At 72.2% G+C, this 221,741-nt stretch carries 223 protein-coding genes, 1 tRNA gene and 1 pseudogene (1 of these 225 running past the window's edge); 139 read left to right on the top strand and 86 right to left on the bottom strand.

What is annotated here, in order from left to right:
• On the top strand, positions 1 to 509 hold the 3' end of the coding sequence (locus tag ACZ4QV_RS17155; RefSeq protein ID WP_467763106.1) for a prephenate dehydrogenase. It extends 610 nt beyond the left edge of the window; the window shows 509 of its 1,119 coding nt (coding positions 611-1,119); its start codon lies beyond the left edge, outside the window; it ends in the stop codon at positions 507 to 509.
• Between the two features lie 42 nt (positions 510 to 551).
• Here the strand turns inward: ACZ4QV_RS17155 and ACZ4QV_RS17150 are convergent, their stop codons facing one another.
• The 5 genes from ACZ4QV_RS17150 to ACZ4QV_RS17130 form a co-directional block, all read right to left on the bottom strand.
• Positions 552 to 1,331, bottom strand: a complete 780-nt coding sequence (locus ACZ4QV_RS17150) for a GNAT family N-acetyltransferase (RefSeq protein WP_361581560.1) — start codon at positions 1,329 to 1,331, stop codon at positions 552 to 554.
• Positions 1,332 to 1,387: 56 nt separating this feature from the next.
• A complete protein-coding gene (locus ACZ4QV_RS17145) occupies positions 1,388 to 2,233 on the bottom strand; it encodes a sigma-70 family RNA polymerase sigma factor (RefSeq protein ID WP_361581557.1) in 846 nt (281 codons plus the stop codon).
• A 161-nt stretch (positions 2,234 to 2,394) separates the two neighbouring features.
• On the bottom strand, positions 2,395 to 3,354 hold the full coding sequence (locus tag ACZ4QV_RS17140; RefSeq protein WP_361581554.1) for a GNAT family N-acetyltransferase: 960 nt from the start codon (positions 3,352 to 3,354) through the stop codon (positions 2,395 to 2,397).
• A 66-nt stretch (positions 3,355 to 3,420) separates the two neighbouring features.
• The gene (locus tag ACZ4QV_RS17135) at positions 3,421 to 4,872 is read right to left on the bottom strand and encodes an amino acid permease (RefSeq protein ID WP_361148808.1); all 1,452 of its coding nucleotides are present in this window, start codon (positions 4,870 to 4,872) and stop codon (positions 3,421 to 3,423) included.
• Between the two features lie 335 nt (positions 4,873 to 5,207).
• The gene (locus ACZ4QV_RS17130; RefSeq protein ID WP_361148392.1) at positions 5,208 to 6,164 is read right to left on the bottom strand and encodes a hypothetical protein; all 957 of its coding nucleotides are present in this window, start codon (positions 6,162 to 6,164) and stop codon (positions 5,208 to 5,210) included.
• Positions 6,165 to 6,669: 505 nt separating this feature from the next.
• Between ACZ4QV_RS17130 and ACZ4QV_RS17125 the strand changes: the two genes are divergently transcribed.
• The 3 genes from ACZ4QV_RS17125 to ACZ4QV_RS17115 all read left to right on the top strand — a co-directional run bounded on the left by ACZ4QV_RS17125 (position 6,670) and on the right by ACZ4QV_RS17115 (position 10,840).
• A complete protein-coding gene (locus ACZ4QV_RS17125) occupies positions 6,670 to 8,742 on the top strand; it encodes a phosphocholine-specific phospholipase C (protein ID WP_467763071.1) in 2,073 nt (690 codons plus the stop codon).
• 123 nt (positions 8,743 to 8,865) lie between these two features.
• Positions 8,866 to 9,978 carry an isoaspartyl peptidase/L-asparaginase family protein gene (locus ACZ4QV_RS17120; protein ID WP_361148388.1) on the top strand — a complete coding sequence of 371 codons (1,113 nt, stop codon included), beginning with the start codon at positions 8,866 to 8,868 and terminating at the stop codon, positions 9,976 to 9,978.
• Between the two features lie 154 nt (positions 9,979 to 10,132).
• Positions 10,133 to 10,840, top strand: a complete 708-nt coding sequence (locus tag ACZ4QV_RS17115; protein WP_361148386.1) for a lysophospholipid acyltransferase family protein — start codon at positions 10,133 to 10,135, stop codon at positions 10,838 to 10,840.
• A 71-nt stretch (positions 10,841 to 10,911) separates the two neighbouring features.
• On the opposite strand, the gene ACZ4QV_RS17110 is transcribed toward ACZ4QV_RS17115, so the two are convergent.
• Positions 10,912 to 12,879, bottom strand: coding sequence for a M6 family metalloprotease domain-containing protein (locus tag ACZ4QV_RS17110; RefSeq protein WP_361636109.1), 1,968 nt, complete (start codon positions 12,877 to 12,879; stop codon positions 10,912 to 10,914).
• 222 nt (positions 12,880 to 13,101) lie between these two features.
• Here ACZ4QV_RS17110 and ACZ4QV_RS17105 point away from each other — a divergent pair, with 222 nt between their 5' ends.
• On the top strand, positions 13,102 to 14,493 hold the full coding sequence (locus tag ACZ4QV_RS17105) for a tetratricopeptide repeat protein (protein ID WP_467763070.1): 1,392 nt from the start codon (positions 13,102 to 13,104) through the stop codon (positions 14,491 to 14,493).
• Positions 14,494 to 14,656: 163 nt separating this feature from the next.
• Positions 14,657 to 15,403, top strand: coding sequence for a thioesterase II family protein (locus ACZ4QV_RS17100; protein ID WP_361148380.1), 747 nt, complete (start codon positions 14,657 to 14,659; stop codon positions 15,401 to 15,403).
• Between the two features lie 63 nt (positions 15,404 to 15,466).
• Here the strand turns inward: ACZ4QV_RS17100 and ACZ4QV_RS17095 are convergent, their stop codons facing one another.
• The 11 genes from ACZ4QV_RS17095 to ACZ4QV_RS17045 all read right to left on the bottom strand — a co-directional run bounded on the left by ACZ4QV_RS17095 (position 15,467) and on the right by ACZ4QV_RS17045 (position 27,616).
• Positions 15,467 to 16,672 carry a cytochrome P450 family protein gene (locus tag ACZ4QV_RS17095; protein ID WP_467763069.1) on the bottom strand — a complete coding sequence of 402 codons (1,206 nt, stop codon included), beginning with the start codon at positions 16,670 to 16,672 and terminating at the stop codon, positions 15,467 to 15,469.
• 8 nt (positions 16,673 to 16,680) lie between these two features.
• Positions 16,681 to 17,925 carry an MAB_1171c family putative transporter gene (locus ACZ4QV_RS17090; RefSeq protein WP_361148376.1) on the bottom strand — a complete coding sequence of 415 codons (1,245 nt, stop codon included), beginning with the start codon at positions 17,923 to 17,925 and terminating at the stop codon, positions 16,681 to 16,683.
• An 8-nt stretch (positions 17,926 to 17,933) separates the two neighbouring features.
• Complete coding sequence (locus ACZ4QV_RS17085; protein ID WP_361148374.1) at positions 17,934 to 18,458, bottom strand: hypothetical protein; 525 nt, start codon at positions 18,456 to 18,458, stop codon at positions 17,934 to 17,936.
• 194 nt (positions 18,459 to 18,652) lie between these two features.
• Complete coding sequence (locus ACZ4QV_RS17080; protein WP_361581536.1) at positions 18,653 to 19,168, bottom strand: helix-turn-helix domain-containing protein; 516 nt, start codon at positions 19,166 to 19,168, stop codon at positions 18,653 to 18,655.
• Positions 19,169 to 19,456: 288 nt separating this feature from the next.
• The gene (locus ACZ4QV_RS17075) at positions 19,457 to 20,632 is read right to left on the bottom strand and encodes a L,D-transpeptidase family protein (protein WP_361148370.1); all 1,176 of its coding nucleotides are present in this window, start codon (positions 20,630 to 20,632) and stop codon (positions 19,457 to 19,459) included.
• A 293-nt stretch (positions 20,633 to 20,925) separates the two neighbouring features.
• Positions 20,926 to 21,075 (bottom strand): hypothetical protein, encoded by a 150-nt coding sequence (locus ACZ4QV_RS17070; protein ID WP_361148368.1) that lies wholly within the window; start codon positions 21,073 to 21,075, stop codon positions 20,926 to 20,928.
• A gap of 116 nt (positions 21,076 to 21,191) precedes the next feature.
• Positions 21,192 to 22,892 carry an APC family permease gene (locus ACZ4QV_RS17065; protein WP_467763068.1) on the bottom strand — a complete coding sequence of 567 codons (1,701 nt, stop codon included), beginning with the start codon at positions 22,890 to 22,892 and terminating at the stop codon, positions 21,192 to 21,194.
• The gene (locus tag ACZ4QV_RS17060; protein ID WP_361581530.1) at positions 22,889 to 24,358 is read right to left on the bottom strand and encodes an aldehyde dehydrogenase family protein; all 1,470 of its coding nucleotides are present in this window, start codon (positions 24,356 to 24,358) and stop codon (positions 22,889 to 22,891) included. Before ACZ4QV_RS17060 ends, ACZ4QV_RS17065 begins: the two co-directional genes overlap by 4 nt.
• Positions 24,359 to 24,599: 241 nt before the next feature.
• Positions 24,600 to 26,171, bottom strand: coding sequence for an AMP-binding protein (locus tag ACZ4QV_RS17055; RefSeq protein ID WP_361148362.1), 1,572 nt, complete (start codon positions 26,169 to 26,171; stop codon positions 24,600 to 24,602).
• 441 nt (positions 26,172 to 26,612) lie between these two features.
• A complete protein-coding gene (locus ACZ4QV_RS17050; RefSeq protein ID WP_361148360.1) occupies positions 26,613 to 26,918 on the bottom strand; it encodes a putative quinol monooxygenase in 306 nt (101 codons plus the stop codon).
• A gap of 122 nt (positions 26,919 to 27,040) precedes the next feature.
• Positions 27,041 to 27,616, bottom strand: a complete 576-nt coding sequence (locus ACZ4QV_RS17045) for a 3-hydroxyanthranilate 3,4-dioxygenase (protein WP_361148358.1) — start codon at positions 27,614 to 27,616, stop codon at positions 27,041 to 27,043.
• Positions 27,617 to 27,760: 144 nt separating this feature from the next.
• Between ACZ4QV_RS17045 and ACZ4QV_RS17040 the strand changes: the two genes are divergently transcribed.
• From ACZ4QV_RS17040 to ACZ4QV_RS17025, 4 genes are all read left to right on the top strand, one after another.
• Complete coding sequence (locus ACZ4QV_RS17040; RefSeq protein ID WP_361581525.1) at positions 27,761 to 28,849, top strand: NAD(P)-dependent alcohol dehydrogenase; 1,089 nt, start codon at positions 27,761 to 27,763, stop codon at positions 28,847 to 28,849.
• Positions 28,850 to 28,939: 90 nt separating this feature from the next.
• A complete protein-coding gene (locus ACZ4QV_RS17035; protein ID WP_361148806.1) occupies positions 28,940 to 29,707 on the top strand; it encodes a serine/threonine protein kinase in 768 nt (255 codons plus the stop codon).
• A gap of 17 nt (positions 29,708 to 29,724) precedes the next feature.
• Positions 29,725 to 31,257: a protein kinase domain-containing protein gene (locus tag ACZ4QV_RS17030; protein WP_361581522.1), complete on the top strand. Its 1,533-nt coding sequence runs from the start codon at positions 29,725 to 29,727 to the stop codon at positions 31,255 to 31,257.
• Positions 31,258 to 31,416: 159 nt separating this feature from the next.
• The gene (locus tag ACZ4QV_RS17025) at positions 31,417 to 31,758 is read left to right on the top strand and encodes an SH3 domain-containing protein (protein WP_361581519.1); all 342 of its coding nucleotides are present in this window, start codon (positions 31,417 to 31,419) and stop codon (positions 31,756 to 31,758) included.
• 133 nt (positions 31,759 to 31,891) lie between these two features.
• On the opposite strand, the gene ACZ4QV_RS17020 is transcribed toward ACZ4QV_RS17025, so the two are convergent.
• Positions 31,892 to 32,395, bottom strand: coding sequence for a hypothetical protein (locus ACZ4QV_RS17020; protein WP_361148350.1), 504 nt, complete (start codon positions 32,393 to 32,395; stop codon positions 31,892 to 31,894).
• Positions 32,396 to 32,717: 322 nt separating this feature from the next.
• On the opposite strand from ACZ4QV_RS17020, the gene ACZ4QV_RS17015 reads away from it, so the two are divergent.
• Positions 32,718 to 33,179 carry an SCP2 sterol-binding domain-containing protein gene (locus ACZ4QV_RS17015; protein WP_361148348.1) on the top strand — a complete coding sequence of 154 codons (462 nt, stop codon included), beginning with the start codon at positions 32,718 to 32,720 and terminating at the stop codon, positions 33,177 to 33,179.
• A gap of 361 nt (positions 33,180 to 33,540) precedes the next feature.
• On the top strand, positions 33,541 to 34,056 hold the full coding sequence (locus ACZ4QV_RS17010; RefSeq protein WP_361148346.1) for a lytic polysaccharide monooxygenase auxiliary activity family 9 protein: 516 nt from the start codon (positions 33,541 to 33,543) through the stop codon (positions 34,054 to 34,056).
• A gap of 58 nt (positions 34,057 to 34,114) precedes the next feature.
• Here ACZ4QV_RS17010 and ACZ4QV_RS17005 read toward each other — a convergent pair whose 3' ends face one another.
• Together ACZ4QV_RS17005 and ACZ4QV_RS17000 are read right to left on the bottom strand one after the other, a co-directional pair.
• Positions 34,115 to 36,034, bottom strand: a complete 1,920-nt coding sequence (locus ACZ4QV_RS17005) for an OmpL47-type beta-barrel domain-containing protein (RefSeq protein WP_361581514.1) — start codon at positions 36,032 to 36,034, stop codon at positions 34,115 to 34,117.
• Positions 36,031 to 38,517, bottom strand: a complete 2,487-nt coding sequence (locus ACZ4QV_RS17000) for a ThuA domain-containing protein (RefSeq protein WP_361581511.1) — start codon at positions 38,515 to 38,517, stop codon at positions 36,031 to 36,033. Before ACZ4QV_RS17000 ends, ACZ4QV_RS17005 begins: the two co-directional genes overlap by 4 nt.
• Positions 38,518 to 38,760: 243 nt before the next feature.
• On the opposite strand from ACZ4QV_RS17000, the gene ACZ4QV_RS16995 reads away from it, so the two are divergent.
• Genes ACZ4QV_RS16995 through ACZ4QV_RS16980 form a run of 4 tightly spaced genes read left to right on the top strand, consistent with a single transcriptional unit; the run spans position 38,761 to position 41,942 of the window.
• A complete protein-coding gene (locus ACZ4QV_RS16995; protein ID WP_361581509.1) occupies positions 38,761 to 39,798 on the top strand; it encodes a multicopper oxidase domain-containing protein in 1,038 nt (345 codons plus the stop codon).
• 5 nt (positions 39,799 to 39,803) lie between these two features.
• Positions 39,804 to 40,607, top strand: coding sequence for an SDR family NAD(P)-dependent oxidoreductase (locus ACZ4QV_RS16990; RefSeq protein WP_361581506.1), 804 nt, complete (start codon positions 39,804 to 39,806; stop codon positions 40,605 to 40,607).
• 12 nt (positions 40,608 to 40,619) lie between these two features.
• Positions 40,620 to 41,513 carry a LysR family transcriptional regulator gene (locus ACZ4QV_RS16985; protein ID WP_361581503.1) on the top strand — a complete coding sequence of 298 codons (894 nt, stop codon included), beginning with the start codon at positions 40,620 to 40,622 and terminating at the stop codon, positions 41,511 to 41,513.
• Positions 41,514 to 41,567: 54 nt separating this feature from the next.
• Positions 41,568 to 41,942: a VOC family protein gene (locus ACZ4QV_RS16980; RefSeq protein ID WP_361581500.1), complete on the top strand. Its 375-nt coding sequence runs from the start codon at positions 41,568 to 41,570 to the stop codon at positions 41,940 to 41,942.
• A 16-nt stretch (positions 41,943 to 41,958) separates the two neighbouring features.
• Here the strand turns inward: ACZ4QV_RS16980 and meaB are convergent, their stop codons facing one another.
• From meaB to ACZ4QV_RS16965, 3 genes are read right to left on the bottom strand one after another with little or no spacing between them, the layout of a single operon-like run.
• Positions 41,959 to 42,993, bottom strand: a complete 1,035-nt coding sequence (gene meaB, locus ACZ4QV_RS16975) for a methylmalonyl Co-A mutase-associated GTPase MeaB (RefSeq protein ID WP_361148333.1) — start codon at positions 42,991 to 42,993, stop codon at positions 41,959 to 41,961.
• A gap of 9 nt (positions 42,994 to 43,002) precedes the next feature.
• Positions 43,003 to 45,225 (bottom strand): methylmalonyl-CoA mutase, encoded by a 2,223-nt coding sequence (gene scpA, locus ACZ4QV_RS16970; protein ID WP_361581494.1) that lies wholly within the window; start codon positions 45,223 to 45,225, stop codon positions 43,003 to 43,005.
• Entirely contained in the window at positions 45,225 to 47,114 is a 1,890-nt protein-coding gene (locus ACZ4QV_RS16965) for a methylmalonyl-CoA mutase family protein (RefSeq protein ID WP_361581491.1), read from the bottom strand. Before ACZ4QV_RS16965 ends, scpA begins: the two co-directional genes overlap by 1 nt.
• Positions 47,115 to 47,366: 252 nt before the next feature.
• Between ACZ4QV_RS16965 and ACZ4QV_RS16960 the strand changes: the two genes are divergently transcribed.
• Positions 47,367 to 48,629 carry a DUF4185 domain-containing protein gene (locus tag ACZ4QV_RS16960; RefSeq protein WP_361148804.1) on the top strand — a complete coding sequence of 421 codons (1,263 nt, stop codon included), beginning with the start codon at positions 47,367 to 47,369 and terminating at the stop codon, positions 48,627 to 48,629.
• 27 nt (positions 48,630 to 48,656) lie between these two features.
• On the opposite strand, the gene ACZ4QV_RS16955 is transcribed toward ACZ4QV_RS16960, so the two are convergent.
• The 6 genes from ACZ4QV_RS16955 to ACZ4QV_RS16930 form a co-directional block, all read right to left on the bottom strand.
• Positions 48,657 to 49,055, bottom strand: a complete 399-nt coding sequence (locus ACZ4QV_RS16955; protein WP_361148327.1) for a VOC family protein — start codon at positions 49,053 to 49,055, stop codon at positions 48,657 to 48,659.
• A gap of 92 nt (positions 49,056 to 49,147) precedes the next feature.
• Complete coding sequence (locus ACZ4QV_RS16950) at positions 49,148 to 50,848, bottom strand: CocE/NonD family hydrolase (RefSeq protein ID WP_361581487.1); 1,701 nt, start codon at positions 50,846 to 50,848, stop codon at positions 49,148 to 49,150.
• A 143-nt stretch (positions 50,849 to 50,991) separates the two neighbouring features.
• The gene (locus ACZ4QV_RS16945) at positions 50,992 to 52,599 is read right to left on the bottom strand and encodes a GMC family oxidoreductase (protein WP_361148323.1); all 1,608 of its coding nucleotides are present in this window, start codon (positions 52,597 to 52,599) and stop codon (positions 50,992 to 50,994) included.
• A gap of 112 nt (positions 52,600 to 52,711) precedes the next feature.
• A complete protein-coding gene (locus tag ACZ4QV_RS16940; protein ID WP_361148321.1) occupies positions 52,712 to 53,308 on the bottom strand; it encodes a hypothetical protein in 597 nt (198 codons plus the stop codon).
• Complete coding sequence (locus ACZ4QV_RS16935) at positions 53,305 to 54,960, bottom strand: HAMP domain-containing sensor histidine kinase (protein ID WP_361148319.1); 1,656 nt, start codon at positions 54,958 to 54,960, stop codon at positions 53,305 to 53,307. Before ACZ4QV_RS16935 ends, ACZ4QV_RS16940 begins: the two co-directional genes overlap by 4 nt.
• Positions 54,957 to 55,667 (bottom strand): response regulator transcription factor, encoded by a 711-nt coding sequence (locus ACZ4QV_RS16930; RefSeq protein ID WP_361148317.1) that lies wholly within the window; start codon positions 55,665 to 55,667, stop codon positions 54,957 to 54,959. Before ACZ4QV_RS16930 ends, ACZ4QV_RS16935 begins: the two co-directional genes overlap by 4 nt.
• 190 nt (positions 55,668 to 55,857) lie before the next feature.
• Here ACZ4QV_RS16930 and ACZ4QV_RS16925 point away from each other — a divergent pair, with 190 nt between their 5' ends.
• Positions 55,858 to 56,610, top strand: coding sequence for a polysaccharide deacetylase family protein (locus ACZ4QV_RS16925; protein WP_361581482.1), 753 nt, complete (start codon positions 55,858 to 55,860; stop codon positions 56,608 to 56,610).
• A gap of 94 nt (positions 56,611 to 56,704) precedes the next feature.
• On the opposite strand, the gene ssgD (ACZ4QV_RS16920) is transcribed toward ACZ4QV_RS16925, so the two are convergent.
• From ssgD (ACZ4QV_RS16920) to ACZ4QV_RS16910, 3 genes are all read right to left on the bottom strand, one after another.
• Positions 56,705 to 57,112: a spore wall synthesis regulator SsgD gene (ssgD, locus tag ACZ4QV_RS16920; protein WP_030021750.1), complete on the bottom strand. Its 408-nt coding sequence runs from the start codon at positions 57,110 to 57,112 to the stop codon at positions 56,705 to 56,707.
• Positions 57,113 to 57,226: 114 nt separating this feature from the next.
• Positions 57,227 to 58,807 carry a PH domain-containing protein gene (locus ACZ4QV_RS16915; protein ID WP_361581479.1) on the bottom strand — a complete coding sequence of 527 codons (1,581 nt, stop codon included), beginning with the start codon at positions 58,805 to 58,807 and terminating at the stop codon, positions 57,227 to 57,229.
• Complete coding sequence (locus ACZ4QV_RS16910) at positions 58,804 to 59,322, bottom strand: PH domain-containing protein (RefSeq protein ID WP_361148312.1); 519 nt, start codon at positions 59,320 to 59,322, stop codon at positions 58,804 to 58,806. Before ACZ4QV_RS16910 ends, ACZ4QV_RS16915 begins: the two co-directional genes overlap by 4 nt.
• A 96-nt stretch (positions 59,323 to 59,418) precedes the next feature.
• Between ACZ4QV_RS16910 and ACZ4QV_RS16905 the strand changes: the two genes are divergently transcribed.
• A complete protein-coding gene (locus tag ACZ4QV_RS16905; RefSeq protein ID WP_361581476.1) occupies positions 59,419 to 60,072 on the top strand; it encodes a TetR/AcrR family transcriptional regulator in 654 nt (217 codons plus the stop codon).
• Between the two features lie 7 nt (positions 60,073 to 60,079).
• On the opposite strand, the gene ACZ4QV_RS16900 is transcribed toward ACZ4QV_RS16905, so the two are convergent.
• The 3 genes from ACZ4QV_RS16900 to ssgD (ACZ4QV_RS16890) form a co-directional block, all read right to left on the bottom strand.
• The gene (locus ACZ4QV_RS16900) at positions 60,080 to 61,237 is read right to left on the bottom strand and encodes an acyltransferase family protein (RefSeq protein ID WP_361581473.1); all 1,158 of its coding nucleotides are present in this window, start codon (positions 61,235 to 61,237) and stop codon (positions 60,080 to 60,082) included.
• Between the two features lie 126 nt (positions 61,238 to 61,363).
• Entirely contained in the window at positions 61,364 to 62,332 is a 969-nt protein-coding gene (locus ACZ4QV_RS16895) for an aldo/keto reductase (protein WP_361148307.1), read from the bottom strand.
• A 194-nt stretch (positions 62,333 to 62,526) separates the two neighbouring features.
• Positions 62,527 to 62,940 (bottom strand): spore wall synthesis regulator SsgD, encoded by a 414-nt coding sequence (gene ssgD, locus ACZ4QV_RS16890; protein WP_361581469.1) that lies wholly within the window; start codon positions 62,938 to 62,940, stop codon positions 62,527 to 62,529.
• A 277-nt stretch (positions 62,941 to 63,217) separates the two neighbouring features.
• Here ssgD (ACZ4QV_RS16890) and ACZ4QV_RS16885 point away from each other — a divergent pair, with 277 nt between their 5' ends.
• Positions 63,218 to 64,819: a sigma factor gene (locus tag ACZ4QV_RS16885; protein WP_361581466.1), complete on the top strand. Its 1,602-nt coding sequence runs from the start codon at positions 63,218 to 63,220 to the stop codon at positions 64,817 to 64,819.
• A 13-nt stretch (positions 64,820 to 64,832) separates the two neighbouring features.
• On the opposite strand, the gene ACZ4QV_RS16880 is transcribed toward ACZ4QV_RS16885, so the two are convergent.
• Positions 64,833 to 65,147: a GNAT family N-acetyltransferase gene (locus ACZ4QV_RS16880; RefSeq protein ID WP_361148301.1), complete on the bottom strand. Its 315-nt coding sequence runs from the start codon at positions 65,145 to 65,147 to the stop codon at positions 64,833 to 64,835.
• A gap of 248 nt (positions 65,148 to 65,395) precedes the next feature.
• Here ACZ4QV_RS16880 and ACZ4QV_RS16875 point away from each other — a divergent pair, with 248 nt between their 5' ends.
• The gene (locus tag ACZ4QV_RS16875) at positions 65,396 to 66,475 is read left to right on the top strand and encodes a WD40/YVTN/BNR-like repeat-containing protein (protein ID WP_361581463.1); all 1,080 of its coding nucleotides are present in this window, start codon (positions 65,396 to 65,398) and stop codon (positions 66,473 to 66,475) included.
• A gap of 88 nt (positions 66,476 to 66,563) precedes the next feature.
• Here ACZ4QV_RS16875 and ACZ4QV_RS16870 read toward each other — a convergent pair whose 3' ends face one another.
• The 5 genes from ACZ4QV_RS16870 to ACZ4QV_RS16850 form a co-directional block, all read right to left on the bottom strand.
• Complete coding sequence (locus ACZ4QV_RS16870; RefSeq protein WP_361148299.1) at positions 66,564 to 67,298, bottom strand: class I SAM-dependent methyltransferase; 735 nt, start codon at positions 67,296 to 67,298, stop codon at positions 66,564 to 66,566.
• Positions 67,299 to 67,769: 471 nt separating this feature from the next.
• On the bottom strand, positions 67,770 to 68,276 hold the full coding sequence (locus tag ACZ4QV_RS16865; RefSeq protein WP_031002500.1) for a MarR family winged helix-turn-helix transcriptional regulator: 507 nt from the start codon (positions 68,274 to 68,276) through the stop codon (positions 67,770 to 67,772).
• Between the two features lie 210 nt (positions 68,277 to 68,486).
• Positions 68,487 to 70,322: an FUSC family protein gene (locus ACZ4QV_RS16860; RefSeq protein ID WP_361148297.1), complete on the bottom strand. Its 1,836-nt coding sequence runs from the start codon at positions 70,320 to 70,322 to the stop codon at positions 68,487 to 68,489.
• Positions 70,323 to 70,381: 59 nt separating this feature from the next.
• A complete protein-coding gene (locus tag ACZ4QV_RS16855; RefSeq protein WP_361581458.1) occupies positions 70,382 to 71,416 on the bottom strand; it encodes an acyl-CoA dehydrogenase family protein in 1,035 nt (344 codons plus the stop codon).
• Positions 71,417 to 71,442: 26 nt separating this feature from the next.
• Positions 71,443 to 72,654 carry an acyl-CoA dehydrogenase family protein gene (locus ACZ4QV_RS16850; RefSeq protein ID WP_361581455.1) on the bottom strand — a complete coding sequence of 404 codons (1,212 nt, stop codon included), beginning with the start codon at positions 72,652 to 72,654 and terminating at the stop codon, positions 71,443 to 71,445.
• 79 nt (positions 72,655 to 72,733) lie between these two features.
• On the opposite strand from ACZ4QV_RS16850, the gene ACZ4QV_RS16845 reads away from it, so the two are divergent.
• The 3 genes from ACZ4QV_RS16845 to ACZ4QV_RS16835 all read left to right on the top strand — a co-directional run bounded on the left by ACZ4QV_RS16845 (position 72,734) and on the right by ACZ4QV_RS16835 (position 75,475).
• On the top strand, positions 72,734 to 73,543 hold the full coding sequence (locus ACZ4QV_RS16845; RefSeq protein WP_361148291.1) for an SDR family oxidoreductase: 810 nt from the start codon (positions 72,734 to 72,736) through the stop codon (positions 73,541 to 73,543).
• A gap of 105 nt (positions 73,544 to 73,648) precedes the next feature.
• The gene (locus ACZ4QV_RS16840; RefSeq protein WP_361148800.1) at positions 73,649 to 74,239 is read left to right on the top strand and encodes a TetR/AcrR family transcriptional regulator; all 591 of its coding nucleotides are present in this window, start codon (positions 73,649 to 73,651) and stop codon (positions 74,237 to 74,239) included.
• Positions 74,240 to 74,317: 78 nt separating this feature from the next.
• A complete protein-coding gene (locus ACZ4QV_RS16835) occupies positions 74,318 to 75,475 on the top strand; it encodes an acetyl-CoA C-acetyltransferase (RefSeq protein ID WP_361148289.1) in 1,158 nt (385 codons plus the stop codon).
• Between the two features lie 51 nt (positions 75,476 to 75,526).
• Here ACZ4QV_RS16835 and ACZ4QV_RS16830 read toward each other — a convergent pair whose 3' ends face one another.
• The 5 genes from ACZ4QV_RS16830 to ACZ4QV_RS16810 form a co-directional block, all read right to left on the bottom strand.
• Positions 75,527 to 75,838: a hypothetical protein gene (locus ACZ4QV_RS16830; RefSeq protein ID WP_361148287.1), complete on the bottom strand. Its 312-nt coding sequence runs from the start codon at positions 75,836 to 75,838 to the stop codon at positions 75,527 to 75,529.
• 269 nt (positions 75,839 to 76,107) lie between these two features.
• Positions 76,108 to 77,163 (bottom strand): NAD(P)H-dependent flavin oxidoreductase, encoded by a 1,056-nt coding sequence (locus tag ACZ4QV_RS16825; protein WP_361581998.1) that lies wholly within the window; start codon positions 77,161 to 77,163, stop codon positions 76,108 to 76,110.
• The gene (locus tag ACZ4QV_RS16820; protein WP_361636156.1) at positions 77,160 to 78,032 is read right to left on the bottom strand and encodes a CoA-transferase subunit beta; all 873 of its coding nucleotides are present in this window, start codon (positions 78,030 to 78,032) and stop codon (positions 77,160 to 77,162) included. The genes ACZ4QV_RS16825 and ACZ4QV_RS16820 overlap by 4 nt, the downstream gene beginning before the upstream one ends.
• Entirely contained in the window at positions 78,029 to 78,940 is a 912-nt protein-coding gene (locus ACZ4QV_RS16815) for a CoA transferase subunit A (RefSeq protein ID WP_467763067.1), read from the bottom strand. Before ACZ4QV_RS16815 ends, ACZ4QV_RS16820 begins: the two co-directional genes overlap by 4 nt.
• Complete coding sequence (locus tag ACZ4QV_RS16810) at positions 78,937 to 79,752, bottom strand: enoyl-CoA hydratase family protein (protein WP_361581447.1); 816 nt, start codon at positions 79,750 to 79,752, stop codon at positions 78,937 to 78,939. The genes ACZ4QV_RS16815 and ACZ4QV_RS16810 overlap by 4 nt, the downstream gene beginning before the upstream one ends.
• 98 nt (positions 79,753 to 79,850) lie before the next feature.
• Between ACZ4QV_RS16810 and ACZ4QV_RS16805 the strand changes: the two genes are divergently transcribed.
• Both ACZ4QV_RS16805 and ACZ4QV_RS16800 read left to right on the top strand, forming a co-directional pair.
• Entirely contained in the window at positions 79,851 to 80,768 is a 918-nt protein-coding gene (locus ACZ4QV_RS16805) for an SDR family oxidoreductase (RefSeq protein WP_361148279.1), read from the top strand.
• Positions 80,758 to 81,708, top strand: coding sequence for an SDR family oxidoreductase (locus ACZ4QV_RS16800; protein ID WP_467763066.1), 951 nt, complete (start codon positions 80,758 to 80,760; stop codon positions 81,706 to 81,708). The genes ACZ4QV_RS16805 and ACZ4QV_RS16800 overlap by 11 nt, the downstream gene beginning before the upstream one ends.
• Positions 81,709 to 82,285: 577 nt before the next feature.
• Here the strand turns inward: ACZ4QV_RS16800 and ACZ4QV_RS16795 are convergent.
• Positions 82,286 to 82,918: a TetR/AcrR family transcriptional regulator gene (locus tag ACZ4QV_RS16795; protein WP_361148275.1), complete on the bottom strand. Its 633-nt coding sequence runs from the start codon at positions 82,916 to 82,918 to the stop codon at positions 82,286 to 82,288.
• Positions 82,919 to 83,065: 147 nt separating this feature from the next.
• Between ACZ4QV_RS16795 and ACZ4QV_RS16790 the strand changes: the two genes are divergently transcribed.
• Complete coding sequence (locus tag ACZ4QV_RS16790) at positions 83,066 to 83,800, top strand: SDR family NAD(P)-dependent oxidoreductase (protein ID WP_467763065.1); 735 nt, start codon at positions 83,066 to 83,068, stop codon at positions 83,798 to 83,800.
• Positions 83,801 to 84,126: 326 nt separating this feature from the next.
• Here ACZ4QV_RS16790 and ACZ4QV_RS16785 read toward each other — a convergent pair whose 3' ends face one another.
• The 4 genes from ACZ4QV_RS16785 to ACZ4QV_RS16770 form a co-directional block, all read right to left on the bottom strand.
• On the bottom strand, positions 84,127 to 84,831 hold the full coding sequence (locus ACZ4QV_RS16785; protein ID WP_467763105.1) for an N-acyl homoserine lactonase family protein: 705 nt from the start codon (positions 84,829 to 84,831) through the stop codon (positions 84,127 to 84,129).
• Positions 84,832 to 85,340: 509 nt separating this feature from the next.
• A complete protein-coding gene (locus tag ACZ4QV_RS16780) occupies positions 85,341 to 86,144 on the bottom strand; it encodes a DeoR/GlpR family DNA-binding transcription regulator (protein ID WP_467763064.1) in 804 nt (267 codons plus the stop codon).
• Between the two features lie 317 nt (positions 86,145 to 86,461).
• The gene (locus tag ACZ4QV_RS16775; protein ID WP_361636173.1) at positions 86,462 to 87,346 is read right to left on the bottom strand and encodes a class II fructose-bisphosphate aldolase; all 885 of its coding nucleotides are present in this window, start codon (positions 87,344 to 87,346) and stop codon (positions 86,462 to 86,464) included.
• A gap of 167 nt (positions 87,347 to 87,513) precedes the next feature.
• The gene (locus ACZ4QV_RS16770) at positions 87,514 to 88,425 is read right to left on the bottom strand and encodes an SIS domain-containing protein (RefSeq protein ID WP_361148265.1); all 912 of its coding nucleotides are present in this window, start codon (positions 88,423 to 88,425) and stop codon (positions 87,514 to 87,516) included.
• Positions 88,426 to 88,804: 379 nt separating this feature from the next.
• Between ACZ4QV_RS16770 and ACZ4QV_RS16765 the strand changes: the two genes are divergently transcribed.
• The gene (locus tag ACZ4QV_RS16765) at positions 88,805 to 90,223 is read left to right on the top strand and encodes a sugar porter family MFS transporter (protein ID WP_361581428.1); all 1,419 of its coding nucleotides are present in this window, start codon (positions 88,805 to 88,807) and stop codon (positions 90,221 to 90,223) included.
• A gap of 155 nt (positions 90,224 to 90,378) precedes the next feature.
• Here ACZ4QV_RS16765 and ACZ4QV_RS16760 read toward each other — a convergent pair whose 3' ends face one another.
• Both ACZ4QV_RS16760 and ACZ4QV_RS16755 read right to left on the bottom strand, forming a co-directional pair.
• Positions 90,379 to 91,644, bottom strand: coding sequence for a tyrosine-type recombinase/integrase (locus tag ACZ4QV_RS16760; protein ID WP_467763063.1), 1,266 nt, complete (start codon positions 91,642 to 91,644; stop codon positions 90,379 to 90,381).
• A 380-nt stretch (positions 91,645 to 92,024) separates the two neighbouring features.
• The gene (locus tag ACZ4QV_RS16755) at positions 92,025 to 92,510 is read right to left on the bottom strand and encodes a hypothetical protein (protein ID WP_467763062.1); all 486 of its coding nucleotides are present in this window, start codon (positions 92,508 to 92,510) and stop codon (positions 92,025 to 92,027) included.
• Positions 92,511 to 93,019: 509 nt separating this feature from the next.
• On the opposite strand from ACZ4QV_RS16755, the gene ACZ4QV_RS16750 reads away from it, so the two are divergent.
• The 31 genes from ACZ4QV_RS16750 to ACZ4QV_RS16600 all read left to right on the top strand — a co-directional run bounded on the left by ACZ4QV_RS16750 (position 93,020) and on the right by ACZ4QV_RS16600 (position 108,009).
• Positions 93,020 to 93,280: a helix-turn-helix transcriptional regulator gene (locus ACZ4QV_RS16750; protein ID WP_467763061.1), complete on the top strand. Its 261-nt coding sequence runs from the start codon at positions 93,020 to 93,022 to the stop codon at positions 93,278 to 93,280.
• 90 nt (positions 93,281 to 93,370) lie between these two features.
• Positions 93,371 to 93,604 (top strand): hypothetical protein, encoded by a 234-nt coding sequence (locus ACZ4QV_RS16745; RefSeq protein ID WP_467763060.1) that lies wholly within the window; start codon positions 93,371 to 93,373, stop codon positions 93,602 to 93,604.
• Positions 93,601 to 93,837: a hypothetical protein gene (locus ACZ4QV_RS16740; RefSeq protein WP_467763059.1), complete on the top strand. Its 237-nt coding sequence runs from the start codon at positions 93,601 to 93,603 to the stop codon at positions 93,835 to 93,837. Before ACZ4QV_RS16745 ends, ACZ4QV_RS16740 begins: the two co-directional genes overlap by 4 nt.
• Complete coding sequence (locus ACZ4QV_RS16735) at positions 93,830 to 94,039, top strand: hypothetical protein (protein ID WP_467763058.1); 210 nt, start codon at positions 93,830 to 93,832, stop codon at positions 94,037 to 94,039. Before ACZ4QV_RS16740 ends, ACZ4QV_RS16735 begins: the two co-directional genes overlap by 8 nt.
• The gene (locus ACZ4QV_RS16730) at positions 94,039 to 94,488 is read left to right on the top strand and encodes a hypothetical protein (protein ID WP_467763057.1); all 450 of its coding nucleotides are present in this window, start codon (positions 94,039 to 94,041) and stop codon (positions 94,486 to 94,488) included. Before ACZ4QV_RS16735 ends, ACZ4QV_RS16730 begins: the two co-directional genes overlap by 1 nt.
• Positions 94,488 to 94,775 (top strand): hypothetical protein, encoded by a 288-nt coding sequence (locus ACZ4QV_RS16725; protein WP_467763056.1) that lies wholly within the window; start codon positions 94,488 to 94,490, stop codon positions 94,773 to 94,775. The genes ACZ4QV_RS16730 and ACZ4QV_RS16725 overlap by 1 nt, the downstream gene beginning before the upstream one ends.
• On the top strand, positions 94,772 to 95,095 hold the full coding sequence (locus ACZ4QV_RS16720) for a hypothetical protein (RefSeq protein ID WP_467763055.1): 324 nt from the start codon (positions 94,772 to 94,774) through the stop codon (positions 95,093 to 95,095). Before ACZ4QV_RS16725 ends, ACZ4QV_RS16720 begins: the two co-directional genes overlap by 4 nt.
• Positions 95,092 to 95,439, top strand: coding sequence for a MazG-like family protein (locus ACZ4QV_RS16715; protein WP_467763054.1), 348 nt, complete (start codon positions 95,092 to 95,094; stop codon positions 95,437 to 95,439). The genes ACZ4QV_RS16720 and ACZ4QV_RS16715 overlap by 4 nt, the downstream gene beginning before the upstream one ends.
• Positions 95,432 to 95,998: a hypothetical protein gene (locus tag ACZ4QV_RS16710; RefSeq protein WP_467763053.1), complete on the top strand. Its 567-nt coding sequence runs from the start codon at positions 95,432 to 95,434 to the stop codon at positions 95,996 to 95,998. The genes ACZ4QV_RS16715 and ACZ4QV_RS16710 overlap by 8 nt, the downstream gene beginning before the upstream one ends.
• The gene (locus tag ACZ4QV_RS16705) at positions 95,991 to 96,188 is read left to right on the top strand and encodes a hypothetical protein (RefSeq protein WP_467763052.1); all 198 of its coding nucleotides are present in this window, start codon (positions 95,991 to 95,993) and stop codon (positions 96,186 to 96,188) included. Before ACZ4QV_RS16710 ends, ACZ4QV_RS16705 begins: the two co-directional genes overlap by 8 nt.
• Before the next feature lie 68 nt (positions 96,189 to 96,256).
• The gene (locus ACZ4QV_RS16700; RefSeq protein WP_467763051.1) at positions 96,257 to 96,406 is read left to right on the top strand and encodes a hypothetical protein; all 150 of its coding nucleotides are present in this window, start codon (positions 96,257 to 96,259) and stop codon (positions 96,404 to 96,406) included.
• Complete coding sequence (locus ACZ4QV_RS16695) at positions 96,406 to 97,527, top strand: DNA polymerase III subunit beta (protein WP_467763050.1); 1,122 nt, start codon at positions 96,406 to 96,408, stop codon at positions 97,525 to 97,527. The genes ACZ4QV_RS16700 and ACZ4QV_RS16695 overlap by 1 nt, the downstream gene beginning before the upstream one ends.
• A 77-nt stretch (positions 97,528 to 97,604) precedes the next feature.
• The gene (locus ACZ4QV_RS16690) at positions 97,605 to 97,832 is read left to right on the top strand and encodes a hypothetical protein (RefSeq protein ID WP_467763049.1); all 228 of its coding nucleotides are present in this window, start codon (positions 97,605 to 97,607) and stop codon (positions 97,830 to 97,832) included.
• On the top strand, positions 97,832 to 98,665 hold the full coding sequence (locus tag ACZ4QV_RS16685) for a hypothetical protein (protein ID WP_467763048.1): 834 nt from the start codon (positions 97,832 to 97,834) through the stop codon (positions 98,663 to 98,665). Before ACZ4QV_RS16690 ends, ACZ4QV_RS16685 begins: the two co-directional genes overlap by 1 nt.
• A 1-nt stretch (position 98,666) precedes the next feature.
• Positions 98,667 to 99,602 (top strand): recombination directionality factor, encoded by a 936-nt coding sequence (locus ACZ4QV_RS16680; RefSeq protein WP_467763047.1) that lies wholly within the window; start codon positions 98,667 to 98,669, stop codon positions 99,600 to 99,602.
• Between the two features lie 65 nt (positions 99,603 to 99,667).
• Complete coding sequence (locus ACZ4QV_RS16675) at positions 99,668 to 99,901, top strand: hypothetical protein (protein ID WP_467763046.1); 234 nt, start codon at positions 99,668 to 99,670, stop codon at positions 99,899 to 99,901.
• A complete protein-coding gene (locus ACZ4QV_RS16670) occupies positions 99,898 to 100,275 on the top strand; it encodes a hypothetical protein (protein ID WP_467763045.1) in 378 nt (125 codons plus the stop codon). Before ACZ4QV_RS16675 ends, ACZ4QV_RS16670 begins: the two co-directional genes overlap by 4 nt.
• Complete coding sequence (locus ACZ4QV_RS16665) at positions 100,272 to 100,556, top strand: hypothetical protein (RefSeq protein WP_467763044.1); 285 nt, start codon at positions 100,272 to 100,274, stop codon at positions 100,554 to 100,556. Before ACZ4QV_RS16670 ends, ACZ4QV_RS16665 begins: the two co-directional genes overlap by 4 nt.
• Positions 100,553 to 100,936 (top strand): hypothetical protein, encoded by a 384-nt coding sequence (locus ACZ4QV_RS16660; RefSeq protein ID WP_467763043.1) that lies wholly within the window; start codon positions 100,553 to 100,555, stop codon positions 100,934 to 100,936. The genes ACZ4QV_RS16665 and ACZ4QV_RS16660 overlap by 4 nt, the downstream gene beginning before the upstream one ends.
• Positions 100,933 to 101,184 (top strand): WhiB family transcriptional regulator, encoded by a 252-nt coding sequence (locus tag ACZ4QV_RS16655; RefSeq protein WP_467763042.1) that lies wholly within the window; start codon positions 100,933 to 100,935, stop codon positions 101,182 to 101,184. The genes ACZ4QV_RS16660 and ACZ4QV_RS16655 overlap by 4 nt, the downstream gene beginning before the upstream one ends.
• Positions 101,185 to 101,350: 166 nt before the next feature.
• Positions 101,351 to 102,472, top strand: coding sequence for a hypothetical protein (locus tag ACZ4QV_RS16650; protein ID WP_467763041.1), 1,122 nt, complete (start codon positions 101,351 to 101,353; stop codon positions 102,470 to 102,472).
• A 57-nt stretch (positions 102,473 to 102,529) separates the two neighbouring features.
• Positions 102,530 to 103,609, top strand: a complete 1,080-nt coding sequence (locus ACZ4QV_RS16645) for a hypothetical protein (RefSeq protein WP_467763040.1) — start codon at positions 102,530 to 102,532, stop codon at positions 103,607 to 103,609.
• Positions 103,606 to 104,277, top strand: a complete 672-nt coding sequence (locus tag ACZ4QV_RS16640) for a zinc finger domain-containing protein (RefSeq protein ID WP_467763039.1) — start codon at positions 103,606 to 103,608, stop codon at positions 104,275 to 104,277. Before ACZ4QV_RS16645 ends, ACZ4QV_RS16640 begins: the two co-directional genes overlap by 4 nt.
• The gene (locus ACZ4QV_RS16635) at positions 104,274 to 104,612 is read left to right on the top strand and encodes a hypothetical protein (protein WP_467763038.1); all 339 of its coding nucleotides are present in this window, start codon (positions 104,274 to 104,276) and stop codon (positions 104,610 to 104,612) included. The genes ACZ4QV_RS16640 and ACZ4QV_RS16635 overlap by 4 nt, the downstream gene beginning before the upstream one ends.
• Entirely contained in the window at positions 104,609 to 104,923 is a 315-nt protein-coding gene (locus tag ACZ4QV_RS16630; protein WP_467763037.1) for a zinc finger domain-containing protein, read from the top strand. Before ACZ4QV_RS16635 ends, ACZ4QV_RS16630 begins: the two co-directional genes overlap by 4 nt.
• On the top strand, positions 104,920 to 105,165 hold the full coding sequence (locus tag ACZ4QV_RS16625; protein ID WP_467763036.1) for a hypothetical protein: 246 nt from the start codon (positions 104,920 to 104,922) through the stop codon (positions 105,163 to 105,165). Before ACZ4QV_RS16630 ends, ACZ4QV_RS16625 begins: the two co-directional genes overlap by 4 nt.
• Positions 105,162 to 105,377 (top strand): hypothetical protein, encoded by a 216-nt coding sequence (locus tag ACZ4QV_RS16620; RefSeq protein WP_467763035.1) that lies wholly within the window; start codon positions 105,162 to 105,164, stop codon positions 105,375 to 105,377. Before ACZ4QV_RS16625 ends, ACZ4QV_RS16620 begins: the two co-directional genes overlap by 4 nt.
• Positions 105,377 to 105,766 carry a DUF6197 family protein gene (locus ACZ4QV_RS16615; RefSeq protein WP_467763034.1) on the top strand — a complete coding sequence of 130 codons (390 nt, stop codon included), beginning with the start codon at positions 105,377 to 105,379 and terminating at the stop codon, positions 105,764 to 105,766. Before ACZ4QV_RS16620 ends, ACZ4QV_RS16615 begins: the two co-directional genes overlap by 1 nt.
• A gap of 141 nt (positions 105,767 to 105,907) precedes the next feature.
• On the top strand, positions 105,908 to 106,291 hold the full coding sequence (locus ACZ4QV_RS16610; RefSeq protein ID WP_467763033.1) for a DUF2493 domain-containing protein: 384 nt from the start codon (positions 105,908 to 105,910) through the stop codon (positions 106,289 to 106,291).
• Entirely contained in the window at positions 106,288 to 106,911 is a 624-nt protein-coding gene (locus tag ACZ4QV_RS16605) for a hypothetical protein (RefSeq protein WP_467763032.1), read from the top strand. Before ACZ4QV_RS16610 ends, ACZ4QV_RS16605 begins: the two co-directional genes overlap by 4 nt.
• Positions 106,912 to 107,028: 117 nt before the next feature.
• Complete coding sequence (locus tag ACZ4QV_RS16600) at positions 107,029 to 108,009, top strand: SRA domain-containing endonuclease (protein WP_467763031.1); 981 nt, start codon at positions 107,029 to 107,031, stop codon at positions 108,007 to 108,009.
• On the opposite strand, the gene ACZ4QV_RS16595 is transcribed toward ACZ4QV_RS16600, so the two are convergent.
• Positions 107,984 to 108,217 (bottom strand): hypothetical protein, encoded by a 234-nt coding sequence (locus ACZ4QV_RS16595; protein WP_467763030.1) that lies wholly within the window; start codon positions 108,215 to 108,217, stop codon positions 107,984 to 107,986. The genes ACZ4QV_RS16600 and ACZ4QV_RS16595 overlap by 26 nt on opposite strands.
• Positions 108,218 to 108,330: 113 nt before the next feature.
• Here ACZ4QV_RS16595 and ACZ4QV_RS16590 point away from each other — a divergent pair, with 113 nt between their 5' ends.
• The 3 genes from ACZ4QV_RS16590 to ACZ4QV_RS16580 all read left to right on the top strand — a co-directional run bounded on the left by ACZ4QV_RS16590 (position 108,331) and on the right by ACZ4QV_RS16580 (position 109,696).
• Positions 108,331 to 108,633: a DUF6247 family protein gene (locus ACZ4QV_RS16590; protein ID WP_361877767.1), complete on the top strand. Its 303-nt coding sequence runs from the start codon at positions 108,331 to 108,333 to the stop codon at positions 108,631 to 108,633.
• Entirely contained in the window at positions 108,630 to 108,899 is a 270-nt protein-coding gene (locus tag ACZ4QV_RS16585; RefSeq protein WP_361877770.1) for a hypothetical protein, read from the top strand. The genes ACZ4QV_RS16590 and ACZ4QV_RS16585 overlap by 4 nt, the downstream gene beginning before the upstream one ends.
• Positions 108,900 to 109,141: 242 nt before the next feature.
• On the top strand, positions 109,142 to 109,696 hold the full coding sequence (locus tag ACZ4QV_RS16580; protein ID WP_467763029.1) for a DUF6083 domain-containing protein: 555 nt from the start codon (positions 109,142 to 109,144) through the stop codon (positions 109,694 to 109,696).
• Positions 109,697 to 109,991: 295 nt separating this feature from the next.
• Here ACZ4QV_RS16580 and ACZ4QV_RS16575 read toward each other — a convergent pair whose 3' ends face one another.
• The 4 genes from ACZ4QV_RS16575 to ACZ4QV_RS16560 form a co-directional block, all read right to left on the bottom strand.
• A complete protein-coding gene (locus tag ACZ4QV_RS16575; RefSeq protein WP_467763028.1) occupies positions 109,992 to 110,438 on the bottom strand; it encodes a DUF6907 domain-containing protein in 447 nt (148 codons plus the stop codon).
• Between the two features lie 601 nt (positions 110,439 to 111,039).
• Positions 111,040 to 111,363, bottom strand: coding sequence for a GIY-YIG nuclease family protein (locus ACZ4QV_RS16570; RefSeq protein ID WP_467763027.1), 324 nt, complete (start codon positions 111,361 to 111,363; stop codon positions 111,040 to 111,042).
• 172 nt (positions 111,364 to 111,535) lie between these two features.
• Complete coding sequence (locus ACZ4QV_RS16565; RefSeq protein ID WP_467763026.1) at positions 111,536 to 112,297, bottom strand: GntR family transcriptional regulator; 762 nt, start codon at positions 112,295 to 112,297, stop codon at positions 111,536 to 111,538.
• A 1-nt stretch (position 112,298) separates the two neighbouring features.
• On the bottom strand, positions 112,299 to 112,829 hold the full coding sequence (locus ACZ4QV_RS16560; protein WP_467763025.1) for a UTRA domain-containing protein: 531 nt from the start codon (positions 112,827 to 112,829) through the stop codon (positions 112,299 to 112,301).
• Positions 112,830 to 113,019: 190 nt separating this feature from the next.
• Between ACZ4QV_RS16560 and ACZ4QV_RS16555 the strand changes: the two genes are divergently transcribed.
• The 22 genes from ACZ4QV_RS16555 to ACZ4QV_RS16450 all read left to right on the top strand — a co-directional run bounded on the left by ACZ4QV_RS16555 (position 113,020) and on the right by ACZ4QV_RS16450 (position 123,111).
• Positions 113,020 to 113,220, top strand: coding sequence for a helix-turn-helix domain-containing protein (locus ACZ4QV_RS16555; RefSeq protein WP_467763024.1), 201 nt, complete (start codon positions 113,020 to 113,022; stop codon positions 113,218 to 113,220).
• On the top strand, positions 113,217 to 113,393 hold the full coding sequence (locus tag ACZ4QV_RS16550) for a hypothetical protein (RefSeq protein WP_467763023.1): 177 nt from the start codon (positions 113,217 to 113,219) through the stop codon (positions 113,391 to 113,393). Before ACZ4QV_RS16555 ends, ACZ4QV_RS16550 begins: the two co-directional genes overlap by 4 nt.
• Positions 113,390 to 113,839: a hypothetical protein gene (locus ACZ4QV_RS16545; RefSeq protein ID WP_467763022.1), complete on the top strand. Its 450-nt coding sequence runs from the start codon at positions 113,390 to 113,392 to the stop codon at positions 113,837 to 113,839. Before ACZ4QV_RS16550 ends, ACZ4QV_RS16545 begins: the two co-directional genes overlap by 4 nt.
• Positions 113,836 to 114,141: a hypothetical protein gene (locus ACZ4QV_RS16540; protein WP_467763021.1), complete on the top strand. Its 306-nt coding sequence runs from the start codon at positions 113,836 to 113,838 to the stop codon at positions 114,139 to 114,141. The genes ACZ4QV_RS16545 and ACZ4QV_RS16540 overlap by 4 nt, the downstream gene beginning before the upstream one ends.
• A 9-nt stretch (positions 114,142 to 114,150) precedes the next feature.
• The gene (locus tag ACZ4QV_RS16535; protein WP_467763020.1) at positions 114,151 to 114,507 is read left to right on the top strand and encodes an HIT family protein; all 357 of its coding nucleotides are present in this window, start codon (positions 114,151 to 114,153) and stop codon (positions 114,505 to 114,507) included.
• A gap of 82 nt (positions 114,508 to 114,589) precedes the next feature.
• Positions 114,590 to 114,766: a hypothetical protein gene (locus ACZ4QV_RS16530; protein ID WP_467763019.1), complete on the top strand. Its 177-nt coding sequence runs from the start codon at positions 114,590 to 114,592 to the stop codon at positions 114,764 to 114,766.
• An 85-nt stretch (positions 114,767 to 114,851) separates the two neighbouring features.
• Positions 114,852 to 115,034 (top strand): hypothetical protein, encoded by a 183-nt coding sequence (locus ACZ4QV_RS16525; RefSeq protein ID WP_467763018.1) that lies wholly within the window; start codon positions 114,852 to 114,854, stop codon positions 115,032 to 115,034.
• Complete coding sequence (locus ACZ4QV_RS16520) at positions 115,034 to 115,411, top strand: hypothetical protein (protein WP_467763017.1); 378 nt, start codon at positions 115,034 to 115,036, stop codon at positions 115,409 to 115,411. Before ACZ4QV_RS16525 ends, ACZ4QV_RS16520 begins: the two co-directional genes overlap by 1 nt.
• Complete coding sequence (locus ACZ4QV_RS16515) at positions 115,411 to 115,611, top strand: hypothetical protein (RefSeq protein WP_467763016.1); 201 nt, start codon at positions 115,411 to 115,413, stop codon at positions 115,609 to 115,611. Before ACZ4QV_RS16520 ends, ACZ4QV_RS16515 begins: the two co-directional genes overlap by 1 nt.
• The gene (locus tag ACZ4QV_RS16510) at positions 115,608 to 115,925 is read left to right on the top strand and encodes a nucleoside triphosphate pyrophosphohydrolase family protein (RefSeq protein WP_467763015.1); all 318 of its coding nucleotides are present in this window, start codon (positions 115,608 to 115,610) and stop codon (positions 115,923 to 115,925) included. The genes ACZ4QV_RS16515 and ACZ4QV_RS16510 overlap by 4 nt, the downstream gene beginning before the upstream one ends.
• Positions 115,922 to 116,392, top strand: a complete 471-nt coding sequence (locus tag ACZ4QV_RS16505) for a Pycsar system effector family protein (RefSeq protein WP_467763014.1) — start codon at positions 115,922 to 115,924, stop codon at positions 116,390 to 116,392. The genes ACZ4QV_RS16510 and ACZ4QV_RS16505 overlap by 4 nt, the downstream gene beginning before the upstream one ends.
• A gap of 108 nt (positions 116,393 to 116,500) precedes the next feature.
• The gene (locus ACZ4QV_RS16500; protein ID WP_467763013.1) at positions 116,501 to 116,743 is read left to right on the top strand and encodes a hypothetical protein; all 243 of its coding nucleotides are present in this window, start codon (positions 116,501 to 116,503) and stop codon (positions 116,741 to 116,743) included.
• A gap of 40 nt (positions 116,744 to 116,783) precedes the next feature.
• Entirely contained in the window at positions 116,784 to 118,109 is a 1,326-nt protein-coding gene (locus tag ACZ4QV_RS16495) for a hypothetical protein (protein ID WP_467763012.1), read from the top strand.
• On the top strand, positions 118,106 to 120,208 hold the full coding sequence (locus ACZ4QV_RS16490) for an FtsK/SpoIIIE domain-containing protein (protein ID WP_467763011.1): 2,103 nt from the start codon (positions 118,106 to 118,108) through the stop codon (positions 120,206 to 120,208). Before ACZ4QV_RS16495 ends, ACZ4QV_RS16490 begins: the two co-directional genes overlap by 4 nt.
• Positions 120,209 to 120,391: 183 nt before the next feature.
• Entirely contained in the window at positions 120,392 to 121,009 is a 618-nt protein-coding gene (locus ACZ4QV_RS16485; protein ID WP_467763010.1) for a hypothetical protein, read from the top strand.
• Positions 121,010 to 121,024: 15 nt separating this feature from the next.
• Complete coding sequence (locus tag ACZ4QV_RS16480) at positions 121,025 to 121,201, top strand: pRL2-8 (RefSeq protein WP_467763009.1); 177 nt, start codon at positions 121,025 to 121,027, stop codon at positions 121,199 to 121,201.
• An 83-nt stretch (positions 121,202 to 121,284) separates the two neighbouring features.
• On the top strand, positions 121,285 to 121,479 hold the full coding sequence (locus ACZ4QV_RS16475) for a hypothetical protein (protein WP_467763008.1): 195 nt from the start codon (positions 121,285 to 121,287) through the stop codon (positions 121,477 to 121,479).
• A gap of 86 nt (positions 121,480 to 121,565) precedes the next feature.
• Positions 121,566 to 121,742 carry a hypothetical protein gene (locus ACZ4QV_RS16470; RefSeq protein WP_467763007.1) on the top strand — a complete coding sequence of 59 codons (177 nt, stop codon included), beginning with the start codon at positions 121,566 to 121,568 and terminating at the stop codon, positions 121,740 to 121,742.
• A gap of 129 nt (positions 121,743 to 121,871) precedes the next feature.
• Entirely contained in the window at positions 121,872 to 122,135 is a 264-nt protein-coding gene (locus ACZ4QV_RS16465; RefSeq protein ID WP_467763006.1) for a hypothetical protein, read from the top strand.
• Positions 122,136 to 122,145: 10 nt separating this feature from the next.
• Entirely contained in the window at positions 122,146 to 122,556 is a 411-nt protein-coding gene (locus tag ACZ4QV_RS16460) for a hypothetical protein (RefSeq protein ID WP_467763005.1), read from the top strand.
• Between the two features lie 2 nt (positions 122,557 to 122,558).
• Positions 122,559 to 122,816, top strand: coding sequence for a hypothetical protein (locus ACZ4QV_RS16455; protein ID WP_467763004.1), 258 nt, complete (start codon positions 122,559 to 122,561; stop codon positions 122,814 to 122,816).
• A 16-nt stretch (positions 122,817 to 122,832) separates the two neighbouring features.
• Entirely contained in the window at positions 122,833 to 123,111 is a 279-nt protein-coding gene (locus ACZ4QV_RS16450; RefSeq protein WP_467763003.1) for a hypothetical protein, read from the top strand.
• A gap of 46 nt (positions 123,112 to 123,157) precedes the next feature.
• Here ACZ4QV_RS16450 and ACZ4QV_RS16445 read toward each other — a convergent pair whose 3' ends face one another.
• Positions 123,158 to 123,529: a hypothetical protein gene (locus ACZ4QV_RS16445; protein ID WP_467763002.1), complete on the bottom strand. Its 372-nt coding sequence runs from the start codon at positions 123,527 to 123,529 to the stop codon at positions 123,158 to 123,160.
• Positions 123,530 to 124,370: 841 nt separating this feature from the next.
• Between ACZ4QV_RS16445 and ACZ4QV_RS16440 the strand changes: the two genes are divergently transcribed.
• On the top strand, positions 124,371 to 124,919 hold the full coding sequence (locus tag ACZ4QV_RS16440) for a hypothetical protein (protein ID WP_467763001.1): 549 nt from the start codon (positions 124,371 to 124,373) through the stop codon (positions 124,917 to 124,919).
• Positions 124,920 to 125,245: 326 nt separating this feature from the next.
• Here ACZ4QV_RS16440 and ACZ4QV_RS16435 read toward each other — a convergent pair whose 3' ends face one another.
• On the bottom strand, positions 125,246 to 125,830 hold the full coding sequence (locus ACZ4QV_RS16435) for a hypothetical protein (RefSeq protein ID WP_467763000.1): 585 nt from the start codon (positions 125,828 to 125,830) through the stop codon (positions 125,246 to 125,248).
• 621 nt (positions 125,831 to 126,451) lie between these two features.
• Between ACZ4QV_RS16435 and ACZ4QV_RS16430 the strand changes: the two genes are divergently transcribed.
• Entirely contained in the window at positions 126,452 to 127,303 is an 852-nt protein-coding gene (locus ACZ4QV_RS16430) for a nucleotidyltransferase domain-containing protein (protein WP_361148261.1), read from the top strand.
• Here ACZ4QV_RS16430 and ACZ4QV_RS16425 read toward each other — a convergent pair.
• From ACZ4QV_RS16425 to ACZ4QV_RS16410, 4 genes are all read right to left on the bottom strand, one after another.
• Positions 127,276 to 127,578: a YciI family protein gene (locus tag ACZ4QV_RS16425; protein ID WP_361148259.1), complete on the bottom strand. Its 303-nt coding sequence runs from the start codon at positions 127,576 to 127,578 to the stop codon at positions 127,276 to 127,278. The genes ACZ4QV_RS16430 and ACZ4QV_RS16425 overlap by 28 nt on opposite strands.
• Positions 127,579 to 127,775: 197 nt before the next feature.
• Positions 127,776 to 128,297, bottom strand: coding sequence for a hypothetical protein (locus ACZ4QV_RS16420; protein ID WP_361148257.1), 522 nt, complete (start codon positions 128,295 to 128,297; stop codon positions 127,776 to 127,778).
• Between the two features lie 324 nt (positions 128,298 to 128,621).
• Positions 128,622 to 128,837, bottom strand: a complete 216-nt coding sequence (locus tag ACZ4QV_RS16415) for a ferredoxin (protein WP_361148255.1) — start codon at positions 128,835 to 128,837, stop codon at positions 128,622 to 128,624.
• Between the two features lie 5 nt (positions 128,838 to 128,842).
• Entirely contained in the window at positions 128,843 to 130,033 is a 1,191-nt protein-coding gene (locus tag ACZ4QV_RS16410; RefSeq protein ID WP_467762999.1) for a cytochrome P450, read from the bottom strand.
• A 137-nt stretch (positions 130,034 to 130,170) separates the two neighbouring features.
• Here ACZ4QV_RS16410 and ACZ4QV_RS16405 point away from each other — a divergent pair, with 137 nt between their 5' ends.
• Together ACZ4QV_RS16405 and ACZ4QV_RS16400 are read left to right on the top strand one after the other, a co-directional pair.
• Positions 130,171 to 130,878, top strand: a complete 708-nt coding sequence (locus ACZ4QV_RS16405) for a TetR/AcrR family transcriptional regulator (protein ID WP_467762998.1) — start codon at positions 130,171 to 130,173, stop codon at positions 130,876 to 130,878.
• Positions 130,879 to 130,956: 78 nt separating this feature from the next.
• Positions 130,957 to 131,685 (top strand): endonuclease V, encoded by a 729-nt coding sequence (locus ACZ4QV_RS16400; protein ID WP_361148249.1) that lies wholly within the window; start codon positions 130,957 to 130,959, stop codon positions 131,683 to 131,685.
• Positions 131,686 to 131,812: 127 nt separating this feature from the next.
• On the opposite strand, the gene ACZ4QV_RS16395 is transcribed toward ACZ4QV_RS16400, so the two are convergent.
• Complete coding sequence (locus ACZ4QV_RS16395) at positions 131,813 to 133,030, bottom strand: saccharopine dehydrogenase family protein (RefSeq protein ID WP_361148247.1); 1,218 nt, start codon at positions 133,028 to 133,030, stop codon at positions 131,813 to 131,815.
• Positions 133,031 to 133,293: 263 nt separating this feature from the next.
• Here ACZ4QV_RS16395 and ACZ4QV_RS16390 point away from each other — a divergent pair, with 263 nt between their 5' ends.
• Together ACZ4QV_RS16390 and ACZ4QV_RS16385 are read left to right on the top strand one after the other, a co-directional pair.
• Positions 133,294 to 134,271: a dihydrodipicolinate synthase family protein gene (locus ACZ4QV_RS16390; RefSeq protein ID WP_467762997.1), complete on the top strand. Its 978-nt coding sequence runs from the start codon at positions 133,294 to 133,296 to the stop codon at positions 134,269 to 134,271.
• On the top strand, positions 134,268 to 135,788 hold the full coding sequence (locus tag ACZ4QV_RS16385; RefSeq protein WP_361636186.1) for a sialate:H+ symport family MFS transporter: 1,521 nt from the start codon (positions 134,268 to 134,270) through the stop codon (positions 135,786 to 135,788). Before ACZ4QV_RS16390 ends, ACZ4QV_RS16385 begins: the two co-directional genes overlap by 4 nt.
• Here ACZ4QV_RS16385 and ACZ4QV_RS16380 read toward each other — a convergent pair.
• Both ACZ4QV_RS16380 and ACZ4QV_RS16375 read right to left on the bottom strand, forming a co-directional pair.
• Entirely contained in the window at positions 135,764 to 136,195 is a 432-nt protein-coding gene (locus tag ACZ4QV_RS16380; protein WP_361148796.1) for a phosphatase domain-containing protein, read from the bottom strand. The genes ACZ4QV_RS16385 and ACZ4QV_RS16380 overlap by 25 nt on opposite strands.
• Positions 136,196 to 136,235: 40 nt before the next feature.
• The gene (locus ACZ4QV_RS16375; RefSeq protein WP_467762996.1) at positions 136,236 to 136,973 is read right to left on the bottom strand and encodes an MgtC/SapB family protein; all 738 of its coding nucleotides are present in this window, start codon (positions 136,971 to 136,973) and stop codon (positions 136,236 to 136,238) included.
• Between the two features lie 368 nt (positions 136,974 to 137,341).
• On the opposite strand from ACZ4QV_RS16375, the gene ACZ4QV_RS16370 reads away from it, so the two are divergent.
• The 4 genes from ACZ4QV_RS16370 (at position 137,342) to ACZ4QV_RS16355 (ending at position 143,380) form a co-directional block, all read left to right on the top strand.
• Positions 137,342 to 138,559: a CaiB/BaiF CoA transferase family protein gene (locus ACZ4QV_RS16370; RefSeq protein WP_467762995.1), complete on the top strand. Its 1,218-nt coding sequence runs from the start codon at positions 137,342 to 137,344 to the stop codon at positions 138,557 to 138,559.
• Positions 138,560 to 138,674: 115 nt separating this feature from the next.
• Complete coding sequence (locus tag ACZ4QV_RS16365) at positions 138,675 to 139,817, top strand: acyl-CoA dehydrogenase family protein (RefSeq protein WP_361581994.1); 1,143 nt, start codon at positions 138,675 to 138,677, stop codon at positions 139,815 to 139,817.
• A 139-nt stretch (positions 139,818 to 139,956) separates the two neighbouring features.
• Positions 139,957 to 141,171, top strand: a complete 1,215-nt coding sequence (locus tag ACZ4QV_RS16360) for an acetyl-CoA C-acetyltransferase (RefSeq protein WP_361148238.1) — start codon at positions 139,957 to 139,959, stop codon at positions 141,169 to 141,171.
• Positions 141,172 to 141,205: 34 nt separating this feature from the next.
• Positions 141,206 to 143,380, top strand: coding sequence for a 3-hydroxyacyl-CoA dehydrogenase NAD-binding domain-containing protein (locus tag ACZ4QV_RS16355; protein ID WP_361581408.1), 2,175 nt, complete (start codon positions 141,206 to 141,208; stop codon positions 143,378 to 143,380).
• A gap of 90 nt (positions 143,381 to 143,470) precedes the next feature.
• Here the strand turns inward: ACZ4QV_RS16355 and ACZ4QV_RS16350 are convergent, their stop codons facing one another.
• A complete protein-coding gene (locus tag ACZ4QV_RS16350; RefSeq protein ID WP_361148234.1) occupies positions 143,471 to 144,865 on the bottom strand; it encodes an ATP-binding protein in 1,395 nt (464 codons plus the stop codon).
• A 90-nt stretch (positions 144,866 to 144,955) separates the two neighbouring features.
• Positions 144,956 to 145,687, bottom strand: coding sequence for a MerR family transcriptional regulator (locus tag ACZ4QV_RS16345; RefSeq protein ID WP_361581405.1), 732 nt, complete (start codon positions 145,685 to 145,687; stop codon positions 144,956 to 144,958).
• 229 nt (positions 145,688 to 145,916) lie between these two features.
• On the opposite strand from ACZ4QV_RS16345, the gene ACZ4QV_RS16340 reads away from it, so the two are divergent.
• Together ACZ4QV_RS16340 and ACZ4QV_RS16335 are read left to right on the top strand one after the other, a co-directional pair.
• The gene (locus ACZ4QV_RS16340) at positions 145,917 to 146,294 is read left to right on the top strand and encodes a hypothetical protein (protein WP_361581402.1); all 378 of its coding nucleotides are present in this window, start codon (positions 145,917 to 145,919) and stop codon (positions 146,292 to 146,294) included.
• A 404-nt stretch (positions 146,295 to 146,698) separates the two neighbouring features.
• Positions 146,699 to 148,135, top strand: a complete 1,437-nt coding sequence (locus tag ACZ4QV_RS16335; protein ID WP_361148792.1) for an amino acid permease — start codon at positions 146,699 to 146,701, stop codon at positions 148,133 to 148,135.
• 80 nt (positions 148,136 to 148,215) lie between these two features.
• Here the strand turns inward: ACZ4QV_RS16335 and ACZ4QV_RS16330 are convergent, their stop codons facing one another.
• The 3 genes from ACZ4QV_RS16330 to ACZ4QV_RS16320 form a co-directional block, all read right to left on the bottom strand.
• Positions 148,216 to 149,724: an MFS transporter gene (locus ACZ4QV_RS16330; RefSeq protein WP_361581399.1), complete on the bottom strand. Its 1,509-nt coding sequence runs from the start codon at positions 149,722 to 149,724 to the stop codon at positions 148,216 to 148,218.
• A 117-nt stretch (positions 149,725 to 149,841) separates the two neighbouring features.
• Positions 149,842 to 150,867, bottom strand: a complete 1,026-nt coding sequence (gene sph, locus ACZ4QV_RS16325; protein WP_361148226.1) for a sphingomyelin phosphodiesterase — start codon at positions 150,865 to 150,867, stop codon at positions 149,842 to 149,844.
• 147 nt (positions 150,868 to 151,014) lie between these two features.
• Positions 151,015 to 152,532: a M1 family metallopeptidase gene (locus ACZ4QV_RS16320; protein ID WP_361581395.1), complete on the bottom strand. Its 1,518-nt coding sequence runs from the start codon at positions 152,530 to 152,532 to the stop codon at positions 151,015 to 151,017.
• Positions 152,533 to 152,777: 245 nt separating this feature from the next.
• Here ACZ4QV_RS16320 and ACZ4QV_RS16315 point away from each other — a divergent pair, with 245 nt between their 5' ends.
• The 3 genes from ACZ4QV_RS16315 to ACZ4QV_RS16305 all read left to right on the top strand — a co-directional run bounded on the left by ACZ4QV_RS16315 (position 152,778) and on the right by ACZ4QV_RS16305 (position 157,986).
• Positions 152,778 to 154,742 carry a Xaa-Pro dipeptidyl-peptidase gene (locus tag ACZ4QV_RS16315; protein WP_361581392.1) on the top strand — a complete coding sequence of 655 codons (1,965 nt, stop codon included), beginning with the start codon at positions 152,778 to 152,780 and terminating at the stop codon, positions 154,740 to 154,742.
• 110 nt (positions 154,743 to 154,852) lie between these two features.
• Positions 154,853 to 156,166: a M14 family metallopeptidase gene (locus ACZ4QV_RS16310; RefSeq protein WP_467762994.1), complete on the top strand. Its 1,314-nt coding sequence runs from the start codon at positions 154,853 to 154,855 to the stop codon at positions 156,164 to 156,166.
• A gap of 110 nt (positions 156,167 to 156,276) precedes the next feature.
• Positions 156,277 to 157,986: a BCCT family transporter gene (locus ACZ4QV_RS16305; RefSeq protein ID WP_361148788.1), complete on the top strand. Its 1,710-nt coding sequence runs from the start codon at positions 156,277 to 156,279 to the stop codon at positions 157,984 to 157,986.
• 56 nt (positions 157,987 to 158,042) lie between these two features.
• Here ACZ4QV_RS16305 and ACZ4QV_RS16300 read toward each other — a convergent pair whose 3' ends face one another.
• On the bottom strand, positions 158,043 to 159,008 hold the full coding sequence (locus tag ACZ4QV_RS16300) for an FAD-dependent oxidoreductase (RefSeq protein WP_361148220.1): 966 nt from the start codon (positions 159,006 to 159,008) through the stop codon (positions 158,043 to 158,045).
• A 186-nt stretch (positions 159,009 to 159,194) separates the two neighbouring features.
• Between ACZ4QV_RS16300 and ACZ4QV_RS16295 the strand changes: the two genes are divergently transcribed.
• The 3 genes from ACZ4QV_RS16295 to ACZ4QV_RS16285 all read left to right on the top strand — a co-directional run bounded on the left by ACZ4QV_RS16295 (position 159,195) and on the right by ACZ4QV_RS16285 (position 163,108).
• Positions 159,195 to 160,232, top strand: a complete 1,038-nt coding sequence (locus tag ACZ4QV_RS16295; RefSeq protein WP_361148218.1) for an oxidoreductase — start codon at positions 159,195 to 159,197, stop codon at positions 160,230 to 160,232.
• A gap of 263 nt (positions 160,233 to 160,495) precedes the next feature.
• Positions 160,496 to 162,607: an FUSC family protein gene (locus tag ACZ4QV_RS16290; RefSeq protein ID WP_361148216.1), complete on the top strand. Its 2,112-nt coding sequence runs from the start codon at positions 160,496 to 160,498 to the stop codon at positions 162,605 to 162,607.
• Positions 162,608 to 162,889: 282 nt separating this feature from the next.
• Complete coding sequence (locus tag ACZ4QV_RS16285; protein ID WP_361148214.1) at positions 162,890 to 163,108, top strand: hypothetical protein; 219 nt, start codon at positions 162,890 to 162,892, stop codon at positions 163,106 to 163,108.
• A gap of 63 nt (positions 163,109 to 163,171) precedes the next feature.
• On the opposite strand, the gene ACZ4QV_RS16280 is transcribed toward ACZ4QV_RS16285, so the two are convergent.
• From ACZ4QV_RS16280 to ACZ4QV_RS16270, 3 genes are all read right to left on the bottom strand, one after another.
• Positions 163,172 to 165,622, bottom strand: a complete 2,451-nt coding sequence (locus ACZ4QV_RS16280) for a Tex family protein (protein WP_361581387.1) — start codon at positions 165,620 to 165,622, stop codon at positions 163,172 to 163,174.
• Positions 165,623 to 165,868: 246 nt separating this feature from the next.
• Complete coding sequence (locus ACZ4QV_RS16275; protein ID WP_361581384.1) at positions 165,869 to 166,606, bottom strand: SAM-dependent methyltransferase; 738 nt, start codon at positions 166,604 to 166,606, stop codon at positions 165,869 to 165,871.
• 122 nt (positions 166,607 to 166,728) lie between these two features.
• Entirely contained in the window at positions 166,729 to 167,601 is an 873-nt protein-coding gene (locus ACZ4QV_RS16270) for an SCO6745 family protein (RefSeq protein WP_361148208.1), read from the bottom strand.
• 171 nt (positions 167,602 to 167,772) lie between these two features.
• On the opposite strand from ACZ4QV_RS16270, the gene ACZ4QV_RS16265 reads away from it, so the two are divergent.
• Together ACZ4QV_RS16265 and ACZ4QV_RS16260 are read left to right on the top strand one after the other, a co-directional pair.
• Positions 167,773 to 168,741, top strand: a complete 969-nt coding sequence (locus ACZ4QV_RS16265; protein ID WP_361581381.1) for a GlxA family transcriptional regulator — start codon at positions 167,773 to 167,775, stop codon at positions 168,739 to 168,741.
• A gap of 129 nt (positions 168,742 to 168,870) precedes the next feature.
• Positions 168,871 to 169,509, top strand: a complete 639-nt coding sequence (locus tag ACZ4QV_RS16260) for a DJ-1/PfpI family protein (protein WP_361581378.1) — start codon at positions 168,871 to 168,873, stop codon at positions 169,507 to 169,509.
• 138 nt (positions 169,510 to 169,647) lie between these two features.
• Here ACZ4QV_RS16260 and ACZ4QV_RS16255 read toward each other — a convergent pair whose 3' ends face one another.
• Entirely contained in the window at positions 169,648 to 171,729 is a 2,082-nt protein-coding gene (locus tag ACZ4QV_RS16255; protein WP_361581375.1) for an ATP-binding protein, read from the bottom strand.
• 140 nt (positions 171,730 to 171,869) lie between these two features.
• Here ACZ4QV_RS16255 and ACZ4QV_RS16250 point away from each other — a divergent pair, with 140 nt between their 5' ends.
• Complete coding sequence (locus ACZ4QV_RS16250; protein WP_361148201.1) at positions 171,870 to 172,157, top strand: hypothetical protein; 288 nt, start codon at positions 171,870 to 171,872, stop codon at positions 172,155 to 172,157.
• A 21-nt stretch (positions 172,158 to 172,178) separates the two neighbouring features.
• Here the strand turns inward: ACZ4QV_RS16250 and ACZ4QV_RS16245 are convergent, their stop codons facing one another.
• Positions 172,179 to 172,937, bottom strand: coding sequence for an enoyl-CoA hydratase/isomerase family protein (locus ACZ4QV_RS16245; protein ID WP_361148199.1), 759 nt, complete (start codon positions 172,935 to 172,937; stop codon positions 172,179 to 172,181).
• Between the two features lie 55 nt (positions 172,938 to 172,992).
• On the opposite strand from ACZ4QV_RS16245, the gene ACZ4QV_RS16240 reads away from it, so the two are divergent.
• The 4 genes from ACZ4QV_RS16240 to ACZ4QV_RS16225 all read left to right on the top strand — a co-directional run bounded on the left by ACZ4QV_RS16240 (position 172,993) and on the right by ACZ4QV_RS16225 (position 176,224).
• On the top strand, positions 172,993 to 174,645 hold the full coding sequence (locus ACZ4QV_RS16240) for an ABC-F family ATP-binding cassette domain-containing protein (protein WP_361581371.1): 1,653 nt from the start codon (positions 172,993 to 172,995) through the stop codon (positions 174,643 to 174,645).
• Between the two features lie 83 nt (positions 174,646 to 174,728).
• A tRNA-Met gene (locus ACZ4QV_RS16235) sits at positions 174,729 to 174,802 on the top strand.
• Positions 174,803 to 174,917: 115 nt separating this feature from the next.
• Positions 174,918 to 175,586, top strand: a complete 669-nt coding sequence (locus ACZ4QV_RS16230) for an HdeD family acid-resistance protein (RefSeq protein WP_361148195.1) — start codon at positions 174,918 to 174,920, stop codon at positions 175,584 to 175,586.
• Between the two features lie 131 nt (positions 175,587 to 175,717).
• Positions 175,718 to 176,224, top strand: coding sequence for an ATP-binding protein (locus ACZ4QV_RS16225; protein ID WP_361148193.1), 507 nt, complete (start codon positions 175,718 to 175,720; stop codon positions 176,222 to 176,224).
• Here ACZ4QV_RS16225 and idi read toward each other — a convergent pair.
• Together idi and ACZ4QV_RS16215 are read right to left on the bottom strand one after the other, a co-directional pair.
• Positions 176,199 to 176,810, bottom strand: coding sequence for an isopentenyl-diphosphate Delta-isomerase (gene idi, locus ACZ4QV_RS16220; RefSeq protein ID WP_361581367.1), 612 nt, complete (start codon positions 176,808 to 176,810; stop codon positions 176,199 to 176,201). The genes ACZ4QV_RS16225 and idi overlap by 26 nt on opposite strands.
• Before the next feature lie 56 nt (positions 176,811 to 176,866).
• Positions 176,867 to 177,814: a cation diffusion facilitator family transporter gene (locus ACZ4QV_RS16215; protein WP_361616582.1), complete on the bottom strand. Its 948-nt coding sequence runs from the start codon at positions 177,812 to 177,814 to the stop codon at positions 176,867 to 176,869.
• Between the two features lie 1,186 nt (positions 177,815 to 179,000).
• Between ACZ4QV_RS16215 and ACZ4QV_RS16210 the strand changes: the two genes are divergently transcribed.
• The 17 genes from ACZ4QV_RS16210 to ACZ4QV_RS16130 all read left to right on the top strand — a co-directional run bounded on the left by ACZ4QV_RS16210 (position 179,001) and on the right by ACZ4QV_RS16130 (position 199,462).
• Positions 179,001 to 180,794, top strand: coding sequence for a DUF5941 domain-containing protein (locus ACZ4QV_RS16210; RefSeq protein ID WP_467763104.1), 1,794 nt, complete (start codon positions 179,001 to 179,003; stop codon positions 180,792 to 180,794).
• The gene (locus tag ACZ4QV_RS16205; protein WP_361148187.1) at positions 180,791 to 181,528 is read left to right on the top strand and encodes a phosphocholine cytidylyltransferase family protein; all 738 of its coding nucleotides are present in this window, start codon (positions 180,791 to 180,793) and stop codon (positions 181,526 to 181,528) included. Before ACZ4QV_RS16210 ends, ACZ4QV_RS16205 begins: the two co-directional genes overlap by 4 nt.
• A complete protein-coding gene (locus ACZ4QV_RS16200; RefSeq protein ID WP_361148185.1) occupies positions 181,516 to 182,577 on the top strand; it encodes an iron-containing alcohol dehydrogenase family protein in 1,062 nt (353 codons plus the stop codon). Before ACZ4QV_RS16205 ends, ACZ4QV_RS16200 begins: the two co-directional genes overlap by 13 nt.
• Positions 182,555 to 183,334, top strand: coding sequence for a CDP-alcohol phosphatidyltransferase family protein (locus ACZ4QV_RS16195; protein WP_361148183.1), 780 nt, complete (start codon positions 182,555 to 182,557; stop codon positions 183,332 to 183,334). Before ACZ4QV_RS16200 ends, ACZ4QV_RS16195 begins: the two co-directional genes overlap by 23 nt.
• A gap of 14 nt (positions 183,335 to 183,348) precedes the next feature.
• Positions 183,349 to 184,221 carry a glycosyltransferase family 2 protein gene (locus ACZ4QV_RS16190; RefSeq protein ID WP_361148181.1) on the top strand — a complete coding sequence of 291 codons (873 nt, stop codon included), beginning with the start codon at positions 183,349 to 183,351 and terminating at the stop codon, positions 184,219 to 184,221.
• A 79-nt stretch (positions 184,222 to 184,300) separates the two neighbouring features.
• On the top strand, positions 184,301 to 185,230 hold the full coding sequence (locus ACZ4QV_RS16185) for an ABC transporter permease (protein WP_361148179.1): 930 nt from the start codon (positions 184,301 to 184,303) through the stop codon (positions 185,228 to 185,230).
• On the top strand, positions 185,223 to 186,020 hold the full coding sequence (locus ACZ4QV_RS16180; protein ID WP_030023851.1) for an ABC transporter ATP-binding protein: 798 nt from the start codon (positions 185,223 to 185,225) through the stop codon (positions 186,018 to 186,020). The genes ACZ4QV_RS16185 and ACZ4QV_RS16180 overlap by 8 nt, the downstream gene beginning before the upstream one ends.
• A 424-nt stretch (positions 186,021 to 186,444) precedes the next feature.
• Entirely contained in the window at positions 186,445 to 187,389 is a 945-nt protein-coding gene (gene hpnC, locus ACZ4QV_RS16175; RefSeq protein ID WP_361148177.1) for a squalene synthase HpnC, read from the top strand.
• Positions 187,386 to 188,363: a presqualene diphosphate synthase HpnD gene (gene hpnD, locus ACZ4QV_RS16170; protein WP_467762993.1), complete on the top strand. Its 978-nt coding sequence runs from the start codon at positions 187,386 to 187,388 to the stop codon at positions 188,361 to 188,363. Before hpnC ends, hpnD begins: the two co-directional genes overlap by 4 nt.
• 133 nt (positions 188,364 to 188,496) lie before the next feature.
• Entirely contained in the window at positions 188,497 to 189,978 is a 1,482-nt protein-coding gene (gene hpnE / locus ACZ4QV_RS16165) for a hydroxysqualene dehydroxylase HpnE (protein ID WP_361581985.1), read from the top strand.
• On the top strand, positions 189,975 to 191,096 hold the full coding sequence (locus ACZ4QV_RS16160) for a polyprenyl synthetase family protein (RefSeq protein WP_467762992.1): 1,122 nt from the start codon (positions 189,975 to 189,977) through the stop codon (positions 191,094 to 191,096). The genes hpnE and ACZ4QV_RS16160 overlap by 4 nt, the downstream gene beginning before the upstream one ends.
• Before the next feature lie 126 nt (positions 191,097 to 191,222).
• Positions 191,223 to 193,238: a squalene--hopene cyclase gene (gene shc, locus ACZ4QV_RS16155; protein ID WP_361616577.1), complete on the top strand. Its 2,016-nt coding sequence runs from the start codon at positions 191,223 to 191,225 to the stop codon at positions 193,236 to 193,238.
• Entirely contained in the window at positions 193,238 to 193,924 is a 687-nt protein-coding gene (locus ACZ4QV_RS16150; protein ID WP_361581350.1) for a phosphorylase family protein, read from the top strand. Before shc ends, ACZ4QV_RS16150 begins: the two co-directional genes overlap by 1 nt.
• A 5-nt stretch (positions 193,925 to 193,929) precedes the next feature.
• Positions 193,930 to 194,952 (top strand): adenosyl-hopene transferase HpnH, encoded by a 1,023-nt coding sequence (hpnH, locus tag ACZ4QV_RS16145; RefSeq protein WP_030023864.1) that lies wholly within the window; start codon positions 193,930 to 193,932, stop codon positions 194,950 to 194,952.
• A gap of 4 nt (positions 194,953 to 194,956) precedes the next feature.
• Positions 194,957 to 196,150 carry a flavodoxin-dependent (E)-4-hydroxy-3-methylbut-2-enyl-diphosphate synthase gene (gene ispG / locus ACZ4QV_RS16140; protein ID WP_361581347.1) on the top strand — a complete coding sequence of 398 codons (1,194 nt, stop codon included), beginning with the start codon at positions 194,957 to 194,959 and terminating at the stop codon, positions 196,148 to 196,150.
• Between the two features lie 35 nt (positions 196,151 to 196,185).
• Positions 196,186 to 198,066, top strand: coding sequence for a 1-deoxy-D-xylulose-5-phosphate synthase (gene dxs, locus ACZ4QV_RS16135; RefSeq protein WP_361581344.1), 1,881 nt, complete (start codon positions 196,186 to 196,188; stop codon positions 198,064 to 198,066).
• Between the two features lie 13 nt (positions 198,067 to 198,079).
• Positions 198,080 to 199,462: an aspartate aminotransferase family protein gene (locus ACZ4QV_RS16130; RefSeq protein WP_361148163.1), complete on the top strand. Its 1,383-nt coding sequence runs from the start codon at positions 198,080 to 198,082 to the stop codon at positions 199,460 to 199,462.
• Here ACZ4QV_RS16130 and ACZ4QV_RS16125 read toward each other — a convergent pair.
• On the bottom strand, positions 199,459 to 200,136 hold the full coding sequence (locus ACZ4QV_RS16125; RefSeq protein WP_361619520.1) for a winged helix-turn-helix domain-containing protein: 678 nt from the start codon (positions 200,134 to 200,136) through the stop codon (positions 199,459 to 199,461). The genes ACZ4QV_RS16130 and ACZ4QV_RS16125 overlap by 4 nt on opposite strands.
• 107 nt (positions 200,137 to 200,243) lie before the next feature.
• On the opposite strand from ACZ4QV_RS16125, the gene def reads away from it, so the two are divergent.
• Complete coding sequence (def, locus tag ACZ4QV_RS16120; RefSeq protein WP_361148159.1) at positions 200,244 to 200,903, top strand: peptide deformylase; 660 nt, start codon at positions 200,244 to 200,246, stop codon at positions 200,901 to 200,903.
• 18 nt (positions 200,904 to 200,921) lie between these two features.
• Here the strand turns inward: def and ACZ4QV_RS16115 are convergent, their stop codons facing one another.
• Positions 200,922 to 201,731: a tyrosine-protein phosphatase gene (locus ACZ4QV_RS16115; RefSeq protein WP_361148157.1), complete on the bottom strand. Its 810-nt coding sequence runs from the start codon at positions 201,729 to 201,731 to the stop codon at positions 200,922 to 200,924.
• Positions 201,732 to 202,078: 347 nt separating this feature from the next.
• On the opposite strand from ACZ4QV_RS16115, the gene ACZ4QV_RS16110 reads away from it, so the two are divergent.
• Positions 202,079 to 202,879, top strand: a complete 801-nt coding sequence (locus ACZ4QV_RS16110) for an SGNH/GDSL hydrolase family protein (RefSeq protein WP_361148155.1) — start codon at positions 202,079 to 202,081, stop codon at positions 202,877 to 202,879.
• A 73-nt stretch (positions 202,880 to 202,952) separates the two neighbouring features.
• Here ACZ4QV_RS16110 and ACZ4QV_RS16105 read toward each other — a convergent pair whose 3' ends face one another.
• Positions 202,953 to 203,414, bottom strand: a complete 462-nt coding sequence (locus ACZ4QV_RS16105; protein WP_361148153.1) for an ATP-binding protein — start codon at positions 203,412 to 203,414, stop codon at positions 202,953 to 202,955.
• A 136-nt stretch (positions 203,415 to 203,550) separates the two neighbouring features.
• On the opposite strand from ACZ4QV_RS16105, the gene ACZ4QV_RS16100 reads away from it, so the two are divergent.
• The 4 genes from ACZ4QV_RS16100 to ACZ4QV_RS16085 all read left to right on the top strand — a co-directional run bounded on the left by ACZ4QV_RS16100 (position 203,551) and on the right by ACZ4QV_RS16085 (position 207,205).
• Positions 203,551 to 204,417: a helix-turn-helix domain-containing protein gene (locus tag ACZ4QV_RS16100; RefSeq protein ID WP_361148151.1), complete on the top strand. Its 867-nt coding sequence runs from the start codon at positions 203,551 to 203,553 to the stop codon at positions 204,415 to 204,417.
• 3 nt (positions 204,418 to 204,420) lie between these two features.
• On the top strand, positions 204,421 to 204,708 hold the full coding sequence (locus tag ACZ4QV_RS16095) for a DUF397 domain-containing protein (protein ID WP_361148149.1): 288 nt from the start codon (positions 204,421 to 204,423) through the stop codon (positions 204,706 to 204,708).
• A 23-nt stretch (positions 204,709 to 204,731) separates the two neighbouring features.
• Complete coding sequence (locus tag ACZ4QV_RS16090) at positions 204,732 to 205,601, top strand: SAM-dependent methyltransferase (protein ID WP_467763103.1); 870 nt, start codon at positions 204,732 to 204,734, stop codon at positions 205,599 to 205,601.
• 167 nt (positions 205,602 to 205,768) lie between these two features.
• Positions 205,769 to 207,205, top strand: a complete 1,437-nt coding sequence (locus ACZ4QV_RS16085; RefSeq protein ID WP_467762991.1) for an FAD-dependent monooxygenase — start codon at positions 205,769 to 205,771, stop codon at positions 207,203 to 207,205.
• A gap of 30 nt (positions 207,206 to 207,235) precedes the next feature.
• Here ACZ4QV_RS16085 and ACZ4QV_RS16080 read toward each other — a convergent pair whose 3' ends face one another.
• Positions 207,236 to 208,465: a hypothetical protein gene (locus ACZ4QV_RS16080; protein ID WP_467762990.1), complete on the bottom strand. Its 1,230-nt coding sequence runs from the start codon at positions 208,463 to 208,465 to the stop codon at positions 207,236 to 207,238.
• A 216-nt stretch (positions 208,466 to 208,681) separates the two neighbouring features.
• Between ACZ4QV_RS16080 and ACZ4QV_RS16075 the strand changes: the two genes are divergently transcribed.
• Entirely contained in the window at positions 208,682 to 209,881 is a 1,200-nt protein-coding gene (locus tag ACZ4QV_RS16075; protein ID WP_467762989.1) for an MBL fold metallo-hydrolase, read from the top strand.
• A gap of 41 nt (positions 209,882 to 209,922) precedes the next feature.
• Positions 209,923 to 211,071, top strand: coding sequence for a barstar family protein (locus ACZ4QV_RS16070; protein WP_467762988.1), 1,149 nt, complete (start codon positions 209,923 to 209,925; stop codon positions 211,069 to 211,071).
• 237 nt (positions 211,072 to 211,308) lie between these two features.
• Here ACZ4QV_RS16070 and ACZ4QV_RS16065 read toward each other — a convergent pair whose 3' ends face one another.
• Positions 211,309 to 211,749 (bottom strand): hypothetical protein, encoded by a 441-nt coding sequence (locus ACZ4QV_RS16065; protein ID WP_361640066.1) that lies wholly within the window; start codon positions 211,747 to 211,749, stop codon positions 211,309 to 211,311.
• Positions 211,750 to 211,767: 18 nt separating this feature from the next.
• Entirely contained in the window at positions 211,768 to 215,775 is a 4,008-nt protein-coding gene (locus tag ACZ4QV_RS16060) for a polymorphic toxin-type HINT domain-containing protein (protein ID WP_361619700.1), read from the bottom strand.
• A gap of 306 nt (positions 215,776 to 216,081) precedes the next feature.
• Here ACZ4QV_RS16060 and ACZ4QV_RS16055 point away from each other — a divergent pair, with 306 nt between their 5' ends.
• The 5 genes and pseudogenes from ACZ4QV_RS16055 to ACZ4QV_RS16035 all read left to right on the top strand — a co-directional run.
• Positions 216,082 to 216,609, top strand: coding sequence for a hypothetical protein (locus ACZ4QV_RS16055; RefSeq protein ID WP_361883421.1), 528 nt, complete (start codon positions 216,082 to 216,084; stop codon positions 216,607 to 216,609).
• Between the two features lie 71 nt (positions 216,610 to 216,680).
• Positions 216,681 to 218,279, top strand: a complete 1,599-nt coding sequence (locus ACZ4QV_RS16050; RefSeq protein WP_361619696.1) for a S1 family peptidase — start codon at positions 216,681 to 216,683, stop codon at positions 218,277 to 218,279.
• Positions 218,280 to 219,036: 757 nt separating this feature from the next.
• Positions 219,037 to 219,135 (top strand): annotated as a pseudogene (locus ACZ4QV_RS16045) (hypothetical protein); the annotation flags it as partial.
• 301 nt (positions 219,136 to 219,436) lie between these two features.
• On the top strand, positions 219,437 to 220,336 hold the full coding sequence (locus ACZ4QV_RS16040; protein WP_467762987.1) for an Ig-like domain-containing protein: 900 nt from the start codon (positions 219,437 to 219,439) through the stop codon (positions 220,334 to 220,336).
• A gap of 78 nt (positions 220,337 to 220,414) precedes the next feature.
• The coding region (locus tag ACZ4QV_RS16035; RefSeq protein WP_361592904.1) for a trypsin-like peptidase domain-containing protein at positions 220,415 to 221,741 on the top strand (1,327 nt) is incomplete at its 3' end.

Here is a 221,741-nt window from a genome sequence, read left to right as displayed (position 1 = left end):
AGGGGCTCCGGGACGTGACCCGGATCGCCGGCGGCGACTCCCGGCTCTGGAGCGACATCCTCCAGGCCAACGCCGGTGCAGTCGCCGGTGTCCTCACCGACCTCCAGGCCGACCTCGCCGAACTCCTCACCGCGCTGCGCGACCTGGCCGGACCGGCCGACCGGCGCAGCGCGCACAGCCTGGCGGCGGTCGTCGACCTCCTCGACCGGGGCATCACCGGGCTCGGCGAACTCTCCACGGGACTCCCGGGGCGTCCGGCGCATCTCACGTCCGTACGCGTCCGGATCGCCGACCGCCCCGGCGAACTCTCCCGGCTGCTGGCGGCCACCACCGAACTGGGCGTCGGTCCCGAGGACGCGCAGATACGCCCCGCCGACGGGGTACGCGGGGACCTGACGGTCCGGCTCGCCGTACCCGCCGCCGTTTCCGGCCCCCTGCTGGCCCGCGTCACCGCCGAGGGCTGGGATGCCGACACCGAGGCCGACGGGCGCCCGGCGCGCGTCGCGTGAGCCGGCTCGGCCCGTGGGAGAACGCCGGCGGCCCGCCGTCGCCTAACCGACCCGTGCCGCGGGCTCGTACAGGAAGGGCCGGGTCGTCGTCACCTCGGTGAACCCGCGTCCGACCAGCGTCGGTTCGGACGTGGGGAGCGCGTCCACGCACGCGTGGGTACGGCCGCGGGCACCCGCCTCCCGCAGGCGGGCGGCCACCAGCGCGGTGAACAGTCCCCGCTTCCGGTAGGAAGGGCGCGTCCGCCCGCCGGCCAGTTCGGCGAAGGCACCGCCCGGCCGGTAGTACACTCGCCCGCAGGCCGCCGGTACACCGTCCACGTACGCCACGTGGACGCTCATCTCCTCGGGCGTGTCCCGCAGGCTCAGCTCCAGTTGCCGACGCTCCTCGGCGACGTTGCGGCGCCCCGAGTCCCGGGAGATCTCGGCCACGTCGTCCAGGCCCTGCGCGTCCCGGACGCGGCGGATCTCGTACGCCGGTGCCTGGAATGCCGCTGCCGTCGCCTCGCTGACCGGCAGCATCAGGACCTTCTCCACGTCGTCCGGCTCGAATCCGGCCGCCCGCAGGCGGTCTCCCATACCGGCCGGGACGTCGTGGCCGTACAGCTTCCACTCCAGCGTGCAGCCGAGCGCGTCGGCACGCGCCGTCTCCGCGCGGATCACCAGGTCGGCGTCCTCCTCCGTACACCGCGCGTACACGATCCGGCACTCCGAGCCGTCCGGAGCGGTCTCCCGCACGGTCGTCCCGTCCGGGGCGGACGTACCGGAACTCCGGCGCTCCTCGTCCAGAAGCGCCAGCAGACCGGCGATCTCACTTCTCTGCATGGGTGATGTCCTTACAGGGGTCACAGGGGTCACAGGGGTCACAGGAGGCATAGGGGTCACAGGGCAACGGGCAGGCCCAGGACGGCGAACAGGCCGGGGCCGAAAACAGTGATCTCCACGATCCGTCCGTCCTCGACGCGCAGCACTTCGAGGGCGTGGGCACGGTGGGCGGGCTCGCCCGGGCCCCGGGCGTAGAGCGCGACAGCGGGCTGCCGGTTCATCCAGGTGGCAATGGTGCGGAGGTCCGGGGGCAAGGCGAGCCGGACAGAGCCTGCCCCCTCTGCCAGTACGGCGGCAAGCGCATTGTTGTCCTGGCTCTCCAGCGCCGTTGCGTAGTGCTGGAGCACAGCGCCTTCGTCGGAGCCCGCCGATCTCGCAGGTGCCCGGTCCCGGACCCGCGGACGAGCGCGTTGCAGCGCGCTGTTCACCGCCGCCACACTGACTTCCAGCGTCGCGGCGGTCTCCCGTGCGGACCAGCCCAGCACGTCCCGCAGGATGAGCACGGCCCGTTGCCGCGGCGGCAGCGACTGGAGCGCCGTCACGAAGGCCAGCCCGATCGTGTGCCCGGCCACCACCTCACCCGACGCCGGCTCCTGGGCCGGCACCTGCTCCAGCAGCGTGTCGGGACACGGCTGCACGGTCGCAGGGGTGCGCGGGCCGGCGGCCAGGTGGTCCAGGCAGGCGCGGGTGGCGACGCGGTACAGCCAGGTACGGAACGTCGCGGGCCCGGCGAAGGTCTCCCGCTCGCGCCAGGCCCGCAGCAGCGTTTCGGTCACCAGCTCGCCGGACGCCTCGAACGATCCGAGCATCCGGTAGCAGTGCACCTGTAACTCCGCCCGGTACCTCGCCCCCAGCCGGGAGAACGCCGCCGCGTCCTCGCCCCCCGCCTCCCCGTCGCCCATCGAAGCCTCCTGTGCCCCATGCGCACCGCGCAACATCATCTTTCTCAGGTGAGGGTACTGACGTCGCGTGAACGCGGGTCCTGCGCACGGGGGTTCGAGGCGTGTGCGCGCGGGATTCGCGTGCGTTTCGGCGGCGGCGGGGCGAGGCTCCGGCGCTCCGCTCAGCCCAGTTCCAAGCTCGTCACCGCGTAGGCCCGCTCCGCCTGCACCGGTGCCACCGGACCCGTGTACATGCGCATCGTGTGGGAGTCCGGGGCCAGGCCCCGGGAGAGGGCCAGGGAACGTGCGCTGTGGTGCGGGTCGGGGATGTCGGCGTGGACCACGTCGTCCGGGGCCAGGTGCGCGGTGAGCGCGTCGAACAGGGCCTCGGCGCCGCGGGACGTGTCGGCGAAGAGGGGGCCCAGGCGGTATCCGTCGCGGGCCGGCCGGATCGCGCCGTAACCCGCGATCCTTCCGTCCCGCAGTTGCGCGTACGCGTGGTGGCCGTCGGCGGTGAGCCAGCGGGAGAGGAACGCCCGCCGGTCGGCCGGGAAGCACTGCCGGTCGTACGCGGCGATCTCGTCGAGGTGGCCGGGCGCGACGGGGACCACCGTCGCCGCGGGTGTGCCGGGGCGTACAGGGCGTCCGCGGTAGCGCGTGGTGCGGTAGGCGGTGGTGAAGCCGGAGCGCCGGTACGTGGCTTCCTGCGCCGGGACCGCGTCCAGGCCGATGGTCCGGTCCCCGGCGTGCGGCACCGCGGCGTGCCAGGTGGCCATGCCCAGCCCGCGGCCGCGGTGGTCCGGGTGCACCAGGTAGTAGCCGAGGAACGCGTACTGCGAGGAGTAGTTGACGACCGACACCGACGAGACGAGCTGTCCGTCGAGGGTGCCTATGAAGAAGCCGTCGGGGTCGGTGGCGTGGAAGCAGTCGGTGTCGTGGTGGCCCGGGTTCCAGCCTTCGTCGGCGGCCCACTGTGCCACCTCGCGCCATTCCTCAAGGGTGGCGGGGCGGACGGTGAACTCACCGGCCGGGGCGCCCGGGGCCGTGGCCGGCGTCGTGGTCGCGGTCGCGGTGCCGGCCGTGTCGGCTGCCGGGGTGCCGGTGGTGGCGTTCTGGTGCGGGGTCTCGCCGGGGGAGGTCATACCTGGTGGGTGTCCTTGGCTGTCGGGCCCCGCTGCCGTGCGGAGCAGCGGGGCGGTGGCGGCGGGTCAGATGAGGTCCATGGCGGCGACTTCGTCGGGCCGACCGTAGCTGACCGGACCCTGGAAGCGCCGTCGGGCGGTGGCGAACCACCACACCGTGGCGATGACGAGGACCACGCCCAGCGCGATCGGCGCGTAGTTGAACGATTCAGCAGTGATCGGCGAGGCCTGCGGCAGCATGAACAGCACACTGCTGATCACGATCCAGGTCACCGCGACGGCCGCGACCAGCTTGCCGTACCGCCCCAGGTTCCACGGGCCGGGCTGGAAGGTGTCCAGCCGCAGCCGCAGGAAGATCGGTACCGCGTAGGCGAGGAAGAGCCCGACGACGTTGATGCTGACGACGGCGGTGAACGCGGTGTGCGACCACCAGCCGGGGATGACGAGGACCAGGGAGCAGGCCGCGGCCAGCCAGACCGCCTTGACGGGGGTACGGGTGCGGGAGGAGACCGAGTGCCACCAGCGGGACCCGGGCATCGCGCCGTCCCGCGAGAAGGCGAAGATCTGCCGGGTGTTGCTGGTCATGTTGGCCAGGCCGCAGAAGAGCATCGCGCCGATCACGATCAGCAGCAGGAACTTGGCGGTGCCGGTGCCGAGCGCGTCGATGAGGATCTGCACCGGCGGTGCCTCGGCGCTCGCCGCGCCCGCGTAGTCGCGGATCGCGAAGACCAGGGCGAGCATGAGGACCAGGCCGGCGACCGCGGAGTAGCCGATGGCCCGCATGATGCCCTTGGGCGCGTTGACGGTGGCCCGGACCGTCTCCTCGGACATGTGGAAGCTGCCGTCGAACCCGGTGAACGTCCAGCTCGTGACGAGCAGGCCGAGCATCGCGCCGTACAGGCCGTTGGTGAACCCGGTGTTGTTCACGAAGTGCGTCACGAACGACGGGGACTGGTGGTGCGAGGGCAGCACGACCAGCGCGGTGACGATGACGACCAGGCCGATCAGCAGCCACCACACCGAGATCCGGTTCAGCACCGCGACCAGCTGCACCGTAAAGGTGTTGGCGAGCGCCTGGACGAAGAGGATCGCCGCGGTGATCAGGACCGCCCGCTGCGGGCTGGCCTCGTAGGACGGCCACTGCATGGCGATGAACGCCTGGATGAAGGTGGCCGCCGCGTAGCCGGTGGCGGCCGTGCCGCCGACCTGGCCGACGAAGTTCAGCCAGCCCGTGTACCAGGACCAGGCGCCCCGGTGCCGCTTGGCCAGCTTCCCGGCCGAGAAGTACAGCGCGCCGCTGGTCGGGTAGGCGGAGGCGATCTCCGCCATCGAGGCGCCGACGAACAGCACCATGGCGGCGACGGCTATCCAGCCGAAGACCAGGATCACCGGCCCGCCGGCGTTCATACCGAACCCGAAGGAGGAGAAGATCCCGGAAAGGATGTTGATGATGGTGAAAGAGATGGCGAAATTGTCGAACGCGCGGAACCGCCGGGTCAGTTTCCGCGGATAGCCCATGGCGTGCAGCGTCGCGTCGTCGTCGAGCGTGACGGGATCCGCGGCGCGGTGGCTTCTGGTGCGGGCGGGGGACACGGAATCGGACACAACCGCAACCTTTCTGGTGGGGGACAGGAAGACATCGGCGCGGAGCGCCGATACGCGGTGTCGGCACCTGTCTTCGGGGCGTGCCGGGGCACGGGAGGCCGGGGCCGGCAGGCCGGGGGGATGGGTGAACGGGACATCAGGGGGCCGGGGGCGGGGTGCGGTGGGTGGAGCGCCCCGGGCGGGGGACATGGCTCGGCGGTCCCGGGGGCGGGCGCGCGGCGCCGCCCCCGGAACCGCCGTCCGGGACGTCAGGAAGCATCGGGCACCGGGAGACCGCACGCGCGTCTCGCCTTGTTCAACTGCTCCTCGGGGTCGCCGAAGGCGCTCCACGGCATACGGGAGGCGTACGGGCCCATGGCCGTGAACACCGCCCGCGCCTCGAAGGCGCACTGCGCCATGTGCAGCGCGTGCGCCAGGTAGGCCAGGTCCAGCACGGGAGTGAAGCGGTAACCGGCGACGTGCGGCAGCCAGTTGCGGTAGACGCTGAGGGCCGTGGCCTTCCACTGCGGCTGTTCCCAGGTGCGTTCCGCGAGGAGCGAATCGGCGTTGTAGCCGTCCACCAGGGCCACCAGCGGCAGCAGCCGCAGCGGGGAGGAGGCCGGGGCCCGCTGGCTGAGGAACGCGGCGACGTCCCAGGCCGCGTTCGCCTCGCCCCCGTGGCGCGGGAAGAAGAACGACAGGAAGCGGTGGTGGCCCTCGCGGTTCCAGGGGTCGAGCCGCAGGATGTGGGAGAAGAGCGTCCAGGGGCCGGGCGGCGCCGTGAGCAGCCCTTGCGGGGCGGGATCGCGGGGCTGCTGCAGGCGGGCCAGGGTCAGTTTGGCCGACCACGGTGTGGGGTCGTCGGGAGCCGCCTCGGCGGCGCGGTCGCAGGCGGCCACCGCGATCCGGCCGAGGGCCTCGGCCCGGCTGTCGCCGCCGTCGGCCGCGCGGACCGCCCGCAGTACCGCGACGCGCGCCCACAGCAGGGCCGCTTCCCGGCCGGGTTCCTCGGCCAGCCAGCGCTCCGCCAGGTCCGAATCGGCCGCTTCGGAGGCCAGTACCAAGGAGCGGTGCGCGCGTACGCCGTGGTCCCCGCGCGCCTCCCGCAGGATCTCGCGCGCCCCGAAGTAGCGGCCTGCCCGGATGTCCACGCAGGCCCGCGCGAGCCGGAGGTCATCGGCTGCCGGATGCCACACGTACTGCCCCTCGAATAACCCAGCGGTCATGTCCCTTGCCGCTCCTGCCGTTCTGCCGGTGAGGTCGGGCACCAGCGCATTTTCAGCCATGCCGAAATCAACCGGTACGCACTGTTCCCCCAGCTCCACCGGCAGTGCCACACCCTACTCAGCAGCAACTCGGTTCGAAACTGGTGATCGGAATTACCTGATTCCGCAACGACGGCGTGCGCGACATTGGCGGCGAAATCGGTCGATCACGCGGCGGCGGAAAATGCGCGGTATGCAATTGGCATATGCCAGGCCGACCGAAGCGTACCGTCGGCGAGGGTTCGCCCGACCTGTCGTCCACGGTCCGCCTCGGGCCGGGCGGGCCGGTATGGGCGGCGGGGCACCGTATGCCCCGTGCGGAGGCGACGGAGGGTGGTCCGTCGCCTGTTCACGTCACCTCCGGCGCATCTTCACCGGGGTGACACGGCGTCTTCCCACGGCCTGGTTCCTCTTGGAACACTCCAGTCGCGCCCGTACCCTCCCAGCCCAAGGGGGCATTTCAGCCATGCCAGAACTCGACCGGCGGCGGTTCCTGCAACTCACCGGCGGGGCCGCCGCGTTCTCCGCGCTGTCGCAGAGCATCGCCCGCGCCGCCGCGATCCCCGCCGACCGCCGCACCGGCTCCATCGAGGACGTCGAGCACATCGTCGTGCTGATGCAGGAAAATCGTTCTTTCGACCATTACTTCGGAACGCTGCGCGGCGTACGGGGCTTCGGCGACCCCCGGCCGGTGACGCTGCCCAGCGGCAAGCCGGTGTGGCACCAGTCCGACGGCAAGGGCAAGGAGGTGCTGCCGTTCCGGCCCCAGGTCAAGGACGACAACCTCGGGCTGACCTTCATCGAGGACCTCAACCACGACTGGAAGGGCAGCCACCGGGCGTTCAACGACGGCCGCTACGACCAGTGGGTCCCGGCCAAGACGTCCACCACGATGGCGCACCTCGCGCGCAAGGACATCCCGTTCCACTTCGCGCTGGCCGACACGTTCACCGTCTGCGACGCCTACCACTGCTCGTTCATCGGCTCCACCGACCCGAACCGCTATTACCTGTGGACCGGCTACACGGGCAACGACGGCAAGGGGCCCGGTGACCCCAGCGGCCCGGTCCTGGACAACGCCGAGAAGGGCTACAGCTGGACGACGTACCCCGAGCGGCTGGAGGCGAAGGGCGTCTCCTGGAAGATCTACCAGGACATCGGCGACGGTCTGGACGCGGCGGGGAGCTGGGGCTGGATCAAGGACCCGTACCGGGGCAACTACGGGGACAACTCCCTGCTGTACTTCAACAGCTTCCGCAACGCGAAGCCCGGCGACCCGCTCTACGAGAAGGCCCGGCGCGGCTCGAATGTGAAGGGCGGCGGAAAGCTCCTCGACGACCTGCGGGCGGACGTCAGGAACGGCCGGCTGCCGAAGGTCTCCTGGATCGCCTGTCCCGAGGCGTACACCGAGCACCCGAGCTGGCCCGCCAACTACGGGGCCTGGTACATCTCCCAGGTCCTGGACGTGCTGACCTCCGACCCGAAGGTCTGGGCCAGGACGGCCCTGTTCCTCACGTACGACGAGAACGACGGCTTCTTCGACCACGTCGTCCCGCCGTACCCGCCGGCCGACGCCGCCCAGGGCCGGTCCACCGTCTCCACCGAAATGGAGCTCTACCCCGGCGGCGCGGGCTTCCCGGCCGGCCCGTACGGCCTCGGCCAGCGCGTGCCGATGCTCGTCGTCTCCCCCTGGAGCACCGGCGGATACGTCTGCTCCGAGACCTTCGACCACACCTCGATCATCCGCTTCATGGAGCGCCGCTTCGGGGTCGCCGAGCCGCACATCTCGAAGTGGCGGCGCGCCGTCTGCGGCGATCTGACCTCGGCCTTCGACTTCAGCCGTACGGGCAGTCCGGGCGCGCTGCCGGACACCGGCGGCTACACGCCGATCCATCCGAAGCCCGCCGACTTCCACCCAGCGCCGCCGGCCGCCGGCCGCCTGCCCCGGCAGGAGCGCGGCACCCGTCCCACCCGGCCGCTGCCCTATGCCCCGTACGTCGACGGTGCCGCCGACACCGCTGCCGGGAAGTACCGCCTGACCTTCAGCGGCGGTGACGCCGCCGGGGCGCACTTCTACGTGACGGCGCCGAACCGCGGTGACGGCCCGTGGACGTACACCACCGAGCGCGGCAAGGCCGACTCCGACAGTTGGAACACGGCCTACTCCAACGGCACGTACGACCTCTCGGTGTTCGGCCCGAACGGCTTCCTGCGGACGTTCCGGGGGCCGGGCAGTACGGCGGGGCCCGAGGTGACCGCGCGGCACAACAGGGCCACCGGCAACCTCGACCTGGTCCTGACCAACGCGGGCGACGGCGCCCGCACCCTGAAGGTCACCGACGCGTACGGCAGCACGTCCCGCACGTTCACCGTGCGCCCGGGGCAGCGGGTGACCCACACCCTGGACCTGCGGGCGGGCAAGCGCTGGTACGACGTGAGCGTGGTCTGCGACGCGGACCGCACATATCTGCGCCGGTTCGCGGGACATGTGGAGAACGGCACGGCCGGGGTGAGCGACCCCGGAATCCACACGGTCTGAGCCGTACGGCCGCCCCTGCCTGCCGGGGGCGGCCCGCCGCGTCGGCCGGATCATGGCGGCTGCCGCTTGGCATGTGCGCGATATCGTGCCGACGCCTGATCACCCGTTCGAGGGAGAGAGTCCATGGCCAGGAAGTCGGCAGTCCGCATGACGTGCGTGTGCGCGGGAGCGCTGTCCGTGGCCGCGCTGCTGGCGGTGGTGCCCGGCAGCAACGCGGTCTCCGCCGCTCAGCCGGAAGCGGCCGGGCCCGTCGCGGCGCGCGCGGCGCAGACCGCCAAGGGCAAGCCGCGGCCGGACGCCCGGCACGTCGTCATCGCGGTGCACGGCGGGGCGGGCACCGCCCTGAAGCGCGAGGACACCACCCCCGCCCAGGAGAAGGCGTACCGCGACGGTCTGACCGGGGCGTTGCGCGCCGGGCACAAGGTGCTGCGCGAGGGCGGCAGCAGTGTGGCGGCGGTCGAGGCCGCGGTACGCAGGCTGGAGGACAACCCCTTGTTCAACGCGGGCAAGGGCGCGGTGTTCAACGAGGACGCGGGCCACGAACTGGACGCGTCGGTCATGCGCGGCTCCGACCTCGCGGCGGGGGCCGTGGCCGGCGTCCGCAACGTACGCAATCCCGTCTCCGCGGCGCGGCTGGTGATGGAGAAGACCAAGCACGTGCTGCTGGCGGGCGAGGGCGCCGATGACTTCGCGGCCCGCAACGGCCTGCCGACCGTCACCCAGGACTACTACTGGACCGAGAAGCGCTGGCAGGAGCTGATGAAGGCCAAGGGACGGCTGAAGGGCTCCGGCGAGACCCTGACCCAGGGCACCGTCGGCGCGGTGGCCGTGGACGGGAAGCGGGACCTGGCGGCGGCGACCTCCACCGGCGGGCTGACGAACAAGATGGCCGGCCGGGTCGGGGACTCGCCCGTCGTCGGCGCGGGCACGTACGCCAAGAACGACACGGTCGCGGCCAGCGCCACGGGCGCGGGCGAGGTGTTCCTCCGGGGCGCCGCCACCGTGACGATCTCGAACCTGATCGAGTTCGGCGGACGGGACCTGGCCGGCGCCGCGTACGAGGTGCTGGTGAAGCGGCTGCCCCACCTGGGCGGCACGGGCGGTGTGATCGCGCTGAACGCCCGGGGCGTCTTCGACGCCCCGCACAGCAGCGAGGGGATGCTGCACGGCTACCTGACCGAGGACGGTCACATCGTCACCAAGGTCTTCGCCGACGAGACACCGGCGAACGAGTGAGCACGCCCGCACCGGCCCGACGGTGCACGGTGGCGTGATCCGCTCGCTTCGCCCGCCGTCCTGACGATGGCTCAATAGGCCCTCTCCCTCCGGAAGCGGAGCGGCACTACCGTCCCCCGACGCGGGGGATCACTCTGGGGAGGGGATCAGTTACATGTTCTATCACTTGTTCAAATCCATCGTCATGGTGCCGCTGCTGCGGTGCCTGTTCCGCCCCCGCGTCGAGGGACTGGAGAACCTGCCCGCCTCGGGCGCCGCCATCATCGCCGGGAACCATCTCTCCTTCTGCGACAGCTTCCTGATGCCGGCGACGGTCAAGCGCCGGATCACCTTCCTGTGCAAGCAGGAGTACTTCACCGGACGCGGCGTCAAAGGGCGGCTGACGGCGGCCTTCTTCCGCGCCTGCGGGCAGATCCCGGTGGACCGCTCCGGCCGCAGCGCGGGCCAGGCCGCCGTGGAGGAAGGCGTACGGGTGCTGAGCGGCGGCGAGCTGCTCGGGATCTACCCGGAGGGCACGCGCTCGCACGACGGCCGGATGTACAAGGGGAAGACCGGCGTCGCGGAGATGGCGCTGCGTACGGGCGCGCCGGTGATCCCGTGCGCGATGATCGGGACGTTCGAGGCCCAGCCGGCCGGGCGCCGGCTGCCGCGGGTCGTCCCGATCACCATCCGCTTCGGGGAGCCGCTGGACTTCTCCCGGTACGCCGGGATGGCCGATCAGCGGCTGGTGCTGCGGGCCGTCACGGACGAGATCATGTACGCCCTGCTGAAGCTGTCCGAGCAGGAGTACGTCGACACGTACGCGGCGGAGGCCAAGGCACGGGCACCGCGGCACGCCGTACCGGCCGGCCGCGCCGGTTGACGCTCCGCGGCCCGCACCGGCCGGCCTCCGTGCCGCTCACCCGGGGCGAGCGGCACGGCCCGTACGCCGGGTCAGCGGGCCGGCGTGCAGATGGCCTGGACCGACTTGCGGGGGTCGCTCTCGGAGCGGGCCTTCAGCACGACCCGGCCGTGCCGGGCGGCGCCCGGCTTCGCGGTGACGGCGACCGGGACGCTCACCGTGCTGCCGGCTTTCGCGGTGGCGATCCGGTGCGGCAGCCAGGCGGACCAGCCGCGTCCGGTGGCGGCGGCCGAGAGCCGGTACACGTCGGAGTCCAGGTGCGCGCCCCCGCTGCCCGGCCGGCCGGTGTTGGTCAGCGGGAAGGTGCACACCGCCCGGCCCTTGGCGGGGTTGCCGTGCGTCGTGCCGTGGCGCAGTTTCGCACCGCGGCGCTGCGGGCCCGCGCCGTCCAGGGACCGGACGGCGACGGTGTAGCTCAGCACACCCTTCTTGTCCCGCCGGATGTCCAGTACGTAGAAGTGCAGCCGGTTGGCCCGGTCGACGTACTCGTAGGCGCTGCCGGAGTCCGCGCCCGCGTGGAACAGCGCGTCGCTGAGCTGCCGGTAGTCACCCATGGTGATCATCTGCGGGGTGCCGTCGGGGCGCCGGAAGTCGACCATGCCGATGTCCTCCGGGTGGGCGTCGATCACCCACGCGAACGGGGCCCGGTCCTCGTTCTTGGTCTTGGACAGCAGCACCCCGTTGTCCGGGGTGAAGGAGTCCATGCCCATCCGGTCGACGACCTCGACGGTGTAGTTGTCGTAGCCGCCGCCGTCGCACAACGGGTCGGCCGTGGTGGAGCAGGCCGGCTCCAGGTCCCGGCCCAGCGTGATGTTGACGCCGGACAGGCCCTTGGCGCCGGGCGGCGCGGAGCGCGCGGTGACCTGGGCGACCGCGACGCCGGACGTCTTGAGCGCGTCCCGGTCCAGGCGCAGGACGTTCTTCTCGTCGACGATGCCGAGTTTGAGCTTGTCACGCAGGACGTGCTGCGAGCCCATCGAGGCGCCGTTGGCGGCCGGTATCTGCCAGCGGGTGTGCGGGCCGCCGGGACCGTTGAAGGAGCCGCGCGAGAGCATGCTCCAGATGCCGGTGTAGGCCCGGCGCAGCGGCGTGCCGTACGGATTGTTGTAGTTGTCCGCGATGCCCAGGATGTGGCTGAACTCGTGGGCGTACACGGCCATGCCGGAGCTCTCGGCCTGGGTGGAGGAGCCCGTCTCGGCGTTGGGCCAGATGCGGGCGGCGGCCTTCCAGGAGGTCCACGGCACGTAGCGGGTGCGGGCGGCGTTGCCGCCGCCCTGAATGGGGGAGGGCGGGCCCCAGGCGGCCGGGACGTCCTCGGGCGTGGCGAACTTCATCTGCCCGAACTCCTGCCAGGCGGCCGACTCGTCCTGGCCCGCGGTCAGGTAGAAGATGAAGTCGTACTTCTTGGTCTCCGCGTCGCCCACGTCGGCGACCCAGGCGGCCTTGCCGTCGGTGCGGATGTTCTTGCCGCAGCTGTCGCCGACGGGGCAGGCGCCGGGGTTCATGCCGGGCTCGATGCCGTACTGGTAGGACTTGAACGGCATCCGGTAGACGCCGAACGACGTCAGCTCGACGCCGAGCCGGCCGCCGGAGTCCTCCATCCAGTACTCGTTGATGGTGTGGCCGCGGTTGAGTTTGCCCGGCTTGTTCAGGAAGTCCCGGTAGAACGCGGGCACCTTCGCGCGGGGGATGTCGTGGGCGCCGGGCTGCGGGTTGCCGAAGACGGACGAGCCGGCGGGCCTGCTGACGCTGAACTCCTCGTCCGGGTAGTCCAGCAGCACGAGTGCGCCCTTGAACATGCGCCGGGTGGGCTTCAGGGCGGGGTCGGCCCAGTTCGTGCCGGGGACCGCGCGGTATTCGGCCCACGTCATGGCGTCGGGATTGCGCCAGTTCTGAGGGTCGACGGGCTGGACGAGCGGGGGCCGGGCCGCGGGCGCGGCCTCGGGGGCCGCCCGTGCGGGTCCGGTGGCGACGGCGGCTGTCAGGACTCCGAGGAGCACGGCCAGAACGACCGGTCCACGGGCCCCGCCGCGGTATGGGCGGGCCGGTCTGTGGGGAAGGAACAAGGCGCACCTCTTGTCTGTGATCTCAAGACCGGGACATGACAGGTGATCGAACAGAATTCCTACCCCCGACAAGGTAAGGCGGGGGCCCCAGTGACGCCAGAGTGCCGTGAGGAGCCGATGATGCCGCGAACGGTCCGTGACCGGCACGGTCACGTGATGTCGGAGACCAGCGCGGAAGCCCTGTCTTCTTACGAGGACGCGCTGCGCGACCTGCTCTTCTTCCGCGGTGCGGTCGCCACCGCGTCCCAGGCGGTCCTCCAGGCCGCCCCGAAGTCCGTCATGGGCAACGTCCTCGCGGCCTACCTCGGCCTGCTGGGCACGGAGGAGAAGGACGCCACCGCCGCCAAGGCGGCGTTCACCCGCTTCACGGACTGTGTACGCGCCGGGCGGCCGACGGACCGCGAACGGATGCACCTCGCCGCCGCCGCGTCCTGGCTCGACGGAGACATCCACCGCGCCGGGCACGTGCTCGGCGAGCTGACCGTCGCCTTCCCGCGCGACGAACTGGCGCTCGCCGTCGGCCACCAGATCGACTTCCTCACCGGTGACGCCGCCCGCCTGCGCGACCGCGTCGGCGGCGCGCTCACCGCCTGGCCCGAGGACGACCCGCACTACGGCCACCTCCTCGGCATGTACGCCTTCGGGCTGGAGGAATCGGGCCACTACACCCGCTCGGAGGAGACCGGCCTGGCAGCCGTCCAGCGCAACCCCCGTGACGTGTGGGGCATCCACGCGGTCGTGCACACCTACGAGATGCAGGGCCGGTTCGCGGAGGGCATCCGCTTCCTGGACGCCCGCATGGAGGACTGGGCCTCCGGCAACTACCTGAACGTGCACAACTGGTGGCACTACTGCCTCTACGCCCTCGAATCCGGTGACACGGACCGGGCGCTGGAGATCTACGACGCCGTGCTGCACCACGAGGAGTCGCCGGGCCTGGCGATGGAACTCCTGGACGCCTCGGCCCTCCTGTGGCGGCTCCTGCTGGCCGACCGCGGCGCCGGCCCCCGCTGGGAACGCCTCGCCGACGCCTGGGCGGCCCGCCAGGACCCGCCGTACTACGCCTTCAACGACGTGCACGCCGTCATGGCGTACGTCGGCGCCGACCGTGTCGCCGACGCCGAACGCCTCGTCGAGGAGCGGGCGGCCTGGCTCGTCCGCGCCCGGCCCGGACTGTCCAACGTCGCCATGACCGCCGGGGTCGGCCTGCCCGTCTGCCGCGCTCTGATCGCCTACGGACAGGGCAGGTACGGGCAGGCCGTCGACCTCCTGGCCTCCGTCCGTTACCACCTGAACACCTTCGGCGGCAGCCACGCCCAGCGGGACGCCGTACAGAAGACGCTGCTGGAGGCCGCGCTCCGGGCCGGACGCGACGACACCGCCCGCACCCTGCTCAGCGAGCGCATCAGCCTGCGCCCGGTCTGCCCGTACAACTGGCTGGCCCAGGCGCGCCTCGCCGACCAGCTCGGCGAAACGGCCAAGGCGGCCACGGCCCGGGCACGGGCCGCCGAACAAGCGGCGACGGGGGCCGCGGCGCTGGCGCGCTGAGGGGCGGAAGCCGGCCTCCGACGTTCTTGATCGATTTCCTGCTGGCCCGATGCACCCCCGACCGGTCATCCTTGACCCGTACGGGTGCGGTCCGGCCGAACCGGCCGCACCGCACCCGTACGAGCAGCCCGACCATCGGCCCACCAGCACAGGAGCACGACACATGACGGGGAAGAACGCCTGGATACGGGACGTACGCCGGGGGCCGCGGCCCGCCGCCCACCTCATCTTCTTCCCGCACGCCGGGGGATCGGCCTCGTACTACCGCCCGTTCGCCGCCCACCTCGGCGAACAGTTCGACGTGTCGGCGATCCAGTACCCGGGGCGCCAGGACCGGTGGAACGACCCGTTCGTCACCTCCGTGGAGGGGCTCGCCGACGAGATCGTCGGCTGCCTGAGCCCTCAGGACACCACCCCGCTGGTGCTGTTCGGACACAGCATGGGCGCGTCCGTCGCCTTCGAGACCGCCCGGCGGCTCGCGGACCTCGGACGGCCCGCGCCGCGCCGGCTCGTCGTCTCCGGCCGCCGCGCGCCCTCGATGTTCCGGGAGGAGAAGAACTTCCACCAGGGAACCGACGCGGAACTCCTCGCCGAGGTGGGCCGCCTGGACGGCACCCACAGCCAACTCCTCGACGACCCGGAGATCGTGCGGCTGATCCTCCCGGCGATCCGCAACGACTACCGCGTCATCGAGACGTACCGGCCCGCCGCCGACGCCGTGCTCGACATTCCGCTGCTGTGCCTCACCGGCGCCGCCGACCCCCGGGTGTCCCGCGAGGAAGCGGCTGCCTGGAAGGCGCACACCGTCGCCGAGTACCGGGAGGAGACGTTCGCCGGCGGCCACTTCTACCTGGCCGACCACGCGGCCGCCGTCTGCCGCGCGGTGGAGGCCTTCGCGTCGGGGGAGTGACACCGGAACCGGCGCTTCCGGCGCTCCCGGCGCGCCTGCGGCGTACGGCGGACGGCCGGCGGGTCAGGCCGCGAACGTGACCGGCAGATGCGCCAGACCGCGCATCAGACGGGTGTGACGCCACGGGAGTTCGGCCGGGGGCACGGCCAGGCGCAGGTCCGGGAAGCGGGTGAGGAGGGCGTGGAAGGCGATCCGGCCCTCCAGACGGGCCAGCGGGGCGCCGAGGCAGTGGTGGGGGCCGTGACCGAAGGACAGATGGCCCGAGGCGCGGCCGGGGACGAGGGCGTCGGGGTCGGTGAAGCGGGCGGGGTCGCGGTTGGCGGCGCCCGGTGAGACCAGTACCACGTCGCCCGCGGCGATCTCGGCGCCGCCGAGGGTGAGCGGCTCGGCCGCGTACCGGAACGTGGCCGTGGTGATCGGGGAGTCGTGGCGCAGCAGCTCCTCCACGGCGTCCGGGACGAGCGCGGGGTCCTCGCGCAGGCGGGTGCGGAGCGCGTCGTCCTGGAGCAGCGCGAGCGCGCCGTTGCCGATCAGGTTGGTGGTCGTCTCGTGACCGGCGACGACCAGGAGGACGGCCAGCGAGACCAGCTCGAACTCGCTGAGCCGCTCGCCCTCGTCGCGCGCGGCGATCAGGTCGGTCAGCAGGTCACGGCCCGGGCCGCCGGCGCCGTCCGCCGCCCCGGCGGCCCGCTTCTGCGCGATCAGCCGCGTCATGTAGTCGCTGATCGCGTGCGAGGCGGTGTCGATGGTGTCCGGGGCGCCGGCCGCGAAGAGGTCGTTGGACCAGCCGCGCAGCGCGGCCCGGTCCTCGCGGGGCACACCGAGCAGGTCGCCGATGACCTCGATGGGCAGCGGTACGGCGAAGTCCTCGACGAGATCGGCCGTACCGCCCTGGGCGGCCATCCGGTCCAGCAGTCCGTCCGCGATCTCGGCCACCCGCGGCTCCAGACGGGCCACCGCGGCCGGCGTGAACGCCTTGACGGCCAACCTGCGCAGCCGGGTGTGGTCCGGCGGGTCGGTGGCGAGCATGGTGGCGCTGACGGCCGGGGCCAGGTCGCGCTTGGACGGCTTGTCCGCGAAGTAGCGGGTGGTGTCCTTGGACAGCCGGGGCTCCGCCAGGGCGGTACGGGCCTCGGCCCACCCGGTGACCAGCCAGGTCGCGCCGTGCGGCCCGGACCGTACCTGCTGGACGGGGCCGCGTTCGCGCAGCGCGGCGAGCAGCGGGTACGGGTCGCGGAAGAACTCCGGTGACTCCATGGGGTGGCTCACGTGTGACCTCAGATTCCTGCGGCGGGCCGGGACGGTTCGGACGGTGCGGGGCCGGTGCCGGACGCCATGAAGGCGTGCGAGACCCTGCACAGCCAGCGGGCCTCGTCGAACAGGTCGTTCAGTTCGGGGCGGGTCAGGGTGGCGTCCTCGGCGCTGACCGCGTGCGCGGGAGCGCCGCCGTCGCGCCGCGACTCCAGGGCCGCGGCCAGCACCGCCGCCTCGACCCCGGCGTCCAGTTCCCGAGCGTCGGCCCCGCCGGACCGCAGGCGTTCCTCGGCGGCCCGGCGCACCGCGTCGCTGCGGTGCGGGCGCAGCGCCAGCATCCCGTCCCGAATCTCGATCACCCGGCGGTAGAGACGGAACTCGGGGTCGGGCGCCGCGTACCGGTTCTCGGTGGCGGTGAGCTGGATCTCCGGGACCGCCGCCGACAGCGCGGCCCACAGCGGGTGCAGCCCGCGGTGCAGGTGCCACAGCCGGATCCGCCGCCAGGGCCAGGCCAGGGCCGGACCGACGGCGGGCAGCAGGACGCCGATGACCAGGAGCAGGCTGCAAATGGCGGGCAGGCCGACGCTGAAGGTGCAGGTCGCGGGCGTCACCAGGGAGCTGCACAGTTGCTCGGGCGGCAGCCACCCGGCGTCGGTCCACAGGCCGACGACATGGACGATCTTGTAGCCGATGTAGACCATGCCGAGCGCGCAGCCGGCGGCGATGACGCGCAGTCCACAGCGCAGGCTGGTGCGCGGCGCGTGCCGGGAGTAGCGCAGCGCCTGGCGCAACAGGTCGACGATGGCGGCGCCGAGGTGCGCGGTGAACACCAGGACGTAGATGTTGAGCAGCGGCTCGGTGCGCGGCAGCTCGCCGAAGGTGGGGGCGCCGGGGGAGTCGTCCACCGGCGAGGCGAAGAACAGGACGGCCATCGCGGCCAGGACGACGCCCAGCGAGACGAGCCGGTGGCGCGCCTTGCGGTCGGCGTCCGTCGGCTCCTCGTTGAAGCGCAGCAGCAGGATCGAGATGCAGGTGGCGGCGGCCAGCGTGCTGCAGTTGCCGAGCAGCCGGCCCAGCTTGGGCGTGACGACGCTCAGTGCGTCACCGACGGCCGGCGTCAGGAACACCAGCGAGGCGCCCAGCCCGGTCAGGAACCCGCACAGGGCACCCAGGCCCTGCGGCCGCGGCCGGCGCAGCAGCGGCCGCGCCTTGTACGCGGCGGCCAGCAGCAGGACGGCGGCTATGGAAAGGAAGAGGACGTTGACCATCTGGGTGTCTACCGTCGCTTCGGGGAGCCGAAGACGTCGTCCATCCGGCTGAGGACCTCGGCCTGCTGGGACGTCGCCGGGCGGCGGGCGGGGGTACGGTCGGCGCGCCGCAGGATCAGTGAGGCGATCATCTCGGCCTCCTGCTCGTCCTGGTCGCTGTAGTGGCTGCGGCCCAGGACGGATTCCACCGACGCGGGGTCGAGGTCGGGTACGAGGGCCTGCGCGACCTCGCCGGAGAGCAGGTTGGAGTGGCCGCTGAGCATGTGGCCGACCTCGTGCAGCACGATGTGGTCGCGGTGCAGCGCGGTGGTGGCCGCGTCGTAGAAGACGTAGTCGGCCCGCCGTGTGGCGATCCACAGGCCGCACGGCCCGGCGGGCGGCGTGACCTGCGGCTCCAGGTGGATCGGGCGGCCGCGCTGTTCGGCGAGCCGGTCCAGGAAGGCACCCAGCTCGAAGGGGCGGGGGATGTGCAGCCCCCGCAGCCGGTCCGAACAGTCGGCAAGCACACGGTCCGGTCGCCGTGTGAACTTCATGGCGTGCTCTCCTTCGGCCTCAGCCATGAAAGGTACACGTGCCAGTCTCATGCAGCGCCGGATGGCCCCTCCCGAACGGGATCGTGTGCGGGCCCGCGGGCTGCCGCGGCGCCGGCCGCCCGGCCGTCCGGCCGGAAGCGGGGCGGGGCGGCGTCCGGGGACAGTGCGGGAAGTACGTCGGTCAGGGGCATGGTTCAGCGGGCGGTACGCCAGGTTTCTCCCGTGTTGCCCATCGGATGTCCCGCTCCGTTGCCCGTGGTGCTGCCGACGTCCGGCAGCCCTTCCAGCTTCCGTACGCGGTCGATCATCTCCAGCACGGCCGTACGGGACTCGGCGGACATGTCCATGAAGCGCGCGGCCATGGCGATGACCCCCGCGTCCTGCATGGCTTCCAGCAGCTCCGGGGGCTGGTCGGCCCGGTCGGCCGCCGCGCCGCCGGAGCCCGCGTCCTGCTGGTCGTGGAAGTGCGCGGCGGGCACGCCGAAGTACTCCGCGAGCGCTTCGATGTGGCGCTTGGTCGGGTTGTCCCGCTTGCCCTTGCGCAGTTGCCAGATGTAGTTGCCGGAGATCACCTGCTCGCCGGCCCTGATGTTGATATCGGTGGCGACGTCGTTCGCGGACAGCGATTTGCCCCGCTCGCGACTTCGTTCCTGGAACAGCCGGTCCAGCTTTTCGGCCAGGCTGACCGGCCCGCGGTCCTCGTCCCCCATCGCGCCGCGCTCCCTTCAAGGCCAAACGTGAGACTTCCACTGTAGTGGTCCGGTCGCCGGGACGGATGGGCGCTCCCTCCCGTGTGGGCTGGCACGCTCAGCCCGGACCCTCTATTCTTCACACCTGAGTCAAAGACTCTGGTGTGAAGCGGGGCGGACAGTTCGGACCGGCACGGGGGTGTGGTCCGAACCCGTCCGCAACCGCGGGCGGGGCCCGCCCCGTCTCCGGGGGAGCCCCACACGTACGCTCGCACACTCAGGCGCCGTAGCGCCCCGGCCGTGCCGCGGTCACTTCACCGCGCTGCGCTGCTTCCACTGGTCCCAGCTCTCCTGCCAGACCTCCAGACCGTTGCCCACATCGGTCTTCTTGGTGCTGGTGGTGTTCTTCACCTCGACCGTGGAGCCGATCGTCAGGAAGTCGTAGGCCCGCTTGGCGTCCGAGGTGGTCATGCCGAAGCAGCCGTGGCTGTTGTTGACCACGCCGACCGACTTGTTCCAGGGCGCGGAGTGCAGGAAGGTGCCCGACGCGGTGAGATGCGTCACCCACTTCGAGTCCAGCATCCACTCGTTGCCGTGGCCGATGGTGGAGGAGTCCATCGTCTCGGCCGCGTTCTTGCTGCGTACGGTGTGCACGCCGCCGCGCGTCGGGTCCTGCGGCGAGCCCGCGGAGCCGCGGATCGTGTCGACGGCCTTGCCGTTCTCGTACAGGGTCATGCTGTGCGCCGTGACGTCGATGACGGCCTTGTGGTCCGCGCCGATGGTGAACCCGAAGTCGTAGTCGCGCGCGAACCAGCCGCCCTTCTCGCCGGAGTTGATGCCGCCCAGGCTGCCCTTCACGGACACCTTGGTGCCGGCCGGCCAGTAGGTCTTGGGCCGCCAGTCGATCCGGTCCTTGCCCGACCAGTCCTTGACCCAGCCCCAGGCGCCCTCCACCTGCGGCTGGGTGGTGACCTTGAGGGCCTTCTGGATCTCGGCGCGCCGGTCCTTGGCGACCTGGTGGTCGAAGAGGATGGATATCGGCATGCCGGTGCCGACGGTCATCCCGTTCGACGGGGTGTTGGTGAGCTTGTTGACCTTGTCGGCCTGCGCGGTGGTGAAGGACGAGTCCGCGGCCGACTCCTTGCCGTCGCCCGACTTCGTCTTGGTGTGCACGGTGTACGTGGTCCCGGGCTTGACCTTGCCGTCGGACGTCCACGACGAGCCGTCACCGGACAGCTTGCCGCTGACCTTGCCGCCCTTGTCGTCCTTGGCCTCGACGGCGGTGAGGCTGCCGCCGTCCACCTTCACGGATATCGGCGAGCCCAGCGCGGCGGACTTGCTGCCCGCGGCCGGGGTCACGGTCACCTTCGCCGCCGGCTTGTCCGACGTCGCTGAGCCGCCGTCCGCTCCGCACGCGGTCAGCAGCGCGGCTCCCGCCAGGGTGGCGGACAGCAGGACGGTGCGACGGGCTGATCTGACGTGCACGAGCGGTTCCCTCCGAAGCAACACAACAGGCGGTGGCGGGCACCGCCCGGCCTCCGGGACGGTCATGCCGACCGCCGGAGCCGGTTGCGGGCAACCGCCGTACATGCAGACGGGTGACACCGCATGATCGGTTGCCTGGAGAAACGGATATTTGTGTCACAGATCGGTACAGGTGTACGCCGAGCCGTCGGCCCCCGACGGCCGGGGCGCCGCCGGACCGGACGGAGGACGCTAACAGCCCCGCCAGGCGTGGCCTGGCGGGGCTTCGGCGGCGGAACTCCGGAGACGGTCCCTCAGCGCTCCGTGAGTTCGGGCCACGCGCTGCTGAAGTGCACGACCCGCATGGCGTCGGGCAGCGAGGAGCCGGTGAGCTTCATGACCGCACGGATGCAGTCCATCGGCGAAAAGTCCTTGTTGCGGAGCCGGCCCAGCACGGAATCCATGCCTGTCCCACTCGCCGGCGCCTCAGCCGCCTCGGCTTCCGCGGGGACGCGCCCAGGCCCGCTGATCATGCCGGCTCCCCATTCCTCGGAGATCCCGTCCGGCAACGGCGCCTCCGTCAGGACGGTGACGTGCCGGCCGGGCCCCCGGGCTCGTCCGCATGGTCCTCCGAGGCGTGCCGACCCTCCCCGTCCTCCGGGGTCTCGGCGGCATGGCCGGCCAGGACGCAGGTGCGTTTCCGCTGGACGAACCAATAGTAGGTGAAGCCGCCGACGGCGACGATCCCGACGAAGAGGATCGCGCCCCAGCGCAGGTACCAGTGCTGCGGGCCGGTCGCGTTGTAGACCTCGGGGCGCGGCCAGGCGAGGTTGGTGGCCATCGCGGTGCCCCACAGGACGGCGAGAATGTTGACCGGCAGCCCGAACTTGCCCAGCGAGAACTTGCCCTGGGCCGGTTCCCACTGGCCGCGCAGCCGCCGTACCAGCAGCGGCACGGTCACCATCAGGTAGGCGACGTAGATCATGATGATCGCGATGCTGGTGATCACCGAGAAGATCTGCGGCTGGTTCACGTTGATCAGCAGGATGCAGACCGCGATGCACCCGATGATCACCGCGGGCGCCACCGGCGTCTGGAAGCGCGGGCTGACCCGGGCGAGCAGCGAGGCGGCCGGCAGGTTGGTGTCCCGGGCCATGGCGAACGCCAGCCGGATGCCGGCGGTGTGCACGGCCAGCGCGCACACCGTGATCGCGATCACCACGCACCACAGCATGATCTGGCCCATGGTCGAGCCGAGGGTGCTGAGCACGACGTACTGGAGCCCGTCCACGGACAGCTCCTTGGCGTGCAGGTCGGGGGTGGCCAGCAGGGCGAACAGCAGGATCAGCCCGCCGATGAGGAACGAGGCGGACAGGGCCCGCAGGATCGCGCGCGGCGCGTTGCGGCCGGGGTCCTTGGACTCCTCGCCGAGGGACGACGCCGTGTCGAAGCCGTACATGACGTAGGCGGAGGCGAGGCACGCGGTGAGGAACGCGCCGAGGTAGCCCAGCGACTGGCCCTCCGCCAGCCCGTAGGTCTCGGTCAGCGCGCTCGGGGGGCGGGTGATGTGCGCGGCCAGCAGCACGATCAGGGCCAGCGCGGCGATCAGCTCGATGGCCACGCCGGCGGAGTTGATCTGGGCCATCAGCTTGACGCCGAAAGCGTTGACGAGCGTCGTGAAGAGGACGAGGACGGCGCCGAGGAGCACCGCGTTGGCGGCGTGGTCGGTCCGGCCGCTGCCGTCGCCGATGAACTGGAAGAACGAGGAGATCTGCGGCAGCGTCACCTGGTAGGCGAGCGCCACGGCGGCCAGCGACACCATGGTCGCGGTCATCATCATCCAGCCGCCGAGCCAGCCCACGTGCGGTCCGCCCAACTGCTTGGACCAGTTGTAGACCGATCCGGCCACCGGGTAGCGGGCGGCCAGCTCGCAGAAGCACAGGGCCACCATCAACTGGCCGCAGAAGACCATCGGCCAGGACCACCAGTAGGCGGGCCCGCCGTGGCTGACACCGAAGTAGAAAAGCTGGAAGGTGCCGGTGAGGATGGAGATGTAGCTGATGCCGGCGGCGAAGGTGTGGAAGTTGCCGAGGGTGCGTTTGAGTTCGGGCTTGTAGCCGAGTTCCGCGAGCGACTCGTCGTCGGGGCTGTCGGTGGCGGCGTCGGAGTCGTCTGCCGGTGCGGTGCCGTTGCCGTTCGCCTCCTCGTCGGCCGGTTTCCCGGGGTGCGCCGTGCCGCCGTCCGGTGCGGGGCCGCCCGCCGTCGGCCCGGTGCCGCTCACTCGAACCACCGCTGCGGCCGGGGCGCGGTGTTGCGCCAGACGTGCTTGGCCTCCTGGTACTCCCCGAGCCCGGCCGGGCCCAGCTCCCGCCCGACGCCGGACTGCTTCATGCCGCCCCATTCGGCCTGCGGTACGTACGGGTGGAAGTCGTTGATCCACACGGTGCCGGCGCGCAGCCGGGAGGAGACCCGGTGCGAGCGCTCCACGCTCTGCGTCCACACACCCGCGGCCAGCCCGTAGACGGTGTCGTTGGCCAGCGCGACGGCCTCGTCCTCGGTACGGAACCGCTCCACGGTCAGCACCGGGCCGAACGATTCGTCGCGGATCACCGACATGCCGGGCGAGCACTCGTCCAGCACCGTCGGCAGGTAGTAGAAGCCGTCCCGCAGGGCGGCGTCGTCGGGGCGCGCGCCACCGCAGCGCAGTACCGCGCCCTCGGCCAGGCCCGCCGCCACGTACTTCTCCACCTTGTCCCGGTGCTGCGCGGAGATCAGCGGCCCGCTGCGGGCGTCCTCGTCGAACGGCCCGCCCAGCCGGATCGCGCGGGCCCGGCGCACCAGCTCGTCCACGAAGTCGTCGTGCAGCCCGTCCTCGACCAGCAGCCGCGCGCCGGCCGAGCAGACCTGCCCGGAGTGCAGGAACACCGCCATCAGCGCGTAGTCGACGGCGGTGTCGAAGTCGGTGTCGGCGAAGACGATGTTGGGGTTCTTGCCGCCCAGCTCCAGCGCGATCTTCTTCACGGTGGGCGCGACGGCGGCCATGATGCTCCGCCCGGTCACCAGTCCGCCGGTGAAGGACACCAGGTCCACCCGCTCGTCGGTGGTCAGCGGTGTGCCGACGGCGGCGCCGGCGCCCAGCACCAGGTTGGCCACCCCGTCCGGCAGCCCGGCCTCGACCAGCGTCCGCATCAGCAGGATCGCGGTGTGCGGGGTCAGCTCGCTGGGCTTGAGGACGAAGGTGTCGCCCGCGCCGACGGCCGGGGCCACCTTCCAGGCGGTCTGCAGCAGCGGGTAGTTCCACGGCGTGATCAGGGAGCAGACGCCGACCGGCTCGTACACCACCCGGCTGTCGACCTCCGGCTGCCCGGTGTCCACCACCCGGCCGTCGTTGCCGGAGGCGACCAGGTTGCCGAAGTAGCGGAAGCAGTTCGCGATGTCGTCCATGTCGTACTGGCTCTCCACGAACCGCTTGCCGGTGTCCAGCGACTCGGCACGCGCGTACGCGTCCTTGTCGCGCTCCAGCAGACCGGCCACGCGCAGCAGCAGCGCCCCGCGCTCCGCGGCCGGGGTGTGCGGCCACGGCCCGTCGTCGAACGCCGCGCGGGCCGCGGTGACGGCGGCGGCCGCGTCCGCCGCGCCCGCCTCGTCGACGGTGGCGACCAGCGTGCCGTCCGCCGGGCAGCGGATCTCGCGCACCTCCCCGTCGGCCGCGGCGGTCCACTGACCCCCGATGAACAGCTCCGGCATGGGTGAGCCTCCGTGCCTGTGCTCGCGGTCGGACGGCCCGGCCGGACAGCCCGTGGTGACGATCTGTGCGATCTGTGTACCGAGCGTAGGCGGGGGGTGGTGCGCCCGCACGGTGCGCTGCTCCGGGTGGCTGCCCCGGGAGGGCGCGGCGCGTCACGGACGCGGAGCCGCTGCCGCGGGCGGCGACGAGGACCGGCCCCCGCCTCCGGAGAGACGGGGGCCGGTCCCGGCCGTGCGAGGGTCAGGCGGCGGTCGTGGCCAGCTCGCGCAGCTTCTTCTTGTCCGGCTTTCCGGCGTCGGTCAGCGGCAGCGCGTCGACGAACTCGATCCGGGCCGGCTCGTACATCGCGCCGCGCGCCTCGCGCACCATCGTGCGCAGGCCGTCCTCGTCGACGCTCTCCCCGGCGGCGGGCACCACGGCCGCGTACACCTGTTCCATCCGGTCCTCGTCGCGCACACCGAAGACGGCGCTCTGCGCGACCTGCGGGTGGGTGTTGAGGAGGTCCTCCAGCTCGGTGGTGTACACATGACCGCCCACCACGACGATCATGTCCTTGATCCGGTCGACGATGGTCAGGTAGTTCTCGTCGTCCAGGAAACCGATGTCACCGGTGTGCAGCCAGCCGTCGCGGAGCACCTCGGCGGTCAGCTCCGGCTGCTTCCAGTAGCCCTGCATGATGCTGGACGAACGGATGCAGATCTCGCCGTGCTCGCCGCGCGGCAGGTCGCGGCCGTTCTCGTCGCGGACCGCCACCTCGACGTTGGGCAGGATGCGGCCGGCCGACCGCAGCCGCTCCAGGTTGCCCGGGTCGTGCTCCTCGGCGGGCAGCACGCTGATCCCGCCGGCCTCGTTCTGTCCGTAGAACTGGACCAGCACCGGGCCGAAGCGCCGGATCGCGTCGGCGATGCGGGCGGGCGAGGACTGGCAGCCGCCGTAGGTCAGGCAGCGCAGGCTGGAGGTGTCGGTGGTGGCCGCGTCCGGGTGGTCGGTGAGCTGGTAGAGCAGCGGCGGCAGCAGGAACATGTGGGTGATGCGCTCCCGCTCGACGGCGGCGAGCACCTCGCCGGGCTCGAAGTCCTCGTGGAGCACCACCAGGCCGCCCTCGCGCAGGGTGACGTCGGCCATCATGCCGCCCGCGTGCGCCAGGGTGGTGCACACCAGGAGGCGGGCCGCCTCGTCGTCCGAGGGGCGCTCCCAGATCACCTTGGCGTCGCCGGCGTCCTCGTCGTTGTCGGCGACGAAGGAGCGGACCTGCCCGTAGGTGGTGCAGATGCCCTTGGGGTGGCCGGTGGTGCCGCCGGTGTGGCGGATGGTGCAGATGTCGTCGGGCTGCGCGAGGCTCGGGAACGGCTCGTCGCTCTCGGCGGCGGCCAGTTCCAGCAGGTCGGTGCCCAACTTCGCGGGGCCCAGGGTCAGTACGGTGGCCACCGGCGCCAGCGCGGTCAGCTCGGCGGCGCGGTCGTCGAAGCGCGGGTCGACGATCAGGGCGCTGGTCTCCACGTCCTTGACGATGGTGGCCTGCACGTCGGCGGAGAGCTTGTTGTAGAGGTGGTTGACCCGGCAGCCGATGAGGTTGGCGGCGTAACGGGCGGCGATGGTCTCGGGCAGGTTGCCGCTGAGCAGCGTGACGGTCTGGCCGCGGTCGATGCCCTGGTTCCGCATCGCGCGGGCCGTGCGGTGGACGAGGGCGCGGAACTCACCCGCGGTGACGCGTCGCCCTTGGTGCACCAGCGCCACGCGCCCGGGGTCGGTCCCCAGGGCGTCGAGGTTCTCCTCCACGTAGGTGCGGAAGTCGTGCGCGGTGTCGGGCATAGGTGATTCCTCCTTGATTCCGGGGCACGACGGATAGTTAGTTGCCCCGGACAACCATTTCCATGCTAACGGTCGTCGATCAAGGGTTCCAAGTTGGCACGAACGCCCGTTGGCGGGCCTTTTACCGAGGCGCGGACATTTGGCCAACCGGTCGGACCGCGCAGGGGCGCCCGTGGGGGCGGCGCCTCGTCCCCGGTGTTATTCCAGGGGTGCGAAGCGGCAGGTCAGGCCGGTGTCGCGGGAAGTCGGAGAGGATCGCGAGAATGGCCGGTCAACGAAGCGCGGGGTCGCTCGGGTGGTATACGGGCGTGAGCGGCCGCGCGCGCGGAGGCGGCGGCCGCTCACGTAAAAACAGAACGTCCGAAATGACGGACTCTGTGCCGGCGACCAATTGACGGAGTATTTGCCTTCCTTTTACGGGTGGCGCTCCGCGTGATGTGCCTAAAGCGTGGATTTGCCCGGGTCGCCCATCGGGACGGCGTCCAGGACGGCGACATCCATCGGCGCGGCGAGCAGGCCGCTCACCCCGGCGGCGATCCCGGCGAGCGCGGCACCCCGTGAGTGGGCGTCCAGCGCGGCGCCGTCCGCCCAGTTCTCCACGACCACCACCCGGTCCTCGCCCGCGTGGACCGCGTACAGCAGACAGCCGTCCTCCTCGTGGACGGCGGACGCGTGCGAGCGGAAGACGTCCAGCGCCGTCTCCAGCTCGCCGGGCTTCGTCCTGACCGTGGCGACAACGACGGGCATACCTGCGACCTCCAGGGCGAACGGAATGTCGAACGAACCTATCCCACCGGGGGGCCGGGACCGTAACACCAGGTCAGAAACCGGAACGTGTCGCGTCCGCCCGGCCCGCCGGACCGCGGGAGTCAGGTGGCGGCGCGCGTGCGGGGTCGCATCCCGGCCGGCCACTCCCGGCCGGGGTGCACGGCGCCGCAGTGCGGGCAGCGGCGGTCACCGCCGTAGAACCTCTCGAACACCGGCGGCAGATCACGGACGATGGACCCCAGTTGGAGTTCGAAGCGGCGGACCAGACGGTGGCAGTCGGTGCAGTACCACTCGAAGCCGTCGAGCTGCCCGGCCGGCCGGGCGTACTCGACGACCATGCCGACACTGCCCGGCTCGGGCCGCTGCGGGGAGTGCCGTACATGCGGCGGCAGCAGGAAGACGTCCCCCTCGTCGATCCGGACGTCCCGCGGCGGGCGGCCCTCCTCCTCCATGATCCGCAGCACCATGCTGCCGCGTATCTGGTGGAAGAACTCCTCGATCGGATCGTCGTGGAAGTCGGTGCGCTGGTTGGGCCCGCCGACGACGGTGACCATCAGCCCGGACTCCTCCCACAACTGAGCGTTTCCCACCGGCGGTTCCAGCAGGTCACGGTGGTCCTCCAGCCACCGCTGGAAGTTGAAGGGACGGCCGTACGTCAGTTCCGGCAGCTTCGCCATGATGTTCAGTCCTCTTCCTGTGGTTCCTGCCTGTGGTTCCTGTCGTCGTCACGGACCGGCCGGGTACGCGATCGCCCGTGGAAGCCAGGGGCGCCGGACGGATCAGTGTTGAGCATGGCGGCCCGGAACCGCTAGGAAGGCCCCATGCGCATACGAGCAGCTCTGGTCGAAACGCCCGGCGGTCCCTTCACCGTCCACGAGGCCGAGCTGGAGGAACCGAGGGCGGACGAGATCCTGGTACGGCTGACCGCCGCCGGCATCTGCCACACCGACCTCGGCATGCGGCAGGTCTGGCCTGCCGAACGGCTGCCCATGGTCTTCGGGCACGAGGGCACCGGAGTCGTCGAGGCGGTGGGCGAGGCGGTGACCACCCTCGCCCCCGGGGACACCGTGTGCCTGACGTACCGGAGCTGCCGCGCCTGCGAACAGTGCTCGGCGGGCGAGCCCGCCTACTGCGAGCACTCCGCGCTCCTCAACGCCGCCGGAACCCGTCCGGACGGCAGCTCCCCGCTCTCCCGTACGGACGGCTCCCCGGTCCACGGCGGCTTCTTCGGCCAGTCCGCCTTCGCCTCCCACTGCCTCACCACGGAGAGCAACACCGTCAAGGTTCCCGGGGACCTTCCCGCGGCCGTCGTCGCTCCGCTGGGATGCAGCGTCCAGACCGGCGTCGGCACGGTCCGTACCGTGCTGCGCCCGGCGGCGGGCACCACCCTGGCCGTCTTCGGCGCCGGCAGCGTCGGCCTGAGCGCGGTCATGGCGGCCGTCGCGGCGGACGTCCCCGTCGTCGCCGTCGAACCCCTCGCCGCGCGCCGCGCCCTGGCCAGGGAACTCGGTGCCACGGCGGTCGTCGACCCCGCCGGGGACGAGGTGGTGGCGGCGCTCCGGGATCTGACCGGAGGCGGGCCGCACTGCGCCATCGACACGACCGGGCGCCCGGCCGTGGTGTCCCGAGCGGTCCAGGCCCTGCGTCGGCGCGGCACGCTCGCCCTGGTCGGTATCGGCACGGCGGAGTTCGACACCTTGCCGGTGCTGACCAAGGGCATCACGATCCGGGGGGTGACCGAAGGCGACGCGGTACCGGCTGTGGCCATACCGGAACTGATCGGCCTCTACCGGCAGGGCAGGCTTCCGCTGGAAAAACTCGTCACCGAGTTCCCCTTCGCCGACATCGAGGCCGCCGCCGACGCCGCGTCGACGGGGCGGGTCGTCAAGCCGGTCCTGCGGACGGAGTGAGGTCGGCCGAAACCACCGCCCTGACATGACGGGGCGCCGCGGCGGCGCGTGGTACCGGTGGAAGTGCCGATGCGCGAACGGGGGAACGGCATGGACACCGTGATCGTACAACTGCCGGAACAGGCGGGGGACGGGTCGCACGAGCGCCCCGACAGGCCGCGGTTGCTGCGGCTCGGGCCCGGGGACACCGCGGACTTCGGGCGCGGCGCACCGGGCGCCCCGGTGGCCGTGCCGCTGTCCGACCCCGGTGTCTCGCGGCTGGCCGGGCAGCTCACCGCCGCCGAGGACTACTGGCGGCTGTCCAATTTCAGCCGGGTGGTCACCTACGTCGTCGAGAACCTGGAAGGCGCGGGGGAGCACGTCAAGGTCGCGCCGGGACGGCTCGGCGCGCCGGTGCCGTTCGAGTTCTCCCGGGTGCTGCTGCCGGCCGCCGAGGGGGAGGCGTCCTTCAAGGTGTTCGCGCCCGAACACGCTTACCTGGACGGCGAACCGTACGACGGGGTGGGTGAGCCCACGACGATCCCGTTCGCGCTCGACCCGACCTCGAAGTACTTCCTGGTGCTGCTGGCCCTGTGCGAGCCGCGCCTGCGCCACGCCTCCAGCGGCGCCGTACCGGGCGTCGGCGACGTGCTGGAGAGACTGCGGCCGCTGGAGACCTGCCGGCGGCTGACCCGCTCGGCCGTCAACTACCACATCGACTACCTGGCCTCGGTGAAGCTGCGCCTGCGGGCCGACGGCCCGGCGGACACGGAGGGCCTGGGCGGCGGCAAGCGCGACGAACTCGTCGCCTTCGCGCTGCGCTTCGACCTGGTCCGCGAGGAGCACCTCGCCCTGCTGACCCCGCGGGACGGACGGTGAGCTGAGGGCGGACCGCGATGGACGGATCGGGAACCACCCCGCCGCCCGGCGTCCGGCCCGGCGACCGGGTCGGTGACTGGCGGCTGGCCGGGCCGATCGGCGAGGGGAGCTGGGGCAGCGTGTACGCCGCCGAGCACGTCGGCGACGGCCGCCCGGCCGCCGTCAAGATCCTCCGCACCGACCTGCTGGCACCGGGCCAGCGGGCCTGGATGGACGAACTGGTACGCCGCGAGGTGCGCTTCAGCCTGGAGGCGGACCACCCGCACGTCGTACGGACGCATGCCGCGCTCACCGTCGCCGTTCCGGACCACCCGGAGCTGGACGGGCTCACCGCCCTGGTCATGGACCGGGCCGAACGCAGCCTGCGGGACGTGCTCGCCGACGCCGCCGGCCCGCTGCCGGACGCGCCCCGGATCCTTCGGGAAGCCGCCGACGGGCTGGCCCACCTGCACGGGCGTGGCTGGGTGCACGGGGACCTGAAACCGGCCAACATCCTGCTGGCCCCGGACGGCACGGTCTGGCTCGCCGACTTCGGTCTCACCGCCGAACTGGAGGGCACCCACGCCTACGTACCGCCGCTCGGCTCGCTCGACCACGTACCGCCCGAATGGTGGTCCCAGCGCACCGGACAGCGCGGCACGACGGCCCGGCCCACGGCCGACATCTGGGCGTACGGCGTGCTCGCCCACCAAGTGCTCACCGGTGGCCGGCATCCCTTCCCCGGCCGTACCGCACGGGCCCGCGCGCTGGCTGCCCAGACGTACGCGCACGGCGGCACGCCCTTGCGGTTGGACAGCCAACTGCCGCCGGAGTGGCGAAAGCTGATCGCCGACTGCCTGCTGCCCGACCACGCGTCGCGGGCCCGGCACACCGCGGCCGAGCTGTCCCGGCGGGTACGGCAACTGTGCGACGCGCCCCGTGCCCGTCACCGCGCCCGCCGTGGCGCCGCACGCCGGCCGGTGCTGCTGACGGCCGGTGCCGCGTTGCTCGCCGCGGCAGCGGGCGCCGGTGTGCTGCTCACCTCCGACGACGGGCGGGGGAAGGCCGCCGCCGGGACGTCGGCGTCCGCCGCGCCGTCGGCCCCGGCGTCCGTGACCGGGACGCTGCCGGAGGACTCCGACGTACCGAGGGCGCTGCGGCCGTACATCACGACGGCCGCGCAGCGCTGTGCGGAGGAGGAGGTGACGCCGGCCCTGATCGCCGCCATGCTCAAGGCGGAGAGCGGCTTCGATCCGCGGGCGCGCCGCACGGACGAGTTCGGCATCGCGATGTGGACGCCCGCGGTGTTCCGCGCCTGGGCCGTGGACGGTGACCACGACGGCCGCAAGGACTACTGGTCGCCGCCCGACGCCATCGCGACCATGGGCTCCTATCTGTGCTGGCTCGACCAGCGTTTCAAGGCGAACGGGCTGCGCCGCGACCTGCCGGGGCTGATCGCCGCCGGATACCGCACCAGCAGCCGGGTCGTCATCGAGACCCGCGGCGTACCCGCCCGTACCCGCGCCTACGTGGACCAGGTGGCCCGCCACCTCGCCCGGTACACCCGCTGACACCGCCCTGACCTGCGCTCTTGCTGCGGCCCTGACAGACGTCAGGTACCGCTGCGGTCCGTACCGCCGCAGGGTGGAGCACGTAAGGCAGGGCGCTGCACGGCAACGGCAGCGGCCACCGCACGCAACGGGGAAGCAGAAACGGGAAGGAACAGCACCATGCGCAGGACCGCAGTCACCAGGACGATCACCAAGCTGGCCGTCGCGACCGCCGCCGCCGGCGCGCTCGTCGCCACCACCGGCGCCGCCCACGCCACCGCCCGCACGCCGGACACCGCCACCGCGTCGCACGCCGCGCGGCAGGCCGCCGCGGCGGTGTGCACCGTCAACGACAACGGGGTCAACTTCCGCGGCGGGCCCGGCGAGAACTTCCCGGTCCTGGGGAAGGTCAACGCCGGCCAGAAGCTGAACCTTCGGGGGCAGCAGGGCAACTGGGTCATGGGCGACCTGTGGGGCGGCCGCACCGGCGTGTGGATCCACGTGGCCTACCTGAACTGCTGACCGCACCACTGAGGACCGGCTCTCGGGGGACGCCGTGCCGGGTCCGCGCTGCACAGCGCGGCCCGGCACGGCGGCTGTGTGTACGGGCATCCGGCGGCCGCGCGCCGGGCGGCCCCTGCTCGGCGCCGGGCGGCTACTGCTCCGTGTCCGGCTCGATGTCGGTGATGCGCAGGGTGTTCAGGTCGGAGGTGACCAGCAGATGGGTGTAGCGCGGCTGCTCCGGGCTGCCCCAGGTGAGGCGGACCCGGGTCCAGGCACGGCCCATGGCGCTGTCGTTGTAGGTGACGCGCCAGGCCGTCGGGGTGTCCTGGCCGCGCAGCACGCCGTCCGCGTGCTCCCGCTGCTCCCAGTTCGCCAGCCGGGCCCGCAGCTCGGGGGTGAGGTAATGGCCGCGCAGCGCCTGGGCCAGCGCGCCGCGCCCGTCGTCGCTCACGGCGTCGAGGTAGCTGCCGTAGAAATGGGCGACCCGGTCGACGGCCGAGTCGGTGCGGCCGCTGCGGACGGGTGTCTCGGACCGGTCGCCGGCCGGCGCCGGGGCGGGCGCGGCGGTGGCGCTCGGTCCGGCGGGCGCGGTGACGGCGAGGGCCGACAGGGCGGCGGCCAGGGCGGCGCGGCGGACGGTCCGGTTTCCGGGCATGGTGACGCTCCTCCTCAGGGGTGTCTCCCCTCCCGCCGGCGCGCTGTGCGGGGCGGGGCGGCCGCCGGCCGGGTTGCGCTGCGCGGGAGGAGAGGCGGGTACGTCGCAACGGCCGCCTCCGCGCGGTACCCGGGTATCCGGCAGGCGGGCCGCCAACCCCTCGACGGCCGGGTGTCCCGGCGAACGGCGCGAACCGTGGCCCCGGCGGCCGGATGTGGCCGGTGCGGGAGCCGGGACGTGCCGGGTACGGGACCCGGCGGGCGCCGCGTGGTGCGGCGGGGGCACCATGCAGGGGAGACAATCATGCGACGAGGAGAGTGCCGTGGCCCAAGACGTCAGGTCGCTGCTGGCCGAGCTCGACTTCGCGAGCGTCACGCCGGAGGAGTTCGCGCGGATCGTGAAGGGGCTGTCCACCAAGGAGATCACCGCGCTGGCGCGGGGCGAGCTGCGGGACCGGGTGCTCGGTGAGGTCTTCGGCAGGATGGGGCGGCAGTTCCGTCCCGACGCCGCGGCCGGGGTGCGGGCGGTGATCCGCTGGCGGATCACCGGCGAGCGGGAGGCCGTCTGGGAGACCGTCCTCGCGGACGGGGAGTGCACGGTGCGCCGGGGTGCCGGTACGGACGCGCCGCGGCTGACCATGGTCATGGGCGACGCGGAGTTCCTGCGGCTGGTGTCGGGCAACGGCAATCCGGTGACGATGGTCCTCACCCGCAAGATCAAGGTCTCCGGTGACCTGGGGCTGGCCGCGCACATGAACCGGTACTTCGACATTCCCAAGGTGTGAAGGACGGCCGGCCACGGTATGCGGGAGGACCCGTACACGCCCAACGGCCTGCTCCCGCCCACGAGGTGAGGCGACATCCGCTTGTGGGGCGTGGGTGACGCCTGGGGCGGTACAAGGTGATGTCCGCCCCCTTGACCGGGGCCTGCCAATCGGTAAAGTCTAGACCAATTGGCGAGCGGGATTCCGGCCTTCCCCAGGTGGTCGGCACTGTACTCCGGGACGGCCGTGGTCCTCGCGCGTCGGCACCACACCTTCGCGTCACCCCACCCCCACCAGCGGGGCCCGCACGGACCGGACGCACCGCGCGACAGCGCCGGTACGTGTCCGTCCCGCGCCGGGCCCCCACCGTGAAGGAGTCGACATGCACCAGAAGAGAAAGATCGCCACGGCCGTCGGCGCCGCGCTGGCTCCGCTCCTCGTAGTGACCCTGCCCGCGAGTTCGGCGAGCGCCCACGGCTATGTGAACGCCCCGGCCAGTCGGCAGGCGCAGTGTGCGGCGGGCACCGTCTCCTGCGGAGACATCAAGTGGGAGCCGCAGAGCGTCGAGGGCCCCAAGGGTCTGAAGAGCTGCAGCGGCGGCAACGCCCGGTTCCGGGAGCTCGACGACGACAGCAAGGGCTGGAAGGCGACCTCGGTCGGCAGCTCCCAGGCCTTCACCTGGCGGCTGACGGCCCAGCACCGCACCAGCACCTGGCAGTACTTCATCGGCGGACGCAAGATCGCGGAGGTCGACGACCACGGGGCCAAGCCGCCGGCCACCGTCACGCACAACGTGAACTTCCAGGGCATCAAGGGCAAGCAGAAGGTCCTCGCCGTCTGGAACGTCGCGGACACCTCCAACGCCTTCTACGCCTGCATCGACGTCAACATACGCTGACACCAGGGCGGGGCGGCGGGCCCGCGCCCACCGCCCCGCCCCGTGGCCGCCCCGCGCCCTACAGCTCCTTGATCCGGATGTCGCGGTACGAGATGACGTCGGACGTCCCGTGCACCTGGAGGCCGATGTGGCCCGCGGCGTACCGGCGCCCGTCGGTCCCGGGATCGTCCGCCCGCGGCGGGAAGAACTGCTGCCCGCCGGTGTTGTCGAACTCGTTGATCAGCACACCGTTGCGGAAGACCGCGTAGTGCTGGCCCACCACCCGGATCTCGTAGTCGTTCCAGGTGCCCTTCGGCGTGACGCCCGCCCCGCCGAGCCCGACGCGGTCGAACCCGTACACCGATCCCGTCTTGTACAGGTCACCGTCCGGCCGGTCCAGGATCTGGATCTCGTGCCCGTACTTGATCGCCACCCACTCCGGCCGGGGCTCCTCGGGATGGTCGTACACGGACGGGAAGCGGACGAAGACCCCGCCGTTGGCGTTGCCGGTGCCCGGCGCGTCGTCGCGGAACCGCAGCCGCAGCGAGAAGTCGTCGTACGTCCGCCGCGGGAACCACAGCATCCCCATGCCCGGCACCGTGGAACTGCTGGTCATCGCGCCGTCGGCGGTCAGCCCGAAGGCACCGCCGCCGACCTGCCGCCAGCGGTCGAAGGACGCCTTGGTCCCGTCGAACAGGTCGCGGTAGCCGGTGTGGTGGCCGGGCGTGCCGATCCCGGACGCGTCGGCGGCCGCGGTGACGGCCCGGCTCTCGCGCTCGTCGAGCACACCGTCCGTGAGCAGCTTGGCGGTGACCGTCCTGACGTGCTTGAGGAACAGGGCGCGGGAGGACCAGTCCTTCTCGTCCTCGATCAGTTCGTTGACGGTGCAGCGGTTGCGGGTGACACGGTTGGGCACGCCCGTGTCGACCGTGCCGACGACGACGGTGCGCCGCTCGTCCCACTCGGGGCAGTTCGGCGCGGGCACCCCGCCGCCCGGGGCGACGGTGAAGGACACCCGTACCGCCTCGGACGTGTTGCCCGCCCGGTCGGTGGCGCGGTGCGCGACGGTGTGCCGGCCGGTGCGGTCCACCACGACGGGCGCCGTGTACGCGAGGAACGGGCCGCCGTCGAGCGAGTACTCGGTCGACGCGACACCGGACCCGTCGTCGGTGGCGGTGACCGTCACGGTGGCCCGCCCGAGGTACTCGCCGTCGGAGTTGCGCTGCCCCTCGGTCGTCGCCGAGGTGCGCGGTGGTGTCGTGTCACCGGGCGGCGCCACGACCGTGAAGCCCGCCGACTTCTCGGCGGCGGTGTTGCCGGCCTTGTCGGTGGCGCGGTAGCGGACCTGGTACGTGCCGGGTTCGCGGACCAGCACCGGCGCGGTGTACGGCTGGAACGCCCCGCCGCCCACCGCGTACTCGACGGTGGCGACCCCGGACCCGGTGTCGGAGGCGGCGACCGTGACGGTCGCCCCGCCGACGTACGCGCCGGCGTCGTTCCGTACGCCGTCCACCGTCGCGGAGGTCTCCGGCGGTGTGGTGTCCGCGCCGCCGCCGTCCGTGACGACCAGGACGCCCTGCATCTGCTCGTGGCCCGGGATGGTGCAGTGGTAGCGGTACGTGCCCGGGGTCAGGGTGACCTCGGTGGTGTACTTGCCGCCCTGCGCGTCACCCGGGTTGGCCATGATGTTGAGCCGCACGTCGTTGTTGTACCGCGGGTCGGAGATGTCGAAGGTCAGGGTGTGCGGCATGCCCGTGGTGTTGCCGGTGGCCGTGCTGTTCTCGAAGACGATGGTGGTCCGCCCGGCCACGGCGGTGGCGGGGGCGGTGGTGTACTTGGTGATGTCGTCGCCCGCGGTCCAGGTCAGGGTCTGCCGCGCCGCCGGGGGCCCGGGCGCCGTCGGCCGCGCGGGCGGGCGGCCGTGTGCTGCCGTGGCGGTCAGGCCGACGAGCATCAGCAGCGCGGTCAGCAGGACCGCCCATGCGCGCCGTGGGTTCATCGTCCGGCCTCCCGTCCCTCGCGGGCCAGTTCCGCGGGGGGCGGGGTGGGCTCGCCGCCCGTATAGGTCACCCGCCACAGTGCTGACTTGGCGTCCGAGGTGAAGAAGCCGCGCCCGTAGTCGAGGACGTACAGCGCGCCGTCGGGGCCGAACGTCCAGCCCATGAGATTGCGGATGCCGTTCACGCCGACCGGCACGATCTCGTCCAGGCTCTCCGCGTGCGCGGGCAGGCCGCCGGAGCCCGCTGTCCGCGGGTCCATCACCAGTGCGTGCCGAGGCTGGTCGCCGTCGTAGAAGTCGCCGACGAACCACTTGCCGTCCCAGTAGGCGGGCCAGGCGCCCTGGCGGGTGGCGGCCGCGTCGTGGCGGTGGACCGGGCCGTCCATCGCGGCCTGGCCGCCGCCCTTGAGCCAGGGGAGCAGCAGTTTCTGCTCGGACAGCCGGTAGCTGGGCACGCCCTGGGCGTCGCGCGGGAAGTCGGGGCCGCCGCCCTGCGGCGCGTACCAGACGTTGTTCGGCTCGGCGGGCGGGAGGAGGACCAGGCCGTCGTTGTGCGGCGACTCGTTCTTGGGGTGCTCGCAGTCGTACCAGCCCAGCGGCTTCGACGGGTCGGGCAGGTTCCGGTCGCGGTACGGCTGGTTGTTGCCCATGCAGTACGGCCAGCCGCGGTTGCCCGCGTGGGTGATCGCGGCGAACGTGTCGTACTTGGCCGGGCCCCAGGTGGGGCTGGGTTCGGTCGCGTCCGGACCGACCCAGCCCGCGTACAGCGTGTCGGTCTTCTTGTCGACGGAGATCCGTGACGGGTTGCGTACGCCCATCACGTAGATCTCGCCGCGGGTCTTGCCACCGCCCTCGTCCGGCTCCTTGCCGGTGAAGAGATTGCCTTCCGGCAGGGTGTACGTGCCGTCCGGCTCGGGGTGGATGCGCAGGATCTTGCCGTTGAGGTTGTTGGTGTTGCCCGCGGTGCGCCGCGCGTCGGCGAAGGCGACGCCCTTGTATGTGGGCTGCGGGTTGTTGCCCGAGTAACCGTCGCTGAACCGCGAGGAGTTGTTGTCCCCCGTGGCGATGTACAGGTTGTCCTTGGAGTCCCAGGCCATGCCGCCGCCCGCGTGACAGCAACTGTGCACCTGCACCGGCCACGTCAGCAGGACCTTCTCCGAGGCCGGGTCCAGCCTGTTCGTCCGGGCGTCCAGCGTGAAGCGGGAGACGCGTCGCTCGGCCATGCGCGTGGTCCGGTCGACGCCGGAGTGCGGCGTGTAGTGCAGGTAGACCCAGCCGTTGGTGAGGAAGGCCGGGTCCAGCTCGATGCCCAGCAGCCCTTCCTCGTTCTTGACGAGTTCGTCGCCGCCGCCCTTGTTGCCGAAGACGGTCACCGTGCCGACGAGGGTGGCCTTGCCGGTCTTCGGATCCCAGACGTGGACGGTGCCCTCGCCCTTGCCGACGGCCGGGTCGTTCCAGTCGGTGACGACCGGGGCGCTCGCGTCACCACCGCCGCGGCCGATGTAGAAGACCCGGCCGTCCTTGGCCGTCACCAGGCCGTGCGGTTCGCCGATCTGGTCCGACGTGCCCGGCTGGTTGGGGGCGGTCAGGCGCTCGGCCTTGTAGTGCGAGGCGATGGTGGCCTGGCAGTCGGCGCGGGTCAGCCGGGTGGTCCACAGCAGCGCGCCGCGCAGATGCGTACGGAAGTCGGCCTCACGGAAGCTGTCGGGCGTGCCGCCCATACCGGTGTAGAACGACCGGCCGCCGTCGTAGTCGCGGCACCAGGAGACCGGGTGGTCCCAGCCGTTGGCGCCGGGTCCCGGCCGGTAGGTGTTCTCCCGTACCCGGGCCACGGTGTGCACCGAACCGCTCGGATTGGTGGCCCAGTTGAGCCATGTGTCCGGGCGCTTCCACTCGACGGGGAGGTCGCGGGTGGCCGGATGGCGGCGGTCGCCGACCTCCACGACGGCCCGCTGCGCCGCGGTCGGCACGGTGGCCGTGGGCCGGGCGCCGATCAGGCCGGTGAACCAGTCCGAGTACGGCTCGGCGCGGGCCGCGTCATGGATGCCGACGAACCCGCCCCCGGCCTCCAGGTAGCTCTCCAGACCCGCCTCCTGCTCGGGGTCGAGCAGGTCGCCGCCGCCGGTCAGGAAGACCACCGCGTTGTACGTCCCGAGGCGCGGGTCGGTGAAGACCGACGCGTCGTCGGTCGCGTCGACCGCGAAGTGCTCGGCGGGCGGGCCCTGGCGGCCGATCCGCTCGACGGCCTCGATCCCCGCGTCGACGGTGGGCGGCTCCGCGCCCGCCGAGGCGTGGAAGACCAGGACGCGGACGTTCTCACCGCCCGGCGGGGTGGGCAGCCGCAGTCCGGCGCCCGGCCCGGAGGCGTGCGCCGGCGCGCCGCCGAGCAGGGCGGCCGTCACGGCCAGCACCAGCGCGGGGAGGCCGGCGGCCCGCCCGGGGCGCGGCCGTTTCGGCGGTCGGTGGCGGCCGGTGCGCGGCATCGCGCGAAGCGGCCGTGGTAAGTGGTGCCGGAATCGTCGCACGGGTGCACCCGCCCCTCTGTGGCCACGGACAGCGGCAGCCGATGAAACTAGACCCCTTTCGGTGACTCGCCAAGAGCTATGGCCGCAACCCGTCCAACTTTGTCCTGAGTGTGGATAAACAAGGCCCGTGCGGCTACCGTCCCTGCCATCCCTCCGCCCCGATCCGCTGCCCCGCCCCGTCCCTCCTGCCGTGGGAGCACGATGACCGAGGAACCCGACGTCCCCAGGCGCCGCTTCAACCGCCGTCTCCTCGCCGGAGGCGCCGCCGTCGCCGCGCTCGGCACGGTGGCGGCCCCGCCCGTGGCCCCGGCCGCGGCCGCCGGGCGTCCGGTGAGGACGGGCCGCACCGCGGTCGCCGCGGGCGCGGTCAAGCACCTCAAGCTCTACATCGAGGAACTGCCGGGCGGGCAGCTCGGATACGGTCTGGAAAAGGGGAAGGCGACCATACCGGGTCCGCCGATCGAGCTGGTCGAGGGGGACACGCTGCACATCGAGTGCGAGAACACCCTGAAGACCGCGGCCAGTCTGCACGTGCACGGCCTCGACTACGACGTGGCCGGCGACGGCACCCGGTTGAACCGCAGCCACCTGGAACCGGGCGCCACCCGTACGTACACCTGGCGCACCCACGCCCCCGGCCGGCGCGCGGACGGCACCTGGCGGCCGGGCAGCGCGGGCTACTGGCACTATCACGACCATGTCGTGGGCACCGAGCACGGCACCGGCGGCATCCGCCGGGGCCTGTACGGGCCGGTGGTCGTACGGCGGGCCGGCGACCCGCTGCCCGACCGGCAGTTCACCATCGTCTTCAACGACATGACGATCAACAACATGCCCAAAGGGCCGGACTTCAGGGCCACGGTGGGGGAGCGCGTCGAGATCATCTCCATCACCCACGGTGAGTACTACCACACCTTCCACGTGCACGGTCACCGCTGGGCGGACAACCGCACCGGCATCCTGGAAGGCCCGGACGACCCCAGCCGGGTCATCGACAACAAGATCACCGGACCGGCCGACTCCTTCGGCTTCCAGTTCCTGGCGGGCGAGGGCGTGGGCGCCGGCGCGTGGATGTACCACTGCCACGTCCAGAGCCACTCCGACATGGGCATGGCCGGACTCCTCCTGATTGCCAAGCCGGACGGCACGATCCCCGGCCATGACGGGCACGGCGACAACGCTGGTCACTCAGGCCGCTCAGGTCCCTCGGAAGCGCCGCTGCGGCCTCCTGCACAATGATCGACATGACGGAGACGACGGACACGGGTGCGGGGCGCGGCGCGGCCGCCGGCGGACTGCTGGACGGCAAGGTCCTGCTGATCACCGGCGCGGGGCGCGGCATCGGCGCCGCCGCGGCACGGCTGTTCGCGCGGGAGGGAGCCGCGGTCGTGCTGACCGCGCGGACCGGGCCGGAGCTGGCCGCGGTGACCGAGGCGGTACGGGCCGCAGGCGGCACCGCCGACCACGTCGTCGCGGACCTGGCGGACCCGGCCGCCGTACAGCGGGCGGTGGACACGGCGGTGGAGCGCCACGGCCGCCTGGACGGCGCGTTCAACAACGCGGGCATGGGCATCGGGCACGCCCCGCTCGCCGAGATCCCCGTCGAGGAGTTCGACCGGATCACCGCCGTCAACCACCGGGGGGTCTGGCTGGCGATGGCCGCCGAGATACGGGCGATCACCGCCACCGCGGGCACCGGCGCCATCGTGAACAACAGCAGCGTCGGCAGCCTGAAACCGTCCGCCGGGATGAGCCTGTACGGAGCCTCCAAGCGGGCCGTCAACAGCCTCACCCAGACCGCCGCCGTCGAGTACGGCCCGCAGGGCATCCGTGTCAACGCCGTCGCCCCCGGCACGACCATGACCGCCATGATCGAGGACTGGGCCGCCCGCGAACCGGACGTCGTCGACCGGCTCACGGCCCGTACACCGCTGCGCCGGGCGGCCGCTCCCGACGAGGTGGCGCAGGCCGCCGCGTGGCTGCTCAGCGACCGGGCGTCGTACGTGACGGGCGCGATCCTGCCCGTCGACGGCGGCCTGACCGTCTGAGCGGGGGCCGGAGTGGATCTGCCGTCCCTGCGGACGTTCCAGGTGGTGGCCCGGCACGAGCACATCAGCCGGGCCGCCGCCGAACTGCGGGTCGCGCAGCCCGCGGTGAGCCGGACGATCGCCCGGCTGGAGGCCGGCCTCGGGGTGCTGCTCTTCGACCGGCAGGGCCGCTCGATCCGCCTCAACCGGTACGGCGCGGCCTTTCTGCGCCGCGTCGAGCGGGCGCTCGGCGAACTGGACGACGCGCGGCGCGAGGTGGCCGACGCCGCGGGCCTGGACCAGGGGCGCGTCGCGGTCGCCGCCGAGACACTGCTGACGCTCTCCTCGCTGCTCTCGGCCTTCCGCGCCGCGCACCCCGGGGTCGACATACGTCTGTACCAGTCGACCGCTGCCGTGATGCGGCGCCAGCTTGCGGCGCGCGAGGTCGACTTCTGCGTCGCCTCCCAGCCGTTGCGCGGGGCCGGGCTGCGTTCGGTGGTGCTGATGGAGGAGGACGTGCTGCTGGCCGTCCCGCGCGGGCATCCGCTGGCCGGGCGGGGGCGGGTCCGTCTGGAGGACGTCGTGGACGAGCCGTTCGTCACCCCGCGCGCCGGGCACTGGCAACGCGAGCTGCTGGACCGGCTGTTCGCCGCGGCGGGCCGAACCCCCGTCATCACCTGCGAGGGCGACGAGCCGGCCGCGACGCAGTTCCTGATCGGCGCCGGTCTCGGCATCGGGCTCATCCCGGCGCTCGCCCGCAACGAGGCGCCCGAAGCGCCGGTCCACTGGCTGCGCCTGGACGTGCCGGGCTGCCGGCGCACGCTCAGTCTGGTGCGGCGTGCGGACACCTATGTCTCCACGGCGGAACGGCACTTCGAGGAGGCGGCCGTCGCGCACTTCGGGCGGCGGGGACCGATGGACCATTGACGGAGTGAGTACTCACTCCGTACGGTGGCCGTCTCGTCGACCCGGGGAGCGCCCGTGCCCGTCAGCCTCAACCACACCATCGTGCCCGCCGCCGACCACCGCGCGGCGGCCCGGTTCTTCGCCTCGGTCATGGGTCTGGAGGAAATCCCGCCGGCCGGTCGGCACGGGCACTTCGCCCCCGTACGCGTCAACGACCGGCTGACCCTCGACTTCATGGCGGTGCCGGAGCCCGAGGGCCACCACCTCGCCTTCGACGTGGACCCGGCCACCTTCGACGCGATCCTCGCGCGCATCCGATCAGCCGGGGTGCCCTACGGCAGCGAACCCGCGCATCCGGACAACGGCCGCATCGACCACCCGCTGTGCCCGCGCGGCCTGTTCTTCCAGGACGACGCCGGGAACCTGTACGAGGTGATGTCCCCGGCGTGAGCCCCGGACGCGGACGCTACAGTCCGCCGTCCGGCATCCCGAACGCCTTGAGGATCCGTTCCGCCGCGAGCGTCGCCGTCAGCGTGCCGGACCGTACCTCCCGCTCCACCTCCGGTGCCACGTCCCGGACGCCCGGGTGGTCCCGGAGCCGGTTGAGCAACTGCTCGCGGACCATCGACCAGGTCCAGTCGACCTGCTGGTCGCGCCGCTTGCCCGCCAGCGCCCCGGTGGACTCCAGCAGCTTGCGGTGCTGCTCGACGCGGTCCCACACGGTGTCCAGGCCGGTGCCCTCGCGGGCGCTGCACGTCAGGACCGGGGGGGTCCAGGCGGCGTCCGGGGGCTGGAGCAGGCGCAACGCGCCGGACAGCTCCCGGGCCGCCGACTTCGCGTCGCGCTCGTGCGGCCCGTCCGCCTTGTTGACCGACACCAGGTCGGCCAGTTCCAGCACGCCCTTCTTGATGCCCTGGAGCTGGTCGCCGGTGCGGGCGAGGGTGAGCAGCAGGAACGTGTCGACCATGTTGGCGACGGCGGTCTCGGACTGGCCGACACCCACCGTCTCGACGAGCACCACGTCGTAGCCCGCGGCCTCCATGACGACGATGGACTCCCGCGTCGCCCGCGCCACCCCGCCGAGCGTGCCCGAGGTGGGGGACGGCCGCACGAACGCCGCCGGGTCGGCGGCCAGTCGCTCCATCCGTGTCTTGTCGCCCAGGATCGAGCCGCCGGTCCGGCTGGACGACGGATCGACGGCCAGCACGGCGACCCGGTGCCCGGCCCCCGTGAGCTGGGTGCCCAGCGCGTCGATGAAGGTCGACTTGCCGACTCCGGGCACCCCGCTGATGCCGACCCGCCGGGCCGTGCCGGAGTACGGCAGCAGCTCGACCAGCAGGCGCTGGGCCATCGCCCGGTGGTCGGCCCGGGTGGACTCCACCAGCGTGATGGCGCGCGCGATCCAGGCCCGGGAGCCCTCGCGCACGCCCGCCGCGTACTGGTCGATGTCGATCGTCGGTCGCTTGCGGGCCGGGCGGGGCCGGGGCTTCTCAGGCGTCAACGTAGCGGCTCACAGGTCGTGGCCGAGGGCCTCGGCGAGGTCCTTGACCAGGTCGTACGCGGCATCCGGGATCACCGTACCGGGCGGGAAGACGGCCGTGGCGCCCGCCTCGTGCAGCGCCGGGATGTCGCCGGGCGGGATCACCCCGCCGACCACGATCATGATGTCCTCCCGGTCCTGCGCCGCCAGTTCCTCGCGCAGCGCGGGCACCAGCGTCAGATGACCGGCGGCCAGCGAGGAGACGCCCACGACGTGCACGTCCGCCTCCACCGCCTGCCGGGCGACCTCGGCGGGCGTCTGGAACAGCGGACCGACGTCCACGTCGAAGCCCAGGTCGGCGAAGGCCGTGGCGATCACCTTCTGGCCGCGGTCGTGGCCGTCCTGGCCCATCTTGGCGACCAGGATGCGCGGCCGGCGCCCCTCGGCCCGCTCGAACTCCGCCACCAGGTCCCGGGTCCGGTCCACGCCGGAGGACGGCCCCGCTTCGTCTCGGTACACACCGGAGATCGTACGGATCTGCCCGGAGTGGCGCCCGTAGACCTTCTCCAGTGCGTCGGAGATCTCACCCACGGTCGCCATCGCACGGGCCGCGTTCACGGCCAGCGCCAGTAGGTTGCCCTCCAGGCCCGGCCCCGGCCCGGCCTCGGCGGCGGCGGTCAGCGCCCGCAGCGCGTCCTGGCAGGCCGCCTCGTCGCGCTCCTCGCGCAGCCGCCGCAGCTTGTCGATCTGCTGTGCGCGCACCGCGGAGTTGTCGACCTTCAGCACGTCGATCTGCTCGTCGGTGTCCACCCGGTACTTGTTGACGCCGATCAGCGCCTGCCGCCCCGAGTCGATCCGCGCCTGCGTACGGGCCGCGGCCTCCTCCACCCGGAGCTTCGGGATACCCGCGTCGATGGCCTTGGCCATGCCGCCGGCCGCCTCGACCTCCTCGATGTGCTGCCAGGCCCGGCGCGCCAGGTCGTGGGTGAGCTTCTCGACGTACGCGCTGCCGCCCCACGGGTCGATGACCCGGCAGGTGCCCGACTCCTGCTGGAGGAAGAGCTGGGTGTTGCGCGCGATGCGGGCGGAGAAGTCGGTGGGCAGGGCCAAGGCCTCGTCCAGCGCGTTGGTGTGCAGGGACTGGGTGTGGCCCTGCGTCGCGGCCATCGCCTCCACGCACGTCCGCGTGACGTTGTTGAACACGTCCTGCGCGGTCAGTGACCAGCCGGAGGTCTGCGAGTGGGTGCGCAGCGACAGCGACTTGGGGTTCTTCGGGTCGAACCGCTGGACCAGCTTCGCCCACAGCAGCCGGGCCGCCCGCAGCTTGGCGATCTCCATGAAGAAGTTCATGCCGATCGCCCAGAAGAAGGACAGCCGCGGCGCGAAGGCGTCCACGTCCATCCCCGCGTCGATGCCCGCCTTCAGGTACTCGACGCCGTCCGCGAGGGTGTACGCCAGCTCCAGGTCGGCCGTCGCGCCGGCTTCCTGGATGTGGTAGCCGGAGATGGAGATGGAGTTGTAACGCGGCATCTTCTGCGAGGTGTACGCGAAGATGTCGGAGATGATCCGCATCGAGGGGCGCGGCGGATAGATGTAGGTGTTGCGGACCATGAACTCCTTGAGGATGTCGTTCTGGATGGTCCCGGCCAGCTTCTCGGGCGGTACGCCCTGCTCCTCGGCGGCCACGATGTACAGCGCCAGGACGGGCAGCACCGCGCCGTTCATCGTCATCGACACCGTCATCCGGTCCAGCGGGATGCCGGAGAAGAGCTGCCGCATGTCGTAGATCGAGTCGATCGCCACGCCCGCCATGCCGACGTCACCGGTCACCCGCGGGTGGTCGCTGTCGTAGCCGCGGTGGGTCGGCAGGTCGAAGGCGACCGACAGGCCCTTCTGACCGGCCGCCAGGTTGCGCCGGTAGAACGCGTTGGACTCCTCGGCGGTGGAGAAGCCCGCGTACTGCCGGATCGTCCAGGGCTGGTTGACGTACATGGTCGGGTACGGGCCGCGCAGGTACGGCGTGATGCCCGGGTACGTACGCAGGAAGTCCAGCCCGGCCAGGTCCTCGCCGGTGTACAGCGGCTTGACCTCGATCCCTTCGGGCGTCTCCCACACGAGGTCGTCGACGCCCTTGCCGGTGGCCTCCTGGACGGCCGCCGACCACTGGGCCGCGTCGCCTTCGGGCGCCTGCTCACCCAGTTCGACCGTGCTGAAGTCCGGGATGGCGCCCGCCTGCCCTGCCGTGCGCTCCATCACGCCACCTCCATGACATCCAGGGCCGAGGACAGCACCCCGACCGCGTCGCAGCCCGCGAAGACGAAGGCGTCCACTCCGGCTCGTTCATATGCTTCCCGCCGCTCGCCCGGTTTCCCGGCCAGCAGCACCTGCCGCGCGCCCGCCGCCTTGAGCGCCGCGGCGATCCCGGCGGCCTGCTCGGCGTACAGCGCGTCACTCGAACACAGACAGGCGATACCCGCGCCGCTCGCCGTGAACGCCTCGGCCGCCGACTCCGCGTCCACCGAGACCGGGTCGTGCACCGGCTCGATGCCGCCCGCCTGGAGGAGGTTGGAGGCGAAGGTGGCGCGCGCGGTGTGCACCGCGGCCGGTCCGAGCGCCGCGAGGAACGCCTTGGGGCGGCTGCCGGTGGCCGCCAGGCGCGCGTCCGAGCGGGCGCGCAGCGCCTCGTACGCCTCGTCCCGGCGCACCCGCGGCAGCCCGCCGCCGGCCGGTACGGGCGCGGGCTCGCGCTCCACCGCCGGCTCCGCGAGGAACGGGAACTCGCTGACGCCGGTCACCGGTTCGCGGCGGTGCGCCAGCGCCTCGGACCGCTTGCGCCAGGTCGACGCCAGCCGCTCGCCGACCATCCCGGAGTCCAGCGCCGCGGCCTGCCCGCCCGCGGCCTCGATCTCCTGGAACCAGCCCCAGGCGGCGCGGGCCAGCTCGTCGGTCAGCCGCTCCACGTACCAGGACCCGCCCGCCGGGTCGATCACCTTCGACAGGTGCGACTCCTCCAGCAGGATCGACTGGGTGTTGCGCGCGATCCGGCGGGCGAACGCGTCCGGCAGGCCGAGCGCCGCGTCGAACGGCAGGACGGTGACGGCGTCCGCGCCGCCCACTCCGGCGGAGAGGCCCGCCACGGTGGTGCGCAGCATGTTCACCCACGGGTCCCGACGGGTCGTCATGACGGTCGAGGTGACCGCGTGCTGGCGCTGCGCCCGCGCGGCGGGGGAGGCCCCGCACACCTCGGCGACCCGCGACCACAGCCGCCGGGCGGCCCGCAGCTTGGCGATCGTCAGGAACTGGTCGGCGGTGGCCGCGTACCGGAACTCCAACTGCGCGCAGGCGGCGTCCACCCCGAGGCCCGCCGCGGTCAGCTCCCGCAGGTAGGCCACACCGGTGGCCAGCGAACAGCCCAGCTCCTCGGCGGTCGAGCCGCCCGCCTCGTGGTACGGCAGCGCGTCCACGGCCAGCGCGCGCGTCCGCGGCGCCTCGTCGGCGCACCGGCGGGCCAGCCCGGCCGCCGCCTCCAGGCGACCGGCCAGGCCGTCCGCGCGGCCGGTCCTGGCCACCACGCCCAGCGGGTCGGCGCCCAGGGTGCCCGCCGTCTCGGACGGCGCCACGCCCCTCTCGGCGCAGAGCCGGAACCAGGCGTCGGCCGCCGCGGCGAAGTCCGCGCCCGCGTCCAGGGCGACGGCGGCGAGGTCCAGGTAGACCCCGTCCAGCGCGGTGGCCAGCTCGCCCACCGGCACGCCGCCGTCCCCGACGGCCAGCCACAGCGAGGTGACGCCGTTCTCCAGGTCGGCGAGGACGGCCTCGTTGGCGCGCCGCGGATCGGTGTCCGTGTGGCGCTGCCGGACGTCCCAGCCCGCGACGGTGCTGCCGGTGGCGCGGCCGGCCCGTACGAACGGCGGGAACCCGGGGCGGCCGGCGGTATCGGCGGCGGGCGCGTCCTCGGCGGTGTAGAGCGGGCGGACCCGGATGCCGTCTTCGAGCGCGGTGGTGAGCGCGTCTTCGGCGGCGGCGCCGGTCACCTCCGCGGCGCCCGACTTGCGCAGCACGCCTTCGACCAGGCGCTGCCACTGCTCACGGTCCGCGTCGGGGAACGCGGCGGCCAGAGGGAGTTCGGGGGGCTGGGCGGTCATGGCAGCAGGCTAGGCGAACGGTCGTTAGCCGCAGCAGGGCATCGGGCTGTGACCTTGCACTCGTTGACCTGGGATTGCTCCATTGGGAAGCTCTACGATCGCCCTTCCGGGCGGGTGTGTACCCGCGGGTAGCGACTTGGCGGCGGGCGGATCGCTGCATTTTCGGCAGGTCGGGGTGGTGCGCGACCGGTTCTGTACGGTGGGCGGCCCGTCACCGTGACGAGGAGGGACATGCGTGTGCCGGTGAGGGACATGCGCGTGCCGGTGAGGCGAGGCGTCGCCGTGGCGGCGGTGCTCGCCCTGATCGCCGGTCTGGTCCTGCTGCTCGCCCTCCCCGGCGAGGAGGGCCCGGCGTGCACCGGACGGAAGATCGGCTCATGGGCCGCCGAGTCCCGCTTCACCGGCGAGTTCACCCGGTACGGCAACGACAACCTCCGCGTGGACGACTGGACCGGCGGCGACGGCACCCACTCCGTACGGCTGCCCGACGGCCGGACTCTGTGGATCTTCTCCGACACCTTCCTCGACCGGGTGCAGCCCCCGCCGAACCCGCACGGGCAGCCGTACCCCTGGCGCTCCTCCGACTCCGGCCGTGAACCCGCCCTGACGCACAACTCCCTCGTCGTCATGGACCGCGCGGGCCGCCTGGAGCGGACCCTCACCGGCAGCACCGGCACCGGCCCCGGACCGTTCTTCCCCGACACCCCGGACGGCTGGCGCTGGCCGGTGCAGGCGCACGTGGAGCCGCGCACGCCCGGATCACCCGAACAGGTCGTCCGGGTTTTGCTGTGGAACCGCGCGCCGGGCCAGGGCCCCTGGGTCTTCGGCGTGCCCCGAGCGACCGAGATCGCCACGCTCTCCCTGCCGGACCTGCGGCTGGAGGGCATCGCCCCGGCCGTCGACCAGACCTCGGTACGGAACCCGGGCGACCGGGTGCTGTACGGCACCGCGTCCGTGCGGGACGGCGCGTACACGTACGTCTACGGCGGCGACGACGGGCCCCACCGGGCCGGCTCGAACGCCTACCTCGCCCGGGTGCCGACCGGGCAACTCGGGGAGGCCCGGGCCTGGCAGTTCTGGGACGGCCAGGGCTGGCAACCGCACGCCGGCCGGGCGGCCCCCGTGATCCGCGAGGGCCGGGGGCGCGGGGTGGGCAGCGCCTTCACCGTCGTACGGGACGGCGGGACCTGGGTGCTGCTGACGATGGACGACCCCGGGCCGCCGGGTGACGGGCTGTCGGCCGTCACCGCGTACTGGGCGTGCTCGGCCCAGGGACCGTGGCACGGGCCGGCCGGGCGGGTCGCCCCGCCCCGGCCGGCCGACCCCACCGGACAGCAGCGTGTCGGCGTGTACAACCCGCAGGCCCACCCGGAGTTCACGGCCGACGGCGCGCTGCTGGTCAGCTACGACGTCAACTGGCTGGGCCCGCCGGGCGCCCCCTCGGTGGCCCAGGTCAACCGCGATGTCGAGCTGTACCGGCCGCGCTTCCTGAGGCTGCGCCTGCACCGCGGATGACACTCCGGCGGACGGTGGGCCCGCCGGTCAGTCGGTCTTCGGCCCCGACTGGAGCGAGCAGCGCAGCGAGAACGGGTGCCCCGCCGGATCGGAGTAGATCCGCACCTCGCGGGGACCGGTGTCGTCCTTGGTGTCCAGCGGACGCGCGCCCAGGCCGACCGCCTTGCGCTCGGCCTCGTCCATGTCCCCTTCGTCGACCAGCAGGTCCAGGTGGGCCTGGAGCGAGCTGTCCGGACGCGGCCAGGTCGGCGGCGTCATGTTCAGGTCGCGGCGGAAGGAGATCATGGTGCCGTTGGCGACGACCTCCACCCGGTCCGGCAGGTGTTCCTTGCGGACCTCGCCCTCCAGGAAGCCGGCGTAGAAGTCCGCCAGCTTCTCCGGGTCGGCGCAGTCGAGCACGATCACGGCGGCTTTGACCAGTCCCATGGCATCTCCTCGGCCCCGTGGGCCCTCCTCGGCAGGGCACCGTCCGCGGTGCCGGCCGCGCGGCGCGCGGGCCGGGACGACGAGTACCGCGGTCAGGCCGGTTCACTCCCGCCGCGCGTGGCCGGTGCGGTCATCAGCGGCAGCACCACGGCGGACGGACGGCCCGGCTCGTGGAAGACCTCGAACCGGATCGGCCGGCAGGCGACGGCCGACGCGGCCGGCGCGCCGGTCCCGTGATGGCGCGCGAACCGCGGGAACGCGCCGCCCGCCACCTGCACCCGCAGGCTGTGCCCGCGCAGGAACCGGTAGCCGGTCGGGTGCATCTCCACCCGGGCCGCCACCACCCCGTCGGCGTCCGCCGCCGGTGAGCCCGGGCGCAGCCGCAGGATGCCGTCGGTGACGTTGCGCGAGACGCCCGCCCGGTCCACGTCGCACAGCCGTACGAAGACATCGCCGTAGCCGGAGTCCGTACGGACGTGCACCACGGCCGACACCGGGCCGATCAGGTCGAGGTCGCGGGGCAGCGGACGGCCGGTGAAGACCAGCACGTCGGGCCGCCGCTCGACGGCCGTGTTGTCCTGCTGCCGTATCTCGCCGGGCAGCAGCAGCGGGCCGCCGGTCGACGGGGTCGGGTCGGCGCCGTGGTAGGTGAACCGGTCCGGGGTGCTGCCGGGCGGCTCCGGCCAGTCGAGGCCGCCGGACGGCTGGAGGCGCAGCGGCGTCGGTACGGACTGCGGCGGCGGCCACCGGTCGAAGTCCAGCCAGCGGCCCGCCCGCTGGAGGTAGAGCCGGACCGGCGACTGGTGCAGTTGCGTGGTGTCACCGGCCAACTGGGCACTCAGCCACGACACATGGTCGGTGAGCGTCGCCTTCAGCGCGCCGCGGTCGTGGGCCCACGGCCCGATCGTGATCCGCGAGTGGTGCCCGGCGGCGGTCAGCTCCGTGAAGTCGCGTAGCTGGTACGGCAGGAACAGATCCCACCAGCCGGTCACCATGCTGGTCGGCGTGGTCATCCGCAGCGCCGCCGCACTGTGGTCGATCGGCGCCCAGAAACCGTCCCCCGGCTCCGCGTGCGCACTGACCTCGCGCAGGAAACGCTCCGGCCGCCCGATGGCCGCGAGGTCGGACTCGCCGACCGGCAGCGTCCGCATCGCGCGCTGCACCCTGCGGGTCTGGAGCGGATTGGGCAGCAGCCCGCCGAGCGGCGCCTCCTCCTGCGTGCCCGTCGCGGAGGACCACACCAGCATGTTGTGCAGCGCCAGCACCCCGCCCGGATAGAAGGCGGCGGGGAAGTCGGACGTGGTGATGCCCAGGCACATCGCCTCCAGCGGCGGGTCGAGGTACGGGCCGACCGCCCACTCCGCGTGCCCGAGGTAGCTGGCACCGGCGGTGGCCAGCCGGCCGTCGCACCAGGCCCGCGCGCGCAGCCACGCCGCGGTCGCCAGCCCGTCGTCCTTCTCGTGCACGAAGGCCCGGAACTCGCCACCCGAGCCGAAGACACCGCGTACGTTCTGCGCCACCACCTGGAAACCCCGCCGTACCAGCACGCCCGCGAACAGCTTGATGTCGGGCTTGTGCTTCCCGTACGGCGTACGCAGCAGCACCACCGGCAGCGGACCGGCGCCGCGCGGCCGGTAGCGGTCGGCGAGCAGCACGGTGCCGTCCCGCACGGGGATACGCAGGTCACGTACGCACTCGATGTCGGGTGTGACCGGCTCGGGCATGTCCAGGTACCGGTCCACCAGGCGGCCGAACGCCCGCCCGGTCCGGTCCCGCAGCATGGATTCCGCCATCGGACCCTCCCATCGTCCGTCCTGGCCCGCGCCCCGGTGCGGCGCGCTGCGCAGCGTCCGCCGGGGTTGCTCTCCGTGCGGTTCCGGAGATCACCCCGGGTGATCCAGTGTCCGGCTTTCCACCGGATCGCGCATGTACGCGCTCAGGACCCGGGCTCCGCCACCGGCTGGGCGGCGCGCAGCAGGTCCGCGGCCCGTTCGGCGATCATCACCGTGGGCGCGTGGGTGTGGCCGCGGGTGACGGCCGGCATCACCGAGGCGTCCGCGACGCGCAGTCCCGTCACCCCGCGCACCCGCAGCCGGGGGTCGGTCACGGTGTCGTCGCCGGTGCCCATCCGGCAGGTGCCCACCGGGTGGTAGAGCGTTTCCGCGAGGGCGCGCACCGTCTCCGCGGCGGCCTCGTCGTCCTGTTCTCCGGGCCACGGTTCCAGCGGCCCGGTGACGTGCGGGGCCAGCGCCCGCGTCCCGTACAGCCGCTCGGCGAAGCGCACCCCGGCCAGCAGCCGCCGCAGATCCGCCTCGGACGTCAGATAACCGGGGTCGATGACCGGCGGGGCGTCCGGGCCCGGCCCGCCCAGCGTGATCCGGCCGCGGCTCTCCGGTTGCAGCAGGACGATCCCGATGGTGACGCCGTGCTCGGCCGGCGCCTCCAGGCCGTGCCGGACGAACGGGACCGGCGCGAAGATCAGCTCCAGGTCCGGCGCGGTGAGCCCGCCGGTGCTGCGCAGGAACGCGACGGCCTCGCCGATGTTGGAGGTCAGCGGGCCGCGCCGGGACAGCAGGTAGCGCGCGATGTTGGCCGGGGTGTCGGCGCCGGTGAGCGTGCGGGGCAGCGCGGTGCGCATCAGGACCGGTACGGACAGGTGGTCCTGGAGGTGGCGGCCCACGGCGGGCAGCTCGGCCACCGGCTCGATCCCGGCGTCCGCCAGGTGGCCGGTGTCGCCGATGCCGGAGCGCAGCAGCAGTTGCGGTGAGCCGACGGCGCCGGCGCTCAGGACGACCTCGCGCCGGGCCCGCAGGACGCCACCGGGCAACTCGACCCCGTACGCCCGGCCGTCCTCGAACAGCACCCGGCGGGCCTGCTGCCCGGTGACGACCCGCAGGTTGGCGCGGCGCAGCGCCGGGCGCAGATAGCCGTCGGCGGCGCTCCACCGGCGCCCGCGCCGCTGGTTGAGCGGAGTGGGCGCGCAGCCGCTGTGGCCCGGGCCGTCGGGTCCGGCGCGCCGCGGCAGGCCCGCCTCCTCGCAGGCGTCGAGGAAGGCGCCGGTCAGAGGGTGGAAGCTGCGTGCGGGGGAGATCCACAGCGGGCCCGCGGTACCGTACGCCGTCCCGCCGGGCGGCCCGGCCCAGCGTTCGGCGCGCCGGAAGTAGCGGGCCACCTCGTCCCAGGACCACTCCTCGCCCGCCGACTCGGCCCAGCCGTCGTAGTCGGCGCGGTGCCCGCGCACCCACATCATCGCGTTGAGCGACGAGGAGCCGCCCAGGGTCCGGCCGCGTGGCCAGTACAGCTCGCGACCGTGCAGGCCCGTCTGGGGTGCCGTGGTGAAGTTCCAGTCGTACGGCGTGCGGAAGAGCTGGGGGAACGCCGCCGGGACGCGGACCTCCTGTCTGCGGTCCGGCCCGCCGGCCTCCACCAGCGCCACCCGTACCGTCGGGTCCTCGGACAGCCGGGCCGCGAGCACACAGCCCGCTGACCCGGCGCCGACGACGACGTAGTCGTACAGTCGGCCGTACACTCCTGCGCCGGTCATCCGAGCCCGCCCTCTCGATGCTCAACGTCCCGCCCCGTGCCCCTACTTGTGGGTAGTGATCGTAGGGCAAGCGGGGGGCGGGCGTCAGCGCGGCGGGCGGGCCGGGCGGGCGTCAGTCCGGCTGGGCGCTGGAAGGGCTGGGCTGGATGAACGGGAAGGCGTTGGTGCCGCCGCACACCATCGGACCGACCTGCACGCTGCCGCCCACCAGGGTCACCAGGACGTCCGACGGGCCGCGGCTGCCGGGAACGGAGGCGTTGGCGGCGGTGCACACCAACTGGCTCACGGACGGGGTGTCGAGCCGCTTGGCGTTCATGGGTACATGGACGGTGACCCGGCCGTCCTCCGTCTCGGCGGTGACCGGCCCCGGGAGCACGGGCAGCACGTTGGTGAGGCCGCGCTGCCGTTCGGCGTCGTTGGGGCCCTTCAGCAGCAGGTTGATCGCCTCCTCGGGGCCGACCGGCGCGGTCGCCGGGCGGCTCGCGGGACGCAGACCGGTCGGACCGAGGAAGTACAGCTGGACGTCGGGCGCGGGCTTGCCCGGCGCCTTGAGACCGTGGGCGGGCTCGCCCGCGTCGATCACCCCGGTCGGCGCGATGCCGCAGCCGGCGAGGGCGCCTGCCGACAGGGCGCCCAGCACACCCGCCAGCAGTCCGCCCAGCGTGATCCGCCGGGTCAGCCGGGTCCGCGCGGAGTTCGGCACGCTCACGTCTGGTCCGCCTTCCCGGCCGGCGCGGCCGCCGGGCTCTTCGCCGGGTCGTCACTGCCGCCCGCCGTGTCCTGACCGCCGTCCGTTCCGGCGGGGCCGTTCTCCGTACGGTCCGCGGGCGCCCGGCCGGGTTCTCCGGCCGCCTCCCGGGCTTCGGCGGCGGAGCCTGTCTCCTGCTCGGGCAGCGGCAGTTCCACGGTGAACACCGCGCCGCCGTCGGGATGGTTGGCGGCCTGCATGGTCCCGCCGTGCAGTCGTACGTTCTCCATCGCGATCGCCAGACCCAGCCCGCTGCCCTCGGAACGGGCGCGTGCCGAGTCCGCCTTGTAGAAGCGGTCGAAGACGTGCGGGAGCACCTCGGGGTCGATGCCGGGCCCGCTGTCCGTGATGCGGATCACCAGTCGGCCGTCGCCCGGGTCCGGCGCCCGCAGCAGCACCCGTACCGGCTCCCCGCCGTGGTGCAGCGCGTTGCCGACCAGGTTGGCCACCACGACGTCCAGCCGCCGCGGGTCCAGGCGCGCCCGTACGCCGTCCGGCAGTTCGGTGCCCACCCGGCCCTGCCAGGCCCTGGCCTGGAGCGTCTTGCGGATCGTCTCGGCGACGTCCACCTCGTCCAGGTGCAGCGCGGCGGCCCCGGCGTCGAAGCGCGAGACCTCCATGAGGTCCTCCACCATCCGGGCCAGCTTGCCGGTCTCCTGGCTGATCAGCCGGACGGCGGAGGCGGTGTCGGGGTCGAGGGCGTCGGCGTCCTCGTCGAGCACGTCGGTGACGGCGGTCATCGCGGCGAGCGGGGTGCGCAGCTCGTGCGAGACGTCGGCCGCGAACCGCCGCGCGTTGGCCTCCATCCGGCGCAGGTCGGCGACGCTCTCCTCCAGCTTGGCGGCCATGTCGTTGAACGTCCGGGACAGGTCGGCCAGCTCGTCGGCGCCCTTGACCTCCAGCCGGGTCTCCAGCTTGCCCTCGGCGATCCGCCCGGCGGCCTGCCGCAGACCGCGCACCGGCCGCAGCACACCGCGGGCCGCGAGCAGCGCCGGGACCACGGCCAGCCCGAGCACCGGCAGGGCGCCCCGCTGCGCGGCACTCACCAGCGCCTCGACGTTGGCCTCTTCCGCGCGCAGCGGGAGCTGGGCGTAGACGGACAGCGGGGACGCCGTACGGGTCTCGGTCTGCGACTGCATCACCGGCATGCCGATCAGCAGCCAGGGATCGCCGTCCCGGTCCACCCGCTGGAACGCCGTCACATGCCGGGTCTCGACGGACTCCCGCAGCTCGTCGGGGACGATGACGGGGTGGCGGAGCTGGTCCCGGTCGTTCTCCGCCACGCCCTTGTACTGGACGTAGACGTCCCAGTCCCGGGCCTTGCCGGAGCGGTCGAGCTGCCGGGTGAACTCGTCGACATCCGCACGGGTCGGCGGTACGGCGAGGTCGGGCGCCAGCGAGTTGACCTGCCCCCGCAGGTCCTTGATCGCGGTGTCCTGCGAGCGCTGGAGGATGGCGTTGCGGGCCTCGCGGTAGGTCAGCGCGGCGGTGGTGAGCGCGCTGACCGCGGCGACCAGCAGGAACGCGACGACGAGCCGGGCCCGCAGCCCGCGCGGCAGGGAGCGGGTCAGCGTGGTGCGGCGCGGGCGGCCGGCGGGCCGGGGACGCTTCACAGGGGGCCGAAACGGTAGCCGAAGCCGCGTACGGTCTGGACGTACCGAGGGGTGCGCGGGGTGTCCTCGATCTTCGTGCGCAGCCGCATCACGCACGCGTCCACCAGGCGCGCGTCCCCGTGGTAGCTGTGCTCCCAGACGTGCTCCAGGAGCTGCTGGCGGCTGAAGACCTGGCCGGGGGTCGCGGACAGGAACAGCAGCAGTTTCATCTCGGAAGGGGCCAGCGGGAGGTCGGTGCCGCCCTTGGAGACGACGAGCCCGGCCCGGTCGACGGCCAGTTCGCCGTAGGTCTCCACGGGGGCCGGGCCCGGCTCGGCGGGTCCGGCGGCGTCCCCGTCGGCGGGCAGTGCGGTACGCCGCAGCACCGCGCGGATGCGGGCCTCCAGTACTTCGCCGCGCGCGGGCTTGACGATGTAGTCGTCGGCGCCCGCCTCCAGGCCGAGGACCACGTCGAGGTCGTCGCCCCGGGCGGTGAGCATGATGATCGGGAGCTGGCGGTCGGCGCGGATGCGTCTGCAGACCTCGAAGCCGTCCTTGCCCGGGAGCATCAGGTCCAGCAGCACGATGTCGGGGCGGAAGGCGGGGAGGAGGTCCAGGCCGTCCTCGCCGCTGGCCGCGGCCGCCACCTCGTGGCCGCGCCGGCGCAGCGCGAGGGTGACTCCGTCGCGCACGGCGGCGTCGTCCTCGATCAGAAGTACTCGGGGCATGGCACCAGTATCAATAAGTTTCATGATGGATCGGTAACAGGCGGATCCTGACCGCAATTCTTCGCATCTGTCGTGATGCAAGGCAGTGATCGCGCGAGCGCACCGCAGGGGGAAGCGTACGGCGCCGACGGAGGCGTCCGTACCCGGGTCCGCGGTGGTCCGCGCACGGCAGTGAGGGACGGGATTCGCAATGGCACGGCACGGCAGGCGGAGCGGCATCATCGGGGGAGCCGCGGTGGCGGTGGCGTCGCTCGGGGTGGCCGGCTATCTGACGTTCGGGCAGTCGAGCGCCACCTCGGAGGCGCACGCGGGCACCACCGAGCAGGCCAGGCCCGCCCCGGTCGACCCGAGCATCGTGCACGCCTCCGACCGGCCCGGCAAGAGCCTCAACATCACCATCGACGACGGCCCGGACCCGGTCTGGACCCCCAAGGTGCTGGCCACGCTCAAGAAGTACGACGTCAAGGCCACCTTCTGCATGATCGGTCCGCAGGCGGCGGCCCACCCGGACCTGGTCAAGCAGGTGGCGGCGGCCGGCCACAAGCTCTGCGACCACACCATCAGCCACAACACCGGCATGGACCACCGGCCCGAGACGTACCAGTCGCAGCAGATAGTCGACGCCCAGCAGATGATCGAGAAGGCGGCCGGCGGCCCGCGGGTCGACTACTACCGGGCGCCGGGCGGCGCGTTCACCCCGTACAGCAGGAAGCTGGCCGCGGAGCACGGGATGCGCCCGCTCGGCTGGAACGTGGACAGCAAGGACTTCGAGCGGCCGGGCACCGACGCGATCGTGCGCACGGTGCGCCGGGAACTGCGCAACGGGCCGACCGTCCTCTTCCACGACGGCGGCGGCGACCGCAGCCAGACGGTCGCGGCGCTGGACCGGCTGCTGCCGTGGATGAAGCAGCAGGGGTACGGGTTCGGGTTCCCGAAGCGCTGACGCGTGGCGGGAAGCGGCGTCGGGGCCCCGGGCGGGCCGGGGCCCGGGTGCCGCTCCTCACCCGTCGGGCGGGCCGGGGCCCCGACGCCGTCCCTCACACGTCGCCGAGCAGCTCCGCGAGGCCGCGGTCCACGTCGAGGAGTTCCCGGCCCGCCGGCACGGCCTGGTACGTACGGTCCAGGAAGCGGCTCAGCTCGGCGGTGTCGACCTGCACCATCGCGACACCGTCCTCGACGTGGAACTCCAGCACCGTGCGGCCCCGGCCCACCGGGCGCACCCGGACGTCGCCGCTGCCCGCCGGGGACCGCAGGCCCTCGGCGAGGAGTTCCCGGGCGAAGGCCCAGTCGACCGCGGCGCCGTCCAGCGAGATCTCCGGCGGGAAGGTGATCCGCACCGCGAGCGGGTCGGCCGGGTGGTAGTGCAGCACCGCGGGCACGGTCCGGGAGCCGGGCGCGGTCGCGATGAGACGTACCTGGACGGCTTGGTCGATGACACTCTGCACCGCGGCTGCTCCCTTACGGCTGTCGGGTCGGGACATGGCTTTCACCGTGTAGGACGGTGTGCCCGCCCGAGCCGTGCACGTGACAGGGGTGTGATTTATGTCATGTCCAGGTCGTCATGGTTGGTGGGTTACGCGTGGGTTGACAAGGGTTTGTGATCGGCTCCGGCGCCGGTCCGCGCGGGACTTCGCGGGACCGTGCGCCAGGAACTCCTCCAGGATTCCGGGCGCCGCGGCCGCCGCCAGGGCCGGAGCGTCGTCCGCCGGGATGTCGCGTAGGTGATAACCGTCCTCGCCCGCGGCGACCGCGGCCGTGAGGGTCACCAGACCGGCCCGCCGGCTGAACGGCGTACTGGAGAACGTCCAGGCCGCGACCGCGTCACGCCGGAGCACCACGGTGTCCCGGCTGAACGTGCCGGAGCGCGCGACCAGATGCCGCCCGTCGAGCCCGTGCCCCAGGTTGCGGTACGCGTCCCGGGCCAGCCACAGCACCACCGGCACCGACACCAGCGCGAACACCCAGGCGCAGTGCAGCAGTACGGGCGTCAGGAGGACGCCCAAGGTTGTGAGGGCGAGGGCGCCCGGGACCGTTACGAAGAGCAGCCCGCGCATCCGGCGGCGGTGCAGGGCCGCTCGCGGATGCCCGCGGAGGTCCGCGTCGGACAATCCGGCCCGAAGCGTCCCCGAGGCGGTGCGCATCGCCTCGGCACGCGGCGCGGGCGGCAGGATCACACTGCGCTTGCGGTTCTCCTCCTTGTTGCCCAGGCCGCCCGCGACCGCTCGGACGGTGGCCCCGCCCCCCGCCCGCAGCAGCAGCGGCTCCCGCAGGACGACACCGCGCAGCCGGGCCCGCTCGATGGTCACCGACCGGGTGGTGAGCAGGCCGCGGTGCACCCGCAGCGTGCGCGCGTCGGTCCATTCGAGGCGGAACTTCCACCACCCTTCGACGTAGAGGGCGAGCGCGCCGACCGTACCGAGGGCGATGACGGCCAGCAGCGCGAGCGGGATGGTCACCCAGAGCGCGCGGGCGCCGAACTCGTCGAACGCGCCGCGCACGACGCTCAGCCTCCACGGCTCGATACCGGCGCCGTCCAGGACGCGGTAGGCGCCGCCGGCCGCCGCGAAGACCCCGCCGATCACCCAGAAGGTGAGCGGCGCGTAGCGCAGCCAACGCCAGTTGATACGGGCGACGAGCGGATCCTCGTCCGTCGCCCGGACGTCGGCGCGGGTGAGCAGTACGGTCCGCAGCCGCTCCGCGTCGGCCGCCGTCAGCGCCTCCAGCGAGAGGTCGCCGCTGCCGTCCGCCGAGCCCGCGGTACCGGCCCGCAGGACGGTGACGCCGAGCAGCCGGTGCAGCGGTGAGGCCGTCAGGTCGACCGTGCGGATGCGGTGCAGCGGCACGGACCGCAGCCGCCGGGTCAGCACGCCGCTGCGCACCTCGAAGGAGTCGTGGGTGACGCGGTAGTCCGTACGGGCCCAGCGGACCGACCCGATCAGGGTGAGGACCGCGAAGCCGGCCGCGATGGAGGCCAGCGTGATCCAGGCGCCGGTCCCGATCCGGCCGCCGGTGGCCAGCGCGGTCAGCGCGAGCGAGCCGAGCGGTGCGGCCAGCCAGCCGCTGTGCACCAGGAGGGTGCGCGGGTCCAGCCGGTGCCATCGGGGCTGCGCGTCGGTGACGGGAGAGGTGGCGGCGGTCATGCGGCATCACCCGGCACGGCCTGCGCGGCCTCGCCGATGCGCCGCGACAGCTCCTCGGCGTCCGCGTCGGACAGCCCGGCTATCTTCACGTCGCCTGCGGTGGAGGCGGTGGTGACGGTGACCGTCGCGAGGCCGAACCGCTGCTGTACCGGGCCGCGCACGGTGTCCACGGTCTGCACCCGCGACAGTGGCGCGATCCGCCGCTTCTGCCAGAACCAGCCGCTCGCCGCGTACACCGCGCGGCCGCCCAGCTCCCAGGCGTGCACGGAGTACCGCCATCGCGGCATGACCAGCAGATAGCCGAGCGCCGGCAGGACCAGTACGACCAGCAGGAGCGGAGCGAGCCAGGGCAGGGCCCGGGGGAAGAACAGCACCGAGCACACCGCCAGGGCGAGCGCGGTGAGCAGCACCGGACCGCTGACCGTCAGCAGCGCCTGGACGGTCCACCAGCGGCGGGCGCGGGGATCGACCCGGTTGCGGGGCGGCCGCAGCAGGGGAGTGGCGGATGCGGACATGAGGGTTCCCCGTTCTTTGGCAAGTCGATCGTATTGAGTAGCGGTACGTTATAACGGTACGAGCGACTTGTAAAAAGAAGGCGAGGCCACGGTCACGTGCCGAAGAAGGTGGACCACGAAGCGCGGCGCCGGGAGATCTCCCAGGCGCTGTGGCGGATCGCGAGCACCCGGGGCCTGGAGGGCGCGAGCCTGCGGGACGTCGCCGCCGAGGCGGGCATCTCCCTCGGGCGGCTCCAGCACTACTTCCGCACCAAGGACGAACTGCTCGTCTTCGCGCTCCGCCACATCGAGACCCTCGCCCAGCAGCGCATCCGCGCACGCATCGAGGCGCTGGACGGCGAGCCCGCCCCGCGCGACATCCTGCGCGCCTGCCTGACGGGGATGCTGCCCCTGGACGAGCAGAGCCGCATCGGCTTCCTGGTGGGCGTGGCCCACTTCCACCGGGCCGTCCACGACCCGGCCCTGCGCACCGATGTCCGGGACGGCATCCCCAAACTGCGAGGCTTCTTCGCCGACCAACTGCGGCAGGCGATGGAACGCGGCGAGGTGCGGCCCGACCGGGACGCCGACGACGAGGCGATGGTGCTGATCAGCCTGGTCGACGGACTCTCGACGTACATCCTGCTGGACGTCCACACCCCCGAGAAGGCCGTCCAGCTCCTGGACCGGCAACTGGACCAGCTCTTCGACGGGCCGGGACAGAGCGTCGCCCGTACCTCCGGGCAGAGGCGCGATACGGCGCCGACGTGAGCCCCCGTCAGGCGGAAGGCACCCCGGCCGGTTCTGCGGGGGACGAGGGCGCCGGGCTCCGGCGGCGGGAAAAACGCCGGGCCAGCGGCCGTTCGACGAACCGGTGCGCCAGCAGGGCCGTGCCCTGCGCCAGGAGGGCGCAGGCCGCGACGAGAACCAGCCCGACGGGAGTCGTGAAGGTGCGGTCCTCGCCCAGCAGGTGCCGGACGGTCAGCAGCAGGGGCCAGTGGAGGATGTACAGGGCGTACGAGGCTTCGCCCAGGGTGGTCAGGGCCGGGCGGGCCAGCAGGCCGGGCCGGCCCCCGGCGTCGGCACGCGCCCAGTGGGCGATCGCCAGGGTCAGGGGCACGGCTCCGAGGGCCCCGAAGCGGAACGGCGCCGGAAGGAACGGCGTCAGTGCGGCGGCCGTGGCGCAGACCGGCAGGAGCACGGTGCGCTGCACCCGCGGCCACCGGCCGGCGCGGACCAGGCGCGCCGTGACGATGCCGAGCGCGAACTCCGCCAGCCGCGCCGGAGGGAAGAAGTAGCACAGCCAGACGCTCTCGGCCGACAAGGGGATGTCCCTGCCGAGGGCGGGGCCGCCGACCGCCAGGGCGGGCAGGGGCAGGGACAGGACGGCGACCGCCAGGACCGTCCAGGCCGCTCCGAGACGCCTGGCCGGGAGACGGCGCGCCGCGGAGATCAGCAAGGGGAACAGCGCGTAGAAGAACACCTCGCAGGAGATGGACCACGAGGGCGAGTTGAAGCACGCGTTCAGCGCCAGGTGCGGGGCCCAGCCCTGGAGGAGAAGGAGGCTGACCGCGCCGAACCCCGGGTCGCAGCGCAGCGGCAGGCCGTTCGGGAGCGCGGAGTCCGCGGCCAGGACGGCGAACGCCACCGCCCCCAGCCAGCCCAGCACATGCGCGGGGCCGATGCGCCACAGGCGGCGGCGCCAGAACGCACCGGCCGGTTCACCCGGCCGGTGCGTCCAGGTCAGCACGAACCCGGACAGGACGAAGAAGCCGCTGACCGCACAGGCCGCGACGGTGGCCAGTGGAAGGAGCGCCGTACGCAGCCGGGCGTCGGCGAAGAACGTCGCGTCGGTGCAGAGGTGGGTCGCCAGCACCGAGGCGGCCAGGAAGAACCGCAGGCCCGTCAACGACGGCAGCCGCCCCGTCTCCACCATGCCCCTCCCCGGCCCCTCCACCACCGCCCCCCGCCGGGAACATGCCCACGTCGGTGCCGTCCGGGCACCGACGGAGCCGCAGTGTGACCCGAACGAGCGAACGCGCGGTGGTGCCGGAGGCCGGCCTCAGAGACGCGTGCCCTCGGCCGCCGGCAGCGCGTCGAGTTCGGCCAGCGCGGCGGGCGGCAGGGTGACGTCCGCCGCACCGGCGTTGTCCACCAGGTACTTCGGGGTCTTGGTGCCGGGGATCGGGACGACGTACCGCCCCTGGGCGAGCACCCACGCGAGGGCGACCTGCGCGGGGGAGGCGCCGTGCTGTCCGGCGATGGCGCGGACCTTGCCCACCAGCTCCAGGTTGGCCTTGAGCGCGTCCTGCTGGAAGCGCGGCAGCCGGCGGCGGAAGTCGTCCAGCGGCAGCTCGTCGAAGGAGGTGATGCTGCCGGTCAGGAAGCCGCGGCCGAGCGGCGAGAACGGCAGGAAGGCGATGCCCTGCGCTTCGCAGTAGGGCACGACCTCGTCCAGCGCCTCACGGGTCCACAGCGACAGTTCGGACTGTACGGAGGCGACCGGGTGCACGGCCTGCGCGCGCCGGATCTCCTCGACGGTCGGCTCCGACAGGCCGATGTGCCGGGCCTTGCCCGCCTGGACGGCCTCGGCCAGCGCGCCCCAGCTCTCCTCGACCGGCACCTCGGGGTCCACCCGGTGCAGCTGGTACAGGTCCACGTGGTCGGTGCGGAGGCGGCGCAGGCTCTCGTCGATGGAGCGGCGGATGTGCTCGGGGCGGCCGTTGCGCACCAGCGCGGTGTGATCACCCGGCCTGCCCGGGGAGGACTCCAGTCCGACCTTCGTGGCCAGCACCACCCGCTCCCGGTAGCCGCCCGCCAGTGCCCGGCCCACCAGCTCCTCGTTGGTGTACGGACCGTAGACATCGGCGGTGTCGACGAGCGTCACACCGAGGTCGACCGCCTGCCGGAGGACGCCGACGGACGTCGCCTCGTCGCGGCCGGCAGGGTCGTAGGCATGCGTCATGCCCATGCATCCGAGGCCGATGACGCCGATCTCGGGTCCGGTGCTGCCGAGCGTGGTGGTGCGCATGACGGGGCTCCTCGGGACGAGTGCTGAATCGTTTCGCTGATCACTCTTCCTGTTGAAGTGCACTTGAAGTCAAGCGGTCGCCGGGACGGAGACTCCCGGTACGCGGAATCCCCCGCCCGGCGAACCGCTCTCGGCACGATGAACTGGACACCCTGCTCGGGCGCGACTGAGGCAGACCGGCCGCACCCGGCGGCCTACGCCTCGCGCAGCAGGGCCGCGAGGTCGCCCTCGACGTCGAGGTGGCGGGCCTCGCTGCCCAGGGGCACCACGCCGTACGACCGCATCAGGAAGCGGCGCAGGTCACGGGCCGGGAACTGCACCATGGCCAGACCGTCGGCGGTGTGGAACTCCAGCATCGTGTGGTCCGGGCCGCACGGCCAGATGTGCACGTCCCCCTGGCCGGACGGCTCCCGCAGGCCGTCCGCCAGCAGGTCGCGCGCGAAGGTCCACCCGACCTCCGCCCCGTCCAGCGACGCCACCGGCGGGAAGACGACGTGCACCGCCAGCGGGTCCTCGCTGTCGTAGCGCAGCCGGGCGGGGACCTTCCGCGACCGGGGCACGGACGCGATCAGTCGGGCGTGGACGGCTTGGTCGATGACGTGGGGCATCGCCGGCTCCCTGGATGCTCGTGCGGACGGGTCTCTGCCTCTACGACCCGTAAGACGCGCCGCGTATTACGCCAGTGCACCGAATGGCCGCGTGAGGTGCGTCACGAACTTTTGATTGCGGCGATATGTGCTCCTTAGGCTTGCGAAATCCAAGCAAGGCCGTCAGAACCGGAACGAGTCTGCCCGCGACGGAGAGCCTGTGACCGGACCAGGGCGCCGGACCGGGGCCGTGGCGCAACTCCGGCGCTGGGGGTGACACGTCAGGGGTTGGCCGTTCATGTCCGAAGCATCCGCAGGGTCCCCGGCGTCGGCGGCGGACGACTACACCCGGCTCTACGAGCGCGAACACCCGCGCCTGGTCGCCTACGCACGGTCGCTGACGACCAGCGCCTGGCTCGCGGAGGACCTCGTCGCCGAGGCGCACTTTCGGGTCTGGCGCCGCATCCGGTCCGGCCACCGCATCGACAACGTCCCGGCCTACCTCCGCACCACCATCCGCCACCTCGCCTCGGCCGTCGGCGCGGCCGCCGCCCGGGAGATACCGCAGGATCCCGAGGACGGCCAGGCATGGGCCGGCACCGGACCGGCGGCCGAGCACGCCGACCCGGCGCAGCGCGTCGCCTACGTCGACCTGCTCGCCCGCGTCATGGGACGGCTCCCGCAGCGCTGGGTGACGGCGCTGTGGCTGGCGGAGGCCGAGGACCAGCCGCTGGAGGCGGTCGGCAAGGCGATCGGGGCGGGTAAGGGCGCGACGGCCGTGCTGCTGCACCGGGCCAGGGAGGGCATGCGGCAGGCGTTCCTGGGCTCGGTGCCCGGCACCCCGGACGACCCGGCGTGCGAGGTGCACTGGCAGCGGATGCCCGCGTACGTACGGGGCGAGGCCACCGCGAAACAGGCCGACGGGGTCACCGGCCACCTCGCGGACTGCCCCGACTGCCGGGCCCGGATGGCACTGCTCACCCGGGCCAACGACCGGCTGCCCGCGCTCACCGGCCCCGCGCTGCTGGTGCTCCTGGCGGGCGGTTCGGCGAAGTTCCTGCTGCCGCTCGCGGGGGCCGGGGCCGCCGCGGCCGGAGGCGCTCACGCGGCCGGGAGCGGCGCGGCCACGTCCGTACAGAAAGCGCTCACCGCCGTACAGAAGTCCGTGCGGCATCTGCTGCGCGGCCAGATCGGGCAGGCCGGGCCGGTGGCCGCCACCGCCGCGGGCGTCGGCGTCGCGGTGGTCGCGGGCGTGGCGGTCGCCGCGGGCATCGCCCTGACCGGCGGCGACGCGGCGCCGACGGCCGGGCGGACGGCAGCGGTGCCGGACGGGGCCGGGGGCGGCACGCAACCGGGCGACGGCGCGGACCGGGCGGTGCCCGATGCCACCGCGGAGCGGTCGGCGACCTCCGTACCCACCGGCGCTCCGGCCGTTCCGTCGGCGCCGGCGGCGCGGGGTACGGCGAGTACGCCGCCGGTGCCCCGGGCGGGCGGGCCGACCGCCTCGCCGGCTCCCGGGCCTTCGGGGCCGCAGGCGCCCGCGCCGTCCGCGACCGGCAGGCCCGGCTCCACCCCGGCCCCCACGGGACCGGCGGCAAGCCCCACTCCGGACCCGACGGCGTCCGGACCGACCGGCGGGCCCACCCCCACGCCCGAACCGACCGGCGGCCCCACGGCACGGCCCACACCCACACCCACCCGCACACCGGTTCCGAGGGTCTCGCCCACTCCGAGGGTCTCGCCCACTCCGAGGGTCTCGCCCACTCCGAGGGTCTCGCCCACTCCGAGGGTCTCGCCCACTCCGAGGGTCTCGCCCCCACCCACCACCGGCCCGACCCCGCCCGAGCACTGCCGCTGGAGCCGGCACTGGGGCCCGGTGCGGATCTGCCGTATCGGCTGACGCCGCCCCGGCCTCAGTCCGTGACCGTGCTGCGGTTCTCGTAGGCGAGGTCGCCGTACTCGGGGTGCCGCTCCATCCAGCCCGCGACGAACGGGCACACGGCCAGCACCCGCAGCCCGTCCGCGCGCGCCGTGTCCAGCGCGTGCCGGGTCAGCGCCGAACCGATGCCGTTGCCCTCGTACACCGGGTCGACCTCGGTGTGCACGAGGGCGATGAGCCCTTCGGCGCGCAGATAGGCCGCCACCCCCGCCACTTCACCGCCGAGCCTGGCCTCGTAGCGGTTCGCGGCACGGTCGTCGGTCACCGTCACCGGGGCCGGCGCGGTCATGAGCGGATCTCCTGCCGGTCCATCGCCGTCTCCTCCCGCTTCGCCCCCCGGCTGCTTCCGCACCCCCTGTTCAGCACAGTAGGAGCGGCACCGGGCCGGCGCGAGGCGAGGCGCGTACGGAGGCGCGTACGGGAATGTCTGGACGGGGCGTCCCGGCTGGGCTAGCTTCCAGCGTCATGAGGGTCATGGGGAAGCCGGGACAGCCAGGACAGCCGGGGTGCGGGAGACGCGGGCGCGGGGTGTGGGCGGTGGCCTGCGCCGCGGTGCTCAGCGTCGCGGGCGCGGCTCCCGTATCGGCACAGCCGTCCGCCGCCGCACGGCCCGCCGCGGGGCCGCTGACGGTGTCCGGGGTGCTGGGCGGCGGCTGGGACGAGAAGGACAGCGACAGCGACGCGCGCTTCCGCGGCCTGGCCGCCGTCAGCCGCAGTACCGCCTGGGTCGCGGGCACCGGCGGGACCGTGCTGCGCACCCGCGACGGCGGCGACCACTGGCGGGACGTCTCGCCGCCGGGCGCCGGGAAGCTGGAATTCCGCGACATCGAGGCGTTCGACGCGCGGCACGCCGTGGTGCTGTCGGCCGGCGAGGGCGCGGCGTCCCGGGTCTTCCGTACGGACGACGGCGGCGCCACCTGGACCGAGAGTTTCCGCAACACCGACCCGCGCGCCTTCTACGACTGCATGACGTTCTTCGACAGCAGCCACGGCATCGCGCTCGCCGACCCCGTCGACGGGACGTACCGCATCCTGTCCACCGTCGACGGCGGCCGGAACTGGCGGGTGCTGCCCACCCGCGGCATGCCGCCCGCCCAGCCCGGCGAGGCGTCCTTCGCGGCCGGCGGCCAGTGCCTGGTCAGCTCCGGCGCGTACGACGCGTGGTTCGCCACCGGCGGCGCGGCGAAGAGCCGCGTCCTGCACTCCCCGGACCGCGGCCGAAGCTGGACCGTCTCCGAGACGCCGGTTCCGGCGGGCGACCCGGCGCGCGGCGTGTTCGGCCTGGCCTTCCGCGACCGTACGCACGGGCTCGCGGTCGGCGGTGACCACCGGACCGGCAGGCCCTCGCCCAGGGCCGCCGCGGTGAGCGCGGACGGCGGCGCGTCCTGGCAGGCGTCCGCCCGGCCGCCGAAGCGCTACCGGTCCGGGGTGGCCTGGTTCCCCCGCACCACGCGCGTCGCCCTGGCCGTCGGGCCGACGGGCAGTGACGTCACGCTCGACGGCGGCCGGTCCTGGTACACCTTCGACGACGGCTCGTACGACACCGTCGACTGCTCCGCCGACTTCGGCTGCTGGGCGGCGGGGGAGGACGGGCGCGTCGCCCGCCTGGAGCCGTGACGTACCGGCCCCTCGGACCGGTCCCGGGGCCGGCCCGAGGGGCGCTCGCGCACCCGGCGGGCGGGTGCGGAGGCCCGCGCGCCCGGTCTCAGGCCACCCGTGCCGACACCACCACGACGTGCGGCGCCGCCAGGTAGCGCGCGAACAGTGACGCGCTGCCCTCGGCGGCGGTGCGCGGGAGCTGCCAGGCGATGCCGGTGAACCCCGCCTCCGTCAGGGCCCGTTCGAGCGCCTCGCGGGACCAGTGGTAAGCGGTCACCTGGAACGTCTCCTCCTCGGCCCGGCCGTGCAGCCCTACGGGGTCGCCGTCCCGCAGGTGGGCGTCGGCCACCGTGAGGTCGAAGCCGTAGGGCCGGTAGTAGTGGGGGACCGTCGCGAAGTCCGGGTTGAGTGTGACCGCCACGAAGCGGCCGCCCGGGGCGAGCGTGTCGCGGGCGGCGGCGCACAGCCGGGCGAGCGCCGCCGGGGTGGCGGCGTAGGACAGCGCGTAGACGGCCACGGTCACGTCGAAGGCCCCGTCCAGGGCGTCGGTGGTCGCCGCGTCGAGGACGCGGTACGACACGCCGAGGGGCTCCACCTCCTCCCGGTGCCGGGCGTGCGCGATCATCCCGGGCGACCGGTCGACACCGAGCACCAGGCCGGCCCCGTTACGGGCGAAGAAGCGGGCGTAGTGCCCCGAGCCGCAGCCGAGGTCCAGGACCCGCCGCCCCTCGACGCCGCCCGCCGCGGCGAGGACGGAGGGCATTTCGATGTGCCGTCTGAAGGGCAGCTCGTCGATGCTGCGCTCGTGCAGCGCGGCCATACCGTCGAAGGGGGAAGTCATGACGCTGCCTCAGGAATGCGGGTCGCCGGGCGACGGGGCGGGCGGTGGACGGGCGGGCGGGGCGGACGGGCCCCGGGAGGCCCGCGGCCGCCCGCGGCGCGGGGCCGTTCCCGGCGGCCGCCCGCGGGGCAGGGCGTGCGATCAGGCAAACCGGCGCTCCTCCCTCCGCCCGCGCGGCACCGGCACCGCCGCGGTGTCCGCCGGCCGGGCACCTGGGAGCCGTCTCCGCCCACGTCTACGGAACGCATCATTCCGCAGCCCTCGGGCGTTCCCGGGGAGGCACCGGGCGAACGGCCGGTGCGCCACCCGCCCTGCCCAGACGGCGTACGGACGCCGGGCGTACGAAAGGCGTACGGGTGACGTCCGTCCGGCCGTACGGAGGGCGTACGGCCGGCACGCGGCCGGTGTGCCGCTCGGTGTCCTGCTCGCCCCTCCGGTCCCTCCGCCCCGCCGCCTCCCCGCCCGGGGCCGTCAGTCCAGCAGGCTCCCGAGCCGCCCCTCCAGCAGGACCAGCAACTCGGCCAGCCCCTCGGACAGTTCGGTCCGCCGCTTGCCGTCGATGCCCTCCAGCAGACCGGCCTCGTAGCGCAGTTGCTCGGGCAGCAGCCGGTCGATGACCGCCCGGCCCTCGTCGGTGAGCGAGAGGTGTGAGACCCGCCGGTCCCGCTCGTCGGGCCGCCGCGCGACCAGCCCGCGGGTCTCCAACTGCCGTACCCGTTTGGTGACCGCGGCTCCGGAGGCGAACGTCTCGCGCGCGATACGGCCCGGCGTCAGCTCGCGGTCCATCCGCCGCAGCGTTCCGAGGATGTCGAACTCCGGGCGGGTCAGGCCCTCCCGCCGCAGCGGCGCGTCGGCGGCCTGCTGGAGCAGCGCGGAGCAGCGGTTGAGCCGTCCGATCACCGCCATCGGGCCGGTGTCCAGCCCCGGATGGACCTGCTGCCACTGCCGCAGCACCCCCGCGACGATGTCCTCGGTCACGCGCACCTCTACTTCCCGGGCTCTCCCGGCCCCCGTCGGCGTCCTGATTCGCGTACGGCGTGCCGCGGGCCGCCGTACGGGCCCCGCGCCGCGCCGCGCCCGGCCAATTCTGCCTGGTGCCGCTCCCGGCGGCAGGGCGGGGCGGTACGGGTACGGGCCGGGCGGAGGCGGGGGAGCGGCACGCGGCTGGGTGAGTACGTGGGTACGCGGCTACGCGGCCAGTGCCGGAGCGGACAGCCGGCGGACGAGCCGGGCCAGCGTGCGGTGCCCCTGCCGCTCGGCCAGGGCGACGCGCTCCTCGGGGACGGCGCGCTGCCACCACTCGCCGGCCGACACCTCCACCGCTTCCCGCAGCTCGACCAGGCCGGCGGCCAGGCGGTCGCGCGCCCAGCCCGTCTCGCGCGCGTCGTCCTCCCGTACCGCCGGGTCCTGGCCCGCTCCCGCGGCCTCCGGGCCGTCGCCGTCCAGCAGCCGGAGCGCGGCGGCCTCGGCGGCCGCCACCCGGTCCAGTGCCGCTTCGATGCGGTCGGCGGCGCGGCGGTTGGTGACCAGGACGCAGCAGGCCAGGCCCACGGCCGCCCCCACGACGGTGTCGGTCCAGCGGTCGGTGACCAGCGTCCGGGCCGGCAGGTGACTGCCGAACTCGGTCAGCAGCAAGGCCATCGGGGTGACCCAGACCGAGCCGAGCCAGTAGTTGCGGGTGATGCTCGCCTCCGCGCAGAACTGGAAGGTGAGCGCCAGCAGGATCATCGCGAGGTGGCCGGTGTGGATGACCGGCAGCAGCGCGGTGAAGAGCAGCAGCCCGAGGAGGTTGCCGATGGTGCGTTGGAGGGCCCGCTGCCACGAGAGGGTGGTGTTGGCCTGGTAGATGGAGGCCGCGGTGACCACGGCCCAGTACGGGTGGCCGACACCGACCGCCATCGAGCCCCAGCCCGCCAGCGCGCAGCCGACGGCCACCCGCGCGCCGATGGGCAGCAGCGGTGAGCCGGGCGCCAGCCGGTGGAGCACGGCGCGGACACCGTGCGGGTGGCCGGGCGCGGGACGGCGCGGCTCCCGGTCCGTGGCCCGTCCGTGGCCGGCGCCCCGTTCGCGGTCCGCGTGCTCCGCGGCGACCCCGGCCAGCTCACCGGCCTGTGCGCCGGTGAGCGCGACCTCCGGCAGGGCCCGGCCCCGGCGCAGGCCGCGCGCCCACGCCGTGCAGCGCTCGGCCTCCTCCTCGTCGGCCGCCTTCGCGGCGAGGGCCGACTCGGCCCGTACGAGCAGCCGCTCCAGCCCCGAGCGGTCGGCGGCCGCGGCGGGGGTGCGGCCCGGGACCTGGAAGAGCGTGTGCCAGGCGGCGTTCACGGCGGCGGCGGTGGCGTGCCGGGCGCGGTCCGGTGCGGCGGGGGAGCCGCCGGACTCCGGGCCGGTGCGCAGCAACGCCGCGGCGGCCTCCAGCGCGCGGGCCGTGGCGATCCGCTCCGGCCCGCGCGGCCGGACCAGCGCGGGGGCCATGCACACCAGCCAGGCGAGCGCGCCGGCGCCCAGGGCCAGTGACAGATGGAAGGGCACCTGGCCGATCCGCTGAGGCACGAAGAAGGCGGACGCCGAGATGAAGGTGAAGATCAGGTTTCCCGGCGGCCCGACGCGCGTCGCGTCGCAGACCGTCTTGTGCACGGCGGCGACCAACGAGGCGAGCAGGACGAGCAGCGGGACCGAAGCGGTGAGCGAGGCGGCGGTCAGGGCGGCACCGAGGCTGGCGACCATGCCGAGCACCACCCATGCCAGCGTGCGCGCGCGGGCCGCGTACGGCAGGCCGTGCGCATACAGGGCGCACATCGCGCCGGCCGAGGTGTACAGGACCAGGTCCAGGCGGCCCAGCGCGAACAGGACGAATTCCGGAAGGCCCAGGGCGACGACCGCACTCAGTGCGGGCTTGTGCCAGATGTCCACGGGGCGGCGCAGCAGGACCGTGCTCCTGAGGGGCAGCGGGCGCGCGCGGACCGCTCCGGCGCTTCCGGAGAGGGCCGCTGCCTGCTGTCCCGTCGGTCTGGCATGTTTCCCCATATCAAAAGCTTAACAGGTGTTTTACTCGTGAAAGATTTGCCTTCGCGTGCGTGCGCCGCTCACCGGCCCGGCGCGGGGGAGGCGAGCACCCGGGCCCGGCACTCCGCGGGGGTGCCCCAGGCGCCACGCAGCGCTCGCGCCTTGCGCATCCACAAGGAGAGGTCCAGTTCGTCGGTGTAGCCCAGGGCGCCGTGCAACTGGAGCGCGGCCCGTGCCGCGGCGTAGGCGGCCTCGCCCGCGGCGACCTTTGCCATCGCGATGCCGGTCCCCGCGCCGGCCGGGTCCGCGTTGCCGTCCGCCGTCCCGCCCGCGAGTTCCACCGCGGCCCCGAGGATCAGCGGCTCGGCGAACTCCAGCGCCACCAGCACATCCGCCAGCCGGTGCTTCACCGCCTGGAACGAGCCGATGGCGACACCGAACTGGGTGCGCTGCTTGACGTACGCCACGGTGTCGTCCAGCAGCCGCCGGCCGACGCCGAGCGCCTGCGCCGCGGTGAGCAGCCGCGCGGTGTCCGCGGCGTACGAGGCGGCGGCCCGCACGGCCGGCCCGCTCGCCAGGACCTCCCCGCCGTCCGCCGCGCACCGGGACAGCCGCCGGGCCGGATCGACCGACGGCTGGTCCGGACCCGGCCCGCTCCCGCCGGGCCGCCGCAGCGTGTCGCCGTGGGTGAGGAAGACGGCGTCGGCGGCCGTCGCGTCGAGGGCGTACGGCCCGCGCGCCAGGTCCGCGTACGAGACCATCGCGTCCCCTGCCGCGACGGCGGGCAGCCAGTGCCCGGCCGGGGCCGCGTCGCCGAGCCGGCCGAGCAGCGCGGCCGCCGCGGCCGTCTCCACCAGCGGGCCCGGGACGGCGTGCCGCCCCGCCTCGACGTACGCCACGACCAGTTCGACCGGCAGGAATCCCGAGCCCCCGTACCGCTCCGGTACGGCCAGCCCGAACACCCCGGCCTCCCCGAGCCGCCGCCACACCGCGCGCCCGGGGCCGCGGTCCCCGGTGGCCCAGGCCCGTACGGCGGTCGGGGTGTCCGCCGCCGCCAGCATCCGGCCGAGCGCCCGTCCGAAGTCCCGCTGTTCGTCGTCCAGGAGGAACCGCATTGCTCAACTCCCCTTGCCGGTCCGGCTCAGCGCCGTCCCTTCGGCAGGCCCAGCAGCCGTTCGGCGATGATGTCGCGCTGGATCTCGTTCGTTCCGGCGTACACGGGGCCGGCCAGCGCGAAGATCCAGCCCTCGGCCCAGCTCCCGTGGTCCGGCGCCTCGGGGGCGTCGCCGGCCAGCTCGCCGTGCGGGCCGAGGAGGTCGAGCGCGGTCTCGTGCAGGGCGATGTCCAGCTCGGACCAGAAGACCTTGGTGAGACTGGCCCCGGCACCCGGGGTACCGCCCGCCGCTCCAGGCGCGCTGTCCGCCACGCCTGGGGCGTCGCCCGCCGCGATCCGCGTGGCCTGGGCGCAGGCGGCCAGGTGGTAGGCGCGGGCACCGATGACCGCGTCGGCGACCCGGTCGCGCAGCGCGGTGTCGGCCGGGTCGGCGGTGTCCCGCCACAGGGCGGCGAGGCGGGCGGCGGCGGCCGTGAAACGCCCCGGGCTGCGCAGCGTCGGCCCCCGCTCGTCGCCCGCCGTGCTCATCGCGACCCGCCAGCCCCGGCCCGGTTCGCCGATCACGTCGGCGTCCGGCACGAACACGTCGTCCAGGAACAGCTCGGCGAAGGCCGGTTTCCCGTCGAGACGGCCGATCGGCCGCACCGTCACGCCCGGCGCGGCCAGGTCGAACATCAGATACGTGAGCCCGTGGTGCGGCCGGTCCGCGCCGGGGTGGCTGCGGAACAGCCCGAAGGCCCGGTCCGCGAACGCCGCCCGGGAGGACCACGTCTTGTGCCCGCGCAGCAGCCAGCCGCCCTCGGTCCGCACGGCGGCCGACCGCAGCGCGGCGAGATCGGACCCGGCGCCGGGCTCGGACCACGCCTGCGCCCAGACGGTCGCGCCGTTGGCCATCGCGGGCAGCACGCGCGCCAACTGCTCGTCCGTACCGTGCTCGAAGAGGGTGGGGGCGAGCAGGCTGATGCCGTTCTGGGAGACCCGGCCGGGTGCCCGCGCCGCGTGGTACTCCTCCTCGAAGAGCAGCCGGCGGACCGGTGAGGCGCCGCGCCCGCCGTACTCCTCGGGCCAGGACACCACCGACCAGCGCCCCGAGTGCAGTTCGCGCTCCCACGCGCGGTGGGCGGCGAAACCTTCCGCCGTCTCCAGGGACGGCAGGGGTGCGGCGGGCACGTGAGCGGTCAGCCAGGCCCGTGCCGCGCGCCGGAACTCCTCGTCGTCCGGGCTGAGTTCGAGATCCATCGACCAGCGGCCTCCCCGGTGGCGGCGGGCTCCTGCGGGACCGTTCCCTAACAAGTGTTTGGTAGGTTAGCGTACCGGCATGACGCCCGAGAAGCCTCCGACGGCGCACCCGGCACCCCCGTACGTCCCCGGACACGGCCTGCTCACCGGCCGCACGGCCGTCGTCACCGCCGCGGCGGGCACCGGCATCGGCGGCGCCACCGCGCGCAAACTCCTGGAGGAAGGCGCGGACGTACTCCTCTCCGACGCGCACACCCGGCGCCTGAAGGAGTCCGAGGCCGTGCTCGCCGCCGAGTTCGGCGCCGGGCGGGTCGCCGCACAGCCCTGTGACGTCACCGACGAGGCGCAGGTCACCGCCCTCTTCGAGCACGCCGAGCGGCTGCACGGGCGCCTGGACGTCGTCGTCAACAACGCCGGACTCGGCGGCAGTGCCGACCTGGTGGCCATGACCGACGACCAGTGGACCGCCGTCCTCGACGTCACCCTGAACGGCACCTTCCGCTGCACCCGCGCCGCACTGCGCCGGATGCGCGCGGCCGGCCGGGGCGGAGTCGTCGTCAACAACGCCTCGGTGGTGGGCTGGCGCGCCCAGCGCGGCCAGGCGCATTACGCCGCCGCCAAGGCCGGGGTGATGGCCCTGACCCGCTGCGCCGCGGTGGAGGCCGCCGCGTACGGGGTCCGGGTCAACGCCGTCTCGCCCAGCCTGGCCGTCCACCCGCACCTGGCCAAGGTCACCGGCGGGGAGCTGCTGGCCGAGCTGACCGGCCGGGAGGCGTTCGGGCGCTCCGCCGAACCGTGGGAGGTCGCCAACGTCATCGTCTTCCTGGCCAGCGACTACGCCTCGTACATGACCGGCGAGACGGTCCCGGTCAGCAGCCAGCGCGCGTGACCGGGGAGATCGGGGAGGGACAATGGCCCGGTGCCCACCGACAGCAGCCCCCAGAAGAAACCGGCCGCCCGGAAGGCCGCCGGGAAGTCCGCCAGGAAGTCCGCCGTGACCCCGCCGTCGCCCGCCCGCCGCCGCGAACTGCTCGCCACCGCGGCCGAGGTGTTCGCCGACCACGGCTACGACGCGACGACCGTACGCCGGATCGCGGACGAGGCCGGTCTGCTCGCGGGCAGCCTCTACTACCACTTCGACTCCAAGGAGTCGATGCTGGACGAGATCCTCAGCACCTTCCTGGGCGAGCTGTGGGCCGGGTACGACGCGGTGCTCGCCGCCGGGCTCGGCCCCCGGGAGACCATCGAGGCCCTGGTCACCGAGTCCTTCCGGGAGATCGACCGGCACCGTCCCGCCGTGGCCATCTACCAGAAGGAGTCCAAGCAGCTCGCCGGACGGCCCCGCTTCGGCTATCTCGCCGACTCGCAGCAGAAGTTCGAGAAGGCGTGGCTCGGCACGCTGGAACGCGGCGTCGCCGACGGCGTCTTCCGCCCCGACCTCGACGTCCGGCTCACCTACCGGTTCGTCCGCGACACCGTCTGGGTCGCCGCGAGCTGGTACCGGCCGGGCGGCCACCACGGCCCGGAGGAGATCGCCCGCCAGTACCTGTCGATGGTGCTGGACGGCATCGCGGTACGGGACTGACGCGCCACCTCGCGCTGCGCAGGAAGAGCCGCACCGCACCCCGCACGCTCCGCCCGTCCCGACGACCGAGGAGCCGGCATGGCAGAGGCCTACATCATCGACGCGCTGCGCACTCCGGTCGGCAGGCGCGGCGGCGGGCTCGCCGCCGCGCACCCGGCCGACCTCGGCGCGCACGTCCTGAAAGCACTGATGGCGCGTACGGGCGTGGACCCGGCCGCCGTGGACGACGTGGTCTTCGGCTGCCTGGACGCCGTCGGCCCGCAGGCCGGGGACATCGCCCGCACCAGTTGGCTGGCGGCCGGGCTCCCCGAGGAGGTGCCGGGCGTCACCGTCGACCGGCAGTGCGGCTCCTCCCAGCAGGCCGTCCACTTCGCCGCGCAGGCCGTGCTCTCCGGCACCCAGGACCTGGTGGTCGCGGGCGGCACGCAGAACATGTCGATGATCCCCATCGCCTTCGCGAGCCGCCGGGCCGCCGAACCGCTCGGGATGACCGAGGGGCCGTTCGCGGGCAGCACCGGCTGGCGCGCCCGGTACGGCGACCAGCCGGTGGACCAGTTCCACGGCGCCGAACTCATCGCGGACAAGTGGGGCATCTCCCGTACGGCCATGGAGGAGTACGCGCTGCGCTCGCACCGGCGGGCCGTCCGCGCCGCCGACGAGGGGCGCTTCGCGCGCGAACTGGTCCCGTACGGGGACGTGACGGCCGACGAGGGCCCGCGGCGTGACACCTCGGCGGCGAAGATGGCCGCCCTCGCGCCGGTGGTGCCGGGCGGCCGGCTCACGGCCGCCGTCTCCTCCCAGGTGTCCGACGGCGCCGCGGCCCTGCTGCTGGCGAGCGAGCAGGCCGTACGGGACCACGGGCTGACCCCGCGCGCCCGTGTCCACCACCTCTCCGTACGCGGCGAGGACCCGGTCCGGATGCTGTCCGCGCCGATCCCGGCCACCGCGCACGCGCTGCGGAAGACCGGGCTGGGCATCGACGCCGTCGACCTCGTCGAGATCAACGAAGCGTTCGCGCCGGTGGTCCTGGCCTGGCTGGAGGAGACCGGCGCCGATCCCGCCCGGGTCAACGTCAACGGCGGCGCCATCGCCCTCGGCCACCCGCTCGGCGCGACCGGCTGCAAACTCATGACCACGCTGCTGCACGAGCTGGAGCGCACCGGCGGACGCTACGGGCTCCAGACGATGTGCGAGGGTGGCGGCCAGGCCAATGTGACCGTGATCGAACGGCTGTGAGACGGGCCGGGAACCGGGCCTCCGGGCCCGGCCCCCCGGTGCGCCGCGGTGTCAGCAGGCCCGGTTCTTCACGTACAGGGCGCGCGGGCCCCGGTCCGTGCCGTACCGGACGTCCTTGGTCGCGGCCTTGGTGAGCCGGCCGTTCACGGCGGGCCGGGCCGGTACGACGATCGTGTAGCAGGCCGTGCGCTGCGCGCAGAGGTTCTTCAGGCGGACGAACCGCTTGTGGTCCTTGGTGAAGTACTTCATCACCTTGGCGCACTGCGGCGCCCGCGGGGCTGCCGCGGCCTGCGAGGCCGTGGCCAGACCCAGCGTCGTGCTGAGCGCCGTCGCCGCGACGGCCGTGGCGAGGAACTTGCGCATGCGATCTCCCCCGACGGAAATCTCCGCCCGCGGCGGGAGCCGGGGCGGCCTACAGTGGTCGGTCCCACCGTAGTGGACGACATCCGGACCGGTGTTCGGGTCCCGGCCCGCCCCGGCCGCGCCTGCCGGGCTCGGAGAGCCCACGCCTGCCCGGCCCGGACTGCTCGTGCCTGCCTGGCCCGGACCGGCCGTGCCTGCCCGGCCCGCAGCGGCCGTGCCTGCCTGGCCCGGACTGCTCGTGCCCGCCCGGCCCGGACCGGCCGCCCCGCTCACCCCGTGCCGCCCCGCTCCAGCCGGTCCAGCGCCGCCGTCGCCTCCGCCATGATCCGGCCGACCAGTTCCGCGCACGACGGCAGGTCCTCGATGACCCCGGCCACCTGCCCGGACGCCATCACCCCGGCGTCCGTACGGCCCTCCACCAGCGCGGCCCGCAGCATCATCGGCGTGTTCGCGGCCAGCAGCACCTGGCTCCAGGTCAGCCCGGCCCCCCGCTTCATGGCCAGCCCGTCCCGTACCGTACGGGCCCAGCCCGTACCCGCCTGCTTCCGGAACGCCGCCGCGTGCCGCGCGGCCCGCAGCAGCGCCGCCGGGCGCCCGGACCGTTCGAGGGCGGCGACCAGGTCCGTCCGCAGCATCCGGTGCGGCAGCCCGTCCACCGCGCGCGTCACGGTGACGTCCCCGACCGAGGCCGCGAGATAGCGCGCCTTGACCGCCTCCGGGACGGTGCTGTCGGACGTGAGCAGGAAGCGCGTCCCCATGGCCACGCCGGCCGCCCCGAAGGCCAGGGCGGCCACCAGCCCGCGCCCGTCGTGGAAGCCGCCGGCCGCCACGACCGGGATGTCCACCGCGTCCACGACCTGCGGCAGCAGTACGGTGGTCGCCACCTCACCGGTGTGCCCGCCGCCCTCGGCGCCCTGGACGATCACCGCGTCCGCACCCCACGCGGCGACCTTCTCCGCGTGCCGCCGCGCCCCCACGGTCGGGATGACGACGACCCCCGCGTCCTTGAGGCGGGCGATCAGCTCCCGCGAGGGCGCCAGGGCGAACGAGGCGACCCGTACGCCCTCCTCGACGATGATGCGCACCCGCTCGGCCGCGTCCCCGGCGTCCGCCCGCAGATTGACGCCGAAGGGCCGGTCCGTACGGGAGGCGACCTCGCGGACCGCGGCCCGAAGCTGCCCGGTCGACATGGTGGCGGACGCCAGGATGCCGAGCGCCCCCGCCTCCGCGGTGGCGGAGACCAGGCGCGGCCCGGCGACCCACCCCATGCCGGTCTGCACGACGGGGTGGCGGACGCCCGTCAGCGCGGTGAGCGCGGTGGTCAGGGGCCGCACGGCGGCACCTCGCGGTCGCGCAGCCCCCGCGGGTCGACGACCTCGCGGAGCAGCCGCAGCTCTTGGAAGGTCGGTTCACGGGTGGACGGAACACCACCGTCCGGTACGCCGCCATCCGGTCCGTCCCCGCCGGTCCCGCAGCCGTCGGCCCCGCCGCCGTCCGGCAGGCGGAGCGTGAACCCCGTCGCCGCACGGACGTCTGCGAGCCGTACGCCGGGATGCAGTGACCGGATCCGCATGGTGCGGCCGGGCGTCTCGAAGTCGAACACACCGAGATCGCTGACGACCTCCGGGACGCGGTGGTAGCGGGTGGCGGACGGCCCGGCCGACGCGGCCCGGTCGTACCCGACGCCGCAGACCATGTCGACCCGCTCGACGAAGGTACGGAGCGAGTGCTTCGGCACCCAGTAGCTGGTCGGGTTGTTGAGGGTGTTGACCGGGGCGCCCCGTACCCCGAGCAACTGACGGGACGGGCGCGCCCAGTCCCCGATGCAGGAGATGTTCTGGTTGCCGTACCGGTCGATCTGGCTCGCGCCCATCATGACGTGCCGGCGGCCGGTGGCGACCAGCGTCAGGTGCCGGCGGTACGGCAGCCAGCCCTCGGTCACCGCCGACGGCGCGCCCGTCGCTCCTGCCGCCGGTCCGCCGTCGACGAGCAGCGCCTCGCCGTCGGTCAGCAGGAGGTCGGGGGAGAAGGTCAGCTTCGCCAGCCGCGCACCGAGGGCGGGGACCGTGCCCATGGGGGAGGCGAGCACCTCACCCGCGCCGCGCCACACCTCGGCACAGGCGATCACGCAGTACTCGGCGCGGGTGACGGCGGTGGAACCGGCGCCGGCTGCCGTCGGCGTGCGGGCGGTCATCGGCGCTCCTCGGCGGTGGACGCTGCGGACTCGTTGCTCTCTTCGCTTCCGGCCTCTTCGGTGAAGGCCGCCACCGCCGCCCGGTAGTCGTCCTCGTCGCCCGACAGGAAGCGTTTGACGAACGCCGCCCAGGTGTCCTGGTCCGCCGCCGCCCGGACGTACGCCCGCTGGAACGCCTCGTCCCGCCCGTAGTCCGGCACACAGGACGTGAAGTGCGCACCGTGCGGCGCTTCCACGACACCGCTGACGAACATCCGGCTGACCAGCAGCGTCTGCGGGCAGCCCGCCCGCGCCAGCTCTTCGCCGTCCACGATCCGTTCGCACGAGACGTACGCCGCGTCCGCCGCCTCGCAGAAGAGGTCGTCGAAGTACGGATCGGGCCCCAGGTACCGGGCGTTGCCCCGCGCGTCCGCCCGGTCGAGGTGCACCAGCGCCGCGTCCAGCCGCAGCGCCGGGGCGGCGGCCAGCACCTCGCCGTCCTCGTACGGCGAAGTGACCGTACGCAGGTGGGGATTGACCCGCAGTACGTCGGAGCCGAGCCCGGCCCGTACCGGCATGAACGGCAGCCGCTGGCCCGCCGCGGTCAGCCCCCACAGGAACATCGCCTCGTCCAGCTCGGTCAGTTCCAGGGCGCCGCGCTCGCGGGCGGCGCGGAAGTGCGGCTCCAGGGGGACCGAGTCCAGCGTGACGAAGGGCGTGACCAGCCGGCGGATCTTTCCGGCGGCCGCCAGCAGGCCCACGTCGGGACCGCCGCAGGAGACGACGGTGAGATCCGTCAGACCGGACCGCAGCAGGGCGCGGACGAGCGCCATCGGCTTGCGGCGCGATCCCCAGCCGCCGATGCCGAGCGTCATTCCGCTCTCCAGCCGCGCCACCACGTCGTCGGCGGTCATCCTCTTGTCGCTCAACCCGGCTCCCCTCCGGAGATGTCGGCACTGCGTCCGCGCTCCGGTCCGTCCGTCGGCGTTCCCCTCCGCGCGAAGGCGTCCCGGTGCCGGTCGGCGACGCCGCTCAGGTTGGCCTCGAACGTGAAGCCCTGCTCGAAGCGGTAGCTGCGGTGCACGTCGACCGGGTCGATGCCGTTGATGGCGGCCTTGGCCAGCCGCAGCAGGTACCCGTCCTTCGCGGCGATCTCCCCGGCCAGCGCCAGCGCCGCCGGCCGCACCTCGTCGCGCGGGACCACGGCCCAGACGGAGCCGTGCCGGTGGAGTTCGGCGGCGGTCACGGTGCGCGAGGTGTAGTAGAGGGTGCGCATCAGGTGCGGCGGGACGAGCCGGGCGAGGTGGGTGGCCGCGCCGAGCGCGCCGCGGTCCAGTTCGGGCAGGCCGAACGTCGCGTCGTCACTCGCCACGATCGCGTCCGCGTTGCCCACCAGCCCGATGCCGCCGCCCAGGCAGTGGCCCTGTACGGCGGCGACGACCGGCACCTCGCAGTCGTAGACGGCCGCGAACGCCTCGTAACAGCCCCGGTTGGCGCCGAGCAGCGCGGCGTGCCCCGGCGTCCGCCGCATCTCCTTGATGTCCACGCCCGCGTTGAAGCCGCGGCCCGCCGCGGCGAGCACCACACAGCGGACGCCGGGGTCGCGGCCGGCCGCGCGTACCGCGTCGGCCAGGTCGAACCAGCTCTGTACGGGCAGGGCGTTGACCGGCGGCCGGTCGACGGTGACGAGGGCGGTGCCGTCCTCGGGGCGGGACACGGTGACGGTGGTGGAGACACCCATGGGCGGATCAGCTACCTTTCCACCAAACGTTTGTTAGGTGCAGGCTGCTTGAGAAGGTAGCAGCGCGGTGCCCGCAACGGGAGGGCGGAGGTGGCCTTTTGGCGCTCGACATCGACCTGGCGGGGCGCGTCGCGGTCGTCACGGGCGGCACCCGGGGCGTCGGCGCCGGTATCGTCCGGGCCCTGCTGGCGGCCGGGGCCGAAGTCGTCGCCTGCGCACGCCGCCCGCCGGAACGGCCGGTCACGGCGGCGGACGGGCGCACCGCCGCCTTCACGCCCATGGACGTGCGCGACCCCGACGCGGTCGCCGCCTGCTTCGACCGGGTACGGGCCCGCCACGGACGCCTCGACATCCTCGTCAACAACGCGGGCGGCACCCCGTACCGGCTCCTCGACGACTCCTCCCCGCAGCAGGCCGCCCGGGTCGTCGAGCTGAACCTCGTCGCGCCGCTGACCGTCTCCCTCGCCGCGCGGGCCGTCATGGCGCGGCAGCCGTCCGGCGGCTCGATCATCATGATCGGCAGCGTCAGCGGCACCCGCCCGTCCCCCGGCTCCGCCGCCTACGGGGCAGCGAAGGCGGGACTGGAGAACCTCGCCCGCACCATGGCCGTCGAGTGGGCACCGCACATCCGCGTCAACACCCTGGTCGTCGGCATGGTCCGTACCGAACTCTCCCGCCTGCACTACGGCGACGAAACGGGCATCGCCGCCGTCGGCCGTACCGTCCCGCTCGGCAGGCTAGCGACCCCCGACGAGATCGGTGACCTCTGTGCCTTCCTCGCCGGCGACCGGTGCGCCTACGTGAGCGGAGCGAGCCTGGCCGTCCACGGCGGGGGCGAACGGCCGGCCTTCCTGGAGGCGGCCGGACCAGCGGCTTTTCCGGAGGCGGCCGGACGGCCTCCCGGAACACCGGACCCGCACCCGCACCCGTGCCCACCGGCGCCCCCGTTCTCGTCCCCAGCCCCGGCGGCCGGTACGGCCGTCACCGTCGACCCGGAGGGCAGCGATGACCGATGACCACCCGACCGGAAGCGCCGCCGCCGGTCTCTGCGCCGGCCGCGTGGTCGCCGTCACCGGCGCGGGCCGCGGCCTCGGCCGTGCCCACGCCCTGGCGTTCGCCGCCGAAGGAGCCCGGGTCGTCGTCAACGACCTGGGGGTACGGCCGGACGGCACCCCGGCCGAGGACGGCGGAGGTCCCGCCGACGCGGTGGCCGCGGAGATCCGCGCGGCGGGCGGCGAGGCGGTCGCCCACGGCGGTGACGTCGCCACGCCCGCCGGAGCCGCCTCGCTCGTGGCCACCGCGCTGGACACGTACGGACGGCTGGACACCCTGGTCAACAACGCGGGCTTCGTACGCGACCGGATGCTGGTGAACCTGACGGAGGACGAGTGGGACACCGTCCTGCGCGTCCACCTCAAAGGTCACTTCCTGCCGCTCCGGCACGCGGCGGCGCACTGGCGCGCGCAGGCCAAGGCGGGCGCTCCGCCACGGGCTCGCGTCGTCAACACCAGTTCGGGGGCGGGGCTGCTGGGCAGCGTCGGCCAGGCCAACTACTCCGCCGCCAAGGCAGGTGTCCTCGGCCTCACCCTCGTGGCCGCCGCCGAACTGGGCCGGTACGGCGTACAGGTCAACGCCGTCGCCCCGGCCGCCCGCACCCGGATGACCGAACGGACCTTCGCCGAGACCATGGCGGCACCGGCGGACGGCACCTTCGACGCGATGGCCCCCGAGAACGTCTCTCCGCTCGTCGTCTGGCTCGGCTCCACCGCCTCCGAAGGCGTCACCGGCCGGGTCTTCGCGGCCGAGGGCGGGCGCATCATGGTCATGGAGGGCTGGCGCCCGGGCCCCACCGCCGACCGGCGGGCCCGCTTCACCCCGGCCGAGGCGGGCGACACGGCACGCAGCCTGCTCGCCGAGGCGACGGCACCGGAACCGGTGTACGGGGCACCGAGGTAGGCCGGCGACCGTGGCAGCCACTGCTCGCCGGGCCCGGACGAGCGGCTGTCGGCGCTGACCACCGTCCGGTCCGATCGTGCCGGTGGCGTCGCTGACTGATGAGCAGGCCGACGCGAACGGGATATTCACCCAGGCGCCCGCGCGCCCGTAGCCGGAACGGTTCTGCTTCCACGGTGGCGACGGCCGTGACCTGATCGCGCTGCGGTGTACCGGCGCGCACCGGCCGGGCGCCGCGGTGCGGATCTGCACCGTCCGCCCCATCGGCCGGTTCCTGGACCGTGCCTCGGAGCGTGATCGCCTGGCGATGCTGCCGTGACGGGAGAAGACCGCGCGCATCCTGGCAAAGGCGTCGAAGATCCTGACCGGGGAGGGCCGGGCCTGATCGCCGAGCATGGCGTGGCCTGGACGTCGCCGCGCTGTGGGCGGCCGCCGAGGAGGTCGCGCCGCGTACGGCGGTGGCCGGGGCCGTCGCGACCGTCGAAGCCCTGGCGCCCGAGGAGGTCCCTGGAACAGCCGTTTGCGGGGACGGCGCCCTGTGGGGCGCGGGCAGCGCTTTCGTTCCCTGAGGCGTCCGCTGCTACGGCGTGCCGGCGAGCTTGCCCATCACGTCGTACACCTGATGCTGGGTCAGCGGGGCGACGGACAGTGGCTCAGACACTTTTTCCGTGCTCAGCCCCTCGAGCAGGAAGGTGACTTGGCGGCGCCAGGCGTCGGGTGCGGTGTCCGCGGCCGCGCGAGCGAGCAGCGCGTTGGTGCCGAAGAAGAGCAGGAGGTCCTCGCTGGTGAAGTCCGGCCGGATGGCGCCGGCCAGCCGGGCTCGCTCGATGATCCGCGTGGCGGCGTCTTTCGCCTGGGAGCAGAGCGTCATGAGGCACTCGGCGGCCGGGTAACGACCACTGATGACATCGGCGACCGCGGGATCGGTGGCCTGCAGTTCACAGACCTTCTCGATGTAGTACGCGAACCCCTCCCAGGCCTCCTCGAAGGACAGGGCGCGCTCGGCGGCTTCGCCGAGACGGTCCGCGGCCAGGCCGGTCACCACTTCGTCGATGAGCGCCTCGCGACTGCCGAAGAGGTTGTAGAGAGTGCCGTGGCTGACCCCGGCCCGGCGGGCGATCTCTTTCAGGGAGACCTTGAGGCCGCGCTCCTGGAAGAGCTCGGCGGCGGCTGCTCGCAGTTTCTGCGCGTTCCGTTGGGCGTCGGCCCGCATCCGGTGGTTCCTCCTGGTCCTGGCATTGCGGCCTCCATGGTCGCACGCTTCGGCAGATTAACTTGACCTGTGGGTCATGTTGAGTGCTACGGTCGGCGGTAAGTTGACCGGTGGGTCAAGAAAGCCGCTCAGGCAAGGAGCAGTCCCATGTCCAAAGTGATCGCCGTCTTCGGTGCCGGTACCGGTCTGGGTGTGTCCGTGGCCCGCCGCTTCGGGCGTGAAGGTTTCCGGGTCGCACTGGTGGCCCGTCGCAAGGATCGGCTGGACGCCCTCGTCGAGGTGCTCGCCGACGAAGGCATCGAGGCGGTCGCGTTCTCCGCCGACCTTTCCGAGCCTGCCGAGGTACCCGCTCTGGTCGGGGCGATCCGTGAGCGCTTCGGCCGGATCGACGTGGTCGAGTACGGGCCGATCAGCGGCGACCAGGGCTTCACCCCGGCCGCCGAGCTGGACGCGGCCACTTTGCAGGGGCTGGTTCCGCTCCTGCTGCTCACCCCGGTCGAGGTGGTCCGGGCGGTGCTGCCGGAATGGACCGAGCGCGGCGAGGGCACCTTCCTGCTGGCCCAGGGCTACTCGGCAGCGCAGCCGATGCCCCACCTCAGCGGTCTGGGCCCGGTGATGTCCGCCACCCGCAACTACCTGTACTCCCTCAATGCCGAGCTGGTCGGCACCGGTATCCACGTCGGCGCCCTGACCATCGCGTCCCTGATCGCCCGCAGTGAGGTGGCCGCCGCGGCCCAGGCCGCCTTCGAGTCGGCCGACGGTCCGCGGTTCCCGGTCGTCGACCCGGATGACCTCGCCGAGCACTACTGGAACATGTACACCAAGCGCGACCGCGTCGAGCAGTTTCACCCCGAGGCGCAGACTCCGCAGGCCACGGCGTAGCGCCTGCCGCTGAGCAGGAGGCCCAGGGGCAGGCGTCCCTTACGCCTTGCGAGGCGATCGGTTCTCAGAACCCGGCAGGATCCGCGCTCAGTCATTAGGGGATCTCATTCACAGGAGGGCTCGCTCGTAGGAGGGCTCGCTCATAGGGGGAGCTCGCTCAGAAGGGATCTCACTGAGAAGTGGAGCGGAGCCCCTTCCGAGCACCGTCTTCCTCGAAGGCGGCGCCGACGCCGTACCGCGCGGCGACCGCACCTGGTGACACCGCGTCAGCCCGCGGCCGCGTCAGCCCGCCGCCGGAGCGGCCGGGCGCCGTCGGACCGGGTCCGCTACGGTTCGGGGGACTCGGCGGGCTCCCACACCGAACCGTCGTGGGCGAACATCACCCGCCGCGGCTCGAACGCGCTGAGCCGCTCCAGCCACGGCGGATGACCGGGCAGCGGGGCGGCGACCCCTTCGAGGGCGGCGTGCCGGGCCAACTGGTCCGACGCGAAATCCGAGGCGAAGTCACGGGCCTGGCCCGCGAGGACCACCGTGCCCTCCTGCTGCTCCACCACCAGGGACTGATGTCCCGCGGTGTGCCCCGGCGTGGGGACGATGTGCACGCCGGGCCACACCTCGGCCTCGCCACGCAGTTCCTCGTACACGGCACCCGGGAAGTCGACCAGGGCGTCCACGGTGTACCCGCCCGCGCGGGCCTCGGCCAGCTCCGTCTCCTGCACCAGGACGGGCCGCCCGGCGAGCAGCGGATTGCCGCCGCAGTGGTCGAAGTGCAGATGACAGTTGACCACCACGGACACGTCGTCGAGCCGGTGTCCCGCGGCGGCCAGCGCGGCCTCCAAGGACCGGCGCCGGGGGCGGTAGTGGGCCTCGGTCTCCGGATCGGCGGCACCGATTCCCGTGTCGAACAGCAGTAACCCGGCATCGTGCCGCACCAGATACGCGAGCACCGGCTCCACCCGCGGCTCCGGCCCGCCGGTCTCCGACGTGGGACGGACGAAGTAGCCGAGATTGATCCTGCGCACGCTCCGCACGGGAGAGTGGTGCGCCGTACGCCTGTTTACCGTCACCTTCTGATCCAGAGAATCCATCGGGCCATCGTGGCAGTGGCCGCCGGACGCCGCCAGATGCCGATCACGCCGGGGCGTGCGACGGCGTACGACGGCGTGCCGGCCGAGGCGGCAGCGCGGCATGCGAGGCGCGGTGCGCGGGGTGGCCCGCGCGGGGGCGGCCTGCGGGGGCGGCCTGCGGGGACGGACTGCGAGGACCGCCTGCGGGGCAGAGACGTGAGGCGCGGGGCGGGAGGCACGTCGAGGCTAGGCAGGGTGAGACGCGAGGTGGGAGGCGTGAGGCGGGCTGCGGGGGTGGGAGGCGTGAGGCGGTCTGCTGGGCGGGAGGCGCGGGCGGCGGGCGTGAGGCGGTCTGCGGGGTGGGAAGCACGGGCGGGAGGCGTGAGGCGGGCTGCGGGGCGCGGGGTGGAGGCGCGAGTTTGTGGCCTGTTATGGCTTCGGACGGGGCCGGTGGATCTTCGCGCGGCTGCGGGTCAGTCCTCGGCGGCGGTCCGGGCGGCCACCACGCGCAGGCCCCGCTCGCCGAACTCCCGCCGGACGGACTCCCGCGCGCCGCTGTCCGTGATGAGGGTGTCGAAGACGTCCGCGCCGCCGACCCGGGCGAAGCAGCGGGCGCCGATCTTCGAGGAGTCCGCGACGACCACGGCGCGCCGCGCCCGTTCGGCCATCAGCCGGTTGATCCGGGCCTCCGCCTCGTCGTGCACGGTCGCGCCCATCACCGGTTCTATGCCGTTGGCGCCGATGAAGGCGATGTCCACGGAGATCTGCTGGAGGACCAGCTCGCTGAACGGGCCGACCAGTTCGAACGACCTGGAGTGCGCCACGCCGCCGGTCAGCACGATCTTGATCTGTGGCCGTACGGCGAGTTCGTTGGCGATGTTCAGCGAGTTGGTGACGATGGTCAGATGCGGCTGCGGTCCCGCCTCGGCGAACTCCGGTCGGGTGGCCAGCACCCGGGCGATCTCCGTGGTCGTGGTGCCGCCGCTGAGGCCGACCACGTCACCGCGCTCGACCAGCTTCGCCGCGGCCTGCGCCACCGCTTCCTTCTCCGCGGCGCGGTGCGCCCGCTTGTAACGGATGGGCAGGTCGTACGCCACCGAGCTGAGCACCGCGCCGCCCCGGGTGCGGGTCAGCAGCTGCTGGTCGGCCAGGGCGTCCATGTCGCGCCGCATCGTCGCGGCCGACACCTCCAGCTGCGACGCGGCCTCCTCTACCTCCACCCGGCCGCGTTCGCCGAGCAGCTCAAGGAGGGCGTTCATCCGTTCATGGCGGTTCATGGCGCGAGCCTAAGTCCTCTCCGGCGGCCTGCGTGATATCGGGAAGCCCTGCGGTCGGCCGGGGGCGAGGGGTGGGCAGGCACCACGTACACCCCGTGGTGGGAGGGTACGCAAGCGTTTTCGCGTCATCCGCCGAGGGGTGCCCGCCGGGCGTCACCCGCCGAGGGTGCGTGCCCCGTCCGGCAGCATCCGCCGAGGGGTGCCCCGCCCGGCGCCATGTGCCGAGGGGCGCCCGCCCGGCGTTACCCGCCGAGGGTCCCGGGCCGGCCCCTGGTGTCGTCCGACCACCGGAGCGCACGCGCCCCGGCGGACGCGTCTCACTTCTGCACGGGCGCCTCCGCGGCTGGCGACTGGCCCGGTACCGCGGCCGGGGCGCCGAGCAGGGCCAGGAGCCGGGCGGCCTCCTGGGCCACGGCCTCGCGCGCCGGTTTCACGTACTTGCGCGAGTCGACGAGGGTCAGGTCCGCGTCCAGGGTGTCCCGGATGCTGCGGGTGAAGACGGAGACCAGATGGGTGGAGATGTTGATCTTCGTCATGCCGGCGGCGACGGCCCGGCGCAGCTCGTCGTCGGGCACACCGGAGGAGCCGTGCAGCACTAGCGGCACCGGCAGCTTCCCGGCCAGCGCCCCGATCAGCTCCTTGTCCAGGACGGCGGTGCGTTCGTGCATCGCGTGGGAGGAGCCGACGGCGACGGCCAGCGCGTCCACCCCGGTGGAGCGGACGAACGCCAGCGCCTCGTCGGGGTCCGTACGGGCACCGGGGGTGTGCACACCGTCCTTGCCGCCGACCTCGCCCAGCTCGGCCTCGACATAGGCGCCGCGCTGGTGGCACCAGGCGGTCAGCTCCGCCGTGGCGGCGACGTTCTCCTCGTACGGAAGGGCCGAGGCGTCCACCATCACCGACCGCACCCCGGCCTCGACCCCCGCACGCACCAGATCCGGCTCGGTGATGTGGTCCAGGTGCACGGCGACCCGGGCGGGGGACGCCTCGGCGAGCGCGAGGGTGGCGCGGACGATGGGCAGCAGGCTGCCGTGGTAGCGGATGCAGTTCTCGCTGATGCCGAGGATGACCGGGAAGCCGCTGCGCTCGGCGGCCGTGACGAGTGCTTCGGCGGTCTCCAGGTGGATGACGTTGAACGCCGCGGCGCCGGCCCGCGCCTCACGGGCGGCGGTGACGATCGACGAGGTGGGAACGAGGGGCATGGGGTCCTGACTCCCTTGCGGAACACGGCCGTCTCCGGCAGTTCGTGGACGGTGCGGACGTGGACGGTGCGGGCGGCGGGGGCGTGGGCGGCGGGCGGCGTGGGCGGTGAAGGTGGACGGCGGTACGAAGGGGCAGGGCGGGGGAGTGGGCCGGCCTGCCCGCCCCGCTACCCGGCCGCCGGTTCCGGTGCCGTGAGCATCACCGACCGGGTCAGGCTGCGCGGGTTATCGGGGTCCAGGCCGCGGGCGCGGGCCCGCTCCAGGGCGATCCGCTGCACCAGCACAAGCTCGGCCAGCGGGTCGCGCCCGTGCCGCACGAACCCGGCGCCGGTCCGGGCGACCTCCGCCTCCAAGCCTTCCGGCACCGGTCCGAACACCCAGGTGATGCGGCCCGGTGCCGCTATGGAGACGGGGCCGTGGCGGTACTCCATCGCGGGGTAGGACTCCGTCCAGCTCTGCGACGCCTCCCGCATCTTCAGCGCCGCCTCGTTGGCCAGCCCGTACGTCCAGCCCGTGCCGAGGAAGGAGAACTGCTCGGCGTCCAGCCACTCCTTCTCCACGGGCGCGGTCAGCGCCTCCTCCGCGTCGCGCACCGCGCCGGACAGGTCCTCGCCGAGGTGGGCCCGCAGCAGCGCGAGCGCGGTCGTCGCGAACCTGGTCTGCACCACGGACTTCTCGTCGGCGAACGGCAGGGTGACCGTCGCGTCCGACAGCGCGGTCGCCGGGGTGTCGGGGTCACCGAGCACGGTCACCGTCGGGATGCGCCCCTTCACCTGCTCCAGCAGGCGCAGCACCTCGGTCGTGGTCCCGGAGCGGGTGATCGCCACGACGGCGTCGTAGCCCCGGTCGGCGCCGAGGGACGCCTCCGAGGCCGCGAAGGCGTCCGTCACCCCGAGCCCGGCACCTTCGCGCAGGGCGGCGTACGCCTGTGCCATGAACCACGAGGTGCCGCAGCCCACCACCGCGACCCGCCGGCCGGCGCCGGGCAGCGGGGTGCCGGCGGCGCCGATCCGCGCCGCCTCCCGCCACGTGTCCGGCTGGCTGCGCAGCTCCTGCTCCATGTACGAGGTCCCGCTCACGACGCCCTCCAGTTGTCTGCGTGAACTAGCAACAACATGCTCGATTGCAAGCAACTCTACGCACGCCCTGCGGCGTAATCCATCCCTCGGAAGGGTGGGAGTGCCCGTAGTGCGGGAAGGGATGTGCCGTGAACTGGCGCTCCGTACAGGAGGTATGCGGCGGACCTGGCCGCCCCGGATGACTGTTGACACATGAATGAAAGGAGTCGAATACTCGCAGGATCACTCACGCAGCCGCAGTGGAGCGGCGGCCGTCGGACGGTGCTGCCAGCGCCGGCGCCGGGCGGTACGTCCGGTCACCGGCCGTCCACCGGCGGCTGCCGCGGTGATCGTCACGCAGCAAGGCCGTTCCGCCGACAGTCGTCACAAAGGACTCCCCATGTCCGTTGCAACGCGCTCCACGCAGTCACCGTCCTCGCCGCCGGGCCCCGAGGGCCCGCCGCCCCGGCGCACCGGCCGGCTCTTCGCCCTCACCGGAGCCGTCGTCGGCGTCATCTACGGCTACGACACCGGCAGCATCTCCGGCGCCCTGGTGTTCCTGAGCAAGGACTTCCACCTCAGCGACACCGAGAAGGGCCTGGTCAACAGCATCCTGGTGCTGGGGTCGATCCTGGGCGCGCTGATCGGCGGCAAGCTGGCCGACGCGCTGGGCCGCAAGGCCGCCATGCTGATCGTCGCGGGCTCCTACACGGTCTTCGTGGCGCTCTCCGCGCTCGCCCCGAACGTCGTCGTCCTGGACGCGGTGCGGTTCCTGCTCGGTGTCGCCATCGGCATCTCGATCGTGGCCGCGCCGCTGTACATCGCAGAGTCGTCACCGGCGCGCACCCGCGGCGCCTCGGTGGCCGCGTACCAGGTCGCCACGGTCGCCGGCATCGCCCTCACGTACTTCGTGAACTGGGGGCTGTCCGACGGCGGCCACTGGCGGCTGATGCTGGGCCTGTCCGCGGTCCCCGCCGCCCTCGTGCTGATCCCGCTGTTCCGGCTTCCCGACACACCCCGCTGGTACGTCCTCAAGGGCCGGACCGACAAGGCCGTCGAGGTCATGACACTGACCGACCCCGACGTCGACCCGCGCGCGGAGACCGAGGCGGTCCGGGCCGCCCTGGCCGAGGAGAGCGGCGGGTCGCTGCGCTCGCTGCTGCGCAAGCCGTACGCGCGCGCCGCGCTCTTCGTCCTCGGGCTCGGCTTCTTCTGCCAGATCACCGGCATCAACGCGGTGACGTACTACAGCCCGCAAATCTTTGAGGAGATGGGCTTCACCGGCGACGGCCAGAACTTCCTGCTGCCGTCCTTCGTGCAGCTGGCCTCCTTGGCCGCGACGGTCCTCGCCATCCTCATCATCGACCGGCTCGGCCGCCGCGTCGTCCTGCTCTCCGGCATCGCCACGATGACGGCCATGCTCGGCGTCCTGACCGCCGTGTTCGGCTTCGGGGACCTGACGGGCTCCGGCACCTGGATCGGCTTCGGCGCCATCCTGCTCTTCACCGCCGCCTTCAACTTCGGTTTCGGCTCGCTGATCTGGGTGTACGCCAGTGAGGCGTTCCCCGCCCAGCTGCGCTCCACCGGCGCGTCGGCGATGCTGACCGCCGACCTCGTCGCGAACCTCCTCATCGCGCAGTTCTTCCCGTCCCTGATGTCCTGGGCGGGGGCCGCGACGACCTTCGCGGGCCTCGGCGTCCTCGCGCTCGGCGCGCTGGTCTTCGCCGCGTGCACCGCCCCCGAGACCAAGGGCCGGCAGCTGGAGGAGATCCAGGGCTTCTGGCTCAACGGAGGGCGCTGGCCCACCCCGGCCCCGTAGTACCGCGTGCCGGGAGGAGGGGGTCGATAGGAATCGCCCCAGCTCAGCAAGGGTGTCAGCTGGGGCGATTCGTCAGAGACCGCGTAGGGGGCCGCAGGTGCGGGGCCCGAACGGAGTGGCCGGCGACTGACCCAGGGAGAAACCAGGGAGATCTTTTAGGAATCCGCCTCGAACCACCGCTGCATCGCGTGGCGTCCGCGGCCGTCGGCCTCGGGCATCATGTGCGCGTACACGCGCAACGTAATCGACGGGTCGGCGTGCCCCAGCCACTTCGATACTGCCACGATCGTCTCCCTCGCGTGTAGCTGCACCGAGGCGAAGGTATGCCGCAAGGCGTGGAAGCCGTCCTCGCGCGCCTCTGCATAGCGAGGGACGACGCGCCCCAGAGCGCCCTGGCGCACCATCTCGGGCTCGGGAATGATTCCGGCCGCGGCAAGGGCCGGCTTCCAGCTCCACTGGTTCCAAGAGTCGCGGCGGATCGCGCACCCCCTGGCGCTCGTGAAGACAAGAGGGAAGGTCTGCGGGGCCCGCTCCTTCTCCTCCTTCTCCGAGGTAGGGGCGTCCGGGTCCCCCCAAGGCAAGGTGATCTTTTTCGGAGGGAATGCCTCCATGTGCGCCTTTAGCTGCGCCAGCAGGTAGGGCGGGGCGGGGACGGCGCGAATCTTGCCTCTCTTCGGCAGGGCGAAGACCAGTTTGGAGCCGACCTTCTTCAGCTGCCGGCGCACATGGATGACGCCGCCCTCCATGTCTATGTCGCCTTCGGCCAAGCCGAGGACTTCCCCCTGCCGAAGACCAACTCCGACGCCCACATCCACCATCGTTCGGAAGCGCTCAGGCAGAGCCGAGCGCACGGCACGGACCTGCTCGCGAGTCCATGGCTGAACTTCGCGTTCAGGTAGCGTCGGAAGCGTGATCGACCTGGTCTTGCACGGGTTCTTGCGGATCCGTTCGTCATCTACGGCAGTCTGCAAGATGGCTGACAGGTAGCCCCACACGCCAAGCGTCGTGTTGGGGCCTATGCGGGACTGCAGCTCCTTGAGGAACAATCGCAGCTGCTGGGCCTTGATCGCGCCGATTTCGGTAGCGCCGAGATGCGCCTCGATGTGCTTCAGTCGGCCGAGGATCGTCCTGCGGGTTGCCGGGTCGTCATGGCGGGCCGGCAACCAGTGGTCCTCGATGTACTCCGTCAGCGTGATGCGGCCGAGGCGGGGGTCCAAGAACTCGCCCTGGCTCGTCTCATGTTCCGCCTTGGCCTTCCATCGCTTGGCGTCGGCGATGGCATCGAAAGAGCGAGCCCGCACGCCCGGGATGCCGGTGACCTTGTACCTCTTGCCCTTGCCGTAGAGGGCGGTCTTGCGCTTCTTACCCGTTTCGGGGTCGGGGCGTTTGGTCCACCAGCGGTCCTCGATGTAGCCGGCCATGCTTGAACCCCCTCAGCTCCGGCGAGTGTATGGAGACGACCTCACCCCTCCACAGCTGGAACCATTGTCCGCCGGCGATGACTTGGGCGGTGGTCGCGTTGAGTGCCGCTACCCCTTCTGGCAGGAAGAGGCCGCGGTACAGCTCGAACTTGATCGTTCCTCGGGTTTCCTTGACGGCTACGGGCTCGTCGAGGGTCCGGTCTTCGGAGTAGACGTACTGGACATCGAGCATCCTGCACCCCCATGCGCGCACACAGGGGTGTGGGGGAGCCCCTGGGACGGATGTGTTCAGTCCCGAAAAGCTACCGCCAAGAACATGAGCGGACAACAGTCCGTAGACGATCTGTATCGGTACAGAGCCGGACCGTGACCTGCGAGCCCTAAGAGAGGTCGCGGTCGGCCCGGTCCGCCGCTTCCATCATGGCGCGCCACTTCCTCTTCTCCGCCGGAGGCATCCCTGCCAGATGGGCCACGATGACGCGCACGTCGTCGTCGTACCCGGACAGCTCGGTCGCCTGGTAGTCGAGGAACTGGCGCGCCGCGGCGCGCTGGATCACCGACGCTGGCCGGCCGAGCGCTGCAGCGATGGCCTTCAGACGGGCGGCGCCGGGCGCCGAGGTGACTGCATTCGTGGCCAGCTTCTGCAGGTACGGCTTGGACACCTGCTCGCCGGTTTCGGGGTCCACAGCCTTGGACGCCATCTGCTGGTAGCTCATGCCGGCGTCGTTGGCCTCGCGGATCAGGCGGCTGAGCTCGTCCCGGTCCATGTCGTGCGTCAGGGAGTCAGGTAGGGGAGCGGGGCTGCTGTCGCGCTCGCGGTCGGGGGCCGGAGCCTCCATGTCGTGTTCCTTTCGCATCACATCCACGTCGGCTGTCTCTGGAGAGATCCAGGGCGACTCTATAAATCGCAGGTCAGCCCGTACAACCATCTCGACGCAAAGCCATTCCGTCTACAGGACGATGCTAGCCCCGCTGCCGTTACGCGGAAACTTCAGATCCGGCCGTTCCAAACCGTAGACGAACCGTCTCCCAGGTGCTTCACTGGTCTTAATCGAAGACGCTTCGTCCTAATGGAGAGGCGTTGAGAGTGCGATACGCGCTTCGCGACCGGGCCTGGCTCCAGTACGTCATGAAGCACCCCGGACGCGGCACCCCGTACACCGTGCGATCCCTTGCCGCGGCCGCAGGGCTGAGCCATCACTCCTTGGTCGGACACCTGCTCAGTGGTGAGCGAACGGACTGCAGTCCCGAGGTGGCGCACGGCATCGCGGAGGCCGTCGGTGTGGCGGTCCTGACTCTTTTCGCGCCCCCATCGTCTCCAGATCGCGACGAAGCGGCTTGACCGAAGAACGCTGTCGTCGAGGAAGGAATCGCCGTGCCGAACACGCCGAGGAATGCTCCTCCCGGGTGCCTGTGGCTCCCGGACGCCGCTGACTACCTCGGATACGAGATCAGCACGCTCAGGAAATGGCGGATCAAGAAGAAGGGGCCGGCGAGCTTCCGGGCGGGCGGCCGAGTCTTCTACCGCGTCACGGTGCTCGACGCCTGGTTGGCCGCCCAGGAGGCCGCCGACCCGCACTCCAACCCGACCCTCGACCCGGCCACCGCACCGGTCGAAGCCAAGGCCGCCGCCTAGCGCGGTATGCGGCCCCAACCGCCGGGGGCCTAAGCCCGGCAGCCGGGGCCTGGATCCACCTCTCACCATCTCCTAGAGACGAGGCAGATCGTGTCTCCATCATCTCCCACCCCTTCTGTTCCTACTCCCAGGTCTCCACTGGTCGAGCGGCTCGACGCGGACACGTGCCGGATCGAGGTCATCCCGGTGTTCGGTGCGCAGCTGCAGATCGTCCTGCACAGCACGCACGGAATGCCGGTGGCGCTGGAGGGCGCCGTGTTCGCGGTGACTGTGTACGGCGACGGCCGTGTCGAGTACCACCCCGCCGAGGACGGTGCGGCATGAGCGCCCGCGACGACCTGCTGGACCTGTTCCTGAACGGCGGGCCCGGCACGCAGCCGGAGTTCGAGGCGGCACTCGACCGCCGCGACGCCGAGGTGCTGCACGAGGCCGCCGATGTGGTCGCGCCCGACGCCTTCGGCTACGGCGGCCCGGACCACGACGACGCCTGGACCGCGGCGGAGGAGAAGCTGCGCCGCATGGCCGACGCCGTCGAGGCGGGTGAGTCCCGTGCCTGAGCTGTCCCCTTCCCGCCGCGCGGAGATCGACGACCTGCTGTGGGACGAGACCGCCTCCGCCGCCGGACTGCGTGCGGCCGGGCGTGAGCTGGCCGCCGAGGTGGACCGGCTGCGCATGCTGGCCGCCCGGCAGAGCGTGCTGCTGGAGCGGGCGTTCGACGAGGCCCGTACCGCCCTCGCCCGCACCGGGGGTGAGCGGTGATGGCGACTTCCCTCTGCCGGTGCGGCCAGGAGGAGCACCTCCACCCGTGCCTGACGGGCAACGGTTTCAGCGTCTCGTGCCTCGCCTACGACCCGATGGACTTCGGCCGCTTCGAGGGTGAGCTCACGGGCGATGGCGACCCCAACTGCTGCTGCTGCGACCTGTGCAACGCCGTCGCGCACGCCGTGAGCCTTCCGTTGGGTGACCGCGCGACGCCTGCCGTCGCTCTGTGGGACGCCCTGGTCGCGGGCACGCACACCTTCCTCAGCTGGAACGAATGGGCGGAGAAGATCCGCGCCAACAGGCCAAGCGGACCGAAATACCAGAGTTCCGGCAGCTTGATGGGCGGCATCGGAGTCGGTGTCACGCCCGGCGGCGTGACGGGTGGCGAGTACCGGCGGCGTCGCAATCTCGGCGACGGGCAGCGGCGGAAGGGCGGTGAGTCGTGATGTCGACGACAACTCCGCGCCCCGCGATCGAGGCCCTGGACGTGCCCGTCGAGCAGGTCCGCCTGGATGCCGCGAGCCGCGTCACCCCGGCGAAGGTGCTGGGCGCCCTGCAGGACGCGCAGGCCCGGCAGGCCGACGCCGTCAGCACCGAGGATGACGCTCTCCTGCGCGCCATGGGCGACAAGGAGCGGGCCGCTACCGCCGGTGCGATCTACCTGCTGGAGCACCCCGAGTGCTGCAGCACCGCCGCCGACTACCCCGACTGGACCTGCGGAGGTGCGTCGTGACGTACACCGTTGCCCTGCTGAACGCGGTGATCCGGGACTTGACCGGGGACCGGCTGCCCCGTCTTCCGGCAACGCGGGACTGGGAGGTGCCGGGTGTCACCCAGTCCGGGCTGCCGGTGGTGCGCTGCCGTCTCCTGACCTTCGGTAGGGCCTATGAGCAGGCTGTCCTGCGCGAGCAGGGCGGGATCGCGGGCCGGCGTCTGGTGACCGAAGCCGAGCGCGACGCCATCGAGTTCGTGTGGCCGGAGGCGCCCGGCGCGATGCCGCAGGCCGTGGTGCAGCTGTGGCTGACGCCCGCGACCGAGGCGGTGGCCGCATGAGCTACCCGCAACTGCTGACCAGCGGCATGTGGCCGACGATCCGCGACTTCGTCGCCTGGCTGGACGGCGCGAACGGCCGCAGCCCGCAGGAGCTGGCCCTCCGCATCCTGAAGATCAGCGAAGAAGTGGGGGAGGCCGCCCAGGCGTACATCGGCATGACCGGCCAGAACCCGCGCAAGGGCATCACCCACAGCGTCGAGGACGTCGCCGACGAGCTGTGCGACGTGGCGATCACCGCACTCACGGCGCTCGCCTCCCTCGTCGATGAACCCGAGGCCGTGTTCGCGGCGCACCTGGGCCGAGTCCAGCAGCGGGTGAGCGAGCTGGAGGAGCGCCGTGGCTGACTACCGGCTGGAGCTGGCCCGGCGCAGGCGGCTCACGCAGTACCACGACGCGCTCCTCGACGCGTACCGGGCGTACCAGGAGCAGCAGCCCATCGGCCCCGACCTCGGAACCGTGCTGGCCGACGCCGCAGTGGCCGTCGCGGACAAGGAGCAGCAGGAGCTGGCCGGCCAGCTGGAGCAGGCCCGGCGCATCGCCGTCGGGCTGGAGAACGAGAACGCGCGGCTGGCGGCCGAGCTGGAGGCCGACTTCGACGCCGCGGCCATCGACTACTCCGGCGCCCTCGAAGACCCGCAGGGCGTGATCGGACGAAAGGAGAACGAGGTCGGCTACGAGCTCGCCGCCCTGTCTGCTCAGGCATCCCCGGGCGGCTGGAAACCGAGCCCTGTCGACCCGGGGGTCGTGCTCGATGCACAGGGGGAACCGATCGCGGTCTTCGGGGGCGGCGCACAGGACTACCGAAACGCCGCTTTCACCGTCATGGCGCGTAACGCGATCACTCCACTGCTCGCTCGACTCGCCGCCCTTGAGCTGCGCGCCCTCGGAGGGCGTGATGGCTGAAGCTCGTGAGTACTTCGCCATCGGTGACCCGATCTGTGACGCGCGAGACGGGCGACCGAATTGGGCAATCGTCACCTACCTCAAGGGCCGCTTCGTCTACTTCCGCTGCGGGTGCATGTGGTGCCGGGAAGGGCTTCAACACCGGACGCATGTCGGACAGTCCGGCATCTACCGCAAGCCGACGCCGTAGCCGCCTGAACGGCCGGGCGGGCCGTGACCAGACCGGCCCGCCCGGCGACCAATTCCTTGGAGGCCATCATGCAGTACACCCAGCTCGAACTGTTTCCCCCCTTCGCCGTGACCGGCACCGGCCGCCTGTACGCCTGGCCGGCCGCCGACCAGCCCGAGGGACCGGAGTCCGTCCCGCAGGCCGAGACGCTGCCGTTCGACGACGAGGACGCGGCCTGATGCGCGCCGTCATCCCCCAGCCCGAACTCGCCGCGGCCACCAAGTGGGCCGTCCGGCACGTGCCCGTCAAATCCCTGCAGCCCGCCCTGATGGGCATGCTCCTCCAGGTCACCGGTGGTGAGCTGTCCGCCAGCGGCTTCGACCTGGAGACCGCCGGGCAGGCCACCGTCGGCATCGGTGAGGGTGTGGGCGCCGACGGGGCGGCGGTCGTGCCGGGCCGGCTGTTCGCCAGCATCGCCGCCGCCCTGCCCGACAAGCCCGTCACCCTGGAGACCGGCGCCCACGAACTGACCGTCACCGCAGGCAGCGACCGGTTCCGGCTGCCGCTGCTGGCCGCCTGCGATTACCCGGCCCTGCCGCAAACACCCGAGGCGACGGGCACGGTCGACGCTACGGCCTTCACCCAGGCCATCAGCGATGTGGCCGTCGCCGCCCTGGCGCCGGGCGACGCGGTCGGAAAGATGGAGGCCCTCGGCGGCATCCGCATCACGGTCGACGGCATCCGCCTGGAGACGGCCGCCACCGACAGCTACCGCATCGCCGTGCGCTCCCTGGACTGGCAGCCCGACGGGCTGCCCGACGGCAGCGTCCTCATTCCGGCACACGTGCTCGGCCCCGCCGCCAAGGCCATGGCCGGGCCGGGCGACCTGGGGCTGGCGTTCGGGGGGCAGGGCGCCACCGCCGGTATCCGCTCCGCGTCCCGCGCGCTCACCACCCGCACCCTGGCCGCCCCATTCCCGCCCATCGAGCAGTACTCCCCAAGCGAGGACGCGGCCGTCGGCACTGTCGAAGTGGACTCGGCCGAACTCGCCTCCGCCATCGGGCGCGCGTCTCTCGTCACCGAGAAGACCGCCCGTGTCGACCTGACCATGCGCGGCGACCACATCGACATTGAGGCCCGCGGCGACGGCCCCGCCTCCAAGACCAGCGTCGACGCCGGCATTGACGGCCTCGATGACGGCTGGACGATCCGCTTCGCCCCGCGGCTCCTCACCTCCGTACTGCCACCCATCAACGGCCCTGCCCGCCTGTGGTTGTACACGCCGAACAAGCCGGTACTGATCCGGCCGGTCGACAAGGACGTGCGCTACCACGCCGTCGTCATGCCAGCCCGCATCTGACATCACCCACCCCGCCGGCCGCCCGCACCCTTCCCGCCGCGGGCGGCCAGGCACCCCACACCCTTCCGGAGGTCCCCATGGGCCGCACTATCCGCATCGGCCGCTGGGAAATCGACTGGCACCAGCGCGCCCTTCACCTCTTCCGAGGCCCCGACCCGCACTGCACCCGCTGTAACGGCACCGGCGGCGGCTGGGTCCCCACCGGCCACGGCCCCGACTGGGACGGCTGCGCCTGCCTCGTCGACATCCGCACCTGGCGACTGCCCCTGTGGCGCCGCCGCGTCTACGAAACGGAACCCTTCTGATGACCAGCCCCCGCCACGCTCGCGATACCGACAACGGCCGCTACTACACCGATCCGGCCGGCGGACCGGACCTGGTCTCGGTCACCAACGTCATCGACACCGCCGTCAACAAGAGCCGCGCGCTGGTGCCGTGGGGCGTAAAGGTCACCGTCGAGCACGTCCTCGACAACGCCATCGACATCGCCCGCCGGGTCCTCGCCGAACGCCCCGCCCTGACGCAGGAGATCAAGGCCCTGCACCGTGACGCCAAGGAGGTCGCCGCCGACCTCGGCGACCGCATCCACAGGGCCGCCGAAGCCCGCGTCCTCGGCGCCCCGCTCGCGGACGACGCCGAAGTCGCTCCGTACATCGCGCAGCTCGACCTGTGGCTGACTGCCTGGGGCGTCGACCCGGCCGAGCACGTCGAGGCCACCGAGATCACGGTGCTGCACCGGCGGCTCGGCTACGCGGGCACCGCCGACCTGATGGTGCGGCTGCCCACCGGCCCGCGCAGGCGGCGCGAGCTGTGGCTGATCGACTACAAGACCTCGGCGACCCGCCCGGCCAAGTCGGTGTACCCGGAGAACACACTCCAGCTCGCCGCGCTGCGCTACGCCGAGACCGTCCTGCTGCCCGACGACACGGACGCGCCGATGCCCCGCATCGAACGCACCGGCGTCCTCAACCTCCGCGCCCGCTCGCACGCGCTGGTGCCCATGCCCGCCGGACGGGCCGCACACAAGGCGTTCCGCGGCGCCCTCGCCACGACGAAGTGGCTGCACGCCGCCGCCTCATCGCATCCCGCGCTGCTCCCGCCACCGCCAGTTGAGCGCCCGACCCGAAAGGCAGCCTGACATGGGCTCCCGACTCCTCAACATCCAGCGCCGCGCCGCCGAACACGGACGGCTGCGCACCGGCTACACCCAGGGCGGCAAACCGGTCCGCTCCGCCACCTGGGTCGTCACCTCCCACTCCGAGGAACATGTCCGCACCGCCGCCGGGCTGTGGGGCGGCGAGGCCGAGCAGTGGACCCCGCTCAACTCCTCGATCCCCCAGTGGCGCGTCATCACCGAGGCCGCCTCCGTCGAAGCACTGATCACCCCGGGCGATCCGCTCAACCAGTACAACGAGCTGTGGTCCAAGAGCGGCTGCCAGCGCCGCTGCGACGGCGAGACCGAACTGCTCTCCCGCCGGCCGTGCCTGTGCGCCGCGCGGTTCGGCGAGGACTGGCACCAGCAGAAGAAGGGCGTCGTCTGCTCCGCCACCTCCCGCCTGAACGTGATGCTGCCCGACCTGTCCGGCATGGGCATGTGGCGGGCCGAGACGCACAGCTTCTACGCCGCGTCCGAGTGGGGCGCCATGGTCGACATCGTCCTCGCCGGAACCGACGGCCAAGGCTTCGTGCCGGTCACGCTGCGCATCGAGCCCCGGCAGGTCGTCCGCGACGGCCAGACCAAGAAGTTCCCGGTCGTCGTGGTGGAACTGCGCGGGGTCACACCCCGGCAGGCGCTCGCCGGGCCGATGACGGCCGCGGTCGCCCTCGACCCCTCCGGGGCCGGGCAGGTGGTCGCCGCGATCGAAGCCCCTCGGCCTGACTACCTCGCCGAGGCCGAGGCCGCGCTCACCCCGGACGACGTGGGCGACGTGTACCGCAGGGCGCACGCCGCCGGCCACCTCGACGACGAACTGGTCAAGCGCCTCAAGGTCATCGCCGACCGCCTCAAGACCGAGGCCGCCGGACCGGACGAAGACGGCGCCTACGAAGCCGAAGTTGTCGACGCCACCCCGTAACCCGCGGCCGTCCCCGCCTGCGGCCATCAGGCGGGGCGCCGCTACCCCAAGGAGTAGCACACGCCATGACACACCCGCTTCCCCGCAGCACGCGGGTTCGCCACGCCGGACAGCAGTGGGCCCGAGCCGCCACCGCCACGGTCCTCGCCTCCAAGGGCCCCTACCCGGACGGCAGCTACGAGTACGTGGTCCGCGCCGGCGCCGACTTCTCGCGCCGCCTCGGCCCCGACAACCCGGAGAACCGACTCACCTGGTGGTCATCCCTGGTCACCATCCCCGCAGAGGAGCCCCGGCGATGACTAAGAACCTCACCACGGCTGAGCGTCTGGCCGCCACGGACCGGGACGCCCGCCTCACCGACATCGTCGCCCGCGCCTCGTCGTGGGACCACTTCCTCGTGCAGCAGGCCGTGTTCGCCTACGGCCTGTCCCGCGACACCTTCTCCGCGAACGACCTGCGCGAGGTGCTGCCCGAGCTGTCGCACGGCTTCCTCGGCGCGGCCATCAACGGCCTGCGGCAAGGGGGCGTGATCGAGCACACCCGCCAGTACGTGCCGTCCACCTCCCCGGCCACCCACGGGCATCCGATTGCGGTGTGGCGGCTGTCGGCCAAGGGCCTGGTCATCGCAGAGACGCGCGCCGCCCGCGCCAAGCAGGCGAGGGCGGCCGCATGAGCGCCACGAACGTCGTCCTGCTGCTGGCCGCCGCCGGGTTCACGCTCCTCGCCTACGCCGTACACAGCTGGACCGGCATCCGCCGCCAAGAGGCCCTGCTGCGGCGCATGGAAGCCGCCGCGGCCCGCGTCGCCCGCCGCCAGGCCGGGCCCGAGACGCCGTTCCTCGTCGGCCACGAACCCCTCGACGACCCCGCCGACGACGACACCCGGCCCGGCAGCGACGAGCACGCGCTTTCCGTCTGCGAACAGATCTGGGCCACCGAACAGGGGGAGAAATGAGCACGCGCACGCTGACCGCCAGCCGCCACTTCGACCAGACGCCGACCACCTGGACACCGCCGGCCAAGACCAGCACACCGACCGTCGACTGGATCGCCGTCGAACTCGTCGCACGCGGCCAAGCCCCCGCCATCGACCTCACCGCAGACGAACTGCGCGAGGCCGCCCTCGTCATGACGCGCCTCGGCCTCAGCGAGAAGGCCATCGCCGCCAAGCTCGGCACCTACACGCGTCGCATCACCCGCTGGAAGCACGACGCCCGTCTCACCCACCTCAAGACCTGCACCCGACGCGACTGCACCAACGTCGCTAAGTCCCGCGGCCTCTGCAACCGCCACTACAAGCAGCAGCGCGTCACCGAACGGCAGGCTGCGGCATGAGGGCCGACACCTGGCGCGACGAAGCGCTCTGTGCGCAGACCGACCCCGAGACCTTCTCGCCCGAGAAATACACCGACGCCGACGTCCACCAGGCCAAGCGGGTCTGCGCCACCTGCCCCGTGCGTCAGCCGTGCCTCGACGCCGCCATGACCGAGGAGCGCGGACAGCACTTCCGGGAGCGCGCCGGTGTCCGCGGCGGCACCACACCCCGCCAGCGGTGGCGCATGCAGCAGCGGGAGGCGGCGTGAGCGAGCTGTTTGTCGGGCCGGGCGACCTGTCCCTGGCAGCCCGCCGCTTGGACATTAAGGACACGGGCGTCGAGTGCGACAGCAACGCCGTCACGACTCGTCGCGCTCGAACCTGACCATGCCGCACGAGCCGCCGAAGACGGTCCAACTACGAGGAGTCGCGGACATGCTGAACAACCAGATCATCGTCACGGACGAATCCTTGCGCTCCTATGCCTACCGCAACGCCAAGGGGATCGTCGATGCCGCTACTCTTCCCGACCGCGAGTGGGAGGAGCTGCGCAGCCGCAACGCCAACTCGACCAAAACCCGGCTCGTGCAGTGCGCCAAATGCTGGGAGCTGTATCGCGAGGTGCAGTGGCTAAAGACCTACAACACATCCCGCGGCACTCGAGTCAACAGCCACCAACCGGGAGAGACGCGGCCTGATCACGACTATGAACCTGTCGAGACGGCAGAACACCGCGCCTACAACAACCGGGCGTTCGCGATCGGTGACGCTGAGGGCTACAACCCGCGCAGGGAAGCCGTGGCGCCCAATCGGCAGACGCGGGCCGACGTGCTGCTCACGGGCACCCTGACCATCGCCTACGAGCACCAGCACTCGCCGTTTAGCGCCACTGGCCGATACAGCGCTCCCGAGCGGTCCCGTCGAGCCGAGGCGGCCGGACGCACCGTGATGTGGCACGCCAACAGCGACAAGGTCCGGGGGCTTGTGCCAATCTTGCGCACTGATGGCGGCTTGCCTCCCAAGGTGATCGAGAACCTCAACTACCGGCACGAATTCCGAGGCGGAATTTACCGCATCGAGATATACATCTGCACCGCCCGCGATGGGCACGAGTGTCCGGACCGAAAGTTCAGCGGATGCGGGAAACCGCATGCGCGCGGTCAGGTCACAGCCGGCCAACTCGACGACGTCCTGCGAGGCGCCCCGATCGGCGCGTACATGCCTGTGACCAACGCCAATGTGATCCGAGCCCCCAAGTTCTTCTGGACGGACCGCCAGTCGCATGCCCAGTACCTCGACTACTTGAGCGCAGCAGGCCTGGCCCTGCCGTCACGTGGCACGCCTGACAGCGGCAAGACCAAGCCCGGGCGCAGCAGCGGCCATTCCCGTCAGCGAGAAGCCGAATTGGCCGCCGCTCAGATGGCTGAAATCGCTGTCGACGCCATGGGGCGGCCCATTCCTCCGTGCAGGTTCTGTGGTCGGCCGGCCAGTCTTCCCGGGCCCGAAGGCGAACCCGAGCACTTGGAATGTCGCAAACGGCGCGGCCTCCCCCTTTAAGGACCCGCTTCTCCCCATCTCAAGGCCCCTGAAGCACTCTCCGAAAGAAGACCATCCATGGCACGTGGCCACGGCAGGATCCTCACCAGCATCTGGGAGGACGCCGACTTCCTGAAGCTCGACGAGCGCGAGCAGCGGCTGTACCTCTTCCTGATCTCGCAGCCGAACCTGAACCATGCCGGGCTGCTCGATCTGACGCTGCGCCGCTGGTCACGCAAGGCCCGCGGGCTGACGTCCGCCGAGGTCGAGAAGCTGCTGCAGGCGCTGGAGGAGGCCCGCTTCATCGTCGTCGACGACGACACCGAGGAGCTGCTGATCCGCTCCTTCGTCCGCAACGACGGGGTGTGGAAGCAGCCGAAGGTGATGGGGGCGATGGTCGCCGGCGCCCTGGAGATCTCCTCTCCGAGGCTTCAGGCTGCTCTGCTCGCCGAGATGGACCGCATCCCGCTCGAAGATCTCAGCGACGAGCCGACCAGGATGCGCGGCGGCGAGGGCCCCTCGATCCGCCGACAGATCGCCGATCACATCGACACTCTCAGGGAGGCGTTCGGCACCCCCTCCCCGGACCCGTCCCGAGGGGGTTGCGGAACCCCCTCCGAACCCCCCTCGGGCCCCCTTCCCGAACCCCCTGCGGAAGCCCCTGCCGAGGGGGGTCCGAAAGGCTCTACGCGCGGGCGCGCGGGCGCATCACGCGCGCATTCCCCTGCCCCTGCCCCTACCCCTACCCCTGTCCCCAGCCCCGTAGAAGAGGGGGGTGGTTGCGGTAGTACCCACAACCTCGCGCACGCGCCTGCGATCACCACGCCGCCTGACGGCGACGCCCCCATCGACATCGACGGCTTCACCGTCACCGACGGAATGCGGCGCTGGGCCCACCGCGACGGCTACGCCCCCCTCGTCGACCTCGACTACGAGACCGCCCAGTTCGTCAGCCACTTCCGCGCCAACGGCCAGCGGCGCACCAACTGGGCCGACGAGTGGCAGAAGTGGATCCGCCGCTCCCACCGGTACGCCACCGAACGCCAGCAGCGCACCGCCTCCAATGTCATCCAGCTGCCTTCGGGCCAAGCCCTCACCGGCACCGACGCACGCGTCGCCGGGTGGCTGGCCCTCGCCTCCGGAGAGGAGAACCAGTGACTCCCGACGAAGCCGCACGCCTGCTCGGCGCCTGCGCTGCCTTCGACAACCGCCAGCCGTCCGAGATCGCCAAACGGGCCTGGGCCACAGCCCTGCGCGATCTCCCCCTCGATCAGGACTGCTTCGACGCCGTCGCCCGCTTCTACGGCACCCCGCCCAGGGACGCCGGACAGCGGCTGTGGATCCAGCCCCACGACGTCCGCACCCACCGGCAGGTCATCCGCAGCGAGCGCCTGGAGAACTTCACCTACGACGGTGACCCGGACGAAACCCCGGCGCAGTACCTGGCCCGCCGCCGCGCCATGCTCGATGCCGTCGCCTCCGGACGCATAGCCGCCCCCGGCACCGCCCCGGCGCTCACCGGCGGCCCGCACCGGTCCGTCCGGCGGGAGCTGGACGGCATCGGCCGTGAGGTGCCCGAGGCCGACGAGGCGGTGCGCGAGGTACGCCGGGCCGGGCCGCTCGGCGTCGAGTGCCCGCAGTGCAAGGCCCCGGTCGGCCGGCCCTGCAAGACCGCGCTGCGCGGCAAGGCGTCCAAGACCATCCACCCGGCGCGCCGCCGCGTCGCCAATGGGGATCCCGCCAGCAGCGAGACGCCCGAGGAGATCGAGCAGCGCCGCCTGGCCGCGGTCCGCCTCGCCCGGCAGGCGGACGGGGAGGCGTCGTGACGGACTTCGACGAGGCCGACATCCGCGCCATGCGCCGCCAGGGCGATCTGCGGGCGTTCCTGCGCCAGCAGGCCGCCGAGGGCCGGGCCCGCCGCGACGCGACACCGCGCCCCGCGGAGCCGCAGCCGCCCGGACACCGGCCCGGCGCCTGGCCCGCCGGCACCCGCCCGCCCGCGCCACCGCCGCGTCCGCCCGGGCCGGCCGAGTGCGCCGCCGCCCTCGACGACTACCGCCGCTGGCGCAACGCCGGACGCCACCCGCACGCCGTCGGCCCGTCCTGCACCTGCCCCGCCTGCCGCCGCACCGCCCACACCCGCACCGAGGAGGACCAGTGACCAACCGCCCGCCCGCCGCGCCGATGCCCGAGTCCATCCGGCACCTGCTCCGCGCCCGCCAGCACCCGGCCCGCGCCGTCGCCTGCCCGCACTGCGGCGCGCACGCGCACCGGCCGTGCACCACCCCGTCGAAGCGCCGCCTGCTGCCCGAGCCGCACCCGCAGCGCGTCACCGCCTGGATCCGCGCAACCGCCTGCTGCCCCGCCTGCCAGGTCACCCCCGGCGTGCCCTGCCACCTCGACGGCCGGCCGCTGCGCGACGGCGACGTCCACCCCCAGCGGGCAGCCGAAGCGAAGGAGACCGCAGCGTGAGCAGCTACCCGCCCGCCGACGACCGGCTGCGACACCTCATTGCCCAGGAGATCAACTGCTACGTCGACACCTGGAGCATTGCGTTCTTCATCGCAGGCGCCATCACCGACAGTCCCGAGATCCGCGCCGAGCTGGAGCGCATCGCACAGGCCCACGCGGAAAACCTGCCCTGCGGCGACCGCAACTGCCGGGGCTGCTTCGAAGCCCGACTCGCCACCTCCAGCGAAGGCGCCGAGACGTGACCCCGCTGGAGCGCCTACTCGCCGAGGAGTTGCCGACCGGCACCTTCGGCGACACCCCCGCCCCGCAGCGCCGCAAGACCGCGGCAGCCCCGGCTGGCCGCGGCCCCGACCCCCGCGCAGCCGAACACCGCCGCGCCCTCGAAGAAGCCATCAACCCCCGGCCCCGCAGGTGCCTGCGGGCCGTACCCGACCCCGACAGGAGCGCCGCCTGATGACCACCCACACCGCCCGGACCCTCCAGCGGGCCGAGGAGCACCTCGCCGCACACGGCTGGTGCCAAGGGCAGATGACCACCCCGGACGGCGCGGTGTGCGCGGCAGGAGCCATCCGCGCCGTCGCACCGCCAACCGCCCGGCAGACCTCACCCGAGGAGCGCGCCGCCATCGCGGCACTGGCCGTGCACCTCGGCGGCCAGGCCGTCGCCGACCCGGACAACCCGATCGGCACGCACCCGATGGAGACCGTGACGGCCTGGAACGACCGGGCCGCCGGCGTCGACGAGGTGCTGGCCGGATTCCGTGGCGCCATCGCCGGGCTGGACGGCTCCGGAGCGCATCGGGAGCCTCCCGTCGGCCCCCAGGAGGCCCGAGAAGGCCTCTAGGCGGCTCTCTCGCGCCCGAACTCGCTCCGCGCGTCCCGGAATCGCTTCACCCCCTCGCGCGGCAGCCAGGCGGCCAGCCAGCCGGTCGCGCCACGACTAGATCACCAATTGCCCCGCCCGCACGACCGCAAGGAGACCGCCATGCACGATGCCGCTCGCCCGTACCGCATCCTCATCACCGGCTCCCGGCACTGGAGCGACCACGACCTGGTGCGCGACAACCTCGCAACCGCCGTCTTCCAGAACGTGCCCGCCGTCATCGTGCACGGCGCCTGCCCCGGCGGCGCCGACGCGATCGCGGCCTGGTGGGTCCGCCAGCACCGCCTCATCGGCCTCACCGAGGAGCGTCACCCCGCGGACTGGAAGACCCACGGCCGTTCGGCCGGGCCGATCCGCAACCGGCACATGGTCAGCCTCGGAGCCGACCTGTGCCTCGCCTTCATCCGCGACCACAGCCGCGGCGCCACCGGCTGCGCCGACCTCGCCGAAGCCGCTGGCATCCCGACCCGGAGGTTCACCGCATGAACGACGCTGTCAACCCCGTGTGCGCGATCTGCATGTACGGCTTGCGGGACGGCGAGTGGGACCGTCTCGCGTGCCGCATCTGCCAGGACCGCGGCACCGCCATGCTCCGCGAGCTGCCGCGCCTCTACGACCAGCTCGGCGATCTGCTGGAGCCGGGCTCCGGGCGGGGCGACGGGCGGGTAAGTGGAACGCGCGGCGCGCCCCTGCCGTGCTCGCTGCACGTGCTGGATCTGCGGGCCCGGGGCGGGCTGGTGACGGTGCTCGCCGACTGGGAAGCGGCCGTTCGTGACGAACTCGGCTGGCCCGCAGCGACGTTCCGGGGTGACCTGCGGCAGACCCTCGACGGGGTGGTCGGATTCCTCGTCACCAACGCCCCGTGGATCTACGCCAGCTTCAGCGGTGCCGCGGACCTGCACCGCGAGATCCGCGCCCTCCACGCGCACACCCAGCGGCTCGTCACCGGAGAACAAACGGAACGACGGGTCACCGTGCAGTGCGCGTGCGGGCAGCCGCTGCGTGTCACCCTCACCACCCCCGGCCGGCGCTGCGGAACCTGCGGGACTCAGTACGGGCACAGCGAAGTGCTGCAGCTGCCGCTCGCCGACCGGGCCGCGGCGTGACCGGTACGACCCAGGCGGACTGACCCGCTCACTCCGCCGACAGCCTCCGGCGCCCGCGGCTTCATTCGGAATGAGGCAGCGGGAGGCATTGTCAGTGCCTACCGCTACCTTACGATCATGGCCGATTCGCAGATCAAGCCCGGGCAGATCACCACCCGCGCCGAAATGAAGAGTGTCTTCGGTGGCGGACCGCAGGGCGGCATCATCCCCTCCACGACCACCCCCAACATCCTCATCTACTCCGACCACACAACCGGGCACCGCTACGGCTACTACGACGGGTGGCTCGCCGAACCCGACGACCGCGGCCCAATCTTCGAATACACCGGCGCGGGCACCGTAGGAGACCAAACCTTCACCGGGCGCAAGGGGGCTGGCAACAAGGCCATTCTGCGCCACGTGGATGACGGTCGCGCTCTGCGCGTCTTCATGGCTGCCGGCAAGGTCCCTGGCTCCGACACCAAGTACCAGCGTTACGTTGGCGAGTTCGAGCTGGACGCCGACCAGCCCTATGTGATCCGCCAGGCCCCTGATGACGACGGCAACCTCCGCAAGGTCATCGTCTTTCGCCTGCGCCCGGCCGGCGACGTCGATCACGACAGGCAGGACGATGTACCGGCCGCCGAGAAGACCAAGGCCACCTTGGTACCGGCCGACGTCACCACCAGCACCATGGTCGAACCGGAGAACAACAAGAAGACCAAGAGCATGCGATCCGCGCAGCCCAAGACCGAAGCCGAACGCCGCGAAGCCCGCCTTCTCGACGACTTCAAGGCCTACCTGAAGGCGCACGGGCATGCCCTCAAGCGCCACCAGATCAAGGTCAGGGGCAAGACGTACACACTGCAGACCGACCTCTACGACGTCACCGACCACGTCCTGTACGAAGCCAAGGGCAACAGCAGCCGAGAGGCCGTGCGCATGGCCATCGGACAGCTCTTCGACTACCGGCGCTACATCGAACCGGCGAACCCTATGCTCGCCATTCTTTTGCCCGAGGCGCCGGACGACGAGATGAAGCCCCTGCTCGTCGACCTTGATATCGCCCTCGTCTACCGCGACGGTGACACCTTCATCGGTGCCGGCCTCCCCGCCTGACCGGCTCAGCCTGGCTCTGCCCCGCCGCGAGCCGCCGCGCCACGTTCGCCGACCACCGCCGCGCCAGCCGCGCCGCCTCGTCACCGCCGCGCCCGTAATACGCCAGCAGCGCCACCGCGACCCGCGCCTCACCCGCCGTCACCAGCGGCAGGCGCGGGTCCTCGGTGTCCAGGAGGAGGTGCAGGGCATCCAGGTCGTCATCCGTCACGGGAGGAGAACGGGGCGGCCAGCGGGCGGGTTACGGGGCGCGGTCAAGGCCGCCACGACGCACCGCCCGGTGCGCTAGCGTGGTCCCCACGTGTCAACTTCTGGGAGGACGGCATGAGCGCGCAGCCCGTCGAACCGCACGGCGAACCCCTCCCGCCCCCCGGCGCCGCCGCATCCATCCGCACCCAGATCCAGCAGGCGCCCGAACGCGAACGCTGGGAACCCGCCTTTGAGCGCGACTGGCGCCACGCCCTCGAAGACGCCCGCGAGACCGGCAGCCTCACCCCCGCCCACCGCGTCATCCGCACCTGGCAGGCCCGCCTCGCCACCGCGCCCGCCGTCCGCGTCTTCAAAGCCTCCGGCTGCGACGACAGCGACGGCGTCCCCAGCGAACAAATCCTCGGCCCACGCCCGTGAACGACCCATGGCCACACCTCCTGGCCCACAAGGTCCAGACGTGCATCGACAGCCTCGCCCCCGAAGTGCGTGAGCACGTCCGGGAGACCGTCCGCGACATCCTGGACATCGCCGGGCGCAACCCGTGGGGCTGGCCGCAGTGGGACGACACCGACCCCGAAGGCGAAGACATCCGGTGCGCCAGCGTCGGCAAAGTCGTCCTCGTCTACTCGATCAACCGCGCGAGACGCCACCTCTACGGCTTCAAACTCACCTACCTGCCCTGACGTGACGAAGCCCCCGCCGCGGCGGGGGCTCGCTGCTGTGCGCGGCCGCCTACGGCATGTCATGCCCCATTGCCGGGGCTGACGTGCGCCTCGGGCAGTTTTTCCGGCCGCCACGTGAGACGCCCGGCGGGCCGAAACACGGCGCACGGGGCACGCCCGGTATCACCGGACGCCACCACACTCCGGCGCACCTGGCCAACCGCCACCTGGCAGCCCCGATGCGCCCCCGTCACTCTGCGGACATGGGGGACACATCCGAGACACACAACTGCGGGCGATGCGGCACCGCCGACGACAGCGTCACCTGGCGCGGAGACCATTTCAAAGCGCTATGCAGCACCTGCTGGACCGACGCCGGGGCCGAAACCGACCACCGGCAAGCCGAAGCTGAAGGAGCCGACGCCCCCGCCCCGCCCGCCGCGCCGGTCTGCGAAGCCTGCGGGCGCGAACAGGAACGCTTCCCGACCGGGTACGGACACTGGATCCTCCTCGAACCCGAGATCCGCCCTCCCGCCCTCGACATCCCCGAAGGCCAGCGCTGGGTCGTCTGTGACGACGGGAGGGCTGTCAACTGGGTCGGCGGCCGGCTCCCGCCGACGTGCCGCATCGCCCACCGGCCCGTCTGCGGGAGAAGCCCGCGCCCCGAACACCTGCCGCGTATCTTCCTCGCCGTGTGGGAGCTCAACGCCAGCTACGAGCGCCGCATCTACCAGCAGGACGCACTGCCCTTCACCAGCGAGGCGGAGACTTCAGGCGGGCCTGGCACGCCGAGCAGTCCCGCCCCCGGTCCGGGATGAACAACTGGTAGGTGTGATCCTCGGCGTCGTACACCACCACCGCCTTCACCCCGCCCAGCCGCAGACCGGCCGCCAAACCTTCCAAGCCCTCCAGCCCCTTCGCATTGTCCGCCGGCCACTTGCACGAAAACGGCTTCACCGCCATGACTCACTGCCTCCTGCTGCCTGGATCACGCAACCTCAGCACGGCCCAGGCCACCCGCGGGACCGGTTCCCCCGATCCCGCCACGGCCCGGCCGCCGATGCCCTACAGGGCCAGGCGGCGACGCCGGAGCGCCGCCGCGAACCGGGACGGTCAGGCCGCCGAATCGGCGTAAGGGGCCGCACGCCGAATCTCGGCAACCAGCGCCTCCATCTGATCGGCGAACGCCAGCACACCCTCGCGGTAGAGGATCGCGTCCTCCCCGGAGCCGTCCGGGGCGACCGCCAGGTACGTGCGGTCCCCGTCCTCGTCGGACGCGAACGGCCACCGGACCAGCCGGGCGACCATCACCGTCTCCGTGCCGCGATGCAGCGGCATCGACAGGCGGACCGGGGCGCCCTCGTGGCGCACGTCCTCGAAGTGATTCAGGCGCTCGGACGCATGATCCATGGCGCACCAGGGCGGGCACTGGAGCACGACCGGGACGCCGCGCACCGACGTGGTGGCCAGGCGCGGCAGGGTCTCGGCGACCGGGGTCAGGATGAACGGGACGGGGGTGTCGGCAGAGTCGGCCGGGATGTCGTGCCTTGCTACGCTCATGGCAGAGCTCTCTTTCCTGTCGAGGGATCGATCTCTAGCGGTCCAGCGAGCTGCGAACTCGCTGGTCCAGCAGCGGCCGGGTGGGTGCGAACCGCCCGGCCGTTGTGCTGCAACAACCCAACCACCGACGCGCGGAGCGAAGGGCTACAAAACGTAACCCTTCTGAAGGGGCGGGGTGCAGCCCCTTGGGAGTGGCTCAGGCGAAGGTCGTCGCGGTGGCTGCGCCTAGCCTCTGGAGGATCCCTGTGCCTTGCCAAGGGCCCTCTGTATGTCATGTTGCGTCTTCTTGTGTCCTAACGATGTCTTTCCGTGTCGGCAGCGACAGCGGACTGGTGTCCAGGCACGGGACGAAGCCCGGCCGTCCGCGTTCACGAAGATACTCGGCCACCAGAGGTGAGGGATCAGTTCTAGCGCTCTCGCAGACGTTGCACATGCTCGTGGGGGCGGTGACAGATTCTCATTCTGTACAAACTGCAGGTCAGGGTGACCTGCGGACTTCTCGGGAGGCGGTGCTCCTCTTGCACTCTGAGCGCGTTCTGCCGCGCTCTCGGCACTCTTTCCCCCTCCCTGAACGTGGCTGGAAGTGGTGGATGGGCGGGGGTCAGGAGGTGGCGAGAGTGGAGGGGTAACCGCTCCACGGCTCGTCGTCGTAGGCGGGGTGGTGCATCCGGTTGTGCAGCGGCAGTTCGGTCCTGATCGCGGCGACCTCGGCGCACTCGGCCTGCTCGCGGGTGTCGTACCACTCGACGGTGTAGCTGGCGATCTCGTGTCGCCACGGCTTGTAGATGCACCAGCGGTGAGAGTCGACGCGCTTCTTCGGGTTGAGGGAGACCCCGATGTACAGCAGGCGCCCCTCTCTGTCGAGCAGGCGGTAGAGCGCGGTGCGGCCCTGGGCTGGCGTGTTTCGGTGTACGCGTTCGGTCATGTGAGCGACGCCTCCAGGCAGTCAGGGGGCGTGGGCTTTCACCCGTCGGTTGCTGTCGCTAGAGCAACTGCAGACGACCGTAGGCCTCGATCGCATTTGTAGCAAGGTGTCGAGTCGGGGGAACGCAAAAACGCCCTCGCTGCTGATCGAGGGCGTTGCGTCTCTTTGCTGGTCAGTGGAGAGGTAGGTGATACCCCATCTTGTAGAGGTGGCCGGGCTTGATCAGCTCGGTGACCTCGATTGGTCGCTGGTCGTCGGAGTAGACGACACGAAAGATCTCTAGCACAGCTGCGTCGCCGGGAAGCTCCAGGTGCTCATGCTCCTGCTGGGTCGCCTTGCGAGCGGCAACCTCGTCGGCTTGCTCTCGTGGCGGGTATCCCATTTCCGCGAGCAGGGTGGGGGAGCCTCCAGGAATCTTGCGGCGGTCGGCCAGTCGCGTGCCTCTAGCGAGTTCCACGGGGTAGTACGAGTGGACGAGTTCCGCCGGCTCGTCATCGAGCAGTCCGATGCGCGACCGCAGTACGGCAGTGCCTTGCTCGTCGAGCCCAAGTGCTTGCGCGACCCTCTTCGGGGGACGTACCTCCGCTACGCGCAAAATCCTGTTGCTCGCGGCCTGGTTGCGCTTGGCGGCTTCGCTGATCCAGCGATAGGGCTCGCCCGGACCGGAGGGGGCCATGTAGGACGCAGGGATGATCGTCTGTGCGGCGTGCTCTCGAACGAATACGCCGCTGCCTGAGCGTCCTTCGAGTAGTTCCTCATCCTTGAGGATCGCGAGAGCGCGCTGCACCGTCATGTTTGACGTGCCGTACTGCTCCTGCAGGTCGCTGTTGCTCGGCGCCTGACTCCCCGGCTCCCATTCGCCAGCCATGATCAGGGCTCGGATGTCCGCTGCGATCTTGTCGGCGATCGGTCGCTTGTCCTTGTGCTTAGGCAAGTCAGTCAACCTCGATCTCGTATCGGATCTGCCGAGGTCCCTTCATGACCATCAGCGATACCTCTATGGGGTTGCCATCGGATGTGCGCGAGGTGCGGAGCAGTGTGAGCACGCCTTCGCCGCGCGCGAGACGGAGCTGATCGCTTTCGCTGTCGGTGGCAGGCCGGACTCCGACCTCCTCGGTCACGGACCGGGTTGTGTAGCCGAGTTGCGCAAGCAGTGTGGGTGCTCCGCCTCGGATCTTCCGTGGCTCGGCGAGCGCGGTTCCGGCGGCGACGCGCAGCGGATACCACGAGTCGGTCAGTTCGACGGGTGCTCCGTTGATGCTCATGACGCGGCGCCGAACTACAGCCACCTCGTAAGCTCCCAGGCCGAGCGCGCGCTGCACCTCGGAGGGTGGGGACGCTTCCCCTGCTTCGACCAGCCGCTGAGTGCCACCGCTGCTGGCGCTCTCCGCTGTCCATGCGTCGGTCTCGCCGGCGCCTCGCGGAGTCACATACGGGAGCGACTCGCCGGTCCACTTGTTGCTCATTCGTCACCTCCTAGGTGAAGTCGGCCACCGCGAATCAGACTGCCGTGACACCTCTGACCTCCACCTTAATCCCTTGATGGTCACAAGAGAGGGGAGCGCATCAGCCTTTCACGTCTTGAGGGCCTTGCTATAAAACCTATCGAGCGAGTACGGTTGACCCCAGATGCGAAGCCCGCGATCGGAGGACTTGATGCTGAGCGTGAAGGAGTTCGCAGTGCGCCTGAACGTGCATCCCGCGACCGTCTACAGGTGGATCAAGGTCGGGCACGTGAAGGCCCTGCGGCACGGCAAGCCCTACGAGCCTGGCGATGAGCAGCGTGCCGGTGGCGCGATCCGCATCCCGGAGTCGGAGCTGAACCGTCCACCCACCCCCGCGGAGGTGACGTCATGACCCCCACCGCTCCTGCCGTGTCCGTCCCGCGCCAGCTCCCCGCCGGCTCTTCCCGCTCCCTCCCGATCCTCGACGCCTACGCCGATGCTCTGCGCGCGGCGGGGGAGGACGTCCAGGTGGTGTACAGCCCGCGCGGCGACATGTTCAAGATCGTGGCTCGGGAGGCGTCGTGAACGACGACCGCACTCCCGAGGTCCTGCGCCGGGCCCGTATGGCGGGTCGTCCGGCCGCGCAGGTGCCGCCGCTGGTGCCGAGCGCGGACCGGCTCGCCGGTCTCCTTCTCCGCCTGATCGGGGTGGTCAGGCAGCTGCAGCCCGACGCGAGCCCGTACCCGGAGGTGGCCGTCGCCATCACCCAGGCGTCCGGGCCGGACGCGGGCCGGGTGGCCGGTTACTTCGAGATCCCCGATGAGCTGGCCCTGCGGGTCGTCGGCGTGCTGGACGCCGAGCTGTCCCTGCTGTCCGCCGATGAGCGCAACCTGCGGCTGGGCCACTTCGACAGCGGCGAGATGGCGCCGGTCACCGGTCTCGGCCGAGAGGCGCTGGAGCGCCGCCGCGCCGCTGATGCCGGTAGTGCGCAGCGTCCCGCGCTGCGGGTTGTGTCCCGGGAGGCGTCGTGAGCATCCCCTGGATCAACGTGTCGCCCGCTGACGGCGCGGTCATGACGATGCTCATCGCGCTGCGCCAGTACATGGCGGCCGTCGAGGAACAGGTGGGAGACGGCGACACCGTCGAGATCTCGATGAGCACGCCGTCCATCCTCGCGACGCCGCACGTGTCCGAGAAGGCTGCCCTCCAGCTCGCGGCCGAGTTCCAGGCCCGCTTCTGCCAGATCTGCGACGAGCTGAACGCCAAGGCCGACCCGCTGGCGAGCTACCTGCGCTCCGAGCCGGCCACCACCCCGCCGCCCAACCCGAACTGAGGAGGCGTCATGACCACGAAGCCGTGCCCGTTCTGCGCCATCGTCGCGGGCCTGGCCCCGGCGACCGTGGTGGCCCGCTGGCCGGACGCCATCGCCATCGAACCGCTGAACCCGGTGACCGCCGGCCACACCCTCGTCATCCCCCGCGTGCACGTGGACGGCCCGGCTGAGGACCCGATGGTGACCGGCGCCGTCTTCCAGCGGGCCGCCGAGTACGCCGCCGCCACCGGCCTGCCCTTCAACTTGTTGATCTCCGAGGGCAGGGCGGCAACCCAGAGTATTCGGCACGCACACGCCCATGTCGTCCCGCGCACCTTCGGCGACAACCTGCCGCTGCCGTGGACGCCGCAGCAGGCCGCGGCCTGACCTTCCGATCGCCGTCCTGTGCGGCAGCCCCGTGCGGGTGCGGCGGCCGGATGGTCCGGCTGACCGGCGAAAGGAACTGATCGTGAACAAGAAGCAGCTGCGGGACGAGGCAACCGAGGCGCTGAGGCGGGAGGCGTACTGGCGTGAGAGCGCCGCAGAGCACCAGGCAAGCCCCGATTTGAAGGCCGAGTACGACAAGCGCGCGACGCTCGCGATGGAGACGTACTGGGACTGCATCAAGAAGGCCGACGGCCAGTAGCCGTAACCGGCGCGGGCCCCGGGTTCGCTTCCCGGGGCCCCGTCCACCCACCTGTATCGACTTATCGACCGGAAGGTCCAGTCCGATGACCCTGCAGACCCGTGCCGCCCTGATCGCCGAGTTCCGGGCGGCCCTGAAGACCGACGGATACGACGCCATCACCGGCGTCTACCTGGCCGCGATCGAGCACGACGCCGCCCACCCCGGCGAGCCCCGGCTGATGGATGAGCTGCGCGGCATCGCCGCCGAGCAGATGGCGGTGGCGTGATGGGGCTGTTCAGTCGCGGACGGAAGTTCTCCGAGATCGAGACGGAAGAGGAGCGCTACTTGCGCAGCCGGGAGCCATCCGAGCAGGAGCGGCAGGTGGAGCAGCACCGGCTTACCGAGATGGCCCGGCGTGAGTGGGCCAGGCACCGTGAGGCCGAGGAGCAGGCACAGCAGGAGCGCCGGAGCCGGGTGCGGCGGGTCGGCACGCTGACGCGGATGCGTGACGGCGTGTGGGAGACCCGCGGCTGGCAGATCGACGGCGTCGACGACAACGAGAACGCCGCGGTCCACCGGGGCAGCCTGGACGGCCTGTCCATCCAGGACCTGTGCGCCCTGGCTCACGGCCCGCGCTGCCGCTGCACCCGCGGGAGGCGCTGATGCGTCCCGCCGCCATCGTCGCCTGGTCGCTGCTGTTCGTGCTGCTCCTGACCTGCCCGGGGCTGACGCAGGCCGTCTTCGTGACCGTCCGCTGGGTCGTGGAGACCGATGCGGCCCGCTCGGTGGTGCTCGTCGCCGCACTCGCCGTGATGTGCCTGTGGATGGCGATGCGCCCGCAGCCCAAGAGGAGGCGGGCGTGATGGACCTGCGTGCCATCCAGGCCGCCGCGGTCGCCAACAAGGTCGCCAAGGGCCTGAACCTGACGAACGTCGAGCGGGAGGTCTGCCTCCTGATGGCCGAGCTCGGCGAGGCCTTCACGGCCTGGCGGCGCGGCGAGGACGGCTTCGACCTCGAACTCGCCGACATCCAGCTTTTCCTCGTCGGCCTTGCGGCCATGACGGGCGTGGATCTGCAGGACGCCGTCGAACGCAAGATGCGGATCAACGAGGCCCGCGTCTACCGCCGTGACGCCCGCGGCGTGCCCATCAAGGTCACCGGATCGGAGGCGTCATGACCACCACTATTCCGACCGTCAGCAGCGTCGAGGCGAGGATGGCCGAGGTCCGCTCGGATATCTCCCGCGCCGACACGAAGGCCAGCATCCTGCTGGCCGCCCTGGCGATCGTCGCCGGGCCGCTCGCCCAGCACGTCGGCAGCCTGGTCCACCGCGGCTGGACCACGGGCATCCCGGCCGTCGCCACCGCGGTCCTCGTCGGAGGCGCCGCCTGGATCCTGCTCGACGTGGTACTGCCCCGGCTGTCCAGCGCGAGCCGCGCCTACTTCGCCCACTACGCCCATTGCAGTGACGAGGAACTGGAAGCGGCACTCGCCGCTCCCGAGCTGGACGCCGAACTGCGCAGCCTCTCCCGGATCTGCGACGCCAAGATGCGCCTGCTCACCCGGGCGGGACTGCTCCTCAAGTCCGCCGGGCTCGCCGCGGTCCTCACGGCCGCATTGGCCGTCGGGGGGTGGAGGTCATGAAGCACTTCTACGCCTTCACCCTCTTCTGCCTCATGCCCGCCGTCATCGCCCTCGTCGTCTACCTCGAACTGGCCCGCTGACCAGAAGGGACCCACCGCCATGAACGCCATGCAGCAGCAAACTGACGCGCAGCCCAGCAACGGCGCCCCGACAGAGATCCAGCACCACTGGATCATGTCGCTCCAGTCCGGTGACGGGCGCATGACCACCGACGACGGCTCGATCGGTGTGGTCCCCGGTGTGCACACCCACACCCGGACGTTCAAGACCGTCTACGACCGGCTGATGAACAAGTACGCCTTCCCTGCGGCCATCGTCGTGTTCTTCTCCGTCACGCCTGACCAGCTCTGACCCGCCGCTCTCGCGCAGATCTGCAAGAAAGGATCATCCCGTGACCACCACGCTGGAGAAGGTCAACGGCGCACCGAGCGGTGATGCCGCGACCTCGCCCGCCGGGCCGCGGACCGACCCGCGCGCCGCAGCGGAGGCGGAGGCGATCCGGGCCCGCACCGCCGCCGACACCGAAGCCACCCGCCTCAAGGCCGCGGCCGAGGCGGACGCCATCCGCGCCAAGGCCGCCGAGGAGAAGGAGCGGCTGCGCATCGCCAACGAGCGTGCCCGCATGAAGCTGGAGAAGGACCAGGCCGCCCACGCCGCCTACCTCGCGGAGAAGAAGGCCAAGGAAGAGGCGGCCAGGGCGGCTGCGGACAAGGCGCGCAAGGAGTCCGAGGCGGATGCCGAGCGGGCGGCGAAGCGGTCGGCGGAGCAGCGGCGCGCGGAACGCACCTGGAAGTGGGGGGCCCGCGGCATCTACGCCGTCGGCCTCGCGCTGGCCGCGCCGGTGCAGTTCATGCACTTCTGGGACCCCAAGCGGCCGTTCCTGGTCGCCGCGCCAGGCCTGCTGGAGGGCTTGGCGCTGGTGCTGGCCGCCGGCGCCGCGTGGGCGGTGGCGCACCGCCGTGACGTCACCCCGTACCGGATCGGCATCGTCCTCGGCGCCGCCATCGCCGCCGCGATCAACCTGCACGGCGGCATCACCAATCCGGGCATCGGCTTCAACGCCGGTCTGATCGGCGCCATCGCCTCCCTCGGCGGGCCGGCCGTGCTCATGGTCTACGAGCACGGCATCGCCCAGAAGGCCGACGGCATCCCCTCCTGGCGCGACCGGCGGGCCGCCGACCGGGCCAAGGCCGAGGAGGACGCGGCGCGGGAAAAGGCCCGCCAGGAGAAGGCCGAGGCCGAGAAGAAGGCGGCCGTCGAAAAAGAGGCGCAGCAGGCGCATGCGGAGCAGGAGCAGAACCGCCGGGACGAGGACCGCCGCCACAGCCACACCGAGGTGTGGGCCGTCGCCGACGCGATGCGTTCGGCCCGCGGCGCGCCGGTCGTCACCGAGCAGATCTGGGCCGAGGCGTGGTACCGCGTCACCGGCTGCAAGACCGTCGGCATCACCCCCGAGATGGAGTCCCGCAGCCGTGCCGCGCAGGCCCGCATGAAGACCGTCGCCGAGGTGCCCGTGCTGGGCGAGTTCACGCAGATCGAATCCCAAAAGGTCCACGCCGTCAGGCGGGACCCCGACGCCCCGGACGGGCGGCGCCACAACGGCGGCACACCGCCCCGCCGCACCCCCGGCGACACCCCGCCCTACAGCCCGCTTGCGAAGAAGCAGGCATCCATCGAGCAGACCGCCAGGACCGCCGTGAAGGAGGCCGGCCGGTGAGCATCGACCACACCCCCCAGACCGCCCCGCCGGCCCCGCACCTGAGCCTCGTCAAGAACCCGCCCGCCGCGCCCGCCGCCGGGCCGAAGAAGCTGACCGTCGAGCCCCGCCCGCGCCCGGAGTGGATGAAGTCCGGGAAGGTGCTCAAGCAGTACGCCGCCTACGGGTGGGCGAACAGCCTCGACTTCGCCGGGCATCACGCCACGCACCTTCCGTACTACGTTGTCTGGTCGCCGCGCGGCTACTGGCGGCTGGCCAAGCGGTGGCGGGAGGCCCGGCACGACGACTACCCCCAGATGATCAACTCGGCGAAGCGGGACCTGCGCAACGCCCAGGGCAACCTGGCCGCCGAGGCGAAAGCCGCCGCCGTCGTCACCGTGCGCCGGGCCGAGTACGCCGCCCACAAGAAGAAGCACCGCCTGAAGACCGCGCTATGGACCACGGCCGGCGTGACTGGCTCCACCGTTACCGTGGCGGCCGGGCCTTGGTGGCTGGACCTGCTGCTCGGCGCCGGGGCCGTCGGCGTCGGCGCCTACCACGGCCGGCCCGAGAAGCCGGCCGTCATGGGACCGCGGGCGCCGCGCCGCCCGTCGCAGCTGGGAGAGGACACCCTGCGGCGCGTCCTTGTCGAGGCCGGCGTCGTCCCGGAGAAGAAGCGCGACGACATCCGCGGGGTGGGCCTGCCCCACAAGGAAGGCCCCGGCTTCGCCGCCGTCGCCGACCTGCCGTCCGGCATCCCTGCCGCGTCCGCACTCCCCAAGGCCGAGCAGATCGCCTCGGCGCTCGGGGTCCACAAGGACTGGATCGACCTGGAAGTGGTGCGCGGTGCGGGCAGCAACGCCTCCCGGCTGAAGCTGTGGATGTGCCACGAGGACCCGTTCGCGCAGGTGCACACGTCGCCCCTGGTCGGACACCAGGGCGGCTTGGACCTGTGGTCCGTCGGTGCCCCGCTGGCCTTCGGTAAGCGCGGGAACACGGTGCGCATGCGCCTGCGCGACTCCATGATCCTCATCGGAGGTGCGACCCGCCGCGGCAAGGGCATGCTGATCGCCAACCTGAGTCTCGCCGCAGCCAAGGACGTGCGCATCAACCTGCGGCTGTTCGACGGCAAGGCGTCCGGTGAACACAACGCACTGGCCGGCGTGCTGGCCACGTTCGTCAAGAAGAACCCTGAACGCCTTGCCCTGTTCCTGCGGGCCGTCCTGGAGGACATGGACCGCCGCGGCGACTTCCTCGATGAGCGCAACAGGTCCAAGCTCACCGAGGACTTGATCGAGGAAATCGGCGGCCTGGAACTCATCGTCATCGACGAACTGGCCACCTACACAGCCAAGGGCACCAGCGACTACCGCGACGAGATCCTGGAGTCCCTGTGCCAGATCGCCGCTGTCGGCGCTTCGTTCGGCGTGCTGCTGGTGTGCGCCACCCAGGTGCCGGAGGTCGACGTCGTGCCCGGCAGGCTGCGGCAGAACCTGATCTCGCGGGCCGCGATGAATACCGAGTCGCCCGGCGCCTCGAACGTGATCCTGGGCGACGGTATGGCCGGCCACGGCTACGACGCATCCCTGATCCCGCTTGATCAGCCCGGCCGCTTCTTGTCCAAGACGCCGGACCTGGGTGTGGTGCCGCTGCGCACGTTCATCGTCGAGGACGACGACAAGCCCGCGATCATCGCTGAAGCTTTCGGCCTTCGCAAGGATGCAGGCCGCCTGCCCGGTCAGTGGCGCGACCCGGTCGAGGCCAAGCTGACCGCCTGGACCGGGGTGTCGTCAGCGGCCGGCGGTGCGCGCGGCAATGGCCGCATCACCAAGGTCGATCTGCTCGAACAGATGGAGTTCCTCGCGAATAACACCGGCCGCGGCAACGTCACCAACGCCGAGATCTTCACAGCGCTGGCCGCCACTGACTCGGCGAAGTACGCCCAGCGGGAGGCCGAATCGGCCGACTCCTGGCGCGCCCGGGTCGGCAAGCTGCTCGTCGCCGACCTGGAGGCCACGGGCGCCGACCTGGAGATCAGGCGGGTATCCGCAGGGGACGGAAAGCGCCCGCAGGGCTACCTCCTGGAAGACATCAAGGCTGCCCGTAATACCCGCAAATGACCCCTGACAGACCCCTGGCAGCCACGGGATAACCCCAGGTCGCACCCCTGACAGACCCCTGTCAGCGGGGGACTGTCAGGCCCCTCGATGGCGGCGGTTGTCAGGGGTCGGCCCACCACCCACCTGCACCGATCCATGGCTCGTCAGGGGTCTGTCAGGGCGAAAAGCGAAGGAGATCCCGATATGGCCACTCGCCTCGACATCCACGCGATGACCATGAACGGTACGCCGGTCGGCTGCCCCGAGTGCGCCTCGATCCGCTTCACCCTCGACGCTGCCGGCCCGGTCGCGCTCGGGCCCGCGCTCGCCAACTGTGTCGTGTGCAGCCACACCTGGGAGGACCCGATCCTCTCCGTGGACGTCATGCGGATGATCCAGCAGGCGCGCAGCGGCCGTCGCCGGGCCAGCGACCAGGACACCTTCGCGATCAAGATGTACGGCGTGCGGATCGAGGGCGTCCTCGCCCCGGAACCCTGCCTCGACGACGTGAAGACCATCCTCAAACTCAACTGGCGCCGCCACGCGCTGCCGCAGCTACGCAAGCCCAAGACCGCGGCCCGACGCTTCATCCGAAGCCAGGCCCGCGGTGCCGCCCGCAGTATGCGCGGAGCGGCCGCAACAGCAACCGCCGCCGTACTCGCCGCCGACTGGCAGGCCCGCGCCGGCGGCCACACCAAGCGCCCCCTGGAAAACCCCTGCGGCGCCTGCACCGGCCATGGCGGCTTCGAGATCGACACCCGCCTGCACGACACCACCTGGGTCCGCTGCGGCGTATGCCGCGGCACCGGCGAAACCCTCTGACCCGAAGGAGCCCGCATGGGAATACCGCCTACTCCGCCCGGCGAATGCCGCCAGTGCTGGCATCACGCCTACGCCAGCCGGGAAGCCCACGCGCAACTCGGTCCGCGCGAGGACTGCCCGCAGTGCATCGACCACGTGATCAACGGCCACCCCAGCCACCTGGTCGTCCCTAAGAAGAACGGCTGGTGGTGACGGCTGCCCGCGTCGTCCCGGCACCGGCCGGGGCGGCAAGGGGAGCCGGGACAGCCCCGGTCAACCATCGAGAGGAGCCCGTCATGGGCTGGTTCAGCAAGAACACCGACGACACCCCCGAGGGCCGCGAACTGGCCGCCGCCCGCGATGCGCTCGCCAACGACCCCGTCAACCGCGGCGACCTCGGCTACGTCGACATCGACTCGCCCGAAGCCCAGACGAACCTCGCCGCGCAGGACCGCCTGCGCGACGCCGAGCAGGCATACCGCAACCGCTGACCGGCCGCCCCCGACCCGCCCGGACCCGCGCCGGGCGGTGAGGGGGACGCCGGGCAGCCCGCCCGACGCCGAACCGAAGGAGTGACGTGAAGGACCAACTGCGGGCGGTCGTCGACGCCGTCGACGCCCTGACAGACCCGGCCACCTACGAGACGGACAAGCAACGCATCACCCAGCCCTACTACCGGCTCGTCGCCGAGCACGGCCAGCAGGCCGTGGACCGGACCATCGACGAGATCCGCGCCGACAGCAACCGTCCCTGAAGGAGATCGCCATGTCCGACGAGAACGCCCCCGCCGAAGAGCCGGTCGAGGAAGAGACGGCGCAGCACCGCCCGATGCTCTGGGCCTACGAGGACGACGACACCACCGACGAGCAGTAAGGAGCTGGCCGTGCCCGTCACCACCGACACCTGCTACGTGGCCAGCTGCGACGTCTGCGACGCCGGCTACGGCGAGGACCACTACACCCAGCACTTCGCCACGGCCGAGGAAGCAGTCAAGGCCGTCAGCGCAGACCCCGCGTGGACCACCGACGGCGACCGGATCGTGTGCCATCTCAGCGGCTGGATCAACCCCGAGCACCAGGCCGCCATCGACGCCCTCCCCGGGCGCGACGCCTTCATGCAGACCTTCGCCGACAGCAACCGCCCCTGAGAGGAGCCTCATGTCCCCGCAGCCGCTGCCCGGTCCGCAGCACCAGTACGGCGGGCAGCAGCTGCCCGTCCCCGCCCACCACCGGCCCCCGAACGTGCTCTACGACTCAGAGGGGCGCCCGGTCCACTTCACCATCGGCCAGCCCCCGCCGCCCGTCGTCATGCAGGCACCCGTACAGCAGGGCCTGCCGCCCGAACTGCAGAGGCTGGTGATCGTGACGTTCCTGATCCTCGCCGTCATCGTCGTATGCACCGGCGCACTCGTCGCCATCGTCGTCATGATGGGCGGCACCCTCATCGGCATCATCGGCACCGTCGGCGACAACCTCCCGTTCATCGGCGTCACGTTCATCGGCATCGTCCTGGCCGCCGGATGGGCAGTATCCAAGCTCCGCGGCGTCGCCAACTCGAAGGAGAACTGACCATGCACCACAGCGATGAAGAGGCCTGCCACGCGATCGAGAACTTCAACACGGCGACGATGACCGTCCGCTACTCGGTGGGCAGCCAGGAACGGGAAGCCTTGGTCCTCACCGGCGGATTCCACCTTGATGACCACCTCGAACGACTCCAGGCCGGAGAGGGCGCCGACACCCCCGACTGGATTACGTTCCTCTTGGCAGGCGGCGGCGGGATCGGTCTGCGCATCGACTCCATCGTCGCGATCGAACTGCCGCGGTAGCACCCGCCGCCAGCGGGTGACGGCGCGGCATAGCCACTGCCACACTGACACCAACACGGAAGGGGATCACGCGGACGACGAAGCGAAGCTCAAGGCACAGATGCACCGCACCAAGGCCGCGGGTTACCGCACAACCGCTGCTGCTCACAGCGCTGCCGCTGCGGCCACCGAAACGGCCGCAGCAATACGGCAGGTGAAAGACACCATGACGGCCGCGGAGGCGCAGGAAGTCGCGGCGCACCCAGAGCTGGCCGAGCTGAACGTGCAGATAGACGCCCTGTACAACCGTCCCTGACCAGGACGCGGTGCCCCGTCAGCCACCCGGACGACGGGGCAGTGTGTCAGTCCTCATCATCGTCGAGCGAAGACAGAGCCCTGATCACCTTCTTGAGCCTCCTGATGACGTCCTCTTGCTTCTGAACCTTCTCTTCCGCCCGCAGCCTCCGGCGCCTTTCTGGCCTGCACCCCGGACACTCAACAGCGGAGGCCCCCGGCGACTGACTGCCGCCTCGCGAATCACGTGCAGCCTTCCACCGGTCCACGTCACCGGCGAAAAGCCTCGCGGTCTCCCTGACTCCGCCGCGGTCAGCCACGAGCAGATCACCGCGTTCCACGGCTCCCTTGATGACTGCGCGCGTCACGTGAGCCCTGCGGGTCGCCTCCGCCTGACTAATGATCTCGGTCTCTTCGATAGGCAACTGATCGCTGTTCACGCTTCACCAACCGCACAGCCTGGCCGGCCGTCACGTGGCGAACGAGTGAACCCCCTTGCTTTCAAAGGAGAGATCGAAGCGTTGCCTTAATTAACTAGTGCGTACGCAATAGCTAACCTCACAGTGAGTACCGCTGCACGTCCGTCACCTTGCACGTGATCTTGCCGGATGCCTTCACGAAGCCCTGCGCCGTCGCCCGCGCCTTCTGCCCCGACGCGAGGTTGTTCTCCGCTGCCGCACCCGTACAGATCCGCGTACCGCCGGAAAGGGCCGTTGGACTGGATCCGCCTCAACAGGCAACTGAACCGACCTCAGAGCTGACCGTCACCCCGCCCACCCGATCTCGCGCACCTCGATCGCGCCCGCGTGCGGGGTGTACTGGATCCAGCAGCGCGCGCCGAACGCCTCGCGGATCTCCTCCGTGGCCCCCGGATCGCGTACGTCCGGTCACGCCCGCGGCGCCGCGCGCACCCGCATGGCTGACCAGCAGCCTACCCGTGCCGCAGCGCTGGAAGCGTGTCGGCAGATCATGAAACACGTGGGCGTCAGCTCCCACGACAAGTTCGACGCATTCGCACAGAAGCATGGAGGCGAGACGTTGAAGAAGATGGCCGGGTAACCGCCGCTCCTGCCCCGTCAGCCACCTAGCCACTCACCAGCACTTGAACCACCTGACAACCCGCGTGGAGGACGAAAGCGGTCGAACAGCAATGGCCTGTACAGATCGCACCGTAGGGGCCCGTTCCAATGCCCGACGCGGGGCGCGCGACAGCGAACGTGCGCCTTCCGCGTCTCTGGGCGACCGGGTACCTTCCTCGCCAACTACCGGAGGGGGAACCCAGTGGACACCGAAGTCGAGCGGGCCCTGGTCCGGCCGCGCTACTGGTTCATGTTCGCGCTGCCGTGGCCGACAGCGGGCCTGGACGTCGACATGGCAGAGGCCGCCTATGTGATTGCGCCGTCGACAGTGTCGGAGCAGCAGCTCGGCAGGCTGCCCTCGGACGCGGAAGATCTCCTCGGTTTCACCGAGGTGTATGCGCGCGAGCATCCGGGGCAGCGTGTGGTCTGGCTCAGCGATGTCACGCGCTGGCTGGACGGGGTCAAGGGCAACAGTTGGAGCGCTCTTGGGGTGGATTGGGAGGCCGCGCTTGCGGAGCTGTCCGCTCAGCCCCTGCTGGGGATGTTCTTAACGATCAGCCGTAGGGCTCACATGCACATGGTCAACGCATCCGAGCGCTCCGAGTTGCATTACACCGGCGGTCATCCTAGCGAGGTGTTGACGGATGACGAACGGCATGCGGTGCACAATGCTTTCGTACGCAAGCTGGATGCTGACTGGCCGCCGTACATCCGCAGCATGGTGCGAAGCGGCCGACTCACCATTGGCTAGCCCGCAAACACCCGTCCGGCCTTGGTCTCTCCTGCACCCGCACAACGGGTCTCCGGAGCATTCCAGGGGTACGGTCTTCGTGTCGCACCACTCTGCACAGGAGGCCGCCGTGACATCGCCACAGAAGGCCGAGCGCCGGCCCGACTACCCGCTCAGTCGTGGCGGTGCGTTCTCTGTGGTGCAGCGAAGAACGCAGAGGAACACGGGGCTGTGTTGAAGCCGCTGGTGCTCTCCGCACTGCGTGCGACCTCCAGAGGGAGCCGCTGGTCATACGTTCGGGCCCTGGGCTGAGGCAGGAGGCACAGGCCCTTCGTGACGCGCACGACTCATTCCGGAGCTGGATCGGAGGTTTGTGCGCTGCCCATGTCCCGTTTTCGAGTACGTATCCAGTCGTGCCGCCATTTGGGCGGCGGCCCTCCGGAGTCCACCAGTCTGATGATGCCGCGCTTCATCTCTCGCATGTGCAGGCTCAGGGACATCACTGGCCAGAAGCCTAATAGGCCCCAGACTATAAGGAACCCGGTAATTTCCCCCTCCTCGTCCAACCCCGACAGTCCGCCATGCACCCCCATGAGAGCAGCAAAAATGATGAATACCACGAGGTAGGACTTCCAGAAAAATCCATCGTCAGCACGAATGCGCCGCTTCACTTCGGAGCGGGCGACGTAACCGACGAGGAAGCTCTCGCCGCATTCTTCGCATCTGAGCACAGCGGCGCGGCGAAAGTGGCTGCCCTCGGGTGTCTCGCGGAGCGGCACCGGCGCCGACACTCGATGATCGGGCACGAAGGACGTACTGCCGTAATAGCCCCGAGATAGCCTGGTATGTACCAGATAGGCGTATTGGGTACCGGAGCGTAAACCCGCCATCTGTTCAGTACAGTCGAGCCGCCCCCCACTGTCACGGGTCAAATCACCTCACCTCAGATCGGCCGCTCATCTTCGTCCGCCCGCCGGGGGAGCCACTACTACCGCAGTGTCAGCCTGTGTCGCACGGCATGGTGTCTGCCCTACCGGCCGGGCGCATTGGGTGGGCCATGCTCGCCGTAGACACGCCGCCCGCCGCCCCCGGCCTCTCGCCGGGGGCGGTTTCGTTGCGTAGACGGCCTGGTAGCGGCGCGGATTCTCAGGGAGCGCACAGGGAGATCCGGCGCCCAGGGAGCGTGCAGGGAGGAGTAGAAGTCTCACCACGTCTCACCACGTCTCAACATGTCACTCGACATCACCGCAGGTGGAAAGTGTGTGGCGACTGAGGGCGAATGTAACCCCTGATGCCGGTCAAGTGTGTAGCCAGATCCAGGGCTTCTGGCTCAACGGAGGGCGCTGGCCCACCCCGGCCCCGTAGTACCGCGTGCCGATGGCGTGGCGCGCGGAAAACCGCTGGCCCCGCTCCGGTCACGGCCGTACGATCCGGCCCATGGGCATTTTCATCTGAGCAGACGGACGTGAGTCCAGAACCACCGGCCCGACGGGTGCCGCCGGGCCGGTGGTGTCCGTCCGTATGCCCATACATCTGCTCAGGAGACACCACCCATGCCGCGCACCCCTGTCTCGTCCTGCCCCGCCCTCGACCGCCGCGTCGCGCGCCTGCGCGAGCTGGCCGAGGCCGAGCCCCGGCTGGAGGGCGTCCTGCTCTACGGCTCATGGACCCTCGGCGAGGCCGACGCCCACTCCGACATCGAGGCGTACCTGTACGTCCGCGACGCGCACGCCGACACCTTCGACGGCCGGGAGTTCGTGGGGCGCATCGCCCCGCTGAAGCTGGCCTACACCAACATGTACGGCATCCTGGCCGTCGTCTTCGACGATCTGATGCGCGGCGAGTTCCACCTCGTGGCCGCCGGTCCGGGCATCGACGAGGTGCCCACCTGGCGCGGCATGGTCCGGCTGCCGGACCCAGGCGCCGCCGTCCTGCTGGACCGGGACGGACGGCTGACCGCCGCGGCCGGCCACCTCGCCGACCCCTGCCCGCCCGAGCCGGGCCCGACCGCTCAGCAGCTCACCGACGAGCTCACCAACTGGACGCTGATGCTCGCCCACGTCCTGGAGCGCGGCGAGACGGCCCGCGCACACGCCCTGATGCACTCGGTCGTCGCCCCGCAGCAACTCCAGCTCTGCCGCCTGCTGCGCGGGTCCACCACACACTGGCTCACTCCCAGCCGCGCCCTGGAGCAGGACCTGCCGGCCGCCGACCGCGACCGTTACGTCGCGGCCACCGCTCCCGCCGTGCTCCCGGCCGTACGGACGGCGGCGCTGGCCGGCTGGCAGTGGAGCCGGGAACTGGCCGGTGAGGCGGCGGCGCGCTGGGGGACCGAGGTGCCGACCGCGCTGCACGAGGAGATCGGCGCGCTGCTCGCTCAGGAGGGCGGCAGCAGCTCCCGGTAGGGCTCCAGCCCCGGCGCCGTCGTGGTCGCCACGAACTCGGTGATCCGGTAGTCACAGACGCCCGCGACCGTGAAGGGGTCCTCCGCCACGATCCGCTCGGCCGTCGCCCGGTCCGCGACGGACGCGAGGATGACGCCGCCGTCGCGCGGCACCTTGCGTCCGGCGGCCAGGAAGTGCCCGGCCGCGTAGTGCTTCTTCAGCCATGCCACGTGGTCGGGCAGGGCGGCGTCGACGCGCTCCAGGGGCGCGGTGTAGGTCAGCTCCAGTACGAACATGAGTGCCATGGTAGGCAGCGGTGATCACTATGCAGCCCGCAGCCCGCAGCCCGGGTGACGCAGTGTCGCCGCATGCCCGGTGTGGCCGCCCGCCCCGGCCGGCGCATGCTCGGTCCGCTGTGCCCCGCCGGGCCGGGAGGTGGGGACCCGGCACGGGCACAGCGGCCGAAGCGCCGCGGAACCAGCGGAGCGGGCCGTCAGGACTGGTTGTTCTGGCGGCGGCGCAGGAAGTAGGTGCCACCGACGGCCGCGGTGGCCAGAACCGCGGCGCCCGCGACGATCTCCGTGGTGTTGGAGTCCTGGCTCGTACTGCCGACACCCGTGCGCACCTTGCCGTGCGGCAGTCTGGCGTCCGTCTTGAAGGCGGTGGTCCACTGCTTGCCGTCCGGGCAGTCGCCGTTCACGCCCCAGGTCGAGTAGCGGCCCAGGTGATGGGGGCCGCCGGTCAACTGGGACGCCACCCGGGCGGTCCCGCGGTACGTCTTGCCGTGCTTGTGGGTGCGGTGGAGCCAGACCGTGCCGCCGCGGAAGCCCTGCGAGGAGGCGGCGATGCGCTGGGCCTTGCCCGTGTCGCAGGTGACGGTGACGGTGACGGCTCCGCCGGGGCCGACGAGCTTCGGGCTGGTGCCGGCCACCGGCTTGGCGAGCGCGGCGCCGGTCGACAGGCCCAGGGCGGCGATGGTCAGGCCGGAAGCGGCGATGATGCGAGTGGGACGCATGGTTGATCCTCCGGCAGCGCGGAGGCGGCACGGGTGCGCCGCGGTGGGTCGGATGGATCCGCGCTGACGCATTTGAGATAAGCCTCGGCGCGCCCTCCCCGCTTGGTGAGGCTTCGTCAGGTAAGGTGCCGCCCTCCGGCGTGTCGGCCCGTACGGGACGGCGTTGCGGCAGGTCACTGCGCCGACGCGCGGCCGGCGATTTGTCCGTGCCGGGCGGGGACAGACGGGTGAGGGGCGGCCGTGTCGGCGTAGGCCGTTCGGGGCCGGTGGCGCACCGCCCCGCCCCGCCCGTGAACCGGCCCGCCGGCCGTGCCGCCCGCCCCGTCACGGCCGTGGCCCCACCACCGTGTCACCGTCCTGGATCAGGATCGCCATGGCCGGACAGGAGTCGGCCGCGTCCAGCGCGTCCTCGTCCTCGGGGATCTCCTCCTTCAGCGGCCGGGCGTGCGGCCCGTCCAGGACGAAGAGGCCGGGGGCGATGCCGGCGCACATCCCGGACGCCATGCACTGCTGCCCGTCGATCGAGGCTTTCCAGGTCATCCGGCTCACCACCCCACCGGCATCTCGCGCGGGCCACGGACCAGCATCTGGTCCTTCCACACCACGTCCCCCGCGAGGTGCAGCCCGGGGAAGCGGGTGAGCAGGGCGATCAGTGCCTCCTGGAGCTCCAGCCGGGCCAGCGGCGCGCCGAGGCAGTGGTGCACGCCGTGCCCGAAGCCGAGGTGCTGGTTGCCGTCGCGGGTGATGTCGAGGGTGCCCGGCTCGTCGAAGCGCAGCGCGTCCCGGTTGGCCGCGCCCACGGCGACCAGGACCGGTTCACCCGCACGGACGAGCGTGCCGCCCACCTCGATGTCCTCGGTGGCGTAGCGGGGGAAGGCCGCGCCGCTGCCCAGGGGGACGAAGCGCAGCAACTCCTCGACGGCGTTCTTGACGAGCGCGGGTTCCGCGCGCAGCCGCTCCAGCTCGCCGGAGTGGTCCAGGAGCGACAGGACGAAGTTGGGTATCTGGGTGGCGGTGGTCTCGTGTCCGGCGACCAGGATGCCGACGCACAGGTCGATCAGTTCCAGCTCGGTCAGCCGGTCGTTCACGTCGCGGGCCTCGATCAGCCGGGTCATGATGTCGTCCCGCGGCTCCGCGCGGTGTTCCTCGATCAACTTCGCCATGTAGGCGCGCAGTTCCTCCCGGTTGGCCTCGAACTCCTCGGCCGTCAGGGAGCTGGTGGACAGTGCCGCGTCGCTCCACGTACGGAACTTGGGCCGGTCCTCCTCGGGCACGCCGAGCATCCGGCAGATGACCGCGACCGGGATGGGCAGGGCGTAGCGGTCCACGAGGTCGACGGGCGGCCCCGCGGCCTCCAGTTCGTCGATCAACTGGTGCGTCAGCTCCCGCACCCACGGCCGCAGCTTCTCCACCTGGTGGACGGTGAACGCCTTGGCGACGAGGGTGCGCAGCCGGGTGTGGTCGGGCGGGTCCATGCTCAGGATCCCGCTGTTGCGCTGCCCTTCGGCCTGCCGCGGTTCGTCGTGGTCGAGCCCTTCCGCGCGGCTGAAGCGCCGGTCGCCGAGGACCAGCCGCGCGTCGGCGTAGCGGGTGGCGAGCCAGGCGGGTTCGCCGTACGCCATCTGCACCCGCAGCAGTCCCGGTCGGTCGCGGATCTGTTCGTAGGTGTCGGACAGGGTCAGTCCGTCGGGTTCGTTGAACGGGTAGGCAAGGGGCATCGTGTCGGCTGTGGTCACCGGGGGGCCTCCCTCGTGTAAGCAACTGCTTACAAAGTAGAGGGGCGTTCTTGGTACGGTCAACGGCCTTGCGCGATCTTCGGATTGGCGGGGCGTCGGGCCCCGCGGACGCGGAAGGGGACGAGAGGAGTACGCCGATGGACGGGAGCGAGCCGGTGGCCGGGCCGGTACCCGGTACGGACCGCGCGCCGGACGTATTCGCTGCGGACCACATGCCCGACGTCCCCGCCGCGGACCGCGCGCCGGACGAGCCCGGCCCGGCGCCGGGGACGGGCGGCGCCGCCCGGCGCCGTGGGGCTCAGGGCACCCGTCTGCTGCTCCTGGAGGCGGCGGCCGCGCTGTTCGCCGAGCGGGGCTACGAGCGGGCGACCGTACGCGACATCGCGGAGCGGGCCGGGGTCAACCAGGCCCTGCTCTTTCGCTACTTCGGGTCGAAGAAGTCCCTGTTCGGCGAGGTGGTGGCACTCGGCGGCCAGGAGCAGCTGCACAGCACACCGCCCGGCGAACTGTTCGAGGTGGCGCTGCGCGGCATGCTCGGCCACCGCGGCGCGGACCCGGGGGACCGTGCCCTGGAGACCTTCCTGCGCTCCATCGGCGACAGCGACGAGATCACCACCGCCGTACGGGAGATGGGGGACGACTATGCGCGGGTGCTCGCCACGCTCAGCACCGCCGACGACCGCGGACTGCGCGCCGACCTCGCCCTGTCGTGGATGCTCGGCATCGGCCTGATGCGGGTGGTCGTCGGCAAGCAGCCGCTGGCCGACGCCGACCCGGACGCCGTCTGCGCGCTGGTCACCGGCGCGCTCGGCACCCTGCTGGAGGACCTGCCGCGAAGCGGGTAGCTCGCGCGCATCCGCCCGCCCGGCCGCCGCGGCCCACGGCGACTTTCCCGCCCGCCCGTTCGATACCGTGGTCCCACCATGACGAACGACGCCACGCTCTCCCTCGATGACGAACTGGCCCACTGGCCCACCGACGAGGCCGCGGCGCTCGCGACCCAGGACCGGTTGCGCGCCCGTGTACGGCGTGCGCAGTCCGGGCCCGAGCCGGGGTTCGCCGGGACGGTGGTCGGCGTGGACGTCGCCTACGACGACGAACGCGACCTGGTGGCCGCGGCGGCCGTCGCCCTGGACGGCGTCACCCTCGCGGTCGTGGAGGAGGCCACCGCCGTGGGCCGGGTGTCCTTCCCGTACGTGCCGGGACTGCTGGCCTTCCGGGAGATCCCCACCGTGGTGGACGCCCTCCGCCGCCTCGGCCGCACACCGGACCTGGTGGTCTGCGACGGCTACGGGCTCGCCCACCCGCGCCGCTTCGGCCTCGCCAGCCACCTCGGTGTGCTCACCGGCCTGCCCACCATCGGCGTCGCCAAGAACCCCTTCACCTCGCGTTACGACCTGCCGGGCGAGGAACGCGGCGCCTCCTCGCCCCTGCTCGACGGTGCCGCCGACGGCTGCGACGAGGTGGTCGGGCGGGCGCTGCGTACACAGAAGGGCGTCAAGCCGGTCTTCGTGTCCGTGGGCCACCGCATCGACCTCGACCGGGCCTGCGCGCACACCCTCCACCTGTCGCCCCGGTACCGCATCCCCGAGACGACCCGGGCCGCCGACGCGCTGTGCCGGCGTGCCTTGTCGGAGGCGCGCGCCGGCTGACGGCGCGCCAAGCGACCAGCGGCCAGCGACGGCAGACGGAAGGCCGGCAGCGGGCCACGCGGCCGACCGCCACCCCGCCGAGGGCCGCTGATCTGCCGAGGGCCGCCGCCCTGCCGACAGCCGCCCGTCAGAGCACCGGGCCCGCCCCCGACGCGGACTCGGCGACCACCCGGAACGTGATGCCCGCCCGCCGCAGCCGCCCGGTCAGCGCGTCACCCATCGCGACCGCCGGGGTCACCTGCCCGGACGTCGCGGGCAGGTCGTCGAAGGCCAGGCTCAGCGCCGACTCGGCGAGGATCTTCGCCGTCTCGTCGTAGCCCGGGTCACCGCCCGAGACCTCCGTCAGGACGCGCCGGCCGCCGCCCTCACCGACGAACCGCACGGAGAACGTACTGCGCGCCCGGCGCTCCTCGTCCGGCCCCGCGCCCGGAGCCAGCCGCCCCGACAGCCAGCGGCGCGCGGGCGGCACCTGCGCGACCGCGCACGCGGCGCCCGCGCCCAGCACGCCGCCCACGGCGACCGGCAGCCACTTGACGGCGGCGAAGTGCCGGTAGGTGAAGTCGGGCCCGTACCGCTCCAGTCCGGCCGCCGAGCGCGCGACCACCTGGGGGTCGAGCGTCGGCAGCGGCACGGCCCACGCCCGTATGACGCCGTTGCGGTACGGCCGTCCGAGCGGCGCCCGTACGGTGCGGTCCGCGGGCCGCCCCTCCAGACGCTGCCGGTCGCGGGCGGCGCGCACCATGCCGAGCGGGCGCGAGGCCGCCGTCAGGGCGGACGCCAGGGTGCCCCCGGAGATGGAGCCGTTGCTCCGTACGAAGCCGTCGACGCGCAGCGGCACGCCGGGCGGCAACTGGCCGACCGTGAAGTGCACGCCGAGGTCGGGCGGTACGCAGTCGAAGCCGCAGGCGTGCACGAGGCGGGCACCCGACGCACGCGCCGCCGCGTCGTAGCGCACATACGTCCGGTCGACGAACTCCGCCTCACCGGTCAGGTCGGCGTAGTCCGTACCCGCCTCCGCGCAGGCGGCGACCAGCGCGTCCCCGTACCTGAGGTACGGGCCGACGGTCGTGGCGAGCACGCGGGTGCTCGCGGCGAGCGTGCGCAGCGATCCGGGGTCCTCGGTGTCGGCGCACAGCAGGGGGAGGTCCGCGCAGCCCGGATCGGTCCGCGCCAGGTCGTCCCGCAGCCGGGCGAGCTTCCCGCGGTCCCGGCCGGCCAGTGCCCAGCGACAGCCCTCGGGGGCGTGCCGGGCCAGGTACGCGGCGGTCAGCCGTCCCACGAATCCGGTGGCGCCGAACAGCACCAGGTCATGGGGTCGTGCTGCGGTGTCCTGCCGTGCGCTCACGCCTGCCTCCGCATCGGTTCCCCGGCCGTGGCACCGGCCGGTGCGGCGCCACGCTAGGCAGCGGCCGGTCCGCCGTCAACGAGGGGGCCCGCGCGGGCGGTCTTGACACGCCTGGGCGGCTGGTCCACATTCACCCGCACGTCCGCCAACATGGGACGTCCGACGTCCGGAATGTTCCTGGCCGACCGGCCGCGACGTCCTCGGCCGGCCGGGCCGCGCCGGTCCCCGCACGGCACGCGGCACGAGCAGAAAGCTGGTCACCGATGCCCTCTCCCGCGCCGCGCCGAGCACCGCTCCCCGGGCCCCGCCCCGCCCGGCTCCCCGCGCCGCTCACCGGCGTCGTCCCGCCGCTGTGCACCCCGCTGACCCCGGACGGCCGGGTCGACACCCGCTCGCTGGCCGCGCTCACCACCCGGCTCGTCGGCGCCGGGGTGAGCGGGCTGTTCGTCCTCGGCTCCAGCGGCGAGGCGGCCTACCTGACCGACGCGCAGCGCCGCACCGTCGTCGAGACGGTGGCCGAGGCGGCCGAAGGACGGCTGCCCGTACTGGCCGGGGCCATCGACATGACGACCGCCCGGGTCCTGGAACACGCCCGCACCGCCCGGAGCCTGGGCGCCGACGCGATCGTGGCCACCGCGCCCTTCTACACCCGCACCCACCCCGCCGAGATCGCCGACCACTTCACCCGGGTACGGGACGGCGCGGACCTGCCGCTGTTCGCGTACGACATCCCGATGGCCGTGCACACCAAGCTGCCGCTCGACACGCTGCTCACGCTGGCCCGTGACGGCGTGCTGGCCGGCCTGAAGGACAGCAGCGGCGAGGACGGGGCGCTGCGGCGCCTCCTGGTGCGCGTCCGCGCCCAGGCGCCGGACTTCTCCGTGCTCACGGGATCCGAACTGACCGTGGACGGCGCCCTGCTGGCGGGCGCCCACGGTGTCGTCCCCGGCCTCGGCAACGTCGATCCGCACGGCTACGTACGTCTCTACGAGCACGCCGCGGCGGGCCGCTGGCGCGCGGCGGCCGCCGAACAGGACCGGCTCGCCGCCCTCTTCGCCCTCACCGACGCGGGTGATCCGGCGGTGATGGGCCGCAACTCCTCCGCCCTGGGCGCCTTCAAGGCGGCGCTGCACCTCCAGGGCGTGATCGACTGTCCGGCCACCGCGCCGCCGCAGCTCCCGTTGGACCAAGCCGCCGTCGGCACGGTCCGGCGGTGCCTGGAAGAAGCCGGACTGCTGTGAGCGCGCGCCCCGCGAAGGGTCCCCGGCGTCGGGACCGGCGCCCGCCCTGGTACCGGCAGGTGACGCCCCGCCAGTGGAAGTCGATGCTCGCGGCCTGGGTGGGCTACCTCCTGGACGGCTTCGACTTCGTCCTGATCACTCTCGTGCTGACCGAGATCGCCGACACGTTCGGACTGAGCACGGCCGGTGCGGCCTCCCTGGTGTCCGGCGCGTTCATCACCCGCTGGCTCGGCGGGGCGCTCCTCGGCGCGGCGGGCGACCGGTACGGGCGCAAGGCCGCGATGATCGCCAGCATCCTCCTGTACTCCCTCGGCACCTTCGCCTGCGGCTTCGCCTGGGACTACACCAGCCTGTTCGCCGCCCGGCTGGTCATCGGCATGGGCATGGCAGGGGAGTACAGCGCCAGCGCCACGTACGTCCTGGAGAGCTGGCCCGCCCCCTTGCGCAACCGGGCCTCCGGCTTCCTCATATCCGGCTACGCGGGCGGCACGGTGCTCGCCGCCCAGCTCTACCGGTGGGTCGTGCCCCACTGGGGCTGGCGCTGGATGTTCTGGATCGGGGTGCTGCCCGTACTGGTGGCCCTCTGGGTCCGCCGGTCGCTCCCGGAGGCGGGCGACTGGAGCACCGAGGTCGAAGCGGCCGGAGTACGCCCCCGTCCCTTCGGACCGCTGTTCGCCGGACGCGCCAGGCGGCGCCTCAACGTCCTGCTCGCGGCGGTCGCGTCCGCCGCCCTCTTCTGCGTCTTCACCCCGGCCGGGTCCGGACACACACTCTGGCTCGCGGCGCTCGCCGCGCTCTGCCTGACCGCCTTCGCCGTCCAGCTCGGCGGGCGGCGCGGCTGGGTGCTGTACGTGTCCCTGACGCTCACCGTGTTCTGCGCGTTCCTCTACAGCTGGCCCGTCCAGGCCCTGCTGCCCACCTACCTCAAGACCGAGCTGGGGTACGCGCCCGCCCAGGTCGCGGACGTGATGTTCTACGCCGGTTTCGGCACGATGGCGGGCTGCTGGCTGGCCGGTTTCGTGGGGGACCGGTTCGGCACCCGTCGCGCGTACGCCGGGACGCTGCTGCTCTCCCTGGTGTTCGTCTTCCCGGTGTTCGCCGTCCAGGACAGCCTGGTCGCCCTGGGCGTCCTGCTCTTCGGGCTGCTCGCCCTCGGCCAGGGCATCTCGGGCATCCTGCCCAAGTACCTCGCCGGGCACTTCCCGACCGCGGTGCGCGCGGCGTCGCTCGGTTTCGTCTACAACGTCGGCGCGCTCGGCGGCGCGGTCGCCCCGGTGCTCGGCGCCCGGCTCGCCGAGGGCATGTCACTGGGCCGGGCGCTGGCCGTCCTCACCTTCGGGCTGACGCTGGTCGTCGTCGTTCTGGTGGGCGGGGACGTACCGGTGCGGCTGGCGCGCCTGTTGGACCGGGAGACGGTGGGGGACCATCTGGTGCCCGCCGGGGCCGGAGCCGGGGCCGGAGCCGGGGCCGGCGCGACGGGCGGATCCGGCCGTCAGCGCCCGAAGCGACGTACGTAGCGCCGCTGCCAGGGTGTCTCGACGGCGCGGTGGTCGTAGGCGCCCCGGACGAAGTCCACCGCCTGCTCGGACGGTACCCCGTCCAGGACGGCGATACAGGCCAGCGCCGTGCCGGTACGGCCGCGGCCGCCACCGCAGGCGACCTCGACGCGTTCGGTCTTCGCGCGTTCCCAGACCTCACCGAAGAGTTCCCGCGCCCGGGCGTGGTCGCTCGGCAGCCGGAAGTCCGGCCAGCGCAGCCAGCGGGCCTCCCAGGGAACCTCGGGCGGCTCCTTGCCGAGCAGGTACACGGCGAAGTCCGGTGCCGGGCCCGGCGGCAGCGGACGGCGCAGGCCGCGGCCCCGGACCGTACGTCCGGAGGGCAGTCGCAGCACTCCCGCGCCGGTGTCCTGCCAGATCGTGCTCACCACGCCGCCTCCTCTGTCCGCTGTTCGCTGTTTCCGGCTGTCACTCCGTACGGTCCGACTCCCGCCCCAAGGTCACCCCGCGCACGCCGTCCAGCTCCGTCAGCTGCTCCACGAGCGGGTGCGCCGAGCCCGGGCCCTCCAGCCGCAGCAGCACCTCGGCCGGCACCTCGTCGTCCGAGCCCGTCTCCACCTGGACGTCGGTCACCTGGAAGCCGCTGCTGGTGCACATCTCCAGCATCCGGCCCAGCAGCCCGTGCTGGGCACGGTAGCTCAGGCGCAGCTCGATACGCTCGACGAACGGCGCACGCCGCCGCCCCGAGAAAAGCTTCGGGAACCCGCGGACCACGAGGAAGTGGACGAGCGTCGCGCCCAGGGCCAGCAGGGGCAGGCCGCCGCCGCAGGCCATGCCGATGGCGCAGGTCAGCCAGATCGTCGCGGCGGTCGTCAGGCCCCGTACCGCGTCCTTCTTCACGAAGATCAGGCCGCCGCCGATGAAGCCGATGCCCGAGACGATCTGCGCGGCCACCCGGGACGGGTCCAGCGTGACGCCGTCCGTGCCCAGCAGCGCGTAGAAGCCGTGGACCGACACCTCCATGAAGAGCGCGCTGCCCACGCCGACGAGGGTGTGGGTGCGCAGCCCCGCGCTCTTCTGCTGGACCTGCCGCTCCAGCCCGATGAGGGAGGACAGGACCAGCGCCAACGCCAGTTCGGCGAACTGGCGCAGGCCCTGACCATGGCTGATGTCGAACAACGGGGATGCGAGGTGCGTGTGAGGCATTCGGCCATTGTCCCTCCATGATCGGCGCACGGGCCGTTGTCAGTGGTCGCCGCTAGCGTGGTTCTCATGGCGACCGGCGGACGGTCGCAGGATGACCGGCGGACGGCCGGTCCGGGCGCGGGAGGGGGTGGCGATGGTGCGGCGGTCCATATCCGTGCGCGGGTCCATCGCCGGTTCCGACGGGGGAGCGCGCCGCTGCTGAGGTGACGCGTGAAGGCCCGTGGCGGCGGTGGGAGTTGACCACCGCCGCCACGGGCTTTTTCCGTACCGGTCCGTTGCCGTGGGGGCTTGTGGAAAGGGGAACACGTTCTTAACATCGCGAGTGTTACATCAGAAGTGTCACAGTGCTGCGGAGCTCAGGGGGCCCGATGGCAGGGACAGGGAACGGCCCGCTGAGCGGGGTGCGCGTGGTGGAGCTGGCCGGTATCGGGCCCGGCCCGTTCGCCGCGATGCTCCTGGCCGACCTCGGCGCCGACGTGGTGCGCGTCGACCGGCCCGGCGGCTCCGGCCTGGGGGTCGACCCGGCGTACGACCTCACCAACCGCAACAAGCGCTCCGTGCTGGTGGACCTGAAGTCCGCCGAAGGACCCGGCCAGGTGCTCGACCTCGCCGAGCGCGCCGACGTCCTGGTCGAGGGGTACCGCCCCGGCGTCGCCGAGCGCCTCGGCGTCGGCCCGGACGTCTGTCTGGAGCGCAACCCGCGGCTGGTGTACGGCCGGATGACCGGCTGGGGCCAGCAGGGGCCGCTGTCCGGGACCGCCGGACACGACATCGGCTACATCGCCGTCACCGGCGCGCTCGGCATGATCGGCCCGCCCGGAGGCCCGCCCGCCGTCCCCGCCAACCTCCTCGGCGACTACGCCGGCGGCTCCCTCTACCTGGTCGTCGGCATCCTGGCCGCGCTCCGGCACGCCCACACCGAGGGCGGCCGCGGCCAGGTCGTGGACGCGGCCGTCGTCGACGGCACCGCCCACCTCACCGCGATGATCCACGCCATGCTGGCCGCGGGCGGCTGGCAGGACCGCCGCGGCGCCAACCTCCTCGACGGCGCGGCGCCGTTCTACGGCACGTACGAGACCGCCGACGGCGGCCACATGGCGGTCGGCGCGCTGGAACAGCGCTTCTACGGCGAGTTCGTCCGGCTGCTCGGCATCGAGGACGAGGCACCCGCCCGCGACGACCCGGCCGCCTGGGAGGAGCTGCGCGCCGTCATCGCCGCCCGCTTCAAGACCCGTACCCGTGCGGAGTGGACGGCCGTCTTCGAGGCGTCCGACGCCTGCGTGGCGCCGGTGCTCTCGCTGCGGGAGGCACCCGGCCACCCGCACCTCGCCGCCCGCGGTACCTTCGCCGACCACGGCGGCATCACCCAGCCCGCACCGGCCCCACGCTTCTCCGCCACCCCCGGCACGATCCGCCGGCCGCCGGCCCGGCCCGGCGCCGACACCGTCGACGTGGCCCGCGACTGGGACGTCCCGACGCTCACCGACCGCCGCGATCCGGCTTCCGGAGCGGGCCGCGGGGCGGTCTGGCCGGACGGCACCCGGGCCGCGGACACCGGTTCCGGCCCTTCGGAGGCAGACGGCTGATGGACACACCCCCGAGAGCCTGTCTTCGAAACCCCGCCTGCGCCCCGACGGGGGTTCAAAGACAGGCGCTGACCCACCGCCGGACCCGAGGAGGCACCCCGCGATGACCGCGAAGCTGGAGCGCCGGATCTTCACCGAGGACCACGAGGCTTTCCGCCGCACCGTACGGACCTTCCTCGACCGGGAGGTCCTGCCGCACTACGACCAGTGGGAGAAGGACGGCATCGTCAGCCGCGACGCCTGGCGCGCGGCGGGCAAGCAGGGCCTGCTGGGCCTGGCCGTCCCCGAGCAGTACGGAGGCGGCGGCAACCCCGATTTCCGCTACGCCGCCGTCCTGGCCGAGGAGTTCACGCGGGCCGGCGTCGCCGGGCTCGCCGTCGGCCTGCACAACGACATCGTCGGCCCGTACCTGACCCAGCTCGCCACCGAGGAGCAGAAGCGGCGCTGGCTGCCCGGCTTCTGCAGCGGTGAGAAGATCACCGCCGTCGCCATGACCGAACCGGGCGCAGGCTCCGACCTCCAGGGCATCCGCACCACCGCCGAGGACCGCGGCGACCACTGGCTGCTGAACGGCTCCAAGACGTTCATCTCCAACGGCATCCTCGCCGACCTGGTGATCGTCGTCGCCAAAACCACCCCCGAGGGCGGCGCGCACGGACTGAGCCTGCTGGTCGTCGAGCGCGGCGCGGAAGGCTTCGAGCGCGGCCGCAACCTGGACAAGATCGGTCAGAAGGCCCAGGACACCGCCGAGCTGTTCTTCACCGACGTACGGGTGCCCAAGGAGAACCTCCTCGGCGAGCTGAACGGCGCGTTCGTCCACCTGATGACCAACCTCGCGCAGGAGCGGATGGGCATCGCGGTGGCAGGGATCGCCGCCGCCGAGCACCTGCTGGAGATCACCACGCGGTACGTGAAGGAGCGGGAGGCGTTCGGCCGGCCGCTCGCCAAGCTCCAGCACATCCGTTTCGAGATGGCCGAGATGGCCACCGAGTGCGCCGTCACCCGCGAGTTCCTGGACCGCTGCATCGTGGACCACTCCGACGGGACCCTCTCCGCCGTGCACGCCTCGATGGCCAAGTGGTGGGCCACCGAGCTGCAGAAGCGCGTCGCCGACCGCTGCCTGCAACTGCACGGCGGCTACGGCTACATGAGCGAGCACCCGGTCGCCAGGGCCTTCACCGGCGGCCGCATCCAGACCATCTACGGAGGCACCACCGAGATCATGAAGGAGATCATCGGCCGCTCGATCCTCGGCTGACCGGCCCGCGCCCGGCCCCCGGAGCCCCACCCGCGCCCGCCTCCCCGAACCCGCCCCGGACCCCGCCCGTACCCCCGCACCCCGCCCCCTCGTTCCACCCCCGCCGCTCCCGAAACGCCAGCTGGAAAGGCTGCTCACCGTGACTTCCGAAGCGTACGTATACGACGCGATCCGCACCCCGCGCGGCCGCGGCAAGGCCAACGGCGCGCTGCACGGCACCAAGCCGATCGACCTCGTCGTCGGCCTCATCCACGAGGTGCGCAGCCGCTTCCCGGACCTCGACCCGGCCGCCGTCGACGACATCGTGCTCGGCGTCGTCGGACCGGTCGGCGACCAGGGCTCGGACATCGCCCGGATCGCGGCCATCGCCGCCGGACTGCCCGACACCGTCGCGGGCGTCCAGGAGAACCGCTTCTGTGCCTCCGGCCTCGAAGCGGTCAACATGGCCGCCGCCAAGATCCGCTCCGGCTGGGAGGACCTGGTGCTCGCGGGAGGCGTCGAGTCGATGTCGCGGGTACCGATGGCCTCCGACGGCGGCGCCTGGTTCGCCGACCCGATGACCAACTTCGACACCGGCTTCGTCCCGCAGGGCATCGGCGCCGACCTCATCGCCACCATCGAGGGCTACTCCCGCCGCGACGTCGACGAGTACGCCGCCCTCTCCCAGGAGCGCGCCGCCGCGGCCTGGAAGGACGGCCGCTTCGCCCGCTCCGTCGTGCCCGTCACCGACCGCAACGGCCTGGTCGTCCTCGACCACGACGAGCACCTGCGGCCCGGCACCACCGCCGACTCGCTGGCCGGCCTCAAGCCCTCCTTCGCCGGCATCGGCGACCTGGGCGGCTTCGACGCGGTGGCCCTCCAGAAGTACCACTGGATCGAGAAGATCGACCATGTCCACCACGCGGGCAACGCCTCCGGCATCGTGGACGGCGCGGCCCTGGTCGCCATCGGCTCCCGGGAGGTCGGCGAGCGCTACGGACTCACCCCGCGCGCCCGCATCGTCTCCGCCGCGGTCTCCGGCTCCGAGCCCACGATCATGCTCACCGGCCCCGCTCCCGCCTCCCGCAAGGCGCTGGCCAAGGCCGGGCTGACCATCGACGACATCGACCTGGTCGAGATCAACGAGGCGTTCGCAGCCGTCGTGCTGCGCTTCGTCAAGGACATGGGCCTGAGCCTGGACAAGGTCAACGTCAACGGCGGCGCCATCGCCCTGGGCCACCCCCTCGGTGCCACCGGCGCGATGATCCTGGGCACCCTCGTCGACGAACTGGAGCGCCAGGACAAGCGGTACGGCCTGGCCACCCTCTGTGTCGGCGGCGGCATGGGCATCGCCACCGTCGTCGAGCGCGTCTGACCCTCGTCCGCACCCACTACGGAGTACGCACCCCATGAGTGAATCCACCACCATCCGCTGGGAACAGGACGAGACCGGCGTCGTCACCCTCGTCCTCGACGACCCGGACCAGTCGGCCAACACGATGAACGCGGCCTTCAAGACGTCGCTGACCGCCGTCGCCGACCGCCTGGAGGCCGAGCGGGACACCGTACGCGGCGTCATCTTCACCTCCGCCAAGAAGACCTTCTTCGCCGGCGGCGACCTGCGTGACCTGATCGCCGTCACGCCCGAGCACGCCGAGCGGGCGTTCGAGACGGGCCAGGGCATCAAACGCGACCTGCGCCGCATCGAAACCCTCGGCAAGCCCGTCGTCGCGGCCATCAACGGCGCTGCTCTCGGCGGCGGTTACGAGCTCGCGCTCGCCTGCCACCACCGCGTCGCCCTCGACACCCGCGCCACCAAGATCGGCCTGCCCGAGGTGACCCTCGGCCTGCTCCCCGCGGCCGGCGGCGTGGTCCGTACGGTCCGGCTGCTGGGCATCGCCGACGCGCTGCTGAAGGTGCTGCTCCAAGGCACCCAGTACAACGCCACCCGCGCTCTGGAGCACGGCCTGGTCCACGAGGTCGCGGCCACGCCCGAGGAACTGACCGAGAAGGCCCGCGCGTTCATCGACGCCAACCCCGAGGCCCAGCAGCCCTGGGACGTCAAGGGCTACAAGATCCCCGGCGGCACCCCGGCGCACCCGAAGTTCGCCGCCAACCTCCCCGCCTTCCCGGCCAACCTCAAGAAGCAGCTGAACGGCGCCCCGTACCCGGCCCCGCGCAACATCCTCGCGGCGGCCGTCGAGGGCTCGCAGGTCGACTTCGAGACCGCGCAGACCATCGAGGCGCGGTACTTCGTCGAACTGGTCACCGGCCAGATCTCCAAGAACATGATCCAGGCGTTCTTCTTCGACCTCCAGGCCGTCAACTCCGGCGCCAACCGCCCCAAGGACATCGGGCCGCGCACGGTCGGGAAGGTCGCCGTCCTCGGTGCCGGCATGATGGGCGCGGGCATCGCGTACTCCTGCGCCAAGGCCGGCATCGAGGTCGTCCTCAAGGACGTGTCCCCGGAGGCGGCCGAGAAGGGCAAGGCGTATGCGGCGGGCCTGCTCGCCAAGGCGCTGAGCCGCGGCCGGACCACCGAGGCCGCGCGGGACGAACTCCTCGCCCGTATCACCCCCACCGCCGACCCGCGGGACCTGGCCGGCTGCGACGCCGTCATCGAGGCGGTCTTCGAGGACACCTCCCTCAAGCACCAGGTGTTCCAGGAGATCCAGCACATCGTCGCCCCCGACGCGCTGCTGTGTTCCAACACCTCCACGCTGCCCATCACCGGCCTCGCCGAAGGCGTCGAGCGGGCGGCCGACTTCATCGGCCTGCACTTCTTCTCACCCGTCGACAAGATGCCGCTGGTGGAGATCATCAAGGGCGAGCGGACCGGCGACGAGGCGCTGGCCCGCGCCTTCGACCTGGTACGCCAGATCCGCAAGACCCCCATCGTCGTCAACGACTCGCGCGGCTTCTTCACCTCCCGCGTCATCGGCCACTTCATCAACGAGGGCGTGGCGATGGTCGGCGAGGGCATCGAGCCGGCCTCCGTGGAGCAGGCCGCGGCCCAGGCGGGCTATCCGGCCAAGGTGCTCTCCCTGATGGACGAGCTGACCCTCACCCTCCCGCGCAAGATCCGCGACGAGACCCGGCGGGCGGTCGAGGCGGCCGGCGGCACCTGGTCGGAGCACCCGGCCGACACCGTCATCGACCGCATGGTGGACGAGTTCGGGCGGCCGGGCCGCAGCGGCGGCGGGGGCTTCTACGCGTACGGCGAGGACGGGAAGCGGGGCGGCCTGTGGCCGGGCCTGCGCGAGCACTTCACCAAGGCCGACGCCGCGATCCCCTTCCGGGACATGCAGGAGCGGATGCTGTTCGCCGAGGCGCTGGACACCGTCCGCTGCTTCGAGGAAGGCGTGCTGACCTCCGTCGCGGACGCCAACATCGGCTCCATCCTGGGCATCGGTTTCCCCGGCTGGACCGGTGGCGTCATCCAGTACATCAACGGCTACGAGGGCGGGCTGCCCGGCTTCGTAGCCCGCGCCCGCGAACTCCAGGCGACGTACGGGGAGCGGTTCGCGCCGCCCGCGCTGCTGGTGGAGAAGGCGGAGAAGGGGGAGAAGTTCAGCGACGCGTGAGGCTCGTGGTGGTGCGGGCCGTCCGGAGCCGGCCCCGCACCACCACGGACCGGGCCGGTCGGTCCCGCCCGGCCGGTCGGCCCCGGCCGGTCACTCCCGTCTGAGGCGCCACGCCGCACGGGGCCCGGCCCGGTCCGGCACCGGCTCGATCTGCCCGGCGTCCCGCAGCCGGTGGAAGACCCGTTTCATCCGGTTCTCGGAGGCGATGCCGGTGATCCGGCGCGCGATCCGGTTGGGGATCTCCGGGTTGGACCGCAGGTACTGGAGCACCAGTTCCTCGGGCCGGGCCAGCGGCGTGTGCTCCAGCACCACGACGAACGCGTTGTCCTCCACGAAGAACCGCGGCTCCCTGAGCTTGGCCGCCTTCATCGTGCTCAGGACGGTGTCCAGCCCCTCGCCGATGTCCTTGTTCGGCGGGTCCGGGTACTTGTTGAGCAGCCGCACGATCGTCGGGTTGCGCGCGAAGCGGTCCGTGAAGAGGGTGTCCGGCGTCATGTGGCCGGGCAGCCGGCCCGGACTGCGGACCTCCACCCGGTTGTCGAAGACCGAGATCAGGATGTCGTCGGAGAGGTTGTAGTCCCGGTGGATCACCGCGTTGACGATGATCTCCTTCAGCGCCTCCGGCGGATAGGCCATCGGCGACAGGGCGCCGTCCGGGCCCAGCACCGGAACCGACTGGATGATCCGGGTGACCGCCGCCAGCGTCCGGTCGATCAGCAGCCGGGCCGGCCCGTCCACCGTCGTCGGCGCCGACTTCAGGTGCCGGCGGTCCGGGACCTGCTCCCCGGTCTCGTACCGGGCGATCTTCACCGAGCACTTCTTCGGTACGACGACGGGCGGCTCGGCGGCGAACAGGACGGCGCCGGCCACGGTCGCCGGCGACCCGCCGCGGTCCACCAGGCGCTGCCGGCGCAGGAACCGTTCGGCGGAGGTGCTCGGGCTGTACCGGCCGAGGAAGACGTGCAGCTCGTCCTCGTCCCGCAGCTCCTCCAGGGTGTAGTCGCGCAGCAACTGGTCCTCGTAGGAGCGGGCGCCCTTGGACAGCGACAGATCGGTGATCTGTGTCCCCTTCAGGCGCCGTGACTGGGCGCCCCGGCGCTGCGGTACCTCGCCGCGCGCCGTCTTGTGCACGTCCGGGCTCTTGTGGACCGTGACCAGGCAGGCCCACCCCAGCTCCGGATGGCCGTCCACCCGCAGGTACTCGATGTCGTACGGAACCGGCGGCTCCACCTGGTCGACCATGGCCTGCTGGACGAAGTTGGCGTCCTCCAGCGAGGCGAAGCCGCGCCACCGCGCCAGCCCGCGCCCGCTGCGCGGGTCCTCGATGCCGACGATGAACTCCCCGCCCTCGGCGTTGGCCAGGGCGGCCGCGATGACCTGTACGACCGCCCCGCCGGCGCGGCCGCTCTTGAACTCCCAGAAGTGACTCTCCTGCCGGGCGAGGATGTCCGCCGCCTCGGCCCGGGAAACGCTGCGCCCCTCCACCCACGGCCTCGTCTCGCTCGTCGGGTCGTGCCGCACCGCCGGCCGCACCCCGTGGGACCGGTAACCAGGTCATGCCCGCCGGGCGCGGGATCACTCCTCGGCGTAGGTCGCCCGCAGTTCCTCGCGCATCGACCGCTGGAAGGCCGTGACCAGCGCCTGCACCACCATCGGCTGCATGTGCGCGGAGAGCGACTTCATCGACTCCACCTGCTCGGGGTCCGACTCGCGTTCGCGGTACGGGCCCCAGACCTCGTCATGGAAGAGCCGGGTCAGCTCGCGCGCCGCCGAGCGCGTGTGTTCCTGCACGACGGTACGCGCGGCGAGCAGCGTCTCCAGCGCGACCGGTACGTCCAGCAGGCGGATGCCCAGGTGGAGGACGGCCGGGTCGACCCGGAACGCGTCGGGGTCCCCGGTGCGCTCCAGGACGTCCATCGCCGCCAGCCGGTCGATGTCGTCCTCGCTCAGCGCCCGTCCCGCGCGGCGCTCCAGGTGGGCCCGGGTCGCCTCCTCGGCGGAGTCCGGAGACCAGGAGGCGACCAGCGCGCGGTGGATGGCGAGGTCGTGGGCGCTGAGGTCGTCGGGCAGCCGGGCGAGATAGCGCTCGATGGCGGCCAGCGTCATGCCGTGGTGCTGGAGTTCCTCGATCAGGGCGAGCCGGGACAGGTGGGCGGCGCCGTACCTGCCGACGCGGCGCGGGCCGATCGCGGGCGGCGGCAGCAGCCCACGGGTGCTGTAGAAACGGACGGTGCGCACGGTCACGCCCGCGCGGGCGGCCAACTCGTCGACGGTGAGTGTCGGTTCTTCCCCGGCCCCGGTGGCCATGCCGCGCCTCACTTCCCTCACTGCGTCCGCGCGAGTGCCCGCGCCCCCTGCGCCCGCCGCGTCCGTGCCGCGGGGCCCGTGTTCAACAGTATTGCTGTCTCACCGGCCTTGTGAAACCTTTCGGGACCGGTGGGAACGAGGTACGCGGGTGTGTGACCGTCAGTGGCGGATCGCGGGTCTTCACCCGCGAGGCGGACCCGCGGATACCCGGGCCTGGGATCATGGGTGCATGTCCCGCCTGCCCGTCGAGCGTCGTCCGCTGACCGTGTCCGAGCGAGCCGTGCTGGAGCACATCCCCGCGGCCGACTTCGCCGGTGCGTACGAGCTGCGCGGTCAACTGGACCGGACGGATGTCGTGGCCCTCTGGGGACCCGGGTCGGTGAGCGTCGATCTGCGGGTCCGGGAACCGGTGCGGTACGCCGCCCTGCCCTCCGAGCTGGTGCCCGTCGATGCGCACGTCCACGACCAGTACGGCGAGTACCTCGGTGAACTGCTGGTGTGGACCGACAGGGGCACCTGCCTGGCGGCACTGGAGTACGCCCGGATCGCGGACGAGATGCCGGAATCCCTGCCGCCCACGGACGACGTGCTGGTCACGGTGCGCTGACTCGCCTGCGGTCCACCGGCGCCCGGCCGGCGAAAGCGCCACTGCGACGGCGCCACGCTCTCGGCTCGGCGGCTGTTTCCGGCCAGTGAAGACCGGAACGCGATGGTGCGCTTCGTTCTTTTCGGTGAGGGGTGATGACCGGAGCGTGGCGGAATGGTGGGCTCGTCGACATGGCCCCGACAAGCCATTCCGGGCATAACCGTACGGATTATTGATGGCTCATACATGCTGTGATCCAGCACACAGACGAGGGGGCGGCTCTGGGGGAAGGTGTGCCGTCGGCCGGACTCGCGTGACCCGTGGGACCGGTGACGGCTCCATCGCCTGCCCGAAAGCGAGATGAACCAGCTGTGAGCACGGAAACCGTCCAGGAAGACGCCCACAGGCCACCGGACGGGGGGAAGGTGTCGACCGCCCAGGACGCGGGGGACGCCGGATACAGCAAGGGCCTCAAGGGCCGGCACATCAACATGATCGCGATCGGTGGGGCGATCGGCACCGGCCTGTTCCTGGGCGCCGGCGGCCGGCTCGCCTCCGCCGGACCCGCGCTCGCCGTCGCGTACGCGGTCTGCGGCCTGTTCGCGTTCTTCGTCGTACGGGCCCTGGGCGAACTGGTGCTGCACCGCCCGTCCTCGGGCTCCTTCGTCTCGTACGCGCGGGAGTTCCTGGGGGAGAAGGGCGCCTACGTCGCGGGCTGGATGTACGTCGTCAACTGGTCCACGACCGGCATCGCCGACATCACCGCGATCGCCCTCTACACCCACTACTGGAGCCTGTTCACCGCCGTGCCGCAGTGGGCCATGGCGCTGATCGCGCTCGCGGTGGTGCTGGCGATCAACCTCATCTCGGTGAAGATCTTCGGCGAGATGGAGTTCTGGTTCGCGATCATCAAGGTCGCGGCCCTGGTCGTCTTCATGTTCATCGGGATCTTCCTGCTGACCACCCAGCACCCGGTGGGCGGTGAGACCCCCGGCCTGAACCTGATCACCGACCACGGCGGCTTCTTCCCGAGCGGCCTGCTGCCCGTGGTGGTCGTGCTCCAGGGCGTGGTCTTCGCCTACTCCGCCGTCGAACTGGTCGGCGTCACCGCGGGCGAGACCAGCGAGCCGGAGAAGGTCGTGCCCAAGGCCGTGAACTCGATCATGTGGCGGGTCGGTGTCTTCTACGTCGGCTCGGTCATCCTGCTCGCGCTGCTGCTGCCGTGGAACAAGTACACCGGCTCCGAGAGCCCCTTCGTGACCGTGCTGTCCAACGTGGGCGTACCGGCCGCGGGCGACGTGATGAACCTCGTGGTGCTCACCGCCGCCATGTCCAGCCTGAACTCCGGCCTCTACTCGACCGGCCGCATCCTGCGCTCGATGTCGATGGCGGGCTCGGCGCCGAAGTTCGCCGCCCTGATGAACCGCAACCAGGTGCCGTACGGCGGCATCATGCTCACCTCCGCGGTGTGCGTCCTGGGCGTCGGCCTCAACTACCTGGTGCCGGGCAAGGCGTTCGAAATCGTGCTGAACATCGCGGCGCTCGGCATCATCAGCACCTGGTGCACCATCATGCTCTGCCACCTGGTCTTCGTCCGGCGCTCCCGCGCGGGCCTGGTCGACCGCCCCCGCTTCCAGCTTCCGGGCACCCCCGTCACCGACATCGCGACCATCGTCTTCCTGCTGGGTGTCGTCGTCCTGATGGCCTTCGACAGCGAGGGCGTGGGGCAGCAGACCGTGATGCTGGTGCCGGTCATCGGCGCCGCGCTGTTCGGTGGCTGGTTCGTGGTCCGCGGCCGGGTGAGCCGGATCGCGGCCGAACGCGAGGCGGCGGCCGGCCGGTCGATGCTCGACAAGGGGTGACCCCGAGGCCGTAGGGCAGCGGACGTGGTGAAGGGCGGTCGTGCGCAGGCCGCGCGACCGCCCTTCGCCGTGCGGGTGGCTCAGCCGTCCGCCGCTTTCGCCGCCTTCGCGGCCCGGTCGAGTTCCGCCCGCGCCGTACGGTCGGCCGCGCGCCGGATGACCGTCGTCAGCACCGTGACCACACAGGTCAAGGCGACCGAGACCACCGTGGTCCACATGGCGGCGCGCGCGTACCCGGCGGCGGTCGGCGCGCCGCCGGCCAGGGCGAAGAAGGCCGCGCCGATGACCGCGACACCGGCGGCCCCGCCGAACTGCTGGGCGGTGGTGAGCACCCCGGCGCCGATCCCGGCCCGCTGCACGGGCACCCGCACCAGCGAGGCGCCGATCAGTTGCGGGAAGGTGAGCCCGTTGCCCACCCCGGCCACCGCCATCGTGACGACGACCCAGGGCAGTGCCCCGCGGTCCGGCAGGAAGTGGAGCACCAGGGTGAGCGCCGTCAGGCCGGTCACCGTGACGACGCTGCCCAGTTGCAGCATGCGCAGGCCGAAGCGCTGCACCAGCGGACGGCTGAGCAGCGAGCTGGCCGCGAAGCAGACGCCGGTCGGCGCGAAGGCCAGCCCGGCCCCGAAGGGCCCCAGCCCGAAACCGCCCTGGAGCAGCAGCGTCAGGGTGAACATCACGCTCGCCCAGTACGCCATGAAGGCCGCCCCCGTCACGACACCGGCGAGGTAGGAGCCCTCGCGGAACAGCGTGAGGTCGAGGACGGGATCGCCGCCCCGCGCGGCCAGGCGACGCTGCCAGAACACCGTGGCCGCGCCCACCGGCAGGGAGGCCGCCAGGCAGAGCCAGGTCCAGACCGGCCAGCCGGCGGTGCGGCCCATGGCGAGCGGTACGAGCACCAGGCCCAGCGTCAGCGCCACGCCGCCCGCACCGGTCAGGTCCAGCCGGGCCCGGCGCGCGGAGCGCACCGAGGGCAGGAAGCGCAGGGCCAGCAGGGCCGCGACCGCGCCGATCGGCACATTGATCAGGAACAGCACCCGCCAGCCGAGCCCGAGGATGTCGGCGTCCAGCATCAGCCCGCCGAGCACCTGCCCGGCGACCGAGGCCGTCCCTCCGGCGACGCCGTACCAGGCCATCGCCCGGCCCCGGGCGTGCACCGGGAACGTGGCGGTGATCGTGGCGAGCACCTGCGGGACCATCACGGCCCCGGCGAAGCCTTGCAGCAGCCGGGCGCCGACCAGTTGGGCCGGGTTCACCGCGATGCCGCACAGCAGGGAGGTGACGGCGAAGGCGATCAGCCCGACGATGAACGTACGCCGGTGCCCGAAGAGGTCACCGAGCCGGCCGCCGGTGATCATGCCGCTGGCGTACGCGAAGGCGTAGCCGCCGACGATGAGTTCGAGGGCGGCGGGCCCGGTGTGCAGATCCTTCTCGAACGAGGGGGCGGCGACGTTGACGACGAAGAAGTCGAACTGTGCCATGAACCACGCGGACAGCAGGACGGCGAGCAGCGGTCCCGGACGCGGAGCGGCGGTCGTGGGGGAGGGCCGCCCGGAAGTGGCCCGTGGATCGGCTGATAACTCGGTCACCACAGCATCCTGGACCCACCGTGTCCAGGAAAGCAAGTGGCGCCATGCTCCTCCGCCCCTTACCGAAGGTCCGCACGCCGGCCTGCCCGTGCAGAGCCGCCCGGCCGGAGCCCTGGCCTAGCTCAAGCGCTGAGCGGCCACCACGGGGTAGTGGTCCGAGAGATTCGTGTACGTGTAGTCCTTGCCCCAGCTCGACACCGTCCAGGGGGCGGACCGCTCCTCGACGACCTCGTTGGACCAGCCGGCGGGCCGGGCGTGGCCCCGGCGGTGCAGGACGTGGTCCAGGTCCTCGCGCGGGTCGTCCGGGTAGCGGTAGGCCGCGACGGAGTTCTCCCGGGTGTCGAAGGAGTACGGGTGCCCGGTGCGCGTGTCGGCCGCCACGAGTCCGGCGTCGGTGAGCAGGGAGGCGAATTCGGGGCTGCGGGTGTCGACGTTCAAGTCTCCGGCGACCATGACCTGTTCGTCCGCCGGGATGTTCTTCGCGTCCAGAAAGGCGTCGATCTCCTTGAACTGCTGGGCCCGGACCGCTGCCGCTTCCCCGGCCCCGCACCCCGGGTCGGTCGACTGGGCGTGCGTGCCGACCACGTGCACCGTGGTGCCGCGGACGTTCAGCGCCGCGTAGACGAAGCCCTTGTTGGACCAGTAGTCGGCACCGCAGGCGTCCTTGAACACGTACTGCTCCTTACGGAGCAGCGGCCACTTGCTGAGCAGGGTGACCCCGCCGTCCTCCGGAGTGGCGGCGGAGTAGGCGCCGCCGGTGGCGTCCCAGCCGCTCCTGCCGCGCCCGACCACCGGCGTCTGGTGCGGATACCGTGCCGCCGCCGCGGACTTGAGCGCGTCGGAGGACGCGTTGTCGAAGGCCTCCTGGAGCACGACGACGTCCTGGCCCTGGAAGAAGCCGGCGGAGGCTGTCGCCTCGGCCCGGTGGTCCTGACCCCAGTTGGGGTAGAGGCTCTTGCTCATCAGGAAGACGTTGTACGAGAGCACCTTCACCGCGGGAACCGCTGCCGGGGGCCGGGCCTCCGGCGCCCCCGCGGCCGACGCCGCGGGGGCCATGGCGAAGCACGCCGTGACGGCCGTTCCGGCGGCCAGCGCCGTGGCGAGGGCGGCGGTCAGCGGGCGGCGTGGCGGACGGTGCGGCATGCGGACTCCTGGTGGCGTGAGGGGGGACCCGCCGCACATCGAACCAGGCGTACTTACTTCTGAGTAACGTTTGGGTGGCGTGGAGATGGAGGGGAGGTGGCACGTGCGCCGGGGCCCGGCGCACACCGCGCCGGGCCCCGCTTCACGTCAGTGCCGGTGGCCGTGGCCGTGGTCGTGCACGGTGTTCGTGGCCTGGATCGACTTCCAGGACTTCGGCTGCGCCGGTGCCTTGGCCGGGGCGGCCGACCGGGCGCCGAACGCCTTCTTCGCGGCCGGGGCCGAGGGCTTGGACGGCTGGAAGAGCCAGGTGTCGAACAGCTCGGCGAGCGGCTTGCCGGTCTTGCGCTCGGCGTACGTCACGAAGTCCCGCACCGAGGCGTTGCCGTACTTCTTGTCGGTGGGCCAGGACTTCAGGAGCCCGAAGAACGCCTGGTCGCCGACCTCGTTGCGCAGGGCCTGGAGGGTGAGCGCGCCCCGGTCGTACACGGCGCCGTGGAACTGGTTGTCCGGGCCCGGGTCGCCCGGCTTGACCTTCCAGAACGGGTCGTCGGCCGGGTGCTGGGCGTAGACGTAGTCGGCCAGCTCCTGACCGGTGCCCTCGCCCTCCTTCTCCGACCACAGCCACTGGCTGTAGCGGGCGAAGCCCTCGTTGACCCAGATGTCCTTCCAGTCCTTGACCGAGACGCTGTCGCCGTACCACTGGTGCGCGATCTCGTGCACCACCACGGAGACGTTGGCGCCGTTGGCGAACGCCTCCTTGCCGTAGAACGGACGGGTCTGCGTCTCCAGCGCGTACCCCTTCTTCACATTGGGGACGTAGCCGCCGACGGAGTTGAACGGGTACGGGCCGAAGACCGACTCCAGCCACTCCGTGACCTCGGTGGTGCGCTCGATGCTCGCGCGCGCCGAGCCCTCGTAGGAGCCGAGGTCCTTGCTCACGGCGTTGATCACCGGCAGGCCGCTGGCCGTGGTGTCCTTGGTGACGTCGAACTTGCCGACCGCGAGCGTGGTCAGGTACGGCGCCTGCGGCTTGTCCGAACGCCAGTTGTAGCGTGTCCAGCCGAGCTTGGAGGTCTGCGACAGCAGGACGCCGTTGCTGAGCGCCTGGTCGCCGTCCGGCACCGAGACCGAGATGTCGTACGTCGCCTTGTCGGTCGGGTGGTCGTTGCTCGGGAACCACCACACGGCGGAGTCCGGTTCCTGCGCGATCACCCCGCCGTCGGGCGTGCGGTGCCAGGCGGAGTAGCCGTCGATCTTCAGCTCGGACGGCTTGCCCGCGTAGCGCACGACGACGCTGATGTCCTTGCCCTTGGGCAGCGGCGTGGCCGGCGTGATCTCCAGCTCGTGCTTGCCGGAGGTGGCGAAGGACGCCTTCTTGCCGTTGACGCGTATCTCGCTGACCTTCAGGCCGAAGTCGAGATTGAAACGGTTCAGGTCCTGGGTGGTCTTGGCGAGCAGCGTCGCCGTGCCCTCCAGCAGGTCCGTCTTCGGCTGGTACTTCAGCCGCAGGTCGTAATGGGAGACGTCATACCCGCCGTTGCCGCTCTCGGGGTAGTAGGAGTCGCCCGCGCCCGGAGCGCCGGGTGCGTAACTGGCCGCGGAAGCCGGGATCGCCAGCAGCAGGCTGAGGGCGGCCGCACCCGGAACGATGAGTCTGTGACGCACGAAATCCTCCAGCTTGTAGGGGAGGTGAGCCCGGTGGGCCCATCGGATCCTCAGGTGTTCAGACCTTATGTACTCGGGGCGCTCCCGTCATGTCCATGGCCGTATCTGACACATGACCGACATCAGGACGTCACAGGTCGCCCCTGTTCACCGTGCGGCACGGCACCCCGCGGACACCGCTCCGTTCACGTCCGCCACCCCGCGCACTCTTACGCACAGGAGTTCCCCCGCGCTACCGTCCGCCCGTGACTCCTAGCGCGCGGTTCCCCCGCATCCCCTGGAAAGCGCTCGTGGCGGCGGTGACCGTCGCCCTGTTGACCACACTCACCGGGCCGGCGTCCGCCGCCCAGGCATCCTCCGGCGAGTCCAGACCCGTGTACTCCTACGACCGCGCGATACGCGAATCGGTCTGGGTGGACACCAGGATCGACGGCGACTCGGACGGACGCACCGACCGGGTCGCCGTCGACATCGTCCGGCCGCGCGAACCCGCCCAGCAGGGCCGCCGGGTGCCCGTGATCATGGACGCCAGCCCCTACTACTCCTGCTGCGGGCGCGGCAACGAGAGTCAGAAGAAGACCTACGACAGCGCCGGACGGCCCGTGCAGTTCCCGCTGTTCTACGACAACTTCTTCGTGCCGCGCGGCTATGCGGCGGTCCTGGTCGACCTGGCGGGCACCAACCGCTCGGACGGCTGCGTGGACGTCGGCGGACGCTCCGACATCCAGTCCGCGCGCGCTGTCGTCGACTGGCTCAACGGCCGGGGCCGCGCCTACGACTCCCGTACCGGCGGCAAACGCGTCACCGCCGGCTGGTCGAACGGCAACACCGGCATGATCGGCAAGAGCTGGGACGGCACCATCGCCAACGGCGTCGCCGCCACCGGCGTCGAGGGACTGAAGACCATCGTGCCCATCGCCGCCATCTCTTCCTGGTACGACTACTACTTCGCCAAGGGCGCCCCGCTGTACGGCTCCGGTCCCGACCGGCTGGCCGACCACGTCAACAGCCCCGAAGCGCGCCTGCGCTGCGACGCCGTGCAGAAGAAGCTCGCCGAGGGCGCCCCGCGTACCGGGGACTGGACCCGGCTGTGGACCGAACGCGACTACGTCAAGGACGCGGAGAACATCACCGCCAGCGTCTTCGCCGTCCACGGGATGCAGGACCTCAACGTCCGCACCAAGCACTTCGGCCAGTGGTGGGACGCGCTCGCCGACAACGGCGTCGAGCGCAAGGTCTGGCTCTCCCAGACCGGCCACGTCGACCCGTTCGACTTCCGCCGGTCCGCCTGGGTGCCCACCCTGCACCGCTGGTTCGACCACTACCTGATGGGCTACGACAACGGCATCGACGACGAGCCGATGGCCGACATCGAACGCGCCCCCGACCGGTGGACCACCGACCGCGTCTGGCCCGCCGCCGGCACCTCGGCCACCACCGTACGGCCGCGCAACGGCAGCGCCCCCGGCGTCGGCGAATTCGGCACCCGGCGCGCGCCGCACGGCGCCACCGAGACCTTCACCGACGACCCGCGCCTGAACGAGGAGGACTGGGCCGCGCGGATCGACACCTCCACCCCCGCCAAGGCCGGGTTCACCACCAAGCCCCTCGCCAGGCCGCTGCGCCTGTCCGGCTCCGGCAAGGTGACCGTCACCGCCACCCCCGGTACCGCCACCGCCCACCTCTCCGCCGTCCTGGTGGACCTCGGGCCCGACACCATCCGTAACTACGGCGCGGCGGGCGAGGGCGTCACCACCCTCGCCGACCGCACCTGCTGGGGCGCGAGCACCACCGGTGACAGCGCCTGCTACAAGGAGACCAGGGCCGACACGCTGAACGTCGGCCACACCGTCTTCAGCCGCGGCTGGGCCGACCTGGGCAACTGGGCCGACCCGGGCAAGGGCCGCCCGCTGACCCCCGGCAAGCGCTACACGATCACCCTCGACCTGGCCGCGAGCGACCACGTCGTCCCCGCCGGGCACCGGCTCGCCCTCGTCATCGCCGGGACGGACGCCGGCCTGATCGACCCGCCGTCCACGACCCCGCGTCTGACCCTCGACCTCGCCCGCACCGCCGCCCGGCTGCCCGTGGTCGGTGGCGGCAAGGCGCTGGCCGCGGCCACGGCGGGCACCGGCGGGGCGCGGATCGCACCGGCGCCGACGACCGGCGTGGAACCGTCCGTACCGAGCCGCATACCCCGAACGGGCTGACCGCACCGAGGGGCCGGGCCGCCATGGCCCGGCCCCTCCGTACCCGTACGTCCGTACCCGGCAGCGCCCCTCCACCGTTCGCCCCACCGTCCGACACCGGAGGACCCCTCGTGACCACCCTCTCCCGCGGCCTCGCCTTCGGGGCGCTGGCCGCCGCGCTCACCGCGACCCTGCTGGCCGCGCCGCCCGCCGGGGCGTCCGGCCCGGATCTGCCCCGTACCGGCTTCGAGACCAGCGAGGGCGCCCGCTGGACCACCCAGCCGGAGGAACAGGACTTCCTCGCCGCCGTGGACCGGGCGAGCGACCGCGTCCGTACGGACCGGATCGGCACCACCGCGCAAGGCCGCCCGCTCCAGCTCGTACGCATCGGCGCACCGGCCCCGAAGAGCGCGGCCGACGTGCGACGCGGCAACGCGGTGCTGCTGATCTGCTCACAGCACGGCGACGAGCCGTCCGGGCGCGAGGCGTGCCTGTCCACCGTCCGCGACCTCGCCTTCGCCGGGGACCGGGCCACCCGGCGCTTCCTGGAACGCACGAGCGTGCTGGTCGTACCGACCGCCAACCCGGACGGCCGGGCCGCCGACACCCGCGGCAACTCCGGCGGCGTGGACATCAACCGCGACCACCTCGCCCTGAAGACCGCCGAAGCCCGGGCGTTGGCCGCCGTGCAGCGCGACTACCGCCCGGACGTCGTCTACGACCTGCACGAGTACGGGCCCACCGTGCCGTATTACATGAAGGACCTGCTCTCCCTGTGGCCCCGCAACCTCAACACCGCCCGCGCGGTGCACCGGGAGTCCACCGTCCTGTCCGAGAAGTACGTCCGCCCGGAAGCCGCCGGTGCCGGTTTCAGCACCGGTATCTACGGCATCTGGACCGACCCGCGGACCGGCGACCCGGTCAAGCAGGTGGCCGGTGACGGCCAGGAGCGCATCCTGCGCAACACCGCCGGGGTGAAGAACTCCGTCGGGTTGCTCGTGGAGACCCGGGTCGACGCGCTGACCGACGCCGAGAAGGCCGACCCGGCGCTGAACAACCGCCGCCGGGTCCTCTCCCAACGCGCCGCGCTGGACGGCCTCTTCGATTTCGTCGCCGAACGCCGGAGCCGGATCGAGTCCGCCACGGCCCGCGCCCGGCTGGCCGGTTACGCCGACCGGGGGCCGGTCCACCTCGGCGGCGCGGACAACGAACCGCCCGCCGCCGGGAAGACCCTGGGCGACCCGCCGTGCGCGTACCGTCTCGACGCAGGGCAGTACGCCCAGGTCAAGGACGAACTCGCCCTGCACGGCGTGTCCTCGCACCGGACCGGGAAGGGGGGTGCCGTGGTGCCGCTGCGCCAGTCGCTGCGCGCCCTCGTTCCGCTGCTGCTGGACGGCCGGGCCGATTATCACCTTACGGCCGCGACTCCGCTCAAGGGCTGCTGAACGCGTCCCGCCGTGTGGTAGGGGGTAACGGGTAGGGAAAAACTGGCCAATTGAAAGGTCGACACGTGTCGGAAACAGACCAGGACACGGGCGGCGGGGGAGGTGCGTCGGTGGAGGCGGAACTCCCCGGCGCGCCACACCGCACCGGCCCTCCGCAGACCGACCGCGTGGTCTTCGGCGTCACGGCGCTGCTCACCCTCGCCTTCATCGTCTGGGGCGCCACCTCCACCGAGTCGCTCAAGAGCGCCTCGACGACGATGCTGAACTGGATCATCGAGAACGGCGGCTGGGCCTTCGTGCTCTCCGCCTCCGGCTTCGTGGTCTTCGCCATCTGGCTGGCCGTGAGCAAGTACGGCCGGATCACGCTGGGGAAGGAGGGGGAGGAACCGGAGTTCCGTACGGTGTCCTGGGTCGCGATGATGTTCAGCGCGGGCATGGGCATCGGCCTGATGTTCTACGGCGTCAGCGAGCCGCTGGGGCACTTCGCCACCCCGCCCCCGGGCACCGATCCCGAGGACGCCGCGCAGGCCATGGACACCGCGCTGGCCACCACCCTGTTCCACTGGACCCTGCACCCGTGGGCGATCTACGCCGTCGTGGGGCTGGCCATCGCGTACAGCTGCTTCCGGCGGGGGAGAAGGCAGACCATAAGCGCGGTGTTCACCCCGTTGATCGGCAAGCGCCGGGCCAACGGCTGGGGCGGACAGGTCATCGACATCCTCGCCATCTTCGCCACCCTCTTCGGCTCCGCCGCGTCCCTGGGGCTCGGCGCGCTGCAGATCGGCAGCGGCATCAAGGTGCTCGGCTGGATGGACAAGGTCAGCACCACCCTGCTCGTCGTCGTCATCGCGGTGCTGACCGTCGCCTTCGTCCTGTCGGCGGTCTCCGGCATCGCCCGCGGCGTCCAGATGCTGTCCAACATCAACATGGTGCTGGCGCTGATCCTGGCCGTCTTCCTCTTCGTCGTCGGGCCCACCATCCTCATCCTGAACATGCTGCCGACCTCCATCGGCACCTTCATCGGCGAACTGCCGCAGCTCGCCGGCCGTACGGAGGCCAGCAGCGGCGACCAGGTCGGTGACTGGCTGCGCGGCTGGACGGTCTTCTACTGGGCGTGGTGGATCTCCTGGACGCCGTTCGTGGGCATGTTCATCGCCCGGATCAGCCGCGGGCGCACGATCCGGCAGTTCATCGGCGGGGTGATCCTCGTGCCGAGCGTGGTGAGCCTGCTGTGGTTCGCGGTGTTCGGCAGCTCGGCGATGCACCTCCAGGACAGGAAGCGGCTCTCCGGGGAGACCACGCCCGAAGGGCAGCTCTTCGACGTGCTGCACCAGTACCCGGTGGCCACCGTCACCAGCATCCTGGTCATGATCCTCGTCGGGATCTTCTTCGTCTCCGGCGCGGACGCCGCGTCCATCGTGATGGGCACCCTCTCGCAGAAGGGCTCCTTCGAACCCACCCGGCTCGTGGTGATCTTCTGGGGCGTGGTCACCGGCGCGGTCGCCGCGATCATGCTGCTGATCGGCGGCGGGTCGGACGACGCGCTCACCGGATTGCGGGACTTGACGATCCTGGTGGCGGCGCCCTTCACCCTGGTGATGATCGCGATGTGCTGGGCGCTGATGAAGGACCTGCGTCACGACCCGTTGATCGTCCGCGGGCAGAAGGGCGAAGAGGTCGTCGAACTGGCCGTCATCGCGGGCCACGAGCGCTACGACGGCGACTTCGAGATCCGCATCGGACCGGGCAACGGCAACGACGCCGCACCGCCCGGAACAGCCGACGCGGCGGCACCGGCCGCCGAGGAGGGCAGGCCGTAGCACCGGTCGTGCGCGGGTGAACACGGGGGAGGGCCGGCGGAAGTCCGGCCCTCCCCTCACACCGTCCCGTCACCCGCCAGCCGAACCACCTCGTCCGCGCACCCCCACGCCACCGTCACACCCGCCCCGCCGTGCCCGTAGTTGTGCACACACAGCGCGCCGCCCGGCAGCCGCTCCGCCTCCAGCCGTACGGCGGTACGCCCCGGGCGCAGACCGACCCGGTGCGCCAGGACACGGGCGTGCGCCAGCTTCGGGTGCACGCGCGCGCAGCGCTCCACGATCGCGCGGGCGGTCGCCGGGTCCGGCTCCCGCGACCACGCGCCCTCGCGCGCCGTACCGCCCAGGACCACCCCGTACGGCTGCGGCAGGATGTACGTGGTGCTCTCGGCGTGCGCGTCGGCCGCTCCGAACCACTCCTCGACACCGGGGTTCTCCACTACCACCAACTGCCCCTGCACGGGCCGCACCGCCACGTCCGGTACCAGCTCGCGGGCGCCCAGCCCGGAGCAGTTGACCACCGTGCCGGCCTCCCGCCCCGCCTCCGCGAGCGAGGTGAACGGCCGCCGCTGCACCGTGCCGCCCGCCTGCGCCAACCGCCGCTCCAGGTACCGCAGGTGGGACGGCATGTCCACCAGCGGCGTGGTGGCGCGCCAGCCCGCGCCGCAGCCCGGCGGCAGTTCGTCCGGCGTGGCCCGCCGCAGCCCCGGCACCGCCGCGTGCCAGCCGTCCGGCTCCGGGTCCCCGGCGTCGGCCATCGTGCCGGTCACCAGCCGTACACCGGTCTCCGCCGGGCGCGCGGCCAGCTCGGTGAGCAGGTGGAAGGAGCGCAGCGACCAGGCCACCGCCCGTTCCTCCGGCCGCACCCGGTAGGGCCAGCACAGGCCGCCCGCGACCGCGGAAGTGGTGTCCCGGGCCGGGTCGCGGCTGACGACCCGCACCTCGCGCCCGCGCTCCGCCAGCCTGACGGCGGCCGTCAGGCCGATCACCCCGCCGCCGATCACGATCACATCGCTCGTCGTCATGCCTGGACGCTATCCGGTGCGCCCGCCGCGGGCGACGGGTGCGACGGGGCGGCCGCGCACGGCACCGGACCGCCGCCCGGCCGCCCCGCGGGGCGCGGAACCGCGGCGCGGTGTCCGGAACATCCCCCTCCCGCGAATTGCCCGGCGCCGGGCTCATATCGGCGGTCGCGTGGGGATACTCAGGACATGTCTGCGCATCACGCGACTTTCGGACTGGCGCCCGCGACGCGCGCCGGAGCGGTACTGTCCAACGGCGCGTACGAGGCCCACCGCGACTTCTGGGACTTCATCGTCGACGGCAGACCGCTCCTGCTGCGCCTGGCCGACCTCGACGCGGTCTCCCCGCTCGCCGCCGACCTCGGCCCGTCCCTGTTCACCGCGCACGTGCGGCGGCTGCTCCTGGAGGAGGACGCCCCGCTCGCCGACGGGCGCTACGTCCTGTACGGCTGTCCGGAGTGCGAGGGCCTGGAGTGCGGCGCGGTCACCGCCGTCATCGAGCGGGACGGCCGGGACGTCGTCTGGCGCGACTTCGCCTGGCAGACGGGACAGTCCGCGGACCTGCGGCGCGACGGCTACCCGGGCATCGGCCCGTTCCGCTTCCACGGCGCGCAGTACCGGGCCGCGCTGGAGAACCTGCTGTCCGAGGCGGGGCCGGAGCGGGGCGCGGCGGCCTCCCGGCGGGTCCTGCTGGTCGGCCGGCGGGTCGCGCTGCCGGCCCGGCTGGCCGCCGCCCTGCGCGGCATCGGCATCGGCGCGGAGATCACCCGGGACGCGGCCGGTGCCTCGCCGGACGAGTTACGTTCGTACGGAGCGGTGGCCTTCGGCAGTGCGACGGGGGAGGCGGAGCGGGCCGCCGTGCGCGCCGCGTTCGCGGCGGCGGGCTCCTCGGCGGTCTTCGTGGACCTGCCGTTGCCGGTCGTCCCGCTGCTCGTCGCCCGTGTCGAGGAGGCACTGGACCGGTGCCCGCAGGACCAGCGGCGCCTGCTGCGGCTGGCCGCGGTCCGCGGCGAGGTCACGGTCGAGACCGCGGTGCCGTGCCGGATCGGCATCACCGCGTACCGCGTGGACCGCCTGTCGCGCACGCGGACGGCGGAGCTGTTCGCCGGGCAGGTCGAGGCGGGCACGCACCGGCTGGCGGTGGACGCGCGGGCGACGCGGGGAACGGCGTACGTCGTCGCCCGGACGAGCGGAAGTGTGCTGGTCGCGCCGGTGGCGGGGGAGTAGCGGGCGGCGGCCGGGGACGTGTTCGGTACGGCTGAATGTGTTCTTGACATTCCGGTAACCCGCACGTTCCGACGCGTACGGACAGGACCTTAAGCTGGATGTCAGCACCGTCGGCCGATGACGCCCCTCGGACACCCCGCCCCGCACCCGTCCCGGGTACTCCGTGTGCCCTCCCCCTCAGCCAGCAGCGCAGTACGTCCAGCTCTGTGCGGGTACGTACCCATATGTCCGCCGCTGCCGTCATCCGCCGTTCAAGGAGGCCCATGCCCCGCGCTCCGCGCGCCGTGCCCACCTGGCTCGCCCACCCCCTGCGCTGGCAGCGGCTGCCCGTGCCCTGGGCCGCCGTGGTCCGCGGAGCCCTGTGCGCGGGCCCGCTGCTCGCCGCGGGCGTGGCCACCGGCCACCCGGCCGCCGGCGTGCTGGCCGGCCTCGGCTCCATGCTCGCGGGCGTCAACGACCGACCCGGCACCCGCCGCCGCGGCGTCGTGCACATCGGCCTGCCCGCCCTCGCGTCGTCCTTCGGCATGCTGATGGGCGCCACCCTGCAGACCGTCGGCGCGGGCTGGTGGGTGGTCCCCGCCCTGTTCGCCGTGGGCTTCGTCTCGGGCGCGGGCAGCGTCGCCGGGCCGGTGCGCTCCAACGCGGGCATGCAGATGCTGGCCAGCACCGTCCTCGGCGCGGGCATGCCGCTGTCCGGCGCCCCGTGGCTCAAGGCCCTCTACCTCCTCGCCGGCTGCCTGTGGCTGCTCCTGCTGCGCCTGGTGTTCCACCCGCCCCGCCCGGTCGGCGGGCCGCTCAGCGGTGAGCGGGCAGCCGTCGCCACCGTCTTCGACGCGCTCGCGGACGCGCTGGAAGCCGTCGGCGGGCCGGGCGCCGAAGCGGCCCGCCGCCGCCTCACCGCCGCCCTCGACCGCGCCGACGAAGCCCTGCGGCTGCGCCGCCTGCTGCGCCGCCGCCCCCGCGCGGACGAACGGCTGCTCGCCGAGCGGCTGGCGGCCGGCACCGCGCTGTGCGAGGCCAGCGTCGCGCTGCTGTGGGAGGCCCAGCCGCTGCCGGACCGGGTGGCCGAGGGCCCGCGCCGCTTCGCCGAAGCGCTGCGCACCGGCCGCCCGCCGGGCCGGCTCTCCGCGCCGGAGACCAGTTCCCCGGCGCGCGGCGCCTTCGACCGCGCCCTCCTGGACGCCGCGGTGGTCTTCGCCCGTACGGAACCGCTGGACACCGCCGGGGCCGACGGCGGGCCCGCGGCGATCTCGGGAGCCGTACCCGCGCGTACGGGAACGGGGGCGACGACGGAGACGGCAACGGAGGCGGCGACGGACGGGCAGACCGGGACGCAGCCGCAGGACGGGGAGCGCGGGACGCCCGCCGCGGAACGCTCCGCGCCCGGCCGCCGCCCCTCCCCGCGCGACCGGACGATCGCGGCGGTCGCCTCCCGCACCCGGCGCGGCCGGAGCCTCCTCGGCCCGGCCGGTCGCGACTACGGCCTGCGGGTCGGCCTGTGCATCGCCGTGAGTGCGGCGGCGGCCCTCGCGCTGCGCGCCGATCACTGGTACTGGCTGCCCGCCACCGTCACCTTCCTCGTCAAGCCCGACCTGGGTCCGCTCTTCTCCCGTACGGTCAACCGCTTCGCCGGGACCGTCGCCGGTGTGCTGGTCTTCGCGGCGGCCGGGGCGCTGCTGGACGGTTGGTGGTGGCCCGCGCTCATCGCCGGAGCGGGCGGCGCGCTGCTGCCGTTCGCCACCCGCCACTTCGCGCTCCAGACCGTCGCGATCACCCTGATGGTGCTGTCGTTCGTGCACGTCAGCGGTGACCCGCAGGCCGCGCTGGAGCGGATCGTGGACACCTCGGCCGCCTGCGGCATCGTGCTCGTCGTCGGCCACCTGCCACGGCTCGCCGACCCGCGCCGCCGCGTCGGGCACCGGGTCACCGCCGCGCTGCGCGCCACCGGCACGTACCTGGGCGAGGTGCTCAGGACCGAACCGGGGCACGACCGGGGCGAGCGGCTGGTACTGCGCCGGGAGGCCTACCGGGCGCTCGGCGAGGCCCGCGCGGCGGCCGAGACCGCGGCCGCCGAACTCGTCGCGGCGCGCGGCCGCAACCCCGACTGGCTCACGGTCGTCACCGCCGCCGAACGCATCGTCGACGCGGCGACCGCCTGCGCCGTACGGCTCGACCACGGCGCCCGCCGCCCGACCCGGCAGGAGGCCCGCCGGCTCTCCGAGGCGCTCACCGCGATGGCGGACGCGCTGGAGGACCCGGGCCGCCCCGGGCCGCCCGCGCTCGCGGCCCAGATCCCGCCCGTACCGGGCTGCGCGACGCTCACGGACGTGGCCGCCGAGCTGGAACGGATGCGCGGCTTCGCGGGCGCGGCCTGAAGCGGCCCGCCGGCCGCGCGCGTCCGGTCTGAACCCGCCCACAGCGGGTAGGGCGTTTCTGATGGTTCTCCGTGCGTGCCGGGCGTCGCGATGCCGCGGAGATCCGTCAGAAGCGCCCTAAGCGTGCCGCCGACGGGCGCCGCTACGGCTGCCGCCACCCGCTTGGCACGCCGGGCATGCCGACGCCGCCGGGCCGGTGCGCTACTGGAGGAGCCGGGCGGCACCGTCGCGGCGCCACCGAACCGTCGATTCCAGCGTGAGCCGGGAGCCAGCATGGGTGACATGTCGAAGAACCGCCCCGAACGGGAGCGCAGGGCACAGCGCGCGGCGCAGGAGAACGCCCCCGCCTCCCCGGACCGCAGTGCCGGGGAGGCCGCCGGCGTCGGAGAGAGTTACGTGTCGCAGGAGGACGGCCGCTGGGTCAGCCACGTGGGGAAGCCGGAGGCCGGGAAGCACCGCAAGGGCCCCGGCCCGGTACCGCGTACGGACACGCCCGAGTGACCTGAACGTCCGTGCGGCCGGTACCGGCCCGAACCGGTACCGGCCGCACCTTGCTCAGCCTGCTCAGCGCCCGCCGCGCTCCTTGCCCAGGAGGCCCGCACGGCGCAGGGCGTCGGCCATGGCGCCGTTCGCCGGGGCGGCGTCGCGGGAACCGCCACGGCGCTCGTTGCCGCCCTGGCGCTGTCGCGGGGTGCCGCCGCGCCGCTGCTGGCCGTCCCGGTCGCCGCGGCCGTCCCGGTCGCCGCGCCGGGCCTCGCGCGGAGCGCCCTGGCGCTGCCCGCCGTCGGCCGCGCCGCCGCCCTTGCCGGGTTCGTCGTCGAGGCGCAGCGTCAGCGAGATCCGCTTGCGCGGGATGTCGACGTCCAGCACCTTCACGCGCACGATGTCGCCCGGCTTGACCACGTCGCGCGGGTCCTTGACGAAGGTCTTGGACATCGCGGAGACGTGCACCAGGCCGTCCTGGTGGACACCGACGTCGACGAAGGCACCGAAGGCGGCCACGTTGGTGACCACACCCTCCAGGAGCATCCCGGGCCGCAGGTCGCCGATCTTCTCCACGCCCTCCTTGAAGGTGGCCGTCTTGAAGACCGGGCGCGGGTCGCGGCCCGGCTTCTCCAGCTCCTGGAGGATGTCGGTGACGGTCGGCAGTCCGAAGGAGTCGTCGACGAAGTCGGCCGGCTTCAGCGCGCGCAGCACCGCCGTGTTGCCGATCAGCGAGGACACCTCGCCGCCCGCCGACTTCACCATCCGGCGCACCACCGGGTACGCCTCCGGGTGCACGCTGGACGCGTCGAGCGGGTCCTCGCCGTCGCGGATGCGCAGGAAGCCCGCGCACTGCTCGTACGCCTTCGGGCCGAGCCGCGCCACGTCCTTGAGGGCCTTGCGGGCCTTGAAGGGGCCGTTGGCGTCGCGGTGCGCGACGATGTTCTCGGCCAGTCCGGAGCTGATGCCGGACACCCGCGACAGCAGCGGGGCCGAGGCGGTGTTGACGTCGACACCGACACCGTTCACACAGTCCTCGACCACCGCGTCCAGCGACCGCGACAGCTTCACCTCGGACAGATCGTGCTGGTACTGACCGACACCGATCGACTTTGGATCGATCTTGACCAGTTCGGCCAGCGGGTCCTGGAGGCGGCGCGCGATCGAGACCGCGCCGCGCAGCGACACGTCCAGCTCCGGCAGCTCCTGCGAGGCGAACGCCGAGGCCGAGTACACCGACGCGCCCGCCTCGGAGACCATCACCTTCGTCAGCTTCAGCTCGGGCTGCGCCGCGATCAGGTCGGCGGCCAGCTTGTCCGTCTCACGGGAGGCGGTGCCGTTGCCGATGGCGATCAGCTCGACGTCGTGCTCCCGGGCCAGCCGCGCCAGCGTGGCCAGCGACTGGTCCCACTTCTGCTGCGGCACGTGCGGGTAGATCGTCTCCGTCGCCGCCACCTTGCCCGTCGCGTCCACCACGGCGACCTTCACGCCCGTACGGAAGCCGGGGTCCAGGCCCATCGTGGCGCGGGTGCCGGCCGGCGCCGCCAGCAGCAGGTCGCGCAGGTTGGACGCGAAGACCCGTACCGCCTCGTCCTCGGCGGTCTGCCGCAGCCGCAGCCGCAGGTCGATGCCGAGGTGCACGAGGACGCGGGTGCGCCAGGCCCAGCGCACGGTGTCCTTGAGCCACTTGTCGGCCGGGCGGCCGCGGTCGGTGATGCCGAACTTGTGGGCGATGGACTGCTCGTACGCCGTGGTGCCCTCGACCGGCTCGGTCTCCGGCTCCAGCGCGAGATCGAGGATCTCCTCCTTCTCGCCGCGCAGCATCGCCAGGATCCGGTGCGACGGCAGCGCGGTGAAGGGCTCCGCGAAGTCGAAGTAGTCGGCGAACTTGGCGCCCGCCTCCTCTTTGCCCTCACGCACCTTCGCGGCCACCTGACCGCGCGACCACATGCGTTCGCGCAGCTCGCCGATGAGGTCGGCGTCCTCACTGAACCGCTCGGTGAGGATGGCCCGCGCGCCCTCCAGGGCGGCGGCCGGGTCGGCGACGCCCTTGTCCGCGTCCACGAACGCCGCCGCGGCCGCCGCGGGCTCCACCGACGGGTCGGCCAGCAGGCCGTCCGCCAGCGGTTCGAGGCCCGCCTCGCGCGCGATCTGCGCCTTGGTGCGCCGCTTGGGCTTGTACGGCAGGTAGATGTCCTCCAGGCGGGCCTTGGACTCCGCGCCGCGGATGCTCGCCTCCAGCGCGGCGTCCAGCTTGCCCTGCGACCGGACGGACTCCAGGATCGCGGTACGCCGCTCCTCCAGCTCCCGCAGGTAGCGCAGCCGTTCCTCCAACGCGCGCAACTGCGCGTCGTCGAGCATTTCGGTCGCTTCCTTGCGGTACCGGGCGATGAAGGGCACGGTCGAGCCGCCGTCGAGCAGTTCGACCGCGGCCTTCACCTGCCGCTCCTTGACGCCGAGCTCGTCGGCGATCCTCGCTTCGATGGATCCGATGGTCCCGGACGCCCCGTTGGCCTCGGTGGATGCCGTCACGTTGTTCCTGCCCCGCCTTCCAGCGTTTGCTTGAGCCTGCATTGTGCAGGTTGGCGGGCTTCACTGTCGCGCGACCCGGGCCGCCGCGGCGAGGTGTGAGAAGCCGCACGCGCGGGGGAGCGGTCCGTACGGGACGTGGGGATACGCACGGGGCGGGCGGGGCGGGACGTACCGCGCTCCGGGAGCCGGCGGCCGGCCGGGAAGGGCTCGGTGCCCGGGCGTGTCAGCGCGTCCGGAAGGCGGCCCTCAGCCGTCGGTACGGCGCAGCACCAGACTGACGAAGCCCCAGCAGTCCCGGTAGACCCGCAGCCACTCCGTACGGTGGGCATCGGCCGCCGCCAGTGCCTCGCTCCGGTCGGGGCCCTCGGGCCGGTCCAGCGCCCACGAGGCCAGCGACCCGGCCCACGACCATTCGTAGGCGTCCAGCTCCCGGCGGCTGCTGACGTGTCCGTGGACGGGGGTCCACCCGGCGGCGGTGACGCGTTCCAGGGTGGTCGGCAGGTCGGCGAAGTCGCCGAGCATCCCGACGGCCTCCGGGGACGGCGTACGCTCCCAGAAGCCGTCACCGACCAGGACCCGGCCGCCGGGGGCCAGGTGCCGGCGCGCCGCGACCAGCGTGGGCAGCAGGCCGCCGAAGGCGTGCGCGGCCCCGACGCTGACCACCAGGCCGAACGGGTGCGGGGAGCGGAAGCCCGTGACGTCCTCGTGGTGCAGGACGAGCCGGTCCGCGACGCCCTGCCCGACGGCGGCCGTACGGGCGTGCGCCAGGGACTCCGCGAAGACGTCCACGCCCTCGGCCCGCAGCCCCCGATGCCGGGCCAGCGCGCGCAACAGCCATTCCCCGCCCCCGCACCCGAGGTCGAGCACCCGCTCGTCGCCGTGCGGCAGGGCGTGTTCCAGCAACTGCCGTACCGAGTCGTCGCCGAGCGGCGCCGCGATCGGGTGGCCGGTGTGGGCGATACGGGAGATCCGTCGGCGGTCCATCGACGCAGCCTGGCAGCGGGCCCCCGTCCCGCGCACCTGGAATTCCGTGCGCGGGACGCCGCACGGGCCCACGGCGGAGCGGAGCAACTGCCGTACGGTTCCCGTGCGTCGGTCCGGGCGGCTCAGCGCTTGCCGAGGAGTTCCTTGGGGAACGCGCCCGCCGCCACCGCGGTCTGCGTGAAGCCGGTGGCCAGCTCGGTGAGCCGGGCCACGTCCGCCGCGCCCAGGTGCTCGTACGGTGCCAGGTCCAGCCGGTCCGTGGTGTCCTCCAGGTCCGCGCGCAGCTTGGTGCCCGCCTCGGTCAGCGCGCCCGCCGCGTCCAGGATGCCGCGTTCGCGCAGCCCCTCCTCGGCCGCCTCCCACTGCTCCAGCGACCAGCCGCGGGTCGCCAGGAGCCACGAGCGGTCCGCGCCGCGGTCGGTGGCGGTGTGGGTGACCAGGGCCTCCAGGCCGTTCAGCTCGGCGTCCAGCAGCGCCACCAGGTGGCCGTCACCACGGTGCTCGCGCAGCAGCGTCGCCGCGTGCCAGTAGGCGAGGTGCGGGGCCTCGGGGACCGGGAGGTCGGCGTGCGCGGCGTACAGCGGACGGGCGTGCCGGGTGCAGCCCTCGGTGGCGCGCAGCGCCAGCCGGGCCGCCTCGGCCATCTCCGGCGACTCCACCACGGCGTCGCCGAGCAGCCGCCGCAGCGTGCTGTCGACCGCCCGCAGCCGCGCGGCCAGCACCTCGGCGGGCGGCACGACGGACCAGACCTGCGGTATGTGCCGGGCGACCAGGTCGTACGCGAAGTTGTAGAAGGTCGCGGTGACGGTGCCGGGGCCCACCGCGCCCATGGCCGCGGCCCGGCTCGCGAAGTAGGCGGCGGCGCGGTCCTCGACGCCGACGGCCGCGAGTTCGGCCGGCAGGTCCGGCGAGAAGTAGACGGTCGAGTGCAGCGGGTTGACGACGTGGTGGCAGCGCCGGCCGGCGCGCTCCGGGAGCGAGGTCGTGGAGGTCATGCCCGCAGGTTACCGACCCGTTGGTATGGAGGGGAGGGCAGGCCCGCGGCACGCCGGTCCGCGTCCGCGTCCGGTGGCCGCCGAGGGCGGCGGGGCGGGCTGTACGTGATGGCCGTAAAGGTGGGTTGTTCGTCATTGCCGCCATCACCGCGTCCGCCCAGGATGGGGCCCATGGAACAGCGCGATGTGCTGGTCGTCCTCTTCGAGGGCGTACAGAGCCTCGATGTCACCGGCCCCCTGGAAGTCTTCACGGGAGCCGCCCTGCGCGTGCCCGGCGCGTACCCGGTCCGTACCGCCTCGCTCGACGGCGCCCCGGTCCGTACGTCCAGCGGACTGACCGTCACCCCCGACCTGCGGCTGTCCGACGCCGCACCGCCGCACACCCTCCTGGTGCCCGGCGGCCGGGGCACCCGGGCGCCCGACCCCCGGCTCGTCGACTGGCTGCGCGCGAACGCCCCGGAGGCGCGGCGCAAGGTGGCGGTGTGCACCGGAGCGTTCCTGCTCGCCGCGGCCGGGCTGCTGGACGGGCGCCGGGCGACCACCCACTGGACCCGCTGCGACGCGCTCGCCGCGGGCTATCCGGCCGTACGGGTCGACCCGGAGCCGATCTACGTACGGGACGGCGACGTGGCGACCTCGGCGGGCGTCACCGCCGGCATCGACCTCGCGCTGGCCCTGGTGGAGGAGGACCTCGGGCGCGACCTCGCCCTGGACGTCGCCCGCCACCTGGTGGTCTTCCTGCGCAGACCCGGCAACCAGACGCAGTTCAGCGTCCAGCTCGCCGCCCAGACGGCGGACCGGCGCCCCCTGCGCGACGTACAGCAGTGGATCACCGAGAACCCGGCGGCCGACCTGTCCGTCGAGACGCTCGCCGACCGCGCGGGCCTGTCGCCCCGGCACTTCGCCCGCGCCTTCCGCGCCGAGGTCGGCATGACGCCGGGCCGCTACGTCGACCGGGTACGGCTCGAAGCCGCCCGGCGCCTCCTGGAGGACACCGCCGACGGCGTCGAGGGCATCTCCCGCCGCTGCGGCTACGGCACTCCGGAGGCGATGCGCCGTGCGTTCACCCGCACGCTGGGCGCCGCGCCCGCCGAATACCGCCGCCGCTTCCGGCCCGCTTCCCCGCCACCGTTCGGCTGACCGGCCCGGCTGCTGGCCGCCGAGGCTCCCCGGCACCGAAGGCACCGAAGGCACCGAAGGCACCGAAGGTCCCAAAGGCGTCACAAGGCCCGAAGGGCGCCGAAGGCACCAAAGGATCGAAAGGCCCCCATGCAGATCGCCATCCTCCTCTACGACCGCTTCACCGCCCTGGACGCCGTCGGCCCGTACGACACGCTCAGCCGCATCCCGGGTGCCGAGACCGTCCTCGTCGCCGAGCGCACCGGAGAGCACCGCAACGACACCGGCACCCTCGCCCTGACCGCCGACGCGGTCCTGTCCGACGTCACCGCCCCGGACGTGCTCGTCGTGCCCGGCGGCCCCGGCCAGACCGCGCTGATGGACGACGGCCCGCTGCACGACTGGATCCGCGCCGTGGACACCCGCACCACCTGGACCACCTCCGTCTGCACCGGATCGCTGATCCTCGCCGCCACCGGGCTCCTCAAGGGCCGCCGCGCCACCTCCCACTGGCTCGCGCTGGACCGACTGCCGCGCCACGGGGCCGAACCGACCGGCGAACGCGTCGTCTTCGACGGTAAGTACGTGACCGCCGCAGGTGTTTCCTCCGGCATCGACATGGGCCTCGCCCTGGCGGGCCGGATCGCCGGCGACACCCGCGCGCAGGCCATTCAGCTCGGCATCGAGTACGACCCGCAGCCGCCGTACGACGCGGGCTCGCCGGAGAAGGCCCCGGCCGGAGTCACGGCGGCGATGCGGGCCCGGAGCCGGTTCGTCCTGGAGGACTGACGGGCCCGGTCGTCCTGGGGGGGGCTGACGCACCCGGCGGACGACCGGGCCGTTCGCCTCAGAGGCCGTGCGCCTCAACGGCCCTACGCCTCAACGGCCCTACGCCTCCGCGGCCGTACGCTTCAAGGACCGTCCGCCTCAAGAAGCGTCCGGCCCACCACCCTCCAGCTCCTCCTGCCACAGCAGTTCCGTCAGCCGGCCGATCCCGGCCGTCAGATGACGCCGGTACGTCGTCATCGGCAACCGCAGCAGCTCCGCGGCGCGCGCCTGGGTACCGGCCGGGCGCAGATACGTGTGGTGCAGCGCCCGGAACGCCCGGCGGTCCGGCGGCGACTCCTCCAGCGCTGCCGCCGCCGCACGGATCGCTTCCCGCAGGGCCGCCACCCGCTCCCGCGCGCCCGTCCCGTCCGCCGCGCACCGCCCGGCCACCAGCCGCGTCTCCAGCAGCGGTGAGTCCCGCAGCCCGTCCGGCCGTACGAACGCGCGCAGCGCCTCCCGTACGGCCGCCGCGAACGCCTCCCGGTCCAGCACCCGCAAGGGGCCGGACGGTACGGGCGGGGCCACGGCGAGGGGGTCCTCGGCCCGCTCCCGCTCGGTCAGCATCGCCAGCCACGCCAGCCCCGGCACCCGCCGCCAGTCGTGCACGAACATCCCGAACCGGCGCCCGCCGGACGTGAAGTCCGCCGCGGGCAGCCGGGCGAAGTCCACGTACGCACAGCCCGGCTCCCAGAACTCCGGGTCGGCGAACGGCAGCAGCGTCACGGCGGGCCGGCGGCCGGTGAGGTAGTGGTGCGTCAGGCGCAGGGTGATCAGTGTCTGCACGGGGGAGACGGCCTGGTACTCGTCGCGGCTCATCCAGAACCGGACCAGCAACGCCGTCTCGTCCCCGCGCAGTTCACCGTACGCGTCCAGCCAGCGGCAGGCGGCCCGTACCGCCGGATCGTCCGGCCCGCCCGGAGGGGGCGCCGCGCCCAGCTCGATCAGCGTGTAGAAACCCGCCGCCACCCCGTCCGGACCGCGCACGGTGTACGTCTCGGCCTGCGGACGCCGCGACCACGCGTGCACCAGCCGCGCCGCCTCGATCCCCTCGTGGATCGCGGCGACCGTGCACGCCTCCACCAGCTCACCCCCGGTGACCGGCCCCGGCGAGACGGTCAGCCGGTCCAGCCGGGCCGCGCCCGCCGCCCCGCGCGCCACCGGCTCCAGCAGCGGACCGACGACCGGACTGTCCCGGTGCAGGTACGCGAAGTCCGCGAGCACCGCCCGCTGCCGCCCCCGCTCGTCCTCCCGCGTGAACAGCCGCTGGTAGTACGCGCTGGCCCGGCGGTGCAGCGCCGCCCTGCGCTCCGGGTCGCGCCAGCGCAGCTCCGCGTCCAGCGCGTCCCGTACGAGATCGTGCGGATGCACCCCGCGTGCCCCGCTCTCCACGGCGGACAGCCCGCACAGCCAGTCGAAGTACGGCCGGGCGTCCGGCACGTCCAGCAGCGCGGCCAGCAACGGCTCGGTCGTCGAGAGCACCTGCGAGGACGCCTCCAGCGCCGTACGGTGCAGCGGCGTGGGCACCGCTTCCAGCAGGCTGGCCAGCAGCGCCCGGACCACCTGCGGCGACGGCCCGGGCCCGGCCCCCTCGCCGCCGAGCGCGGCGACGTCCGCCACCAGCGCGAGCGCCAGAGGGTGCCCGCGGGTGAAGGCCAGCCCCTGCTCCTGCACGGCGGGCGGCACACCGCGCCGGGTGAGCAGCTCCCGGCTGTCCGCCTCGTCCAGCGGACCGAGCGGCAGCAGACGCAGCAGCCCCTGCCAGGCCGGGTCCAGGCGCCACGACATCGACGGCGCCGTCCGGCAGGCCAGCGCGACCAGCACGTCGGCGGGCAGCCGGGGCAGCAACGCGCGGTGCACGGTCTCGCGCGCGGTCCGCGCGTCGTCCAGGCCGTCGATCAGCAGCACCAGGTCCGGCCGGTCCGGAATGCGTTCTGCCAGCTCCTCCTCGTAGGAGCGGACCCCGGACGCCTCCAGGTGGACGACGGTCCGCCCGGCGCGCCCGGCGAGCTGCGCGAAGTGGTGCAGCAGCGTGGTCTTCCCGATGCCGCCGGGGCCGTGCACGTACACCACCGCGCCGCGTCCGGCGGCCAGCAGCTCGCGAAAGGCCGTGGTCTCGTCACGGCGGCCGACGAAGCCCTCTTCGCGCGCCGTCGCGAGCCGGTCGCCCAACCGGTCGGTCACCCGTCAAGTATGTCGCCGAGGTGACCGGAACGGACCCGCATCGGACAGGAAACGGACAGTCGCCGGGCTGCCAACCGATCGGTTCCCGCCCGTAGCTTCCTGGTGTCGGTCCAGTCGGCGGCTCAGGGGGGCGAAGGCGGATGAACCGCAGGATCACCGCTGTCGTGGGAGCGGCGTTCGCCGGGGCCGCGGCCGCCGGGCCGGCCCTGTCGGCCGCCGGTCAGGGCGCGAAGTTCGAGCTCCGGTACCAGGGCGCGACCGTACCGGGTACCGGCTCGCCCGGCCCGTTCACCGCGTACGGCGCGGAACCGCGCGACACCTGGGCCGGCTGGCCGGGCGCGGGCGACCGCGCCGCCTGCGTCACCGACAACGGCACGGCCGACACGAACGTACGTCTGGCGCTCACGACGGACGGCGAGGTGGGATGACCCGTCTCCCCGTGGCCCGTATCACCGCGCCGTCCAGGTGAAACGCGGCGTCCGGCGTTCGAGGAAAGCGGCGACACCCTCCGCGGTGTCGCCGCTTTCACCTGCCTGTTCCTCCCAGTGGGCCACCCGCTCCGCGTCGGCGCGGCCGTCCGCGAACTCCTTCGCCGCGGCCTGCGTCAGCTGCGACCGGCTCGCCAGTACGGCGGTGAAGTCGGCCACCCGCTTGTCCAGCTCCCCTTCGGGCAGCACCTCGTCCAGCAGCCCGGTCCGCAGCGCCCGCGCACAGTCGATCAACTCGCCCGAGAACAGCAGGTACTTGGCGGCCGAAGGGCCCACCAGGCGCACCAGCCGCCGGGTCGCGGAGGCCGGGTAGACGATCCCCAGCTTCGCGGGCGTCACCCCGAACCGGGCGCCCTCCTCCGCGAACCGCAGGTCGCACGCGGCCGCCAGCTGGCAGCCGCCGCCCACGCAGTACCCGCGTATCGCCGCCAGCGTCGGCTTCGGGAACGCCGCCAGCGCCTCCTCCGCGGCCGTCGCCAGCCCCTTCCCCGTCCCCGCCCCCGCCGACCCGCGCAGCGACCCGATGTCCGCACCGGCGCAGAACGTGCCGCCCGCCCCGGTCAGCACCAGCGCCCGTACGGCACGGTCCGCCGCCAGCCGGTCCAGCAGCGGCGGCAGTTCCCGCCACATCTCCGTCGTCATGGCGTTGCGCTTGGCGGGGTGGCTGAGAGTGACGGTCGCTGTGCCGTCGCTGACGCGTGTGACGATGCCCGGTTCCATGCCCCGGATATTAGAGCGACGGCCTGGTGACGGGCCCGATACGATCAGCGGTCTGATGTCTGCCACCGCCGCCACCCTCGTAGCCAAGTCCCTCGCCGCCGGCCACGGCGAGCGCGTCCTGTTCTCCGGCCTCGACCTGGTGGTCGCGCCCGGGGACGTGATCGGCCTGGTCGGCGCCAACGGCGCCGGCAAGTCCACCCTGCTGCGCCTGCTGGCCGGGCTGGACACCCCGGAGGAAGGCCGGCTGACACTCAGCCCGCCCACCGCCACGGTCGGCCACCTCCCGCAGGAGCCGGACCGCCGCCCGGGGGAGTCCGTCCGCGCCTTCCTCGGCCGCCGCACCGGCGTCACGGCCGCCCAGACCGCCCTGGACGCCGCCACCGAGGCCCTGGTCGAGGAACGGCCGGGCGCCGACGACGCGTACGCCACCGCCCTGGAGCGCTGGCTCTCGCTCGGCGCCGCCGACCTCGACGAACGCGCCGCGGAGACGGCCGGACAGCTCGGCCTGGCCGTCGGCCTCGACCAGCCGATGACGTCCCTGTCCGGCGGCCAGGCCGCCCGCGCCTCCCTCGCCTCGCTGCTGCTCTCCCGCTACGACGTCTTCCTGCTGGACGAGCCCACCAACGACCTCGACCTGGACGGCCTGGCCCGGCTGGAGGAATTCGTCACCGGCCTGCGCGCCGGCACGGTCCTGGTCAGTCACGACCGCGAGTTCCTGACCCGCACGGTCAGCCGCGTCGTCGAACTGGACCTCGCACAGCAGCAGGTCAACACCTACGGCGGTGGCTACGCCGCGTACCTGGAGGAGCGCGAGCGGGCCCGCCGCCACGCCCGCGAGGAGTACGAGGAGTACGCGGACACCAGGGCGTCCCTCGAAGCGCGCGCCCACACCCAGCGCAGCTGGATGGAGAAGGGCGTCAAGAACGCCCGGCGCAAGGCCACCGACAACGACAAGATCGGCCGCAAGTTCCGCGCCGAGTCCACCGAGAAGCAGGCCGCCAAGGCCAAGCAGACCCAGCGCATGATCGAACGCCTGGAGGCGGTCGAGGAGCCGCGCAAGGAGTGGGAACTGCGCATGGAGATCGCCGCCGCGCCCCGCGCGGGCGCGGTCGTGGCCACCCTGCGCGGCGCCGAGGTGCGGCGCGGGGACTTCCGTTTCGGCCCGGTGGACCTCCAGATCGACTGGGCCGACCGGGTCGCCGTCACCGGCCCCAACGGCTCCGGCAAGTCCACCCTGCTCGCCGCCCTGCTCGGCCGGCTGCCGCTGGACGCCGGACACGCCGCCCTCGGCCCCGGCGTCGTCGTCGGCGAGGTCGACCAGGCCCGCGGCGCCTTCCTCGGCGACGAGCCGCTGGCGGAGGCGTTCCGTACGGCCGTACCGGAGATGTCCCCGGCCGACGTACGGACCCTGCTCGCCAAGTTCGGGCTCAAGGCGGCCCACGTACTGCGGCCCGCCTCGACGCTCTCCCCGGGCGAGCGGACCCGCGCCGCCCTCGCGCTCCTCCAGGGCCGCGGCGTCAACCTGCTGGTCCTGGACGAGCCGACCAACCACCTCGACCTGCCGGCCATCGAACAACTGGAGTCCGCGCTCGCCTCCTACCGGGGCACGCTGCTGCTGGTCACCCACGACCGCCGGATGCTGGAGGCGGTGGACACCGGCCGGCGCATCGAGGTCGAGGGCGGGCGGATCACCGAGCGGGTCCGCTGAGCCGCCCGGTCGCGCCGGGCGCGGCCGTACCGCCCGGCGATTTGGCGTACGGCCCCGGCGCCCCGTAGGGTGGTGTCAACCGACGCGGGGTGGAGCAGCTCGGTAGCTCGCTGGGCTCATAACCCAGAGGTCGCAGGTTCAAATCCTGTCCCCGCTACTTCCGCAGCAGGCCCGGTGCTTTCCGTAAGCACCGGGCCTGCTGTCGTGCGTGCGCTGCCGTCCGGGCCCAAAAGAGGTATACCGGGACAAAGGCGTCCGTGAGGAGGACCGTGATGCTCGGCAGGGACAGATCCTCGAAGGCCTCGGCGGCCACGGCGCCGCCGGGGACGCAGGCGGCGGGCGAGCTGAAACGCAGCTTCGGCCTGCTGGCGGTGCTCGGGGCGATCCTGGTGGTCGCCGGTCTGGTGGGTCTCGTGTACGTCGGTTTCGCGACCCTCACCTCGATGCTGCTCTTCGGATGGCTGCTGCTGATCGGCGGCGTGGTCGGGCTGCTGCACGCGATCCAGTCGCGCGGCACCAGCTTCTTCTGGCTCGCGGTGATCGTGGCGGCGCTGAACATCGCCGCGGGGGTGGTGGTCATCCGGCAGCCGGAGGTGGCGGCGGCGGGCCTGACGATGTTCGCGGCGCTGCTCTTCCTGACCGGAGGTGTCTTCCGGCTCGCCGGCGGCGCGGTCGTACGGGGGCCGCAGTTCGGCTGGACGCTGGTGCAGGGGGCCTTCGGCATCCTGCTGGGCGTGCTGGTGCTCGGTGACTGGCCGCACAGCAGCCGGTACGTGATCGGCTGCTTCTTCTCCCTCGCGCTGCTCTTCGACGGGCTGGGGCTGATCGCGATGGGCGTCGGCGGGCGGCGGATCGTCGGTATGGTGGCGGACGGCCGCGGCCCGCGTACGGGTGCACCGGACGCCACCGGGCGCCCACCGGCCTCATCCGGCAATTCTTGAACAGGAAACAAAAAGGTCAGGATCAGTCGCTGGCCTGAGCGCCGATGGCGAATTCGGTCAGAAGACGTCGATAGACGCTGACTTGTGTTCAGCGAGCCGGTCCGGGCCAGCTCACAACCAACACTCGGAGGGTGAGGACGCCTTCCGGCCCCCCGGCCGAACCCCCCGAGGAGCTGACTGCCGCGCGCGCGTACGAAGGAGTCTGGCGCTTCACCGCACCGGCACTGGAGTCGTCGGTGCCCCAGGCACGCCACGCGGTCCGGGACCTGCTCGCCCGGCAGCGCGTGCCCGCGGCCGGGGAGGTCCTGGACGCCCTGCTGCTGATCGTCTCCGAACTGGTCACCAACGCCGTGCAGCACGCCGCGCTGCTCTCCCCCGAGATCACCGTCGAGGTCACGGTCGGCGCCAACTGGGTCAGGGCCGCCGTGGAGGACGACCACCCGTACCGCCCCAAGGCCGTCGAGGCGGACGAGGGCGACATCGGCGGGCGCGGCCTGTGGCTGGTCAAGATGCTCACCGCCGAGGCGGGCGGCAAGTGCGACGTCGAGCACACGGCGAGCGGCGGCAAGGCGGTCTGGGCCGAACTGCCGCTCGCCCCGCCGACGGGCGGGTCTACCAGCCCGCCGCCGGTCCGGTGAGCTCCCGCACGGCGGGCCTGGCCGCGTCCAGCACGGTCATGAACCACGCCGAGAACGGCGCCTGCTGGTGCCGCTCGGCCAGTTCCTGAGGCGTCACGAACGCGATCTCGCCGACCTCCTCGGGGTCCGGCTCCGGCGCGGCCTGCACCAGTCCCACGAACAGGTGGTTGTACTCCTGCTCGACCAGCCCGGACTCCGGGTCCGGGTGGTTGTAGCGGACCGTGCCGGCCTCGCCGAGCAGCGCCGGGGCGACCCCCAGCTCCTCGGCGGTGCGCCGGGCCGCCGCGGCGAACGGCGTCTCACCGGGGTACGGATGGCCGCAGCAGGTGTTGGACCAGACACCGGGGGAGTGGTACTTGCCCAGGGCACGGCGCTGGAGCAGCAGCCGCCCCCGGTCGTCGAAGAGGAAGACCGAGAACGCCCGGTGCAGCAGGCCGGGCGGCTGATGGGCGGCGAGCTTCTCCTCGGTGCCGATCGTCGCGCCGTTCTCGTCGACCAGCTCCAGCAAGATCGGTTCGGCGGTGCCGTCCGGCGGGTTCACCGCCGTGGTTCCGGCGGTCTGTCCGTTGGCAGGTGTGATCGGCATGCCCATCCTTGTCGTCGGTCTCCTCGCCGCTCAAGTCTGCCCTAGCCGCGCCCGCATCATGGGCACAGTTGCGCCTCGTGCGCCGCCAGGCCGCCCGGCTCCAGCTGGAAGGTGCAGTGCCCGACGTCGAAGTGCCCGCCCAGGCAGCCGCGCAGCGCGTGCAGCATCTTCTCCTGACCGGCGGTGTCCAGCGCGTCCGGGGCGACGACCACGTGGGCCGAGAGCACCGGCATCCCCGACGTGATCGTCCAGGCGTGCAGATCGTGGACGTCCTCGACGCCCGGCAGCGCGAGCAGATGCGCCCGTACCTCTGTCATGTCCACTCCCTTGGGTGCGGACTCCAGCAGCACGTCCAGGGACTCGCGGAAGAGCTTCCAGGTACGCGGCACGATCATCAGCCCGATCACGATGGACGCGATCGGGTCGGCCGCCGCCCAGCCCGTGAGGGTGACCAGCAGGGCCGCCACGACCACCGCCACCGACCCCAGCGCGTCCGCCGCCACCTCCAGGAACGCGCCGCGCACATTGAGGCTGTCGCGCTGCCTGCGCATCAGCAGGGACAGCGACACCAGGTTCGCCACCAGACCGACGGCGCCGAAGACCATGGTCGTACCACCCTCGATCCCGACCGGCTCGAAGAACCGCGGCACCGCCGTGACCAGCACATACCCGCCGACGCCGAACAGCAGCAGGGCGTTCGCCACCGCCGCGAGGATCTCGGCGCGGGCCAGGCCGAAGGTGCGCTGCGGGGAAGGCGGCCGGTTCGCGAAGCGGATCGCGATCAGCGCCATCGTCAGGCCCACCACGTCCGTGGCCATGTGGCCCGCGTCGGCGAGCAGCGCCAGCGAGCCGGTGACCACGCTGCCGATGATCTCGGCGACCATGACGGTCGAGGTCAGCGCCAGCGCCCCGCGCAATCGGCCGCGGTACGCCGCGGCCGCCGTGCCGGTCCCCGCGCCGCCCGCCGCCGGCCCGCCGAATCCGTGGTCGTGTCCTGCGCCCATGCCGTACGCCTCCGTCCGAGATGCCGCCTCCACGCCGCCCGGCCGAAGCCGTCGGCTCTAGCAGTGAACTACGGGTGGGGGGTATGTGGCAACGCGACGCTGAACACCGTTGTCACTACTCTGACCTGCGCGGATGCCCTCCCCGCCGCCGATCTTGCCCAGTCGGCTGGCCACCCCGCCCGGTGGCCGTGCGCCGCGTTCGCTTGGGGCGGCCGGCCTTGTCCGGCAGCGGCTTGCCCCGTGTGGTCGCGGGCTGTCCCGTCTGGCGGCGGCCCGTTCCTTGTCTGGTGGCGGCCGGTCCCGTCTGGTGGCGGCCTGCGCCCCGTCTGGTGGCGGGCCTGTGCCTTGCCTGGGGGTGGCCTGCGCCTCGCCTGGTGGCGGCCGGTCCCGTCTGGTCGTGGCCTGCGCCTCGTCTGGCGGCGCGGCCTGCCCCCGCCGTGCGGTGGCCTGCGCCCCGCCTCGGGGTGGTCTGCCCCCGCCGTGCGGCGGCCTGCGCCCCGTCCAGGGGCGGCCCGCCCTCGCCTGGCGGTCACCGTCCCCGGCCTGCCCCCTGCCCCCTGCCGCCCGACGCTTCCCGTCCGCTCCCGCTGGGTAGGCCCCCGGTGGGGGAATGTGGCGTTCGATTCGGCCAGTAAGGACGAGGGGCACCGCGCCGGGACGAGGGGCGCGGCGTCAGGGCGAGGGGGTGCCGCGTCAGGGCAAGGGCACCGCGCCAAGGCAAGGGGCGCCGCGCCGGGGCAACGGGGCGCCGCGTCAGAGCGGGGGCGCCGCGCCGGAACGAGGGGGCACCGCGTCAGAGCAAGGGGCGCCGCGTCAGGGCGAGGGGGCGCCGTGCCGCGACGGGGGCCACCCTGCCAGGACGAAAGAAGCACCCTGACAGGACGAGGGGTGCCCCATGCAATCCACCCACACGGGACCAGCCGTGCCATATCCGGCACGGCATCCGGGCGTCAGTTGTTCCCGGGTGCGTTGATCCACCATGATGATCGCGGCAGGCGCAGCCTGCGGTCACTCGATCGTGCGGTGAATGCGCGGTGAACGGCCGCATCCGGCGATCCGATAGCCTCTGCCGACGTGCCCACCCGCCCCCTGGGGGCCCAGGTGTGCCACGCCCGCTGCCCGGGTAGTCCGTATCGAATGCGGACCGACCGGCGCGGCCTCGCCAGCTTCCAAGGAGTGAGTTCGTCTGTCGACCGCCATCCTCACCGGTCCGCCGGTCGCCGGGTCGCCGCTCGAAGCCGCCCTGCGCTCGCTGGGTTTCGACGTCCGTACGGCGGACGGTGCCGCGGCCGTGGCCGACGCGCTCGCCGCGGTTCCGGCCGATGAACGCGTCGCCGTGGTCGACCCCCGGTTCGTGGGTCACCTGCACAGCCTCCGGCTGGCGCTGACCGACCCGCGTTTCCCGGCCGCCGCGGTGCCGGGCGCCGTCACCGCGCAGCCCGAGGCGCGCGCCGCGCTCCAGCACGCCGCGGCCGCGGTCCCCGCCGGCCCCGGCACCCGCTACCGCGTGGACGTCCTGCCGGACGCGCTCGCCGAGACCATGGAGGCCGGGGACACCGCGTTGCAGCGTGTCGAACTGGGCAGCCTGGTCGCCACCGTCCCGCTGACGCCCGCAGAGCGCGCCACGGCCGAGGAGGCCGTCGCCGCCGTCGACGACGAGGCCGTACGGCTGCGTACGGCGGTCAAGGCCCGCGACGGGTTCTTCACCACCTTCTGCATCAGCCCGTACTCCCGCTACATCGCCCGCTGGTGCGCGCGCCGCGGCCTGACCCCCAACCAGGTCACCACGGCGTCGCTGCTCACCGCGGTGATCGCGGCGGGCTGCGCGGCCACCGGCAGTCGCGGCGGATTCATCGCCGCCGGCCTGCTCCTGATCTTCTCCTTCGTCCTGGACTGCGCCGACGGGCAGCTCGCCCGCTACTCGTTGCAGTACTCGACGATGGGCGCCTGGCTCGACGCGACCTTCGACCGCGCGAAGGAGTACGCGTACTACGCGGGCCTCGCGCTCGGCGCGGCGCGCGGCGGCGACGACGTGTGGGCGCTGGCTCTGGGAGCCATGGTTCTCCAGACCTGCCGGCATGTCGTCGACTTCTCCTTCAACGAGGCGAACCACGACGCCACCGGCAACACCAGTCCCACCGCGGCCCTGTCCGACCGGCTCGACAGCGTCGGCTGGACGGTCTGGGTGCGCCGGATGATCGTGCTGCCCATCGGCGAGCGCTGGGCCATGATCGCCCTGCTGACCGCCTGCACCACCCCGCGCATCGTCTTCTACGCGCTGCTCATCGGCTGCGCCCTGGCCGCCTGCTACACCACGGCGGGCCGGGTGCTGCGCTCGCTGACGCGGCGCGCGCGGCGGACCGACCGGGCCGCCGGGGCCCTCGCCGACCTCGCCGACTCCGGCCCGTTGGCGGAACTGGTCGCCAAGGGCCCGGCGGCGGGCGGCACGGTGACCGCTCCCGTCATGGCGTTCGCGGGCGTGGCCTTTCTCATGGCGCTGCTGACGTGGAGCGACGCCGGCGGCTGGTGGCCGGTCCTCGGCGCGGCCGTGTACGCGGCCTTCGCCGGTGCCGCCGTCGCCCGTCCGCTCAAGGGCCCGCTCGACTGGCTCGTGCCGCCGCTGTTCCGCGTGGGCGAATACGTCGCCATCCTGGTCGTGGCGGCCCGCTCCGACGCCGACCAGGCGCTGCCCGCGGCGTTCGGCCTGGTGGCGGCGGTCGCCTACCATCACTACGACACCGTCTACCGCATCCGCGTCGGCACGGGGGCTCCGCCGCGATGGCTGGTGCGGGGAGCCGGCGGGCACGAGGGGCGCACGCTGCTCGTCGTCCTCCTCGCGGCACTGCTGCACGGCTCAGGTTTCACAATCGCGCTGACGGTCCTGGCACTGGTCCTGGCGCTGCTGGTGCTCGTGGAGAGCATCCGCTTCTGGGTGTCCTCCGGAGCACCCGCCGTACACGATGAAGGAGAACCCGCATGATCGGCCTCGTGCTGGCCGCCGGCGCCGGACGGCGTCTGCGTCCCTACACCGACACCCTGCCCAAGGCACTGGTGCCGGTCGATGGTGAGACCACCATCCTGGACCTGACGCTCGGCAACTTCGCCGAGATCGGCCTGACCGAGGTCGCGATCATCGTCGGCTACCGCAAGGAGGCCGTGTACGAGCGCAAGGCGGCGCTGGAGGCCAAGTACGGCCTCAAGCTCACGCTCATCGACAACGACAAGGCCGAGGAGTGGAACAACGCCTACTCCCTGTGGTGCGGCCGGGACGCGATCAAGCACGACGTGATCCTCGCCAACGGTGACACCGTGCACCCGGTCTCGGTCGAGCGGACGCTGCTCGCCGCCCGCGGTGAGGGCCGGAAGATCATCATGGCGCTGGACACGGTCAAGCAGCTCGCCGACGAGGAGATGAAGGTCGTCGTCGACCCCGACAAGGGCGCCCGGAAGATCACCAAGCTGATGGACCCCGCCGAGGCCACCGGTGAGTACATCGGTGTCACCCTCATCGAGGGCTCGGCCGCCGAGGAACTGGCGGACGCGCTGAAGACCACCTTCGAGCGCGACCCCGACCTGTACTACGAGGACGGCTACCAGGAGCTGGTCAACCGCGGCTTCCGGATCGACGTGGCCCCGATCGGCGAGGTGGCGTGGGTCGAGATCGACAACCACGACGACCTCGCGAAGGGCCGTGAGATCGCATGCCGGTACTGACCCGCCTCATTCCGTCCCCGGTCGTCGTCGACATCAGCGCCGGCGCACTGGACGACCTGGCGGGCCTGCTGGCCGATCAGCGCATCTCCGCGTCCGGGAAGCTGGCCGTCGCGATCAGCGGCGGCTCCGGGGCCCGGCTGCGGGAGCGGCTGGCCCCCGCGCTGCCCGGCGCCGACTGGTACGAGGTCGGCGGCGGCACGCTGGACGACGCGATCAAGCTCGGCGACGCCATGAAGAAGGGCCACTACGACGCGGTCGTGGGCCTCGGCGGCGGCAAGATCATCGACTGTGCGAAGTACGCGGCGGCCCGCATCGGCCTGCCGCTGGTCGCCGTCGCGACGAACCTGTCGCACGACGGCCTGTGCTCGCCGGTGGCCACCCTCGACAACGACGCGGGCCGCGGCTCGTACGGCGTGCCCAACCCGATCGCCGTGGTGATCGACCTCGACGTCATCCGGGAGGCCCCGGTCCGCTTCGTCCGGTCCGGGATCGGCGACGCCATCTCCAACATCTCCGCCGTCGCGGACTGGGAGCTGTCGCACCGCGAGACCGGCGAGGACATCGACGGACTGGCCGCCGCCATGGCGCGTCAGGCCGGCGAGGCCGTACTGCGCCACCCCGGCGGCGTCGGCGACGACGGCTTCCTCCAGGTGCTGGCCGAGGGCCTGGTCCTCACCGGCATCTCGATGTCCGTGGCCGGCGACAGCCGCCCGGCCTCCGGCGCCTGCCACGAGATCAACCACGCCTTCGACATCCTCTACCCCAAGCGGGCGGCGAGCCACGGCGAGCAGTGCGGCCTCGGCGCCGCCTTCGCCACTCACCTGCGCGGGGACAAGGAGACCTGCGGGCTGATGATCGAGGTGCTGCGGCGGCACGGCCTCCCGGTGACGCCCGGCGAGATCGGCTTCAGCGACGAAGAGTTCGTCAAGGCCGTCGCCTACGCGCCGCGGACCCGCCCCGGCCGCTACACGATCCTCGAACACCTCGACCTGTCCACCGACCAGATCAGGGACGCATACGCCGACTATGCACAAGCCGTCCGTAGCTGAACTCCGCCCGGTCGTGCACCCCGCGGGTGTCAAGGACCGGCGCAGCGGTGAGCACTGGGCCGGTCGCCTGTACATGCGGGAGATCTCGCTGCGCTGCGACCGGTACCTGGTGAACACCAGGATCACGCCGAACCAGCTGACCTACGTCATGACCCTCTTCGGCGTCCTCGCGGCCCCGGCCCTGCTGGTGCCGGGGATCTGGGGGGCCGTGCTCGGGGTGCTGATGGTCCAGCTCTACCTGCTGCTCGACTGTGTCGACGGCGAGGTGGCCCGCTGGAAGAAGCAGTTCTCGCTCGGCGGGGTGTACCTGGACCGGGTCGGCGCCTACCTCACCGACGCCGCCGTACTGGTCGGCTTCGGGCTGCGCGCCGCCGACCTGTGGGGCTCCGGGCGGATCGACTGGCTGTGGGCCTTCCTGGGCACCCTGGCCGCCCTCGGCGCGATCCTCATCAAGGCCGAGACCGACCTGGTCGGCGTCGCCCGCCACCAGGGCGGACTGCCACCGGTCAAGGAGGCGGCGTCCGAGCCGCGCTCGTCCGGCATGGCGCTGGCCCGCAGGGCCGCCGCCGCGCTCAAGTTCCACCGGCTGATCCTCGGCATCGAGGCGTCGCTGGTGATCCTGGTCCTGGCGGTCGTGGACGCGGCCCGGGGCGACCTGTTCTTCTCGCGGCTCGGCGTCGCGGTGATGGCCGGGATCGCGCTCCTCCAGACGCTGCTCCACCTGGTGTCCATCCTCGCCTCCAGCAGGCTCAAGTGACGGGGGCACGAGACATGAAGGTCGGCGCTGTCGTCCTGACCATGGGCAACCGCCCCGAGGAGCTGCGCGCCCTGCTCGACTCGGTCGCCAAGCAGCACGGCGACCCCGTCGAGGTCGTGGTCGTCGGCAACGGCTCGCCGCTGCCGGCGCTGCCCGAGGGCGTACGGACCGTGGAGCTGCCGGAGAACGTCGGCATCCCCGCCGGGCGCAACGTCGGCATCGAGGCGTTCGGACCGGGCGGCAGCGAGGTGGACGTGCTGCTGTTCCTGGACGACGACGGGCTGCTGGAGCGGGCGGACACGGCCGAACAGTGCCGCGAGGCGTTCGCCCGCGACCAGAAGCTCGGCATCATCAGTTTCCGCATCGCGGACCCGGAGACGGGCGAGACGCAGCGGCGGCACGTGCCGCGGCTGCGGGCCTCCGACCCGATGCGGTCCTCCCGGGTCACCACCTTCCTGGGCGGCGCCAACGCGGTCCGTACGAAGGTCTTCGCAGAGGTCGGCGGACTGCCCGACGACTTCTTCTACGCCCATGAGGAGACCGACCTGGCCTGGCGGGCCCTGGACGCGGGCTGGATGATCGACTACCGGGCGGACATGGTGCTGCTGCACCCCACGCACGCCCCCAGCCGGCACGCGGTCTACCACCGTATGGTGGCCCGCAACCGGGTCTGGCTGGCCCGCCGTAACCTTCCGGCTCCGCTGGTTCCGGTCTATCTCGGTGTCTGGTTCCTGCTCACCCTGGCCCGGCGGCCCTCGCGGCCCGCGCTGCGTGCCTGGCTGGGCGGCTTCAAGGAGGGCTGGGCCACGTCCGGTGGTCCCCGGCGCCCCATGAAGTGGCGTACCGTGTGGCGCCTGACCCGGCTGGGCCGCCCTCCCGTCATCTGACAAGCTCGAATCTGAGAGCATCAGGCGCGAACCCGGGGCACGGCCCCGGCAGCGCACCTTGAGGACGAAAGTGTCAACAGTGAGCGAGACTACGCACGACAGTGCGGTCGCCATGAGTGCCCCGCCATCATCCGACGACGGGCTGTCCCGTGCCGAGCTGGCCCGCAAGTACGGGCTCACGCAGAGCGGGGCGCGGCCCAGCCTGCCGGAGTACGTCCGGCAGCTGTGGGACCGGCGGCACTTCATCCGCGCCTTCTCCAGCGCGAAGCTGACCGCGCAGTACAGCCAGGCGAAGCTGGGCCAGGTGTGGCAGGTGGTGACGCCCCTGCTGAACGCGCTCGTCTACTACCTCATCTTCGGCCTGCTGATCGGCACCAGCCGCGGTGTCGAGGACTACGTGCCCTTCCTGGTCACCGGTGTCTTCATCTTCACCTTCACGCAGAGCTCGGTGATGGCCGGAACCCGCGCGGTCTCCGGCAACCTGGGACTGGTGCGCGCCCTGCACTTCCCGCGGGCCTGCCTGCCCATCTCGTTCTGCCTGATGCAGCTCCAGCAGCTGCTGTTCTCGATGGGCGTGCTGATCCTCATCCTGCTGGGCTACGGACAGGTGCCCACCTGGTCCTGGCTGCTGGCGATCCCGGCGCTGGTGCTCCAGTTCGTCTTCAACACCGGACTGGCCATGGTCATGGCCCGCCTGGGCAGCAAGACGCCGGACCTGGCGCAGCTCATGCCGTTCATCATGCGGACGTGGATGTACGCGTCCGGCGTGATGTTCAGCATCGACGTGATCCTCAAGGAGAAGGCGGTCCCGGCCTTCGTGCACGTCCTGCTGGACTGCAACCCGGCCGTGATCTTCATCGACCTGATGCGTTTCGCGCTGATCGACAGCTTCACGTCGGACAAGCTGCCCCCGCACGTGTGGCCGCTGGCCGTCGGCTGGGCGCTGGTGATGGGCGTCGTCGGCTTCGTGTACTTCTGGAAGGCTGAGGAGCGGTACGGCCGTGGCTGAGCAAGAGGACGCCGTACAGACGGCGGACGGGAACCGCGTCCCCACCGTGATCGCGGACGACCTGCACATCGTGTACCGGGTGTACGGCACCGGAGCGGGCAAGGGCAGCGCCACCGCGGCCCTGAACCGCATCATCCGCCGCAAGCCCTCCGGCGGGGTGCGGGAGGTGCACGCGGTCAAGGGCGTCAGCTTCACCGCCTACCGCGGCGAGTCGATCGGCCTGATCGGCTCGAACGGCTCCGGCAAGTCGACGCTGCTCAAGGCCGTAGCCGGCCTGCTGCCGGCGGAGCGCGGCCGGGTCTACTCGCACGGCCAGCCGTCGCTGCTGGGCGTGAACGCGGCCCTGATGAACGACCTGACCGGCGAGAAGAACGTCGTGCTCGGCGGGCTGGCGATGGGCATGTCCCGCGAGCAGGTGCGCGAGCGCTACCAGGGGATCGTCGACTTCTCGGGCATCAACGAGAAGGGCGACTTCATCTCGCTGCCGATGCGGACGTACTCCTCCGGCATGGCGGCCCGGCTGCGCTTCTCCATCGCGGCGGCCAAGGACCACGACGTCCTGATGATCGACGAGGCGCTGGCGACGGGTGACCGGGCGTTCCAGAAGCGCTCCGAGGCCCGCATCCGCGAGCTGCGCAAGGAGGCCGGTACGGTCTTCCTGGTCAGCCACAACAACAAGTCGATCAGGGACACCTGCGACCGGGTGCTGTGGCTGGAGCGGGGCGAGCTGCTGATGGACGGCCCGACCGACGAGGTGATCAAGGCGTACGAGAAGGAGTCGGGCAAGTAGCCCGCAGCGCGTCGCACGGCCCCCGCGAGTCCGGCTCGCGGGGGCCGTTGATCGTCGCGGGCCGGCCGCGGAAGGTCGTGCGCCGGTCCTGAGATCGTCAACAGCTGGTCAACTCGGCCGGATACAGGAACAGTTCATGGCGTGTGGATGTTGACCGGATCGTTGCTTCAAGGTTCGGTACCCCCTCGGACGCCGGTGAGATGTACGGCGTAAGCTGTACGGGTACTGAACAGCACAAGTGGCACAAGTCGGGCAATGCGTACCCGTCCTGGCGACCGGGAGCCCGATCGGGCGGGTCGCGTCATGCGGCGTGTCCGAAATGGGATGTTTTGGCTTGGCGGTGTAGAACGGGAGGCGTGACGGCAATGGCTACTGGAACTCTCCGGCTCCGAAACGCGCCGGGCAGCCTCCGGTGAGCCGAGGGATGGCACGGGCACGCGACGTCCTGGCCCGGCCCCGGACGCCGGGCGGCGGCCGGGACGACGCGCAGTCGCGCACCGTCACGGACCAGGCCGCGCACGAGAACTTCCCGGTGGCGCCGTTCTTCCTGCCGCGCGCCTGGCGCCGGGACCTGATGGCCGTCTACGGCTTCGCGCGCCTCGTGGACGACATCGGCGACGGCGACCTGGCGCCCGGCGGCGGTGACGCGGCCCGGCTCGGTCTGGACCCCGAGCGGGACGCGGGAGACACGCTCGCCCTGCTCGACGCGCTGGAGGCGGACCTGTACCGCGTCTTCAGCGACCGCGCCCCCGGACCGCTGCACCCCCTGATGCGCCGCCTCGGCCCCACTGTGCGCCGCTGCGGCCTGACCCCCGAGCCCTTCCTCGGCCTGATCGAGGCCAACCGGCAGGACCAGCGGGTCGGCCGCTACGCGACCTACGGCGACCTGCTCGCCTACTGCGAGCTGTCCGCCAATCCCGTCGGCCGGCTCGTCCTGGGCATCACCGGCACCGCCAGCCCGGAGCGGGTCCGGCGCTCGGACGCGGTCTGCACCGCGCTGCAGATCGTCGAGCACCTCCAGGACGTCGCCGAGGACCTGGGCCGGGACCGCGTCTATCTTCCCGGCGAGGACATGAAACACTTCGGCGTCACCGAGGCGGACCTGGCCGCCCCGACAGGGGGCGCGCCGGTGCGCGCGCTGATCGCGTACGAGGCGGAACGCGCCCGTGCGCTGCTGAATGAAGGCACCCCGCTGGTGGGTAGCGTCCACGGCAGGCTCAAGCTGCTGCTCGCCGGCTTCGTCGGCGGCGGACGCGCCGCACTCCGGGCGGTCGCGGCCGCCGACCACGACGTACTCCCTGGACCGCCCAAGCCGACCAAGCTCAGCCTGCTGCGCGAGGTGGGGGCGACATTGCGAAGAGAGGGGTGAGTCGGACCGTGGAGGACATCGCACACGCGTCCGCGCCGGTGCTCGCTGCATACCGTTACTGCGAGACCGTGACCGGGCAGCAGGCACGTAACTTCGCCTACGGCATCCGGCTGTTGCCGGCCGACAAGCGGCAGGCCATGTCGGCGCTCTACGCCTTCTCGCGCCGCGTCGACGACATCGGCGACGGCCCGCTGGAGGACGGCGCCAAGCAGCAGCGGCTGGAGGAGACCCGGGCCCTGCTCGCCCGCATCAAGGACGGCGCGGTCGACGAGGACGACACCGACCCGGTGGCGGTCGCGCTGGCCGACGCCGCCCGGCGCTTCCCGATCCCGCTGGACGGGCTCGACGAGCTGATCGACGGCGTCCTGATGGACGTACGCGGCGAGACGTACGAGACCTGGGACGACCTGAAGGTCTACTGCCGCTGTGTGGCGGGGGCCATCGGCCGGCTCTCCCTGGGAGTGTTCGGCACCGTACCCGGCGCGCCGGACACCGCACGCGCCGCCGAGTACGCCGATACGCTCGGGCTGGCGCTGCAACTGACCAATATCCTGAGAGACGTTCGCGAGGACGCCGGGAACGGCCGTACGTACCTCCCTTCCGACGACCTCGCCAAGTTCGGCTGCTCGGTGGGCTTCCACAGTCCGGTACCACCGCCCGGCGCGGACTTCACCGGACTGGTCCACTACGAAGTCAGGCGTGCCCGCGCCCTGTTCGACCAGGGCTTCCGGCTGCTGCCGATGCTCGACCGGCGCAGCGGGGCCTGCGTCGCCGCCATGGCCGGCATCTACCACCGCCTCCTGTCGCGGATCGCCGCGGACCCGGAGGCCGTGCTGCGCGGCCGGGTCTCGCTGCCCGGCCGGGAGAAGGCGTTCGTGGCGGTGCGCGGCCTGTCGGGCTTCGACGCGCGGGCGATCGGCCGCCGGCAGGCGGCCCGGGCGGCGGGACGGCCGCCCGTGAGGAGGCGCGGATGACGGTCAGGGAGACGGGTGAGGGCGACGAGCCCTGCTCAGGGCCACTGCGGCGGGCCAAGCGGCGGGCAACCCTCCGCCGGGCCGCTGCGTCCCTGACGGCAGTAATCAGGGAGGGCGAATGACATCGGAACCGATGGGGCCCGACCGGCACGATGCACAGGAAGCAGGCCGTCCCGATGGGGCGGCTGCGGTGGTCATTGGGGGCGGTCTGGCCGGCATCACGGCGGCGCTGGCGCTGGCCGACGCCGGACTGCGGGTCACCCTCGTCGAGGGCCGGCCCAGGCTGGGCGGCCTGGTCTTCTCCTTCCGTCGCGAGTCCGCGGCGGGGGAGCTGACCGTCGACAACGGGCAGCACGTCTACCTGCGCTGCTGCACCGCGTACGACTGGTTCCTCCGCCGGGTGGGGGGACGCGCCCTGGTGCCTCTCCAGGACCGGATGGACGTCCCGGTGCTGGACGCCGACGGGCTGCGGCTGGGGCGGCTGCGGCGTACGGCCCTGCCCGTACCGCTGCACCTGGCGAAGAGCCTGGCCATGTACCCGCACCTGTCGCTCGCCGAGCGGGCGAACGTGGGCCGCGCGGCGCTGGCCCTGAAGAAGCTCGACCCCGAGGACCCCGCACTGGACGGCGTCGACTTCGCCTCCTGGCTGGCCCGGCACGGCCAGTCGCCGCGCGCGGTCGAGGCGCTGTGGGACCTGGTCGGCGTCGCGACGCTCAACGCGCGGGCCGGCGACGCGTCGCTGGGCCTGGCCGCCAAGGTCTTCAAGACGGGGCTGCTCTCCGACAACGGCGCCGCCGACATCGGCTGGTCACGGGTGCCGCTCGGCGAGGTGCACGACACGCTCGCGCGCGAGGCCCTGGAGAAGGCGGGCGTCCGCGTCGAGCTGCGCACCCGCGCGAGCGCCCTGGCCCGGGCCGAGGACGGCACCTGGCGGGTGACGGTGGAGAACGGGCCGCACGGCCGCGAGCAGCTCGGTGCCAAAACGGTCGTGCTGGCGTTGCCGCAGCGCGAGACGCACGGCCTCCTGCCGGAGGGCAGCCTCGACGGCCAGGACCGGCTGCTGGAGATCGGCACCGCGCCGATCCTGAATCTGCACGTCATTTACGACCGGCCGGTGCTCGAGCTGGGGGCACCCCCCGGACCGTCAGGTCCGTCGAGGGGGACGTTTTTCGCGGCGCTCGGCTCGCCCGTGCAGTGGGTCTTCGACCGTACGGAAGCCTCCGGCCTCGCCGCGCTGCCCGGCGGCGCCCGCAGCCAGTACCTGGCCGTGTCGCAGTCCGCCGCGCAGGACGACATCGACCGGCCGGTGGCCGAGCTGCGCGCACGCTACCTGCCGGAGCTGGAGCGGCTGTTGCCCGCCGCGCGCGGCGCCGGCGTCCGCGACTTCTTCGTCACCCGCGAACGCACCGCGACGTTCGCCCCCACCCCGGGCGTCGGCCGGCTGCGGCCCGCCGCCCGTACCCAGACCCCCGGCCTGTACCTGGCCGGTGCGTGGACCGCCACCGGGTGGCCCGCGACCATGGAAAGCGCTGTTCGCAGCGGCCTCGGCGCCGTTCGCGAGGCACTCACCGAACTCGGCTGCCCCCAGGGCCGGTTGCCCCAGGAGGTGGCATGACCACGAGTACGAGCGCTCGCACGAGCACGAGCACCGGAAACAGAGGAGAAACCGTGAATCCGGCTTCCCCAGCTATCGACACCGAGAGCGTCACCGCGCTGCTGGAGCGCGGGCGGCGGCTCGCCACTCCCGTGCTGCGTGCCGCCGTGGACCGGCTCGCGCCTCCCATGGACACCGTCGCCGCGTACCACTTCGGCTGGATCGACGCCGCCGGCCGGCCCGCGTCCGGGGACGGCGGCAAGGCCGTACGCCCCGCGCTCGCGCTGCTGTCGGCGCAGGCCGCCGGACAGCCGCCGGAGGTCGGCGTGCCCGGCGCCGTCGCCGTCGAACTGGTCCACAACTTCTCGCTGCTGCACGACGACCTGATGGACGGCGACGAGCAGCGGCGCCACCGCGACACGGTGTGGAAGGTGCACGGCCCGGCGCAGGCGATCCTCGTCGGCGACGCGCTGTTCGCCCTCGCCAACGAAATACTGCTGGAGCTGGGCACGGTCGAGGCCGGTCGCGCCACCCGCCGCCTGACGGTGGCCACCCGCAAGCTCATCGACGGCCAGGCCCAGGACATCTCCTACGAGCACCGCGAGCGGGTCACCGTCGAGGAGTGCCTGGAGATGGAGGGCAACAAGACGGGCGCGCTGCTCGCCTGCGCCGTCTCCATCGGTGCCGTCCTCGGCGGCGCCGACGACCGTACCGCCGACATCCTGGAGCGGTACGGCTACCACCTCGGCCTCGCCTTCCAGGCCGTCGACGACCTGCTCGGCATCTGGGGCGATCCGGAGGCCACCGGCAAGCAGACCTGGAGCGACCTGCGCCAGCGCAAGAAGTCGCTGCCGGTCGTCGCCGCCCTGGCGGCCGACAACCCGGCCGCCGAGCGGCTGGCCGGCATCCTCGCGGCGGACGCGAAGAAGAGCGAGGACGAGATCGCCGACTTCACCGAGGAGGAGTTCGCCTCCCGCGCGGCCCTCATCGAGGAGGCCGGCGGCCGAGAGTGGACCTCCCAGGAGGCCCGCCGCCAGCACACCACCGCCATCGCCGCACTGGACGAGGTGGACATGCCCGCACCGGTCCGCGCGCAGTTCGTCGCGCTCGCGGACTTCGTCGTCGTACGAGAGAGATGATCACTATCGAACCGATCTAGATCGCAGTCGCCGGCCGGTGCCGTCCCCGCTCCGAGGCGGGGCCCGGGTGCCGGCTGACGGAATCCCTGAGCACGCTTCACAGAGTTCACTGCAGAAGGGGAAACCATGACAGCGACGACCGACGGAAGCACCGGGGCGCTGCCGCCCCGTGCCCCCTCGGCCGGCGACGCCACCGCCGAGAACACCGAGAACGGCCCGGCCGCCACCACGGACACGGCCGGCGCCGCCCGCCGCGCCGCGGCCCGCGCCACCGAGTACCTGCTGTCCGTGCAGGACGACGCGGGCTGGTGGAAGGGCGACCTGGAAACCAATGTGACCATGGACGCCGAGGACCTGCTGCTGCGGCAGTTCCTGGGCATCGGCGACCGGCACACCACCGAGGCCGCCGCCCGCCACCTCCGCGGCGAGCAGCGCTCGGACGGCACCTGGGCCACCTTCTACAACGGGCCCGGCGAACTGTCCGCGACCATCGAGGCGTACGTCGCCCTGCGGCTGGCCGGCGACGCGCCGGACGCCGCCCACATGGCCCGGGCCGCCACCTGGATCCGCGAGCACGGCGGCATCGCCGCCTCCCGCGTCTTCACCCGGATCTGGCTGGCACTGTTCGGCTGGTGGCCGTGGTCGGACCTGCCCGAACTGCCGCCCGAGCTGATCTACTTCCCGAAGTGGTTCCCGCTCAACATCTACGACTTCGCGTGCTGGGCGCGGCAGACGATCGTGGCACTGACGATCGTCTCGGCCGTGCGTCCGGTACGGCCCGCGCCGTTCGCCCTGGACGAACTGCACACCGACCCGGCCCGCCCGAACCCGCCGCGGCCGCTCGCCCCCGCCGCGACCTGGGACGGGATCTTCCAGCGGCTGGACAAGGGCCTGCACGGCTACCGCAAGGTGGCCCTCCGCGGGCTCCGCCGCTCGGCGATCAAGGCCGCGGCGAACTGGATCGTCGAACGCCAGGAGAACGACGGATGCTGGGGCGGCATCCAGCCGCCGGCCGTCTACTCGATCATCGCGCTGCATCTGCTGGGGTACGACCTCGAACACCCGGTGCTGCGCGAGGGCCTGAAGTCGCTGGACCGTTTCGCCGTGTGGCGCGAGGACGCGGACGGCGCGCCCGTCCGCATGATCGAGGCGTGCCAGTCCCCGGTCTGGGACACCTGTCTCGCCGCCATCGCGCTCGCCGACGCCGGCCTGCCCGCCGACCACCCGCAACTGGTCAAGGCGGCCGAATGGATGCTCGCCGAGCAGATCCGCCGGCCGGGCGACTGGAGCGTCCGCAGGCCGCAACTCCCGTCCGGAGGCTGGGCGTTCGAGTTCGAGAACGACAACTACCCGGACATCGACGACACCGCCGAAGTCGTCCTCGCGCTGCGCCGCATCCAGTACCCGGACCCGGAGCGGGCCGACGCCGCCGTCCGGCGCGCCGTGCGCTGGACGCTCGGCATGCAGTCCAAGAACGGGGCCTGGGGCGCCTTCGACGCCGACAACACCAGCCCGTTCCCCAACCGGCTGCCGTTCTGCGACTTCGGCGAGGTCATCGACCCGCCGTCGGCCGACGTCACCGCGCACGTCGTGGAGATGGCCGCCGACCTCGGCATGACGCACGACGCGCGGGTGCGGCGAGGCATCCGCTGGCTGCTGGCCGAACAGGAGCCGGACGGCTCGTGGTTCGGCCGCTGGGGCACCAACTACGTCTACGGCACCGGCTCGGTGCTCCCCGCGCTGGCCGCCGCCGGCATCCCCGCCTCGCACCCCGCGGTCCGCCGTGCCGTGCGCTGGCTGGAACGCGTCCAGAACGAGGACGGCGGCTGGGGCGAGGACCAGCGTTCCTACCAGGACAAGGCGTGGGCGGGCCGCGGCGAGTCGACCGCCTCGCAGACCGCGTGGGCGCTCATGGCCCTGCTCGCGGCGGGCGAGCGGGAGAGCGCGGCGGTCACGCGCGGGGTGCGCTGGCTGGCCGAGACGCAGCGCGCCGACGGTTCCTGGGACGAGCCGTACTTCACCGGTACGGGCTTCCCCTGGGACTTCTCGATCAACTACCACCTGTACCGGCAGGTCTTTCCGCTGACAGCCCTCGGCCGGTATGTCAACGGCGGACCGGCCGGCGCGTCCCAGGGGGCCTGATGCGCAGGTCGCGCAGCGCAGCCGCCGTCCGCGGCGGCCAGGGGGCCCGGCCGCAGGAGCCGCCGCTGCTGGTCGCCTGCGCGCTCGGCATCGAGCGGCTCGCGCTGCGCGGCGGCGACCGCGGCGGTGCGAGTGCGCCCGCCGTCATGCTCCGTACGGGCATGGGCCCGCGGGCGGCGTCGGACGCCGTCACCCACGCGCTGCGCGACGGCTCCGTCACGGCCCGGGCGCCGGTCGTCGCCACCGGCTTCTGCGCCGGCCTCGTCCCCGGGATGCTGCCGGGGGACGTGGTCGTCGCGGAGTCGGCCCGCGGCCACCTGCCCGGCGCGCCGGACGTGCCCTGCTCCGACAACGGCCCGCTGCTGCGGGCCCTGAAGGAGCGTGGCGTGACGGTGCACACCGGCCTGCTGCGCGGCTCCGACCACGTCGTGCGCGGCGCGGAGCGGGCCGGGCTGCGGGCCGCGGGCGCCGTCGCGGTGGACATGGAGTCCGCCGCGACGCTGGCGGCCGCGACGCGGGACGGCGGGCGTCCGGTTGCGGCCGTCCGGGTGATCGTGGACGCTCCAGAACATGAACTTGTCCGAATCGGCACTTTACGCGGTGGAATGTCGGCCTTTCGTGTGCTGCGCTCCATCCTCCCTGTCTTCTTCGAATGGCACCGTTCTTTGCAGCTCCCCAGGAGGTGAGCCAGATGGCCATGCCGCTCCGTCAGTCCATCCGGGTCGGTACGTATCTCTTTGAACAGAAAGTGCGCAAGCGGGAGAAATTCCCGCTCATCGTGGAGCTGGAACCCCTCTTCGCCTGCAACCTCAAGTGCGAGGGCTGCGGAAAGATCCAGCACCCGGCCGGTGTGCTCAAACAGCGGATGCCGGTCGCGCAGGCGGTCGGCGCGGTGCTGGAGTCCGGCGCGCCGATGGTCTCCATCGCGGGCGGCGAGCCCCTGATGCACCCGCAGATCGATGAGATCGTGCGGCAGTTGGTGGCCAAGCGGAAGTACGTCTTCCTGTGCACCAACGCCATGCTGCTGCGCAAGAAGATGGACCAGTTCACCCCCTCCCGGTACTTCGCCTTCGCGGTGCACATCGACGGGATGCGCGAGCGGCACGACGAGTCGGTGGCCAAGGAGGGCGTCTTCGACGAGGCCGTGGAGGCGATCAAGGAAGCCAAGCGGCGCGGCTTCCGGGTCACCACCAACTCCACCTTCTTCAACACCGACACCCCGCAGACCATCATCGAGGTGCTCGACTTCCTCAACGACGACCTCCAGGTCGACGAGATGATGCTCTCGCCCGCCTACGCCTACGAGAAGGCCCCCGACCAGGAGCACTTCCTCGGCGTCGAGCAGACCAGGGAACTGTTCAAGAAGGCCTTCGCCGGAGGCAACCGGCGCCGCTGGCGGCTCAACCACAGCCCGCTGTTCCTGGACTTCCTGGAAGGCAAGGCGGACTTCCCCTGCACGGCCTGGGCGATCCCCAACTACTCGCTCTTCGGCTGGCAGCGGCCCTGCTACCTGATGAGCGACGGGTACGTCCCCACGTACCGGCAGCTGATCGAGGAGACCGACTGGGACAAGTACGGCCGCGGCAAGGACCCGCGCTGCGCCAACTGCATGGCGCACTGCGGCTACGAGCCCACCGCCGTCCTTGCGACGATGGGCTCCCTCAAGGAGTCCCTGCGCGCCGCCCGTGAGACCGTCGCGGGAAACCGCGGGTGACGTGATGGGGACCGGAGAGCCTCCCGGAGGCAGCGCTTCCGGGACCGCCGTCGCCCTGGGCCTCCCCGAGGTGCCGGCCCGGCCGCTCGCGGAGCGGCGCGTCTCGCGCCGTATCCAGGTCGGGCCGGTGCCGGTGGGCGGCGGCGCCCCCGTATCGGTGCAGTCGATGACCACGACGAACACCGCCGACATCGGCGCGACGCTCCAGCAGATCGCCGAGCTGACCGCGTCCGGCTGCCAGATCGTCCGGGTCGCCTGCCCCTCGCAGGACGACGCCGACGCGCTGCCGGTCATCGCCCGCAAGTCGCAGATCCCGGTCATCGCCGACATCCACTTCCAGCCGAAGTACGTGTTCGCCGCGATCGACGCCGGCTGTGCGGCGGTCCGGGTCAACCCCGGCAACATCCGGCAGTTCGACAACCGGGTGAAGGAGATCGCCAAGGCGGCCTCCGACGCCGGGGTGCCGATCCGGATCGGGGTCAACGCCGGTTCGCTGGACAAGCGCCTGCTGGAGAAGTACGGGAAGGCGACGCCCGAGGCGCTGGTGGAGTCGGCGCTGTGGGAGTGCTCGCTGTTCGAGGAGCACGGTTTCCGTGACATCAAGATCTCGGTGAAGCACAACGACCCGGTCGTCATGGTCAACGCGTACCGGCTGCTGGCGGCGCAGTGCGACTACCCGCTGCACCTGGGGGTGACGGAGGCCGGTCCGGCGTTCCAGGGCACCATCAAGTCGGCGGTGGCCTTCGGCGCGCTGCTGAGCGAGGGCATCGGCGACACGATCCGCGTCTCCCTGTCGGCGCCGCCGGCCGAGGAGGTCAAGGTCGGCCTGCAGATCCTGGAGTCGCTGAACCTGCGCCCGCGCCGTCTGGAGATCGTCTCCTGCCCGTCCTGCGGCCGTGCCCAGGTGGACGTCTACAAGCTCGCCGACGAGGTCACCGCGGGCCTGGAGGGCATGGAGGTGCCGCTGCGCGTCGCGGTCATGGGCTGCGTCGTCAACGGTCCCGGTGAGGCCCGCGAGGCCGACCTCGGGGTGGCGTCCGGCAACGGCAAGGGCCAGATCTTCGTCAAGGGCGAGGTCATCAAGACGGTGCCCGAGTCGAAGATCGTCGAGACGCTGATCGACGAGGCCATGAAGATCGCCGCAGACATGGCGGCCGAAGGAGTGGTGCCCGGCACCCCCGACGTGACCGTCAGCTGAACCCGCAGAGCTGTACCCATGGAGGGGGACCGAGCATGTCGATGCTGGAACAGATCCGCGACCCGCACGACCTCAAGGAGATTCCCGGGGAAGCCCTCGGCGCGCTCGCCGAGGAGATCAGGCAGTTCCTCGTGCACGCGGTGGCGCGGACCGGCGGCCACCTCGGGCCCAACCTGGGCGTGGTGGAACTGACCATCGCCCTGCACCGGGTCTTCGACTCGCCCGCCGACCGCATCCTGTGGGACACCGGACACCAGTCGTACGTGCACAAGCTCCTGACCGGCCGCCAGGACTTCTCCAAGCTGCGCGGCAAGGGCGGACTGTCCGGCTACCCGTCCCGCGAGGAGTCCGACCACGACGTCATCGAGAACTCGCACGCCTCCACCGTCCTGGGCTGGGCCGACGGCCTGGCCAAGGCCAACCAGGTGCGCGGCCGCGCCGACCACGTCGTGGCGGTCATCGGCGACGGCGCGCTGACCGGCGGCATGGCCTGGGAGGCGCTCAACAACATCGCCGCCGCCAAGGACCGCCCCCTCATCATCGTCGTCAACGACAACGAGCGCTCCTACGCGCCCACCATCGGCGGCCTCGCCGACCACCTCGCCACCCTGCGCACCACCGACGGCTACGAGCGCTTCCTCGCCTGGGGCAAGGAGGTCGTGCAGCGCGCCCCCGTCGTGGGCCGCCCGCTGTACGAGTCGCTGCACGGCGCCAAGAAGGGCTTCAAGGACGCCTTCGCGCCGCAGGGCATGTTCGAGGATCTGGGCCTGAAGTACGTCGGCCCGATCGACGGCCACGACATCGCCGCCGTCGAGTCCGCGCTGCGCCGCGCCGCCCGCTTCCACGGGCCCGTCCTGGTGCACTGCCGCACCGAGAAGGGCCGCGGTTTCCGGCCCGCGCTGGAGGACGAGGCGGACCGGTTCCACACCGTCGGCGCGATGGACCCGCTGACCTGCGCCCCCGTCGCGCCGCCCGGCCCGCCGTCGTGGACCTCGGTCTTCGGCGACGAGATGGTCAGGATCGGCGAGGAGCGCCCGGACGTCGTCGCCATCACCGCGGCGATGCTCCAGCCTGTCGGCCTCGGCAAGTTCGCGGCCGCCTTCCCCGACCGTACGTGGGACGTGGGCATCGCCGAACAGCACGCGGCGACCTCGGCGGCGGGCCTGGCCACCGGCGGTCTGCACCCGGTCTTCGCGGTGTACGCGACCTTCCTCAACCGCGCCTTCGACCAGGTCCTCATGGACGTGGCGCTGCACAGGTGCGGCGTCACCTTCGTCCTCGACCGGGCCGGGGTGACCGGCACCGACGGGCCGAGCCACAACGGCATGTGGGACATGTCCGTCCTCGGCGTCGTCCCGGGCCTGCGGATCGCCGCGCCGCGCGACGCCGACCAGCTCCGCGCCGAGCTGCGGGAAGCCGTCGACGTGGACGACGCGCCGACCGTGCTGCGCTTCCCGAAGGAGTCGGTGGGCGAGCCGGTACCGGCGCTGGAGCGGATCGGCGGCGTGGACGTGCTCGCCCGCGGTGAGCGCGCGGACGTGCTGCTGGTATCGGTGGGCGTGATGGCGCCGGTCTGCCTGGAGGCGGCGGGCCTTCTGGCGGAGCGCGGCATCGGCGTCACCGTCGTCGACCCGCGCTGGGTCAAGCCCGTGGACCCCGCCCTCGTCCGGCTCGCCGCGGGGCACGCCGCGGTGGCCGTCGTGGAGGACAACAGCCGCAACGGGGGAGTGGGGTCGGCGGTCGGTCAGGCGCTGCGCGACGCGGACGTGGACGTACCGCTGCGGACCTTCGGCATCCCCGAGCAGTTCCTGGCGCACGGCAAGCGCGGCGAGGTGCTCGCCGACATCGGGCTCACCCCGGCCGAGATCGCCGGCCGGATCAGCGCCTCCCTGGCCCGTAAGGAGAACGACGCGTGACGGAGAACGGCTCGTGACCGGATTCGACCTGACCAAGCTGCTCGCCGAACGCGGCGCCGAGCGCTACGACCTGCACGCCAGGTACGTCAACCACCAACTGCCGCGGATGCTGCACACCATCGGCTTCGACAAGGTCTACGAGCGGGCCGAGGGCGCCTACTTCTGGGACGCGGACGGCCAGGACTACCTCGACATGCTGGCCGGCTTCGGCGTGATGGGCCTCGGCCGGCACCACCCGGTCGTCCGGCAGGCCCTGCACGACGTCCTCGACGCCCAGCTCGCCGACCTCACCCGCTTCGACTGCCAGCCGCTGCCCGGCCTGCTCGCCGAGAAACTGCTGTCCCACACACCCCACCTGGACCGCGTCTTCTTCGGCAACAGCGGCACGGAAGCGGTCGAGACCGCCCTGAAGTTCGCCCGCTACGCCACCGGGAAACCCCGCGTCCTGTACTGCGCCCACGCCTTCCACGGCCTGACCACCGGCTCCCTGTCGGTCAACGGCGAGGACGGCTTCCGCGACGGCTTCGCACCGCTGCTGCCGGACACCGGCATCGAGATGGGCGACCTGGACGCGCTGGAACGGGAGCTGCGCCGTGGCGACGTGGCGGCCTTCATCGTCGAGCCGATCCAAGGCAAGGGCGTCCACCCCACACCTCCCGGCTTCCTGCGCGCCGCCCAGGAGTTGCTGCACCGCCACAAGGCGCTGCTGATCGCCGACGAGGTGCAGACCGGCCTCGGCCGTACCGGCGACTTCTTCGCCTACCAGCACGAGGACGGGGTGGAGCCGGACCTGGTGTGCGTGGCCAAGGCCCTCTCCGGCGGTTACGTCCCGGTCGGCGCGACCCTCGGCAAGGACTGGATCTTCAAGAAGGTCTACTCCTCCATGGACCGCGTCCTCGTCCACTCCGCCAGCTTCGGCGCAAACGCCCAGGCGATGGCCGCCGGCCTGGCGGTCCTGACGGTCATGGAGGACGAACAGACCGTCGCCAACGCCCGTCACACCGGCGACCTGCTCCGTACGAAGCTGGCCGCCCTCGTCGACCGGTACGAGCTGCTGCACGACGTCCGCGGCCGCGGCCTGATGATCGGCATCGAGTTCGGCCGCCCCAAGTCCCTGAGACTGCGCGGCCACTGGACCATGCTCCAGGCAGCCCGCAAGGGCCTGTTCGCCCAGATGGTCGTGGTCCCGCTCCTCCAGCGCCACCGCATCCTCACCCAGGTCTCCGGCGACCACCTGGAGGTCATCAAGCTCATCCCGCCCCTGACGATCGGGGAACGGGAGGTGGGCCGGTTCGTGACGGCGTTCACGGAGGTGATGGACGACGCGCACCAGGGCGGGGGCCTGATGTGGGACTTCGGCCGGACCCTGATGAAGCAGGCGCTTCAGTCGCGTTAGGGCCGACGCGGTGCGGGGGCCTCGGTCAGCAGGGGGAACAGCCTGGTGACCGCGGCCACCGCCGCCGTACCCGCCGGGCGGGCGGCCGGCTCCCGGTTCCGTTCGCGGTACGGGGCCAGCAGGGCGCGGACGGCGGTGGCGAGTTCGGCCGTCTCCGCCGGAGTCAGGTGCACCACTTCGCTGAACGACGCGTCGTGCCGCCACTCGGCGGGCGCCCGGTCCCGGTGGGCCAGCCAGTGCTGGTAGCTCTCGTCCTCCAGGCCGCGGGCGAGTGCGTCGAAACGTTCCGGCGCTGCTTGCCCGGCCGGGTCGGCCCGCTCGGATCGCCCGGTCTGTCCGATCTGCTGGGGCTGTCCGGCCTCCCCGGCCTGTCCGGGCTGTTCCTGCTGTCCCGCCGGTCCGGACGGGGTGTCCCAGCGCAGCCGCCACGGCCGGGCCCGCCCGCCGGTGTGCGGTACCTCCTCGATGAGGCCGTGCCGGGCGAGCTGGCGCAGGTGGAAGGAGCAGAGGCCGGAGCTGTGGCCGAGGCGGGCGGCGGCCTGGGTGGACGTGACGGTGCCGGCCTCGGCGAGCAGGTCCAGCAGGGCGATGCGTACGGGGTGGTCCGGGAGCGGCCGCCGGGCGCGGTGCGACGGCGGGCTGGTGGACGCTGCTCGGGATGCTTCATCGCTCACTTTGCAAAGGGTGCTACTTTGCAAAGCGTTCGGTCAAGCTGACCTGCCGCCGGCCGGGGATTTCCGCCCCGGCCGTCCCAGGCATGCGCGGAAGGCGTTGATACTCCATGACTGTCGGTTTCGGTGACACCCCGCAGGACCGCCGGGTACGGGTCCAGGGCGAACCTGTGGACGCGTACCCGCGGCTCGCGCCGGAAGTGGAGCGCGGGGCGGTCCGCCGCATCACCGTGGTCGGGGAGGAGGTCCTGCACCGCCCGTGCCGGGAGGTCACCCGGTTCGGCACGCCGGAACTCTCCCGGCTGATCGATGACATGTTCGCCACCAACCAGGTGGCGGAGGGCGCGGGGCTCGCCGCCAACCAGGTCGACGTGGACCTGCAGATCTTCGTGTGGGACATGACGGACGACTGGGGCGTGCGGCACGTCGGGCACATCGTCAACCCGGTCCTGGACGAGGTGCCGGCCGAGCACCGCAGGCTGGTCGAGGAGTCCGAAGGGTGCCTGTCGGTCCCCGGCCCCTACCGGGTGGTGCCCCGCCTGGACCGGGCCGTCGTACGGGGCCGCGACAAGGACGGCAACCCTCTGGTGATCGAGGGCAGGGGGTACTTCGCCCGGTGTCTGCAACACGAGACGGATCACCTGCGCGGCCACCTCTACCTGGACCGGCTCGCCGCCCGGGAGCGCAAGACGGCGCTGCGGGAGATGGCGGAGGCCAAGGAGGAGAAGTTCGCCCGGCGTGCCGAACTGGCGGCGAAGCTGGGCAAGTGACCACGGGGGAGGAGCCGCTCAGTCCTCCAGAAGCTGGGAACGCAGCCGCTCGCGGGTCTCGGGGGTCAGCCCCAGGCCCTCGCTGAAGTACGCCTCCGTCGAGCCCCAGGTCGTCTTGATGGCGTCGAGGGCCGCGGCCAGGTACTCGGCGCGGGCGTCGAAGAGCGGCGCGAGCAGCTCCATGACCTCGGGGGACATGCCGACCGCCGAGGTGTCGGAGCGGCGCACCTTGTACCGGCGGTGCGCGGCGTTGGACTCCAGGTAGTCGGCCTCGACGGCCTCCGGCTCGACACCGACCGCGAGCAGGGTGACGGCCACGGACAGGCCCGCCCGGTCCTTGCCGGCGGCGCAGTGCATGAGCGCGGGGACGCTGTCCTCGGCGAGTGCGTGCAGGACGCGGCTGTGGTCGGCGGTGCGGGTGGTGATGATGTGGCGGTACGTCTGTGCCATCCGGTCCGCCGCCTTGCCGTCGCCCAGCGCCGTACGCAGGTGGCCCAGCTCGCCGTCGCGCACCATCGCCCAGAACTCGGCGCCGTCGGCCGGGTCGGTCAGCGGGATGTTGACGTTCCGTACGCCGGGCAGGGTGACGTCGGGGCCCTCCAGCTTGATGTCGGCGGCGTTGCGGAAGTCGAAGACCGTGTGCAGCCCGAGACCGGCGAGGAAGGCGGCGTCCGCCTCGGTGGCCGCCGCCAGGTGACCGCTGCGGAACAGCCGGCCCTTGCGCACCCGGCGCCCGTCCACGGTCGGCAACCCGCCCACGTCACGGAAGTTGCGCACCTCCGCGAGCTCGGAGTCGGTCGACGGGACCTCCGGGATCTGCTGGGTCACGGGCGCTCCTCGGGACAGGTCGCCGACGCTGCTCGTCGACGAGGCGGGCCACTTTGACGATACGACATCGGTGCAGCCCGCAATCAGGCCGGTGACGGCTGGTTCGGCGGCCGTGCCGGAGAGGAGCCGGAGCGGTGCGCACGCCATGCTCGCGGAGCCGCCGACCGCCTTCCGCCCCCCGTCGCTCAGCCACGTCCACACCCCGACAAACGACTGAAAAAAGCCGTTTATCGTCCTCGTTTTCTATTCCGACTTGATCAGAATTTGACCGGGTGGCATTAATCACCCCACGTCAACCCCTGGTTACGGTGGCGTAAGTCACTTCCCGGGGTGAAGTATGTCCTGACGTGGCAGACGATTCGAAGAAGATGAGCAGTGGCGCACTTGGCGCCATCGGGTCGTACGCAGCCGTCGGGGACAGCTTCACCGAGGGAGTCGGGGATCCCGGCCGTGACGGGGCGTACATCGGCTGGGCGGACCGGCTGGCGGTCCTGCTGTCGGACCGGCGCGCGGAGGGCGAGTTCCGCTACGCCAACCTCGCGGTCCGCGGACGCCTGCTGGACCAGATCGTGGAGGAACAGGTGCCGCGGGCCAAGGAGCTGGCCCCCGACCTGGTGACGTTCTGTGCCGGCGGCAACGACATCCTGCGGCCGGGCTCGGACCCGGACGCGGTGGCCGAGCGGTACGAGGCGGCCGTCGCCGACCTGCGGGAGAAGGTCGGGACCGTGCTGCTGTGCACCGGGTTCGACACCCGGGGCATGCCGGTGCTGCGGCATCTGCGCGGCAAGATCGCGACGTACACCGCGCACGTCCGGGCGATCGCCGACCGGCACGACTGCCCGGTCCTGGACCTGTGGTCGCTGAAGTCCGTGCAGGACCGGCGGGCCTGGAGCGAGGACCGGCTGCACCTGTCGGCCGACGGGCACACCCGGGTGGCGCTGCGCGCCGCGCAGGTGCTGGGCCTCGACGTCCCGGCCGACCCGGACCAGGCGTGGCCGCCGGAGGCCGGGCGCACCGCGGCCGAGGCGCGCCGTGACAACATCCACTGGGCGCGGGAGCATCTGGTGCCGTGGATCGGCCGCCGGCTGCGCGGCGAGTCCTCCGGTGATCACGTGGAGCCGAAGCGGCCGGATCTGCTCCCGCTGTAGCGGCAGCGGAAGCCGTGACAAGGGAGACGGCCATGCCACACCGCCGCCCGCCGTTCAGGCGCGGGCGGCGGTTTCAGTGTGCGGCGGGAGGCCCGTAGGGAAGGTCGGCCCAGACGGTGCGGCCGCGGCCGGACGGGTCGGGGCGCACGCCCCAGCTCTCGGAGAGCGCGCCCACGAGGAACAGGCCCCGGCCGCACTCCTTGTCCACGCTGCCGGGCTGGACGTGCGGTGCCGAGTCGCCCCGGCCCTGATCGGTGATCTCCAGGCGCAGGAAGGCGCCGACGACCGTCAGTTCGCAGTCGACCTTTTCGCTGTCGGTGTGCCGTACGGCGTTGGTGAACAGCTCCGACACCACCAACTCGGCGTCGTCACAGACCTGTTCTGCCGCGCCCCACTCGTGCAGCACGGCGATCACGCGTCTGCGCGCCTCCGGTACGGAGGTGCTGCGGGCCGGCAAGTGGAACGCGTCCCGGAGACGCTCGGCGACGAAGCCGCCACAGCGCCCTAACGAAGGAGCGTTGTTGGAGGAAGCCACTCCGCAACTATGTGCGATGTTGGTCACCGATGGCAAGGATCAATGTGTAATTTGCAGAATCGCAAGCGCAGTCTGTTCGGTGTGCTGACGGCATGACACACTGCTGATCACTCGTGTCAGTGGGAGGGGATCAGAAGTGGCGGAAGCACGGTCGGGTGGCGCTCCGACCGTCCTGCGGGTGGTGCTCGGCAAGAGGCTGCAGGACCTGCGCGAGAAGGCGGGGCTGTCCTACGAGCAGGCGGCCGCCGCGCTCGATGTCACGCACGCCACCGTACGGCGCATGGAGAAGGCCGAGGTCGGCCTCAAGATCCCGTACGTGGAGAAGCTGCTGGCGACCTACGGCGTCACCGACAAGGACGAGATCGACGGCTTCCTCAAGCTCGCGCGCGAGGCCAACCGGCCCGGCTGGTGGCACAACTACCGCGACGTGCTGCCCGAGTGGTTCAGCGCCTACGTGAGCCTGGAGAGCGAGGCCAACCTCATCCGCGGCTACCAGCCCCACTACGTACCGGGGCTGCTGCAGACCGAGGAGTACGCCCACGCCGTCCTGCGCGCCGGTATGCCGCACGCGGCGCGGGAGGAGATCGACCGCGCGGTCGCGCTGCGCCTGGAGCGGCAGTCGCTGCTCACCCGCCCCGACGCGCCCATGCTCTGGGTGGTCATGGACGAGACCGTCTTCCGGCGCCCGATCGGCGGCCCGCGGGTGATGCGCGCACAGATCGCCCACCTCGCCGAGGCCACCACCCTGCCCAACGTCCGGCTGCAGATCATTCCGTTCGCCGCCGGACCGCACCCCTCGATGTACGGGCCGTTCCACATCTTCCGCTTCCCGATCCCGGAACTGCCCGACATCGCGTACGCGGAGAACCTGGTGGGCGCCGTCTATTTCGACCAGCGCGACGACGTCTCGCAGTTCCTGGAGGCACTGGACCGGATGTGCGCGCAAGCCGCACCGGCACAGACCACCGAGGCCCTTCTGGGCGGCTTTCGCAAGGAGATCTGAACCATGGATCGCATACGCATCTACAACGGCATGCCCGCCACCGAGCTGGGCAGCGACGGCTGGCACAAGCCGTGGAGCGGCGGCAACGGCGGCGAGTGCGTCGAGGCGCTGCGACTGGGTGACGGACGGGTGGCGCTGCGCCAGTCCACCGACCCGGGCGGCCCGGCCCTGATCTACACCCACCGTGAGATCAAGAGCTTCATCGAGGGCGCGAAGGCCGGCGCCGCCGACTTCCTGCTCACCGCCGCGCCGTGCGGCTGCGGCTGCGGCTCCGACCGGAGGACGGCGTGACGGAAACGGAATTCTCCCGGGGCGTGATCGGCTCGTGGGACGAGGACGGCTCGCAGGGGCTGCAGGACGCGGCGGCCTTCAAGGCCGAGGAGATCGACACCAGCAAGCCGCACCCCGCCCGGATGTACGACTACTACCTGGACGGCCGGGACAACTACGAGGTCGACCGGGAAGCCGCGCAGCGCGTCATCGAGGCGCACCCGCAGGTGCGGCTGAGCGCCCGTGCCAACCGGGCGTTCCTGCACCGCGCGGTGCGCGAGGTGGTCGCCGGCGGCATCCGGCAGATCATCGACATCGGTACGGGCATCCCCACCTCGCCCAACACCCACGAGGTGGCCCGGGAGACGGCGCCCGGCGTACGGGTCGTCTACGTGGACAACGACCCCATCGTCGCCACGCACGCGGGGGCGCGGCTGACGACCACCGAGGACACCGGCTTCGTGCTGGCCGACGTGCGCGACCCGCAGGCGATCCTCGACCACCCGACGGTGCGCGAACTGATCGACTTCGACCAGCCGGTGGCCGTGCTGCTGGTGGCCGTCCTGCACTTCGTCCGCGACGACGAGGACCCGGCGGGGATCGTTGCCACCCTGGCAAGCGCCCTGCCCGCCGGCAGTGTCCTCGTGCTGTCACACGCCACGGGCGAACCGTACGAGGCGTACGAGCAGGGCCGCACGGACGAACGGGCCCGGGACGGCGTGCTGGACGTCTACAAGAACGCGACGGCCACCCTGAACCTGCGGACCAGGAGCGGGATCGAGCCGCTTTTCGGGCCGTTCGAGCTGCTGCAGCCGGGCGTGGTGCGGGTGCCGCTGTGGCGCCCGGACGGGCCGCCCCCGGGCCCGGAGGAGCTGAACAACATCATCTTCTACGGCGGAGTGGGCCGGAAGTAGGGACCCGCCCCGCCGGTACCGCCGCGCGGGCGGCGCGTCCAAGTGCGCAGAGTGGTGATTGACAGCGCCGCCCGGTGGTCCGAGGGTGAGAGTCCGTGCGCGACCGGTGGGGCGAGGGCCGTCCGCCGGACCTGAAGGGCCGCCCTGGCGGCAGGACGGGGGCAGCGGTGGAAGAGACCACCGGAACGGCTGGGGAGCGGCACGCGGTCGTCATCGGCGGCGGGCTCGCCGGGATGCTCGCGGCCACCGCCCTGTTCGGGTACGTGGACACCGTCACCGTCGTCGAACGCGACCGGTACCCGGCCGGAAACGTCTTCCGTAAGGGCGTACCGCAGGCCCGTCATCTGCACGTCTTCCTCAGCGGCGGCCTCCGCGCGCTGGAGGAACTGCTGCCCGGCACGGGTCAGGCGTTCACCGACGCCGGAGCACGCACCCTCTACCCGCCGAGCGACCTGGTCACCCGGACCTCCGTGGGCTGGCAGCACCGCTTCGAAGAACGCCGCCACGGGTGCCTGTCGGTCACCCGCCCGGTGATCGACGGCGTCGTACGGGCCCGTGTGCTGCGGGCGGCGGCCGCGTCGGCCACCCGCCTGGAGGTGCTGGAGGCGACCGAGGGGGTCGGCCTGACCGGCGACGCGGGGCGGGTCACGGGCGTGCGGGTACGGGTCCGGCCGGGCGGCGGGCCCTCCGGCGGAGCGGGTCCGGCCGAGCGGACCGTGCCCGCCGTGCTCGTCGTCGACGCCTCCGGGCGCAGTTCCAAGGCGCCGCAGTGGTTCGCCGAACTGGGCCGCCCCGCCCCGCGCCAGGAGACCGTGGACGCCGGCCTCGCCTACGCGACCCGGATGTTCCGCCCCACCGGCCCGGCCGGCGCACCGGACATGGGCATCAACATCCCCGGCTGGCCCGGGAGTCCGCGCGGCGCGGTGTACGTACCGGTCGAGAACGGCACCTGGCTGCTGACCGCCGCGGGCGTACGCGGCCACCACCCGCCCACCGACGACCAGGGCTTCGCCGACTTCACCGCCACGATCGGCGACCCGTACATCCACAGCCTGCTGCCGCACACCGAACCGGTCTCGCCCGTCTACGGCTTCCGTGACACCGCCAACCGCCGCCGGCACTACGAACGGCCCGGCGCCGTTCCCGAAGGGTTCGTCGTCGTCGGCGACGCCAACTGCACCTTCAACCCGGTCTACGGACAGGGCATGTCGATCGCCGCGCTGGACGCCTTGGCGCTGCGCCGCACCCTGCAATCCGGGGGCGGCCTGAGCCCGGGGCTGGCGCGGCGGGCGCAGCGCGCGGTGGCCCGCGCCACCGAGCCCGCCTGGATGATCGCCATCGGCGCCGACCGTCCGTACGCGAGCGGCGCGGACGCCCGCTCGAGCCTGGGCGAGCGGCTGATGTCCTGGTACGTGCAGCGGCTCATCCTCCGCTCCGTCGTCGACCCCGCCCTCGGCGCCGCGTTCCGCGACGTCTCCTGCCTGACCGCGCCGCCGTCCCGCCTGATGGCTCCGCGCACGGTGCTGCGGACCGTACTGCTGCCGCTCCGGCCCGGCGCCGGCGCCCCGCCGACGAGCGTCGTACCGCTCCAGCGGGCGGCCTGACGGCGCGCCAGGAGACCGCCGGGCGGTGTGTCACCGTGCCCCGCCCGGCAGGAACAGGCTGACCACGCCGGTGGCCAGGGGCGCCAGGATGCCGAAAGCCGGGGCCAATACCTTCGGCAGCGAGACGTCCAGGCGCAGGAAGGCCACCAGCCGCGCCCGGCGCTCCACCCAGTCCTCGGTCAGCTCGTCGGCCTCCGGGATACGGACCGTCGCCTCGACCAGCCGGCCGGCGACCGATCGCCACAGCACCACGACCGGCAGGAAGACCAGCGCGAACATCACGCTGAAGAAGGCGCCGTAGAGCAGCACGGAGGACGCCGGGAAGGTCTTCTCGGGGACGCCGTACGCCAGCAGGGCGTTGCGCAGCGCGCCCGCGTCGACGACCGCGGTCGAGATGATCAGGCTGCCGCCGGTCAGGAAGCGCACCGCGTCCCGCCACCCGCGGTGCAGTTCCCGCAGCGCTCCCACCGGGGCGAGGACGTCCGGTTCGGTGGGCAGCCGGCGGCTCAGCCGCAGCAGCCGGACCTGGACGTCCCACAGCCCCACCGCGCCCGGCGCCGCCGCCAGCATCCCCAGGACGAGCAGCAGCGGTATCCGCCACGCCAGCCCGTCGAGCGGTACGGGCACACTGCCGGGCGGTGTGAAGAAGCGCAGGATGCCGAAGACGGCGCCCAGCAGCACGACGGCCCCCGCCACCAGCACCGCCACGGCCCGGGGTGCCGGCCGGTCGATCGGCTGCCGCCAGCGCCGGTGCACCGCGTACGACATGGCGTACGCCACCGCCGCGTACAGCGCGATCGAGGCGCCTACCAGAGCGCTCCACAGGTCGAACTCCAGGAGCGAGGTGAAGGCACGTGCCTCCGGCGACTCGGCGGCCCCGAACCGCCCGACGAGGCCGGTGCCGAGCGCGGCGACGGCCAGCAGGCCGAGCGTGACCGCCAGAGGTACGGCCACCAGGCGGAGGCCCGGCCGGGACACGTGCGGGGCGGCGCGGGCCACGGGCGGGGGGAGGTCGGCCGGGGACAGTTCGGCCGGAGGCGGACCGGTCGCCGGCAGGCCGTCCGCGGGCAGGTCGTCGGCCGCGGGGGCGTTGCCCTTCGGGTCCGTACCGGGGTGATCCGCGGCCCCCGGCTGTCCCGCCACGCCCTGCGGCGGTAACGACGTCATTCCGTCCGACGGTGCCGTTCCGCCGCCGGAGGGCGTACCGCCCGGGGCGTCTTCGCGTTCCGGTGGCTGCCCAGGCGGCAGCGTCTGGCTCATGCCACGACGGTAGGGCCGCACGGCCCGCCACGGAATGCCGGGAGCGGCCGAGTGGTTCGGTATGCGCAGGGAACACGTGTCGTGTCCGGGTGCCACGGTGTCCGCGGCGGACACCAGGAGCCCGGACGCCGGCGTGCCGGAACCCGTCAGCGTGGCGGTCCGTTCACCGCACGGCGACTCGTTGACAGCGCTACCGCTCCGATCCATGGAGGTGCCGTGCCCGGCTCCCGACCCCGCAGTGAGTCCTCGTCCGCCCCGCGTCCCGCAGAGCGGTTCGGGCTGCGCCGCCCCGCCGTCTTCGGCGCGTGGCCCACCGGGGAGCGGCTGGCGCGGATACAGAGATCACCGCAGTTCGCCGACGGCCAGTTCCGCAACCCCGTACCGACCCGGCAGATGACGCAGGGCAGCGCGCTGGCCGTGGCCCGCCAGCAACTGAGCCGCGAGGGCCGGCTGCGCCGTGCGCCGGTCGGCCGCATCCCCGTGCACCGGCCCACCGCGGCGGACTGGGGCGAGCCGCCCGCCTCCGGGCTGCGGCTGACGTGGCTGGGGCATTCGAGCGTGCTCGCCGAGATCGACGGGCACCGGGTGCTGTTCGACCCGGTCTGGGGCGAGCGCTGCTCGCCGTTCACCTGGGCGGGCCCCCGGCGCCTGCACCCCGTACCGCTCCCGCTCCGGGACCTGGACCCGGTCGACGCCGTGGTGATCTCGCACGACCACTACGACCACCTGGACATGCCGACGGTCAAGGCCCTGATCCGTACGGGCACGCGTTTCGTCGTACCGCTCGGCATCGGTGCCGACCTCGAACTGTGGGGCGTGCCCGAGGAGCGGATCACCGAACTGGACTGGCACGAGTCGGCGTCCGTCGGTGACCTGACGCTCACCGCGACGCCCGCGCAGCACTTCTGCGGCCGCGGGCTGCGCGGCCCGCAGCACACCCTGTGGGCGTCCTGGGCGGTGGCCGGCCCCGACCACCGCGTCTTCCACAGCGGCGACACCGGCTACTTCCCCGGCTTCGCCGACATCGGCGCCGAACACGGCCCGTTCGACGCGACGATGATCCAGATAGGCGCGTACAGCGAGTTCTGGCCGGATGTGCACATGACGCCGGAGGAGGGCCTGCGCGCCCACCTCGACCTGTCCGGAGGCACCCCGTCCGGCACCCTCCTCCCCATCCACTGGGGCACCTTCAACCTCGCCCCGCACCCCTGGTCCGAGCCGGTGGAACGGACGGTCGCGGCAGCACGCGCGGCACACGCCAAGGTGGCCGCCCCACTGCCCGGCAAACCCTTCGAACCGGCCGACGAGCAGATCGTGGACCCGTGGTGGCGGACCGTGGCCCTGCCGCCGGTGCACGGGTGGCCGTCGTGGCCCGCCGGGGTGTCGGCGGCGGATGCTTTCGAGGTGGTGAAATAAGGCGAGTGGAATCAGCAGCCGTTCGCGGTTAAGGAGGAAATGTGCAGGTTGAGGACGGCCGCTGGAGCTGGGAACGCGGTTTCCCGTTGCGGTATCTTCTGGCGGCCGACGGCGGTGAACAGGTGTGGGCCCGGTGCGCCGACACCGAAGGACTGTTCGCCGATCCGGTGCCTGCCCCGAGGGAGCGTCTGACCTTTCTCGGGTGTGACCCGGCCGGACCGCTGCGGACCGCCGTCGAGCAGCCCGCCGGGGCGGTTGCCCGGCTGGGTGAGCTGTGCCTCGAAGTCTGGAACGAGACGCGGCCGGTGGAGTGGTGGGGGCTGATCGACGCCGATGTCGTCGACCGGCGCCCCAGCGGCAGTGACCCCGCCCTGATCGATGTCGTCATGGAAGCGGGGGTGAACGAGCCGGAGGAGGGCCGTTCCGATCCGGCCGGGCGGCGGCGGTTCGAGCTGTTCGCGAAGGACTCCCTCGGCACCTGCCAGGGAGTCGAGGGCCTGTACGTCGAACGGGCCGGTGCTCCGGAGAAGCCGATGAAGCTGATCGGCTGCGAACCCACCGAGCGGCTGCGGGCCGTGCTGGACACGCCGGAGTCAGGGGCAGCCGCCGAGCTGTGGGCGCTGGACCGCTCCGGCCGCCCGATGACGTCCCGGAGCCTTGCGCTGGAGGTCGGCGAGGTGTGCCCGTCCGTCCTCGGGGGAGACCTGCTCGACATCACGCTCACCGACGGTGTCGACGACCCGCCTCCGCTCCTGGCCGAACCGGTCTGGGAGGCCTGGTACGAGGGGGTTCCGGACACGCTCAACGAGTGGGCCCGGTTCACGCCCGAGGGCAGGCACGAGTGGCTCAAGGTCGCTTTCCGGAACCAGGCCGCGGGGCGCGCCGACGTGTCGGGCGGCACCTACCACGTCGACGGCACCTACGTCACGGACGTCTATGGGCTGCACTGCGCCCTGGGCGAGGCGTTCCACGGTCCCGGCGGGTACTACGGTATGGACTGGCCGTCGTTCAACGACTGCCTCGCCGGCGGGGCCGGTGTGGTGCCGCCCTTCACGCTGGTCTGGCACGACGCGGAGACCGCCCGTAGCTCACTGGCCGGGGTCGTGGACAGCCTTGAGGAAGAGCTCGCCTACTTCGAGGAGATCGTGCAACGCCTCGAAGGGTCTGGTGTGGTGGTCGAGCTCCGATAGGACGACGGAGGGCCTTGCCGAGTGGGAACTCGGCAAGGCCCTCCGCTTCAGTCGGGGGAGGCGGCGTCAGCAGGTCTCACCCGGCCTGAGATCCGGCGTGTCCCCGTATGCCAACCAGAACGGCTGGCTCCGGGGGCGTGGGACCGTGACTCTGTCGCGCGTGTCTCCCGCTCGGTGAGGAATCATCGTTATGGCGTGGCCCCGCCGACCCGGTGAGCCGGCGGGGCCCGCTGATGTTCAGGAAGACAGCGCCTGCCGCGCTACGGCGTTGTCCTCGTCCGGGAGCAGTCTCGACAACTCGTCGAAGAACGCCAGCCCGGCACGACGAACGGCGGTCAGAAACTCTTCCGACGCGGCGCTCGCCTTCCTGATTTCCTTGCCGACGGTGGCCGTGACCAGAATCCGGGAGCCCTCTTTCCGGAAAGAGAGTTTGATCGGCTGGTCCGGGAAATACGTTTCCGCGTAACCCGTCGACTGCACCTTCGGCACCATGTCGGAGATGTAGCACCAGAGGTCGTCGATGTAGTCCCATTCGTCCTGGCCGATGAGCTCTTGCCCGTAGACGGACAGCTCGAGGGCGCCCTCGACATAGTCGGGGTCGGACGGCACCACGTCACAGTCACTCGCCCGTACGAAAGTGCCGTCCGGGACTCTGAAGAACGATTCGATGTCCACCACTGGTCTGAACTCCTGTTTCTACTCGTAGACAGGGTAGAGCTGGCCTACCCGGCCGCCCTTCTTCATGCCGAGCGTGTACTTGACACCGTTGACCGTGCCCGTGACCTGGTACTTGTGCTTGATGCCATTCTGAAGCAGGGTGTCCCGGTTCTGATTCATGACCTCGCCGACCACGTGCTTGAGGTCGTCGACGGACAGCTTCGGGTCAAGGAACGACTGCACCTTCTTGACGGAACCGTCCCAGTACTTGGGGTGGTGGCGCTTGAGGATGTGCTCCATGCCCTTCTTGTCGAGCTGGAACTCGTTGTCGCCGTACCGGAACCGCTTGGTGGTCCAGTCCCGCAGCGGGACAGGACACCCTCCCTTGTTGTGCACCAGGACCGCGGTCGAGCCGGCCCGGACGTAGAAGGTGTGGATACCGCTGACCGTGAGGTTGAAGACACGCTGGGAAGCAGTCCAGGTGCGCGTGTTCGTGACCTCTACGTTCGAACCGTCCTCGGTACGCAGCAGCGCGCCCTTGCGAATGTCCCCGGCCTTGACCCAGGTGCCCAGGTTCTCGACCCAGAGGGGGTGCCCGTCGGTCGCGTCGATGGTGCCGGTGGCGTTGCCCCGGGGACCGTCGGTGTCGATCGTCAGCTCGACCAGGTGCTTGGTGCCGTCGCCGACGATGACCTGTTCGACCGGCCGTGCTCCGCGCGCACCCGTCTCGGGGTCTGCGGCAAGGACCTTGTCACCCTTGTTGATGTCCTTGATGGCCTTGGCGGAGCCGTCAGCCATCACGACCGGTGTCTCGGGGGTGAAACTGTTGACCGGGCAGAATTTCGGGAGCCTGCCCTTCTTGCTGAAGGCAGCGTTCCAGAACTTCTTGCCCCACTTGGACAGCTTCGAGCCGGACTTGGCCGTGCCGACGCCGGGGACCATGCCGGCGCAGGACGCCGCAGCGTCGGCGACCTGGCCGTCCTTGGCGTACCAGCCGCAGTTGACGCCATTGGAAATGGTGCCGACCGGGCCGGGAATGGCGCCGCCGAGGTCGGCGGCGAAGTGGCCGAGGTCGGACCAGTTCAGGTCGTCCTCGTTGTCCGCCTCGGCCCGCTGCCGGAGGATCTCGTTGATCCTTTCCTGCCGTTCCCGGGCCTCCTTGTCCCGACGCTTGGCCTCCTCTTCAGCCTTCTTCTTCTGCTCGGCGATCTCCTTGGCACCATCAGCGGCCTCCTGGGCCGCCTCGGAGTCCTTGCCCGCCTGGAGCGCGGACGTGCGCGCGTCGTTGGCAGCCGTCCAGGCCGAGTCGGCCGAGCCCCGGGCCATCGCAGCCGACGCCTCGGCACGGGCGGCGGAGTTGGACGCGTCCAGGGCCGCGCGCTTGGCATCGGCCTCGGCAGCACGAGCCTTCCTGGCGGACTCGGCGGCCTGCCGGGCCGATGCCTCGGCCCGCTGAGCCGATTTCTTGGCGTCGTCCGCGTACTGCCGGGCCTGGCCTGCCGCCTTCTTGGCCTCTGCCGCGGCCTTGTCGGCCTCCGCAGCCGCGTTCTTCGCCCGCAGCGCGTACTCGTTGGCCTTGTGGGCGTTTTCCCGCGCCGTGGCGGCCACCCCGTCGGCCTCAGCGATGAGCCGCTCGATCTGCGCGTTGTGCGTAGCGGCCAGGCTGTCCTTGCGCTGGGCCATGTACTGACCCGCCTCGATGAAGGTGTGCAACAGCTGCGGCGGCCCCTCCAGAGCGATCTGGGCGGCGGCCTTGACCTCCGGACCGCCGTTGCTCAGCAGCTGCAGGGCCCGGATCCGCTCGTCCGCCGCCTGGGCGGTGTACTGGCCCTGGTGCAGGAAGGCCAGCAGCTTCTCGGGGGAACCGTCGTTGAGCGCGGCCTTGGCGGCCTCCTTCACCTGCGTGTCGCCGGTGCTGTTCAGCCGCAGTGTCTGGATGCGGTACTCGGCCGACGCCACCTGGTGCTGCCCGGTGCTCAGGAAGTCGCTGACTGCCTTGGCATCGCCCTGGAGCGCCTTCTCGGCACCCTGCTTGACGGCCTCGGATATGCCCTCGTCCGTCAGGCGTTCCGTGCGGAAGCGTTCGTCCTGCTCGAGAGCCTTCTTGTGGCCCGACTGTACGTACTTGCGCACCTCGTCGTCCGAGCCGGCCAGGGCGACCTCGGCGGCTGCCTGGCTCCAGGGGCCACCGGCCTCCATGACACGCAGGGCGACCTTACGGCCCTTGGCGGCTGTGTCCTTGAGCGCGCTGCCGGGCTCGGCGGCCTCGGCGGCCAGGCGGTCGGCCTCGGCGTTGAGGTCCTTGAACTCCTTCAGCGTGGCCGCTTCGACGGCCTTGCGCTGATCGTCCTCGTCCTTGAGGTCCTTGGCCTTCGCAATCGCGGCGGCCGTACGGGACTTGAGCTCCTCTTCCTCGGTCTGCCGCACCAGCGCGTGGGTCTTGCGCGCCTGCGCCACGGCGTTGGTGGCCTCGGTGGCGGAGTCCTTGGCAGCCTTGGCGTGGTTCGCTGCCTTCTCGGCCTGCTTGTTGGCTTCGCCTGCGTGCTTGGCCGCGTCCTCGGCAGCGGCCGCGGCGTTGTTGGCATGCTTGGCAGCCGACCTGGCCGCGTTGCGTGACGCATACGCCTCACTCGCCGCCTGCTTCGCCAAGGCCGAGGAGCGGTTGGCCGCACGGGTGGCCTCGGCTGCGTGGCGGCGCGCCTGCGCCGCGGCGGCACGGGCTTCACCGGAATGGGCTCCGGCCGCGTCCGCGAAACCGCTCGCCTCGCTCGCCGCGGATGCCGCGGCGTCCGCGTTACGGCCGGCGCTCAGCGCCGCACCAGCGGCCTTGCTCGCTTCGTCCGAGGCGATTCCTGCCTGATCGGCGGCGTCGGCCGCCTTTTCGGCACCCTTGGCGGCGTCACGGGCCTGTTCAGCGGCCTCACGCGCGGCGGAGGCCTGGGAGGCGTCCCCCGCCGCGGCCGCGGCGGCGTTCTGGGCCCGGGAAGCGGCATTGGCCGCACCGGCCGCGGCGGCCGCGGCCTGGGAGGCGGCGTGTGCCGCGACACGAGCCGCGTTGTTGGCGGCGCGCGCTGCGCTGATCGCCTGCTGCGCGGCCAGCGCCGCGGACTTGGCCGCCTTCGCGGCGCGGCCGGCTGCGCTGGCCGCCTTCAACGAGTCCTTGCGTGCGGCCTCGGTCTCCCGCTTGGCCTCTTCCGCGGCCTCCTTGGCCAGCTTCGACGCCTCGATCGCGCGCTCGGAGGCCACCTTGGCGGCATCCGTTTCCCGCTTGGCCCGAGCACCCGCTTCCTTGGCCTGCTGTGCCAGTTGCTCGACGGTCGCGCGTTCCTGGTCCCGGTCACGGGCGACGTACTGGCCGACCTCCAGGAACTCCTTGTAATCTTCGGCGGACCCCTCGAGGGCAGCCTTCGCGGCTTCCTTGGCCGCTGGGCCGCCGGTGCTCAGAATCTGCAGGATCTGGACCCGGTTGTCCGCCTTTTCCGCGGAGTAACGGGTCGTGTCCAGGAACTCGCGTACGTCGTCGGGCGTGCCGTTCAGTGCCGTCTTGGCGGCCTCCTGGATGTACCGCCCGCCCGTGCTGATCGCTTGCTGGGCCTCGATGCGCTGGTCTGCCTGAAGCGGCTTCTCCCAGCCGTCCTTCAGGAAGTTCCGCAGTGTTTCCGGATTGTCGGCCGACAGTGCCTGGGTGGCTGCGCCCCGCACATTGACGCCGCCCAAGGAGACGATCTGCAAGGCTTCGATACGGTCGTCCTTGGCTTCAAGGAGAACGTGCTCCTTGTCCAGAAAACGCTGGACGTCCTCGTCGGTACCCAACAGGGCGGCTTCCGCAGCCGCCTTGACGCCTGGCCCGCCCTCCTGCCACAACTTGACGATGCGGCCGCGAGGGGAATCCGGGATGGGATCGAGATCCTGATCCTCTGGCCATACATCTGATTCTTCCGTCGCGAACGCGGGACTCGTCCCGACTGCCCCCGCGACGATCGTCAGTGACAGCGCGGTCGCGCATACAGCGCGTATACCGAGCCGCCACTTTCCTCTCGCTCTCACTACACAACCCTTCAGGTTGTTCACGCGTTGCCGGCTTTCGGCGCGGCGAGCATAACGGCGTCGGGAACGTCGGATCTCTCTCTCGGGCGGTTGCCGGGGGCACGTCGGCGGTGCCGTCTCGGCCGCCGGTCAGGTCTGGTGGGCCGCGACGACATGGGGCGCGAAGTCGGATTTGTGATCACTTCGTTACCCATGGGTCGTAAATGGTTGGTCGGGATGTTCAGGTGATAAGTTCACGGCTGCTCTTTAATGGATTTCTCATGTGGCCGCCGTGCGGCGCCGCATGCCCCTCGGAAGGAACCCCTGGTGATACCTAGCGCCCGTAAGAGGCTGGTCGTCGGCGTCGTCGGTGCCGTCACGAGCATCGCAGCGGTCTCCGCGCTCGCCACGGCCCAGGCCGCTCCGCGCCCCGCGAGCGCCGGCGTGCAGCAGGCAGCGACAGACGAAATGCCCTCCGCCGTCGAGGACTTCGGCTACCCGGGCGCGGACAAGATCCTGGCCGAGAAGGGCCTCAAGCTCCTCAAGGGTGACGGTCACATCCTTCTGACCGAGTGCTCCGGCGACTGGAAGATCAAGGTCGAGGCCAACAAGGCGTTCGACACCGTCTTCTACTGCTTCAAGGTGACCGGCAAGAAGGGGAACCTCACCATGGAGGTGCCCGATGTGAGCGGTATCTGGACCGAGAAGCAGGTCGTCAAGGCCATCCTCACCTCTGAGGGCAAGAAGCAGACCGTCGTCACCAATGACGGCCCGAACCAGGTGAAGACGGTCGGCGTTGCCGATGTCCCCTCGGGCGGTAAGAAGGCTGACCTTCTTGAGCTTCGCGTCGGTTGATCGAGCGTTCTCAGACTGCCGCTGATCGACAGCGGCAGCCAGCAATGACCACGGGGTTTGAGAAAAGGGATATGTACAGCAGACGTGCCCGCGCCGGATGGCTCGCGGGAATCCTCACCACCACTCTCGCGGCCGGCGTGCTGACCAGCGCCACCGCCCACGCTGTCGCGAATGCGTCCGTCGCCACCGGCGATTACGCGTTCACCGCCAAGCTCGACATCGGTGACGGCAAGCGCAGCTGCTCCGGCGCGCTGGTCGACAAGCAGTGGCTGCTCACCGCGGCGAGCTGCTTCGCCGCCGACCCGGCCAAGGCGCCGCAGGTCTCCGAGGGCAAGCCCGCTTGGCCGACGACGGCCACCATCGGCCGTACCGACCTGACCGGGTCGGGCGGCAGCGAGGTCCAGGTCGACGAACTGGTGCCGTACCAGGGCCGGGACCTGGTGATGGCCAAGCTCGCCAAGCCGGTCGCCGGCGTCACTCCCGTGACGATCGGCACCACGGCCCCGGTGGCGGGGGAGCAGCTGAAGGTCGCCGGGTTCGGCCGGACGACGACCGCGTGGGTACCGACCAAGCTGCGTGCGAGCTCTTTCACCGTCGGTACGGTCCAGGACGGGAAGCTGGGCATCACCGGCAAGAACACGGCGGTGTGCAAGGGCGACACCGGCGGGCCGGCGGTGCGTGAGGCGGGCGGCCGCCTGGAGCTGGTGGGTATCAACAGTACGTCCTGGCAGGGCGGTTGCCTGGGAACCGACCCGGAGGAGACCCGCACGGACGCCGTGGACTCCCGGGTCGACGACCTGAACGACTGGGTCAGCAAGGTCCGTTACCGCAGCGTCTTCCCCAACGCGCCGTGGGGCAAGGCCACGCACGTCGCGTCGGGCTACTTTACCGGCGGTTCGGCCGGCGGTACCCGGCACATGGACCTGATCGTGCGCTGGACCGACGCCGAGATGACCCTCTACCAGGGTGGTGACGACAAGGACGCCAAGCACCCCTTCGTCGCCGAATACCGGCTGGCGGCCCCGAACACGCCCAAGAAGAAGAGCACCTGGGACTACGCCCGGCAGATCACCGGCGCCAGCTTCGGCGACGGCTCGGACGGCCTGGTGGTGCGCTGGGTCGACGGTGAGGTGACCCAGTACACCCACGTGGACAAGGACGGTTTCCACGGGGAGAAGATGCTGGCCAAGAGCGCGGACTGGACGAAGACCACGCAGATCACCGCGGGCCGGTACACCGCCAACGCGCAGCGCGACGACCTGCTGGTCGTCTGGGAAGACGGCCACGTCACGCTCCACCCCGACCTGGACACGAACGGCGTGAAGCCGGCTGCCCAGAAGGTGCTGACCAAGGCGAACAAGACGTGGCCGCACGCCACGCAGATCACCTCCGGCGAGTTCACCGGCAAGAAGACCGCGGACCTGCTGGTGCGCTGGTCCGACGGTGAGGCCACCATCTACCCGGGCGTGGACACCGCCGGCTTCCACGGCGAGATCCAGCTCCGCCCGGCCAAGTCGCCGTGGTCCGGCGCGACCGTGGTCGGCGCGGGTGCCTTCGTCGCCAACGACCGGCCCAACGACGTCATCGTGCGCTGGGCCGACCAGACGCTCGGCATCTACCCGGGCGTGGACGCCCAAGGGACGCACGGCGAGGTCAAGCTCGTCGGCTGAGGCACGCACCTCACCGCAGTCCGGCCGGCCGTCGTACCCGAGGGCCGGCCGGACCGCTGCCAGGGCCGCGACCGAACAGTCGATCTTCCGGCCCTGAGCCCGGCACCGGCCGGGGCGTCCCGCTCCCGCCGGTGCTCCTCCACGAGCCGGTGTCCACGACACCGTGCTCCTTGCACTTCTCCGCACGCCAAGGACCTGCCCGCCCGTGAACCCGTTCCCCACCCTGCCCACTCTGGTCGCCCGCCGGGTGCGTCAGAGCCTGTGTGCCTGCGCCCTGGCCGCCAGCCTGAGCGCCGCGGCGACACTCAGCCCTCTGGAAGCCACCGGCCCCTCGCGCGCCGATGCCCGCCAGGCCGCCACCGGCCCTGACAGCCCGCAGTCCCGGCACCGCGGCGACCCCGCCCTCGACCTGCCCAACCTCCTGCGGGACGGCCAGGGCAGGGAGCCCGACGCGGGAGACGCTGGTCAGGCGTCGCCGGGTACTGCGGGTATCCCGGCTACGGCTTTGGCTGCGTATCGGAAGGCGGAGGGGGTGTTGCGGGGGAGTCAGCCGTCGTGTCGTCTGCCGTGGCAGTTGGTGGCGGGGATCGGGCGGGTGGAGTCCGTGCATGCCTCTGGTTACGGATTGCGTGGTGACGGCTCGACGGCGCGGCCGATCCGGGGGCCGCGGCTGGACGGGGTGCAGTTCGCGCTGATCCGGGACACCGATGGGGGACGGTGGGACGGGGATGCGGCGTTCGACCGTGCGGTGGGACCGATGCAGTTCATTCCGTCGACGTGGGGGAGCTGGGGCGCGGACGGTAATGGTGACGGGGTCAAGGACCCGAACAATATGTTTGATGCGGCATTGGGTACGGCGCGTTATCTGTGTGCGGGGGACAGGGATCTGAGCCGGGGGGCCGATCTCGACCGGGCGATTCTGAGTTACAACAATTCCCGTGCGTATGTGAATGCCGTACGGAAGTGGATGGACACCTATCGGGGCGCCGGGGTCACTGAGACGCCGGACGACGCTCCGGCCACGCCGCACCGGCCCGACCCCGCGGAGAGGGCGTCCGACGTACGCCGGGGTTACCAGCCCACCCGTACCGGCCAGCCGGCTCAGCCGGACCGGAACCGGAGGCTGCCCCCGGACTCCGGCGGGTCCGGTGGCTCCGGTGCGTCGAAGCGTGTTCCGTCGGGCCAGGGGACCGGCACCGGGGGCCGCCCGGTGCCCCCCCCACCGCCCGCCGGCCAAGCCGGACCCTGCCCCCGAGCCGGTCGCGGATCACCACACCGTCGTACGGCTGGAGAGCCTCGGCGACCGGCACCTGGAGGCCGAAGTCGGTACGGCCTTCGGCCGAAAGCCGCAGGTCCGGGCCCTCGACGCGCACGGCCACCCGGTGCCCGGCGCCCGGGTCACGTTCCGCGGCACCGGTGTACGACTGCCGGGGGAGGCCGCCACCGTGACGGTGACGGCAGACCGGGGCGGCATCGCCACCGCCCCCGCCCTTCAGCCCGGCGACCGCCCTGGACGTTTCACGCTCACCGCGACCGCGCCCGGTGGACGTGGCCCGGCTGTCGACTTCACGGTCACCGTCCGGCCGCCCTCCTACCGTCTGGAGCTGTGGGACCGGGACCACCAGGACCACCACGACCCGCAGCGTCCGCCGCTGTCGCTGCCTCTGCAGGCGGGCCCGGACAGTCTCCTCTCCGAGCTGCCGTCCGTGCGGGTCACCCGGAACGGCCGCCCCGCCGCCGGCCTGCGCATCGCCGTGACCGTGCTGACCGCCGCCAAGGGCGAGAAGCCGGCGCCCGTTCTCGACGGGCCGTCCCTTCGGGACGCACACGACCGCTCGGTGCGTTCCTTGCTCCTGCCCCCTGCGGACGCCGACGGCCGAATCGCCCTGCCGCCTCTGCACACCGGGCCGCGCCCGGGCTCCTACCTCCTGCGTCTGGCCATCCCGTCCGAAGACGCTCCCGCCGGCCCGGCTGCTCCGTCCACCCCGTCCGGCAATGTCCTGGACATTCCGCTGACGGTCACACCGCCACTGTCGGCCGGGCCGCGCATTCCCTGACAGCCGTCTCGAATTTTCTATCCGTATTCTGCTCGGCCGGGTTGCCGGCCGAGCCCGTTTCTTCGCAAAGAGCACTTCATGAAACGTACTTTCTGGCTGCGCGCCACCACCCTCGGCGTGGCCTCCCTGACCCTGGCCGGCGCCGGAATCTCCGCCGCGGCGGCCGCCGGCGCCACCCCGCCGCCGACGGAAGGCTCGCCCGCCGTTTCCGCGGCGGCGCCGGACGCGGTGCAGATGACCGCGGGCACGCCGGATCCTTCAGCGCCTGAGCAGGTGCGTAAGGCAAAGGAGACCGAGCGGTACTGGACGCCGGAACGTATCCGCAGTGCGGTGCCGGTGGAGACCGCCGAGGCCGGGGAGAAGAGCGAGGGCGGTCAGCCCGCACCCGGCGTGCGGCGCAAGCGGTCGGCGGAGCCGACCCACCAGGTGGCCGAGGGCATCCCCACCGTCGGCGTGTTCCTGCTGCGCGGCAAGGACGGCAGCGCGACCCACAACCAGTTCTGCACGGCCAGCACCGTCACGTCCGCCACCAAGAGCCTGGTCGTCACGGCCGCGCACTGCCTCAAGGGCAACACCTCGCTGCGTGACGCCGCCTTCGTCCCCGGCTACCGCGCCGGGACGACCAAGTCGGGCCAGGCCGGCGAGACGCCGTACGGCATCTTCCCCGTCCTGGACGGCAAGGTCTGGATCGACCACCGCTACCAGCAGAGCCCCGCCGACGACGACGTGGACTTCGCCTTCCTGCGGGTAGGGGCCAACGCCCAGGGCCAGTTGCTGGAGGACGCCGCAGGCCCCGGCAACACCCTCACAGCCGTCGATTCCGCACACCTGGCCCGCGAGAGCGTCACCGCCGTCGGCTACCCGGGAGGCCAGAAGACGCCGTTGTCGTGCACCAACGACACCCGGGCATTCCAGGGCCGTTTCATGGAGATCCAGTGCGACGGTTACCGGGCGGGCGTCAGCGGCGGTCCGTTCATCGAGGACTTCGACGGGCAGCGCGGCAATCTGGTCGGTGTCATCGGCGGTTACAAGACCGGCGGACAGTACGACCACACCTCGTACACCTCGCAGTTCGACGACGACGCGACGTGGCTCTACCGGCAGGCTGTCGCCGACCTTCCCCTGGACGGAAAGTTCACCATGGGCGGGGCCGGAACCTGGCAGCACGCGCGCCTCATGACCGCAGGCAGCTTCCATTCCGCCTCGGTGCGCAACAACACCAGTGATTTGATCGTGCGTTGGTCGGACGGGGAGGTCTCCCTCTACCCGGGCAATGGCGCCTACGGGTTCGGCAAGGACGTACAGCTGATCAAGGACCCGGAATGGAAGAACGCGGCGGTGATGACCGCGGGTGACTTCACCGGGGACGGCACCAGCGATCTTCTGGTGCGCTGGACGAACGGCA

It is taken from the genome of Streptomyces sp. NPDC026394 (assembly GCF_055567735.1).
This window is presented reverse-complemented; position numbering and strand designations above follow the sequence as displayed.

What these genes read in the sequence shown, in the direction of transcription:
- ssgD (WP_361581469.1), bottom strand. Translation starts at nt 62,940, where the DNA reads ATGCCCCACGTCATCGACCAAGCCGTCCACGCCCGACTGATCGCGTCC.
- ACZ4QV_RS16860 (WP_361148297.1), bottom strand. Translation starts at nt 70,322, where the DNA reads ATGGGGAAACATGCCAGACCGACGGGACAGCAGGCAGCGGCCCTCTCC.
- ACZ4QV_RS17100 (WP_361148380.1), top strand. Translation starts at nt 14,657, where the DNA reads ATGACGGGGAAGAACGCCTGGATACGGGACGTACGCCGGGGGCCGCGG.
- ACZ4QV_RS17035 (WP_361148806.1), top strand. Translation starts at nt 28,940, where the DNA reads ATGGACACCGTGATCGTACAACTGCCGGAACAGGCGGGGGACGGGTCG.
- ACZ4QV_RS16645 (WP_467763040.1), top strand. Translation starts at nt 102,530, where the DNA reads ATGGCACGTGGCCACGGCAGGATCCTCACCAGCATCTGGGAGGACGCC.
- ACZ4QV_RS16820 (WP_361636156.1), bottom strand. Translation starts at nt 78,032, where the DNA reads ATGACCGCCCGCACGCCGACGGCAGCCGGCGCCGGTTCCACCGCCGTC.
- ACZ4QV_RS16150 (WP_361581350.1), top strand. Translation starts at nt 193,238, where the DNA reads ATGCGCAGGTCGCGCAGCGCAGCCGCCGTCCGCGGCGGCCAGGGGGCC.
- ACZ4QV_RS16420 (WP_361148257.1), bottom strand. Translation starts at nt 128,297, where the DNA reads ATGCGTCCCACTCGCATCATCGCCGCTTCCGGCCTGACCATCGCCGCC.
- ACZ4QV_RS16525 (WP_467763018.1), top strand. Translation starts at nt 114,852, where the DNA reads ATGACCCTGCAGACCCGTGCCGCCCTGATCGCCGAGTTCCGGGCGGCC.
- ACZ4QV_RS17080 (WP_361581536.1), bottom strand. Translation starts at nt 19,168, where the DNA reads ATGGGGGACGAGGACCGCGGGCCGGTCAGCCTGGCCGAAAAGCTGGAC.
- ACZ4QV_RS17125 (WP_467763071.1), top strand. Translation starts at nt 6,670, where the DNA reads ATGCCAGAACTCGACCGGCGGCGGTTCCTGCAACTCACCGGCGGGGCC.
- ACZ4QV_RS17120 (WP_361148388.1), top strand. Translation starts at nt 8,866, where the DNA reads ATGGCCAGGAAGTCGGCAGTCCGCATGACGTGCGTGTGCGCGGGAGCG.
- ACZ4QV_RS16505 (WP_467763014.1), top strand. Translation starts at nt 115,922, where the DNA reads ATGACCACCACTATTCCGACCGTCAGCAGCGTCGAGGCGAGGATGGCC.
- ACZ4QV_RS16990 (WP_361581506.1), top strand. Translation starts at nt 39,804, where the DNA reads ATGACGGAGACGACGGACACGGGTGCGGGGCGCGGCGCGGCCGCCGGC.
- ACZ4QV_RS16370 (WP_467762995.1), top strand. Translation starts at nt 137,342, where the DNA reads ATGGCAGGGACAGGGAACGGCCCGCTGAGCGGGGTGCGCGTGGTGGAG.
- ACZ4QV_RS17070 (WP_361148368.1), bottom strand. Translation starts at nt 21,075, where the DNA reads ATGGATTCCGTGCTGGGCCGGCTCCGCAACAAGGACTTTTCGCCGATG.
- ACZ4QV_RS16230 (WP_361148195.1), top strand. Translation starts at nt 174,918, where the DNA reads ATGCTCGGCAGGGACAGATCCTCGAAGGCCTCGGCGGCCACGGCGCCG.
- ACZ4QV_RS17150 (WP_361581560.1), bottom strand. Translation starts at nt 1,331, where the DNA reads ATGCAGAGAAGTGAGATCGCCGGTCTGCTGGCGCTTCTGGACGAGGAG.
- ACZ4QV_RS17010 (WP_361148346.1), top strand. Translation starts at nt 33,541, where the DNA reads ATGCACCAGAAGAGAAAGATCGCCACGGCCGTCGGCGCCGCGCTGGCT.
- ACZ4QV_RS16835 (WP_361148289.1), top strand. Translation starts at nt 74,318, where the DNA reads ATGGCAGAGGCCTACATCATCGACGCGCTGCGCACTCCGGTCGGCAGG.
- ACZ4QV_RS17105 (WP_467763070.1), top strand. Translation starts at nt 13,102, where the DNA reads ATGTCGGAGACCAGCGCGGAAGCCCTGTCTTCTTACGAGGACGCGCTG.
- ACZ4QV_RS16680 (WP_467763047.1), top strand. Translation starts at nt 98,667, where the DNA reads ATGGGCTCCCGACTCCTCAACATCCAGCGCCGCGCCGCCGAACACGGA.
- ACZ4QV_RS16570 (WP_467763027.1), bottom strand. Translation starts at nt 111,363, where the DNA reads ATGACCGAACGCGTACACCGAAACACGCCAGCCCAGGGCCGCACCGCG.
- ACZ4QV_RS16900 (WP_361581473.1), bottom strand. Translation starts at nt 61,237, where the DNA reads ATGGTGGAGACGGGGCGGCTGCCGTCGTTGACGGGCCTGCGGTTCTTC.
- ACZ4QV_RS16520 (WP_467763017.1), top strand. Translation starts at nt 115,034, where the DNA reads ATGGGGCTGTTCAGTCGCGGACGGAAGTTCTCCGAGATCGAGACGGAA.
- ACZ4QV_RS17145 (WP_361581557.1), bottom strand. Translation starts at nt 2,233, where the DNA reads ATGGGCGACGGGGAGGCGGGGGGCGAGGACGCGGCGGCGTTCTCCCGG.
- ACZ4QV_RS16270 (WP_361148208.1), bottom strand. Translation starts at nt 167,601, where the DNA reads ATGACCTCCACGACCTCGCTCCCGGAGCGCGCCGGCCGGCGCTGCCAC.
- ACZ4QV_RS16955 (WP_361148327.1), bottom strand. Translation starts at nt 49,055, where the DNA reads ATGGGACTGGTCAAAGCCGCCGTGATCGTGCTCGACTGCGCCGACCCG.
- ACZ4QV_RS16425 (WP_361148259.1), bottom strand. Translation starts at nt 127,578, where the DNA reads ATGTTCGTACTGGAGCTGACCTACACCGCGCCCCTGGAGCGCGTCGAC.
- ispG (WP_361581347.1), top strand. Translation starts at nt 194,957, where the DNA reads ATGGGGACCGGAGAGCCTCCCGGAGGCAGCGCTTCCGGGACCGCCGTC.
- ACZ4QV_RS16965 (WP_361581491.1), bottom strand. Translation starts at nt 47,114, where the DNA reads ATGACCGCCCAGCCCCCCGAACTCCCTCTGGCCGCCGCGTTCCCCGAC.
- ACZ4QV_RS16205 (WP_361148187.1), top strand. Translation starts at nt 180,791, where the DNA reads ATGATCGGCCTCGTGCTGGCCGCCGGCGCCGGACGGCGTCTGCGTCCC.
- ACZ4QV_RS16400 (WP_361148249.1), top strand. Translation starts at nt 130,957, where the DNA reads ATGACGAACGACGCCACGCTCTCCCTCGATGACGAACTGGCCCACTGG.
- ACZ4QV_RS16560 (WP_467763025.1), bottom strand. Translation starts at nt 112,829, where the DNA reads ATGAGCAACAAGTGGACCGGCGAGTCGCTCCCGTATGTGACTCCGCGA.
- ACZ4QV_RS17030 (WP_361581522.1), top strand. Translation starts at nt 29,725, where the DNA reads ATGGACGGATCGGGAACCACCCCGCCGCCCGGCGTCCGGCCCGGCGAC.
- ACZ4QV_RS17115 (WP_361148386.1), top strand. Translation starts at nt 10,133, where the DNA reads ATGTTCTATCACTTGTTCAAATCCATCGTCATGGTGCCGCTGCTGCGG.
- dxs (WP_361581344.1), top strand. Translation starts at nt 196,186, where the DNA reads ATGTCGATGCTGGAACAGATCCGCGACCCGCACGACCTCAAGGAGATT.
- scpA (WP_361581494.1), bottom strand. Translation starts at nt 45,225, where the DNA reads ATGGAGCGCACGGCAGGGCAGGCGGGCGCCATCCCGGACTTCAGCACG.
- ACZ4QV_RS16655 (WP_467763042.1), top strand. Translation starts at nt 100,933, where the DNA reads ATGAGGGCCGACACCTGGCGCGACGAAGCGCTCTGTGCGCAGACCGAC.
- ACZ4QV_RS16275 (WP_361581384.1), bottom strand. Translation starts at nt 166,606, where the DNA reads ATGGACCGCCGACGGATCTCCCGTATCGCCCACACCGGCCACCCGATC.
- ACZ4QV_RS16790 (WP_467763065.1), top strand. Translation starts at nt 83,066, where the DNA reads ATGTCCAAAGTGATCGCCGTCTTCGGTGCCGGTACCGGTCTGGGTGTG.
- ACZ4QV_RS16945 (WP_361148323.1), bottom strand. Translation starts at nt 52,599, where the DNA reads ATGACCGGCGCAGGAGTGTACGGCCGACTGTACGACTACGTCGTCGTC.
- ACZ4QV_RS16995 (WP_361581509.1), top strand. Translation starts at nt 38,761, where the DNA reads ATGACCGAGGAACCCGACGTCCCCAGGCGCCGCTTCAACCGCCGTCTC.
- ACZ4QV_RS17135 (WP_361148808.1), bottom strand. Translation starts at nt 4,872, where the DNA reads ATGGGCTATCCGCGGAAACTGACCCGGCGGTTCCGCGCGTTCGACAAT.
- ACZ4QV_RS16765 (WP_361581428.1), top strand. Translation starts at nt 88,805, where the DNA reads ATGTCCGTTGCAACGCGCTCCACGCAGTCACCGTCCTCGCCGCCGGGC.
- ACZ4QV_RS16285 (WP_361148214.1), top strand. Translation starts at nt 162,890, where the DNA reads ATGTCGAAGAACCGCCCCGAACGGGAGCGCAGGGCACAGCGCGCGGCG.
- ACZ4QV_RS17055 (WP_361148362.1), bottom strand. Translation starts at nt 26,171, where the DNA reads ATGCCCGACACCGCGCACGACTTCCGCACCTACGTGGAGGAGAACCTC.
- ACZ4QV_RS16375 (WP_467762996.1), bottom strand. Translation starts at nt 136,973, where the DNA reads ATGCCTCACACGCACCTCGCATCCCCGTTGTTCGACATCAGCCATGGT.
- ACZ4QV_RS16250 (WP_361148201.1), top strand. Translation starts at nt 171,870, where the DNA reads ATGAACCGCAGGATCACCGCTGTCGTGGGAGCGGCGTTCGCCGGGGCC.
- ACZ4QV_RS16240 (WP_361581371.1), top strand. Translation starts at nt 172,993, where the DNA reads ATGTCTGCCACCGCCGCCACCCTCGTAGCCAAGTCCCTCGCCGCCGGC.
- ACZ4QV_RS16455 (WP_467763004.1), top strand. Translation starts at nt 122,559, where the DNA reads ATGCACCACAGCGATGAAGAGGCCTGCCACGCGATCGAGAACTTCAAC.
- ACZ4QV_RS17000 (WP_361581511.1), bottom strand. Translation starts at nt 38,517, where the DNA reads ATGCCGCGCACCGGCCGCCACCGACCGCCGAAACGGCCGCGCCCCGGG.
- ACZ4QV_RS16675 (WP_467763046.1), top strand. Translation starts at nt 99,668, where the DNA reads ATGACACACCCGCTTCCCCGCAGCACGCGGGTTCGCCACGCCGGACAG.
- ACZ4QV_RS17025 (WP_361581519.1), top strand. Translation starts at nt 31,417, where the DNA reads ATGCGCAGGACCGCAGTCACCAGGACGATCACCAAGCTGGCCGTCGCG.
- ACZ4QV_RS16775 (WP_361636173.1), bottom strand. Translation starts at nt 87,346, where the DNA reads ATGCCCCTCGTTCCCACCTCGTCGATCGTCACCGCCGCCCGTGAGGCG.
- ACZ4QV_RS16610 (WP_467763033.1), top strand. Translation starts at nt 105,908, where the DNA reads ATGCACGATGCCGCTCGCCCGTACCGCATCCTCATCACCGGCTCCCGG.
- ACZ4QV_RS16725 (WP_467763056.1), top strand. Translation starts at nt 94,488, where the DNA reads ATGTCGACGACAACTCCGCGCCCCGCGATCGAGGCCCTGGACGTGCCC.
- ACZ4QV_RS16915 (WP_361581479.1), bottom strand. Translation starts at nt 58,807, where the DNA reads ATGACCGCCGCCACCTCTCCCGTCACCGACGCGCAGCCCCGATGGCAC.
- ACZ4QV_RS16340 (WP_361581402.1), top strand. Translation starts at nt 145,917, where the DNA reads ATGTCCCGCCTGCCCGTCGAGCGTCGTCCGCTGACCGTGTCCGAGCGA.
- ACZ4QV_RS16670 (WP_467763045.1), top strand. Translation starts at nt 99,898, where the DNA reads ATGACTAAGAACCTCACCACGGCTGAGCGTCTGGCCGCCACGGACCGG.
- ACZ4QV_RS17020 (WP_361148350.1), bottom strand. Translation starts at nt 32,395, where the DNA reads ATGCCCGGAAACCGGACCGTCCGCCGCGCCGCCCTGGCCGCCGCCCTG.
- ACZ4QV_RS16390 (WP_467762997.1), top strand. Translation starts at nt 133,294, where the DNA reads ATGCCCTCTCCCGCGCCGCGCCGAGCACCGCTCCCCGGGCCCCGCCCC.
- ACZ4QV_RS16695 (WP_467763050.1), top strand. Translation starts at nt 96,406, where the DNA reads ATGCGCGCCGTCATCCCCCAGCCCGAACTCGCCGCGGCCACCAAGTGG.
- ACZ4QV_RS16080 (WP_467762990.1), bottom strand. Translation starts at nt 208,465, where the DNA reads ATGAGCCAGACGCTGCCGCCTGGGCAGCCACCGGAACGCGAAGACGCC.
- ACZ4QV_RS16600 (WP_467763031.1), top strand. Translation starts at nt 107,029, where the DNA reads ATGGCCGATTCGCAGATCAAGCCCGGGCAGATCACCACCCGCGCCGAA.
- ACZ4QV_RS16345 (WP_361581405.1), bottom strand. Translation starts at nt 145,687, where the DNA reads ATGGCCACCGGGGCCGGGGAAGAACCGACACTCACCGTCGACGAGTTG.
- ACZ4QV_RS16295 (WP_361148218.1), top strand. Translation starts at nt 159,195, where the DNA reads ATGTCTGCGCATCACGCGACTTTCGGACTGGCGCCCGCGACGCGCGCC.
- ACZ4QV_RS16415 (WP_361148255.1), bottom strand. Translation starts at nt 128,837, where the DNA reads ATGACCTGGAAAGCCTCGATCGACGGGCAGCAGTGCATGGCGTCCGGG.
- ACZ4QV_RS16780 (WP_467763064.1), bottom strand. Translation starts at nt 86,144, where the DNA reads ATGAACCGCCATGAACGGATGAACGCCCTCCTTGAGCTGCTCGGCGAA.
- ACZ4QV_RS16580 (WP_467763029.1), top strand. Translation starts at nt 109,142, where the DNA reads ATGGGGGACACATCCGAGACACACAACTGCGGGCGATGCGGCACCGCC.
- ACZ4QV_RS16405 (WP_467762998.1), top strand. Translation starts at nt 130,171, where the DNA reads ATGGACGGGAGCGAGCCGGTGGCCGGGCCGGTACCCGGTACGGACCGC.
- ACZ4QV_RS16475 (WP_467763008.1), top strand. Translation starts at nt 121,285, where the DNA reads ATGGGCTGGTTCAGCAAGAACACCGACGACACCCCCGAGGGCCGCGAA.
- ACZ4QV_RS16960 (WP_361148804.1), top strand. Translation starts at nt 47,367, where the DNA reads ATGCGCGTGCCGGTGAGGCGAGGCGTCGCCGTGGCGGCGGTGCTCGCC.
- idi (WP_361581367.1), bottom strand. Translation starts at nt 176,810, where the DNA reads ATGCCGATCACACCTGCCAACGGACAGACCGCCGGAACCACGGCGGTG.
- ACZ4QV_RS16430 (WP_361148261.1), top strand. Translation starts at nt 126,452, where the DNA reads ATGCCGCGCACCCCTGTCTCGTCCTGCCCCGCCCTCGACCGCCGCGTC.
- ACZ4QV_RS16605 (WP_467763032.1), top strand. Translation starts at nt 106,288, where the DNA reads ATGAACGACGCTGTCAACCCCGTGTGCGCGATCTGCATGTACGGCTTG.
- ACZ4QV_RS16650 (WP_467763041.1), top strand. Translation starts at nt 101,351, where the DNA reads ATGCTGAACAACCAGATCATCGTCACGGACGAATCCTTGCGCTCCTAT.
- ACZ4QV_RS16700 (WP_467763051.1), top strand. Translation starts at nt 96,257, where the DNA reads ATGCAGTACACCCAGCTCGAACTGTTTCCCCCCTTCGCCGTGACCGGC.
- ACZ4QV_RS16715 (WP_467763054.1), top strand. Translation starts at nt 95,092, where the DNA reads ATGAGCTACCCGCAACTGCTGACCAGCGGCATGTGGCCGACGATCCGC.
- ACZ4QV_RS16685 (WP_467763048.1), top strand. Translation starts at nt 97,832, where the DNA reads ATGACCAGCCCCCGCCACGCTCGCGATACCGACAACGGCCGCTACTAC.
- ACZ4QV_RS16795 (WP_361148275.1), bottom strand. Translation starts at nt 82,918, where the DNA reads ATGCGGGCCGACGCCCAACGGAACGCGCAGAAACTGCGAGCAGCCGCC.
- def (WP_361148159.1), top strand. Translation starts at nt 200,244, where the DNA reads ATGACTGTCGGTTTCGGTGACACCCCGCAGGACCGCCGGGTACGGGTC.
- ACZ4QV_RS16260 (WP_361581378.1), top strand. Translation starts at nt 168,871, where the DNA reads ATGCAGATCGCCATCCTCCTCTACGACCGCTTCACCGCCCTGGACGCC.
- ACZ4QV_RS16590 (WP_361877767.1), top strand. Translation starts at nt 108,331, where the DNA reads ATGAGCGCGCAGCCCGTCGAACCGCACGGCGAACCCCTCCCGCCCCCC.
- ACZ4QV_RS16800 (WP_467763066.1), top strand. Translation starts at nt 80,758, where the DNA reads ATGACCGATGACCACCCGACCGGAAGCGCCGCCGCCGGTCTCTGCGCC.
- ACZ4QV_RS16855 (WP_361581458.1), bottom strand. Translation starts at nt 71,416, where the DNA reads ATGCGGTTCCTCCTGGACGACGAACAGCGGGACTTCGGACGGGCGCTC.
- ACZ4QV_RS16830 (WP_361148287.1), bottom strand. Translation starts at nt 75,838, where the DNA reads ATGCGCAAGTTCCTCGCCACGGCCGTCGCGGCGACGGCGCTCAGCACG.
- ACZ4QV_RS17040 (WP_361581525.1), top strand. Translation starts at nt 27,761, where the DNA reads ATGCGCATACGAGCAGCTCTGGTCGAAACGCCCGGCGGTCCCTTCACC.
- hpnE (WP_361581985.1), top strand. Translation starts at nt 188,497, where the DNA reads ATGGGGCCCGACCGGCACGATGCACAGGAAGCAGGCCGTCCCGATGGG.
- ACZ4QV_RS16880 (WP_361148301.1), bottom strand. Translation starts at nt 65,147, where the DNA reads ATGACCGCGCCGGCCCCGGTGACGGTGACCGACGACCGTGCCGCGAAC.
- ACZ4QV_RS17130 (WP_361148392.1), bottom strand. Translation starts at nt 6,164, where the DNA reads ATGACCGCTGGGTTATTCGAGGGGCAGTACGTGTGGCATCCGGCAGCC.
- ACZ4QV_RS16910 (WP_361148312.1), bottom strand. Translation starts at nt 59,322, where the DNA reads ATGTCCGCATCCGCCACTCCCCTGCTGCGGCCGCCCCGCAACCGGGTC.
- ACZ4QV_RS16885 (WP_361581466.1), top strand. Translation starts at nt 63,218, where the DNA reads ATGTCCGAAGCATCCGCAGGGTCCCCGGCGTCGGCGGCGGACGACTAC.
- ACZ4QV_RS16195 (WP_361148183.1), top strand. Translation starts at nt 182,555, where the DNA reads ATGCACAAGCCGTCCGTAGCTGAACTCCGCCCGGTCGTGCACCCCGCG.
- ACZ4QV_RS17005 (WP_361581514.1), bottom strand. Translation starts at nt 36,034, where the DNA reads ATGAACCCACGGCGCGCATGGGCGGTCCTGCTGACCGCGCTGCTGATG.
- ACZ4QV_RS16705 (WP_467763052.1), top strand. Translation starts at nt 95,991, where the DNA reads ATGGCTGAAGCTCGTGAGTACTTCGCCATCGGTGACCCGATCTGTGAC.
- ACZ4QV_RS16500 (WP_467763013.1), top strand. Translation starts at nt 116,501, where the DNA reads ATGCAGCAGCAAACTGACGCGCAGCCCAGCAACGGCGCCCCGACAGAG.
- ACZ4QV_RS16845 (WP_361148291.1), top strand. Translation starts at nt 72,734, where the DNA reads ATGACGCCCGAGAAGCCTCCGACGGCGCACCCGGCACCCCCGTACGTC.
- sph (WP_361148226.1), bottom strand. Translation starts at nt 150,867, where the DNA reads ATGCCGCACCGTCCGCCACGCCGCCCGCTGACCGCCGCCCTCGCCACG.
- ACZ4QV_RS16760 (WP_467763063.1), bottom strand. Translation starts at nt 91,644, where the DNA reads ATGGCCGGCTACATCGAGGACCGCTGGTGGACCAAACGCCCCGACCCC.
- ACZ4QV_RS16550 (WP_467763023.1), top strand. Translation starts at nt 113,217, where the DNA reads ATGACCCCCACCGCTCCTGCCGTGTCCGTCCCGCGCCAGCTCCCCGCC.
- ACZ4QV_RS16515 (WP_467763016.1), top strand. Translation starts at nt 115,411, where the DNA reads ATGCGTCCCGCCGCCATCGTCGCCTGGTCGCTGCTGTTCGTGCTGCTC.
- ACZ4QV_RS16355 (WP_361581408.1), top strand. Translation starts at nt 141,206, where the DNA reads ATGAGTGAATCCACCACCATCCGCTGGGAACAGGACGAGACCGGCGTC.
- ACZ4QV_RS16575 (WP_467763028.1), bottom strand. Translation starts at nt 110,438, where the DNA reads ATGAGCGTAGCAAGGCACGACATCCCGGCCGACTCTGCCGACACCCCC.
- ACZ4QV_RS16200 (WP_361148185.1), top strand. Translation starts at nt 181,516, where the DNA reads ATGCCGGTACTGACCCGCCTCATTCCGTCCCCGGTCGTCGTCGACATC.
- hpnC (WP_361148177.1), top strand. Translation starts at nt 186,445, where the DNA reads ATGGCACGGGCACGCGACGTCCTGGCCCGGCCCCGGACGCCGGGCGGC.
- ACZ4QV_RS16690 (WP_467763049.1), top strand. Translation starts at nt 97,605, where the DNA reads ATGGGCCGCACTATCCGCATCGGCCGCTGGGAAATCGACTGGCACCAG.
- ACZ4QV_RS16740 (WP_467763059.1), top strand. Translation starts at nt 93,601, where the DNA reads ATGAGCGCCCGCGACGACCTGCTGGACCTGTTCCTGAACGGCGGGCCC.
- ACZ4QV_RS16615 (WP_467763034.1), top strand. Translation starts at nt 105,377, where the DNA reads ATGACCACCCACACCGCCCGGACCCTCCAGCGGGCCGAGGAGCACCTC.
- ACZ4QV_RS16485 (WP_467763010.1), top strand. Translation starts at nt 120,392, where the DNA reads ATGGCCACTCGCCTCGACATCCACGCGATGACCATGAACGGTACGCCG.
- ACZ4QV_RS16810 (WP_361581447.1), bottom strand. Translation starts at nt 79,752, where the DNA reads ATGGGTGTCTCCACCACCGTCACCGTGTCCCGCCCCGAGGACGGCACC.
- ACZ4QV_RS17140 (WP_361581554.1), bottom strand. Translation starts at nt 3,354, where the DNA reads ATGACCTCCCCCGGCGAGACCCCGCACCAGAACGCCACCACCGGCACC.
- ACZ4QV_RS16050 (WP_361619696.1), top strand. Translation starts at nt 216,681, where the DNA reads ATGTACAGCAGACGTGCCCGCGCCGGATGGCTCGCGGGAATCCTCACC.
- ACZ4QV_RS16925 (WP_361581482.1), top strand. Translation starts at nt 55,858, where the DNA reads ATGGCACGGCACGGCAGGCGGAGCGGCATCATCGGGGGAGCCGCGGTG.
- ACZ4QV_RS16870 (WP_361148299.1), bottom strand. Translation starts at nt 67,298, where the DNA reads ATGACTTCCCCCTTCGACGGTATGGCCGCGCTGCACGAGCGCAGCATC.
- ACZ4QV_RS16215 (WP_361616582.1), bottom strand. Translation starts at nt 177,814, where the DNA reads ATGGGCGCAGGACACGACCACGGATTCGGCGGGCCGGCGGCGGGCGGC.
- ACZ4QV_RS16555 (WP_467763024.1), top strand. Translation starts at nt 113,020, where the DNA reads ATGCTGAGCGTGAAGGAGTTCGCAGTGCGCCTGAACGTGCATCCCGCG.
- ACZ4QV_RS16290 (WP_361148216.1), top strand. Translation starts at nt 160,496, where the DNA reads ATGCCCCGCGCTCCGCGCGCCGTGCCCACCTGGCTCGCCCACCCCCTG.
- ACZ4QV_RS16190 (WP_361148181.1), top strand. Translation starts at nt 183,349, where the DNA reads ATGAAGGTCGGCGCTGTCGTCCTGACCATGGGCAACCGCCCCGAGGAG.
- ACZ4QV_RS16160 (WP_467762992.1), top strand. Translation starts at nt 189,975, where the DNA reads ATGACCACGAGTACGAGCGCTCGCACGAGCACGAGCACCGGAAACAGA.
- shc (WP_361616577.1), top strand. Translation starts at nt 191,223, where the DNA reads ATGACAGCGACGACCGACGGAAGCACCGGGGCGCTGCCGCCCCGTGCC.
- ACZ4QV_RS16660 (WP_467763043.1), top strand. Translation starts at nt 100,553, where the DNA reads ATGAGCACGCGCACGCTGACCGCCAGCCGCCACTTCGACCAGACGCCG.
- ACZ4QV_RS16930 (WP_361148317.1), bottom strand. Translation starts at nt 55,667, where the DNA reads ATGCCCCGAGTACTTCTGATCGAGGACGACGCCGCCGTGCGCGACGGA.
- ACZ4QV_RS17050 (WP_361148360.1), bottom strand. Translation starts at nt 26,918, where the DNA reads ATGCCCGTCGTTGTCGCCACGGTCAGGACGAAGCCCGGCGAGCTGGAG.
- ACZ4QV_RS16460 (WP_467763005.1), top strand. Translation starts at nt 122,146, where the DNA reads ATGTCCCCGCAGCCGCTGCCCGGTCCGCAGCACCAGTACGGCGGGCAG.
- ACZ4QV_RS16095 (WP_361148149.1), top strand. Translation starts at nt 204,421, where the DNA reads ATGGATCGCATACGCATCTACAACGGCATGCCCGCCACCGAGCTGGGC.
- ACZ4QV_RS16480 (WP_467763009.1), top strand. Translation starts at nt 121,025, where the DNA reads ATGGGAATACCGCCTACTCCGCCCGGCGAATGCCGCCAGTGCTGGCAT.
- ACZ4QV_RS16895 (WP_361148307.1), bottom strand. Translation starts at nt 62,332, where the DNA reads ATGCGCACCACCACGCTCGGCAGCACCGGACCCGAGATCGGCGTCATC.
- ACZ4QV_RS16950 (WP_361581487.1), bottom strand. Translation starts at nt 50,848, where the DNA reads ATGGCGGAATCCATGCTGCGGGACCGGACCGGGCGGGCGTTCGGCCGC.
- ACZ4QV_RS16245 (WP_361148199.1), bottom strand. Translation starts at nt 172,937, where the DNA reads ATGGAACCGGGCATCGTCACACGCGTCAGCGACGGCACAGCGACCGTC.
- ACZ4QV_RS17045 (WP_361148358.1), bottom strand. Translation starts at nt 27,616, where the DNA reads ATGGCGAAGCTGCCGGAACTGACGTACGGCCGTCCCTTCAACTTCCAG.
- ACZ4QV_RS16535 (WP_467763020.1), top strand. Translation starts at nt 114,151, where the DNA reads ATGACCACGAAGCCGTGCCCGTTCTGCGCCATCGTCGCGGGCCTGGCC.
- ACZ4QV_RS17085 (WP_361148374.1), bottom strand. Translation starts at nt 18,458, where the DNA reads ATGAAGTTCACACGGCGACCGGACCGTGTGCTTGCCGACTGTTCGGAC.
- ACZ4QV_RS17060 (WP_361581530.1), bottom strand. Translation starts at nt 24,358, where the DNA reads ATGCCGGAGCTGTTCATCGGGGGTCAGTGGACCGCCGCGGCCGACGGG.
- ACZ4QV_RS16265 (WP_361581381.1), top strand. Translation starts at nt 167,773, where the DNA reads ATGGAACAGCGCGATGTGCTGGTCGTCCTCTTCGAGGGCGTACAGAGC.
- ACZ4QV_RS16850 (WP_361581455.1), bottom strand. Translation starts at nt 72,654, where the DNA reads ATGGATCTCGAACTCAGCCCGGACGACGAGGAGTTCCGGCGCGCGGCA.
- ACZ4QV_RS17090 (WP_361148376.1), bottom strand. Translation starts at nt 17,925, where the DNA reads ATGGTCAACGTCCTCTTCCTTTCCATAGCCGCCGTCCTGCTGCTGGCC.
- hpnH (WP_030023864.1), top strand. Translation starts at nt 193,930, where the DNA reads ATGGCCATGCCGCTCCGTCAGTCCATCCGGGTCGGTACGTATCTCTTT.
- ACZ4QV_RS16300 (WP_361148220.1), bottom strand. Translation starts at nt 159,008, where the DNA reads ATGACGACGAGCGATGTGATCGTGATCGGCGGCGGGGTGATCGGCCTG.
- ACZ4QV_RS16730 (WP_467763057.1), top strand. Translation starts at nt 94,039, where the DNA reads ATGGCGACTTCCCTCTGCCGGTGCGGCCAGGAGGAGCACCTCCACCCG.
- ACZ4QV_RS16665 (WP_467763044.1), top strand. Translation starts at nt 100,272, where the DNA reads ATGAGCGCCACGAACGTCGTCCTGCTGCTGGCCGCCGCCGGGTTCACG.